The sequence below is a fragment of the Paenibacillus sp. FSL H3-0310 genome (genome assembly GCF_038002785.1).
In the GTDB taxonomy this organism is placed as follows: Bacteria; Bacillota; Bacilli; order Paenibacillales; family Paenibacillaceae; genus Paenibacillus_AQ; species Paenibacillus_AQ odorifer.
This window is the reverse complement of the sequence record NZ_JBBODC010000003.1, coordinates 288,357-519,042: the sequence shown is the minus strand read 5'-3', so window position 1 is coordinate 519,042 and position 230,686 is coordinate 288,357. Positions and strand designations below refer to the sequence as shown.

At 45.5% G+C, this 230,686-nt stretch carries 183 protein-coding genes, 1 riboswitch and 1 other annotated feature (2 of these 185 only partly in view); of the genes, 56 read left to right on the top strand and 127 right to left on the bottom strand.

Annotated features, from left to right (window positions below; genetic code table 11):
- From zapA to pheS, 3 genes are all read right to left on the bottom strand, one after another.
- Window positions 1-1,992, bottom strand: partial view of a cell division protein ZapA gene (gene zapA, locus MHH63_RS28195; RefSeq protein WP_341172327.1) — the 5' portion only. 99 nt of this gene lie to the left of the window's left edge; the window shows 1,992 of its 2,091 coding nt (coding positions 1-1,992); its start codon is at window positions 1,990-1,992; its stop codon lies off the left edge, out of view.
- 199 nt (window positions 1,993-2,191) lie between these two features.
- Window positions 2,192-4,636 (bottom strand): phenylalanine--tRNA ligase subunit beta, encoded by a 2,445-nt coding sequence (pheT, locus tag MHH63_RS28190; RefSeq protein WP_339281863.1) that lies wholly within the window; start codon window positions 4,634-4,636, stop codon window positions 2,192-2,194.
- Window positions 4,637-4,754: 118 nt separating this feature from the next.
- Complete coding sequence (pheS, locus tag MHH63_RS28185) at window positions 4,755-5,789, bottom strand: phenylalanine--tRNA ligase subunit alpha (protein ID WP_076126387.1); 1,035 nt, start codon at window positions 5,787-5,789, stop codon at window positions 4,755-4,757.
- A gap of 60 nt (window positions 5,790-5,849) precedes the next feature.
- Window positions 5,850-6,135, bottom strand: a binding site (T-box leader).
- Between the two features lie 265 nt (window positions 6,136-6,400).
- Here pheS and MHH63_RS28180 point away from each other — a divergent pair.
- The 5 genes from MHH63_RS28180 (at window position 6,401) to MHH63_RS28160 (ending at window position 14,303) form a co-directional block, all read left to right on the top strand.
- Window positions 6,401-8,962, top strand: coding sequence for a hypothetical protein (locus tag MHH63_RS28180; protein WP_340034189.1), 2,562 nt, complete (start codon window positions 6,401-6,403; stop codon window positions 8,960-8,962).
- A 24-nt stretch (window positions 8,963-8,986) separates the two neighbouring features.
- Entirely contained in the window at window positions 8,987-10,411 is a 1,425-nt protein-coding gene (locus tag MHH63_RS28175; protein ID WP_341172326.1) for an efflux RND transporter periplasmic adaptor subunit, read from the top strand.
- Entirely contained in the window at window positions 10,408-11,106 is a 699-nt protein-coding gene (locus MHH63_RS28170) for an ABC transporter ATP-binding protein (protein WP_076135911.1), read from the top strand. Before MHH63_RS28175 ends, MHH63_RS28170 begins: the two co-directional genes overlap by 4 nt.
- Entirely contained in the window at window positions 11,103-12,275 is a 1,173-nt protein-coding gene (locus MHH63_RS28165) for an ABC transporter permease (protein ID WP_248547681.1), read from the top strand. Before MHH63_RS28170 ends, MHH63_RS28165 begins: the two co-directional genes overlap by 4 nt.
- A 414-nt stretch (window positions 12,276-12,689) precedes the next feature.
- Window positions 12,690-14,303, top strand: coding sequence for a sensor domain-containing diguanylate cyclase (locus MHH63_RS28160; protein WP_341172325.1), 1,614 nt, complete (start codon window positions 12,690-12,692; stop codon window positions 14,301-14,303).
- Between the two features lie 61 nt (window positions 14,304-14,364).
- On the opposite strand, the gene pulA is transcribed toward MHH63_RS28160, so the two are convergent.
- The 7 genes from pulA to MHH63_RS28125 form a co-directional block, all read right to left on the bottom strand.
- Entirely contained in the window at window positions 14,365-16,752 is a 2,388-nt protein-coding gene (pulA, locus tag MHH63_RS28155; RefSeq protein WP_341172324.1) for a type I pullulanase, read from the bottom strand.
- Window positions 16,753-17,132: 380 nt separating this feature from the next.
- A complete protein-coding gene (gene ptsP / locus MHH63_RS28150; protein ID WP_076126376.1) occupies window positions 17,133-18,845 on the bottom strand; it encodes a phosphoenolpyruvate--protein phosphotransferase in 1,713 nt (570 codons plus the stop codon).
- Window positions 18,838-19,113 carry an HPr family phosphocarrier protein gene (locus MHH63_RS28145; protein WP_076126374.1) on the bottom strand — a complete coding sequence of 92 codons (276 nt, stop codon included), beginning with the start codon at window positions 19,111-19,113 and terminating at the stop codon, window positions 18,838-18,840. The genes ptsP and MHH63_RS28145 overlap by 8 nt, the downstream gene beginning before the upstream one ends.
- A gap of 98 nt (window positions 19,114-19,211) precedes the next feature.
- On the bottom strand, window positions 19,212-21,281 hold the full coding sequence (gene ptsG, locus MHH63_RS28140; protein ID WP_076135917.1) for a glucose-specific PTS transporter subunit IIBC: 2,070 nt from the start codon (window positions 21,279-21,281) through the stop codon (window positions 19,212-19,214).
- Window positions 21,282-21,546: 265 nt separating this feature from the next.
- Window positions 21,547-22,425, bottom strand: a complete 879-nt coding sequence (gene glcT / locus MHH63_RS28135) for a glucose PTS transporter transcription antiterminator GlcT (RefSeq protein ID WP_076126370.1) — start codon at window positions 22,423-22,425, stop codon at window positions 21,547-21,549.
- Between the two features lie 411 nt (window positions 22,426-22,836).
- Window positions 22,837-24,429 carry a flotillin family protein gene (locus MHH63_RS28130; protein WP_081392480.1) on the bottom strand — a complete coding sequence of 531 codons (1,593 nt, stop codon included), beginning with the start codon at window positions 24,427-24,429 and terminating at the stop codon, window positions 22,837-22,839.
- Complete coding sequence (locus tag MHH63_RS28125) at window positions 24,429-24,965, bottom strand: hypothetical protein (protein ID WP_042186148.1); 537 nt, start codon at window positions 24,963-24,965, stop codon at window positions 24,429-24,431. Before MHH63_RS28125 ends, MHH63_RS28130 begins: the two co-directional genes overlap by 1 nt.
- 453 nt (window positions 24,966-25,418) lie before the next feature.
- Here MHH63_RS28125 and MHH63_RS28120 point away from each other — a divergent pair, with 453 nt between their 5' ends.
- Window positions 25,419-25,736: a transposase gene (locus MHH63_RS28120; RefSeq protein WP_036683594.1), complete on the top strand. Its 318-nt coding sequence runs from the start codon at window positions 25,419-25,421 to the stop codon at window positions 25,734-25,736.
- Window positions 25,685-26,611, top strand: coding sequence for an IS3 family transposase (locus MHH63_RS28115; protein WP_341171986.1), 927 nt, complete (start codon window positions 25,685-25,687; stop codon window positions 26,609-26,611). Before MHH63_RS28120 ends, MHH63_RS28115 begins: the two co-directional genes overlap by 52 nt.
- Before the next feature lie 406 nt (window positions 26,612-27,017).
- Here MHH63_RS28115 and MHH63_RS28110 read toward each other — a convergent pair whose 3' ends face one another.
- The 5 genes from MHH63_RS28110 to MHH63_RS28090 all read right to left on the bottom strand — a co-directional run bounded on the left by MHH63_RS28110 (window position 27,018) and on the right by MHH63_RS28090 (window position 32,401).
- A complete protein-coding gene (locus MHH63_RS28110) occupies window positions 27,018-27,218 on the bottom strand; it encodes a hypothetical protein (protein WP_341172323.1) in 201 nt (66 codons plus the stop codon).
- Between the two features lie 54 nt (window positions 27,219-27,272).
- On the bottom strand, window positions 27,273-28,436 hold the full coding sequence (locus tag MHH63_RS28105; RefSeq protein WP_076192845.1) for an iron-containing alcohol dehydrogenase: 1,164 nt from the start codon (window positions 28,434-28,436) through the stop codon (window positions 27,273-27,275).
- A gap of 163 nt (window positions 28,437-28,599) precedes the next feature.
- The gene (locus tag MHH63_RS28100) at window positions 28,600-30,180 is read right to left on the bottom strand and encodes a UDP-glucose--hexose-1-phosphate uridylyltransferase (RefSeq protein ID WP_341172322.1); all 1,581 of its coding nucleotides are present in this window, start codon (window positions 30,178-30,180) and stop codon (window positions 28,600-28,602) included.
- Window positions 30,181-30,234: 54 nt separating this feature from the next.
- Window positions 30,235-31,221, bottom strand: coding sequence for a UDP-glucose 4-epimerase GalE (gene galE / locus MHH63_RS28095; RefSeq protein WP_036680993.1), 987 nt, complete (start codon window positions 31,219-31,221; stop codon window positions 30,235-30,237).
- 4 nt (window positions 31,222-31,225) lie between these two features.
- Window positions 31,226-32,401, bottom strand: coding sequence for a galactokinase (locus tag MHH63_RS28090; protein WP_076126360.1), 1,176 nt, complete (start codon window positions 32,399-32,401; stop codon window positions 31,226-31,228).
- A 218-nt stretch (window positions 32,402-32,619) separates the two neighbouring features.
- On the opposite strand from MHH63_RS28090, the gene MHH63_RS28085 reads away from it, so the two are divergent.
- Window positions 32,620-33,486, top strand: coding sequence for an AraC family transcriptional regulator (locus MHH63_RS28085; protein ID WP_076126358.1), 867 nt, complete (start codon window positions 32,620-32,622; stop codon window positions 33,484-33,486).
- Between the two features lie 107 nt (window positions 33,487-33,593).
- Here the strand turns inward: MHH63_RS28085 and mgrA are convergent, their stop codons facing one another.
- The 4 genes from mgrA to MHH63_RS28065 form a co-directional block, all read right to left on the bottom strand.
- Window positions 33,594-34,592, bottom strand: a complete 999-nt coding sequence (mgrA, locus tag MHH63_RS28080) for an L-glyceraldehyde 3-phosphate reductase (RefSeq protein WP_341172321.1) — start codon at window positions 34,590-34,592, stop codon at window positions 33,594-33,596.
- 107 nt (window positions 34,593-34,699) lie between these two features.
- Window positions 34,700-35,440: an NAD-dependent protein deacylase gene (locus tag MHH63_RS28075; protein WP_076192851.1), complete on the bottom strand. Its 741-nt coding sequence runs from the start codon at window positions 35,438-35,440 to the stop codon at window positions 34,700-34,702.
- 34 nt (window positions 35,441-35,474) lie between these two features.
- Window positions 35,475-36,239 (bottom strand): HAD family hydrolase, encoded by a 765-nt coding sequence (locus MHH63_RS28070; protein ID WP_076192853.1) that lies wholly within the window; start codon window positions 36,237-36,239, stop codon window positions 35,475-35,477.
- A gap of 34 nt (window positions 36,240-36,273) precedes the next feature.
- A complete protein-coding gene (locus MHH63_RS28065; RefSeq protein WP_076126350.1) occupies window positions 36,274-37,017 on the bottom strand; it encodes an alpha/beta hydrolase in 744 nt (247 codons plus the stop codon).
- Window positions 37,018-37,210: 193 nt separating this feature from the next.
- Between MHH63_RS28065 and MHH63_RS28060 the strand changes: the two genes are divergently transcribed.
- A complete protein-coding gene (locus MHH63_RS28060) occupies window positions 37,211-38,251 on the top strand; it encodes an acyltransferase family protein (RefSeq protein ID WP_341172320.1) in 1,041 nt (346 codons plus the stop codon).
- 89 nt (window positions 38,252-38,340) lie between these two features.
- On the opposite strand, the gene MHH63_RS28055 is transcribed toward MHH63_RS28060, so the two are convergent.
- From MHH63_RS28055 to MHH63_RS28020, 8 genes are all read right to left on the bottom strand, one after another.
- Complete coding sequence (locus tag MHH63_RS28055; RefSeq protein ID WP_076126345.1) at window positions 38,341-39,288, bottom strand: ArsR/SmtB family transcription factor; 948 nt, start codon at window positions 39,286-39,288, stop codon at window positions 38,341-38,343.
- 145 nt (window positions 39,289-39,433) lie between these two features.
- Complete coding sequence (locus tag MHH63_RS28050) at window positions 39,434-40,828, bottom strand: family 43 glycosylhydrolase (protein ID WP_339281856.1); 1,395 nt, start codon at window positions 40,826-40,828, stop codon at window positions 39,434-39,436.
- 42 nt (window positions 40,829-40,870) lie between these two features.
- Window positions 40,871-42,619 (bottom strand): glycoside hydrolase family 2 protein, encoded by a 1,749-nt coding sequence (locus MHH63_RS28045; RefSeq protein ID WP_076308700.1) that lies wholly within the window; start codon window positions 42,617-42,619, stop codon window positions 40,871-40,873.
- A gap of 27 nt (window positions 42,620-42,646) precedes the next feature.
- Window positions 42,647-44,428 (bottom strand): glycoside hydrolase family 2 protein, encoded by a 1,782-nt coding sequence (locus MHH63_RS28040; protein ID WP_341172319.1) that lies wholly within the window; start codon window positions 44,426-44,428, stop codon window positions 42,647-42,649.
- A gap of 58 nt (window positions 44,429-44,486) precedes the next feature.
- Window positions 44,487-45,422 carry a carbohydrate ABC transporter permease gene (locus tag MHH63_RS28035; protein WP_076126337.1) on the bottom strand — a complete coding sequence of 312 codons (936 nt, stop codon included), beginning with the start codon at window positions 45,420-45,422 and terminating at the stop codon, window positions 44,487-44,489.
- Window positions 45,423-45,437: 15 nt separating this feature from the next.
- A complete protein-coding gene (locus tag MHH63_RS28030) occupies window positions 45,438-46,409 on the bottom strand; it encodes an ABC transporter permease (protein ID WP_036680973.1) in 972 nt (323 codons plus the stop codon).
- Between the two features lie 11 nt (window positions 46,410-46,420).
- Entirely contained in the window at window positions 46,421-48,166 is a 1,746-nt protein-coding gene (locus MHH63_RS28025) for an extracellular solute-binding protein (protein WP_076126335.1), read from the bottom strand.
- 404 nt (window positions 48,167-48,570) lie between these two features.
- The gene (locus MHH63_RS28020) at window positions 48,571-49,524 is read right to left on the bottom strand and encodes a glycoside hydrolase family 43 protein (protein WP_076184706.1); all 954 of its coding nucleotides are present in this window, start codon (window positions 49,522-49,524) and stop codon (window positions 48,571-48,573) included.
- Between the two features lie 494 nt (window positions 49,525-50,018).
- On the opposite strand from MHH63_RS28020, the gene ilvD reads away from it, so the two are divergent.
- Window positions 50,019-51,704 (top strand): dihydroxy-acid dehydratase, encoded by a 1,686-nt coding sequence (gene ilvD / locus MHH63_RS28015; RefSeq protein ID WP_339172495.1) that lies wholly within the window; start codon window positions 50,019-50,021, stop codon window positions 51,702-51,704.
- A 177-nt stretch (window positions 51,705-51,881) separates the two neighbouring features.
- Here the strand turns inward: ilvD and MHH63_RS28010 are convergent, their stop codons facing one another.
- Complete coding sequence (locus MHH63_RS28010; RefSeq protein WP_076192865.1) at window positions 51,882-53,282, bottom strand: polysaccharide deacetylase family protein; 1,401 nt, start codon at window positions 53,280-53,282, stop codon at window positions 51,882-51,884.
- Between the two features lie 208 nt (window positions 53,283-53,490).
- On the opposite strand from MHH63_RS28010, the gene MHH63_RS28005 reads away from it, so the two are divergent.
- On the top strand, window positions 53,491-54,684 hold the full coding sequence (locus MHH63_RS28005) for an AI-2E family transporter (RefSeq protein ID WP_076184708.1): 1,194 nt from the start codon (window positions 53,491-53,493) through the stop codon (window positions 54,682-54,684).
- On the opposite strand, the gene MHH63_RS28000 is transcribed toward MHH63_RS28005, so the two are convergent.
- From MHH63_RS28000 to MHH63_RS27965, 8 genes are all read right to left on the bottom strand, one after another.
- Window positions 54,642-56,453, bottom strand: coding sequence for a peptidoglycan D,D-transpeptidase FtsI family protein (locus tag MHH63_RS28000; RefSeq protein WP_445321777.1), 1,812 nt, complete (start codon window positions 56,451-56,453; stop codon window positions 54,642-54,644). The genes MHH63_RS28005 and MHH63_RS28000 overlap by 43 nt on opposite strands.
- A 171-nt stretch (window positions 56,454-56,624) precedes the next feature.
- A complete protein-coding gene (locus MHH63_RS27995) occupies window positions 56,625-58,697 on the bottom strand; it encodes a methyl-accepting chemotaxis protein (protein ID WP_081386426.1) in 2,073 nt (690 codons plus the stop codon).
- Window positions 58,698-58,744: 47 nt separating this feature from the next.
- Window positions 58,745-59,707: an acetylxylan esterase gene (locus MHH63_RS27990; protein WP_341172318.1), complete on the bottom strand. Its 963-nt coding sequence runs from the start codon at window positions 59,705-59,707 to the stop codon at window positions 58,745-58,747.
- A gap of 1,325 nt (window positions 59,708-61,032) precedes the next feature.
- Entirely contained in the window at window positions 61,033-62,064 is a 1,032-nt protein-coding gene (locus MHH63_RS27985; protein ID WP_076126323.1) for a glycoside hydrolase family 130 protein, read from the bottom strand.
- Between the two features lie 76 nt (window positions 62,065-62,140).
- On the bottom strand, window positions 62,141-62,974 hold the full coding sequence (locus MHH63_RS27980) for a carbohydrate ABC transporter permease (RefSeq protein ID WP_076126321.1): 834 nt from the start codon (window positions 62,972-62,974) through the stop codon (window positions 62,141-62,143).
- 3 nt (window positions 62,975-62,977) lie between these two features.
- Window positions 62,978-63,859, bottom strand: a complete 882-nt coding sequence (locus MHH63_RS27975; RefSeq protein ID WP_036675555.1) for a carbohydrate ABC transporter permease — start codon at window positions 63,857-63,859, stop codon at window positions 62,978-62,980.
- A 128-nt stretch (window positions 63,860-63,987) separates the two neighbouring features.
- Window positions 63,988-65,355, bottom strand: coding sequence for an ABC transporter substrate-binding protein (locus MHH63_RS27970; RefSeq protein WP_076126319.1), 1,368 nt, complete (start codon window positions 65,353-65,355; stop codon window positions 63,988-63,990).
- Window positions 65,356-65,674: 319 nt separating this feature from the next.
- Window positions 65,675-66,454, bottom strand: coding sequence for a response regulator (locus MHH63_RS27965; protein ID WP_076308696.1), 780 nt, complete (start codon window positions 66,452-66,454; stop codon window positions 65,675-65,677).
- A 296-nt stretch (window positions 66,455-66,750) separates the two neighbouring features.
- Here MHH63_RS27965 and MHH63_RS27960 point away from each other — a divergent pair, with 296 nt between their 5' ends.
- The 4 genes from MHH63_RS27960 (at window position 66,751) to MHH63_RS27945 (ending at window position 71,517) form a co-directional block, all read left to right on the top strand.
- Entirely contained in the window at window positions 66,751-67,701 is a 951-nt protein-coding gene (locus MHH63_RS27960; RefSeq protein ID WP_076281104.1) for a glycoside hydrolase family 113, read from the top strand.
- A gap of 21 nt (window positions 67,702-67,722) precedes the next feature.
- Entirely contained in the window at window positions 67,723-68,937 is a 1,215-nt protein-coding gene (locus MHH63_RS27955; RefSeq protein ID WP_076218142.1) for an AGE family epimerase/isomerase, read from the top strand.
- Entirely contained in the window at window positions 68,937-70,109 is a 1,173-nt protein-coding gene (locus MHH63_RS27950) for a glycoside hydrolase family 130 protein (RefSeq protein WP_341172317.1), read from the top strand. Before MHH63_RS27955 ends, MHH63_RS27950 begins: the two co-directional genes overlap by 1 nt.
- A gap of 505 nt (window positions 70,110-70,614) precedes the next feature.
- The gene (locus MHH63_RS27945; RefSeq protein WP_076126309.1) at window positions 70,615-71,517 is read left to right on the top strand and encodes a manganese catalase family protein; all 903 of its coding nucleotides are present in this window, start codon (window positions 70,615-70,617) and stop codon (window positions 71,515-71,517) included.
- Between the two features lie 62 nt (window positions 71,518-71,579).
- Here MHH63_RS27945 and MHH63_RS27940 read toward each other — a convergent pair whose 3' ends face one another.
- The 13 genes from MHH63_RS27940 to alaS all read right to left on the bottom strand — a co-directional run bounded on the left by MHH63_RS27940 (window position 71,580) and on the right by alaS (window position 87,115).
- Window positions 71,580-72,140 (bottom strand): GNAT family N-acetyltransferase, encoded by a 561-nt coding sequence (locus MHH63_RS27940; RefSeq protein WP_076184714.1) that lies wholly within the window; start codon window positions 72,138-72,140, stop codon window positions 71,580-71,582.
- Window positions 72,141-72,211: 71 nt separating this feature from the next.
- Complete coding sequence (locus MHH63_RS27935; protein ID WP_339172468.1) at window positions 72,212-73,276, bottom strand: LacI family DNA-binding transcriptional regulator; 1,065 nt, start codon at window positions 73,274-73,276, stop codon at window positions 72,212-72,214.
- A gap of 45 nt (window positions 73,277-73,321) precedes the next feature.
- On the bottom strand, window positions 73,322-74,632 hold the full coding sequence (locus MHH63_RS27930; RefSeq protein WP_339172465.1) for an ABC transporter substrate-binding protein: 1,311 nt from the start codon (window positions 74,630-74,632) through the stop codon (window positions 73,322-73,324).
- Between the two features lie 22 nt (window positions 74,633-74,654).
- Window positions 74,655-76,535, bottom strand: coding sequence for a cache domain-containing sensor histidine kinase (locus MHH63_RS27925; RefSeq protein WP_076308693.1), 1,881 nt, complete (start codon window positions 76,533-76,535; stop codon window positions 74,655-74,657).
- 169 nt (window positions 76,536-76,704) lie between these two features.
- Window positions 76,705-78,891, bottom strand: coding sequence for a methyl-accepting chemotaxis protein (locus MHH63_RS27920; protein WP_248547696.1), 2,187 nt, complete (start codon window positions 78,889-78,891; stop codon window positions 76,705-76,707).
- A 319-nt stretch (window positions 78,892-79,210) separates the two neighbouring features.
- Window positions 79,211-80,542, bottom strand: a complete 1,332-nt coding sequence (locus tag MHH63_RS27915; RefSeq protein ID WP_036675585.1) for a peptidase U32 family protein — start codon at window positions 80,540-80,542, stop codon at window positions 79,211-79,213.
- Window positions 80,543-80,641: 99 nt separating this feature from the next.
- Window positions 80,642-81,574 carry a peptidase U32 family protein gene (locus MHH63_RS27910; RefSeq protein WP_076104919.1) on the bottom strand — a complete coding sequence of 311 codons (933 nt, stop codon included), beginning with the start codon at window positions 81,572-81,574 and terminating at the stop codon, window positions 80,642-80,644.
- 56 nt (window positions 81,575-81,630) lie between these two features.
- Window positions 81,631-82,680 carry an endolytic transglycosylase MltG gene (mltG, locus tag MHH63_RS27905; RefSeq protein ID WP_248547697.1) on the bottom strand — a complete coding sequence of 350 codons (1,050 nt, stop codon included), beginning with the start codon at window positions 82,678-82,680 and terminating at the stop codon, window positions 81,631-81,633.
- Between the two features lie 172 nt (window positions 82,681-82,852).
- On the bottom strand, window positions 82,853-83,161 hold the full coding sequence (locus tag MHH63_RS27900) for a DUF1292 domain-containing protein (protein ID WP_076104918.1): 309 nt from the start codon (window positions 83,159-83,161) through the stop codon (window positions 82,853-82,855).
- The gene (locus MHH63_RS27895; protein ID WP_038569507.1) at window positions 83,154-83,462 is read right to left on the bottom strand and encodes a DUF1292 domain-containing protein; all 309 of its coding nucleotides are present in this window, start codon (window positions 83,460-83,462) and stop codon (window positions 83,154-83,156) included. The genes MHH63_RS27900 and MHH63_RS27895 overlap by 8 nt, the downstream gene beginning before the upstream one ends.
- 13 nt (window positions 83,463-83,475) lie before the next feature.
- Window positions 83,476-83,895, bottom strand: coding sequence for a Holliday junction resolvase RuvX (gene ruvX, locus MHH63_RS27890; protein WP_036675598.1), 420 nt, complete (start codon window positions 83,893-83,895; stop codon window positions 83,476-83,478).
- Window positions 83,892-84,167, bottom strand: coding sequence for an IreB family regulatory phosphoprotein (locus tag MHH63_RS27885; RefSeq protein ID WP_036675601.1), 276 nt, complete (start codon window positions 84,165-84,167; stop codon window positions 83,892-83,894). The genes ruvX and MHH63_RS27885 overlap by 4 nt, the downstream gene beginning before the upstream one ends.
- Window positions 84,168-84,481: 314 nt before the next feature.
- On the bottom strand, window positions 84,482-87,115 hold the full coding sequence (alaS, locus tag MHH63_RS27880) for an alanine--tRNA ligase (protein ID WP_248547698.1): 2,634 nt from the start codon (window positions 87,113-87,115) through the stop codon (window positions 84,482-84,484).
- A 520-nt stretch (window positions 87,116-87,635) separates the two neighbouring features.
- On the opposite strand from alaS, the gene MHH63_RS27875 reads away from it, so the two are divergent.
- A complete protein-coding gene (locus tag MHH63_RS27875; protein WP_341172316.1) occupies window positions 87,636-88,496 on the top strand; it encodes a CPBP family intramembrane glutamic endopeptidase in 861 nt (286 codons plus the stop codon).
- Window positions 88,497-88,579: 83 nt separating this feature from the next.
- On the opposite strand, the gene MHH63_RS27870 is transcribed toward MHH63_RS27875, so the two are convergent.
- From MHH63_RS27870 to MHH63_RS27850, 5 genes are all read right to left on the bottom strand, one after another.
- Complete coding sequence (locus tag MHH63_RS27870; protein ID WP_076281112.1) at window positions 88,580-89,497, bottom strand: DUF5692 family protein; 918 nt, start codon at window positions 89,495-89,497, stop codon at window positions 88,580-88,582.
- 294 nt (window positions 89,498-89,791) lie between these two features.
- Window positions 89,792-91,054, bottom strand: a complete 1,263-nt coding sequence (locus tag MHH63_RS27865) for an FAD-dependent oxidoreductase (RefSeq protein ID WP_076184718.1) — start codon at window positions 91,052-91,054, stop codon at window positions 89,792-89,794.
- Window positions 91,055-91,057: 3 nt separating this feature from the next.
- Complete coding sequence (locus MHH63_RS27860) at window positions 91,058-92,095, bottom strand: helix-turn-helix domain-containing protein (protein ID WP_248547700.1); 1,038 nt, start codon at window positions 92,093-92,095, stop codon at window positions 91,058-91,060.
- Between the two features lie 80 nt (window positions 92,096-92,175).
- Window positions 92,176-92,922, bottom strand: coding sequence for a metallophosphoesterase family protein (locus MHH63_RS27855; protein WP_341144020.1), 747 nt, complete (start codon window positions 92,920-92,922; stop codon window positions 92,176-92,178).
- A 69-nt stretch (window positions 92,923-92,991) separates the two neighbouring features.
- Entirely contained in the window at window positions 92,992-93,513 is a 522-nt protein-coding gene (locus MHH63_RS27850) for a MarR family winged helix-turn-helix transcriptional regulator (protein ID WP_076134039.1), read from the bottom strand.
- A gap of 217 nt (window positions 93,514-93,730) precedes the next feature.
- Between MHH63_RS27850 and MHH63_RS27845 the strand changes: the two genes are divergently transcribed.
- A complete protein-coding gene (locus MHH63_RS27845; protein ID WP_076192880.1) occupies window positions 93,731-95,362 on the top strand; it encodes an MDR family MFS transporter in 1,632 nt (543 codons plus the stop codon).
- A 74-nt stretch (window positions 95,363-95,436) separates the two neighbouring features.
- Here MHH63_RS27845 and MHH63_RS27840 read toward each other — a convergent pair whose 3' ends face one another.
- Entirely contained in the window at window positions 95,437-95,904 is a 468-nt protein-coding gene (locus MHH63_RS27840) for a MarR family winged helix-turn-helix transcriptional regulator (protein WP_076126284.1), read from the bottom strand.
- Between the two features lie 148 nt (window positions 95,905-96,052).
- On the opposite strand from MHH63_RS27840, the gene MHH63_RS27835 reads away from it, so the two are divergent.
- On the top strand, window positions 96,053-97,549 hold the full coding sequence (locus MHH63_RS27835; protein WP_076281114.1) for an amidase: 1,497 nt from the start codon (window positions 96,053-96,055) through the stop codon (window positions 97,547-97,549).
- Window positions 97,550-97,586: 37 nt separating this feature from the next.
- On the opposite strand, the gene MHH63_RS27830 is transcribed toward MHH63_RS27835, so the two are convergent.
- On the bottom strand, window positions 97,587-98,135 hold the full coding sequence (locus tag MHH63_RS27830; RefSeq protein ID WP_254848817.1) for a TetR/AcrR family transcriptional regulator: 549 nt from the start codon (window positions 98,133-98,135) through the stop codon (window positions 97,587-97,589).
- A gap of 210 nt (window positions 98,136-98,345) precedes the next feature.
- On the opposite strand from MHH63_RS27830, the gene MHH63_RS27825 reads away from it, so the two are divergent.
- Window positions 98,346-99,230, top strand: a complete 885-nt coding sequence (locus MHH63_RS27825) for an ABC transporter ATP-binding protein (RefSeq protein WP_076192885.1) — start codon at window positions 98,346-98,348, stop codon at window positions 99,228-99,230.
- Entirely contained in the window at window positions 99,230-100,042 is an 813-nt protein-coding gene (locus MHH63_RS27820) for an ABC transporter permease subunit (protein ID WP_076281115.1), read from the top strand. Before MHH63_RS27825 ends, MHH63_RS27820 begins: the two co-directional genes overlap by 1 nt.
- 334 nt (window positions 100,043-100,376) lie before the next feature.
- Here the strand turns inward: MHH63_RS27820 and MHH63_RS27815 are convergent, their stop codons facing one another.
- The 4 genes from MHH63_RS27815 to MHH63_RS27800 all read right to left on the bottom strand — a co-directional run bounded on the left by MHH63_RS27815 (window position 100,377) and on the right by MHH63_RS27800 (window position 104,593).
- Window positions 100,377-101,336 (bottom strand): glycoside hydrolase family 43 protein, encoded by a 960-nt coding sequence (locus MHH63_RS27815; protein WP_076184723.1) that lies wholly within the window; start codon window positions 101,334-101,336, stop codon window positions 100,377-100,379.
- Window positions 101,337-101,440: 104 nt separating this feature from the next.
- Window positions 101,441-102,337 (bottom strand): carbohydrate ABC transporter permease, encoded by an 897-nt coding sequence (locus MHH63_RS27810; protein WP_036675639.1) that lies wholly within the window; start codon window positions 102,335-102,337, stop codon window positions 101,441-101,443.
- 53 nt (window positions 102,338-102,390) lie between these two features.
- Window positions 102,391-103,269: a carbohydrate ABC transporter permease gene (locus tag MHH63_RS27805; RefSeq protein WP_076138280.1), complete on the bottom strand. Its 879-nt coding sequence runs from the start codon at window positions 103,267-103,269 to the stop codon at window positions 102,391-102,393.
- A gap of 79 nt (window positions 103,270-103,348) precedes the next feature.
- Window positions 103,349-104,593, bottom strand: a complete 1,245-nt coding sequence (locus MHH63_RS27800) for an extracellular solute-binding protein (protein WP_036675642.1) — start codon at window positions 104,591-104,593, stop codon at window positions 103,349-103,351.
- A gap of 276 nt (window positions 104,594-104,869) precedes the next feature.
- On the opposite strand from MHH63_RS27800, the gene MHH63_RS27795 reads away from it, so the two are divergent.
- The 3 genes from MHH63_RS27795 (at window position 104,870) to MHH63_RS27785 (ending at window position 112,161) form a co-directional block, all read left to right on the top strand.
- Complete coding sequence (locus MHH63_RS27795; protein WP_076126270.1) at window positions 104,870-105,775, top strand: ArsR/SmtB family transcription factor; 906 nt, start codon at window positions 104,870-104,872, stop codon at window positions 105,773-105,775.
- 480 nt (window positions 105,776-106,255) lie between these two features.
- Window positions 106,256-111,055 (top strand): LamG-like jellyroll fold domain-containing protein, encoded by a 4,800-nt coding sequence (locus MHH63_RS27790; protein ID WP_341172315.1) that lies wholly within the window; start codon window positions 106,256-106,258, stop codon window positions 111,053-111,055.
- Window positions 111,056-111,246: 191 nt separating this feature from the next.
- On the top strand, window positions 111,247-112,161 hold the full coding sequence (locus MHH63_RS27785) for an ArsR/SmtB family transcription factor (RefSeq protein ID WP_076100540.1): 915 nt from the start codon (window positions 111,247-111,249) through the stop codon (window positions 112,159-112,161).
- 49 nt (window positions 112,162-112,210) lie between these two features.
- On the opposite strand, the gene MHH63_RS27780 is transcribed toward MHH63_RS27785, so the two are convergent.
- The 13 genes from MHH63_RS27780 to MHH63_RS27720 form a co-directional block, all read right to left on the bottom strand.
- Window positions 112,211-112,492: a DUF6171 family protein gene (locus MHH63_RS27780; protein WP_076100542.1), complete on the bottom strand. Its 282-nt coding sequence runs from the start codon at window positions 112,490-112,492 to the stop codon at window positions 112,211-112,213.
- A gap of 12 nt (window positions 112,493-112,504) precedes the next feature.
- Window positions 112,505-114,001 carry an alpha-N-arabinofuranosidase gene (locus tag MHH63_RS27775; RefSeq protein ID WP_076281117.1) on the bottom strand — a complete coding sequence of 499 codons (1,497 nt, stop codon included), beginning with the start codon at window positions 113,999-114,001 and terminating at the stop codon, window positions 112,505-112,507.
- Between the two features lie 108 nt (window positions 114,002-114,109).
- Window positions 114,110-114,817, bottom strand: coding sequence for a DUF421 domain-containing protein (locus MHH63_RS27770; protein ID WP_076184726.1), 708 nt, complete (start codon window positions 114,815-114,817; stop codon window positions 114,110-114,112).
- A gap of 162 nt (window positions 114,818-114,979) precedes the next feature.
- Window positions 114,980-122,947: a polysaccharide lyase family 8 super-sandwich domain-containing protein gene (locus MHH63_RS27765; protein ID WP_341172314.1), complete on the bottom strand. Its 7,968-nt coding sequence runs from the start codon at window positions 122,945-122,947 to the stop codon at window positions 114,980-114,982.
- A gap of 41 nt (window positions 122,948-122,988) precedes the next feature.
- Window positions 122,989-124,821: a glycoside hydrolase family 35 protein gene (locus MHH63_RS27760; RefSeq protein WP_341172313.1), complete on the bottom strand. Its 1,833-nt coding sequence runs from the start codon at window positions 124,819-124,821 to the stop codon at window positions 122,989-122,991.
- A gap of 25 nt (window positions 124,822-124,846) precedes the next feature.
- Window positions 124,847-126,121 (bottom strand): alpha-L-fucosidase, encoded by a 1,275-nt coding sequence (locus tag MHH63_RS27755; RefSeq protein WP_341172312.1) that lies wholly within the window; start codon window positions 126,119-126,121, stop codon window positions 124,847-124,849.
- Window positions 126,122-126,236: 115 nt separating this feature from the next.
- On the bottom strand, window positions 126,237-127,634 hold the full coding sequence (locus tag MHH63_RS27750; protein ID WP_076100552.1) for an ABC transporter substrate-binding protein: 1,398 nt from the start codon (window positions 127,632-127,634) through the stop codon (window positions 126,237-126,239).
- A gap of 141 nt (window positions 127,635-127,775) precedes the next feature.
- Window positions 127,776-128,612, bottom strand: coding sequence for a carbohydrate ABC transporter permease (locus MHH63_RS27745; RefSeq protein WP_036675652.1), 837 nt, complete (start codon window positions 128,610-128,612; stop codon window positions 127,776-127,778).
- A gap of 15 nt (window positions 128,613-128,627) precedes the next feature.
- Complete coding sequence (locus tag MHH63_RS27740) at window positions 128,628-129,557, bottom strand: carbohydrate ABC transporter permease (RefSeq protein ID WP_051490863.1); 930 nt, start codon at window positions 129,555-129,557, stop codon at window positions 128,628-128,630.
- Between the two features lie 169 nt (window positions 129,558-129,726).
- Window positions 129,727-131,310 carry a response regulator transcription factor gene (locus MHH63_RS27735; protein WP_341172311.1) on the bottom strand — a complete coding sequence of 528 codons (1,584 nt, stop codon included), beginning with the start codon at window positions 131,308-131,310 and terminating at the stop codon, window positions 129,727-129,729.
- Window positions 131,310-133,031 (bottom strand): sensor histidine kinase, encoded by a 1,722-nt coding sequence (locus tag MHH63_RS27730; RefSeq protein WP_341172310.1) that lies wholly within the window; start codon window positions 133,029-133,031, stop codon window positions 131,310-131,312. The genes MHH63_RS27735 and MHH63_RS27730 overlap by 1 nt, the downstream gene beginning before the upstream one ends.
- A 67-nt stretch (window positions 133,032-133,098) precedes the next feature.
- Complete coding sequence (locus MHH63_RS27725; protein ID WP_341172309.1) at window positions 133,099-135,261, bottom strand: alginate lyase family protein; 2,163 nt, start codon at window positions 135,259-135,261, stop codon at window positions 133,099-133,101.
- Window positions 135,251-136,372 (bottom strand): glycoside hydrolase family 88 protein, encoded by a 1,122-nt coding sequence (locus MHH63_RS27720; protein WP_076303808.1) that lies wholly within the window; start codon window positions 136,370-136,372, stop codon window positions 135,251-135,253. Before MHH63_RS27720 ends, MHH63_RS27725 begins: the two co-directional genes overlap by 11 nt.
- A 259-nt stretch (window positions 136,373-136,631) precedes the next feature.
- On the opposite strand from MHH63_RS27720, the gene MHH63_RS27715 reads away from it, so the two are divergent.
- Window positions 136,632-137,894, top strand: coding sequence for a TraB/GumN family protein (locus MHH63_RS27715; protein ID WP_036675660.1), 1,263 nt, complete (start codon window positions 136,632-136,634; stop codon window positions 137,892-137,894).
- Between the two features lie 196 nt (window positions 137,895-138,090).
- Here MHH63_RS27715 and MHH63_RS27710 read toward each other — a convergent pair whose 3' ends face one another.
- Entirely contained in the window at window positions 138,091-139,377 is a 1,287-nt protein-coding gene (locus tag MHH63_RS27710) for a Gfo/Idh/MocA family oxidoreductase (RefSeq protein ID WP_076310197.1), read from the bottom strand.
- Window positions 139,378-139,524: 147 nt separating this feature from the next.
- On the opposite strand from MHH63_RS27710, the gene MHH63_RS27705 reads away from it, so the two are divergent.
- Entirely contained in the window at window positions 139,525-140,352 is an 828-nt protein-coding gene (locus MHH63_RS27705; RefSeq protein WP_076301920.1) for a helix-turn-helix domain-containing protein, read from the top strand.
- An 80-nt stretch (window positions 140,353-140,432) separates the two neighbouring features.
- On the top strand, window positions 140,433-140,804 hold the full coding sequence (locus MHH63_RS27700) for a hypothetical protein (protein ID WP_081386950.1): 372 nt from the start codon (window positions 140,433-140,435) through the stop codon (window positions 140,802-140,804).
- A 183-nt stretch (window positions 140,805-140,987) separates the two neighbouring features.
- On the opposite strand, the gene MHH63_RS27695 is transcribed toward MHH63_RS27700, so the two are convergent.
- From MHH63_RS27695 to MHH63_RS27655, 9 genes are read right to left on the bottom strand one after another with little or no spacing between them, the layout of a single operon-like run.
- Window positions 140,988-143,207, bottom strand: coding sequence for a glycoside hydrolase family 88/105 protein (locus MHH63_RS27695; RefSeq protein ID WP_179087785.1), 2,220 nt, complete (start codon window positions 143,205-143,207; stop codon window positions 140,988-140,990).
- 15 nt (window positions 143,208-143,222) lie between these two features.
- The gene (locus tag MHH63_RS27690; RefSeq protein ID WP_340012124.1) at window positions 143,223-144,494 is read right to left on the bottom strand and encodes a hypothetical protein; all 1,272 of its coding nucleotides are present in this window, start codon (window positions 144,492-144,494) and stop codon (window positions 143,223-143,225) included.
- A gap of 27 nt (window positions 144,495-144,521) precedes the next feature.
- Entirely contained in the window at window positions 144,522-145,331 is an 810-nt protein-coding gene (locus MHH63_RS27685) for a polysaccharide deacetylase family protein (protein ID WP_341172308.1), read from the bottom strand.
- A 21-nt stretch (window positions 145,332-145,352) separates the two neighbouring features.
- Window positions 145,353-146,060, bottom strand: coding sequence for a DUF1961 family protein (locus MHH63_RS27680; RefSeq protein WP_341172307.1), 708 nt, complete (start codon window positions 146,058-146,060; stop codon window positions 145,353-145,355).
- A 27-nt stretch (window positions 146,061-146,087) separates the two neighbouring features.
- Window positions 146,088-148,727: an exo-rhamnogalacturonan lyase family protein gene (locus MHH63_RS27675; RefSeq protein ID WP_445321776.1), complete on the bottom strand. Its 2,640-nt coding sequence runs from the start codon at window positions 148,725-148,727 to the stop codon at window positions 146,088-146,090.
- A gap of 29 nt (window positions 148,728-148,756) precedes the next feature.
- Window positions 148,757-151,171, bottom strand: a complete 2,415-nt coding sequence (locus tag MHH63_RS27670) for a helix-turn-helix domain-containing protein (protein WP_081394032.1) — start codon at window positions 151,169-151,171, stop codon at window positions 148,757-148,759.
- 51 nt (window positions 151,172-151,222) lie between these two features.
- The gene (locus tag MHH63_RS27665; protein ID WP_076220261.1) at window positions 151,223-152,809 is read right to left on the bottom strand and encodes an extracellular solute-binding protein; all 1,587 of its coding nucleotides are present in this window, start codon (window positions 152,807-152,809) and stop codon (window positions 151,223-151,225) included.
- A gap of 34 nt (window positions 152,810-152,843) precedes the next feature.
- Window positions 152,844-153,728, bottom strand: a complete 885-nt coding sequence (locus MHH63_RS27660) for a carbohydrate ABC transporter permease (protein ID WP_076130713.1) — start codon at window positions 153,726-153,728, stop codon at window positions 152,844-152,846.
- 17 nt (window positions 153,729-153,745) lie between these two features.
- On the bottom strand, window positions 153,746-154,717 hold the full coding sequence (locus MHH63_RS27655) for an ABC transporter permease (RefSeq protein ID WP_036675672.1): 972 nt from the start codon (window positions 154,715-154,717) through the stop codon (window positions 153,746-153,748).
- A gap of 264 nt (window positions 154,718-154,981) precedes the next feature.
- Here MHH63_RS27655 and MHH63_RS27650 point away from each other — a divergent pair, with 264 nt between their 5' ends.
- Entirely contained in the window at window positions 154,982-156,973 is a 1,992-nt protein-coding gene (locus MHH63_RS27650) for a beta-galactosidase (protein WP_341172306.1), read from the top strand.
- 75 nt (window positions 156,974-157,048) lie between these two features.
- Here the strand turns inward: MHH63_RS27650 and fucU are convergent, their stop codons facing one another.
- Genes fucU through MHH63_RS27630 form a run of 4 tightly spaced genes read right to left on the bottom strand, consistent with a single transcriptional unit; the run spans window position 157,049 to window position 161,401 of the window.
- The gene (gene fucU / locus MHH63_RS27645; RefSeq protein ID WP_076138304.1) at window positions 157,049-157,477 is read right to left on the bottom strand and encodes an L-fucose mutarotase; all 429 of its coding nucleotides are present in this window, start codon (window positions 157,475-157,477) and stop codon (window positions 157,049-157,051) included.
- Window positions 157,478-157,488: 11 nt separating this feature from the next.
- A complete protein-coding gene (locus MHH63_RS27640) occupies window positions 157,489-158,139 on the bottom strand; it encodes a class II aldolase/adducin family protein (protein ID WP_038569477.1) in 651 nt (216 codons plus the stop codon).
- A 20-nt stretch (window positions 158,140-158,159) separates the two neighbouring features.
- Window positions 158,160-159,605, bottom strand: coding sequence for a rhamnulokinase (locus MHH63_RS27635; RefSeq protein ID WP_341172305.1), 1,446 nt, complete (start codon window positions 159,603-159,605; stop codon window positions 158,160-158,162).
- A gap of 29 nt (window positions 159,606-159,634) precedes the next feature.
- Window positions 159,635-161,401 (bottom strand): L-fucose isomerase, encoded by a 1,767-nt coding sequence (locus MHH63_RS27630; protein ID WP_076277111.1) that lies wholly within the window; start codon window positions 161,399-161,401, stop codon window positions 159,635-159,637.
- A gap of 241 nt (window positions 161,402-161,642) precedes the next feature.
- Between MHH63_RS27630 and MHH63_RS27625 the strand changes: the two genes are divergently transcribed.
- Window positions 161,643-162,413 (top strand): DeoR/GlpR family DNA-binding transcription regulator, encoded by a 771-nt coding sequence (locus tag MHH63_RS27625; protein ID WP_076130709.1) that lies wholly within the window; start codon window positions 161,643-161,645, stop codon window positions 162,411-162,413.
- A 41-nt stretch (window positions 162,414-162,454) separates the two neighbouring features.
- Here MHH63_RS27625 and MHH63_RS27620 read toward each other — a convergent pair whose 3' ends face one another.
- Window positions 162,455-163,162, bottom strand: coding sequence for an SGNH/GDSL hydrolase family protein (locus MHH63_RS27620; RefSeq protein WP_341172304.1), 708 nt, complete (start codon window positions 163,160-163,162; stop codon window positions 162,455-162,457).
- Between the two features lie 66 nt (window positions 163,163-163,228).
- Between MHH63_RS27620 and MHH63_RS27615 the strand changes: the two genes are divergently transcribed.
- On the top strand, window positions 163,229-164,203 hold the full coding sequence (locus tag MHH63_RS27615) for an aldo/keto reductase family protein (RefSeq protein ID WP_076280513.1): 975 nt from the start codon (window positions 163,229-163,231) through the stop codon (window positions 164,201-164,203).
- Window positions 164,204-164,285: 82 nt separating this feature from the next.
- Here the strand turns inward: MHH63_RS27615 and MHH63_RS27610 are convergent, their stop codons facing one another.
- Window positions 164,286-166,961 carry a YhgE/Pip domain-containing protein gene (locus MHH63_RS27610; protein ID WP_341172303.1) on the bottom strand — a complete coding sequence of 892 codons (2,676 nt, stop codon included), beginning with the start codon at window positions 166,959-166,961 and terminating at the stop codon, window positions 164,286-164,288.
- A gap of 236 nt (window positions 166,962-167,197) precedes the next feature.
- Between MHH63_RS27610 and MHH63_RS27605 the strand changes: the two genes are divergently transcribed.
- Entirely contained in the window at window positions 167,198-167,725 is a 528-nt protein-coding gene (locus tag MHH63_RS27605) for a hypothetical protein (protein WP_076310665.1), read from the top strand.
- Window positions 167,726-167,806: 81 nt separating this feature from the next.
- Here the strand turns inward: MHH63_RS27605 and MHH63_RS27600 are convergent, their stop codons facing one another.
- Genes MHH63_RS27600 through MHH63_RS27580 form a run of 5 tightly spaced genes read right to left on the bottom strand, consistent with a single transcriptional unit; the run spans window position 167,807 to window position 173,213 of the window.
- Entirely contained in the window at window positions 167,807-168,772 is a 966-nt protein-coding gene (locus tag MHH63_RS27600; protein WP_341172302.1) for a glycoside hydrolase family 43 protein, read from the bottom strand.
- A gap of 12 nt (window positions 168,773-168,784) precedes the next feature.
- Window positions 168,785-170,062, bottom strand: a complete 1,278-nt coding sequence (locus tag MHH63_RS27595; RefSeq protein WP_143759877.1) for a glycoside hydrolase family 27 protein — start codon at window positions 170,060-170,062, stop codon at window positions 168,785-168,787.
- A 31-nt stretch (window positions 170,063-170,093) separates the two neighbouring features.
- Window positions 170,094-170,366, bottom strand: a complete 273-nt coding sequence (locus tag MHH63_RS27590) for a DUF6171 family protein (protein WP_076106144.1) — start codon at window positions 170,364-170,366, stop codon at window positions 170,094-170,096.
- Window positions 170,367-170,370: 4 nt separating this feature from the next.
- Window positions 170,371-171,846 (bottom strand): alpha-N-arabinofuranosidase, encoded by a 1,476-nt coding sequence (locus MHH63_RS27585; RefSeq protein WP_076125169.1) that lies wholly within the window; start codon window positions 171,844-171,846, stop codon window positions 170,371-170,373.
- Window positions 171,843-173,213: an arabinan endo-1,5-alpha-L-arabinosidase gene (locus MHH63_RS27580; RefSeq protein WP_341172301.1), complete on the bottom strand. Its 1,371-nt coding sequence runs from the start codon at window positions 173,211-173,213 to the stop codon at window positions 171,843-171,845. The genes MHH63_RS27585 and MHH63_RS27580 overlap by 4 nt, the downstream gene beginning before the upstream one ends.
- 376 nt (window positions 173,214-173,589) lie before the next feature.
- On the opposite strand from MHH63_RS27580, the gene MHH63_RS27575 reads away from it, so the two are divergent.
- The 4 genes from MHH63_RS27575 (at window position 173,590) to MHH63_RS27560 (ending at window position 175,713) form a co-directional block, all read left to right on the top strand.
- A complete protein-coding gene (locus MHH63_RS27575) occupies window positions 173,590-174,546 on the top strand; it encodes an ArsR/SmtB family transcription factor (protein WP_076309664.1) in 957 nt (318 codons plus the stop codon).
- Window positions 174,547-174,677: 131 nt separating this feature from the next.
- Window positions 174,678-174,836 carry a hypothetical protein gene (locus MHH63_RS27570; RefSeq protein WP_036675694.1) on the top strand — a complete coding sequence of 53 codons (159 nt, stop codon included), beginning with the start codon at window positions 174,678-174,680 and terminating at the stop codon, window positions 174,834-174,836.
- On the top strand, window positions 174,823-175,149 hold the full coding sequence (locus MHH63_RS27565; protein WP_341172300.1) for a hypothetical protein: 327 nt from the start codon (window positions 174,823-174,825) through the stop codon (window positions 175,147-175,149). The genes MHH63_RS27570 and MHH63_RS27565 overlap by 14 nt, the downstream gene beginning before the upstream one ends.
- A gap of 417 nt (window positions 175,150-175,566) precedes the next feature.
- Window positions 175,567-175,713, top strand: a complete 147-nt coding sequence (locus tag MHH63_RS27560) for a hypothetical protein (RefSeq protein WP_179089392.1) — start codon at window positions 175,567-175,569, stop codon at window positions 175,711-175,713.
- 73 nt (window positions 175,714-175,786) lie between these two features.
- Here MHH63_RS27560 and MHH63_RS27555 read toward each other — a convergent pair whose 3' ends face one another.
- The 15 genes from MHH63_RS27555 to spoVAC form a co-directional block, all read right to left on the bottom strand.
- The gene (locus MHH63_RS27555; RefSeq protein WP_038569469.1) at window positions 175,787-176,557 is read right to left on the bottom strand and encodes a class I SAM-dependent DNA methyltransferase; all 771 of its coding nucleotides are present in this window, start codon (window positions 176,555-176,557) and stop codon (window positions 175,787-175,789) included.
- Between the two features lie 56 nt (window positions 176,558-176,613).
- Window positions 176,614-177,537: a CvfB family protein gene (locus tag MHH63_RS27550; protein WP_036675697.1), complete on the bottom strand. Its 924-nt coding sequence runs from the start codon at window positions 177,535-177,537 to the stop codon at window positions 176,614-176,616.
- Window positions 177,534-177,881, bottom strand: a complete 348-nt coding sequence (gene rsfS / locus MHH63_RS27545; RefSeq protein ID WP_036675699.1) for a ribosome silencing factor — start codon at window positions 177,879-177,881, stop codon at window positions 177,534-177,536. The genes MHH63_RS27550 and rsfS overlap by 4 nt, the downstream gene beginning before the upstream one ends.
- Window positions 177,878-178,456: a bis(5'-nucleosyl)-tetraphosphatase (symmetrical) YqeK gene (gene yqeK / locus MHH63_RS27540; RefSeq protein WP_076125176.1), complete on the bottom strand. Its 579-nt coding sequence runs from the start codon at window positions 178,454-178,456 to the stop codon at window positions 177,878-177,880. Before yqeK ends, rsfS begins: the two co-directional genes overlap by 4 nt.
- A complete protein-coding gene (locus MHH63_RS27535) occupies window positions 178,428-179,030 on the bottom strand; it encodes a nicotinate-nucleotide adenylyltransferase (protein ID WP_076125178.1) in 603 nt (200 codons plus the stop codon). Before MHH63_RS27535 ends, yqeK begins: the two co-directional genes overlap by 29 nt.
- A gap of 36 nt (window positions 179,031-179,066) precedes the next feature.
- Window positions 179,067-179,360 carry a ribosome assembly RNA-binding protein YhbY gene (gene yhbY / locus MHH63_RS27530; protein ID WP_036675703.1) on the bottom strand — a complete coding sequence of 98 codons (294 nt, stop codon included), beginning with the start codon at window positions 179,358-179,360 and terminating at the stop codon, window positions 179,067-179,069.
- Window positions 179,361-179,427: 67 nt separating this feature from the next.
- Entirely contained in the window at window positions 179,428-180,246 is an 819-nt protein-coding gene (aroE, locus tag MHH63_RS27525; protein ID WP_081386436.1) for a shikimate dehydrogenase, read from the bottom strand.
- 71 nt (window positions 180,247-180,317) lie between these two features.
- Window positions 180,318-181,445, bottom strand: coding sequence for a ribosome biogenesis GTPase YqeH (yqeH, locus tag MHH63_RS27520; RefSeq protein WP_076125182.1), 1,128 nt, complete (start codon window positions 181,443-181,445; stop codon window positions 180,318-180,320).
- Between the two features lie 2 nt (window positions 181,446-181,447).
- Entirely contained in the window at window positions 181,448-181,969 is a 522-nt protein-coding gene (locus MHH63_RS27515) for a YqeG family HAD IIIA-type phosphatase (protein ID WP_036675921.1), read from the bottom strand.
- An 87-nt stretch (window positions 181,970-182,056) separates the two neighbouring features.
- Window positions 182,057-184,297 (bottom strand): transglutaminase domain-containing protein, encoded by a 2,241-nt coding sequence (locus tag MHH63_RS27510; protein ID WP_341172299.1) that lies wholly within the window; start codon window positions 184,295-184,297, stop codon window positions 182,057-182,059.
- 1 nt (window position 184,298) lies between these two features.
- Complete coding sequence (locus MHH63_RS27505) at window positions 184,299-185,543, bottom strand: DUF58 domain-containing protein (RefSeq protein ID WP_341172298.1); 1,245 nt, start codon at window positions 185,541-185,543, stop codon at window positions 184,299-184,301.
- 1 nt (window position 185,544) lies between these two features.
- A complete protein-coding gene (locus MHH63_RS27500; protein ID WP_076125188.1) occupies window positions 185,545-186,501 on the bottom strand; it encodes an AAA family ATPase in 957 nt (318 codons plus the stop codon).
- A gap of 155 nt (window positions 186,502-186,656) precedes the next feature.
- Complete coding sequence (gene spoVAE, locus MHH63_RS27495; protein ID WP_036675923.1) at window positions 186,657-187,007, bottom strand: stage V sporulation protein AE; 351 nt, start codon at window positions 187,005-187,007, stop codon at window positions 186,657-186,659.
- Between the two features lie 2 nt (window positions 187,008-187,009).
- The gene (gene spoVAD / locus MHH63_RS27490; protein ID WP_076185304.1) at window positions 187,010-188,041 is read right to left on the bottom strand and encodes a stage V sporulation protein AD; all 1,032 of its coding nucleotides are present in this window, start codon (window positions 188,039-188,041) and stop codon (window positions 187,010-187,012) included.
- Window positions 188,038-188,541, bottom strand: a complete 504-nt coding sequence (gene spoVAC, locus MHH63_RS27485) for a stage V sporulation protein AC (RefSeq protein WP_076125192.1) — start codon at window positions 188,539-188,541, stop codon at window positions 188,038-188,040. Before spoVAC ends, spoVAD begins: the two co-directional genes overlap by 4 nt.
- A gap of 563 nt (window positions 188,542-189,104) precedes the next feature.
- Here spoVAC and MHH63_RS27480 point away from each other — a divergent pair.
- Window positions 189,105-190,178, top strand: a complete 1,074-nt coding sequence (locus MHH63_RS27480) for a M42 family metallopeptidase (protein ID WP_076125194.1) — start codon at window positions 189,105-189,107, stop codon at window positions 190,176-190,178.
- A 587-nt stretch (window positions 190,179-190,765) separates the two neighbouring features.
- Here the strand turns inward: MHH63_RS27480 and MHH63_RS27475 are convergent.
- From MHH63_RS27475 to MHH63_RS27465, 3 genes are all read right to left on the bottom strand, one after another.
- On the bottom strand, window positions 190,766-191,605 hold the full coding sequence (locus MHH63_RS27475) for an aldo/keto reductase (RefSeq protein WP_217696507.1): 840 nt from the start codon (window positions 191,603-191,605) through the stop codon (window positions 190,766-190,768).
- A 195-nt stretch (window positions 191,606-191,800) separates the two neighbouring features.
- The gene (locus MHH63_RS27470; protein ID WP_076125196.1) at window positions 191,801-192,115 is read right to left on the bottom strand and encodes a DMT family transporter; all 315 of its coding nucleotides are present in this window, start codon (window positions 192,113-192,115) and stop codon (window positions 191,801-191,803) included.
- A complete protein-coding gene (locus MHH63_RS27465; RefSeq protein ID WP_036675723.1) occupies window positions 192,116-192,478 on the bottom strand; it encodes a DMT family transporter in 363 nt (120 codons plus the stop codon).
- Window positions 192,479-192,562: 84 nt separating this feature from the next.
- A riboswitch (guanidine-I (ykkC/yxkD leader) is annotated at window positions 192,563-192,670 on the bottom strand.
- 148 nt (window positions 192,671-192,818) lie between these two features.
- On the opposite strand from MHH63_RS27465, the gene MHH63_RS27460 reads away from it, so the two are divergent.
- Both MHH63_RS27460 and MHH63_RS27455 read left to right on the top strand, forming a co-directional pair.
- Entirely contained in the window at window positions 192,819-193,775 is a 957-nt protein-coding gene (locus MHH63_RS27460) for an MBL fold metallo-hydrolase (protein WP_341172297.1), read from the top strand.
- 28 nt (window positions 193,776-193,803) lie between these two features.
- Window positions 193,804-194,142 carry a hypothetical protein gene (locus MHH63_RS27455; protein ID WP_076185308.1) on the top strand — a complete coding sequence of 113 codons (339 nt, stop codon included), beginning with the start codon at window positions 193,804-193,806 and terminating at the stop codon, window positions 194,140-194,142.
- Between the two features lie 140 nt (window positions 194,143-194,282).
- Here the strand turns inward: MHH63_RS27455 and MHH63_RS27450 are convergent, their stop codons facing one another.
- On the bottom strand, window positions 194,283-197,114 hold the full coding sequence (locus MHH63_RS27450; protein ID WP_341172296.1) for a glycoside hydrolase family 3 protein: 2,832 nt from the start codon (window positions 197,112-197,114) through the stop codon (window positions 194,283-194,285).
- Window positions 197,115-197,303: 189 nt separating this feature from the next.
- Here MHH63_RS27450 and MHH63_RS27445 point away from each other — a divergent pair, with 189 nt between their 5' ends.
- Entirely contained in the window at window positions 197,304-197,648 is a 345-nt protein-coding gene (locus tag MHH63_RS27445) for a hypothetical protein (RefSeq protein WP_341172295.1), read from the top strand.
- Between the two features lie 171 nt (window positions 197,649-197,819).
- On the opposite strand, the gene MHH63_RS27440 is transcribed toward MHH63_RS27445, so the two are convergent.
- The 4 genes from MHH63_RS27440 to MHH63_RS27425 form a co-directional block, all read right to left on the bottom strand.
- Complete coding sequence (locus tag MHH63_RS27440; RefSeq protein ID WP_341172294.1) at window positions 197,820-198,497, bottom strand: winged helix-turn-helix domain-containing protein; 678 nt, start codon at window positions 198,495-198,497, stop codon at window positions 197,820-197,822.
- A 1,058-nt stretch (window positions 198,498-199,555) separates the two neighbouring features.
- Window positions 199,556-199,693 carry a hypothetical protein gene (locus MHH63_RS27435; protein ID WP_175619979.1) on the bottom strand — a complete coding sequence of 46 codons (138 nt, stop codon included), beginning with the start codon at window positions 199,691-199,693 and terminating at the stop codon, window positions 199,556-199,558.
- Window positions 199,694-199,699: 6 nt separating this feature from the next.
- Window positions 199,700-200,119 (bottom strand): rhodanese-like domain-containing protein, encoded by a 420-nt coding sequence (locus tag MHH63_RS27430; RefSeq protein WP_076185312.1) that lies wholly within the window; start codon window positions 200,117-200,119, stop codon window positions 199,700-199,702.
- 4 nt (window positions 200,120-200,123) lie between these two features.
- A complete protein-coding gene (locus MHH63_RS27425) occupies window positions 200,124-200,444 on the bottom strand; it encodes a rhodanese-like domain-containing protein (protein WP_076185313.1) in 321 nt (106 codons plus the stop codon).
- A gap of 101 nt (window positions 200,445-200,545) precedes the next feature.
- On the opposite strand from MHH63_RS27425, the gene MHH63_RS27420 reads away from it, so the two are divergent.
- The 7 genes from MHH63_RS27420 (at window position 200,546) to MHH63_RS27390 (ending at window position 207,426) form a co-directional block, all read left to right on the top strand.
- A complete protein-coding gene (locus tag MHH63_RS27420; RefSeq protein ID WP_341172293.1) occupies window positions 200,546-200,830 on the top strand; it encodes an ArsR/SmtB family transcription factor in 285 nt (94 codons plus the stop codon).
- Window positions 200,831-200,836: 6 nt separating this feature from the next.
- Entirely contained in the window at window positions 200,837-203,395 is a 2,559-nt protein-coding gene (locus MHH63_RS27415) for an FAD-dependent oxidoreductase (protein ID WP_341172292.1), read from the top strand.
- Window positions 203,396-203,604: 209 nt separating this feature from the next.
- Window positions 203,605-204,297 carry a response regulator transcription factor gene (locus tag MHH63_RS27410; protein ID WP_076125214.1) on the top strand — a complete coding sequence of 231 codons (693 nt, stop codon included), beginning with the start codon at window positions 203,605-203,607 and terminating at the stop codon, window positions 204,295-204,297.
- A gap of 82 nt (window positions 204,298-204,379) precedes the next feature.
- Window positions 204,380-205,303, top strand: a complete 924-nt coding sequence (locus MHH63_RS27405; protein WP_036675740.1) for an ABC transporter ATP-binding protein — start codon at window positions 204,380-204,382, stop codon at window positions 205,301-205,303.
- A complete protein-coding gene (locus MHH63_RS27400; RefSeq protein ID WP_076141190.1) occupies window positions 205,296-206,057 on the top strand; it encodes an ABC transporter permease in 762 nt (253 codons plus the stop codon). Before MHH63_RS27405 ends, MHH63_RS27400 begins: the two co-directional genes overlap by 8 nt.
- Before the next feature lie 83 nt (window positions 206,058-206,140).
- On the top strand, window positions 206,141-207,004 hold the full coding sequence (locus tag MHH63_RS27395) for a sensor histidine kinase (RefSeq protein ID WP_341172291.1): 864 nt from the start codon (window positions 206,141-206,143) through the stop codon (window positions 207,002-207,004).
- 227 nt (window positions 207,005-207,231) lie between these two features.
- The gene (locus tag MHH63_RS27390) at window positions 207,232-207,426 is read left to right on the top strand and encodes a helix-turn-helix domain-containing protein (RefSeq protein ID WP_076193432.1); all 195 of its coding nucleotides are present in this window, start codon (window positions 207,232-207,234) and stop codon (window positions 207,424-207,426) included.
- Between the two features lie 124 nt (window positions 207,427-207,550).
- Here MHH63_RS27390 and MHH63_RS27385 read toward each other — a convergent pair whose 3' ends face one another.
- The gene (locus tag MHH63_RS27385; RefSeq protein ID WP_076185318.1) at window positions 207,551-208,009 is read right to left on the bottom strand and encodes an Lrp/AsnC family transcriptional regulator; all 459 of its coding nucleotides are present in this window, start codon (window positions 208,007-208,009) and stop codon (window positions 207,551-207,553) included.
- A gap of 172 nt (window positions 208,010-208,181) precedes the next feature.
- Between MHH63_RS27385 and MHH63_RS27380 the strand changes: the two genes are divergently transcribed.
- Both MHH63_RS27380 and MHH63_RS27375 read left to right on the top strand, forming a co-directional pair.
- Window positions 208,182-209,357 (top strand): serine hydrolase domain-containing protein, encoded by a 1,176-nt coding sequence (locus tag MHH63_RS27380; RefSeq protein ID WP_254857088.1) that lies wholly within the window; start codon window positions 208,182-208,184, stop codon window positions 209,355-209,357.
- Between the two features lie 119 nt (window positions 209,358-209,476).
- A complete protein-coding gene (locus MHH63_RS27375; protein ID WP_341172290.1) occupies window positions 209,477-210,685 on the top strand; it encodes an MFS transporter in 1,209 nt (402 codons plus the stop codon).
- Between the two features lie 106 nt (window positions 210,686-210,791).
- Here MHH63_RS27375 and MHH63_RS27370 read toward each other — a convergent pair whose 3' ends face one another.
- Window positions 210,792-213,056 carry a glycoside hydrolase family 3 C-terminal domain-containing protein gene (locus MHH63_RS27370; protein WP_076301941.1) on the bottom strand — a complete coding sequence of 755 codons (2,265 nt, stop codon included), beginning with the start codon at window positions 213,054-213,056 and terminating at the stop codon, window positions 210,792-210,794.
- Window positions 213,057-213,166: 110 nt separating this feature from the next.
- On the opposite strand from MHH63_RS27370, the gene MHH63_RS27365 reads away from it, so the two are divergent.
- A complete protein-coding gene (locus MHH63_RS27365) occupies window positions 213,167-214,444 on the top strand; it encodes a helix-turn-helix domain-containing protein (RefSeq protein WP_341172289.1) in 1,278 nt (425 codons plus the stop codon).
- Between the two features lie 52 nt (window positions 214,445-214,496).
- On the opposite strand, the gene MHH63_RS27360 is transcribed toward MHH63_RS27365, so the two are convergent.
- Both MHH63_RS27360 and MHH63_RS27355 read right to left on the bottom strand, forming a co-directional pair.
- The gene (locus MHH63_RS27360) at window positions 214,497-215,564 is read right to left on the bottom strand and encodes a serine hydrolase domain-containing protein (protein ID WP_076193439.1); all 1,068 of its coding nucleotides are present in this window, start codon (window positions 215,562-215,564) and stop codon (window positions 214,497-214,499) included.
- 180 nt (window positions 215,565-215,744) lie between these two features.
- Window positions 215,745-216,578: a metallophosphoesterase family protein gene (locus MHH63_RS27355; RefSeq protein WP_076220365.1), complete on the bottom strand. Its 834-nt coding sequence runs from the start codon at window positions 216,576-216,578 to the stop codon at window positions 215,745-215,747.
- Between the two features lie 223 nt (window positions 216,579-216,801).
- Here MHH63_RS27355 and MHH63_RS27350 point away from each other — a divergent pair, with 223 nt between their 5' ends.
- The 4 genes from MHH63_RS27350 (at window position 216,802) to MHH63_RS27335 (ending at window position 221,589) form a co-directional block, all read left to right on the top strand.
- Window positions 216,802-218,454, top strand: a complete 1,653-nt coding sequence (locus MHH63_RS27350; protein WP_076279579.1) for a helix-turn-helix domain-containing protein — start codon at window positions 216,802-216,804, stop codon at window positions 218,452-218,454.
- Window positions 218,455-218,624: 170 nt separating this feature from the next.
- The gene (locus MHH63_RS27345) at window positions 218,625-219,572 is read left to right on the top strand and encodes an iron-hydroxamate ABC transporter substrate-binding protein (protein WP_341172288.1); all 948 of its coding nucleotides are present in this window, start codon (window positions 218,625-218,627) and stop codon (window positions 219,570-219,572) included.
- Between the two features lie 5 nt (window positions 219,573-219,577).
- Entirely contained in the window at window positions 219,578-220,585 is a 1,008-nt protein-coding gene (locus tag MHH63_RS27340) for a FecCD family ABC transporter permease (RefSeq protein WP_341172287.1), read from the top strand.
- Complete coding sequence (locus tag MHH63_RS27335; RefSeq protein WP_341172286.1) at window positions 220,582-221,589, top strand: FecCD family ABC transporter permease; 1,008 nt, start codon at window positions 220,582-220,584, stop codon at window positions 221,587-221,589. The genes MHH63_RS27340 and MHH63_RS27335 overlap by 4 nt, the downstream gene beginning before the upstream one ends.
- An 85-nt stretch (window positions 221,590-221,674) precedes the next feature.
- Here the strand turns inward: MHH63_RS27335 and MHH63_RS27330 are convergent, their stop codons facing one another.
- From MHH63_RS27330 to MHH63_RS27320, 3 genes are read right to left on the bottom strand one after another with little or no spacing between them, the layout of a single operon-like run.
- On the bottom strand, window positions 221,675-222,373 hold the full coding sequence (locus MHH63_RS27330) for an SDR family oxidoreductase (RefSeq protein ID WP_341172285.1): 699 nt from the start codon (window positions 222,371-222,373) through the stop codon (window positions 221,675-221,677).
- Window positions 222,373-222,843 carry a VOC family protein gene (locus MHH63_RS27325; protein ID WP_248547727.1) on the bottom strand — a complete coding sequence of 157 codons (471 nt, stop codon included), beginning with the start codon at window positions 222,841-222,843 and terminating at the stop codon, window positions 222,373-222,375. Before MHH63_RS27325 ends, MHH63_RS27330 begins: the two co-directional genes overlap by 1 nt.
- A 57-nt stretch (window positions 222,844-222,900) precedes the next feature.
- The gene (locus MHH63_RS27320) at window positions 222,901-223,236 is read right to left on the bottom strand and encodes a hypothetical protein (protein WP_248547728.1); all 336 of its coding nucleotides are present in this window, start codon (window positions 223,234-223,236) and stop codon (window positions 222,901-222,903) included.
- A gap of 125 nt (window positions 223,237-223,361) precedes the next feature.
- Between MHH63_RS27320 and MHH63_RS27315 the strand changes: the two genes are divergently transcribed.
- From MHH63_RS27315 to MHH63_RS27305, 3 genes are read left to right on the top strand one after another with little or no spacing between them, the layout of a single operon-like run.
- Window positions 223,362-224,243, top strand: coding sequence for a carbohydrate ABC transporter permease (locus tag MHH63_RS27315; protein ID WP_076301947.1), 882 nt, complete (start codon window positions 223,362-223,364; stop codon window positions 224,241-224,243).
- Window positions 224,243-225,082 (top strand): carbohydrate ABC transporter permease, encoded by an 840-nt coding sequence (locus tag MHH63_RS27310; protein WP_036675762.1) that lies wholly within the window; start codon window positions 224,243-224,245, stop codon window positions 225,080-225,082. Before MHH63_RS27315 ends, MHH63_RS27310 begins: the two co-directional genes overlap by 1 nt.
- A gap of 32 nt (window positions 225,083-225,114) precedes the next feature.
- Entirely contained in the window at window positions 225,115-226,386 is a 1,272-nt protein-coding gene (locus MHH63_RS27305) for an ABC transporter substrate-binding protein (protein ID WP_143763921.1), read from the top strand.
- A 99-nt stretch (window positions 226,387-226,485) separates the two neighbouring features.
- Here MHH63_RS27305 and MHH63_RS27300 read toward each other — a convergent pair whose 3' ends face one another.
- The gene (locus MHH63_RS27300; protein WP_076301949.1) at window positions 226,486-227,067 is read right to left on the bottom strand and encodes a TetR/AcrR family transcriptional regulator; all 582 of its coding nucleotides are present in this window, start codon (window positions 227,065-227,067) and stop codon (window positions 226,486-226,488) included.
- 294 nt (window positions 227,068-227,361) lie between these two features.
- On the opposite strand from MHH63_RS27300, the gene MHH63_RS27295 reads away from it, so the two are divergent.
- Window positions 227,362-228,804, top strand: coding sequence for a DHA2 family efflux MFS transporter permease subunit (locus MHH63_RS27295; protein WP_254857093.1), 1,443 nt, complete (start codon window positions 227,362-227,364; stop codon window positions 228,802-228,804).
- A gap of 91 nt (window positions 228,805-228,895) precedes the next feature.
- On the opposite strand, the gene MHH63_RS27290 is transcribed toward MHH63_RS27295, so the two are convergent.
- Together MHH63_RS27290 and MHH63_RS27285 are read right to left on the bottom strand one after the other, a co-directional pair.
- Complete coding sequence (locus MHH63_RS27290) at window positions 228,896-229,903, bottom strand: stalk domain-containing protein (protein ID WP_341172284.1); 1,008 nt, start codon at window positions 229,901-229,903, stop codon at window positions 228,896-228,898.
- Between the two features lie 287 nt (window positions 229,904-230,190).
- A protein-coding gene (locus MHH63_RS27285) for a hypothetical protein (RefSeq protein ID WP_076301951.1) crosses the window boundary here: on the bottom strand, window positions 230,191-230,686 show its 3' portion. 377 nt of this gene lie beyond the right edge of the window; only the last 496 of its 873 coding nucleotides appear in the window; its start codon lies beyond the right edge, outside the window; its stop codon occupies window positions 230,191-230,193.

Genomic DNA, 230,686 nt, shown 5'->3' with positions numbered 1-230,686 from the left:
AAACTCTTCCTGACGCATTTCAAACTGGAGCTGCAACAAACGAAGTTGTCCTTGAACCATTTCATAGCTTTCACCAACTTCACCTAGCTGCTGAAGCACTTCGCTACGTTCACGATCAATAGCTTCCTGCTTCATTTCAGCCTCACCGGCTTCCTGCTGCCAAATGTCGATCTCCTCACGCAGCTTCGCTTCGAGATCCGTCCACTGCAGCTGCTGATCGGATAGCTCCTCGTACTTATGCTTCCAGGAAGCTCCGTACGCCTCTGCTTCCTTCAGCACTTCCTGTTGCTCAGCAACAGTAGCAGCAGCTTCACGACTAGCTTCAGATAACTCTTCTAAGCGTCGTGTTGCCTCTTCGCCTTCTTCCTGCAACAGTTGATATCTTTCCTGCAGGCGTTCTCCTTCTTGCAGTACATCGTCGTATTGAGCAATCAATTCCTCATAACGAACACGAAGCGCAGACAATTCCTTCTGAGCCTGCACACCTTGCTCCCGAAGTACCGCTGTTTCGCGTTCTGCATCTGTACGAAGCTGAACCTCCTGATCCAGCTGCTGTACTAATCCATCGGCTTGCCCACGTAGCGTGTCGATCTCTTTCTGGAGCAACACGGATTTCTCCTCAGACTCCAGCAGATTCATTTCCAGTTCACCAATATCTTCCATGCGTTTATCCGAAAGCTCCTGCCAGTTAGCCGCCTCTGCTGCTGATCCCGCAAGCTCTTCCTGAACACGGTGCAGATTTTCACTCGTCTCCTGTAGTGACGCTCTTAGCTCTGTAGCTTCATTCTGTGACTGTTGATAACGCTGGCGTAACTCTTCCAGCTCCTCATTCAACAGTGTGCCCAGCTCAGTAGCCGTGTGAAGCTCTTCACTGAGCTGTTCTTCACGTTTAACAATCGCTTCATATTGTCCAAGAAGCGTCTGTCTTGCATCTCGCTCACTCTTAAGACTGGCTTCAGCCGCACGTAATCTGGACTGAAGTTGCCCTGTCCCACCACGAAGCTCAGCCAGCTGTTTCTCCAGCTCTTGAATATTTTGCTTATGTCTATGCTCTTGAGTGCCTTGTGACTGCCGCAGTTCCTTATTCTTGGTTTGTTCCCGCTGCAGTGCTTCACGTTCTTCCGCCAGCTCTTTGCCCAACTTCGCTTTGGTACTCTCAAGCTCTTTACCTAAGGTCAACTTGGTATCCTCAAGCTCCTTACCCAGCGTCAATCTGGTATCTTCGAGTTCTTTACCTAATGTAGACTTGGTAACCTCAAGCTCTTCCTCCAGTGTTGACTTGGTCTCGGTCAGCTCAAGCTGCAGAGCAGACAGCGTGTCTGTCTTCTCCTTGGTCAGCGTCACCCGGATGTTCTCCAGCTCTTGCAGATGAGCAGCCTTCTGCTCCTCCAGCTGCTGCAAGCGGATGGCTTCCGCCTTCGCCAGTTCCTGCCGCTGGTGTTCACGACTAGCTGCCTGCTCTTCTTCGTAGCTTGTCCGCAGTGCTTGCAGCTCTATCTCGCGCTCAAGCAATTCTTCTTCCAGCTTCTTGCGTGCAGCTTCCACAGCTTGCACTGCCTCCTGAAGCTGTTCCGCATGTACCTTGCGTTCATTCTCCTGAATCTCCAAATGCCGCTTACGTTCTTCCTCCGCAGCAGCAATCAGTCGCCCAGCCTCTTCTTTGGCCGCAGCTTCAAGTCGCTCGAATTCTTCTTGCCGCTCCCGCTGTACCTCCAGCAGGCGAGATACTTCCAATCGCAGTTCACTGCGTTCACCTGTCATCATGTTTAGTTCATTTTTGAAGTCCTGAACCTGAATAGCCTGCTCCGCCATATGTACAGCTGCAAGCACCGCTATACGCGGTGTGTCCAGTCTGGTGTGAGATTTAGAAATCGTGCGCATATGTTCATCAACATAACGGGCCACTTGTTTCATATATTCAGTACTGCTTCCGACGAGTTTATAGGAAGTTCCGTATATCTCCACGGCGACACGTGTCCGGTCCATAGCCACAGTTGTGCCCTCCTTTGTATGTGTGCGGATTCTAAGCTAGTTTCACTTCTTCTATTGTAGCTTTTTTGGTAAGCATTTGGCAAAATCCCTAATATTCAATAGATTATGGCTGATATTCTCCGCTTTGCACTCTACCTAGAAAAAGCCGCAGCGAATCTCAGTTTCTAAATGGATTCGCTGCGGCTTTACACAATTCCTGCTACTTTCTTAATTCTGCACCAAAAGTTTGTTGAAGAGATGCTAATACCTTCTCATGCACCTCTCCTACTTCCTCATCAGTCAGTGTATGTTCACTATGACGATACAGCAGTGAGATCGCGATGCTCTTCTTTCCATTCTCCAGCTTACCACCAGTATAAACGTCAAATACCTGGACGGACTGGAGCAAAGTACCTCCGTTATCGCGGATGGAAGCTAGCAGATCGCCCGCTGGTACAGCGGAATCCACGACCACAGCAATATCCCGCTCCATTCCTGGGAAACGCGGAAGCTCATTATATTGCAAACGGCTTTGCGCACTTTCATATAACGGCTGCAATAAAATTTCTGCCGCATAAGTATCCACCAGATCCAGCTGTCTTTGCAGATCCGGATGAATCTGTCCCATCGTTCCGATCTTCACAAGACCCTCGTTTCCGAGTAAATATACCGACGCGGAACGCCCAGGATGATATCCTTCTGGACTATCTCCTACATAGACGATTTTATCGGTCAGCCCTAAATGAGCAAATACCGTTTCCAGCGCACCCTTCAAATCAAAGAAGTCCACAGGCTGTGCCGAAACATTCCATTGCTTCACTGTTAAGCTTCCGCTAAGCAGCAGCCCCAGCACCGGCAGTTCGCGTGGCTGACGAGTCAACTGTTCTTCATCCGTGAAGAAGACGTTGCCGATTTCAAACAATGCCAAGTCGCTTTGACGACGATTGGTATTGTAGCTGGCAATATCCAAGAGTTGTGGTAGAAGGCTGGTACGCAGTACGCTGCGTTCTTCACTCATCGGCATAGCCAGCTTCACCGCTACTGCTCCTTCTGATAACTCAGGGAACATTGTGCTTTGTTGCGGCTGGATGAAGGAGTAACCCATCACCTCTTGGTAACCGCCATGTGACAATAGGCGACGCAGTTCACGACGGAGCGCTTGCTTGTGAGTTAGTGCTCCTGGCGTTGTAATTCCTTCAATTAGAGTCGTTGGAATATTGTCATACCCGTACAGGCGGGCAATTTCTTCAATAAGATCAACATCATAGCTGATATCGCCACGTCTGGTTGGGACTTGAACTTCAATCAGCCCTTGTGCGGTATCTCCACATTTGAAATGTAGACGGCCAAACAATGTCTTCACTTCCAACAAGGACAAATCCGTTCCCAGATAACGATTCAGTTTCTCTAAGGACAAGGTGAGAACCTTCTCTTGAACAGCGTCAGTTCCTGCTTGCACGATGCCTTCATGGACCGATCCGCCAGCATAACGTGCAATCAGTACGGCTGCACGGTTCAATGCAGGAATAACTGCACTTGGATCCACTTCCTTCTCGAAACGAAGGGAGGCTTCCGAGCGAAGTCCCAATTGACGCGAGGTTTTACGAATCGTTCCTCCATCAAACTTAGCAGATTCCAGAACAAGGTTTACCGTCTCAGCAGTAACCTCTGTATCCCGTCCACCCATTACTCCGGCCAGACCTACAGCTTTTACTCCATCAGCGATAACGAGCATTTGCGGCTCTAGCTTACGCTCTTGACCGTCAAGTGTAACCAAAACTTCACCTTCATGGGCAAGACGAACGCCGAGTTCTCCACCTTGTACTTTATCTGCATCAAAAGCATGCAGCGGCTGTCCATATTCCAGCATCACATAATTGGTAATGTCCACAATATTATTAATTGGACGAACCCCAGCAGCCATCAGACGATTCTGAATCCACAGCGGTGATGGTGCAGGTTTAACACCTGCAATATAACGAACTGCATAATGGCTGCAGTATTCTTCATCTTCAATCTTGACGGAAATGGAATCCGCAGCAGGACCACTGATCTCAATCATTTCGCTTTTTGGATCAGGTAATTTAACTTCACGCCCAAGAATTGCACTTACTTCATAAGCAGCACCAATCATGCTGAGGCAATCTGAACGGTTCGGAGTCAGATCGAATTCCAGAATCTCGTCATCTAAGCCGAGGACCTTGGAAATATCCTGACCAATCTCTGTCCCTTCAGGCAGCACAAGAATACCTTCTTGTTGCTCTTTTGGAAGCAATTTATCATTCAGTCCCAATTCTTTGGCCGAGCAGATCATTCCTTGCGACAGGACACCGCGCAGCTTGGCTTTTTTGATATCCAGTCCTGGCAGCTTAGCGCCAACCATTGCTACAGGTACAGTTTGACCTGCAGCTACATTTTTTGCGCCGCAAACGATTTGTAGCTCCTCATCTTGGCCCACATCCACGATACATACGTTCAGCTTGTCTGCATCAGGATGTTTTTCCTTTGATTTCACATAGCCGGTTACGATGCCGGAAATGCCTTTATTGCGGCGCTCTACGCCGTCAATCTCAATGCCGGCAGCGGTAATCTTCTCCGCTAGCTGTTCGGCGGTTACTCCTTCAATCGATGTATAATCAGCCAACCATCCGGTTGATACTTTCATATCCGCTCACTTCCTTTATGTTTCAGATGTATTTATTTCACTGTCGTTCGCGCTGCTTCCTGTGGGAGAACACTCCAAAGCCATTCTCCGCCACTATCAGCCAGCGCGCCCACAAAAACTAAACGCCCTTGAATTGCTTCACAAAACTCATGTCATTACTATAGAAATGTCGGATGTCATCGATGCCGTATTTAAGCATTGCAATCCGCTCTACACCCATTCCGAAAGCGAAGCCGCTGTACTCAGCAGGATCATAGCCACCCATTTTCAGTACATTTGGATGCACCATACCTGCGCCAAGGATTTCTAACCATCCGCTTTGCTTGCATAGTCTGCAGCCATCGCCGCCACATTTGAAGCAGCTTACATCTACTTCAACACTTGGCTCAGTGAATGGGAAAAAGCTCGGACGAAGACGAATGCCTGTATTCGGTCCAAACATCTCCTGCACAAATTGTTGCAGGGTGCCCTTCAGATCACTCATTCGAATGTTACTTCCAATGACCAAACCTTCGATTTGGTGGAACTGGAAGGAATGCGTTGCATCATCATCATCACGGCGGAATACTTTACCCGGGCAGATGATTTTTACCGGAGCTTCACCGTTCATAGCCTGCATAGTACGAATCTGTACCGGCGAGGTTTGTGTGCGCATTAACAGGTCATCCGTTAAATAGAAAGAATCCTGCATATCACGTGCCGGGTGATTCTTAGGCAGATTTAGAGCTTCAAAGTTATAATAATCGGTCTCTACTTCCGGACCTTCAGCTACACGGTAGCCCATGCCGATAAAAATATCCTCAATCTCCTGTACGACTCTGCTAAGCGGGTGAATGCCCCCTTGCTGCATACGGCGACCCGGTAAGGTTACGTCTACTTTTTCAGCCTGCAGACGTTGCTGGGTTTCCTGCTCTTGAAAAGCCTCCTGCTTCGCGCCGATAATCTCCTCAATAGCACTGCGAACCTGATTCGCTACTTGCCCGATTACCGGACGTTCCTCAGCACTAAGTCCTCCCATACCGCGCAGAACCTCTGTAAGCTCACCTTTTTTACCGAGATACTTCACTCTTAGATCATTTAGTACCTGCGGATCCATAACCTCCTGCAGCTTAGCCAGCGCTTCAACCTTCAATGCTTCCAACTTCTCTTTCATGGCCGTGTACAGCCCCCTTCAATCATTGTCTAGTTCAACAAAAAAAGGCCTTTTCTCCCGGTAAGGGACGAAAAGACCGTGGTACCACCCTTGTTAGACAAGCTGATCTGTTCCCCTTAAGAGCTTCATTCCCTCTTTTGGCTGGACAGATACCTATCTCACTTTATACAGAAATAACGGTCTGTGACCGGTATCCCCTACCCTTCCCTATTAGACAGCTTAAGGAATTCAGGGAACTGCTCCGGAGTGAACTTCGACAGCTCTGCTTCTTAGAAACGCTCTCAATCCGCGGCGTCTCCTCCCTGTAAGTCAGGCACTGTGTACTCTTCTCCATCACTGCATTTCACAATTCATGCTAATTGTCAGGTATCTCTTTACTACAAGAGATATGTCTCTTTATTATATGCAAAATCTGTCGTTTTGACAAGCTGGACAAAATCAGGCTAATTTTTATCTTCTTTTAAGCTGGCTTTAAGCTTCAGAGCCATTTTTCCAACTTTTTTTCAGCTAACATTCAGCGGAGCTTGATAATTTCCATTACTAGGAAGGCTTGCTTATCCACTCGGGTGCACCTTCGCAGACTATTAACTATCCTATTGGGAGGAAATCAAATGCATGTACGGAGAATAAAAGTAGCCGCGGTGCTGCTAAGCACAGCTGTACTTAGCCAATCTGCAGCGTATGGTGCTCATACCGCTTGGGCCGGGACTACATCCACCAAAATAGCAACAACAGCTTCCGTATCCGCTCTGGATAAACTAGGCTCCATAGCCTTGAAGACTAACATCAGCGCAAAGCTGACGGATGTCAGCTTATTAACTCAGGATGGCGGAAATATTCTCACATACACACTCAGCTACTCTAATGGAAGCAACGCTAGCCTCAATCTGGTGGACTTTTTCTCCAAAGTAACTACTAGCGGTGGTACAGTTATTCAAGGAAGCCCTATTACCAGCAGTGCAACCATCAAATCTATTGCCGCGAAAAGCAGTCAATCTATCACCTACTATGTAAACATCGGCAAATCCACCTCTTTAAACGGGGTCAAAATTTCATTGTACGGATGGGACTTCAACACCACCGATTATCAAAAAAAGCTAGGGAACTTCACCGTACCAACAGGATATTCACAAGCTGTCGCCAGAGGGCAGAGTAAAAAGATCACCCTAAACAATCTCCCTGTAACCACCAAGGCAGAGAGCCTGCAAATTTATAAATATAACGGTAAGGTCTATGCCAAGGTTGGCGTTAGCTTCACTAATCAAGGAACCAAGGTACTCAGTGATACTGGACTTAAAGGATACCTCGCTTCCGCTGGAGGATCTGTATTTGAACTCGCACTTGATGACACCAGCACCAGCTATAAAGTACAGCCTCAGGAAAAGAAGACGATCTACTATTTGACGGAAATCCCTTCTTATATGAAGACAGACAACATGGCGCTGCAATTTGCCGGAGAAGATGCCTCATTAAAAATAGCGTTGCCGGTTGTCGCCTACAATCTCCCCGCTGCAACAACACCGGATCTTGTCGTAGCCAGCAATGTCACGAAGAAGCTTACAATCAGCAATAATACAGTCGAAACACAGCTGAAAACGGCTAACGTCTATGCTGACAATGGCAACGCAAAGTGGACACTACAGTTCCGCATCAAAAATAGCGGCAACAAAGCGGTGAATGTGCCTGCCTATGAACTTGCTATTAAAGCCGCTGAAGGGTATAGCTTTCCGGTAGATACGAAGGATTTTACCAGCCTAACATTGAAACCGCTTGAAGAAAAGATTATTGAACTCAGCGCAGATGTACCACTCACACTCAATCAAGGAACATTGCAGCTGCAAATGACTGAGCCGGCTGCTGAAGGCAAGATCATTTTTCCTACCGCCTATTATCAGATCCCTTACACGCTGCAAACTAACAATTGGCAGGACACGGAATACCCCATTGAGAACAGTCACGGTACATTTGTTGTCAAAATTGCAAACATTCAAAGACTCCCTTGGTCCGACAAAGACCAGATCGTAGCTAAAATCAACATCCGCAACACTAAATCAACCTCTGTTCAGCTTCCTGCGCTTACAAGTGTCGTCAAAGCTGGAGAAAGTGACATCAGCAGCACTTCCCAGGTTGTCTCAGAAAGTACGCAAACCATCCTCGGTCCAAATGAATCGGCTGCTGTGTATGTCGTAGCCAATGTTCCTTATAGCTATACTTTCAATCAATTAAAAATCACCCTGCAAGAAACTTCAGGTGAAAGTAAGCTTAACTTCCTTTCTCTAAGTACTACCCAACTGGACAGCCGGGTACAGAGTGTTGCAGCTGAAAATTCTTTCCATCTTGAGCTTGAAGGTAAAAAAGCGGAATTACTTGTACGCCGGACCCTCGTGTACCCAGGTACAGATTCAAATCTCTTGTACACAGAACTAGAAATGAACAGTGAGGAATCGCGTAAATCCGAACAGGCTCAGCTCGTAGCCTATTACAAAACACAAGACAATCAATATTATGAAGCCGAAGTCACCCAGTCCAAAACCTCCACCAGTCCTAACGGAAAAAGTCTGGTCACCCTCTGGAGTAAGCTCCCTCTCGGTATAGATCCAGCGAACCTTGTCCTTTACATCGGGGAGGGTGTTTCTGAAGGCAAGCTTACCGCTCCTGGCGGTCAATCGTCGGGTTACATCAATACGGTATCGCTTGGACTGAACCAGTTGGGGGTGGAGCCCAAAGGCAATCTTTTGAACGTGGAAATGTTTCCTTATACTCTATCCGTTACAAATGCAGTCGCCACCGTCACCGCTGGTAAAGATACGCTCAGCACTGCACTAACCTACAACATGTCAGCCAGCACGCTTTATGAATCAGGCACCTATGAGCACAAACTGGTGTTGGAGCTGATTGACCCCTTAGGACAAAGCATGGAAAAAACATTAACGCTTGGCACAGATCTACAATTAGGTAACTTCAAGTCGTACACCACAACCTTCACAAGCAGCCTGTACAAAACACTGGGTGGCGGCGCAATCCGGTTGAATCTATACGACGAATTCCAAGGCCATCGAAATCTGCTGGGAACACAAACCTATGTTGTCACTTATCAGGCGGCATCAACGACTTCGAACAGCAACTCTACTTCTGGTACAGATCCAGACACCAGCAATACATCCGGCAATTAATATGATGAGATATGGAGGATAGAAATGAAGAAGAAAAAAATAGTGTTCTGGACTCTTGGAGTAGTAGTTGTAGCCACAGCAGGAATGCTGGTTTATACATTGTTACCTGATAAGAACAGTCAAGCCGCTGAAGCGCCTGTTAATACAGCTACCGTTACAAAGGGCGATATCGTAGTTAGTGTATCCGGAGCCGGCTCCGTGATTGCTACAGAAACTGGTAAAGTAAAAACGAAGGACAGCGGGACCGTAGCTGAGGTTCTTGTCAAAGAGGGCGATCTCGTGAAAAAAGGCCAGACTTTGATTACCTTTGAAGGCAATGATCTGAGTGACAATCTCAAGCAGGAGCAAACTTCACTTGCCTCGCTTGAGACCGATCTTGAGGACAAGCAGGAGCAATATAAGAAGCTGGCCGTATCAGGTGCAGCAGAAGATGAGCTGGCAAATGCCAAACGTTCGATTGAAAAGGCCAAAACCGACATTTCGGCGCAACAGGAAAAAATAGCTTCTGTCCAAGAAGATATGCTTCCTCCTGATCCGTTAACGGCTCCTATTGACGGAACTGTAACGACAGTTAATATTGCAAGCGGTGAAAAAGCCATGGACGGCTCTGAACTCATCGACATTACCGATTATGCTAATTTAAGTGTAGTTGTGCAGGTGGATGAGCTTGATATTCCTACTGTAAAGCTAGGGATGCCTGCCACTATTTCATTGGATGCTCTGCCTGATACGGAATTCAAGGGCACGGTTACGAAAATAGCTAATGAGGGCACCGCCTCAAACGGTGTTTCCCTCTTCGATGTTACCATAGGTCTAACAAGCTCCGAAGGTGCTCTTGTCGGAATGTCTGCGGAAGTTTCAGTAACCACTGCTGAGAAAAAGGATGTATTAACAGTACCTATTGAGGCTGTACAAGAAAGAAACGGAAAATACACAGTTTCTATTCCTCTAGCAGCGGGTTCAGCCGCAACTTCCAAAACTACTGGCGAGGGCCAAGCACCAATGCCTAGCGGGGCTCCTGACGCTCGCGGCGGCGCTATGCCCAGCGGGGCTCCTGACGCTCGCGGCGGCGCTATGCCCAGCGGGGCTCCTGACGCTCGCGGCGGCGCTATGCCCAGCGGGGCTCCTGACGCTCGCAGCGGCGCTGCCGGTGGAAGAAATCGCGGCAATAGCTCAGGACAGATGGTCACTGTCGAAGTGGGTCTCCATGATGAGAGCAGCATTGAAATTGTCAGCGGACTCCATGAAGGGGACCAGGTGATCATCCCTACCGTAATCTCTACGAAAACCGGAACAACCAGCACGGAAACGGAAACTAGAGGTGGTATGGGCGGTATGGGTGGTGCTGGCTTCGGCGGCAGTGGCTTTAGTGGGGGGGGCGGCTTCACCGGAGGTGGCGCTGGTGGTATGGGGAGCGCACCAGGTGGTGGCGGAGGTGGCGGCAGATGAGTGCTTCAGCACCTCTGATCGAAGTTCACGACATGTCCCACGGCTACACAATGGCCGGAGAAACCATGACGGTCTTAAATAGCCTTTCCTTTACAATTGATCTGGGGGAGTTCGTAGCTATTATTGGTCCCTCCGGTTCTGGTAAATCAACACTCATGAATATGCTTGGTTGCCTCGATATCTCCGATGAAGGAAGTTATCTTCTAGATGGACAAGAGGTTCGCAAGTTATCCGACAATAAGCTCGCAACGATCCGCAATGAGAAGATCGGCTTTATCTTTCAGAATTTCAACCTGCTCCCCAAGCTGTCAGCCATTGAAAATGTGGAGCTGCCATTAATTTATCGTGGCCTCCCCCATCGGGAAAGAAGACAACTAGCACAGGAAGCACTCATTAAAGTAGGGCTGGAGGATCGGATGCATCACCGCCCTTCTGAGCTTTCGGGAGGACAGCAACAGCGGGTAGCGATTGCCCGGGCTATGGCGGGATCTCCCCCTATTCTACTCGCCGATGAACCAACCGGGGCACTGGATACGCGAACGGGGCAGGAAGTCATGCAAATGATACGTGAGTTGAATAAGCAAGGACATACCATTATCCTTATCACACATGATCTGGAAATAGCTAAACAAGCGGAGCGGATTATTCGTATTCAGGATGGCAACCTCGTGGAAGATCGGAGGAATGCGGGGTGAAATTGTACCAAAGCATGCGAATGGCCCTGAAGAGCATCAACAGCAGTAAGGTTAGAGCTTTTTTAACGATGCTTGGGATTATTATTGGAGTCTCTTCGGTCATCATTCTTGTTTCTGTTGGGCAAGGAACTACTTCACAGATCACAGAGCAGCTAAACGGACTAGGCACAAACCAACTCACTGTAAACATTACTGGCCGTGGGGCGACTACCTCTCTCACCTATGAGGAAGCCCTTGCTCTAGGGAATATAGAGGGTATAGCAAATGTAGCTCCTGTGATCAGCGGCAATGCTACAGCCAAGAACAAAACGGACAACGTTAGTGTAACTGTAGAAGGAATCACCCCCTCTTATGAGGAGGTAAAGGATTTTCATGTACAGGCAGGCCGCTTCTTGCTTGATATTGATAACGAATACCGGCAAAAGGTAGCGTTGATCGGTTCAGGTACGGCCGAAGATTTATTCGGTACAGACAATCCTGTAGGGCAGAAGGTCCAGTTAAACGGGATTAGCTATAAAATCGTTGGGCTTTTAGAAACAAAAGGCTCCAGTCTAAGTGGTTCCAACGACGATATCATACTCATTCCTATAAGCGCGGCAGAACGCCAATTAAAAAGTAAAGGCGTCCGTTCCATCACCATTAAGACAACTTCAGCAGATACTGTAGCAGCTGCAAAAGAAAAACTGGAAAGTACGCTTGATGCTAAATTCAATTATGCGGATAATGCTTTTAGTGTGTTTGATTCTCAGGAAATGCTGGAAACTGTCAATTCCACAACAGATACACTTTCCATGGCGCTTGCAGGCATAGCAGGCATCTCACTTTTTGTCGGCGGCATCGGAATCATGAACATCATGATCGTATCTGTCAATGAAAGAACACGTGAGATTGGTATCCGTAAAGCAATTGGTGCCAAAAAATTCGATATCCTCGCTCAATTCATGATTGAATCCATCGTGCTCAGCGGTTTGGGTGGGGTGCTCGGGGTTGGCATTGGTGTCGCGGGCAGTTGGCTGCTAGGTAAATACTCAGCACTTACAGTTTCGATTGCTTGGGATATGGTACTGATCTCTTTTATTTTCTCCTTACTCATCGGTGTGATTTTTGGAATGATGCCTGCGAACAAAGCTGCACGACTTCGCCCCATTCACGCACTGCGTAACGAATAATGAATGATTAGCTGTCCTATAGTCATTAAGATGACTAAGGGCAGTTTTTTTTCAGCAGCTGTAAAAGGTATCATTTATGATCGAGTTGGGTAATAGGAACCATCGGTTTGAATATAGATAATTCAATAGGCCCATACACTAAACTTTAAATTTTGTCATTTTGATTATTATCTGAGTAAAGATTGCTCTATAAGCAGCACGTCCTATATACTTGATATACTAGAAACTACCATTTACTCACACGTACACTTTCCTATGTTTCTCCACAATGTATACAACACCTCTTTTATCCCAAAAGCACCTTAAAACATCAGTGAATGAATTAAATTACGCCTGACCATAGATTGCGTTCTGCAGGTTCTACTTAAGCAGCAATAGATTTTCTTAATCATCTTATACAGGGAGAAGATGACTGTGGCAGGATTCTTTGAGTTCAAGGTAACACGCAAACTATTCTATGTCTTCGCTGCAATCTCCGTCCTTCTGGTTGGGATCAGCGTCGCCTCGCTACTCTATTTAAATTACACGATTAATAGATTGTCAGATTCTCTTTATGATGATATATATCAGAACTCTAAGCTTATACTGAGCGCCGATCGTGATCTGCATCAAGCCGCTGTAGCCTTGCAAATCGCAATGGGTCCAAACCTAACAGCCGCAGAAGGTGAACAGTTCACTAAGGAGTTTATAGATAATAATCTTCAAGCGCAGGAACGAGTAAGTCTAGCAAGATCAAATATCTACTCTATAAAAAACCCTTACAGTGATATGAAACAAAGTGGGATTATCCTTTCCGAATTAAAAAACGAACTCAGCTCCTTCGAAACTACCATTATCAAATGGAAAAATTCAGGGTATACGCTAATAACAGAACGGACGAAGGGCAGCTGGAACCCAGATTCATATTCTGCGCTCACCCTAAACTCGCAATTCAATGAAGCTAGGGCACATCTCGATCAAGCAGAGGACTTGATTGGCAACTACGCCTTGCAAGTAACGGATGGTTTTGAGGATAAAAAAAGCGCTTTGTTCTCTCTTTATTCACTCCTCTTATTTGTGTTTCTCTTAGTTATTATTTACCTTGGACGCAAAATCATCTGGCTCCAGAATGAAATGCTGGAAGAACAAACACTTTATCAGCTTATCGGTGAAACCATGTCTGATTTCATTATTTTGACGGATCCCAACGGGTTGATTCTATACGCTTCTCCCTCACACTCCAGTATTCTAGGCTATGTGCCTAAAAAAGGAGATCCGTTATCCAACTACATACGTGAACCGGAAATTGCCTGGGCTAAATTAAAAAGTGTTGTTCAGGGAACTCCGCGTATTTCTGAACTGCGCATGCGCGGAGCAGAAGGCCAATGGGTATGGCTTGAAACTAAGGTGTCACCTGTTCTCGGCAGCCGTAAATTCCCAGCACAATTTATGCTGTTATCTCGGGAAATTACCCAGCGAAAACAATACGAAGAACGACTACATAAGCTAGCCTTCTATGACCATTTAACAGCGATTCCCAACAGGGCTCATTTCAAAATGTATATGGAGAACCTTATCACCCAACCCGAAGGACGGAGGCAAAATATTGCGCTTGCCCTGCTGGACTGTGATAGATTCAAGCAGCTAAATGATACCTTAGGCCATCTGGCTGGAGACGAATTTCTTCAGCTGCTCTCCCGTGAACTTCAGCATACGGTTAAAGGAATAGGTCAGGCCTTCCGGATCGGCGGAGATGAGTTCGCAGTTGTACTGCATCGATTCACTTCTCCAGAGATGCTTAATGAAACACTGCAGCGGTTACTTAAACTGTTCAACAAGTCTTGGTCTGTTGATAACGGGTCCAGCTTCCATACCTCCGCGAGTATCGGAGTCGCTTTATTTCCTGAACACGGAAGCAGTATTAATGAACTGCTCCGTGCCGCCGATTTGGCGATGTATCGCTCCAAAGACCATGGTGGCAATAAAGCCAATCTCTACTACGAGCTTGTGGACGAAGGGTTAGCTAACCAGACCATTGTAAAACCATAAGAGCAAATAAAAAGCTGTCTCAGGAAAAACCAACCCTGAAACAGCTTTTTTTGTATGGCCTCTAACTGCTTAACCGAAGATGATCTTCTGAAATTTCGTCAATCTCCTGATCACGATCCCGAACTAAGACCTTGGTTAACTCTCCATTCGTAGAACAATCAATGAAACGGTCTCCGTCCCCATCTTTTTCTTCCCAATCATTAAGCCGCAAAATATATCCGATGGATTGGGTATCTGGCAGCACTTCGATGCGGGCTACTGCACGCCCGTTCTCCATATAACGGAAATCGCATTGTCCATCCTGGATTCCTGTATCCCAAACCCAAAGATTCCAGCCTTGGTAATTCTGATCTGGGCGTTCATAGTGTATTTCGATAATTTTAGAGCGTGGGGCTGGCTCACCACATTCATCATAAAGGACCATCATCGACAACCCTTCCACCTCTACCTCATTGCCTTCGATTCTGCGGATGGCTTCTATCCCGGCACGGGTATGGTCTACCACTACGTTCCAACTATCAGCAACCTCAGGAAGTGATACCGACATCCGGTCATTATTAGCATTGAAGACAACGGTAATATTATTCCAGAGATCACCTCCTGCATGGCTTCTAAGCAGATACGATACTATTCCGCCATCACAACGCAGAAATTCTAAGGAGCGTTCAATTTCCTGGCGGCCATGCAGACGAAATGCCGGATGTGTACGCCGCAGCTCGATCAGGCCTTTATAATATTGAAATACGGGCTTAAATGCGCTTTTCATATTCCAGCGGATCGAGTTGACCGCATCACCGCTGCGGTAGCTGTTATGATCTCCAAATTTACTGCGCAGGAGCTCATCTCCAGCATGCAGGAAAGGAATCCCCTGCGAGGTCAGAATCATTCCGTTAGCAAGCAAGGATCGACGTACAGTTTCATTACCGAGAATATTCTCCTGATCTACATTCACGTATGGATTGGCATGGGCCACTGCCTCTTCCAGATCTTCGTTATCCATGTTAGCGATTACCGGAAAATCAGCTTCCTGACTCCCTCCTTGAACGATAAGCATCTTATCCCATAAATTCAAATTATCATGGGCAGTTACATAGTTCACCGATTCCACAGGCGAGTCCGTAAACTCATGAATTGCTCCTTTAATTCCGGCTGCAATAGCACCTTCTTTGCCGTATTCGCCTGTCACGAACCCTCTTCCGAAGCCATCACTATCCCCTTTGATCGCTGAACGGAAGTTATCGTTGAAGACAGCATAGCCCTTGCCCCGTTGTACACCTTTTAGCGTTTTAGTGGCCAGCGGAGAATCTCCACCCGTCCAAGGTTCACCGTAAAGCAACAGATTCGGATTCACTTCTAGCCGAAGCTCTTCGGTAATCTCCCGCATGGTAACACTGTCCATCAGTCCCATTAGATCAAACCGGAAACCATCCATATGATATTCCGAAGCCCAATAAGATAAGGAGTCCTTAATAAATTTACGGACCATCGGACGTTCTGTAGCCAGCTCATTGCCAACCCCGGAGCCATTCGACAAACGTCCCGTAAAATCGCGGCGATAGAAATAATCTGGGACAAGCGGCTCAAAGGGGCCATTCTCCACAGCATACGTATGGTTGTAAACGACATCCATAATTACCGCGATCCCGCGGCTGTGTAAGGCCTGCACCATCTCTTTAAATTCACGAATCCGCAAGCCAGGATTGGCAGGATCGGTGCTGTAAGATCCTTCAGGTACATTATAATGCTGGGGATCATACCCCCAATTGTAGTCCATATTAGCTATGGAGGAACCCCGATTGACCACCTTCAGCTCATCCACGGTCTGAAAATCAAATACCGGCATCAGATGTACATGGGTAATCCCTAATTCAGCCAGATGATCAATCCCCACTGTATTTCCTGCCGAATCCTTTAATCCAAATTCGGTAAATGCTTTGAATTTACCCTTATAATGCATACCTGAGCTCTCATGTGAGGAGAAGTCACGAACATGCAGTTCATAAATCACTGCGTCGGCAGGATGCTGTAACGGAGGCGCTACATCCTGATCCCAATGTTCTGGATTCGTATCCTGCAAATTAACGATTGCTGATCTTAAACCATTTGCAGATACGGCTCTTGCATAAGGATCTACTGCTTCCGTCACATTGCCATCTGCAAAAACAGCACGGTACATATAATATTTCCCTTTTAGATCACCTGATAACTTGGTCTGCCAGACTCCACCATTACTACGCTGCATATATACAATACGACCATTGTCCATAGCACTCTTAGGTGACTCAGTATTCAGTTGATGCCCACCTGTTTCGTACAGTACAAGGGACACAGCAAGTGCCGTAGGTGCCCAGACTTTAAATACACTGTACTCCGTTGAATACGTCAAGCCTAAATCCTTGCCCTCGTAGACTTCCATCATCAATTCTGCATTTATATAATTTTTACTCATGAATTAACACCATCCTATGGCTCCCCACCTAACCTGTGGGGTTGCTTATAAGTCCATATATTACCAATTCATTTCATATTAATACTTGCACAGCGCTGCAAGTCGGCAAATGGAGTATAAACTTTCTATGGATCCTTACTATTATATGTACGACATATTTATAGGTTTGGGTTCCTTATCGACTTTATGCTCATTACTAATACTATCGGTATAGACATCTGCGCAATAAAGAAAATAAACAGTGAACAGTAAATGAGGTCGAATTACAGAAAATTATAGGTTAAAAAACATAAAAAAGCCGACCTCCAGCCATCGGAAGTCGGCAATAGTAGTTGGAAAAACAGTAGAACGCTAAAACGGATTAATGCATGCGTAAAAAGTTACTTAGCGATACTTTGAACAAGCGCAGCGACTTCTTCAGCCGTGCCAAGCTGCAACGCTTTTGCAGCCAAATCCTTCATGTCGGCAGCCGACAATTTAGAAATTTGACTACGCGCTGGCAAAATGGAAGTTGCACTCATGCTGAATTCGTCGAGACCAAGACCCAGTAGCAGCGGAATAGCTGTTGCGTCACCAGCCATTTCACCACACATCCCCGTCCATTTACCTTCTGCATGGGCTGCATCAATTACATTTTTGACCAAACGCAGGATGGCTGGATTGTAAGGCTGATACAGGTAAGATACCTGTTCATTCATACGGTCCGCAGCCATTGTATATTGAATAAGATCATTCGTACCGATACTGAAGAAATCAACTTCCTTAGCAAACTGGTCAGCCAGTACAGCAGTTGATGGAATCTCAACCATTATGCCAAGCTGAATGTTGTCTGATACTTCCTTACCTTCTTCCCGAAGCTTAGCTTTCTCTTCGAGCAAAAGATCACGTGCAGCACGGAATTCACCAAGCGTAGCTATCATAGGGAACATAATGCGAAGATCCCCGTGAACACTCGCTCTTAGTAACGCGCGTAATTGAGTACGGAAAATATCCTGACGATCCAGGCAAAGACGGATCGCACGGAAACCAAGGAAAGGATTCATTTCCTTCGGAAGGTCAAGATAAGGCAGCTCTTTATCGCCACCGATATCCAGGGTACGTACGACTACCGGCTTACCCTTCATGTTCTCAAGTACAGTACGGTAGGCGTTATATTGAATTTCCTCAGAAGGCAGCTTATCGCGACCCATGTAAAGGAACTCAGTGCGGTACAGACCTACACCTTCGCCACCATTCTCAATGACACCATTCACATCATTTGGTGTACCAATATTGGCAGCTAGCTCAACATGTTTACCGTCTGCTGATACTGTAGGTTCGTCGCGAAGTTTCTTCCATTCTGCGATTTGCAAGTCGTAAGCTTCCTGCTTGCGAGTGTACTCTGCCACTTCAGCTTCGCTAGGATTGATCAGAACGTCTCCGTTCAGACCATCGACAATCACCAAATCGCCAGAATTCACTTCTGACAGAACCGTTTTAGTTCCCACAACCGCTGGAATTTCCAAAGAACGTGCCATAATTGCAGAGTGAGAAGTCCGTCCACCGATGTTCGTTGTGAAGCCTTTAACGAACTTACGATTAAGCTGTGCTGTATCCGATGGTGTTAGATCTTGAGCAATCACGATTACTTCTTCACTGATTTCTGCAGGACTTACATAATGAATGCCCAGCAGGTGGTTCAGCAAGCGCTTGGTAACATCACGCATATCAGCTGCACGTTCCTGCAGATAGGCACTCTTCATATTTTCGAACATCTCAATGAATTGCGTAGCCACTTCGTTTAGCGCATAGTCCGCGTTAACCGATTCCTCACGGATTTTATCAATTACAGGATTGATCAGCTCTGGGTCATCAAGAATAAGCAGATGTGATTCGAAAATCTCAGCCTTTTTCTCCCCCAGCTCTGCCAAAGTACGCTCTTTAATCGTTTGCAGCTCCACTCTTGATTTGGCGAGTGCATCATTCAACTTAGCGACTTCTGCTTCAGTATCACTGATACTTGTCTTCGTAATCGTATAATCCGGATGTTTCAGGATAAAAGCACGGGCTACTGCAATCCCTGCTGAAGCCGCGATTCCTGAAATCTTATTCATGGATTTCCCCTAGCCCTTCTTTAATCATTACTTCTTGAAGAGCGTTCAAAGCTTCTGCTTCTTCGCTTCCTTCAGTAATCAAAGACAAAGTATCTCCAGCTTCAAGACCCAATGACAATACGCCAAGAATGGATTTCAAAGTTACTTTTTTACCTTTAGCTTCTGCATATGCTTCTGTACCTTTGAATTTTGTTGCTGTATTTACCAAGGCAGTTGCTGGACGTGCGTGAATTCCATCTTCATCGACAATTCTGAATGTTTTTTGCATAATATTATCCAACTCGCTTTCTGTTATTAAAGTATTTTAAATTTATAGTGAAAGCTTCGCTTCCTTGTATGAACAAGGAAGCATCGGCCCTTGCACTTTTACTGAATCGTAATGATGTCTTGGTCTCCTATAGAAACCTTACCCGGCTTCTTCAATGTTACAGAAGAGCCTTCTGGTAAATTAGAGAAAATAACAGGTGAGATTACAGAAGGTGCATGTGCTTTTACATACTCTAAATCCACTTCCATAATCGGTTGTCCAGCCGCTACAAGATCGCCCTCTTCAACTAATACCGTGAAGCCTTGACCTTTAAGCTTAACCGTATTAACCCCAATATGAACGAGCACTTCCTTGCCTCCGTCAGACATAATACCGATGGCATGTTTGCTCGGGAACACGTTAAATACCTTACCGTAAACCGGTGAAGCAATCTTCCCATCTTCGGATAGGAACGCGAAGCCGTCGCCCGTCATTTTTTGGGAGAATACTGGATCTGGCACCTCTGTGATATCCAACAATTCACCGTTTACTGGAGATACGATATCTTCCTTGATAATCGCTTCACCAGCTTCACCTGCCTGTTGTTCTTCTTCTGGCTCTGGAGTAACCACTACTGGAGCTGCTGAAGCTGCAGGTGTCTTTCCGTTAATCACATCTTGAATCTGCGATTTAATCGTATCTGAACGTGTGCCAAAAATCGCTTGAACGTTATTACCCACTTCCAGCACACCTGATGCACCAAGTTTCTTAAGACGGTTCTTGTCTACGCCTGCCTTATCTTTAACTTCAACACGAAGGCGGGTAATACAAGCGTCTAGATGAGTGATGTTTTCTTTACCACCTAGAGCGGACAAAATGTTCCGCGGTAGATCATCACCGGCTCTGGAGACAGACTCCGTATTCACTTCTTCTTCTTCATTCGTATCTTCTTCACGACCCGGTGTCATAAGATTGAATTTCCGAATTACAAACCGGAAGCCGAAGTAATAAATTAAGGCAAGGACCAGACCTACCGGAATGACCAGCCACCAAGCTGTACGGTTCGGGATAATACCGAAGAGCACAAAATCGATAAAGCCACCCGAGAATGTCATGCCGATTTTAACATCCAGAATATGCATAGTCATAAAGGACAGACCTGCAAACACAGCATGTACAGCGAACAGCAACGGAGCCACGAATAGGAACGAGAATTCGAGCGGCTCAGTAATCCCTGTCAAGAACGATGTCAATGCCGCGGAAATCATCAAACTTCCGACGATCTTTTTATTCTGAGGTTTAGCTTCATGATAGATAGCCAAAGCCGCTGCTGGAAGACCAAACATCATGAATGGATATTTACCTGTAGTAAATGTCCCTGCTGTGAAGTCTACTCCATCGCGAAGCTGCTGCATGAAGATCCGTTGGTCACCACGTACCAATTCTCCAGCTTTATCAACGTAGGTACCAAATTCATACCAGAATGGAGAGTAGAAAATGTGATGCAGTCCAAAAGGAATGAGCGAACGCTCGATCGTTCCGAAGATAAACGCTGCAAGCGTTTTGTTCGTATCAATCATACTTTGTGACACATAGTTCAGACCATGTTGAATAGGTGGCCATACTATTGTCAGTAACAAGCCCAAGATTAGAGCTGTTACCGCCGTCATGATCGGTACGAAACGTTTACCTGCGAAGAAACCCAGGTAAGAAGGAAGCTCAATTTTGAAGAATCGCTTGTACATGGCCGAAGCCAATATACCGACGAGTATACCTCCAAACACCCCTGTTTGCAGTGTTGGAATCCCTAATACGCTGGCATACGAGAAGTCGCCTTGGCTCAGGACGTAATCATTAACGCCAATAACTGTACCCATCGTAATGTTCATTACGAGGAAACCGATAATGGCAGCTAGACCCGCAACACCTTCACCGCCGGCTAAACCTATCGCAACCCCCACCGCGAAGAGTAAGGCTAGATTATCAAATACAATTTGTCCTGAGTTCATCAATACGTTGGCAACAGCCTGAACAACATGGTTCTCCAGTGCTGGAACATATTGCAGGAAGTCTGGGTTTACCAGCATGTTTCCTATTCCAAGAAGCAAACCTGCCGCAGGCAGAATAGCTACTGGAAGCATCAGAGCTTTACCAACTCTTTGTAAAACACCAAACAACTTTTTAAACATTTAGGTTACTCCTTTCATTAATTTCACTAAAACAGATGCCAAAAAAGGCATGAGCAACACAGTATAGGAGTTGTAATCTAACGCTATCGTTAGATTGCCCCAAGAAGGGGGTTAACAACCAAAATACTGTAATTCACTCATGCCTGATCGAATCAGTTACACGCTCGATATTCTGTTTTGTTGATGACAGTGAACATTGTAGCATCGTTTTTTTTAAGTGGCAAGCGTTTTTTTTGAAACCATGATTTGTTACAACTTTTGCACTTTAAGGAGCTTCACCATTCTTGTCCATATCTTGTTCGTCCACTTTTTTCTGGGCAATACGCTGCAGATGAATCGTCAAATAACTTACCTCAGCTTGATACACGGGAATTCGCACACGCTGTTCGATAATTTTTGTTAATTTCCAAGCCAACGAATACATCTCAGGATACTCCCGTTTCATGAGTCCATCCAGGGTTGAGGTCTCTTGTACCGCCTCTCCGCGGCGTAATCTTTCTAGAACGAATCGCAGATGGGTTACCAGTCTTGAGTAATCAAGTGAATCACGTGGGATTCGATAGTCCAGATAATTCTCGACTAACCCAACCAGCTCTCCAATCAAGAGAGAATGTTGTCTAACCTCGGAAATTTGCCTATTACTAAGTGCGCTGACAATATGAAGAGCCACAAAACCTATCTCATCCACCGGCAATTCCACGCCCATAGCCTCATTGATCCGTCCAATCGCATATTCTGCCATCTTATATTCCTCAGGATAAATCTCCTTAGTTTCATACAAAAATGGATTATGAATTGGGATATCTTGTTCAAAACGACGGATAGCAAAGGAAATATGGTCGGTAAGTGCAATGTGAATATGCTCATTAAGCGGCTGACGGCTACAATGCATAATATGTAATACTATTTCTTGAACGACCTCAATCAACTTCTCATCCACTTGGGGAAGAAGCTGTTTATATTGTTCCTGCTCCTCCTGGCTGCGAAGAATAAACATCTTCTCCACGGAGGATAGATTAATCTGATCCCGCAGCTTGCGGTTAAACCCTATCCCTTTACCGATAACTACAACCTCGGAATATTGAGGATGCTGGGCAATGATAACGTTGTTATTCAACACCTTCGCCACTGTTATGCTACTCATTTTTGACACCTCTTTTATTTCTAAACACCTAACTTCCAGCAGCATACGCAATAAGAAATCGTACGATGAATACAAGCTTTGCTACCATCATAACACCAAGAATTGCATATTAGAAGAACACTCTGTGTCCTTACTAAGCTAGTAGATCAGAGTGAACAGCCTTAAAGGCTTTTATTTTACCTGAAAAAATCTTTAAACACCAGTGAAAGCGTCGATGTCTATATATACAATAATTCCCACGGGATGCCGATAAGCTATAAAGCTTCATCAAAAATCACCTGTAAACGCATGAGCTTTTTATCATGTTGTCTAATTTAGATCAAAACAGATCAAAACATAAAGATTAAGGTATGACCAGCAGCTTTGCCAGTCATACCTTAAGTAAATTAAAACCATATAAATTGCATTAAACTATTTTTCCTTTTGTTCAGGCACAGAAGTTAAAGTCTCGCTGGCTGTACTAGATGTTGCTGATGGCTGAATATAAGTTGCAGGTGTAGCTGGTGCAACAGGTGCGACTGGTGTAACTGATGCTCCTTTGCTTCCGGAAGCTTTAGAGGTCAACCCCTTGATCAGTGCCTCTACATCAATCCCTGAGACGCTCTTCAACATCTCTGGAGCGGTGGACATTAGCTGAGTCACATAATTGCTGACCCGGGCTGCACCTTCCCCGTTACCGGTATCTACAACGGTAAGTTTATCAATAGATGCCAGCGGCTTCGCAATTTGGCCAGCCAAATCAGGCAGCATTTTGACGATGATATCGAGCACCGCCGCTTCGCCGAATTTCTGGAAAGCTTCCGCCAGTTTCTCTTTGGCTTCTGCTTCCGCTAGACCGCGCAACCGGATAACCTCAGCATCCGCTGTACCTTTAGCCAGCTCTGCATCCGCCATCGCTTGACCTTCAAGACGCTTCTGCTCAGATGTCGCTTTAGCTTGCGTTTCAATACTATATTGCAAGGCATCTGCCTCACGCATTCTCTTCGCCTTATCGGCTTCCGCCGCTTGCTCAACTGCATAACGATCCGCTTCTGCTTTTTTCTTCACTTCAGCATCATACTGCTTCTCGCGAACTTGAATTTCTTTGGCTTGCAAATCGATTTCACGTTCCTTACGTACCAGCTCAACCTTCATCTGTTCTTCAACAACGGTCTGCTTTGCACGTGCCTCTTGAATATGATAAGCCTGGTCGGCTTCCGCTTTCGCTGTATCCTGATCCCGTTTAAACGCAGCCACCTTAAGCTGGTTTTCCTTGGAGGCTTCGGCAATATTCGTATCCCGCAGCAGCTCAGCTTTTTGCCCTTGCTCTTCTGCGTTTGCCTTTTGAATTCTCGCATCCCGCACTGCTTCTGCTTCAGCGATCTCTGCATCCCGCTTCACAGCAGCTATCCGCGGTTTACCTAGTGCCTCTAGATATCCATGTTTGTCTCGCACATCCTTGATGGTAAAGGAAACAATTTGCAGACCCATTTTCTTAAGATCACGCGCCGCCACGCCTTGAACCTCTTGCGCAAAGCGGTCACGGTTACGATATACTTCCTCAACGGTCATCGAACCGAGAATGGCCCGCAGATGACCTTCAAGAACCTCTTGTGCTTCGCTCTTCAGTGCTTCAATCGGTTTGCCCATAAATTGCTCAGCAGCTGTCGCCACATCTTCAGTTGAGCTACCCACTTTAATGATCGCCACACCGTCGGCAATAACCGGAACCCCTTGTTCGGTGTATACCTCCGGGGTCGTCACATCGAGTTTATGAGAAAGAAGCGACATAAATTCAGCCTTCTGAAAGACTGGGAGTATAAAGGCCCCGCCCCCGCGTACAATCTTTATTTTACGACCAGAACCATCGTCTGAAATATGATTTTTCCCCAAGAACGACCCCGTTACGATCATCCCTTCATCGGGTCCAACCGTTTTGTAACGTGCCCAGAATGCGATACCTAGCACAAACAAGACAGCAACGACAACAGCAGGGACTAACAAATACTCAGGAATACCGAACATTAAAGATCCACTCCTCTTCTCTTTTCGAATTCTGACACCAATGCAACGCCTTCTCTAACCTCCACTACAACAACTTTAATCCCTGCCGGAAGCAGCTCATGATCAAAGCTTGCTGCCGTATGCAGGCTATTGCCGGCGCCAAACTTTACCATAATCTCACCATAACCAGTGGCGGGAACAGGAATTGTGATTTCCCCGATCTTGCCAGGCAGATCACTCATTGAGAAACCATTGGACATTTCGCTTTTTTCCATGGGCTTAACCACCCCTAGATACATAAGTACTCCCAAAAAAGCGGCGGCTAACAAAGACAAAGCAATGATCGCCCCAGCTTCCAGAGCGCTGTACCGGGTTAGAAGAATGCCCGCTCCGCCGAACACGGTTATTCCTCCTGCCAGTACGGTGGGATTCAGAAAATCTACGGATACGAAATCAAAGACCCCATGCAAGGCATCTCCGATCACATCGCCCACCAGGACGCTGACTATGGCAAATATGACGCCTAGCGCCAAGCAGCCTAAATACAGCGTTTGCATTTTTATTTCCTCCTGTCTTCAATCAGGACTGTCATATTACATTAAACGTACAAAGTAGGTCCTTGGTTTCACAATCTTTGGATATTCACCCAAATAAGTTCCATTCAGAGGATAAGCATGCTCACATTGGCACTATTTTATTACATGTGCTGGGGCTGTCCTAAAGGCCGTTCAATAGTTGGTGGAGCACGGATTTTTGTTGGTAACACTCTCGCGCGTATGAAGAGGCTATGTTGCTTTCGCGCCTCGGCACCTCGGCCTATCGGACTCAGCAGACCCTATTCGCCGATTTATCCGACATTTGGTATGCTATCGGACCGCATAGTCCCTATTGGCATGAAAAACAACAAATATGAGGCTATTTCGAAGCAATAGTGTCTCTGGTGAAGCTAGAATAAAAAGTGGACAGTAGTTAACAGACTGGCGATAATGAGTCCACGGAGGTGTGTTCACATGGGAGAACATCGACAACGGTATAACGAAGAATTTAAAAAACAGACAGTGCAGTTCATTCAAGAGCAAACAAAGACAGTGGGCGACTTGGCGGAAGAGCTCAACATCCCAAAAAGTACCCTGCATCAATGGATGAGCCAGTATCGAGAATTAAAGAATGAACCGGCAGCTAGCGTGGATCGAGTACGAGAACTCGAGGCACAGTTGAAAGAAATGAGCCGTCAACTTCAAGAAAAAGATAACAAGATTGCCGATGTGGAAGAGGAATTAGCGATCGTAAAAAAAGCAGTGCACATCTTCAGCAAACCAAGGAACTGAGATTCCAGTTTATTGAAAAACATCGCTCCGAGTTTCTCTTGGAGAAGATGTGCATGACCCTACATGTGTCACGGAGCGGGTACTACAAGTGGCGGACAGAAAAAAACAGTACGCATATGCTTCGTAAGGCTGCGATAATGAAGCGAATTCAGTATCATTTTACAGACCATCAAAAGCGGTATGGGAGTCCGAAGATCACCCGCCTGTTACATCAAGAAGGTTATACCGTTACCGAACGCACGGTGAGTGTGTACATGCGACATATGAAGCTTCGCTCCATTGTCTCCAAAACGTATCGGGTACAGACCACTGACTCCAATCATGACCATCCGATTGCCCCGAATACGCTGAACCAGCAATTTAAAATACTCAAACCCAATTCAGTATGGGTTACCGACATTACGTACATTCCTTGCCGGGGAGGGCGCTTGTACCTGGCTAGTGTGATGGACCTTTGCACGCGCGAAATCGTGGGGTGGCGTTTGGAGAACCATATGGAAACTAGCTTGATTTCGGGCGCTTTACAAGATGCCTACGAAGCTAAACAACCGGAAAAGGGTCTATTACATCACTCCGATAGAGGTTCTCAATATACTTCTCATGAATACACGAAGCAGTTGAAAGCGTATGGCATGGAGTCCAGCATGAGCCGCAGAGGTAACTGTTATGATAACGCCTGTATCGAGTCGTGGCACAGCATTTTGAAAAAGGAGCTCATTTATTGTAATCCACGATTCAAAACTAAGGAGCAAGCCTACCAGACACTTTTTCAATATATTGAGTTTTACTATAACCGCAAGCGAATGCATGGCGCGCTGGGGTATCTTTCTCCAGTTCGTTTTGCTGAGCAATTGACTAGAATGTCTGTTGCGTGACTGTCCACTTTCTTGACAGAGGTCCATGGTGTCCGAAAACTTGCTCAAAAGGCTGAAAATTCGCATATAACGTCAGCTGGGTCCGTAGGGTAGGCGTGTATTGGTAGAGGAATCAGTCGTGTGGGGATCTTACAAACCCTAGTTGGTTGGGTAACACTCTCGCGCATATGAAGAGGCTATGCTGCTTTCGCACCTCGGCCCATCGGACTCAGCAGACCCTATTCGCCGATTTTTCCGACATTTGGTATGCTATCGGACCGCATAGCCCCTATTGGCATGAAAAACAGCAAATATAAGACCATTTCGAAGCAATAGTGTCTCTGGTGTCCGAAAACTTGCTCAAAAGGCTGAAAATTCACAGATAACGTCAGCTGGGTCCGTAAGACTCTGGAGGACGGTCGACGGATTAGATTACGGGTGCGAACAGTGATAGATGAGGTACGGACAGCAGCAGCGGAGGTTCGGCCAGCGGCAGCGGAGGTTCGCCAGCGGCAGCGAGATCTTGGGATGAGAGCGACCGAAAAGTATAGCAAGAGGAGCAAGTCACACTAGAACATAAATACAAAGAAGCGATTCTTCCATAACGGAGGAATCGCTTCTTTGACATTCTATTGCGACTTCTAGAATAAAGACAAATGGTCTCTTTTCATAGAAGAGTTACTTACAAAGCCATTTTATAAATCTCAACTACATCTTCACGCTCAAGCTTGCGGAAATTACCAAATGCTCCGAAACGAACAGCCTTGTCAGCCATACTGCCGATCTCGCTGTCATCAATATCATAATCTCCGAGCGTCTTCGGCGCACCGATGGAATCCCAGAAATTACGCAGAGCCTCAATACCTTCCAGCCCGATTTCTTCATCAGTCTTGCCAGCAGGATCAACTCCGAACACATTTACTGCAAGCTGACGGAAACGCGCAGGGTTTGTGCTGAGGTTATATTTCATCCATTGCGGGAACAAAATCGCCAAACCTCCACCATGTGGAATATCGTAAACAGCCGACACTGCATGCTCGATATTATGAGTCGCCCAATCTCCGGCAAAACCCATGCTGACCATTCCGTTAAGCGCCATCGTACCGCAGTACATAATGGTCTCACGCAGCTCGTAGTTGTTCAGATCTTCGATAAGCTTCGGCGCGGTTTCAATTACAGTGCGCAGCAAAGTTTCACAGAACCCGTCTTGTACCGGTGTATTGCCGTCTGTATGGAAATAGTGCTCCAGTACATGTGACATGATGTCCACCATGCCATAAACGGTCTGATCACGTGGCAGAGAAAAAGTGTTCTCTGGATCAAGAATCGAGAATGCCGGGTAGGCATGCACGCTGCCCCAGCCCATTTTTTCCTTAGTAACCTCGTTTGTGATTACGGAGCCATTATTCATTTCGGAACCCGTAGCAGCCATTGTCAGCACTGTACCCAGTGGAAGCGCGTCTTGAGCCGCTGCTTTACGCTCTACAAAGTCCCACATATCACCATCATATTTCGCTCCAACAGCAACAGCTTTTGCGCAGTCCAATACGCTTCCGCCCCCTACTGCAAGAACCAGGTCAATATTATGCTCCCGGCACAGCTCTACGCCTTTATGTACTGTGGAAAGACGTGGATTGGGTTCTACTCCAGAGAGTTCAGTCACTGTAGCGCCTATTGAACTCAGCTCAGCAACTACTTTATCGTACAGACCACTGCGCTTGATACTGCCGCCACCGTACATCAAAAGCACATTTTTACCGTACTTAGGCACCTCCGTCTTCAAGGCTTCAAGGGTACCCTGTCCAAAAATCAGCTTGGTAGGATTATAAAATTCAAATTTACGCATATGTGTAAACCTCCAGTAGTTAATTCATAATGTCTTACTCCTTCGTATTATAAACCTCTGGTTACCCGCATTCAAATTAGGTGGCTGGGTTTCGTCATTCCGAATAAAAAAAGATGCCCCAAGCCCATAGGCTTGAGGTCATCCTTAAATCCAAATTCACTTACTACAAAGCGCCGAAGCTTGTTACGAAACGGCGGAAAGCCGCTTGACCTTCTGGAGTCCGTTTGTAAACGCCAGCGTGTTCAAGAATATGCGTAAACTTGATGCCAACTTCGTTCTGCACAATCTTGAGCGCTTCCTCGTGTTGCAGTGCAGTTCCGAATCGCTCCACCAGCTCCTGAATCCAAGCCGCATGCTGCGCAAGAGAATGACTAGGGTCATTCTTCACCGCTTCTAACAGCGCTTGATCTCCTGCAAGAATACCTGCGATGGAATCGAGTTCTTCCTTCAAACGGCCCGGCAGAATCGCCAGTCCCATAACTTCAATCAAGCCGATGTTTTCTTTCTTGATATGATGCATTTCCCGGTGTGGATGAAAAATCCCTTCAGGATATTGCTCATTAGTCCGGTTATTCCGCAGCACAAGATCCATCTCGAAGCTGCCGTCCTCGGCCCGGCGTACGATAGGAGTAACGGTATTATGAGGTTGTACTTCACCGTCAACCTCACTAAAGGCTAGCACTTCCGCCTCTGGATCGCTGTAGGCTTTCCAAGCTTCATAAAGCGCATTTCCGCATTCCAATAGAACCGCAGGATCTTCTCCATTTAAGCGCAATACGGACATCGGCCATTTTACGATATTAACGCTGACACCCGGATAAGAAGCATGTGTAAATGTATCTTCCTTAGGCGCTTTTTGAATCGGGAATGTGTGGCGTCCGCCCTGAAAATGGTCATGCGTCAGAATAGAGCCGCCAACAATCGGTAAGTCTGCATTGGAGCCAATAAAATAATGCGGGAATGATTCCACGAAGCTAAGCAGCCGCTTCAAGGTATCCTTGGTAAGCTTCATTGGCACATGATCATGATGGAATACAATACAGTGCTCATTGTAGTAAACATATGGCGAATATTGGAAGAACCATTTTTCATTATTCAGGTTAAGTGGAATGATACGCAGGTTCTGGCGTGGCGGATGATTGATCCGTCCGGCATAACCTACATTCTCACGGCACAGCAGACATTTCGGATAGACTGGCGGCGGGAGCAGCCGAGCCATTGCGATTTCCTTCGGATTTTTCTCAGGCTTGGACAAATTGATCGTCATTTCAATGTCTCCGTACGGCGAATCCTGCAGCCAGTAGACATTCTTCGAGATCCGATCCATCCGAATATAGTTCGAATCAATGCTCAATTTATAAAAACGATCTGTAGCCGCGGAGATGCCTTTTTCAGCGGTCAGACTATAGAACTCAGCATTTACATCCGAAGGACGGGCCATGAGAAGTCCCATAATCTTGGCATCCAGCAAGTCACGGTAAGTGTCACTATTCTCTGGGATCAATCCGATTTCAAAACCATAATCAATCAGTGCATCGAGTGGAGCCTGCGGCCCTTCCAATGGACTTTGATCGATGTCACCTACATGCGGCTCACTGAAACCGAACTGTTCGAGCAGCACATTACGGCTATAATCTTCATCGGATGGAGCTATAAGCTGCTGGCGCAGTGCGAACAGAACAAGCTGCTCAATCGCATGTAATGCTTTCTGGCCAGCAGGTGTAATCTTATTCTCGTTGTGCATTTTAATTCTCCTTAAGTAGGGTCTCAAGTTCAAGATAAGCTAACCTAAAGTCCCTTATTCTCCGTATCCTTGCGGATTGGCAGAGTGCCAGTTCCATGCACTTTGAATGATATCTTCCAAATCTGCATGCTGCGGGTTCCATCCAAGGACGCTACGCGCTTTGTCGGAGGAAGCTACCAGCACAGCCGGATCGCCGGCACGGCGTTCTTGAATGACTACAGGAATTTCAAGTCCAGTAACCTTCTTCGCCGTTTCAATCACCTGTTTTACCGAGAATCCAAGTCCATTGCCCAGGTTGAAAATATTGCTGCTGCTTCCGCTGCGCAGGTAAGTTACCGCACGAACATGGGCGTCAGCCAGATCGCTGACATGGATGTAGTCGCGCACACAAGTACCGTCTTCTGTAGGATAGTCATCTCCGAAAACTGCGATACTGTCACGTTGCTTCAAGGCCGTTTGCAATACCAGCGGCACCAAATGACTTTCTGGACGATGGTCTTCACCGATTTTGCCACTGGCATGTGCGCCAGCTGCATTGAAGTAACGCAATGCTACGTATTTGATGCCCAGTACTTTGTCAAACCAAGCCATCATCCGTTCCATGGTCAGCTTAGTTTCTCCATACACATTGGCTGGTTCAGTGCGGTCTGTTTCTTCAATCGGCACCTTTTCCGGTTCGCCGTAGGTTGCGGCAGTGGACGAGAATACGATCTTGTTCACGCCAGCTTTTTGCATAGCTTCTAGAAGACACTGTGTACCATATACGTTGTTGTCGTAATATTTTACAGGGTCCTTCATGCTTTCTCCGACCAAAGAGCTTGCAGCAAAATGGATAACCGCTTCAATCTCATTTTCAGCGAACAGCTTACCCAGCAGTTCTTTATCACGCAGATCACCTTCGTACAGCTTGCCACCCAGCAGTGCCTCACGATGCCCTGTTAGCAGATTGTCGATGACCACCACTTCTTCGCCACGATCCAGCAGCTCCGCTACAGTATGAGACCCAATATACCCTGCTCCACCTGTTACTAAAATCGCCATCTGATTACACTCCCTTCAATTCTTGGACACCATTACCGATGCCGCAAACGTAGAACTCGCCAACCAAACCAGATCTTGTGGTATAGGCTTCACCAACTTCACGAATAAAACGTTCTATATCATCTTCATGTACCAAAGATACTGTACAGCCTCCGAAACCCGCGCCAGTCATACGGGAACCGAGTGTACCTGGGATGCGCCCAGCTTCTTCAACCATAATATCAAGCTCTGCACAGCTAACTTCATACAAATCGCGCAAGGACGCATGCGAATCATTCATGAACTGTCCAAACTGCTTCAGATCATTGTTTTTTAATACCTCAACGGAATCTAGCACGCGTTGATTCTCTTCCACAACATGGCGAGCGCGGCGTCTTACAATTTCGTCTGTGATTTTATCTTGATGTGCTTCGAACTGTTCACGATTAAGCTGTGCCAGATAAGCTAGTGAAGGCACTTCTTTTTGCAAAATAGCCAATGCCTCATCACACTGCTGACGGCGTTCATTGTACTTGGAATCTACAAGCCCTCTGCGTTTGTTCGTGTTGCCGATAACCAATTTGTATGAACCTGTGATGAACGGTACCAAATTGTACTCAAGTGTGTCGCACATCAGCAGGATCGCATGATCGCGTTTGCCGTTAGCAACTGCGAACTGATCCATAATTCCGGAGTTTACACCTACGTACTGGTTCTCAGCACGCTGGGACAAAAGTGCAATCTCAACAGTGTCTGTATCGCCACCTTCGAGAGTCAGGAACGCATAAGCAGTAACGACTTCAAGAGAGGCCGAGGAGGACAAGCCTGCTCCATTCGGAATATCGCCATGAAACAGCAGATCGTACCCTTTGGATACTGGTGTGCTTTTCTTATCCAGCTCAACCATTACCCCAATCGGATAGTCAATCCATTCACCCGTTTTGGCCTTGCCAATTTCGCTATAATCAATAGAAGCTTCGTAAGGAAAATTAGTTGATGCAAAATTCACTTTGCTGTCACTACGTGGACGCACAATCAGCGTTGTACCGAATTCCAAAGCTGCGGGAAGTACATACCCGCCGTTATAATCCAAGTGCTCTCCGATGAGATTGACACGACCTGGTGCATAAAACACCTTAGCCTCTTCCCCGCTCACCCCATATTTTTCAATAAATTTGTTATTAAGTTCCTGTATGCTCATTAATGCCACTCCATCCTTTCGCTGCTTCAGCCAGTGGGAATTAGTAAAGCGTTCTTTATGTACTCATTATAATAGATTCATTCATCCTCTGATAATGCAATCATGTGTGTAATGTATGGATAAATGTGACTTCCCATAATATAATAATTACATATATTACTGTTACTCTCTAAACTATAAGCCATTAAATGACATTAACACAAGAAAGGCTGTCCCAAATGGAGCATACTTATTCCGTAGGATCCAATCCAGTGTATTACGATAAACAGAACCTTCATGTACTGTTTGCCGGCCAGAGTCAGACCCTGCCCATGCATCAAGCTGGACCCAAGATCTATGATTATTATTTGCTGCATTTCATAGAATCTGGCTCGGGCGTTTTCCGTACAGAACATCATAAATATGAGTTGGGTAAAGGGGACTGCTTCTTGATCCATCCGGGACAATTAGTCAGTTACGTCTCGGATAAAGACCAGCCCTGGTGCTATCGCTGGGCAGCTTTTACTGGCAGTGAAGCTGACGATCTGGTGCTGCAGACAGGGTTCACACCACAACAGCCTGTGGTGACTACAACAGGTGAAAGCCTCATTCCAGGTGCCCTATCCAGCATCATGCAAGCCTTCAACGCCAACAAAGAGAGTGCCCATCTGACTTCGCTTGGCTATCTCTATCTCATTGTCGGCGAAGCAGCTGATTTGCTCTCTTCCTTCTCTCGTCTTCCCGGCGCAGAATCACAGGTTAAGCGTACTGTGAAGCAAATGATCCACTACATGGCTTCTCAATATGCGCACCCGGTCTCTATTGAACAAATGTGTGATACGCTGGGTTATAATCGAGCCTACCTGTCCCGTGTATTTAAGCAAGAGACCGGATTATCTCCGGTGACCTACTTGCTGAAGCTGCGGATTGAAAAGTCCAGACAACTGCTGCGTGAACGACCGGAGCTGTCCGTGGAACAGGTAGCAGCATCTGTGGGGCTCACCGATGCTTTATACTTCTCTCGCCAATTCAAACGGTTTTGTGCCCAGTCACCGACGGCTTACCGGATGACTACAACGAGACAAGCAGAGAAACCTGAACGTTAGTTTGCCCTTAATCCATAAATCCATAAATCCATAAATCCATAAATCCACTATACAACAACAGCCCACCTTCCTTAACGTAAGGAACCGGGCTGTTACTGTTCAATATGCTATAGTTCTGTCTTTAAAATCGTTTCAATCCGCTCTAACTCCTCCGGACTGAAATCAGGATCAGCTAAAGCAGCTATATTCTCTTCAATCTGATCCACTCTGCTTGCTCCAATCAGGGCAGAAGTAACCTTGCCACCCCGGAGTGTCCAAGCCAGTGCAAACTGAGCCAGATTCTGTCCTCGCGAAACCGCAAGCTGATTAAGTGCGCGAATCCTCCGCTGCACCTCCGGTGTAATCCGGCTCTCATTCAAGGCGGCAGACGGCTTGGCAGCTCTTGACCCTTCTGGAATACCATTCAAATATTTGTTGGTTAACAAGCCTTCAGCCAAGGGTGTAAAAGCGATGCTTCCTACACCACTATGTTCCAGTACATCCTGTAAGCCGCCCTCAATCCAACGATCGAGCATAGAATAACTAGGCTGATGGATTAAGAGCGGTGTGCCCAGGCTTTTTAGAATACTGAGGGCTTCAGCCGTCTGCTCCGCATTATAGTTGGATAGTCCTATATATAAAGCTTTGCCAGAACGTACCGCATAATCCAGCGCCTGCATGGTTTCTTCAAGCGGTGTTTCCGGGTCTGGACGATGAGAGTAATAAATATCAACATAATCTAGGCCTAGCCGCTTCAGGCTCTGATCCAGACTAGCCAGCATATATTTACGTGAACCCCATTCCCCATAAGGGCCGGGCCACATGTTATACCCTGCTTTTGTAGAGATCACTATTTCATCACGATAAGGATACATATCATTGGCAAGAACTTTACCGAACAGCTCTTCTGCTGAACCAGCTGGTGGACCATAGTTGTTGGCCAGATCAAAATGGGTAATTCCAAGATCAAAAGCACGAGTGATCATTTCTCTGCCGTTCTCGTAATTATCGATCCCACCAAAATTCTGCCATAATCCTAATGAGATTGCTGGGAGCTTGAGACCTGAGTTCCCGCAACGATTATAACGCATGTTGTCATACCGTTTATCGTCTGCTACATATACCATTGCTTATCCCTGCCTCTCATTACACGCTGTTGTGAGCCTACCTTATCTTTAAACTTCTGAGCGTAATAATAATCTGGCAAGAGAAACCAAAGGACAGCTTTTTCCTTCTAGCTTAATAGATCCTTGACACTGCCCATTACTTTTCCAATTCGATCTGTAATCAGCAAATCCGCCTGATCATCATAAGGTGTGGGATCTCCGTTCAGCAGCACCGTACGTTTGCCCCGGAAATAAGTCACCAGACTGGCCGCAGGTTGAACCGTTAGCGAGGTTCCACCAATAATAAGCATATCTGCAGAGGCAATCGCTGCTACAGAGCCCATAAGCACGGAGTGATCCAATTCTTCTTCATATAAAACCACATCCGGCTTGATAATTCCGCCACATTCCGGGCAGTGAGGAACGATCTCAGTCATTTCCAGCAGTTGATCCAGCCCGTAATACCGTGAGCAGTCCATACAATAGTTGCGATGGATCGAACCATGCAGCTCAAGGACACTACGGCTACCCGCCTGCTGGTGCAGGCCGTCAATATTTTGCGTAATCACCGCTTTCAGCTTCCCCTGCTGTTCCAACTCCGCTAGTAGCTGATGCGCACCATTCGGACGGGCCTCTGGATGAATCATTTTACTGCGGTAAAAATCAAAAAAAATGTCCGGTGAGGACATAAAAAAAGTGCGGCTCAGCATCACTTCAGGTGGATAAGGTGAATTGTGCTGAGTTTGATATAATCCAGCTGCGGAGCGGAAATCAGGAATTCCACTCTCTGTAGACGTACCCGCCCCTCCGAAAAAAACGATATTGTCACTTTCTTTGATCCAAGAAGCAAGTGTCTGCAATTGATCCATGCTAAGTAGCACATCCTTTCCTTTTATTAGCTGATCAGTAAGTGATCCGAAGCTCATTGAAACCGGAAATGATTACATCTGCATCTATAAGGTGCTCCCCATCACCACTGGCGGAAATCCCAATTGCGAGGCGAAGCCCTGCACCTTTACCTAATTGCATATCGGCATTACTGTCCCCAATAATAATCGTCTCTTCAGGCGAAAGCCCTAACTCCCGGCAGGCCAATTCAGCCATTTCAGGAGCTGGTTTTCCGTTTTTTACTCTGTCCCTAGTAACTACCGAATCAAAATAGCCTGCCACATTAAGCCATTCCAAATGCTCTCCGGTGGTCTTTGCCCCGTCGGAGGTAACCACGCCAAGCTTAAGCGATGCCGCAGAGCATTGCTCCAAAAAAGAATGAAGTCCCGCTAAAGGCTGTGCCATACGGCGTCGGCGTAATTCATACATCGCGTTTTTAGTTATGCTTTTCACACGGGTCAGCGCTTCATTCCAAGGAACTCCTGCTGCATATAGCTGCCATGCGAGTACACCGTAACTTTCTTCTTCTGTAGCCATGGTAAGCGGCCCCGCCGGGTCGTACCCTATTAACTTCCCTTGCGGATCATGTTGCGTACCCAGCACCTTGCTGCGCTCTACAATAAATCCCGCTCCCATGATCGCAAGTTGATCTTCCAGTCCACGCAGCACAAGCTCCGCCCAATTCCCCCAGGTGGCTAATAGATCGAGTATTGTCCCGTCTTTATCAAACAATATTCCGGAGCAGGGAACGCATTCATCGTTAATGTGTAATATGGGCATGAATTGTTTCCTCCCTCTGTTGAATGACCCGTAACTACCTCAGATTTCCCAGCCAATCCAACAGGGCACTTACTGTGCGACTCTGCTGTTCTTCCTCGGATATTGTGGCTTCGCCGTCCCCCTTCTGAGGCCCGTAGCTGCCAAATTGCGCATGATTCCCACCTATAATTGAACTATAAACTGTATTATCTGGCAGATAGGAGCGCCCTTTGTTGTAGCTATCTCTGTCAATCACTTGATCCTCAGTACCCACAACCGACAACACTGACAAAGTAGTCTCTCGTAGACTGCCCTTTTCATCTGGATAAGAGGCTAAGAAAAATACACCTTCCAGCTGGTCCGTATGCTCAATTGCGTAACGTGAGGCCATGACACCCCCAAGTGAATGTCCACCCAGCACAAAAGATTGCTTCGGATGCACACGAATAATCTCTTCTGCAGCATCCCCCTTCGTTACGGCTAAATTAAACGGCATTTTGGCGATGTAGAAGGGATGCCCTGCAGCAGCGACGCTCTTCGCAAGAGGGGAGTAAGCTTCCGGTTTAACCAAAGCCCCAGGATAAAATATAATCGAGGCGCCCTTAGTAATGGAAGGTTCGAACGAGATCCAATTATCATTCTGTTCGACGGTAACTCCACCACTTGAAATCAGTGCGGTTTCGGCTTCTTGAGCCGGTGCATATGGCGTTAAATACTTCCATATCAGCAACCCGGCTACCACTAAAATAATCAATACAAAAATAGCGACGCGACGCTTAGTTATTCTTCTCTTCAACATGTTCCACTCCCAGATGTTAATGCATATAAAAATTATAGTGGAATCCCTCTATTCTAACAACCTTCAACACATCGCCACATTTCGCACACATGATAACGTTTTCTATTGTGACTTAATTCACAATTAAATCAAAGAAAATCTAGTATTTTAAAATTAAATTAATTTGCATACAGCATAATTTGGAGGCTAAATCATGGTAGGGGAAAACTCGCTGGAAACGCGCGGAGAAACCTTTTTTCTCAACCTGCGTTTTATGCTTATTATCACTGTTTTTGCCGGTAATGCAATTGAACCTCTGATTAACAAAATGAGCGGAATACACGGATTATATATGTGGATTTTCAGCTTTCACATGCCGCTGTTCGTACTGGTGACCGGCTATTTCGCCAGAAAAAGCCTTGCCGGAACTACCGGCCGCAAAATGCTGCTGCAAATTGGATTGCAATACCTCATTTTTCAAAGCTTATATTCCGCACTCGACGTTTCCCTCTTTCATGTAAGCAACATCCAGCATTCCATTTTCGCACCCTATCTGCTCCTATGGTTTCTGGCCAGTCATGCCTGCTGGCGCCTCCTGATGCTCGGTATGAGCAGATGGTCCATAACCGCTAAGCTCCTCTTCGCTGTAACAGCGGGGGTGGCTGTCGGATATCTCCAGCTGGACGGTGTATGGTTTAGCATCAGCCGTACCTTTGTATATTTGCCTTTTTTCATTATCGGCTATCATTTCTCCTTCGAAACCTTCGTCAAGCTCTATCAGAAATATATCAAAATCTTTGCAGCAGCCGCCTCCATTCTACTCCTTGCCGTCATGGCCGCATGGGGGGCAGGATTTCCCTTTGGCTGGTTATATGGCAGCATGACCTATATGCAGCTTGATGCCAATGTATGGTATGCAGGCGTATACCGTCTGGGACTGTACGGACTACAAATTGTCGCTTCACTCGCTTTCCTCGGCCTCGTACCTTACGGAGCGAGCCGCATGACCGACTGGGGGCGCCGCACGTTGTATGTTTTCCTGCTTCATGGTTTTATCGTTCGTCTGGCTGCCGTTTCCGGGATTTACACCTATATTGGCAATGCTGCTGGGGCAGTAGTCCTGCTGCTCACCGCCGTATTATTCACCGTATTGCTGGCTCAGCCGTCCGTTAAACGGCTCTTTCACCCGCTGGTTGAGCCGTCCGTTGACTGGATGATCACCCTTCAGCGTGCCGCCCTACGGCGCACACTCTAGCTTTACATCCAGAACAAACAAAGCAAGGCGGTTCCTTGGATACGAAGATTCGTTTCCGAGGAACCGCCTTGCTTTGTTCATCTCCTAAGCTAAAGTTCTACTTCATCCTGATCCATGGTATATTTTACCTTCATCATAATATGTTGTTCATAATCGCCAAACTGGCGCCCGAACAGGTTAAGTCCGCCTTGATGAACTGCATCAGGGTTGATTCCAATGCGCAGCCGCAATTTGGGGCTCCGGTTAATCAGAAGATCATTTAAGGAAACATTCGACACCTTCTCCATATCAAGTGTCGTCTTTTCATGGTCAACACGCCAGGTCTTGAGAAACCCGTATTGTGTAGATCCATCCCACCACCAGTTCGGATTCAGCTTGCCCCGCCGGTCACCGAAATCACCGGGACTGGTCCACATGCCGATCTCCGATCCATTCACCCATACAGAGATGTTCGAAGGCCAGTTCTGGTCATAATTCGGAGCTTCCGAACAGATCTCCATGGATAATTCCAGCGATTCAATTTGTGCTCCGGAGGGGATATCCATAGGCAGCAAATATTCCAGAAATCCTTTGCGGAGCCAGATCAGCTGAGCGTTGACATGTTTAGGGTGATAAAAGCTCGACGGTTCATCTTCTTTGATAATAAGACCCTCGCTATTAGCCATTCCGCAAGTAGGAGATACCTCACAGTCGCTATAATGGCCGATCGGCATCTCTACTTCATAGACATGAGTTAATCCCTTTGACATCGGTTCTTTCAAATTCAAGGCAATATGAAGATCATCATAATTCCGGCTGCAAACTTTCATTGCCCCGCGTGAAGCCGGAAGCAATTCTGTATGAATTAACTCTGCTGCTTCTAATACTTTAATATTGCTTGCTACCGTCGACACTGGAAGCTTCAGCCTCTCAGCGATTTCAATAATATTTAAGTTTTTGGAGTTTAAGAGCCGAAGAATATCAACCCTAGAACGAGTTGATAAAGCATGCGTTACTGTGACTAATTTTTCCGGGTCGTTTAAGCTAAGTTCCAGCACAAATCAGCTCTCCTTGTATCCTAATAATTATCCTAATCTTACTTCTTAATGAGATGAAAAACAATTACACCTACAAGCCCTTTCACCTAGAAATGACCTCCGGAAAACCGGAAGCCATTTCATATGTCTCTTAGGTTTGTTCGATTCACAATGGCTTAATATCAATGAAATCAATTTCTCCGTAACCTTCGCCTTTGGTAAAACGAAGCTTGTTCATGCCTGCCTTCAGTTGAACCCGGGCTGTGGACAGCCCCCAATTCTCCCACCCTTTATTGGTGATATAGAATGGGCTGGCAGGTCCTGCATTGACACTAAGCTGAAAATTCGACCAATTCCCGCCAGACGTTCCATTCGCCGTTCGAGCCAAAAGAATATACTCGCCTGCGGCTGCCGCATCAACCGAAAATTCCACGTAACTGTCCGGCGTATCAATATGACCCGCCTTAAGTCCAGCCGAGCCCTTGGGACTCGAAGAGGCATAGGCATCGCCGCCAAATGTCCCTTTTTCCGCTTCGTAGCGGGTATGCATGGTTTCACCTGAAGGCAAAGTTATCGGAAGATTAGGGTCAACGGGAATACCCAGATTAGGTGTATGATCAGCATTCCAGCTGAATTTCTGCATCCGCACCTCGCGGTTCCAGCCAGCGTTATTGTATTTGGCGACATGGTACATGATCCAATCCTCTTGGCCGTCAGGAGACTTTGTAAACGAATGGTGTCCAGGTCCGTAAAGTCCATTGCCTGAGGAAAAGATAGGCTGATTGCGTTTATTCCATGATGCCGGATTCAACAGATCACTGGAGATGTCTGCGGTGATCAGTCCCAGACAATAATCATTAGTCCAGCTTCCGCTTGCCGAGTAGACCAAACTAATGACTTCTCCATTTATAATCACCTGCGGTCCTTCATTCACATTTGGGGAATGATTCGTTTCCCAGCTATACGTTGGTCTTGAAATCTCTACGCGTTCGGAATCAATGGTCCAGGGATTACTCATATGCGCGATATAGAGATTCTGCCGCACATTAACATTCCCCTCCCAGCCGGACCAGATAAAATACAGCTCGCCGTTCACTTGCAGCACAGTACCGTCTATAGCCCACTTATTGCTTGAATCTGTGATCTGGCCTTTGTACTGCCAAGTTCCCTGCATCGGGTCTGCCGCTGTGTTCTCCATTACATGCATGCGGTGGTTTACGTTATCTCCGTCGTCCATCGCATAGTAGATATACCAAGCTCCGTTTATATAATGTAGCTCAGGCGCCCAGATGCCGCTACCGCCCGTGTTGACAACTTTAGTAGGCGCTGCATCAATAGTGGTCAACTGGGCTGACTTCCAGAGGGTAACATTGCCACCTGTTGTTTTGGTGAAATAATAGAAGCCATCTGTATGTTTATACACCCATGGGTCCGCCCCGTCCTGCATAACCACGTTGTAAAAGTCATTATGATCAGAGACAGCTAGGGTCACCTTCCCCATTGGAAGAATAAGAAGAACACTTAAGGCGACCAGACATTTTTGCCGGAAATTCACTTTCATAATCTATCACATTCCTTTCGAATGAATAGTTACGTAGCGCCTCTAATCTTCAATTGCAGCCTTACGCGCATTGATGCCGCGGATTCGCTCGGGGTCGAACTTCGGCTGTCTGTCATAAGTGTACAGTCCATTGACTTCCTGCTCCACATCGTACAGCTGGGTATAGCAGAATCCAAACATCAGCGGATGATCCAATAGAACATTCGTCAACCCCTCGTAGCGTTCGATAAACATTTGCTCTGAGGTCGGTCTGTCCCCATACCCCCATGATTTTTCATCTTTCTGCTGCGGGTTCCACCAAATTCCGCCATACTCGCTGATGAAGTAAGGTTGACCTTCATATGTTTGGCGATCCGGGAAGGTATTGAATACTTCTCCGCCGCTTTTCATCGGTTCATATCTGTCCCGGAACGTCTGCGGATTCTGGTCATAGTCATGAAGATCGAAGATATCTGTAGCCACATGGAAGTTGCCGCTTGTATCAATTACTGGACGTGTTGGATCCATACGTTTTGTTACGTCGTAAACAATCTGGAGCACGGGGTTATGCTGTTTCGCACCGTCCCGGTCCCAGGTCTCATTAAAAGGGCACCAGCCGATCAGCGCGGGATGATTGAAATCACGCTGCATACCTTCGAGCCATTCCGGCAGGAAGTGAGTCAGGCTATCCGCTCCAGTAATATTCAGCCCCCAATTGGCATGCTCTCCCCAGACAAGATAACCTAATTGGTCAGCCCAATAAAGATAACGCGGTTCAAAGATCTTCTCGTGAAGCCTCGCGCCATTGAAGCCAAGCCCTATTGAGATTTCGATGTCTCTGCGCAGATCTTCATCAGTAGGAGCGGTATAGATTCCCTCCGGATAAAAACCTTGATCCAGAACTAACCGCTGAAATACGGATTTCCCATTGATCCGGAATGCCATCCCATCCAGTCGTACCGTGCGGAGTCCAAAATAAGAATGGACCACGTCACTCTCCCGTCCCTGACTATGCAAGGACAACTTCAGGTCATACAATCTGGCGTTTCCAACTTCCCACAAGTGAATCTCTGATAGTGGAATCGTAAGTTTTATAGAGGGTCCGGAAACGATCACACTGCTGTCCCCAACGGGTTTGCCGCCATAAAGAGCAGTGGCCCTAAGCGTGTCCCCCGCTGCGTTCCCTTGTACCTTCATTTCGAGGTGCACACAGCCATTGTCGGGATCAGCGACAACTTTCAGATTAGACAGATAGGTTTCAGGGACTTGCTCAAGCCATACCGTCTGCCAGATTCCTGTAGTGCGTGTATAATCACAGCCGTGCGAATGGAACTGTTCACTCTGCTTGCCCCGTGGCTGTCGTCCCGATCGAACGTCGTCTTCAGCATAGACAGTAATCACATTACTGCCCGCTAAAAGATTAGAAGTAATATCAAAGCTAAACGGAGTATATCCTCCGCGATGCGTACCTACGGATACGCCGTTCACCCAGACCTCCGCCATATAATCAACGGCGCCAAAATGAAGGATAACTCTGCCATTTGTCCAGCTCTCCGGCACGGTAAACTCCCTTTTATACCATACAGCAGCCATAAAATCTTTATATTCTACACCGGACAGCTTGCTTTCCGGACAGAAGGGCACAGTAATTGTCCCTGAGAGATTATGTTCGTTAACAGGGTATCCGCGTTCCTTCCCACTTTTGCCATGATCAATTTCGAATTGCCACTGGCCGTTCAGATTGATCCACTCTGGTCGAATAAAGTCAGGGCGGGGATATTCAGGACGCGGAAGCGTTGCTTGTTGTGTCATGGTGTAACTCCTTTTAGTAAATGTTATTTATTGGATATGCATCATAATGTTGCGGATCGCTTCAAGCGGAGCTTTGGGCTGTCTATCATAGGTGAGCAGTCCGTTGATTTCCTGCTCGACATCCGTCAGCTGGGTATAGCAATACCCTTGGATCACCGGGGAAGTGAACATCGGGTCAACCACAGCCTTGAGCTTCATCAGGAAATCCTCTTCATTCTCTGCCCCAGAATAACCCCAGCCCTCCCACTCACTTTTCTTGAAGGCAATTCCACCAAACTCGGATACGAGAATCGGCTGGCCTTGATACGAAGCTCCACCGACAAATATTTTGCGGTTGGCCGGCATCGCATTTACAGAAGATTCTACCGTGGCATATCTCTCCTCCAGCACTGCCTGATGGCTCTCATAGTCATGAATAGTCACCAAATCTGTAGTCATATGCTCCCACCCATCGTTATACACAACAGGTCTCATCTCATCCAAGGATTTCGTTAAATGATACATAGCCAATCCGTGCTGCTGCTGGCGTGTATCAATCTGGACATTGGGAACACCCCAGCTCTCATTAAGCGGAACCCAGGTCACGATACAAGGATGGTTATAGTCGCGCTCGATGATCTCCTGCCATTCCTTCGTGAAACGGCGGACATACTCCTCGGAATATTCGTAAGCATTGGCTGCCTCACTCCATACCAGCAGGCCGAGCTTATCACACCAATACAGGAACCGGGGATCTTCTGTCTTCTGATGTTTTCTCACCCCGTTAAAGCCCATTTCTTTCGTCAGCTGGGCATCACGTTTCAGCTCTTCGTCTGTAGGTGCGGTTAGTATCCCGTCAGGGAAGTATCCCTGATCCAGCACCAGTCTCTGGAAATATGGGCGGTTATTCAAGCATAGCTTGCCATTTTCAATCGACACCTTGCGCATGCCGAAATAACTCTCCACTTCGTCAATTATTTCCTCATTCCGAAGCAATTGAAATTGAATATCATACAAATTCGGATGCTCAGGGCTCCATAAACGTCCAAGACCATGATCCGCAAAATCACCCAAGCCGATAGTGCGCAGCTGCTCACCATTCATGACCATATATTGATCTTCCGCAATTACTTCACTGTCATACGATACCGTTATGCGCAGCTTGAGCGGATCAGCAGACTTAAATCCTTGCAGAAAGGTCCGAAGCCGGATTTCATTGCGGTCAATATCTGGTGTCATCATGGTTTTACTCAGATGCACTGCAGACAGCGGTTCAAGCCAGACACTCTGCCAGATTCCGGTTGTGCGGGTATAAAAGATGGCAGCAGACTGCTCCAGCCAATATTGCTTGCCACGCGGCAAGGTGACATCACGGCTGAAATCCTCTGCGCGCAGTATGATGGTATTCCTTCCTTTGAGCAGCGAAGGAGTGATATCGACCTGAAATGGTGTATGTCCGCCTTCATGCACGGCCACCAGCTGACCATTCACCCAGACTTTTGCCAAATAATCAACGGCGCCGAAATGGAGGACAATCCGCTTCCCATTCCAACCCTCAGGAACTTCAAAAGTTCTTCTATACCACACAACATCATGAAATGAAGGATCTTCAATCCCGCTCAGCTTGCTCTGAAACGCAAAGGGCACTTGAATAACCCGTGAAAATAAACCCTTTGTGTCCGTCCGATACCATTGTTCTTCCTCACCGACATCTTCATCATCAAACGTAAAATCCCATTCTCCATTTAGGCTAAGCCAATCCTTACGGGCAAATTGGGGTCTTGGATATTCTGGACGTGGAACGGATGTGCTGCTTGCTTCTGTCAACATGGTGTACTTCACTCCTATTAAATAATTTCTATATAAGATGAACTTGTTTTTTTGCCCGCTATCCTTTAATCGAACCTACGTAAACACCTTTAACAAAATATTTTTGCAAGAAAGGATATACCATTAATATAGGAAGCGTAGAAACGACGATCGCACAATACTTAACCAGCTCGCGGAAAGCCGTCTGGCTCTGGGCACTATCGATGACTACCCCGCCTGCACTGCCGATCGAGGTTGCGGTTGCATCATTAGCTACTAATATTTCCTTCATTAATAGCTGCAGTGGGAACAGCTGTCTGTCCTTCAACAACACCATCGCATTAAACCATGAGTTCCAGTTCCCCACTAAATAGTATAAAAAGATTACGGCCAGCGTAGCTTTGGACAGCGGAAGAATCACATTCGTTAAAATATGGGCCTGACTTGCCCCGTCTATGGTAGCCGCTTCTTCCAATTCCTGCGGAATGGCTTGAAAGCTAGTTCGTAGGATAATAATGTTCCATGTGCTTAAAGCACTTGGCAAAATCATGGCCCACAAATTATTGTACAGACCAATATCCTTCATTAATAAGAACCAAGGAATCAACCCGCCGCCAAAAAACATGGTGATTGTAATCAGGATCATGATGAAGTTTTTGAAATACAATCCTCGTCTGGATAATACATAAGCTCCCAGAATGGTCATGATCATGTTGACTAATGTGCCTAATCCTACATATATAATCGTGTTTTTATAGCCGTTGATCAGACTGTTATCTTTAAATACCAGCTTATAGCCATCCAAAGTGAATCCCAGCGGTTTCAGCAAAATGCCTTTATGAGCAATCAACATGCCGGGGTCGCTGACGGAGGCAAACAGGATGTGCAGGATCGGATAAAAACACACCAAGGTTAATGCGGTCAGCAGAGTATAAAGTGTGCCGTCAAATACTCTGTCACCGATGGATTTATGTTTTCGTCTTTTTTTCGCTTTACGCTGCAAATTATCTTTCATAGCTGTCCCTCTTTCTTACCATAAGCTGACCTCGGACCTGCGTTTGGCTATTGTATTGGTCATCCAGAGCAGCCCAAAGTTAACGATTGAGCTGACCAAGCCCACAGCCGTGGAATAACTAAGACTGGCTTCTCTTAAACCGCGACGATACACGTAAGAGGCAATAACATCCGCCGTATCATAAATCAGAGGATTGTACAGCAGGATAATCTTCTCGTACCCGGACGACATCAACCCGCCGATGGCAAAAATAAACAGAATGATGATAACTGGGCTAATCTGCGGCAGCGTAATATGCCACATTTTTTTAATCCGTCCCACTCCGTCAATTTCAGCAGCTTCATATAATGAAGTATCGATGGAACTCATCGCCGCAAGGTAGATGATGCTATCCCAGCCGATGCTCTGCCAAATGCCGGAGAAGGTATAAATCGGCCGGAAGAACGAAGAGTAGCCGAGCAGTGAAGAGTACTCTTTTCCGGTAATAAATTGCAGGATTTGCGTGATAATCCCTTCATCTGCGGCAAAGATATGAATGATCCCGCATACCACCACCAGGGAAATAAAGTGCGGCATATAGGTGATCGTTTGGACCACTTTTTTAAACTTAACCCCACGGATTTCATTCAGCATCAAGGACAGAATAATCGGGGCTGTAAATCCAAAGGCAATCCCCCAAACATTGAGGAGAAGGGTGTTTTTAACGACCCGCCAGAAATAAGGCCCTTGGAAAAAATCAATAAAGTGCTTAAACCCTACCCACTCGCTCTGGCCAAACCCCAGCAGGGGTTTAAAATCCTTGAAGGCGATCATAACCCCCCACATCGGCCCGTAGCAGAAAATCAGGAACCACGCTACAACAGGGACAGCCAACAGATAGACAAACCAGTTCTTTTTCAAATCCTTCTTAATCACTAACTTGGTATTTTTAGGTTTGGCGTCCTGAGGAATGGGCTTTATCGCTCTGTTTTTTCGTAATATTTCCATAAAACAACCACCTATCGTTTGTTATATCGATCTAAGGCTGCCTGATGGATACTCAAAAACTCTTCCAGTCCCATACTCTGAGCTTCTTTCAAAAATTTATCATAGGCATCTACCGGCAGGTCTCCCATTATGATTTTTGCAAAATACTCTCCGCGCAGTGTCGACAGCTGGTTTCCAAGCTCGGCTTCCCGCGAAGCTTCATCTTTGGTAAAGGAAATAGGTGGCATAGCCATACTGGTGTCCATATTTTCTGTCCAATTCTTGCGAATGTCTCCCGAGTAACTTCCTTTGGCAGCGATCAGCGGGTTGGAATGATGCTCATCCCGGATATCCGGCCAGTTGTGCATCCGGTATTTCCATAAGGTTGTCGATACGGGCTGACCTTCAGGGTCTTTAAAGATATAACTGTTCTCTGGATAATAAGGCATTCCCGTCTCATCAATCAGGTGGACCGTGCCATATTCACCAAAGTTAATCAATTCCCAGCCCTTTTTACTGTAATTAAAATCAAGCCAAGCCATTGCCGCTTCTACATTTTTGCTTTGCGTGGTGATCGCAGCTTCGATACCCGCTCTTTTGAAATTTTTGTACGTGGTTGCGGACTTATCTCCTTTGTTCAGAACCGGGTTCAGTGCGCCCACAAAGTCGATACCGCTTTGCTCTTTCCAATAACTCCACATCGTATCCGGAGAGTCCATCATCATCGCGGTATCTCCCGAAATGGCGCTCGCCATTCTCTGGTTAAAGTCTGCCGTTGCCCAGTCCGGGTTCAATAATCCTTCTTTGTTCCATTGCTGCATGGTGGTCAAATATTCCTTAGCTTTCGGCTGTGCTGGCCCCCAGGCCACTTTGCCATTCTCATCAAGGAACGTCCAATCCCATACTCCATATGCGCCATTTATGATGCCGGTAAAAATCTGGCCGTAAGTAGAGCCGTAATTAAGTGGTGCTTTGTATCCGACTTCCTTTGCTTTTGTCAGGAAGGTATGCCATTCATCAATCGTATTTGGAACTTCAAGCCCTGTTTTGTCCAGCGCTTCCTGCTTAATCAATGTTCCAAACCAAGTCCACTCTGAATATGGGGCGATGCCATAGAAGCCGAGCAGCTTGCCGTCATCCGTGACCGTGGTTTTTCTTCTTGATTCATCCGAATTGCGCCACTTCGTATAGTTCGGAGCATTTTTCTCCATCAGATCTGTCAGATCGATATAAGCACCGTCATTTACGCCCGCTTCAAAACCTCCCGGATAACGTCCCGGCTCAATGATAATGTCAGGCAGTTCACCGGAGGAGATCATCAGCGTGAAGGCATCCGCTTCCTGGCCGATTGGCGGCGTGATGAAGTTTACTTTGATTCCCGTTAATTGCTCCACCTGCTTCTGGACAGCATGATTGTTCATATCCGGAATATTGGAATTCGCAGGCATCCATACATCCAGAACCACATCACCTTTAACAGGATAAGCTGAGTAATCATTTGGAATGACTTCATCGAAGACGTCGCCGAGGTATGTATCATTCAAGGAATGATTAACTTCGTCGATTTGCTCTTGCGTTGGGGCTGTATTGCCGCGTATGTCTGCGCTGATATCTGTAAACTCAACCGGGTCTTTGGCTGTGCTCTCGTTCTCTTTGTTGTTGGAGACACCCTTATCAGCCCCATTGTTTGCACTGTTGCCACTACATGCTGTTACAGTCGAAATGATCAGTATTAACACAAATAAAAGACTAAAATAACGCTTTGCATTGTTCTTCATACTTAACCTCCCACTATAAAATATTTGCCACAACGCCTTAAGCAAATCCAAAGCTTGGAACCACGCTCCTTTTTGACCTGTAGATAACTCCCCTTGATTAATACAGTTTTTCTGTATCTCAGATCGAATTATAAGCATCCAAAATTCATATGTCAACGCTTTCATACAATAATTTTGTAATCGTATGAACTTTTCTCAAACAAATATATGGCTATGCCAACTACAAACCTATTAAAAAAGCGTACTAACCATCCTGTATTTTGGCGAAAACCCCTTATAAAACAGGCGTTTTTCGTCAATCATTATCGACAGCGAATAAAAATATCTGCATTACATGAAAAGGCCATTCATTACAGTTTTTCTGTAATGAATGGCCTTTTCAGTCTTGATTTCCTGTTTTATTCTTATTCTCCCGACGGTACGGTCTGAGCAAGCGTATCCCTACAAGGAACCCCAAAATCTGGTGTCCCATCCACCTTCCACCCAAATTTCTGGATACGGGTCGCGCGCAAAGACACATCCGCTCCAGCGGAAGGAAGCGCATGATAGACTATCCAATCTTCCTTGCCATCAGGAGAATGTGTGAAGCTATTGTGCCCCGTGGCAAAAATCCCGTTCTCTACACTTTTGCAAAATACAGGCGACATTGATTTTTCCCATGACAGCGGTTGCAAAGGATCTGCCGCTTCGCTCATGGTGAGCATCCCTAGTGCATAATCCTCAGACCAAGTCGTACTTGCCGAATAAACCATGAAAATACGATTGTTTCGCTGCAAAATTACCGGACCTTCGTTAATCGCCATGCCACCTTGCTTCTCCCATGACAGAGTTGGAGCGGTAAGCAGGTGATGCTCCCCTTCTAAGGTCCAAGGATTACTCATTCGCATAATGTAAATAGCCGACCCATAATCAGGAAAATGACCATATCCCGCATACAGAAAATACAGCTGATCCCGCAAAGACATTACTGTTCCATCTAACCCTGGGACAGGTGTCTGCAAAGCACCTCTCCATACCCACTGTCCTTCCAGCGGGTTCGCTGCTTCATTCTCCAGCACACAAATCCGCCGTGAATCGTCGCCTCCTCCGTCATTCGCAGTGTAGTAAATGTACCATCTGTTGTCCAAATGATGAATTTCCGGCGCCCACAGATTGTAACTGTAGCTGCCCCCCGGTTCGGGAGACCAGATCACTTTCTTGTCGCCCTCCGCAAGGCCGGTCAAGGTTCTAGATCTCGTCAGCTCCAGACATTTAGCTTTTGTGGCCATAAAGTAATAATAGCCATCGGTATGTTTGAATACCCATGGGTCTCCTGAGCTTGCTACAATTGGATTTAAAAAAGTTGTACGCTGTGACATTCCCTTTCCCTCCTTAGCTTTTCATCCCCGTAAAAACGATCCACCGCGGCGATAATAATAGACAAATCCCGATTTTCCAGCACCTCCCATAAAATAATAACTCCCATCATACTCAGCTCTCCTAAAGTTGTCTAGAGTGGTAAATAGATACATCCGAACCCTGTTCCATTTTCCAAATAAAGCACTTTCCTTTCGAAAATGAGCTTTTCCTCCACTTCCCACGCTTTGCGTCAATCGACAAACTTCACATTGTCCGGTAGAAAAAACGTGCTCTTTGTGATAGACTCACTAATAACAATGACTTCTCCGTTCATTTTAGGCGGTAACTGTTTATACCAAAACAGCGGCTTTTTTTATAGAAACGGCATCGCTTTTCTTATTGAGGAAGCAGGTCCCCGTTCTTTCTATAAACCGTATATACGCAGGTCTTTGGAGTTCATTGCGTTAATGCGACACTATATTTGATTGAAATTCATTTAGGGGGGAATGTCATTATGGCAGCCAAGAAAATGCGTTCAGACATGATTAAAAAAGGCTTTGACCGTGCTCCACACCGTAGTCTCCTGAGAGCAGCCGGAGTAAAAGAAGAAGATTTCGGAAAGCCGTTTATTGCGGTCTGCAATTCCTATATTGATATTGTTCCAGGGCATGTGCATTTGCAAGAGTTCGGTAAAATCGTTAAGGAAGCGATTCGAGAAGCTGGTGGCGTTCCTTTTGAATTCAATACGATCGGCGTAGATGACGGGATTGCTATGGGACATATCGGCATGCGTTATTCACTGCCAAGCCGCGAGATCATCGCTGACGCCTTGGAAACTGTAGTTTCCGCGCATTGGTTCGATGGCATGGTCTGCATCCCTAACTGTGATAAAATTACACCGGGCATGATGATGGGCGCACTGCGTGTTAACATCCCAACCATGTTCGTAAGCGGCGGCCCAATGAAAGCCGGCGTAGATAGTAAAGGTAATAAGCTCTCTCTGACCTCGGTATTTGAAGGCGTTGGTGCTCACCAAGTCGGCAAAATCAACGATGCAGAGCTGCTTGAATTAGAACAATTCGGTTGTCCAACCTGTGGATCTTGTTCCGGAATGTTCACTGCCAACTCCATGAACTGCCTTGCAGAAGCACTTGGACTGGCATTGCCAGGTAACGGTACAATTTTGGCTGTTGCTGATGAGCGTAGAGAATTTGTTCGCAAATCCGCAACACAACTGATGGAATTGATTAAGCTGGATCTTAAACCAAGAGATATCGTAACTAAAGAATCCCTTGATAACGCATTTGCACTGGATATGGCAATGGGTGGTTCTACTAACACAGTGCTGCACACCCTTGCATTAGCTCAAGAAGCAGGTATCGATTATCCGCTTGAACGCATTAACGAAGTTGCAAACCGTGTTCCCTATCTGGCTAAGCTGGCTCCAGCTTCTGATATCTTTATCGAAGATGTGGACCGTGCGGGCGGCGTTAGTGCTGTATTGAATGAACTGCTGAAGAAACCAGGTGCTCTGTTCGGGGAATGTATGACCGTTACCGGCAAAACATTAGCTGAGAACGTAATCGGACACGAGATCCAAGATACTTCCGTAATTCATACTATCGACAACCCTTACTCCGAAAGAGGCGGTCTTGCCGTACTTTACGGAAACTTGGCTCCAGAGGGTTCTATCATCAAGGTTGGTGCAGTTGATGCTTCAGTAGGTGGATATCATAAAGGTCCTGCGATCTGCTTTGATTCCCAAGAAGCTGCACTGGAAGGTATCGCGAACGGTAAAGTTAAAGAAGGCCATGTAGTCGTTATCCGCTATGAAGGTCCTAAGGGCGGACCAGGAATGCCGGAAATGCTGGCGCCTACTTCACAAATCGTGGGTATGGGGCTAGGTGCTAAGGTCGGTCTGATTACAGACGGTCGTTTCTCGGGGGCTTCCCGCGGAATCAGTATCGGCCATATCTCTCCAGAAGCAGCTGAAGGCGGTCCGATCGCTTTTGTTGAGGATGGAGACATCATTGAGCTGGATCTCAACAACCGGAAGATTGAATTGCTGGTTGAAGAAGAAGTATTAGCAGTTCGTCGTACGGGTTGGAAAGAATTCGAACCTAAAGTTAAAACTGGTTACCTGGCTCGTTACTCCAAAATGGTAACCAATGCAAGTAACGGCGCAGTGCTGAAGATTTAATCCCTTTAGCAAAAAAGAATATTAAAACAAGCAAGAGCAGTCCCACCTTAGTATTTCTAATGGCGGGCTGCTCTTTTTTTAATTATCCCAATAAAAAAATGTTCCACAACCCATCGCTGGATTGTAGAACATCTCTTTACATGTCCACTGTAAAATATTTATCAATAAGATCATGAATCAATTGGTTACTGTCGCACCTGGCATTTCTACATCCGCAACCGAATCATTAAGTGACAACGATTCTTCCTGTTGCGATTTGCGTTTTTTTGCAGTTTTCGGATGATGAGGCAGCTGTTGATTCATCTTTTTGAGCAGCTCTGAAACAGGCATCAGGATAAGCTTCGGCACAAGGACCTCGCTCCGTTCTTTAAGCCTTGCCCCACCTGCTGGATGAATCACACTTAACAGGATTCTTAAGTAAAATTTGGAGGAACGTGCGAATAAGCCATCCGGCAAATCACGTACGGTAAAGCCGAATTTCTCCGGTCCCCGGTTAATCATGCTGACTCCATAAAGCGCTTTGGCTTCCGCAAGATCCACATCTTTGGCAATGATCTCAGCAAGAATGGGCAGATCCTTTTCCATTCTGCGGATCATTCGAATCGCAAGTTGAGCGGAAGAACGTGAATGAATCCCTAATTCGAACAACTGTTTATTATCGATGTGCAGCTCAATGACTTTGTCACCTTTACGCAGCAGTTCTCCGCCCTCGAGTTCAACCGGTTCACCCTGATATTTCCGCATCCGATAATGCAGGAAAGGATCTGACGGAGTAATCGTTTGGAGATGAAAAAGAGCTTGAAATACCTGTTCCCAAGCTAACCAAAGTCCTACAAGCACCCGTTTACCAAAAGATAAGCGCCGGATAGGTGACGTCTCAGCCATCTTAATCATCTCATCAATTCGAATGCTGCGTAGTCCCCGTTTACGGGCTTCCTCCAGAGTCTGCTCAAGAGCCACAAGCATATTCCCTGGAGCATCCGCATCTGCACCCAGCGTTGTGCCGCTATCATGCAACAACATCACTTCCCCGGGATTTAGACGGGCCAGCATCTTCTCAGTGAGTTTTTCGGCGCCGAGCTTCTCACGCCAATCGCCAAACATTGCCGACCAAAGCACAATTTCAACTTGGCGTCGTTTGGAAATATCAAATAAATTGACAATACCCCAAGGTGGACGGTAATACGTACTGCGTTCGCCAATAATATTATAAATAATATCATTCGTACGTTGAATCTGCCGGCGGACGGTTGCTGGCCGCATGAGCCAGTTCGTCTTGTGAACATAATTATGAATTCCGATGAGATGTCCCTCATCATGGATACGCTGAATAAGATCAGGATAACGTTCAGCATTAGAGCCGACTACAAAAAATGTTGCTTTTGCATCATACCTCTTCAGTAATTCCAGCAGTAATGGTGTAAATCGAGGATCAGGTCCATCATCGAAGGTCAGTGCGAATTCATTTCGCCCAGTTCCTTTACGAAAGACACGGTAACCAAAAATCCGGCTGATCATACCAGGGATAAAAGCATAAAATGATGAGATGTAAAATAACCAGAGCAGCAAAGTCTGCATATTAATTCCCCGCTTTTCCAGAGTTGACTTTGGCTCGCCTAATGTCTGCAAGCAGAACCCGTGAAACGGCCAAGTGAAGTAGAATAAAAAAACGTTACCCCCTATTTTAACACATGTATCAAAGAAATAGACGCTTTTAAAGTAAAATCATGTACAATGTAATCAACCTGGCGTATCCACTTATAAAAAAAGGGAGTTGTTTATATCTATGCTGCCGTTATACAAAAAATATTGGCGCACATTTTTTGACATCGGATTAATTGTCCTCACGGTTTATCTAATTATGTTCTCCTTTAGTAAGCTGTATCAGTTAGCTGCACCTGTATTCCTGTCTTTTTTTGTATTTTTGCTTATCGAACCCTTGGCCCGCTTCTTGAACCGCCGTGGTCTTGGTAAACCTTTTGCCTCCGCCATTTCAGTGTTGCTCTTTCTGATTGTGCTGTTAGGTACATTATTTGGTGCCGGTCTACTGATTACGATCCAGGCCCTTCACTTCCAAGAGAACCTCCCTAAATATACATATGTGGTGCAGCAGCATTTTGTGGAGACCACGACCTACCTGCAGCAAAAAATAGATAACTTGCCACCCGATATTACGAACAAGGTCAACGGGTACTTTAAAGATGCCACGGATGTTCTAACAGGATGGCTGATTACTTTTCTAAAATACATGGCCGGTATTCTAGGCTCCTTCTCCACCTTCATGGCCAATTTCGGGATAGCCATTATTTTGGCATTTTTTCTTAGCATGGAAATCAAAGATTGGCGTAAAATCGCGCATGACAAAATGCCAAAAACCTTTAAGAACGCCTTCGCCTTTTTGCAAGGCAATGTATTCAAAGCCATCGGTTCCTATTTAAAAGCACAACTTATTCTGATCAGCATTACATTTGCCATAGTTCTAGTCGGCTTATTTATTCTGCGAACCGGCAACGAAATCACAATGGCATTAGTCTGCGCGGTATTTGATGTTTTGCCGCTTCTTGGCGTGACGACAATTTTAGTCCCTTGGATCATCTATTTGTTCATCGTGGGCAATACTTCACTGGCTATCGGATTAATTATCCTCCTTGCCATTGTACTAATTGTTAGGCAATTGCTTGAGCCGAAGATTACCGGGAATTCGATTGGCGTATCCTCAGCCTTCCTTATGCTGTCGTTCGTCATTCTGTCCACATCTGCTTTCGGTATGGCTGGTCTGATTCTGTCGCCGATTCTGCTTATTCTGATAAAAGAACTGATTCAACAAGGGTATCTTCAGAGCTGGATCTATCTCCCGCAAGAGGAATTTATCGTTTCACCCTTTGCAGCTAACGGTCCAGCTTCCAATCAGACCAGCTCTGCGCCACCACCTGAACCTCAAGCTCCAGAGGGAACCGATGATAATAAATCCAATATCTGACCGAACAGCTTAACGGCTAGATGTGAGCTGTCCGGAACGACGTTCTCCACCGCTACCGACACAGCATATCTGGGATGATCCACCGGCCCATAGCCGATAAACCATTGATTATTACGCGGCATACCCTTAACAAGGGTTTGTGCCGTACCTGATTTCCCGGCAACCGGCCATTTCGTGCTCTGCAGACTTGTGCCGGTTCCATCCGTAACTACTTTACGCATCCAGGACAGCAGCTGGCGGGCTGTAGATTCTGAGATCCTCCCGGCAGTTGAAGGGGAAAGATGACCCGGCAGATCCTCTAGCTTTTGCCCATTTGCAAAGGTTACACGCTGGAGAATTCTTGGCGCTCTCACTTCCCCGCCATGCAGTAACGTCACCACCAGGTTCGCTGCCTGAAGTGGGGTCACTTGCACATCTCGCTGCCCAATGGCCGTCTGCACTCTGGCGCCTGGATCATCCGGCAGCAAAGAAGTAAAGATCGTCCCCTTCTGCTCACCGGACAGTGGCTTAAGAACTGGAAAACCAAGCGTATTCTCCGCTTGCCAGCTAATATCTCTTCCGAGCCCCAGCGCGAGTGCTGTCGCTTGAAGCTGCGCCCCACTCAAACGTTCTGCCAGCGCAGCAAATACAGTATTACAGGACACAGCGAACCCTTGCGCCAGCGTGAGGGGACCGTGTCCTTTTCCTTTTAGACAAGACAATCCATATTTCTCATATTGCCCTGAACAATAGAAGAGCTCATCCGCTGAGGTGACCCCGGCTTCTAGTGCTGCTGCTGCTGTGACGATTTTGAAAATTGATCCAGGTACGGCAGCCTGCAACGCCCGGTTATTCCACTCTCCCCCTTCAGGGGATATCTTCTCTGGGTCGTAAAAAGGTAAAGATACCATGGCTTCAATATCTCCCGTTCCGGTGTCTAACACCACCACGGCTCCTTCCTTCATTCCAGCTTTGACAGCTAACTCCTCTATTTGTTCCTGAAGCTTTTTATCAATCGTTGTATATAAAGACAGCGGATAATACGGATTGCCCGGGGCTCTTACTTGAATGGGACTGCCCGGGACACGTTGCCCGCGCGCATCAACCTGAGCGTATGCCTCAGTATGCCCTACACCTCGAAGCAACGGCTCCAGGGTCTTTTCTAACCCGTCCGTTCCTGTCATCGGAATTCTCAGCCCCGATGGCGAAGCCTTCCCACCAGGGTTTGGGACCTCTTCCGATAAATATCCAAGCCACTGCCGACCAGTTGCGTTCCCATCATATCTGCGAGCAAAAGGAAGCACGCCTACGCCGTCGATCCCCAATGCACTCACTTCTTCCGCTTGTGCGGATGTAAGTGCGAGCGGTCCTTTTCCCACTGAGGATGGCCAAAGCAATGGTTCTTTAAGAGAAGAGCGCTTGTTTAGCAATTGCTCATAACTCACTCCAAGGATAGCTGCCAACCGGTGCATGGACTCAGCTTCTTCGTATACGACCTGCGTCACGGTATTCCTAGTCTTCGCCTCTTGAGGAAAAAACGCAGCCGTCCAAATGGTTTCCCCGGCAAGGGGTTCACTCTTTCGGTCATACAGACGCCCCCGCCCAGTGTCCAATACCGTCTCCCGTTCGCTTTGAATTTCTGCCATCTTTGCAAGTGTATATTTCGTTCCAGGGACCGTCTGTTCCTTCATAAACAGTTGAATCCACGCCAGCCTAAGGACCAACACGGCTACAACTGAACATAAAATAATCAGTCCGCCGAGTATACGTCTGTGGACATTATTGTGCAATCCCATTCCTCCTGACTGACGTTCATAGCCTTTATTATGTCCCACCCGCTGGATTATTTACACTCATGCTTAGTTAGCTAATTTATAGCCTTTTGAATAGCACAAAGACCAGTCCCAAATAATTGGAGACTGGTCTTTGTAGTTAAAAATATTTACTTAGGTTATGCAAAGTTACAAATTAAATTTGGACAGTTTTTCTTGCAACTGCCGGGACGCATGCTCAAGCTGCTCAGACAGCTCCACTAAATGATCACTCACACTTTGTTGCTCCCCGCTAAGCGAAGCCACTTCTTGAGAAGCTGCTGATGATTCTTCTGCAATGGAGCTGATATTGCCCATCGAATTTGACAGCACCTTCTGGGATTGGCTCAAGCTATCCATCGATAAAGCAACAGATTCCAAGCGTGTAATAAAATGACGCATCTGATCCTGTACAGATACGAAGATATCGCTAGTGCTCTCAACTGAAGTAACCTGCTGATTAAAAAGAGGGGCTACTTCCGAGAGAACACCTACGGTCTCGTTCATATCCTTCATAATGGTGTCTGTTATATTAGCCACCACAGCAATGGATTCTTTGGACTGATCTGCAAGCTGGCGTATTTCATCGGCCACTACCATAAATCCCCGGCCGGACTCCCCTGCCCTTGCCGCTTCTATCGTTGCATTTAGAGACAAAATATTCGTCTGCTGTGTAATATTCTGCATAACATCAAGCACCTTCATCACTGATGATGTGGTGTCTTGCAGCTCATTCACTTTCAGCACAAGCTTATTCGTCATATCGCCCGTCTTATTGGTCTTGCCAAGCAGCTCTTTTAACTCATTAAAACCTTCTTCACTAAGCACGCCGATACTATGTGCGGTATGATCCATCTCATGCGTAGCTGAGTTCACTTTGTTCATTTGCACCGAAATTTGCCCCGTAAGCTCGTTACCCTGGTCCGCCTCCAAAGCTAGGCTGCCTGAACCTCCGGCAATTTCTTCTGTTGCTGCGGCAATCTCTTTGGCTGCCATCGCTGTCTTACGCGATACTCTACTAAGTTCATCGGCAGTTTCCATTACCTTCCTCGCGGTTTCATTAGTATGGATTACCAGTTCTGTGATCCGTTCCATCATCCTATTAAAGGAACCCGATAACTGACCAATTTCATCTCGTGAGGTAATATCCGTACGTACTCCAAGATTTCCATCTGCCCCTTGAGACATTAGATCCTTAAGTCGGGTCAAGGGCTTAGATACCATTCTGTACATCCAGTAACCAATTAGAATGGCGACAATAGCAGCCACCGCAACAATAATATATGTAGTTTTTAGAATACGAAGTGCGTCTTTCGTAAGATTCTCAGCCGGAACAACACCAAGCAATCTCCAGCTGGAGCTTTCCATCGTCCCGTACACAGCCAGAATGGATTTTCCTTTCTCATCCTTCGTTGGCAATGACCCAGCCTCATGCTCCAAACCATGAAGAAGAGTCCCTCCCAGACTGAGATAAGTATCTGTTCCCACTTGCTGGGACGATGCGATCAATTCATCCTTATCCGTCAGCAATTGCATGTAAGAGCTGGGTCCGAGATCAACTTTACGAAGCTGATTTTCTAATTCACTAATTCTAATATCACAGATAATTATGTATCCCGGGCTTTGTGTATCCCCAGCTATCGATTGTGCCAAATGAAACATACCCGAAGTATTTCCGGCTTGCCCCTGTTCTGTTCGGGGAATCCACAATGTTTGTGGTTGCTCCTCAAGCTGCTTGAACCATGAGGACTCTCTGAATTCTTTGATAAAAGCGCTGTCTTTTGATCCCGCTGACGAAGTAGGGACTTCCTGATTCATCGGGATGAGGTATACAGCTTCTACCCCCTTTGATGCGGTCAGCCAGGCATTTAGCTCGGCGCTAATCTGGTTGGACTGCAAATTACGTTCCTCATTACTTGTAGTGGGATTATTCCCTTGTTTGAGTGCATCCTGAATCTCATTGTTGTAAAGAATTCTTCCTAGGCCATCCTCATAACGCAATAATTCAACATCAAACTTCTCTGCAGCTTGGACGACTGTCTGTTGATTGGCTGACAGCGCGTTATTCTCGATCGTTTGCTCAGCTACGGAATAGGAAATGTAGCCAAGTGAGAGAACGAGTACCATTGTTGAGATGAAGAAGATGAGAAAAAGCCGCACCCCAATCGATTTGGCAGGGTGCAGCTGGAAATGCGCCTTTTCTTTTTTTACTTGCGACTTCATCAATTGTTCACCACCGTTGTCTTCAGTTATGCCTGCTGGCTTATCTCTTACAAGGTCATGAACAATTCCAACGCCCGATCGGCAAGATATGGTAAATACTCATGACCGTACTCATAATAAACCATAAGCTCTTTGGACGCTAGTATTTTATTGTATGCGGCAAATTGAGTTGAAGGTGGACAAATCGTATCGGATAACCCGGTAACCCACAGTACTTTAGCCTGTATTCTTTTGGCAAGATTCTGAATATCGATATAACCGAGCCTATTAAAAATCTCATCCTCACGCAAATGATGGGGATCAAAAAAACGGAAATAATAGTTGATCTCCTCATAAGCTGAGGTGGTAATATCCAGCTCCCAAGCACGTTTATAATCTGAAAGGAAGGGATATACAGGCAGGGCTATTTTTATGCGAGGCTCTAATGCTGCACAAGCCACAGTCAGCGCTCCACCTTGAGATAGTCCAAAGGCACCTACACGTTCAGGATCAACTTCATCCATAGACATCAGAACTCGGGCAGTCTGTGCCGTATCCAAAAACACATTGCGATAATAAAGGTTATCAGGATTAGGATCATCCATCCCTCGAATGATATGTCCGCGTATCGTAGTCCCTTTTACGGTAAGGTTATCTTCGGAGAGGCCACCCTGGCCGCGGCAATCCATCGCCAGGACGCTAATCCCGTGAGCAGCATATGCCACCTTCTCCATCCAATCCCCGCTGTCACAAGAGTATCCATGGAACATCACTACACCGGGACCTTTTTTATGTACGCTGTTCTTCGGTCTTACATATTTGCAATGGATTCTTGCACCGCCAACTCCGGTAAAATACAAATGAAAACATTCCGCAAGTTCACTGACAAACTCCGCTGGTTCCAGTTCATAATCCAGCGGCTGTGCATCCAGATCACGCAATGCCCTCTCCCAAAATTGCTCGAAATCATCCGGTTTTGGACTACTTCCGTTATATTCCTTTAACTGTGACAAATTCATGTCGCTTCCCAAAATATTATTCCTCCTTAAGTTATGTAACGAAATTGTTCGCTTGCTGTTCGTAACCGCGAAGCAACGTTAGAGTTACTATGCTAGATAGAAACGGAGGCTGGATAGTTGCACTTTGTGCAGCTATTACAGTTGAATATGTGTGTTTTCCCTCCTAGTTGCACTTTGTACAACTAAAAAACGGTAAAAGGAGCTTTTGGTGGTTACTTCGCTGATATAGTTGCACGAAGTGCAATTATATCGCTTAGCACCTTAGGTATAGTTAGTTTAAGTGCACATAGTGCAACTATTTACGTCAGAGCCATAGAGTGACCAAGCCATAGAGTAACTAAGCAACAGAGTAGCAGAAAAGCCAACAGAGCCACATTCACCATTCACTCGCTGCTTGCCTATTACCTCCACAACTAATCATATTCCACGTACCACTACCTTCTTATTACCTCCACAACCACTCACATTCCACTTGCACCTATCTTCCTGTTGCCTTCACAGCTAATCACATTCCACGTACCTACTACCTTCTTATTACCTCTACAACCACTCACATTCCACTTGCACCTATCTTCCCATTACCTTCACAACACCCACATTTTCCATCTTGCCTATTAACTTCTTTATAATCGGCACAGTAACAGTTTGCGACTGGATAGTTGCACTTTGTGCAGCTATTATAGCTGAATATGTGTTTTTTCCCTTTTAGTTGCACTTTGTACAACTAAAAAACGTTAAAAGGAGCTTTTGGTGGTTACTTCGCTAATATAGTTGCACGAAGTGCAATTATATCGCTTAGCACCTTAGGTATAGTTAGTTTAAGTGCACATAGTGCAACTATTTACGTCAGAGCCATAGAGTTGTACTTTGTGCAGCTATTATAGCTGAATATGTGTTTTTTCCCTTTTAGTTGCACTTTGTACAACTAAAAAACGGTAAAAGGAGCTTTTGGTGGTTACTTCGCTGATATAGTTGCACGAAGTGCAACTATATCGCCTAGTAACCAAAGAAATGTTAGTTTAAGTGCACAGAGTGCAACTATTTACGTCAGAGCCATAGAGTGACCAAGCCACAGAGTGACTAAACAACAGAGTGATCAGAATCGCCAACAGAGCCGAATTTCCCCCTCGCCTGCTACTTATCTATTACAGGCGATAATGTGTCGTTCTGTTGTACATTCTGCAACAGAACACGGAGGTCGCACAAGGCAACCTCCGCACTGAGCACACCCAACAACATTCAACACACCAAACCCAACACACTTTTTTCGAACTCTACGCTACGCAATTCTCCGGAACTCTAGCAAGCTCACTGCAAATATAGGTCATTAAGTCCAATTAGATTTTGCCTAAACCTGCATCATCGCCAACCTCTTCATGGGTTTCGATGACATAGTTGACGATTTCATCAACCGTTGTATAAGCAACGCCTACATAAGTATCAGCCGCGCCATAATAGATGGCGATACGGCCGGTTTCTGCATCATGCAGAGTAGCACATGGGAATAGGACGTTATTCACAAAACCTCTTTCCTCGTACCATTCTTCTGGCGTTAATACAAAGTTCTTCGAGCGATATTTTACTTTCGAGGGCTCATTGATGTCCAAAATAACCGCTCCCATACTATACACAAGACCATTGCACGTTCCAGTTACGCCATGGTAGAACATCAACCAGCCTTCAGTAGTTTCAATCGGCGCTGGTCCGCCACCAATTTTGACACTTTGCCACCAGCCTTGACCACCCTTGGTCATTACATGGCGGTGTTTTCCCCAATATACGAAGTCAGGGCTCTCACTAAGGAATACATCACCAAATGGCGTATGGCCACTGTCACTTGGACGGGACAACATCACGAAGTTGTTGTTGATTTTTCTAGGGAACAGTACACCGTTCCGGTTGAATGGCAGGAATGGGTTTTCCAAGCTGATAAATGTTTTGAAATCTTGTGTTTTTGCTACCCCAATAGCTGCTCCGTAGAAATCTGTACACCAGATAATATAAAATGTATCTTCAACCTTCACCAGACGCGGATCGTAAGCATAACGCGGCTGATAAGGATTACCTTCTTCATCTATAAATCGGATCGGCTCATCATCGATTTTCCAATCCAAACCATCCACACTATGTCCCATACGCAGATGCGGACGAGTAGTGTTATCTTCTACACGAAATACACCAATAAAACTGCCTTCATACGCAGCAACCGCACTATTGAAAATACGGGCTACACCTTTTGCAGGATTTCTTTTGATAACCGGGTTATCATTATGTCTCCAAATCGGATTCTCGTAGCCAGCAGGCTTTTCTTGCCAAGGCATGTTCGGGATGTTAATTGCACTTGCTCCAACCAATTTTACTTCACTCATTAGTTTTCCCTCCAAATGTATGCAACTTTTCAGTATGCTATTTTATCTAGTACTGTTATTAAATTTACTGTCGAGCTCACTTTACAGAACCTTGTGAAAAACCATTGTAGATATATTTTTGCAAGGCGGTAAACACAACCAATGTCGGTATAATTGCGATCATAATCGCCGCACATATTACTTCCCACTGCGATCCATATGGACCTTTAAACTTAAAGAGTGCTGTGGAGATCGTTTGCAGATCTGTTTTCGGCATATAAAGGAAAGGGGTGTAAAAATCGTTATAAATATTAACACCCTTCACGATCACTACAGTTACAATCGCCGGCTTCAACAGTGGCAAAATAATTCTCCAATAAATCGTCCAATACGAAGCTCCGTCCAGCATCGCGGATTCATCCAGTGACTCGGAGATCGAATCCAAAAACTGCATGAAGATATAAACAGCGATAATATCCGTGCCCAAGTACATAACGATTGGTGCCCATCTGGTATTAAATAATCCCAAGTGATTGATGATTTGGAAAGTAGCTACTTGTGTAGTTACACCTGGAATCAGGGTGGCAATCAGGAACATACTAATTAGGATCTTACTGCCTTTAAATTTGAAGCGCGATAAAATATAAGCCATCATCGAACCCGTCAACGTAGCACCCGCAATAGAAATCACAACGATAATGACAGTATTTTTAAAACCGAGCAGCATTTTTCCGTCTACAAAAGCCTTAGTGTAGTTGGAGAAATTCAACCAATTCTCTGGCAGCGTTAACGGTCCGGTAGAAGCATATTCGGCTCCGGTTTTTAATGAAGCGAAAAACACGACCACGATAGGTATCAAAGCTACAAGTGCTCCCAAAATCAAGGTGAGATATTTGAATATACTAGCAGTGGTATATTTTACAGAATGCATAGTTTATTTCTCCTCCTTGATCAGAACGCGCTGCAAAATAGTAACTATGATAACAATACCCAGCAATACCACGGCCATCGCCGATGCCAAACCAACCTTGCTGTATTTGAAAGCTACATCGACCGTCTGAATTACGAATGTACTACTTCCGTTAGATCCGCCTGTCATGACGTATGGAATTTCGAATACCCCAATGGCGCCACTAACCGCAAGAATCAAGTTCAATTGCAGAATACGTTTAATGCTTGGCAAAATAATATGCATAAACTGATGCCATCTGTTTGCACCGTCAATTTCAGCGGCCTCATAGATATCCTTACCAATAGAAGAAATAGCTCCGAGGAAAATCAGGAAGTTCATTCCCATGTATCTCCACAGTGACGCACCTGCGAGCGAGAAGTTGATCAAGTTAGGATTCAGAAGCCATTTCTGCTGCAGACTGCCAAGCCCAATCAGATTAAGAATCGTATCTAACGTTCCATCTGGTTTGAAAAAGAACAGGAAGATAAAACCGATTGCTACACCGTTTAGCAAGGTTGGGAAGAACAAAATCCCTTTAAACAAGTTTTTCATGCGAACACTAAAGCTCAAGATGGTTGCAAAATACAAGGCAAGTGCCATCTGAATAAAGGTGGTAAAGAAATAATACAAGCTGACCTTAAACACAGAAAAATACTCAGGTTTCGTAAAAATGGTCTTGTAGTTTTCTAAACCGACATATTCCATATTTTTGCTCAATCCATTCCAACTGGTGAAGCTGTACCGAAACATACTGATGACTGGATAATAAGCGAATGTGAGCAGCAACAATATCGGCACTAATGAGAATAAGATGATGATAGCGATTCTTTGATTTTTATAGCTCAAATTTGAAAACTTAAACACCCGATACACCTCCAGAAAAAGCATCCTCATTTATTTAAGACTCGTTTAAATGTGAAGGGGGAAATGCTTGTTAGCATATCCCCTCCCACATTCACTACCGCCTATAGCATCTAAGAAGCTTATAGTTGTTACTGTGCTGTGACTTTAGCGCGAGCGGCTTTCCACTTGTCGTTCAGGTCTTTCATGATGTCATCATAGGATTCTTTTCTGTTGCCAATCGCTGCTTCAATAATCCGTTTCTTAAAGTCTGGCTGCCAAGCACCGATCTCAGCTTGTTTGTCGATTTCATCAGACCAGCCTTCTTCACCAGCTTTAGCAGGAGCAAGAGTATCAAAGGTTACATCTGTACCTTCATATTGTTTCAGGATTTCTGGAAGCTCTGCACCGATAGCCGGGCTCATACCGCCGCCTTCAGTTGTAGGATAGTTAGATTCGTTGATGAACCAATCCACCCAAGCTCTAGCAGCTTCTTTGTTTTTACTGTGCACGCTGACACCCAGATTGTAGTCCCCAGCAAGCGGCACAAGGATTTTATCCGCATTGGTTGGGAAAGGCATAAATCCAACATCGTCTGGATTTGTAGCCAGGCCTTTGATTTGCCCAATTGCCCAAGATCCAAGCACCATAGTCCCAATTTTTCCGTTGGCCAGATCAGCTTTGGAAGATTCCCAGTCTGTTGTAGTTGGATCTTCTTCAATCAAACCTTTTTGTGCTGCATCGTACAGAATTTTGTACAATTCATAGTGTGGTTGACCCGCTACATAGTTGTCGTCGCTAGCCACTTGAGCAATGTTCACATAATCACGGTCACCAGCTACTGTAGCCAGATCCGCTTCCCATTGCGTCAATGTCCAGCCTGCTGCGTAATTTGTGTAAAGAGGAACAGCTTGTGTTTTGTCTTTAATAGTCTGCAGGGCAGTCAAGAATTGTTCAGGGGTTTTGGGAACGTCTGTAATTCCGGCATCTTTGAAGACTTGTTTGTTATAGATAATCCCGTTAAAGTTGATAGTCATCGGAATACCATAGGCAACACCGTCTACTGCACGTTCTTCCAAGCCTGTGTATTGTTTGCTCATTTCTTCAAGCTTGCCAAGGGGTTCGAAGAAATCAGGAATATCTTTTACAGCTATGCTAGTAGGTAACAAAAGAACGTCGCCATAATCACTAGTGCTCATACGAATTTTAATTTGATCTTCGTAAGTAGCGAGCGCTTCAAAGTTCACCTTTACATCAGGATATTTCTCATTAAATTTAGCTGCATACTCTTTGAATACGGTATCAACAATATCTGTTCTTTGCGTTATGACTGTGATATCCCCTTTGATATCCTTGGCTGCTGTACCATCAGCTGGAGCAGTTGCCTCTGCTGAAGAACCATTGTTTCCTGTGTTTTTAGCAGCTTCATTGTTAGTGTTGTTGTTTGAGGAACAACCGCTAAACAATCCCGCCACAAGTGTTAGTGCCATCAAGCCCATCATTGTTTTGCCTTTTTTCATGCTGTTACGACCCCTCTCTTCAATTCAACTCTAGTTTTAGATAAATAACAAAAATAATAACTTTTATCATCACTCATAACTTGAAAGAGTAGCCATTAATACCGGATTATCTGAATTACTCTTGAAAACAAGTGATGATATCGCTTACAAACCCATTATAAATCTATTTTCGACGCAAAACGATGGTTTCAATTGCTTTTTCTGGTCTTCTATTTGTTATTTTTGTTTTACTTATAATAATTTTGTTATCTAATTTATAAAAATATCCAAAAAAAAAGAGAGCTTTTCGCCCTCCTAATAAATAACTTCCTATATATGCCTAAAACTCACGTTCAATTTTCGGGAATTTACAGCCGCTTTTATAATCCTTAGGTGTCATACCACACATTTTCTTGAACAATTTATTAAAATATACCGGATCGCTATAACCCACCTTCTCGGCAATTTCATAATTTTTCAGGTCAGGATGCTCCATTAACAGTTCCTTTGCTTTAGAAATTCTAATCCGAATCAGATAGTCTGTGATCGTCTGCCCCGTCTTTAATTTGAACAAACGGCTGAGATAACTCGCATTCATGCCCACCATCTCCGCTAGACGTTCAAGCTCGAAGTTCTGATCATACTCTCTCTCCAGAATACTTTTTGTCTGCTCAACTACATAATGTTCTCCACCATCCGCAGCTTGTGAGAAAATCTCCTCATGCTCCGTCACGGTCTTTTTCTTTACATCCTCTACTCTCTTAAGCAGTTCATATAGCTGAGTCTTATCAATCGGTTTAAGCAAATAATCCATCACCCCATGACGGATCGCTCGACGGGCATATTCAAATTCACTAAAACCGCTAAGGACAGCAATAGGTATATCCTCCATATGGTCTCTAACCTGTTCAATCAGCTTAAAACCATCCATTCTAGGCATTTTGATATCTGTAATAAGCAGATCTATATCCTCCCGGGATAACTTTTCTAAATGTTCCCAGGCTTCCAACCCGTTGCCGTAAGATCCAATTACATGTACGTCTATTTCCATTCTGGATGTGATTTTTTCGAGCCCCCTGCGAATGACTTCCTCGTCGTCCGCAATCATAACATTTATCATTTGAGTAATTCCCTCCAGTTGTATCCGCCAGTTATTATGATTGCGCTATCATCACGAATAGTATCTCCCCATGTATTACGTCAATGTACGATTGCGCCCTTTTATAGTCTTATATTTACTATAACTAAAGTTATTCAAATTTCCCAGCTTCAACTACAAATTGTCCTTGAAATCATCTGCGAAAAAGTATATAACTAAATTAAGTTGTTATTATAAACTAACAAAACAATAATAACTATCTAACAAAATGAAGATTGCTAATTTTTCTATTTTTGTGTGTAAAGTGAGGATTCTCGATGATGTTAAACAACGAATACATTGCAGGCGTAACCTGGGGTTTCTCGGGTAGACGTGGTTCATGGACAACAGAAGAAGCTGAGTGTTCGCTGGAATTAATGTCCTCTGTCACCGGAGCGAACTGGACGGCCATTGCGCTCAGCGCGCTTCAAGCTACCGCTCATTCTACGGAAATTCCCTACTGGGAGGCTCCAACCGTTAGCGACGAAGAAGTGAAATGGGCTATCAGCAAAGCGAAGTCACTGCAGCTAAAAGTATGCCTGAAGCCGATTGTTAATTGTGCTGACGGAACTTGGCGTGCCCATATTAACTTTTTTGATAAGGATGTCCCTTGCGAGCCTAAATGGTCTGAGTGGTTCAGCTCTTATACTAAATTTATTCTGCACTATGCCGCTATCGCTGAGGAAACAGGCTGTGAAATGTTCTGTATTGGCTGTGAGCTTGTACAGACGGATAGACGCGAAGCCGAATGGCGTTCGCTTATTGCTGAGGTGCGGAAGGTCTACTCAGGTATTCTTACTTATAATTGCGATAAGTATCAGGAGGATAACGTAACCTGGTGGGATGCGCTCGATGTGATTTCTTCAAGTGGGTATTATCCAGCTAGTGATTGGGAGGCTCAGCTCGACCGGATTGAGCAAGTGGTGCACTCACAGAATAAGCCGTTCTTTTTCATGGAAGCGGGTTGCCCAAGCCGGAGCGGAAGCGCCGCGATTCCCAATGATTGGACCTTAAAGGGCGAACCAAGTCAAGAAGAACAAAGTAAATTCTATCAGGCAATGTTTCAAGGCTGTGAGCACAGAGATTGGGTTCAGGGCTTTATGCTCTGGGATTGGCCTACTCATCTTTATCCAATTGAAGAAGCAGTACAGAATGATGATTACTGTATGTACGGTAAGCAAGCCGCTGGGATCATCAATGAATATTTCACCTCAAAAATCACCAAATAATGTGAGGAGTGACTGATTACAATGATTAATTCACCAGAATTATGGTTGACCCAACTTGAGGATGAGCTGCAGGATAATATTCTTAGTTTTTGGATGAAACAGACGAAGGACGAAGTGAACGGCGGTTTTATAGGTGAAATCGACAATCAGCTGAACATTACTCCTAACGCAGAGAAAAGCCTTGTGCTTAATGCCCGGATCCTTTGGTCCTTTGCGAGCGCTTACCGGATCTACGGTAAACCGGAATATCTGGCGATGGCAGAACGTGCTTATACCTACCTGATGGAACACTTCATTGATAAAGAGTATGGCGGATTATACTGGATGGTGGATGCTGAGGGCAGACCTTCTCAAGAGAAAAAGCAGATCTATGGCCAATCCTTTGCTATCTACGCACTGGCTGAATTCTACCATGCGACCGGACGTCCAGAAGTCTTAGAGGATGCGATTCAATTATTCCAGCTAGTTGAAAAATACGGCTATGATTCTATTTATAAAGGTTATGTCGAAGCTTTATCACGGGAATGGCAAATCACTGATAACCTCAGTCTCAGCAGCAAAGATATGAATGAAAAAAAATCTATGAATACCCATCTGCATGTTCTGGAAGCGTATACCGGTCTCTATCGAGTATGGAAGTCGGAGGAACTAAAGAGCACGCTAACTGAGCTAATCGAAACGATGCTGGATCATATCATTGATCAGGAAGGCCAGCATTTTCATCTTTTCTTAGATGAAGCATGGAATGTGAAATCAGATATTATCTCCTACGGACATGACATCGAAGGAAGCTGGCTGCTGGTGGAAGCTGCTGAAACCCTTGGAGAAGAGCAGCTGCTGCAGCGTGTGCGAACAGTCGCTGTCTCCATGGCAGAAGCCGTTCTTGCGGAAGGTATAGATAGCGATGGAGGGATATGGAATGAAGCTGACCCAAGCGGGCTGCTGAGCAAAGATAAAGATTGGTGGCCGCAAGCTGAGGCGGTTGTTGGATTCTATAATGCTTATCAGCTGACTGGTAACAGCAAATTTAATGAGGCTGCCCAAGCCTCCTGGACTTTTATCGATAAATACATGGTGGATCACAAGCTGGGTGAATGGTACTGGGGCGTGGACGAGAACCTTCAGCCCCTGCCTCACGGATCAAAGGTTAGCGCCTGGAAATGTCCTTATCATAACAGCAGAGCCTGCTTCGAAATGATCGCACGACTGAAATCAACTATAAAGGAGACTGTCTAATGTCATCATTATTCCAAGAACGCAAACAACAATTAACAGAACGTTATGAAGCCCTGATCGCTCGCAAGAACGAAAAGCTTCCTTATGGAAACGGCATTTATGACCGATATGCTCATCCACTGCTAACTGCTGAGCATGCGCCCTTAATCTGGCGTTATGATTTTAACCCAGATACCAACCCTTATTTTGCCGAAAGAATTGGCGTCAACGGCGTCTTCAACCCGGGTGCTATTGCACTGAATGGCAAATTCTATCTTGTTGCTCGCGTGGAAGGCAATGACCGCAAATCTTTTTTCGCTGTAGCAGAAAGCGACAATGGCGTGGACGGTTTCCGCTTCTGGGATCATCCAGTTGTGCTGCCGGAGACAGAAGTTCCTGATATCAACGTCTACGACATGCGCCTCGTTAGCCATGAAGATGGCTGGATCTACGGCCTCTTCTGTACAGAACGCAAAGATCCAGATGCTCCACATGGTGACCTTTCTAGCGCAGTAGCACAGTGTGGTATTGTTCGCACCAAAGATCTGAAGACCTGGGAACGTCTGGCGGATCTCAAAACAGGCTCTGCTCAGCAGCGTAATGTCGTGCTACACCCTGAATTTGTAGATGGAAAATACGCTTTCTACACTCGCCCACAAGATGGCTTTATCGATGCAGGTTCCGGTGGCGGTATTGGCTGGGGACTCTCGGATACAATTGAAGATGCCGTAATTACCAGCGAGACTATCATGGACGAACGCTACTACCATACCATCAAGGAAGTTAAAAATGGCCAAGGTCCAGCTCCAATCAAAACTGCAAAAGGCTGGCTGCATATTGCTCATGGTGTACGCAACACAGCTGCTGGACTCCGATACGTGCTATATGCTTTCTTGTCTGACCTGGATGAGCCAAACAAAGTTACTCATTCACCTGGTGGTCATTTCATCGCACCAGACGGTGAAGAACGTGTCGGCGATGTCTCCAATGTCGTGTTCTGTAATGGCGTGATTGCACTTGATAACGGTGAAATCTATATTTACTACGCCTCCTCCGACACTCGTATCCATGTAGCTACAACTACCGTTGACCAAATGTTAGATTATGTGCTGAACACTCCAGAGGATCCCCTTCGCTCTTATGCTTGTGTACAGCAACGTATTGCTCTTATTGATCGTAATTTAGCATTGTAAAAAAAGTTCATAAACCCTAAAAATCAACAGAGCAGCGATTCTCCTATATTAGGAGGATCGCTGCTCTGCGTTTTGATCATTCACTGTTTGCTTCAAGCGAATATCAATCATCCAGAGTAACTTAAGGACTCAGATGACGCTATTCGCATGTATTTAGCCTTCAAAGTAAGTTTTCGGACTCCAGGGGCATTATTCCCTGAAAAGAGTCCCATTTGGGGCGTTTTCTAGGCCGATAGCTGCGCTGGAGTCCGTTAGCATTATAAATATCGGATAATACTGCATATAGGGTCTGCTGTGTCCGTTAGCGGGTTACTATGCGTATTTGATTGCGTATTTGATTGTGGTTTTAATTGCATATTTGATAGTATTTGCCGTTTGCCTTTTCGACACAAAAAGCCTTTTACATGACGCACATCCATACTTTTCAGCCCATTCATGAGTAATTCCTATAGATTAAGCTCAAAATAGGTCAGTAACCCCTAACTCCAAGGAGGCTGAGATATTAATGTTCAAACGTATGGATGAAATCATGATTGAGATTCCTGAAGTTGAGAAGCCCGATCCCAATGCTGCTGCCGCTGTTCAGGAATTGCTTGGCGGAAAGTTCGGAGAAATGTCCACCCTTAACAATTACCTCTTTCAATCCTTTAATTTCCGTTCAAAAGACAAACTGAAGCCTTTTTATGATTTGGTGATGAGCATAACAGCGGAAGAGCTTGGCCATGTCGAGCTGGTTTCGCATGCCATCAACAAATGTCTTCGAGGGTCAACAAGTTATAAAGAGCCCGATTCCACCCCTCTAGGGTCCGCAAAAGATGCGCGTCTATCCTATCACTTTCTGGCTGGTGCACAAGGGGCTATGCCTTTTGATTCAACGGGGAACCCGTGGACCGGAGCAAACGTCTTTAATAGCGGCAACCTAGTGGAAGATCTGCTACATAACTTCTTCCTCGAATGCGGAGCCAGAACACATAAAATGAAGGTCTACGAAATGACAGACCATCCAGCTGCACGCGCTGTAGTCGGATTCCTTTTAGTCCGTGGTGGTGTCCACGTGGTCGCTTATGCCAAAGCCATCGAAGTGGCAACAGGTGTTAATGTAACTAAGCTCGTGCCGATTCCTTCGTTAAATAATAAATCATTCAGCGAAGCAAAAAAATATGAAGAAAAAGGCGTGCATACCAAGCTATACACCTGGAGTGAAAGTGACTTCGGCGCCATCGATCAGATTTGGAAGGGAACCCACCCAGAGGATAATCTTCCGCTTGAAGTTATTCAAGGATCCCCTAAAGGCTTTCCGATCCCCGTTGCTCCGGCAGTCGAAGAGGAATTCGCTCCCGGAATCTCCCCCGAAGACTTTAAAGAAATTGCCAAACGCCTCAAAATGGCTGGAAACATTACAGACTAATATTCATAGTGAATCTGGTGAGGAAGTTACTTACAATCTTCCTTACCCTAGATTCACTTTTTTTAATTGTACAAACTGCGGAACTCATCCTCAAGCATGGACATCAGAATCATGTTATGAAACTCTCCGTCTACATAAAGAGCATCCCGCTCCACACCGTCGCGTTGAAAACCAAGCTTCTCATAGACATGAACGGCTCTGGGGTTAAAAGTATATACACCGAGATGGATGCGATGCAGCTTCATAGTTTCAAAGCCATATCGTAGCATTTGAGTCATAGCTTCAGTCCCGTAACCCTTACCCCGATGTTCATGCCCACAAATGCCGATCCGGATATTTGCACTACGATTGTCCGGATCTATTTCATTTAGTACCACTTCTCCAATGAGCTCACCCGTGTCCTTTACTATAATCATAAGATCTACACGATCCTCGGCTGGAACACTAATCTTACGAATCCAAGCTGCCGTTTGCTCACGAGAGAAATCTCCTTGCGATCCTGTTAATTGCCCCATCTCAACATCAAGCAAAAAATTATAATAAGCCTCCAGATCGGATGCTTGCACACCACGTAGTTGAATCTGTTCGCCATCAATCTTTGGGATGGCAACTGGTTCTGTCATAACTAAATTCCCCCTTACTCAAGCAAAACTAGATTCCATGGCTTTTATATACTTTTTAAATCAACAAGGTTCTAGTCTCGCGGCTTATCCACGGAATCACGATGAACAATGTCCGCTGCGATAAGGATTTTCTCAAGCGGTGCAGAAGGATTATGAATACGGCTCAGAAGTTTCTCCACTGCGGCTCGGCCCATCGCTTCTTTAGGAACATGAACAGTTGTAAGCGGTGGAACGCCTCTTAAGGCATCCTCAATATTATCAAAGCCAGTAACCGAGATATCCTCCGGAATATTAAACCCTTCTTCCTTGAGGATGTCACTGACCGAAAGGGCTGTGGAGTCGTTAGCGCAAACCAAGGCTGTCGGGAGTGTTCTGGCTTTTTTACGCTTATTCACCCAGTTTTTAAAATCCTCCTGAAATAAGTCTTCCTCCACCCCTTCCAGAAAAAGATTCGCATCATCTTCCAAAGGCAGTCTTATTCCGCTCTCCTCCAGCGCACTCCGGAAGCCAATCCACCGGTCGCGGAAACTGCGTGAGAATCCAATATTGCCGATAAAATGCATTTGGGTATGGCCTGTGCCCATCAAATGATTCGTAAGTCGAGCCATAGAATCCACATTATTCGCAAACACGGTATCACTTGGAATTAGCGGATCTTCATGGTCAATCAACACCATCGGCAAACCAATACGGTGTACCTCAAGCAGCAAGGAAGTAGAGATTTGGCCCACACCTATCAAACCAAGGATTCCATTGGGATTCAAAATATTAACGAAATTATCCGCACGGTTCTCGGAGATAATGACCATCCCAAGCCCTTCCTGATCCAGCGCAATCGCAATACCATCCACAATTTTTCCCCAATACAAGGAATCCTGCGTCTGAGAACGAATATTCGGCATTAACACCAGCACGGATTGCTTATTCCGATCCCCGCCACCTACCGGAGGCGTGCGTTTTATACCTTGGACAAAAGCATTTTTTTGCGTAAAATAACCCAGCTGCGATGCCGCTTGAATCACTCGTTCTCTTGTCGTCTCATTAACGCCGCCTTTACCCGAAAGTGACTTGGAGACAACGAATTTGGATACGCCGAGATGATCAGCGATTTTTTGCATGGTGACCTTTTTAGCCATATATAACCCTCCAGAGAATGTCATCAAATTTATGTAGTACTAACTTTAAGGCTGAGAAGTTTGTGGCGCTCCTGCCCGCGCTTCCTTCCATTTTGCATTTAATTCGTCAAAAGCCTTTTGTAAATCAGGCGCAGCCAGTAACTCCTGAATATAATCTCCGGACCAAAAGGACATTTTGGCTCTATTCGCCAGCTCGATGAACGCATCACTTTGTACAGTAGCATCGAGTAGCTTAGGCTTATAAGATAAAAACTCACGATACTGCGACATAGAGGGATTCAAGCTTCCATCTGCCGGAAGGAATCCCCAATCATCTCGATAGGAAGTCTCCTTCACAAAAAAATTCAACCACGCCATAGCAAGCTCTTTGTTCTTGGTATATTTACTAACCCCCATGAACCAATCTGGATTGATCGGCGCATAATGAGCGCTGCCATTATCATACGGAAACGGGAAGAATCCAATATCATCCGGGGCAGCCCCCACATCAAGGACTTGTCCAATCGTCCAATTTCCCAGTAAATACATCCCTGCTTGACCTTTAGCTAGCTTAGTCTTCGATATCTCCCAATTGTTCGAGAATAGTTCATCTTCAACATAGCCTTTACCAATTAAGGTTCGAGCAATGGAGATTGATTTCCCCCACTCATTATCAAGCTGCCACGGGCTATCCTCATTTACCATATTATTTAGATACTCTGGATTACCTGTCATATAGTTAACCAGACTGTTTCCCCATTCACGTAAAGGCCAGACGGCTCCATAATTCATATATAGGGGGATAATACCCGCTTGTTTTAATTTCGCACAAGCTTCGTAGAATTCATCCAGCGTCTTAGGAACAGTAGCTATTCCTGCTTTTTCGAATGCCTTTTTATTATAGACAATCCCAACCGTAGTAGTCCCCGTGGACAGCCCATATCGTTTCCCGTTATACGTAGCAAAAGAGGTGAACCTCTCACTAGCGGCGGTTTCTTCATCCAGCGGCTCGAAAAAATAATCCAGCTCCTTTGACGGAAGATTCACCGGAAGCAACAGTACATCACCGGCATCTTTCGTGGATAGCCGTACCAGAATATCCGTTGCATAATTGGACAAGCCTTCAAATTCCACATTGGCTTCGGGGTATCTCTGTTTAAATTGGTCCGCGTATGCTTGAAAAGTTCCGTTCTCAATCAGATCTATTCGATTGGTCATCATGACTATGGTGCCGGACAAGTCAGACTTCACCTCGTCTCCAACTGGAGGCGGAGTGGATTCCGTCTGCTTATTGTTATTGGCACAGCTACTACTCAATAACACTAAGAGAAGTAACAGTATGGTCCGCATAGTCCATTCTAATTTCAACCCCTTCAACGGACAGCCCCCTCTTATTTCGTTACTCAGGTAAGCTAATTAATTCCTGCTCCAGTAATGGCAGCGACAAAATAACATCGGTCCCTCGTCCAAGCTCACTATATACCTGGATCCCAAATGCCGCTCCATAATGAAGACGCACTCGCTGTTGTACATTTTTCATGCCTATCCCCCCGTTAATGCTTTTCTTAGGAGGACTTTCGTTCTGCAGCCCATCATTCAATTTCTCCAAAGTCTTCTCATCCATTCCGATCCCGTCGTCTTTAATATGAAACAACAGCATTTGCTCTGTAATCTCGCAGCGGATGCTTAAATGCATTTGCGGCTTATTATCATCTAAGCCATGGTAAGCTGCATTCTCAATGATAGGCTGGAAGACCAGCTTGATAATAGAGTAATTATCTAACGACTTCGGCACATCGATATCCAGTAAAAAACGGTTAGGATAACGATAGTTCAGCAGCTCGACGTAATTACGCACATATCCAAGCTCTTGCTTCAATGTCGTATTGCCACTCAGATCGCTTGTACTGTACCGTAGCAGTTTGCCCAGAATAGAGATCATATCCGCAGCTTCGACATCATCATTCAGCTCGGCGGTCATTCGGATGGACTCCAGTGTGTTATAGATAAAATGAGGATTGATTTGACTCTGCAGCGCATGAAGCTCTGCTTCCTTTTTCTGTTCTTCTATGCGGTAAATATCCTGAATTAGCTGCCTGATTCGGGCTAACATACGATTAAATTGATGCCCCAGCAGACCAATTTCGTCACGCCGTTTAACTCTGAACATCACATCCAGATCGCCGCCCTGAACTTTTTTCATCAATTGAATCATTTGAGTCAGCGATTTAGTAAGGGCAACGGAAAGAATAATCGAAATAATTAACGCTAGTACTATGATACTTAATGTAGCAGCAAGTGTTGTATTACGGGTCAGCTTCACATCACGCATCAGTACATCAACAGGAATAGAGATAATTACCTTCCAATTGGTTTTGGTAGAGCCAGAGTAAATATTCAACCGCTCTTTTCCGTTGACTGTATCATAAAAGCTTCCAGAAATGCCTCCAACTCTTTTGAACAAGTCTGAATCAGAAATATCTGTGGCCAGCAGCTTCTTGTCGCTGTCGTAGATGACCATTCCCTTCTCATCCACAATCAACGACTTCCCATGGGTGACTTTATCCAGCTCCTTAACTTGATTCTCCAAATTGCTAATATTTGCTTCAACCGCAATCAGCCCGATTGGATTTAACAAGCCATCCACGATTTTGCGAACAACGGTAAAAGCATATCGGGTGCTCTGCAGATTACTTGTATACGCTTGAGTACCGAACAATAATGCTTCTCCGCTGGAATCCTTAGTCTGCTGGCTCCAGTATTTATAGCTTTGTTCGAGATCAAGTCGTACGCCACCATCCTTCGCAGAATAATAACCATTTCCGTAAGCGTCAAAAATATAAACTGAGTTCGCACCTCGCTTAATATTGTTAATAAACGAAATGTTACCCTCTATCCCCCGTTGAATGGACAACAGAAGATCAAAATCACCGGGCGACAAAGCAGCACTCCCAGTTGCGCCTCCCATAATCTTTTTCTGCTCATGGTAGTTGTTCGAACGTATTAAATTCTGTTTGATATCATTCACATAGGCGGGCATAGATGAAATACGCTTCATATCTTCGATATAATCGTCTACTCCATCCATCATTTGATCGATTAATTTCTCAGAATAAGCAATGGTGTTCCCCTGAATAGATTCTGAGTAGCTCTTGAAGGTAAATACACTGATGAAGGATAGCGGGAGGGTAATGATAATTAAAAAGACGAGGAGCAGCTTGCGTTCCATGCTCATGTCCCCGATAACGGACCACCAGCCAGAGATGCGTCTACCTTTCATTTGGTCCTTCTCCTTAATACTTTTTACCTAACTTGTTATTAAATTATAACAAATACCTAACAAAGTTATTATACGGTGTAGTTCTTCATTACACAACAACAAACCGCCTCTTCATGTTGAAGAAGCGGTTTTGTTAGGTAAACAATTTAGAAATTAGTGATGAATCCACTCATTTTATAGTGAATAATGACAGCTTGTCCTTCAATTGACCTGAAGCACTTTCCAGCTTGCCAGATAATGAAACGAGTTGATCACTTACATTTTGCTGTTCATTACTGAGTGAAGCTACTTCTTGGGAAGTTGCTGAAGATTGCTCAGCTACGGCGCTAACGTTCCCCATAGCCTCTGACAACACACCTTGCGAATGATTCAGACTGCTGATCGCTGTCGTCACCGATTCCAGGCTTGTTATGAATTCATCCATCTGTCCTTTTACGGACAGGAAGATATCACTTGTACTCTTCACGGAGCTTACTTGTTCTTTAAACAGTGGTGCTACTTCGGATAATACAGCTTCCGTTTCGTTCATTTCCGCCATGATCTTATCCGTAATTCCAGCAACAAGGGCAATAGATTGTTTCGATTGGTCAGCAAGCTGCCGCACTTCACCCGCAACTACCATGAAGCCCTTACCAGCTTCTCCTGCACGAGCGGCTTCTATTGTTGCATTTAACGATAAGATATTCGTCTGTTGCGTGATACTCTTCATCACATCCAACACCTTAATTACGGAGAATACTGTCTCCTTCAGGTGGTTGACACGTTCGACAAGTGCACTTGTTTTTTCTCCAGTGCGGCTAGTCTGATCCAGCAGGTCAGTTAATTGCTTAGCGCCTTGAGCACTAGCTTCACCAACCCCACGTGCTGCTTCATCCATCTCAGTGTTGGCATATATTACAGTCTGCATTTGCGTAGCAATCACATCTGTTAGCTCATTACCTCGTTCAGCTTCAAGCGCCAGACTGCCTGCCCCACCGGCAATTTCCTCCGTAGCGGCTGCGATTTCCTTCGCAGAAATAGCTGTCTTCCGTGAGGCTTCACCAAGCTCACCAGCGGTCTCCAGCACATCCCGAGCGGTTTCTGTCGTTTGCGATACAAGCTCAGTAATACGCTCCATCATCACGTTAAAGGAAGCTGATAGCTGGCCAATTTCATCTTTAGAAACATATTCTGTACGTACACTTAGATCACCACCTGCACCTTGTACCATAAGATCCTTCAAGCGTGCTAGAGGGCGAGCAATCATACGCACCATCCAGATCCCGATTACTATGGCTAGCAGAGCCGCACCAGCAGCCGCAATAAAAGTAGTCAACAGAATCGGACGTGCTTCTTTTACTAGCTCATCTGTTGGGACTACCCCTGCCAACTTCCAATCCGCCCGGATCATTGGATTAAAGACAGCAAGGATTTCTTTCCCGTTTGTATCCTTCTCATCCAAGCTTTTGTTATCCTTTTTACTTGCCTGAATAAAAGCGAACTCTGAAGGTTTACCATCGTCTTTTGAATCCGAAGAAGCTACTACGGTTCCATCAGGAGTGACAAGTTGAATTCGAGAGCCATCTCCCAGCTGTACACTTGCGAATGATTCCTCCAGCAATGTATTCTTCAACACAAGGATGACTATGTATCCTGTACCTGAGCCCAGGGTTTTGAGAGATCTTGCCATAGCAATATTTTTGTCTCCATCACCTTGAACAGCTGTCGAGAACCATATGTTCTTGGCTGCATCACCATCACCTTTAGAATAGTAGGATTCATAAGATGCAGTGTTGTCGACAATCTTCTTATACCATTCTTGTTCTCTTATGTTATCTAACTTAATGCCGCCACTGCCACTTGTAACAATATCTTGATCAGGCGACTCCGGGATCAAAGAAACACTAAGAATATTAGAATCCGTTGTAATCTGACTGGATAACTTTTTACTTACTGCGCTTGTAGCTTCAAATTTCTCATAGGAAGATTGTGCAGTCACTAAAGACTTCAAATCTTCTTGCATCTGCGCATCAAAATAAAGCTGTAAAGCCAAGTTCTCGTACTGTTTCAAAGTAATATCTAACTTTTCTGAGGTCTGAATAATAGTCTGACGGTAGGCTTCCGATACGTTGTTCTTAATTGTCTTCTTGGCTTTTGAATAAGATAGCAGTCCAAGTGCCATTACCACAATTACAATTGCACACAAAAATATCAGGAATATCTTCACGCCAACAGATTCCATAGGATTAACTCTTTTGATCTGTCCACGCAAATCTATCCCATTCTTCAAATTAAACTTAGGTGTCTTAACTGCCCCTTCAATCTTGCTTGTTTCCTTGTTTCCTGTGATCGCCGATTTCTTATTCTTTTTATTCATGCTAAACCTTCTCTCATTATGCTTTTCACTAATACTATCTTGATCAGGATCCCCCATCTTGATCACCTACCCGCTAATATTAGAATACGCATGAAAGCGTTAACCAATATATATATCGGCGTATTAGGTCTTTTTCCTTAGCTTTACGAGACTTTTTTTACAACTTTTAACCTATGTATGTTTAAACATAATAAATAGCTTGCTGCACCTCCTCTCTTGGAGATATTTGTTAATCCCTAATATATATAACTTATTGTTTGCTTTGTCAAAAAGAAAAACAGGGAGGCTCTTGGATGACCAAAGGCTTCCCTGTTTTTTATTAAAACTTCTTCTTACGCATCATATCAAAGTATGCAACCGGTTGATCTACCTTCATGCGAATAGGTTGCAGTGGATGACGGGCGGCATCAAGCGAATTGCCTTTCTCATCCCATATTTCACCAACCGTTTGCTTGAAGAACGTATCGTTAGGTCCAAAGAATTCTACTTCCTGACCTGGCTTAAAGTGATTGCGCTGTTGAACTAGTGCCGTACCACTTTCAGCATCGTATTCAATTACAAGTCCGGCAAAATCATACGGAGCTGCTTTTTCTTCAGGCTCATAGATATGATCTTCATGATCCGGAGTATCATAGAAGAATCCTGTGTTTAGCGGACGGTTAGCGGCTTTATTAAGCTCATCCAGCCATTCCTGCTTCAATTCATACCCTTCCGGATCTGCCATATAAGCATCAATGGCTTTACGATATGCATTAACGACAGTAGCCACATAGTGGATTGACTTCATTCGTCCTTCGATCTTGAAGCTGTCGATGCCCACTTCAATCAGTTCAGGTATACTTTCCAGCATACACAAATCCTTAGAGCCCATGGAGAAGGGATTATCTCCTTGCTGATGCAGTGGAATCTGAGTTACCCCGGGAAGCAAAGGAGCTGGAGATTTCGCTTCAGCCTGCTCTTCCTCAGACACCCAAGTCCCTTCCGGACGTGCATCCTCAAACAAATCATATTTCCAGCGGCAAGACTGGCAACAGCCCCCGCGATTGGAATCACGGTCGGTGAAATGGTTAGACAAAACACAACGACCCGAATACGAGGAACACATTGCACCATGGATGAAGCTTTCGATTTCAATGTCGACATGTTTTTTAATCTCAGCGATCTCTTCCAGGCTTGTCTCACGGCCCAAAACAACACGCGGAAGCCCCTCTTCCTTCCAGAAGGACACCGCTTGCCAGTTCAATGTAGACTGCTGTGTACTCAAATGCACTTCAAGTCCAGGCACTAACCGGCGTGCTGTATCTACAATGATTGGATCAGCTACGATAATAGCAGCAATCCCAGCTTCATATAAGTTACGCAGGTATTCTTCAATTCCCGCGACATCTTCATTGTGAGCATAAATGTTTGTTGCAACAAATACCTTAGCGCCATATTTCTTGGCGAATTCAACACCTTCGCGCATTTCCTCGAAGCTGAAATTATCTGCGCCGGAACGCAAGCCGTATTGTTGTCCTCCGATATAAACAGCATCCGCACCATAGTGTACTGCGAACTTCAATTTTTCCAAATTACCAGCCGGAGCGAGGAGCTCCGGTTTGTCCAGACGGTAACGTTTGCCCTTATATTGCGGCTTTGTCATGGTTCCCATTCCTGTTCTCCCCTCCATCGCCCACAAAGCTAAGTCACATGCTATAAATGCTGTACCTAATCTTCGTGGGGACCTATAACCTCTTTATTTTTATCAAACTTAATATACTTGCTCTTTATAGAAAAATCCGAAGCTTAACTCCCGTTCAGGGTCCTGCACCGTTCTGATTACATCCATCCATTCCTCATCGAAGGCATAACCTTCCGGATCAGCCGCATAAAGATCTATAGCTTTACGATAAGTCTTCACAACCGTTACATTATACGCTATCGATTTCAAAAGTCCCTCAATCTTAAGGCTGTGTATACCTGCAGCCATCAGAATATGCAGATCCTCCAAAATACAAATATCATCCGAGCTCATAATATGAGTGCCGTTCTCGTCTTCATAAATCGGGAATTTCTGGTCATCTCGTTCTTCCTCAATCAGAAATAGTCCGCGTTCCTTCCCGAGACTTCCTCCATCACTAGGACGGCCTTGATGTGACATATAGCTTTCAACAAGCTTCCGCTTGGAATGGTATATATTGGTCATTCCATGAACCTGCACCTGTGCCTCAATCTCCAAAAGCGGAACCATTTCCGTCATTTCATCCATATTCAGCTCACGGGCCAGCACAACGCGAGAAGCCCCCTTGCGTCCCCAATAATTCGCTGTCGCATAGTTGGTGGAAGTCATTTCCGCATTCCAGTGCAGCTTCATTGCTGGCGCTTCTTTCTTCACAGTGGTTAACACTGCTGGATCCCCGAATTCAACACCATCAATGCCAAGCTCACCTAAAGCCTTCACATAGGCAGGAAGCTCATCCAGCAGACGGTTGGACATCAGCCCACCCAAGCTTGCATACACTTTGCAGCCTCGCGAATGTGCCATTTCTACGACAGTCGCTGTATCCTCCAGAGAGAAATGTCCAGCAAGCCGCATCCCGAAACGGTCATCCCCAATGAGCAACGCATCTGCTCCGGCATCCAGCAGAGCAGCAGCTTCCTCCAAGGACGCTGCCGTCACCAGCAATTCCGGTTTGTTAGTCATGTTGTACCTCCTACTTGTACAGTTATTTCAACCGCACCACTCTTCATTTTAATAGTTTATTTCGATTCTTGCTTACTTTTTTCGATATTGGCTAAATGTTCCTTGTAGGTCTTAGCAAATAAATGGCCCTGTGTACCATCTTTTTTGGTCACATAGAAGTAATATTCAGAAGCTTCTGGTTCGAGTGCCGCTTGAATGGACTCCAGCCCCGGATTACTAATAGGTCCCGGAGGAAGTCCAATATTCTTATACGTATTATATGGACTATCAACTTCCAAATCTTTATACAAAAGTCTTTCCTTCTGCTTATTGAGTAAATATTGAACGGTAGCGTCGATCTCCAGCTTCTGCTCTTTCTTTAGGCGGTTATAAATAACACCAGCCACAAGCGGACGTTCACTATCCACCACAACTTCCCGCTCTACCAGCGAAGCTACGGTCAACAGTTCATGCAGAGACAATCCACGCGTTTCTAGCTTTTGCTGCCAGTTAGGAATCGTATCGAGCTTCTTCTGGAACTGATCCAAAAGCGCTTCTACAACTTCCTGGGGCGTGCTATCTTTGGCCAGCTCATAGGTTTCGGGGAATAAATATCCTTCAAGACGGTGGCGTAGATTCTTATCCTGCGGGATACCAAGAATATCAATCCCCTTCAAACCTGCACCAGTATCCATAATTTCAAGAAAAGTAGCCGCATCCTGATTCCAGGCTTCAGCGAGCTTCTTAGCGATCTGCTCAGCAGTATATCCTTCGGGGATAGTAAAGACCACAGTTTCTTCCTTAACTACATCACCTGCATTTAATCTTGCAATGAGTTCATCATAGCTATCACCGGGCTTAGCGATATAAGTACCTGCTTTGAAGCTAGAGCCTTCTTTAGTCCATTTCAAATATCCCTTAAAAAAAAGACTCTTACGGATAATGCCATTCTGCTCAAGCAGATCAGCAATCTCCGCACTTCCCATGCCCTTCTCTATCGTAAATGTTACAGCAGGACCTGCAGGCTCTACCGGCTGCATCCCGTTCCAAATGTACCATGCGCCCCCACCTCCTGCTGCTACCAGCAAAAGAATAATGATTAACACAGTACGGATTGCGGATTTCAAGTCTGGTTCCTCACTTTCCGACTATAAAGTATAAAAGTGTATTGCCTAAAATTCAATATATATTTCCTTAGATTGATGTATATAGGATATTGCTCGCATTTCAAGCAAAAAGAGCGCGGAATTCTCCGCCCTCTTCCGTGCCCATCATAAATGTAACGTACATGTTTAAGTTTTATTCAGCGCCATCTGCTGGAAAAGTCATCTCATCGTATAGCTCAGAGATGTCTTCCCACTCTTCATCGTCCATAATGCTCTCCAATTCCGGAAGTCCGTCAGAAGAGACAACGATACGCAGGATTTCATACTCCACGTCTTTGCCAGAGCCTTTCAGCACTGCATATCCGCGATCACCGACTTCAAATTCGGCGATAATATCGTAAATGGAAGATTTGCCTTGCTCATCTTCCAGTTCTACAGTTTCTCCGTAGGCTTCTTTAAGCCGTGAAGTCCATACCGCTTGATCAGCGGATATCTCAGTCATTCTCCGATCCTCCGTCCAACTCGTCGACCAGTGTGTTGAAAGTCTCTTCGACAATCGCCCACTCCTCGTCATTATCGATCATGAACAATTGAAGATCGTCGCCTTCTTCCACATAACGGAACGCGTATACCTCATCGGTTTCCTCGTCCTCGGAGTCTAGCGGAACCACCATCATATACTTAGCGTCCGAGCCATCAACCTCAAACTTCATAATGACCTCGAATTCCTCTTCATTACCTTCCTCATCGGGAATATAGATAATTTCCGGTTCTTCCTCTTGGCCAATCTGTTCGTTTGTCATATCCTCGCACCCCTCACCTTTTACTGTTAGCATCCAAAAAATTTTGCAAAATCAGGGCTGCAGCCATTTTATCCACAATCCCCTTGCGTTTCTTCCGGCTGACGTCCCCTTCAATCAGCACCCGCTCTGCGGATACCGTCGTCAGACGCTCATCCCAAAGGTGTACGGGCATTTCTAACTCTTCCCGTAGCTTATCAGCGAACTCTATACAGATTTCGCCCCGGGGTCCTACTGAGCCGTTCATATTCTTCGGTAGACCAACTACAATCTCTCCAATTTCGTGCTCTGCAACAAGTTCACGAATGCGTTCGAACTCATTACCCGTACCTCGGCGCTCAATCGTTTCAAGAGCTTGTGCCGTCCAGCCAAAAACATCACTTGTGGCTACACCGATTCTACGGTCGCCGTAATCTAAACCTAACTTCTTCTTCATTTCGGATTGTCCACCCTGTGATTGACGAGATAGAATCTAACCAGCTCTTCAATCAGCTCATCACGTTCTTTTCTCCGGACCAAACTTCTCGCATTGTTATGGCGCGGAATGTAAGCCGGATCTCCGGAAAGAAGATACCCTACGATCTGATTGATCGGATGATACTCTTTCTCCACCAGTGCATCGTATACTGCTAGCAATATTTCCTGGGGAGAAGCTTCCTTTTCGTCGCCCTTCACATTGAATTTGACCGTTTTGTCCATGGAGTCCATTTGTGACACCTTCCTTCTGCAAAATCGCCTTTTGGGACGGCTTCGCAAAGTTGCTACTGTGCAGCTCGCTTGCTTCCTTTATCATAACATATTCATGCCCCAACGAGGAAATCCTGCCCGTTATTAACGCTTTTTTTGGCATTTTCTCTACAAAAATTATGATATTTTTGGCTTTTAAGCTATTGTCAAGCACAATTATTCATGAATATCTAACATCCTGCTAATAAAGAGTAGCGGTACTGATATCAAACTCTCAGTACCGCTATGTTTTCTCGTAATACGTTTAGTTAGAGAAATGGTTTCGTAATTTTAACTTAGGCTAAGGAAGCTACCAATTCTTCAGCCTTTGCCAATGCTTCGTTTAGCTTAGAAGCATCTTTACCGCCGGCTTGCGCCATATCTGGACGCCCACCGCCACCACCGCCGCAAACTGCTGCAATTTCTTTAACGAGTTTACCAGCGTGGAAACCTTTCTTCACCAGGTCTTGCGGTACAGATACTACAAAGTTTACCTTATCATCCATCGCTGCACCTAATACAAGCACTGCATCCGGAAGCTTGGATTTCAATTCATCCGCTGTGGAACGCAAAGCATCCATATTGCCTGCTTGAACAGCAACAGCCAGGAGCTGCGTACCTGCGCCAACTGTCTTCACACTGCTTGTAAGTTCAGCAGCAAAAGTAGCACTCAGCTTGGATTGCAAGGACTCATTCTCACGCGAAAGCTCACGCACCTGGTTATGCAGCGCTTCGATCCGTTTCGGAACGTCATTCAGAGAAGACTTAAGAAGGCCTGCTGATTGTTTGAGCAAATCTAGCTGACTTTCAGTGAACTGGTAAGCGTAACGTCCGGTAACCGCCTCGATGCGGCGCACTCCGGAACCAATGCCACTTTCGCTAAGCAGCTTGAAAATTCCGATTTGCGACGTGTTGGATACATGACAACCACCGCAAAGCTCAAGGCTGTAATCGCCCACTTGAACGACACGGACGATATTACCGTATTTTTCACCAAAGAGTGCCATTGCTCCCATTGCTTTAGCTTCATCAATCGGCTTGTTCTCAATCACTACATCTAGACCGCGCCAGATTTGTGCATTTACGCGATGTTCGATATCGCTCAATTCTTCTGGAGTAATCGCTCCAAAATGGGAGAAGTCAAACCGCAAACGAGCACCTTCCACTAAAGATCCCGCTTGATTAACATGCCCGCCAAGAACTTCTTTAAGCGCTTTGTGCAATAAATGGGTAGCTGTGTGGTTCTTCACGATATCTTCACGCTCCGCACGATCCACTTCCGCGCGAACGGATTCGCCCACTTTCAATTCTCCCGCTTCCACAGTTACCAAATGTACGTGTTGGCCGTGTGGAGCTTTAAAGAGTCCTTTTACCTTAGCTGTAACTGAACCCCCAGTAAGCACACCCGTGTCACTTACTTGTCCGCCGCTCTCAGCATAGAACGGTGTTGTATCAAGAATAACTTGGCATTCTGCGCCTTCACCGGCGACATCTACCAATTCATCACCCACAACAATAGCCAGGATTTTCGACTCTGTTACCGAGTCATTATATCCAACAAATTCACTTTTAATCGTCAGGTCTGCTAGTGCGCCTCCCTGGATCTTCATGCTGCCGCCATCATGACGTGCAGCCCTCGCACGGTCACGTTGCTCCTGCATAGCCGCATCAAAACCTTCACGGTCTACAGTTAATCCTTGCTCTGCTGCGAAATCTTCGGTCAGGTCAAATGGGAACCCATAAGTATCATATAACTTAAATGCATCGGCTCCAGCAATATTGCTGAGACCCTCTGCTTTTGCTTTAGCACTGATCTCACCCAAAATAGCCAATCCGTCAGACAATGTTTCGTGGAAACGTTCTTCTTCAGTACGAATAATCTTTGCGATATATTCGCGGTTGTCCACAACGGATGGATAGTAGACACCCATAATTTCGCCAACGGTTTCAGTCAGCTCATACAGGAATGGACGATCCAGACCCAAGGTCTTTCCGTACCGAACAGCACGGCGAAGCAAACGGCGGATAATATAACCGCGTCCTTCATTAGAAGGAAGTACTCCATCCCCTACTGCAAAAGTAACGGTACGCACATGGTCAGCGATTACTTTAAGCGCGATATCCTGCTCAACGTTATCTTTATAAGTTACACCCGCGAGCTGTGCTGTCTTTTGAATAATAGGTTGGAACAAATCAGTGTCGAAGTTGGAATCTACATCCTGTAGAATGGATGCAAAACGCTCCAAGCCAGCCCCTGTATCAATGTTTTTATTCGGAAGCGGCGTATAGCTGCCATCCTTGTTATGGTTGAATTGTGAGAACACCAGGTTCCATACTTCTAACCAGCGTTCATTTTCTCCACCTGGATACATTTCCGGATCGCTCATATCACTGCCGTAAGCTTCACCACGGTCATAAAAGATTTCCGAGCAAGGACCGCATGGGCCTTCGCCAATATCCCAGAAATTATCGTCGCCCAGCTTAATGATGCGTTCAGCAGGCAGGCCAACCTTTTCATTCCACAGCTTAAATGCCTCTTCATCCTCTGCGTACACCGTTACGGAAATACGTTCCGGGTCAAAGCCGATCCACTCTTTGCCGGTTAGGAACTCCCAAGCCCATGTGATAGCTTCTTCTTTGAAATAATCGCCGATGGAGAAGTTACCCAGCATCTCGAAAAATGTATGGTGACGGCGTGTCTTACCCACATTCTCGATATCATTGGTACGAATACATTTTTGTGAGTTAGTCAGGCGCGGATTTTCTGGAACCTCCCGGCCATCGAAGTACACTTTCAAAGGTGCCATACCCGCATTGATCCACAGAAGCGAAGGATCGTTGTGAGGAACGAGGGACGCACTTGGTTCAATCTTGTGACCTTTACTTTCAAAAAACTTAAGCCATTTGGAACGAATTTCACTTGCTTTCATCATTTACAGCTCCCGTCTCATCTTTTTACTTCGGCATTTACACCGGAAATTACAAAATACCTAAAAAATAAAAACAAAAAAACGCCCCTGAATAATTCAGGGACGATTAATATCGCGGTACCACCCTGGTTATCGCCTTGACCCCACTAATGGGACAATTGCAGACGATCGCCTTGTCGCGGCTGATAACGGGCGCCCCCGGTGAGCATTGATCTCACACTCCGAAATTAGCTTTCCACCGGCCTGTCTTCAAGGTTCTCACAGCCATTACGAAACGTTTCGTAAAGGAACCTTTTCTCTGATCAAGCCATCCTCCGGTGTACTTCATTTTCATCAACGATTTGTCCGATTTGCATTTTAACATTTCAAGTATAGCCAGTGCCCTTGCTTCTGTCAATCTGGGGATGGGCGAATGTGAAGAATAACACATGATTTTTGTAACAGTAAACTTGGACTCAAAAAGGATATAGTGAAATCTAAGGTTAATTTGGAATATTTTGTATCAGGAGGACTGCCGTCGATGCTTCACTCCAAGGAGTTCAATCTATCATCGATTTTTGAAGCAAAGCCTACACACTACCTTTTTATAGCGAGCCTCATTTTTATTCATATTATCTTTACTCTTGCGGTTAATCTCATCCTTTTTGAGCATGGATATTTAAGTTTTATTGCCAAAAACACAAACCACTGGATCAATGAAACGTTAGCCGTCAATCTAGTTGGGCTTCTCTTAGAAGTAATTATTTTTTTGATTCTGATAGCTAAAGTTTCGCCCCGGGATTTTGGGTTAAAAATAGAAAAATTAAGAGCCGGACTGCTGGGTACCTTTCTGTTTTGGCTCGCTATAAATATAGTAGATTTGTGTATGGTACACCTGAATCACTCAGAGCTAACACTTAACAATGCTATCTTCAGCCATTCAAATTTAGTTTTCGGTGAAATTCTAGGTCAAGTCTTGGGAAATGCTTTATTGGAAGAAATCTTATTTCGCGGCTTCCTGCTCGTTCAAATCTATCTATACTTAAAAAAAATCAACAACAAAACTACACGGATGATCTCTGCAATGCTGATTTCACAATCGATCTTTGCCGCCATACATATCCCAAACCGGATTTACTCAGGATTAGTTGGAATGGAGTTTGTTTATGATTTTATCATGCTTCTAATTCTAGGAATTATATTCGCTCTACTCTATATCTTAACCCGAAATTTATTTTTCGTGATCGGCGTTCACTCATTAATGAATATTCAGATAGTGTTTTGGAACAGTAATTTCACGTATACGGCAACTTTATTATGTGTCTTATTACTGACTTGTCTTTTGCTTTGTATAAAAAGGAAAACATTTCGTGCGCAGCAACGGGCGGATATGGGGCTCTGATAATTAGAACTTTAATTATTCACAAAAAGAAGTTCCCCCTTTAAGCAGGAGGAACTTCTATCACTATTACTATAATGTCTCTATTAATTCGTACCCTCTGCAATAGCTTTATAAGCAGCTAAATCCGTATAAACTTCCTCTTTAAGCGGATTGCGTTTATGCTTGATGATTTTATAGAAATGATAACCAAACACTGCAATATTAGCAGCTAAAGATAATGCACTTACTATCCACAGAGCGGTTTCACTATGAGAGGATTGTACAGAGAACTTTGACTCGCCAACAAACGCCGGGAACGACATCGTAAACATCATCCAAATCGCCAAAGTCTGTGCACGATGCTGCAGCCATGCCCCTTTTTTAAAGAAGAACGCCGGGATGGTACAAGAGATCAACAATGCTGCACCTGCATAGAAGGAATGGTCAGAAACTGCATTATATACATAGGCAAAGTTCCAAATGTCATAAGCAATGATCCAGAACCAAAGCTGGTCAGGCCACAACATATCTTTACTCTTATCTTTACTGATCACAATACCCATCCAACCAGAAATCGTAATAATGTTCAGAATACCTGCGATCCCGTTCATAATGTTCCAAGGACCACCTACCATCATTACGCCATCCACCATACCTTGCAAGCTGTACACTTGGAAATCACGAATAACTGCTTCAAGAATGTTAACTGCAAGGATAATAGCCGGGAACATTAATATATATTTATTTTTGTCCCATCCTTTAACATAACGGATAGCCATAAACCCTATACATCCTGCCAAAGCAGAATATACTTTTACCCAGTGAAACCATGTTCCAGTACTGGAACCTTCTCCTGCCGTATTTGGCCAAACCGCTATGGTAAGAACAATAGGGACAACTATAAACAGAATGATTGAGAACCACTTGCTCTTCCGTGCGATTTCATTTACAAACATTAATCCTGCTAGTACTACTAACCACATTAGCGCAGAGTACCAGGGAATCGATTCGAATAAAAACATGTTTTACTCCTCCTTGTAGGTTGGTGTATGTAATCTGTGTCTCAGGTCCAATATAGCCCATCCCTCTTTAAACGATCAAATCGCTTAAAACGTTGATTTATCAGTGTTTTTTTAGTTTCATTTCAAGTTGAGTTTACACAACCCCAGCACTAGAATTCGCCAAACTTTCTACCTTTCTTCTGAGAAATCTATTAGAATACATGTCTTTAGAACTATATACTGCAAACCTAACTTGAATGTAAAAAAACCTTGTCGACAAATTTCTTTGTGGACAAGGTTCCTCTTTAATGTTATTCAAAAGAATCGTTCAACCAAGTGTTTCGCGTATATAATACAATTCTCAAGTGTAGGGAAGTTCATGATTTCTCCAGCTAAATAGATATTGTTTTTCCCCTGCATCTGATCAACCCGTTCATAAAATCCCTCATGTAGCGCATTAGAATCCACATGTGGGAAATGCCTCCAACGCTTCATCATATATAGTCGAATGCTCTCTCCGCCCAGCTCGCGAAGTTTATTTTCTACCGTCTCTCGCATTTCCAGATCAGTCATAGCTTCATTCTCTGCTACATAAACCGTAACTAGATCCGTAGTTCCCATATCTGCCCACCGATAGTACCATGCCATCATATGCCCTTTACGTTCAGGGTACATATTCCGGGGGATATAGCCAGAAAGCTCCGGCAACCCCTTCACTCTATACGCATATACCCTAAACCATTCATAGGTTATATTCGCTAATAAAGTTTTGTCCTCACTTGACAGGCTAACTGTATCGCCCATTTGCTCTAAAGCTGCTGTATAAATGACCTTGTCAAAATAAAAGATGTCCTGACTCGTCTCTACTCGAACCTGCCCATCTTGTTCTTGCTCCATAAAAAGCACTTCACAAGTCAGGCGTAGATCGTTTACTTGGTCGGCCATTCGTCTAATCAGCTCAGTAACACCCTTAGGCCAGGTTATCATATGAGTAATTTCAATAAACGACAACAGATTATCATAGCTTAGAAATTTCAGCACATATGCAGCGGGAACATTATGGATACCACCGAATCCAAAAGTATTAAAATAATGCATGTAGACCTGCTCAAGGACAGACAGCTTATTCTCTACACACCACTGCGAAAATGGCTGACATAAATCTGGCGGTAAGTGGAGAAAACCCGGTTCTTGGAGAGACTCATAGCGTTTTAGAATATCCGGCAATCGTTTGAATTCTTGTGTAAACGCCTCTATCTGCTCCATGGGAATTTGTGAAGTTTTTCTCCCATTATTATCAAAAAATCCACGTTCTAACAATGGTCCCCTATCCATAAGATCAAAATCTCTCATAAAATCCATCGTATGTTTATAGGTAGGCAGGCCGATTAGCGTCCCCATTTCATAACTTTTTCCTTTGTACTCAATAGAATGACACTTTCCTCCTACTCTATCCGACTTCTCCATGAGGGTAATGTTGGTATATCCTTTTTTCGCTAATTCATAAGCAGCCGTAACCCCAGAAATCCCTGCACCGATGATTCCAATTCGGTCTTTATTCTTCGTGTTTGTCATCATCCGTTATCTCCTTGTAAATAACCATAATGGCAAAGTTTCTCGTTGTCCCGTATAGGCAAGTGCGACATCCGATGGTATTTTACCTTGATTAGGTCCGTCTGTAATTTGCCTGTTGAAGTTGTAGGTTCTCAAGTATTCATGTAAGCGCTTTTCTAAAATTTCAAAAGAATCTATCGTATCATCTACCCAAGCCTGCTGGTAGAATTCTTTGGTCAACACCGCCGCAAATTGCTGCAAGGGCTGAAATATCTCTGTTTGGTCTACCGTTATAGCTACTTGATTAATATTGTTCTTATGTAAAAATTCACTATATTTATGTTTTCCTCTGTCCCAGTTCGTAATGAATTCACGGCTTTTGTTCGTAACCAGATTATCGATATGAAAATCTAATGTCTTCATCAATGGGAGAACTTTCAGATGCATAAAATCTATAAAATGAATGGTAGATTTCCGATTGTATAGCTTAACTAGACCTAGTCTGGAGTAGGCATCATAAATTACATATTGATATACCTTTCCGACCCTCGGGAAAACTCCCAAATAGCTAATACTCTGCTGACACATATACCCGGGATGAGCATTTATCGGATTCTTCATCTTATAATCTAGTATTTTCCGTTTCTCTTTAAATCCTTTAGTGTGAGTGGGTTGTGCGCCATTCCTCTTCTTTGCTTTGATTTGATTGGCGTAAGCTTCACGTTCTATTCGTTTATTTAGTCCGTTTCGACGTAGTACATTATAAATACCGGATTCCCCTATTTGCATACCTTCATCTTGCAGTTCATAAAAGATGCGTTTAGGCCCATCCTCAGGAAATCTGGCGACGTACTCCAAGATCAATCTTTCCGTTCTCTTATCTACTTTATTAGGCATTACTGGCTTTCTTTTCTTCTCCCCAAGTCCATCCATTCCATGTTGTTGATAAGCTTTAGACCACTTATAATAGATCGTCCGGGAAATGCCAAACTCCTTACAGGTTTCGCTCACATTCTTGCTGATGGCCCCTTGCATGAGGATATGATATTTGTTGTTCGCATTCACCTATTTGCACCCCTCCTATCTTTATTTTATACATAGTTAACGTTTAATTCATTACTATTCTAAAAAAAATGGGAGAACGCTCAAAGCGTCTCACCATTCCGAACAAAATGCGTTATGTATTTCCCTGCGGAAATCTCCAAGCAATTTAGTCGTTGGCCATATGCACAGCCGCCATCTATCCCAATTTTATCTCCCAGTGGACTAAACCAGATTTCTTCTGAATCATGCAGATCCATCGTCGAAGTATGACCGAAAACAACCGTTTTGTTAGTGCTAACTACCGGATTCTTATAAAAGGGGTCTCTAATCCAGATAAAATCATAAGGGTCCTGCTGTTTCCAATCCTCTATTAATGGATTAATGCCTGCATGAACAAAAATATGTTCTTCCGTCTCATGATAAAGCGGCAATGTGCTCAGAAAGTCTATATGATGTCTATAGTCCCGCCTAATTTTTTCTTTTAGCTGCATATAATCCTTCCAGCCAAAATCCTTCTGCAAACCTTCGTAGCCCGCCTCGCAATAACTCATCAGTGTATGAAATCCGCCGTTAGTTAGCCAATGGGTATCCAATTTATCATCTTCGCTGGTGAGCGCATCGCAAGCCATTTTATCGTGATTTCCTTTGAGAACTATCGCTCCACATTCTTGCTGCAGAGTCATCACTTGCTCCACAATTCCTTTACTGTCCAGACCTCTATCCACATAATCTCCCATTAAAATAAGCTTATCCTCCGCCGGGCGATAATTCACTTTTGATAATAGGGCATTGAATTCTACATAACTTCCGTGAATGTCACTAATTGCTAATATTCTGATGATAATCACTCCTTGCTCTAAGATGCAAAAAAAGATGTTCCCGCAGGTCTGCAGGAATATCTTTTGATGTTGGGCTTTCTATACTGAATCTATAACTAATGGCTCCTCATCCGACTGTGGAAAAAAATGACGGCTTCTGACCTCATGCACCGCTTCTTGAAAACGATCGCACAAAAAGATCAGCTGGTCGATCTCTTCCTTACCGACCTTTTGCGTGATTTCACTCAAAATGCCGGAATAGGATGCCATCTGCCTGCTATAAATCTGCTCTCCAAGCTCACTCAGACAGATATATACGACCCGACGATCTGTATCGGATGTTGTACGCACTACGTAACCTTTTTCCTCCAAAGTATTTGCCATTTGCGTAGCAGTAGGTCTACTTATCTGGAGCAGGTCACTTAATTTAGAAATCATAACTCCCCGGTGCTGTTTGTCACCTTCAGCCGCTTTCTTTTGCTTCATAACAGTGTGAATGACGTACATCATAACAAACTCTCTATACGATACTACATCAATCGAGTAGGGGCGAGCAGTCAGACGCTTTATATTTTCAAGGGCTATGATCAGCTTCTGCTCTTGATTGTCATGGGTATCCATAGGGCACCTCCAATATACCTCAATCTAATTAGATTACTTACCTATTCCCAAAAAATCAAGTCAAATTCAAATTCTCTTTAAATTAAAATTTAATAATTAACCTGTTGTGCTAATTGATGAATTTGTGTATTATACATAAATGATAGTTTGGCTACCTAATTATTACGACATGAATTCCCAAACTACAATATATAGAAGTTAAAGGAGAGGAACTGCTCTGGAGCATCTCACTCAGAAAAAGAAAGTTACAATTATGATTGCTTTAATGGCGGCTATGTTTTTCGCAGCAATCAACCAGACGATTGTGGGCACAGCAATGCCCCGAATTATTGCGATGCTTGGAGGTATTGAACATTATACCTGGGTAATTACCATCTATATGCTCACCTCAACCATTGCTACCGTACTTGTCGGTAAGTTATCCGATATTTACGGAAGAAAGCCCTTCCTGTTATCAGGGATTGTCATTTTTATTATAGGTGCTTTCCTATCCGGATTGTCGACCAACATTTTTCAAATGATCACTTATCGCGGGATACAAGGTCTAGGCGGCGGGATTCTAATGTCGGCTACCGTAACCGCTGTAGGTGATTTGTTCGCTCCAAGAGAGAGAGCCAAGTGGACTGGAATTATGATGGCGATATTTGGTTTCTCCAGCGTAATTGGTCCTACCCTTGGCGGATTCATGGTAGATCACATGGCTTGGAAATGGATCTTCTGGATCTTCTTACCTTTCGGGATCGTGGCCTTCTTTATGATTTTGAAAATGTTCCCTAAAACAACGCGTTCTACATCTGAGTCCATCGACTACTTAGGCTCCATTTTCCTTTCCCTGACCATCGTTGCGCTCCTGCTGGGCTTTTCATGGGCGGGAACAAAATATGACTGGGGTTCTCCGGAGATTCTAGGCTTGTTTGGGGCTTCCATTCTGGGTCTGATTATCCTGATTCTGATTGAACGTAAAGCTAAAAGCCCAGTATTGCCATTATCCTTATTTAAAAATTCCATCGTATCCATCTCAATGATTGTCGGCTTCCTGATGAATGCCGGTATGATGGGCGCAATGATCTACCTGCCTTTCTTCGTGCAAGGGGTAGAGGGCGTCTCCCCAACTAAATCTGGTTTTATCAATATGCCAATGTCACTTACTATGATTGTACTAAGTACTTTAGTGGGAAGATGGATCTCCAAAACAGGAAAATATAAACGTTATGCTCTAATGGGGATGCCATTCATGGTTGTAGCCATGATATTAATGGCCTTTATGAGTAACATTGCTACGGCTGTAGTCAGCATGATTATCTTCGGGGTTGGGTTAGGACTATCGATGCCTGTATTTACACTAACCGTACAAAATGCTGTAGCGCCTTCAATGCTAGGTGTTGCTACTGCTACAAATACTTTATTCCGTAATTTAGGTGGAACCATAGGTATTGCCATCATGGGTACCATTATGAACTCCTCATTAACGAAAAAATTAGAGGCAGCGGTGTCCTCTGGCAAAGGTCCGGATTTATCCAAACTTGATCCTGAATCCGCTAAACAGCTTTCTGCCTTTATGAATCCTCAAATGCTGCTAGATCAGCCTAAGCTTAAAGAATTGCATGCAACACTGCCAGAGCAAATTCAGCCGCTCTTCAATCAATTGATTGAGATGCTGCGGAACGCACTAAGCGATTCCCTGACAGTTGTGTTCTTAAGTGGTACGGCGCTGTTAGTTATCGCAGCACTGCTCGTTCTGTTCCTTAAAGAGATTCCATTACGTAGTGGAGAGAAAAAAATGGAGACACACGCAGAGGATAAAAACGGGAGTAAAAAACTCGAAAAATCTGTGCCTGCTGCACATTAATCACAAATAACCTTACATTAGAGATGTCCGTAAACAGCTTAGGCTGTGCGGCATCTCTTTTTTTATAGGAAGGGCTAGGATTCGTTTGGTTGATCGTTCAATTCTTCGAAGTAAACATAGACTCCGTTTAACAGCTCCATTAACGTATCCGTCTGTTCTTTGCCCATGTAATCGATCATACCTTTAAAGGTATTCCGGGATTTCGTTACAGCCATCTCAGCCAGATGCTCCCCTTTTTCCGTAAGCGTGATCTCACTAACTCGGCGATCCTGTGCATCAGAAGTACGCACCACATATCCTTGTGCAATCAGACTATTGAGCATTTGGGTAACCGTAGGAGAGGTGACTTTCAGAAACTTGCTAATCTCCGAAACCGTCTGTCCCTTCTTCCCTTCCCGTTCTTTACCAAGCTTTAAAGAAACCAACATCCGGACCTCACTTGGCTTCAAGCCCCAAATCGTGGTTTTACGCCAGTTCATTCTAGCGAATTGTTGGAAAGCCTCCATTAAACCATCCACATTCTGATATTTCTCTTCGTTCATCAGTACACCCCATAAAATCATTTAACACTAAGTATAGCCTAATATGACGTAAAAAAGAATTGATAGATGTCAGATTACCCATTTTCAAAAAATAACTAATGGGATGTATAATATAATAATCATCCTAAATTGAAAGTGGGTATCTAATTTGTCCTTTTCTTACTCTACCTATGACGCTCTAGGACTTGCTTCACTTGTCAAAGCACGTGAAATTTCACCTTGTGAGCTGGTCGAAGCCGCCTTTGCTCGGTTAGATGAGGTCAATCCAGTCATAAATGCGGTGGTGCGCACCCGTCGTGAAGCTGCTCTTAGAGAAGCCGACGAGATGCCTGTTCAGGATAACACTCGGCCGTTTGCTGGCGTTCCGTTTCTATTAAAAGATATTTCCCAATCTATCGCTGGCGAGCCCATCACTTGTGGGGCTATGCTGATGAAGAACAATGTCGCACGGTGGGATTCAAATTATGTTGCACGGATTAGGAAAGCCGGCTTTATTCCACTTGGACATACGAATACACCCGAGTTCGGCTTAAAAAACATTACAGAGAATGTCCTCCATGGCCCTGCTCGTAATCCTTGGAATCTCGAATATTCTCCTGGAGGTTCAAGTGGCGGAGCCGCGGCGGCTGTAGCTTCTGGTATTGTTCCAGTAGCGGGAGCCAGTGATGGTGGTGGGTCCATCCGTATTCCCGCCTCATTCACAGGCCTATTCGGACTTAAACCCACGCGCGGGCGCACACCAGTAGGACCCGGAGTCGGCCGTCAATGGCAAGGGGCTTCTATTGATTTTGCCTTAACCCGGTCCGTTCGCGATAGCGCTGCTATGTTAGATCTGCTGCAGGTTGTGCAGCCGGAAGCCGCCTTCCAGACCCCGTTATACCCGGGCGTATATCTGGATGATCTGTTTAAGCCTACGCAACGTAAACTACGAATTGGATTTACGACGGCTTCCCCAGTAGGTACGCCTGTCTCTGAAGAGGCCGTAAATGCTGTTCTCAAAACCGTGAAATGGCTCGAAGCTGAAGGACATGCGGTTGAAGAAATAGAAAGTCCTGTGAATGGCACAAGACTGATGGAGAACTACTATACGATGAATGCCGGAGAGGTAGCAGCGATGTTCGTCTCCCTGGAGAGAAATATGGGACGTTCCATAACTGCTGACGATGTCGATATCATTACGTGGGTCCTTGGTGAGACCGGAAAAAATGTTTCAGCGGCCGAATTCGTACATAGTCTGGATGAATGGGACGTTGCAGCCGCCCAAATGGCGGAACTGTTTAATCATTACGACTTATATATAACACCTACGAATGCAAACTCTGCTCCCAAAATTGGTGAATTAACGCATAAACCTGCAGAGATAGCAAAGCTGCTGCACGTAAACGAATTGCCAAAAGAAGAACAGAGCCGCTTAATTTACGAGATGTTTGAGTCAAGCCTAACCTATACACCGTTCACACAGCTCGCAAATCTGACAGGCCAGCCTGCAATGAGTGTGCCCGTCCATAAGTCAGCAAATGGCCTTCCGCTAGGCGTTCAAGTCATGGCGAACAAAGGCCGTGAAGATTTATTGCTTCAGCTTGCTGCCCAGCTTGAACAATCCGCTCTTTGGGTCGGCATGACTGGAAATCCGCTGTTCACCTGATCAATTAAGGGTGATGCTCTCGCAGCTCAAGCTCCCCTTACTCTTTCCCGCAAATGCCATAGAAGAAAATATGGATGGCTTCCTCGATGAAGGCATCCATATCTTCCTGTTTGCTAGCTTCGTCTAGAAGTTCACCCGCATTACGCATATACATCCCCATTAGTGAAAGTATCCCTTTGGTGGATACTTTATTTGAGATTTCTCCCCGCGCTTTCCCATCCTCGACCATCTTCACCAGCACCGGCAAAATGTCATTCGCATATCGTTCCTCAATATAATGGAACATTTCTTGATCCTCAACCATAAGCTCCTTCACAGTTGCGGGAGATAAACCGCTGTAAGTTTCCCTCTCCATGGTTAGAATGTAACCAATAATCTCCTTTAGAGAATGCTCTTGATAAATGTAATCTTCAAATTCCTGAATTTCCTTCTGAACAAAGTCCTTAAAAGACTCACTAAGCAGCGCTTCCTTACTGCCAAAATAATTATAAATCGTCACCTGAGAGACCCCTGCTTCTTTCGCAATATCAGCGATCCGTAGACGTTTCGGTTCCCAGTTCTTGAGCATCTCCATGGTAGTTTTCATAATTTTGAGTTTAATCTGTGCTGCTCTCTTCTCAAATCCATTCATAGCTTCCACCCTAACTTCGTTATTAAGTATGCATATTCAAATTTAATGAAATATTCCATTTCAATTATTTCATAATTATATTGACTTCATTAACCACTAGGAATAATATAACATATGAAATATCTGATTCATAATAGTTCATTATTTTGCGGCGGGGGTGGCAGCATGCTGGTAGTAGAAGGCTTAACTAAACGATTTTCGAATGGCAAAGGAATCGAAGATGTAACATTTACCGTAAATAAAGGCGAGGTTTTTGGATTTCTAGGTCCTAACGGTGCGGGTAAATCGACGACCATACGGCATATCATGGGTTTTATGAAACCAGATCAAGGGCATGCGAGTATCCATGGGCTTGATGTATGGAAGGCACAAGGGACAGTCCAGAAGCATATCGGCTACTTACCCGGTGAAATCAACTTTTTTGATGGGATGACGGGTCTTTCTTTCCTTAAATTTATCTCAGCCATGCAGGGAATCAAAAATACTACCAAACGCGAGCAGCTGATTGAACGTTTGCAATTTGATGCCACCACTCCGATCCGAAAAATGTCAAAGGGAATGAAGCAAAAGGTCGGAATCGTCGCTGCTTTTATGCACAGTCCTGACGTTATTATTCTGGATGAACCTACCTCGGGTCTCGACCCGCTCATGCAAAAGGTATTTATTGATCTGGTACTGGAGGAAAAATCAGCCGGAACTACCTTTCTCATGTCCTCACACAGCTTTCAAGAAATTGAACGCACCTGTGACCGCGCCGCAATTATCAAAGACGGACGGATTATCACCGTAAAAAATATTCATGAACTGCAATCGATGCAACGGAAGCTGTTTGAGGTCATTTTTGCGAATAGTGAAGATGCAGTGAATTTTGCCGCCTCCGGCCTACAAGTGGAAGCTCACGAGGGAAATAGGGTCCGCATAGCTGTGCAGGGCAATTATGACCGATTCATCCGGGAAACTGGAAAATACAATGTCCGCAGCATCGACGTATTCACGCAAAATCTGGAGGACATCTTCATGGACTATTATGACCGCGAGGGGGTAGTGTAATGAATCTTCCGCTCTATAAGGAAATGATGCGAGTGAACCTGAAAGGAATATTGAATTACGCCTTTGGTTCTGCCTTCTATATTCTGTTTATGATCTGGCTTTATCCTGGGATTGCGGGGAGTACACAAGCAATTGATGACCTTATTAAGGCGATGCCAGAGGGTGTGGGTAAAGCCTTTGGGCTAAATAGCGGTTTTACTAGTGCAGAAGCTTTTATCTCCGGAGAATATTATGGACTTATACTAGTTCTGATTCTATCCATAGTTTGTGTGCAAATGTCAACGCAGCTTATGGCTCGACTCGTGGATCACGGCTCCATGGCCTATCTGCTCATAGCCCCAACTACACGGAGAAAAGTCGCTACCACGCAGGCACTTGTTCTCACTACAGCATTACTCTTAATTATGGGTGTAACCACCCTCGCCGGATTATTAGGTAAAGCATGGTTCCTTGGCAGTGAATATGACTTTAACAGTGGTCGCTTCGCTCAGCTGAATACCGTGGCGTTTTTATTGTTTTTTGCGGTAGGCGGCCTTACCTTTCTCGTGTCCTCTGTATGTAATGACGAGAAAAAAGCACTCGGAATTTCCGGCGCCATCGCCTTCGGATTTTTCACTCTGGATCTACTCGGTAAAATAAGCGACAAACTGGAAGGACTGCGTTTCCTAACCTTATTCTCCTTCTATCAACCCGGGGAAATCGTTCAGGGCAACGTGGAGATTATTCAGGTCTCCAGTTGGCTGCTGTTGATCGGAGTGTTCACCTTTTCCTTGGGAGTAGAGCTGTTCAGAAGACGGGATCTTCCATTATAAGAGTACCTCATTTGATCAACTCGCTTTTACGCATTCCCAAAGCAACTATCGGACACCGTTGACCTTAAATGCAACTTTATCACAAATTTGCGTACCTAACGGACCCTAAAGTCGTTATTGGCTTGAAGAACAGCAAAAATGAACCTTTTCTAAAGGAATAGCTGCACTGGGGTCCGCAACCTTGCTCAAATGTCCAAAAATTTGCAAATAGCGTCAGCTGAGTCCTTAAGCCTCAGGAGGGTTATAACTATGACTCTTATAAAAAACAACAGAGCAGTGTTTCTCCACCTCTGGGAGAATCATTGCTCTGTTGTTTTATGCGACAAATCCCTTTTTATTTCGTATCCGGTCTAGGTACACCAAAGTTTGGCGTTCCGTCTTCATTCCACTGGATTACTTGCACACGTGCGTGACGATTCGGATCGTAAAGCGGATCACCGACAATTTCCTTATAGCTTCTAGCATGGAAAACAAGGATATCCTGTGTGCCATCCTCAGAGACAGTAAAACTATTATGTCCCGGACCATATTGGCCGTTTTCCTCAGAAGTCGTAAACACAGGTTCAGGTGTCTTGACCCATGATTTTGGATCCATCAAATCACTATTCTCATCAGCAGTCAACAATCCCATACAATAGTTGTGATCTGTTGCACTAGCTGAGAAAGTCATGAAAATGCGTCCATTACGCTTAAGGATTGCTGCGCCTTCATTCACCAAAAATCCGATTTTTTCCCAATCGTATTCAGGAGTGGTGATGCACACCTGCTCGCCTTTTAGTGTCCAAGGGTTCTCCATTTCGGAAATATAAATATTTGAATTGCCAGGGATAGCAGGATCTTTTTGTGCCCAAACGTAATATCTAACTCCTTTATGCTCAAAAGTTGTTGCATCCAAGGCAAAAGATTCCCATTTTGTTTTTATTTGACCCTTTTCGACCCATTCACCCTCTAAAGGATTTGCGGATGAGTTTTCTAGTGCAAACATGCGATGATCAAATAAACCATCTTTCGTATCAGAGGTATGTGCAGCTGCATAATACACGTACCATTTCCCATCAATATAATGAATCTCTGGCGCCCAGATATTAGCACTCATCAAGCCCGTTTCATGCTTAACCCAAATGGTCTTCCCTTCAGCCTCAGCTAATCCTTGAATGGATTCAGAACGGCGAAGCTCAATTCTATCGAACTCTGGAACTGAAGCTATGAAATAGTAGTACCCGTCAGTATGTTTATAGATCCAAGGATCTGCTCGTTGCTCAACTAGTGGATTTTTCACATTAAATTCTCTCACAATGACAACTCCTATATTTATCTCTTTTTTTATATTTGCAGGTCACCAAAACACACCCTTCCTTATAAGAAGTCAAGGTGTATTTAAGTTTAAATTCATTCGATCTAACCTTTGATACCCGAATTCAGGTTGATGGATTGAACAAAGTATTTTTGTGCAAAAACGAATAGCAGCAATGTTGGAATAATCGCCATGATTGCCGAGCCCATTAATTGTCCGATCATACGATAGTTTCCGTAGATATCTTGCAATAAGAGCAAACCAGCGGTAATTGGCATTTTGTCTACATCTGTGTACACAATAACCGGCCAGAGGAAGTCATTCCAAGATCCAGTAAAGGAGAACAATCCGCAAACAATCAATATTGGTTTAACTAACGGCAATATAATTTGCGCGAAAATTCTAAAGTCACTAGCACCATCAACTTTAGCCGATTCATCTAATTCTTTTGGGATACCGTTCATAAACTGTCTGACCAAGAAGATATTACCCATACCCGCAAGACCAGGGATAATCATAGCCCAGGAAGTATTCACCCAACCAAAGGAGTCAATGATTTTATAAGAAGGAATCAAGTTAACAACACCCGGGAAGAAGGAGATCCCCAGCAAAGTAAAGAACAATGTGTCTCTTCCTTTAAACTTAATACGGGTGTATCCAAAACCTGTAATCGAAATAACAATAACAACCAGAATGGTGTGAGATGTAGCAATAAACAATGAGTTACCTAACCAACGTAGAATTGGAGCTGTAGAGGTATTGTTTAGGATTGTAACGTAGTTCTCAAAGACCCACTCTTTAGGAAATAGTCTAAAGCCCGAGGATACTACTTCCGTTTGTGATCTAAATGAGGTGGAAATCCCGAATATAACAGGAATGATCCAAATCACACATAGGATACCTAGAAATATATAGGAAATATATTTTGAAATACTTACACTGGAGGAGCCTTTTATTTTGCCTGTTGTATTTACAACTGGATTTACTGCCTGGTTTGACATTTTAGTACACCTACCTTTTCCATTTCCTTGTTAGTCAATTAGTTTCTGCGAACCTATGAAGCATTTCGGTTCATTACAAAATATTGCAGCGCTGAGATCACCAAAATAACTAATCCCAGTAAAACTGCCATAGCTGATGCCATCCCGGCGATGGACTCACCGTTACCGAAAGCTAATTGACGAATATACATCATTAGAACGTGTGTACTTTGTCGAGGTCCGCCATCGGTCATCATTAACGGTTGGCCGAATACATTAAAGGCACCCGCAGTTGTCATAACAAAGGTATAAATTAATGGAAAACGAATAGATGGCAAGGTAATACTAGTGAATTTTTTAATAGAACCCGCACCATCGAGCTCAGCCGATTCATATAACTCTTGAGAAACGCCACTTAAGGAAGCACGATAGATAATCATGTTGCCCCCAATACCACCCCATAAAGTAATTACAATGATAATAATCCACGCATAGGGTTGATTTGCAGGCCAAGCAATTTGTGATCCAAATAGATTACCAGTGATCCCAAGTTGCTTATTAAAGATCAACAGCCAAATCAGTGCTGCCGCAGAAATTGAAATCAAGCCAGGAATATAAAGAATAGATTGAATTAAGCTCTTCATTTTAACTTTTTTATGTTCCAACGCCACCGCGACCATTAATGGAATAATAATCAGCAACGGAACAGACATAGCAACGAAAATCAATGTATTTTTTAGGCCTCTGAAAAATTGAGTATGAAAGGTTGAACTGTTGTCAAAAAGAATAGCCTTATAGTTATCAAAGCCTACCCATACCGGATCACTCATCAAATTCCATTTTGTAAATGAAGCATAAATCCCATAAATCGTTGGCAATAAAATGAAGACAGCAAACAAAATGACATGCGGACCTACAAAGAAAGCAGGTGCCCAATTGATTTTCTTTTTCATAGGAATTCATTTCTCCTTTTGCACAAAGTAATGCACCATAACATGGCACATTACTTCGTACAATCTATTCTATTTTGCTTTATTTTGCTGCACTGCTGCTTTCCGCAATTTTATCTTCAACAAATTTTTGCATCGTTGCCAAAGTCTCATCAATATCAACGTTGCCACGCACGATATCCGCACAGTAAGTATCTACAGCTTCCGCAATGTATGGGTAGTATTCATAGGTGTAAATGTATAGGGATTCGATTTCTTTTTCATCAGATGTAAAGAAGGATTGCATATAGTCTTTGTACTCAGGGCTTTGGTTAACTACGTTACTTGCTACGTTTTGTCCAGCTTTTGCCCATTCCATCGAATTCGTACGAACATATTCCAAGAAGTTAGCAATACCCACTTCTTTTTCGTCTGTTCTCTTATCATTTTTCAACATAGCGAACAAGTGAGAAGAAGATCTGTTGGTGAATTTATCAGGAGTAGGAGAATAAACATTGGTCACGCCAAAGTTCAAGCCTTCAACCCCAGCATGTGCTGTAGAACTCCAAGTTCCGTCTGTCGAGAAAAGTACATTTTGAGATTGGAACATCAAGTAACCGTCTTCACCAAACGGAGTCATCAGGCCAGCATCAGCGATCTTCTTAACATTTTCAAACGCTTGTTTAAATACAGGGGTATTAACAGCCGGTTTTCCATCGACTTGGATATCCCCGCCCAAATCTTGAATTTGAGCCAAGATAACCCAGCCCAGCAAGGCATCATTAACTACGTAATCGCCTTCATCCAATTTACCTTGTAAGGAAAGCATTTCATCAATAGTAACAACGTTATCATCCAAGAAGGATTCAGCGTTATATTTTTTCAGCAAATCTTTATTGTAATACATTACGTTACTATGAATATCAAGAGGAACTGTGTATTGAGTTCCATCGATATTACCAGTGTTCCAAGCTTGTGGTAAGTAATTTTCAGCTTTCAGTTCAGGTTGTGCTGGCAATACGGTATCTTGCATGGATTCTAGTACACCTTGTTTAACAAACCCAGGAACACGGTCAGCGTGGATAATTGCTAAATCAGGAACACCTTTGCTAGATGCCAAAACTGTAGAAATTTTTGTGTACATATCAGCCGTAATAACATGTTTTACTTTGATTTCGGGATTCGTTGCATTGTAGTTTTTAACAATTTGATCCATATAAGCACCGTCATCACCGGTCAGCGGTGTCCAGAACGTAATCGTCTTACTATCATCTTTACCACCGCATCCTGCCAAAACTGTCGATAATGTTAGAACCGTTGCTAATAAAACTCCAAATTTCTTTTTCATTACTCTCTCCCCCTGCAGCTGTAATGTTAAGATAACCATTCATGTTCACTTTCTTTGAAAACGATTAACTTGAGATTAGTATACATTCATTGTGAAAGCGTAGTCAATAACATTTAAATAAACTTAACAGAATTTTTTTTCGTTTAATTAACCTTTTGATTCATCTCTCGGAGATGAAAGCGATATTATATTTACTTCGGTTACCTTTCATGTTACTTTATATATAGATTAATAAACTTTACAGTATATGAAATAACTTTGAAAGAAGTGGGTAAAATGCAGTTGGAAATCGACAAATCCTCTCTTGTTGTTTACGAAGCTTTAGCGAGTGAAGTACGCATCAAAATTATTCAGTTGCTCTCCAAAAATAAGATGAACATCAAAGATTTGGCAGAAGAACTTAAAATAAGCAGTCCTATCGTTACCAAACACATTAAAAAACTAGAAGATGCAGGGCTCATAAAAACTGAAAAGGTGCCTGGTAAGTCAGGAATGCAAAAAATCTCAATCCTTAGGGTGGATCATATTGAGATTAACTTCCCGAAAAAAATCTTTCACTCCTTTGCCTCCTACGAGACATCAGTGCCGATTGGTCATTATACCGATTATGATCTGAAACCTACTTGCGGACTTGCTACGGATAAGGAGTTTATCGGCAGAGTAGACGAACCTAAGTATTTCATGGATTCTAAAAGAGTGGACGCAGAGATTCTCTGGTTCACGCAAGGTTATGTGCAATATAATATCGCTAATTTCCTAAAAAAAGAGGAAACCCTACAGCAATTTGAGATTAGCTTAGAGCTTTCTTCCGAATTCCCCTTTGCTAATGACGTATGGCCTTCAGACATCACCTTTTCTTTGAATGGCTTGGAATTAGGGACTTGGACGAGCCCCGGAGATTTCGCTGATGCTAGAGGTAAATTCACACCGGAATGGTGGCCACACAATATCAATCAATACGGATTGCTAAAAACGATTAGAATTACAAACCACAATGGAACTTATATTGACGGTGACCCGCTGTCTCAGGTTTCGATTGAGGATTTAGATACTAATTGTGATCGTTGGACCTTTCGGATCGAAGTGAAGGAAGATGCAAAACACGTAGGAGGAGCAACGATTTTCGGAAAAAAATTTGGAAACCATGATCAAGATATCATTTTCAAGTTGTACTATCTGTAAATTTTTCATTTATGATCTAAGCAAAACTGGTTTTTTTGCGGGGGTGAACAACTAATTAGCTATTCTTCTTTAGCTCCCCCCCACCTGTTATGCCCTATCCCCCCTCTTTATCTTGCTGATATATCCCGCCTAGTCATCCATTCACTGTATTTCACTCTTATCCACTTCAGCAGTAATCACCAGTAGTTAAATCATTTGCCTCTATTTTGAATTTATAATTTATAAAAATATAAAAAGATTCATAAATCATTAAATTTCTATTTGACTATTTGCTGATATCATGCTTAAAATGAGAGCATTATAAAACGTTTTCCGTGTTATGGTTTAGTAATACATAAATTAAAACCATTTTCATATTCGAAAGCGTTTTTTTAGTAGCTATTTATGTAAGCGTTTTACATTTTTTTCAGTAAAGAAGGGAGGAATTGGAAAAATACGCGTGTACAAGCTCTACATCACTAGAATCGGAGGAACATACATTTGAGAAAAACTACTGGTAAACTAACCGCTTCCCTGCTTGCCCTCACTCTATTAGTGCCTGCTCCATTAATTTCTGCTGCTTCTGCAAGCGATTCCAAAGCAGTCGCATTATCCACTCAGCAACAAACTGCCGATTATTCCGGCCACTGGGCACAAAAAGATTTTCAAACCTGGGTAGATAAGGGCTTGATTCTGGGTTACGGAAACGGAATATATAAGCCAAATCAAGAAATCAACCGTGCAGAGTGGGTTACTCTGGTTAATCGGGTCTTTAATTTGCAGGAAAAAGCCGATATAGGCTTCACGGATGTTTCCACGACAGGTGCTTATTACGGAGATATCCAAAAAGCAACCGCTGCAGGATATGTAACAGGATACAGCGATGGCACCTTCCGACCCGCACAGCAAGTAAGTCGGCAAGAAGCTGCAGTAATGTTATTTAGACTGTTCCAACTCAACTCATCTGTTGGCACTTCTGCACCAAAGGATGCTGCTGATTTGCCAGAATGGAGCCAAGAAGCAGTATTGTCTTTACTTGGTGAAGGTTATCTGCAAGGCTACACTGACGGCAGCTTTAAAGGAACTCAGGCTGTAACAAGAGCGGAAGCACTGCGCATGATTGAGAAGCTTGGCGGAGAAATCACGCCTAAGAGCGGAAGCTATTCGGGGATTAACACTCGGAATATGGTTATCAGCAGCCCAGGCGTAGAGTTGAAAAACTCCACAATCTCAGGGAATCTCTACCTTACCGAAGGTATTGCTGAGGGCGATGTCACACTGAATAATGTCACTGTTAAGGGAAAAGTATTCGTTTCTGGTGGCGGTGAGAACAGTGTCGTACTAAGCGACTCCAATGCTGCTGAAATGGTAGTAGATAAGCATAACGGCAAGCTGCGAGTCGTTACTAGAGGCACAAGTGCTGTACCAAACGTACGTGTACATTCCGGCGCAATACTAGAGGAAGATGCACTAACGGGGGCAGGTTTCAGCCGGGTTATTGTTGAGAATAAGCTGCCTAAGGATTCCATCCTCAAGCTGAAAGGAAGCTTTGATTCCGTTGAGCTTCAAGCGTTGGGAGAGCCTACACTCCATCTGACAGCAGGCAGTATTGCTGAAGTTACACTGAAGCAAAAAGCCAAGCTGCGTGTAGAAGCAGGTACAGAAATCAAGAATCTAATCCTTGGTTTCAACGATATCCTAACCATCCAAGGCACGGGTAAGGTTATCTTTGATAGCAAGTACAGTCAGTTAATCCATTTTGAAACACCAACTCCAACGGCTACGGCAACCACTGGTACCGGTGGATCTAACGGCGGTTCTGTTGCTACATCGGCTCCGGAAGTTACAGCTACTCCGGCCCCAACGGCTACACCAAATCCGACAGCTACACCAAATCCAACAGCTACACCAAATCCGACAGCTACTCCGGCCCCAACGGCTACACCTAGTCCGGGAGCAACTGCACCAGCACTCACCAATGTCTCGGTACATGATCCATCGGTGGTAGTGGATAATGGAACTTATTATGTATTTGGCTCCCATATCGATGCGGCCAAATCAGATGATCTGATGAACTGGACACAGTTCACTAATGGTTATGCAACACCGGGCAACGTGATTTTTGGTGATCTGTCCAAGAATCTGGCAGAATCCTTTAAATGGGCTGGCGAGAACGATTCGGACAGTAAAGGCGGATTCTCCATCTGGGCACCGGACGTATTCTGGAATAACGATTATAAGAACGCTGATGGAACAACTGGCGCTTATATGATGTATTACAGCGCTTCTTCTACTTATATCCGTTCGGCGATTGGCTACGCCACTTCGCAAAATATCGAAGGGCCTTATACTTATGGAAATACCGTAATTTATTCCGGTTTCACCAAGGAAGAGGCTTATGACAGTGACAGTAAAGTAAATAAGAAATGGGACAATACAAATATCAAGGACCTTATCGACAATGGAACGTTGGAAGGTGTCAATCCAGATTGGTTTAATGCAGGTGGTTTGTATCAAAACAAAACCTATACAAATGCAATTGACCCAACTATTTTCTACGACAAAGACAACAAGCTTTGGATGACTTATGGTTCATGGTCAGGTGGTATATTCATTCTGGAGATTGATCCAGCTACCGGAGAACCTAAATATCCAGGCAAAGATGGAAAGACCGCTGATGGACGTATTATCGACCGCTATTTCGGAACCCATATTTCTGGCGGAATGACCAAATCGGGTGAAGGTCCGTATATCGTTTACGACAAGGAGACTGGTTACTACTTCTTGTATGTAACTTACGGTGGACTTGACTCCAAAGGCGGTTACAGCATGCGGCAGTTCCGTTCAACAAATCCGGACGGCCCTTATACGGATGCAGCAGGACAGAATGCTGTTCTAACTACCGATGGTGACAACACACCATATGGTAATAAGCTATTAGGAAACTTCATGTTTACAAATCAAAATGCAGACCCGAATTTCCAAACGTATGGTTATGTGTCCTCAGGACATAACTCGGTACAATATGATGATGAAACGGGTAAAATATTTAACTTCTTCCACACTCGTTTCCCACTCCGTGGTGAAACCCATGAACTTCGTGTGCATCAAATGTTCACTAACGAAGATGGCTGGCCAGTAACTGCCGTACATCGTTACACGGGTGAAACTATTGGGGCTGTAGCACGGGATAATGTTGTCGGCTCTTATCAGTTCGTTAACCACGGCAAGGATGTTTCAGGCATTATCAAACCTACAGTAGATATCGAGCTAAAAAGTGACGGAACGATCGTTGGATCGTTAACCGGAACTTGGGAATTGAAGGATGAGTACTTCGCTCATTTGCTCATTAACGAAACGGAAAATGGAAGCACCGTACAACATCTCTACAAAGGTGTATTTGTGAAGCAATGGGATTCCTCACGCCAACAGCATGTTATGACGTTCACCGCAATGTCAGATCAAGGGATCACTATCTGGGGCAGCCAGATGGAATCGATGAGCGTTGAGCAGATTTTGAACAATATTGCTGCAGGCTTGAGTATTGGTGACACAAGAAAAATATACGATGACATCACCCTTCCTACGGAAGGCTTGCGCGGAGCAGAAATTTCATGGTCCTCTTCCAATGAGGCCGTAATTGGCAACAATGGTAAGGTTACTCGTCCTGAACTTGGACTTGGAAACGCTACAGTTGAACTGACTGCTACAATTAAGCTAGGCGAAGTCGCAGTAACTAAGACCTTCACCGCCGTTGTTATGGAAAAAAAGAGCACGCAACTGGAAGACGGCTTAGTAGCTGCCTTTGACTTTGATGGCGACCTTGCAGAAAATGGGGATCGCACAGCTGACGGCATAGTCACCGGAAATCTGATCAACAACACTGAGGATGGAGACATCACTTTTGAGGCTGGTAAAGACGGTCAGGCAGCCAAGTTTGATGGTAAATCCGGTGTTCGTCTACCTGACGGATTAATTCAAAGTAGCGCATATTCGGTAGGGATGTGGCTGAACCCATCCGAATTAAAAGCTTTTACTCCTGTATTCTTCGGTGCTAAAACCGAAACGAACTGGTTCAGTCTCCTGCCATATGGAAACGGTGGAGCAACCACCAGACTCTGGTTCGGTAGCGATACTTGGCTAGATGCTGATACAGGCTTACAAATTCCAGTTAACCAGTGGACGCATATTGCCTTCACTTACAATGCTGGAACAGTCAATATGTACGTAAATGGTATATTGAAATCCTCCGGAAAAGGATTCACAGATATTTTTGATACAGAAAACGGTGTATTTGCTCTTGGTGTGAACTACTGGGATGCACCATACAAAGGTTTGGTTGATAAGTTCCGCGTGTATGATAGAGCATTGTCTGCGGAAGCTGTTGGCTGGCTTGTAAACGGTGAGCCTGATACGAACATTAAAGTAAGTAATATTTCATTCAGTGAAGCTGTTAAATCAGTAGCTGTAGGAAATACTTTCACCCCTCAAGTAAGTGTGCTTCCAACCAATGCCGGAAACAAGGCGCTAACTTGGAGCTCTAGCGATTCCAGCGTAGTGGCTGTTGACGCAGCGAGCGGAATAGTAACAGCACTAACTGTCGGTGGCCAAGCTGTAATTACTGCAACAGCGACTGATGGAAGCGAAGTTTCAGCCAGCTACACAGTAAATGTAACTGATGGAAAAGTAGCTCATTATGCTTTTGATGGCGACCTGGACGACTCCTTCCAATTGAACGGAAAAGGCGAAGTTACAGGAGCAAAAGTAGATAGCCCAACTGTAGGCAATATCACATACGGTAACGGTGTCCTCGGTCAAGCTGCAATATTCAACGGTACCTCCGGTATCCGTTTGCCTGATGGATTAATTGACAGCAATACCTACACCGTATCTATGTGGCTAAATCCTGAACAACTTACAGATGCAACAACTACTTTCTTCGGCGCTGCCACTAAAAATAGCTGGATTAGCTTCGTTCCTCAGAACGGTGGCGGTAAAACGTTGTTATGGTCCGGAGAAGCTTGGTATGATGCTATTTCTGCCATGAAGATTCCAGTAAATACATGGACACATGTTGCGTTTACGGTCAGCAATGGTACCGTAAAAGTTTACCTCAACGGAGTAGAGCAGTTCTCTGGTGAGGGCTTCCCGAATGTCTTTAAGAACAAAAACGGCGTTTTCGCTCTAGGCGTCAACTATTGGGATGCACCATTTAAGGGTATGATTGATGAACTGAAGATTTACAGCAGAGCGCTCAAGTCAGATGAAGTACAGGCAGAGTATAGCTCGAACGTAGATTAAGCAAGATTTGATTTGAAAAGAGAGCGGAGCCACAGGCTCCGTTCTTTTTTAAAGTCCCATATTGTAAAAAAAGTATTTAACTAATATAATCATTAACTATACATCCGAAATAAACGTCGATTTTTATATTGTTATTAATAAATTTCTTAATCATCGGCGATTAGCCCATAAATTTTAATTGGAGGCCATTTATGAAACTTGACCTGTCGGAAGAATCCCTTCCCGTCTATGAAGCTTTAGCCAGCTCAGTACGCCTGCATATGTTGCGTTTGCTTGCCGAAAATCCTATGAATGTTAAGGAATTGGCCGCAGCAGTAAATTTGAGCAGCGCCATTATGACTATGCATGTGCGTAAGCTGGAAGCTGCCGGACTGATCCAGACGCATATGGCACCTGGTCGAAGTGGTCTGCAAAAGATCTGTACTCTAGCTGCTGAAGGAGCAGAAATCACCTTCCCAGGCAGACAGATCAATGAGCGCAAAAGTTATCGCAAGGAAATTCCGGTTGGACATTACTCCGACTTCCTGATCGAGCCAACCTGTGGTCTTGCAACTACTGAGAAAGTGATCGGCAGTTTTGATGATCCCCGCTATTTCTGGGATCTTGAGCGTATGAATGCGGGGATTCTTTGGTTCGGCAAAGGATTTATCGAATATAAAATCCCTAATTTCCTCCTCTCCAGCCAGCATCCTGAGGAACTGATTATAACCATGGAAATTGCTTCCGAAGCACCTTCCATTAATAATAATTGGCCTTCGGATATCACATTCACTCTGAACGGAGTGAAGCTTGGATTCTGGACAAGTCCCGGTGACTACGGGGATAGCCGTGGTAAATATACACCGGCCTGGTGGCCAGCACTCACGAACCAATACGGCTTGCTCAAGCAGCTGCGCATTACAGCAAAAGGTACATTTATGGATGGTTTGAAGCTCTCAGAAGTTACCCTTGATCAAGTGAATATCCGTGACAAACAGTGGTCTTTCAAGCTTTCCGTAGATGAAGATGCCGAGCATATTGGCGGGATTACTCTTTTTGGCAAAGGTTTTGGAAATTATAATGAAGATCTAATCGTTGAGTTGTTCTATACGGATAACCAAGAATAAAGCCGCATTCACCTCCCATTGGAGAGTCGAATGCGGCTCTTATTTTAGCTTAATTCTTTTCGATAAAGGGACCCCACAAGCCACCCCCCGGCAATGGACAACTACGTTCCTTAAGCTTGGCTACTACGGGGATGATGCAGCCGCAAGCGACGCAAGTTACCCCTTCGTGCAGCTTAGGGCAAGTCCCACAAAGGGCAACCCGTTCAGCGTAAACTTCATCTGGAACACAAAACTCTGGCTTAAACATGGAAGAAGACAAGATACGATTAATCTGCGTTGGCGTAACTTTATAATCCTCTCTGCATCCCTTGCATGTTGATGTTGTTGACATGGTAACACCACCTTAAGCCTTCGGCGTAATCTCCAGCACAGTTACTGACATTGGAGGCAGTTCAACATTAAGAAGATCGCCCTCCAGAGTGAAGGCAGTGAAGGCTTGCGGCACTACCGCCTCCGGTTGGCTGAAGGTATTGTGAGCATCAATTTTATCACCGGCAAGTGTTGTGCCTGTCACTTCAACCTTCTTCCCGGAAAGACCACGAAGCTCAAGTGGAACAGCAGCAGAAGCAGCATGGTTCAAGTTGCAAAGACTGACATGGATGATTCCAGAAGCAGTTACGGAAGCCGAAGCAGATACTTCAGGAATCTCACGGCCTTCAAAGCTGTAAGTGCCACTTTCCAGTGCTAAATCCAGCAACTCCGCATCCTGATGGACTTTAAACATATTGAATACATGATACGTTGGGGTCAGCACCATCTTTTCCCCTTCGGTCAATATAACTGCCTGAAGTACGTTAATCGTCTGCGCAATATTTGCCATCCGTACCCGGTCACTATGTTTATGGAAAATATTCAAGGTCACGCCTGCTACAAGAGCATCCCGAATTGAATTTTGTTGATACAGGAATCCTGGATTCGTCCCCGGCTCTACATCATACCAAGTTCCCCACTCATCTACGATAAGACCTACTCTTTTATCCGGATCATATTTATCCATAATAACGCCATGTCTGGTGATCAGCTCATCCATGCGAAGGGCTTTCTCTAATGTACTAAACCATTCACTCGTTTCAAAGCCTGTAGCTGCACCTTTATTCTCCCATGCTGGACCAGGAATTGTATAATAATGCAGGGTAATCGAGTCCATAAAGCGTGTTGCCTCACGCATCAGAACCTCCATCCAGTGATAATCATCCACGTTAGGACCACAAGCAATCCGGTGAATACGATTGTCCCCGTAATTTCGTACATACGTCTGATATTGGCGATAAAGATCTGCATAATATTCTGGACGCATATTCCCGCCGCAGCCCCAGTTCTCATTCCCCACGCCAAAATAAGTCACAGCCCAAGGCTCTTGATGACCATTCTGCTGGCGAAGCTCGGACATTGGAGATACGCCTCCAAAGGTTAAATACTCCACCCATTCGGACATCTCTTGAACGGTACCACTGCCCACATTACCGTTAATGTAAGGCTCACATTCCAGCATCTCACATAATTCCATGAATTCATGCGTACCAAAATGGTTGTTCTCAACCGTTCCGCCCCAGTGAGTGTTAATCATACGTACACGACCTTCACGGGCTCCGATACCATCTTTCCAGTGATATTCATCCGCGAAACAGCCGCCTGGCCAGCGTAGTACAGGAATTTTAATTTCCTTAAGCGCTTTCACGACATCATTACGAATACCGTTGGTGTTAGGAATAGTTGAATCTTCTCCAACCCAAATCCCTTCATAAATGCAACGGCCAAGATGCTCAGAAAAATGTCCGTAAATATTTCTGTTAATCGTCCCTTTGCGAATGTCAGTATTAAGGATCGCACGTTCTGCCATGGTTAAATACCGCCTCTCAACGTTTATATTTTTATTAACTAATTAATAATTATATAAACATTATAAGACGCTGTTTAGGTATCCGTCAATCTCCAATATGAACAAAAGCTATTCTTTATCAATAGGTTTCTTTATCCCGTCTTCATAATAGTCAAAAATGAGCTGCTGCTGCGTTCCTCTTACCCCGTAAAACACATCAGAAATTTGTTTTCCCTTACGTCTTAACTCGTTCTCCAGCCACTCTTGGGTCAGGCCATTATCCTTAAGATTATCTGCAAGCACTATTCCATCCATAATCAATTCAACGGGAAAGCTCTGAGGAACGGACAACAGCTTTAGATCTTTTCGGGTAACATATTGGTACTCTTGTTTCTTTAATACAGACACCATTCCGTTATCTTCCAGCACAGCGTATTCTACTACCTCTAGATTAAAAATTTCCTTTTCTCTCAAGGCCTGATCCAAAGAATCCAACGAATACCTTACCTTTTTCATATTTTGCTCAAGAATTTTCCCATCCTCAATAAGTACAGTGGGTGAACCTGAAATCCAGCTTCTCATTTTACGACTTTTTAAAGCGATGATAGATAGTAAAAAAGATGTAACGGTAACGACTATAAGCGCCAGGATCATGTAGGAAGAATGCAGCTGTTTATTAAACGCCAAGTTCGCGGCTATTGAGCCCAATATAATACCCGTCACGAAATCGTGGAAGGTCAAGTTAGATAACGTTTGTTTTCCCAATATTTTGGCGATCAGCAAAAGCATGATCATAGCAACAAAGGCCCTAAGCACAATGTCCATATACACCTGCATCTCTAATGCTCCCTTCCTATTCAATCCTCCATTATTCACAAACCGAGTAGAAATGAAACCTCAACGAAAGCTCTGCCCATCCAAACCTGCCGATTTCTCTAAACGCCAAAAGGGCTCTGGAATGGTTCTACTGAACCTACCCAAAGCCCTGGCTTCAAATTCTTACTTTTCAGTCTTAATTGCTAAAAGATTGTATAGAACCATTGCGCTCTCAGCTCGAGTTGCTGAGCCTCCCGGAGCGAATTGCTGGTCACTTCGACCCTGGATAAGTCCAAGGGCTTGGGCAGCAATGATCGATTCACGGGCCCATGAGGCAGCCGCACGCAAGTCACCGAATTGGATTACAGGCTTCGGTTCCACCTTTTTCCCGCTGACATATTCGTAGGCTCGCATCACCATGACCGCCATCTCTTGGCGGGAAATAGGGGCTTCTGGAGCGAAGCGAGTCTCACTCACCCCATGGACTATCCCCGCCTCTACTGCCTGCGCCACTTCCTCCGCATACCACTCATCCGCAGATACATCCGCAAATGCTGTAGATGATTTCCCTTCAAGTCCTAGCAAGCGGATCAGCATAGCTGTAAATTCTGCACGGGTCACAGAGCGGTTCGGCTCGAAATTCCGAAGTCCGACTCCTTGAATCAGATGTTTGGCCGTTAGCTCTTGTACAACCGCCGCCGCCCAATGTCCAGAAGGAACATCGTCATACGATTTGTTGTATTCCAGCACGGCATATGTGCCTAAGTGTTCGGTGCGCAGAGCCACCTTGCCCTTCAGCCAGGAACCGCCCGCATACTCTATATTTCCGGAATCTGGAAAATAATAGCCGCCGAGCAAATTCCTTTTGGCCTCAGGGTAGGCGTTAAGCTCTAATGTAACGGGCTCAACAAATTTGGAAAGTATGCTTCTTGTACCGTCACCAGCAACAATATACAGGGTAAAGAGAAGGAACTCTCCTGCCTGGTTTAGCACTGCACCAGATTTCTTCTCTGCGCTAGCTAGTATTCTCTGCGCCGCTTCCCCATTCACCTCAGAAGCCTCCAGAAAGATCTGGCTGCCGGCCAATTGCTCCGCAGGAATCAAACCCCGCAATTGTTGAAGCACCGCTGCCGGAAGGGTCAGATTAAAGTTAGAAGCCTCTACCCGAAGCGGCTTCTGTTTGAGCATGTCTGTTGCCATCCCCGGCAATACTAGCATTCTCAATTTACCCTCGTAGACAATGGCTTCCGAAAGATCGTTCAACGAAGCTGCGTTTAGTTGCAGCCGCCCCGCCGTTACCTCCGGTACGGAAGGCACTTGTGGTTGCGGACTCGGAACAGTTGAAGTAGTCTCTTCCGCTTGTAGAATCTGAAGCCTCAGACTGCTCTGCCGTCCTCCGTAACTTGCAGTAATCACAGTCATGCCCGGATCAAGTGCTTGCAGCTGCCCCGTTGCCGTTACTGTGGCTACCTTCCTGTTACTGCTCTCGTAGATCACACCCTCGGTTACCGTAAGGAGGCTATCATCACTATATACCGCCGTTGTGACCACCTTACCGCTCTGCCCTATTTCCAAGGATGTCGGACCGCTTAACGAAATAGAGACGAGCTCCGGCAGTTGTCCATACACCTTTAATAAATAGGAAGCGGTCATGTTGTCATATACGGATGAAATAACCGAAACGCCCGGTCCTTTAGCTTCAATATGGCCATCTTTGCCTATACTTGCGACGTTAGGATCGCTGCTCTCATAGACTATACCTTCGGTTACTATATAACGGCTGCCATCGCTGTACACTACCGAAGTAACCGCCGTTCCGGTCTCCCCGACAGCCAGGCTTTCCGGGCCGCTAATTGCCGTTGAGACTCTTTCTGTAGGCTCCATGACTGTCACCTGAAGCTGTCGGAAAGGCTCTACATTTCCAGCCTTATCCACCGAACGATAATCGATCCCGAAGGTTCCGGGGTTCTCGATATATACGCTCTGAGTAACCGTACTCCATGAACCACCATTGAGCCGGTATTCTGTCCGCTTGACTCCCCAGCCGACAGCTCCCCCATTGGATTGGTCGGTGACATCAAAAGTGATATTGACTTTGCCCTTATATGCGCCCCCTTCTCCTGTTTCTCCAAGTATGATAGCCTTCGTGACTGGAGGTGTTGTATCTTTCGGCAAAATTTCCAGATACGCGGCATATTTGCCATTCTCATTCTTACGGCTTCTTATGTCTGTGGCGAGATTATAGCCTACCTGCCTAAGAGCCAGACTTATCACCGGATCGGAAGGGAACTCCGTGCCAACCCATGAGGTAATATCGAACTGCCGCCACTGCTCCGGTCCGGAAAAAGTCTGCAGCGCAGCTTGAGTACCGATTTTTGGAGCATTATTGTAATTTAGCGTTGCCTCCGTCCAATCATCATCTTGGACTCCAAATACACCGATATCGGACAAAGTGCCTGCCCCGTCATTTGTCTTTCCGAACACATTCAGCTTCACAGAACCAACTTCACCGAGAAATGGACTCAGATCGAATTTTAGATAAACCCTTCTGTCTGTGTCCCCGCTGCCATTTCTGATCTGCAAGTAATTGACCGAACTATAATTGACTGCAGCTTTCGATCCTCCATTGACATACGCATCTTCAGAAACATACAGCTTCGTTATTGCCGCTTCGTCTGGTTCCGAATCGGAAGGCTCAGAAGGCTCGGCATTCGGATCAATTCTGAACTTGACAACATGGCTTTTTCCTTTGGACCCGCTGGTATGAATTGCGAGTTCAATCCTCGGTGAGGTCTGCAGTACCGTTACGGTTGGATCTTTCATCAGCTCTTCCAGCGCGGTTCTGCCGACATCCACATTCACCACAGATTGAGACTGTGTCGGATCCGAAATGGCTATCGTCAGTTCATCTCCAGACTCCTTGATAATAATGGAGGCTGGATGATTGGCGCGCACGGATTCGATCATTCCCGGTACCCAGAAGTTCATAGCCGTAAGTCCCAGCTTCTGTTCCTTGACGGCTTGCACACTATCCGTGTTGGCTATAATTTCGATGTCAGGACTACTGCTGTAGCGCGCTGTCGCCGTTTCATCCTGATTCGGCAGAAGCACATACGAATACGATTGATTCACCGGATTCGTTCCTTGAGCAATCGACAGGCTGGCATAATTTCTCGTAATCGGCTCCGTTGATCCCCCTTGATTAATATCCTTCCATGCGCCAGTCCGAGACTCACGCAGACCGTCTATCGTTGGGGCATCAGGGAAATAATAACCGATTCCCGAGCCGGGAACATTGCCTTCCAGATGTGCCCAATGCACCTGATTCATTGACTCAGACCAACCCAGCGCGGATGGCTTGGCCTCTCCGTTGACCGTAAGTACATTGTCTCCGCTCGCCTTGAGCTTACGGTTATCTACGATGGTCTCCACCTTGCGGTTATCCGTGCTTGTAATGCCTGCCCCAAGTGCTACGATTTCATCATCGAACATGAACCAGGACTTTTTACCGGACAATGTGCTGTTATCCGGATCCAGATCCATGCCGGCCGCTCCATAAAGGCCGTCTATGGATGATCCTCCCACCCATGTTTTAGATGTAGTCTTGGCTGCACCGCGACTTGCCCCATCCGATGTAACCCCAGGCAGACGATAAGCGTTCACGGTCGGCCAGAATGCATCTGCATATTGATCCAGATCCTGATTATACAGATAGGTCATGCCTTCGCCTGTATACCAGCCCTTCAGATTCTCTGTGCCCGCTTCATAGTTGGCAATTCGGGCCGAAGACATGCTGATCCCAAAGGCATATCCAGGCCGATGGTGGACAATCCGGTCCATAGCCGAAAACTGCTTATGCACAGTAAGGTCTCCTGATGGCTGCACCTCTGGATCGTCCATAAGCGTCTGGAGCAGAACAATATCGGCTACTCTTAGACCGTCGTAATAACTTTCTACTACCGTATCGGCTTCGAACCAATACTTCACCATCGATTTAAATCGGGCCGCTTGCTCCGGTGGCGCGGAAGAAGCCAGCCGCAAAATATGCGACCAAGGCACGAGCTGCCGGTTTCCCCGGGCTATCGATCTACCGAACACCATATCCATCATTAATTTTCTGTAGACGAGAGGTTCATAAGAATCCGTTACCCAGTTGTATACATTCTTCATATTGGTATCAGTCAGCGGCCAAGAGGACCCTGTCAGCAAAGTCATCATTTTCATCATATCGCCAAGCAATACAGCCCCATAACTGCCGGTATAAGCAATATTATTATGCTGGATAAAGGAGCCGTCCTCATAAAATCCGTCTCCGCGGGTCACATAGGGTAATACTTGGCTAACCGCATCCCTCCCTTGTTTGATCTTCGCACTGTCACGATTATGAATGCCCCTCAAGACCACTGCCAGTGCTTTATCCAGCCGATTCGCGCCGGTCTCCATCAACGAGGGTTGATTGGTCCGTTTGATTGGGTCCGGGCAGAATTTATCAATGGCTTTGGTATATTTGGTAATCTGATCGGCTGACAAATACTCGAACATTAAGGCCATCGTATCTCCCAAAGCAAGCGGAATGCCGATCTCCCATTCGAACCAATTGCCTTTCTCCAGTTTAGTTTCGTTATACCAATTCGCGTATAAGAAATCTAAACCATCCAGAATATCTGATTTCAACTGCATATTCTCGTACAATGGTGAGCCGGATGTCGAAAAGGCAATAGCCATATCCTTCAACCGGTTATAAGAGGCTGCCGTATCAAAAGCATCCGCTGTGCTGCCCGGCTTATCGCTCCATAAATAAGTACGGTTCATTTGCTTGTTCATCGTATCCCAGAATCCAGTTCGCTCCTGATTACTGATCTTATCGGATAAAGTCTTTATAGACTTGGCAATGTCCGGGTTATTCGGGTCGAAGGATTGCCCTCCGGTCAAATACTCCACCCATCTTCCACGAAGCTCGTCATATTCGTCTTTTGGAGTCTCTCCTTCAGTAATATTAAATTTCAATACATGCGTTGCCCCTATAGAATTCTTCACATCCACCGTTATAACTGTATTTCCCGAAGCTTGCACTACATCCGTCTTGCTATCTTTGCTGAGCAGTGTCAACCCCGGTATAACCAGTTCCAGGGACAATAGGTTTTGCGACTGAGTAGGATCAGACACCGAAACGACAAGCTCCTGATCGATCTGCCGAATCATCACGGAAGCTGGATTGAGTGCCTTGATGGAATCTACTGTTCCTGGATTCCAGAAATTAGCGGCGGTTATGCCCAGCTTCTTCTCTCTGACCGCATGCACATCCTCTGTATTGCGCAGCACTTCGATATCCGGGTTGCCACTGTAATCCTCAGTACCTGAAATGTCACGATTAGGCAACAGAACATAGGAGTATGAGCCATTCGTAGGCGTATCTCCATGCTCAACTGCCAGGCTTAAATAGTTGCGTGTAATGGGAACATCGGATTGAGTGGCATTAATCTCTTTCCAACTGCCGGTTCTGGCTTCACGTTGCGCCAGTATACTTGGAGCTTCAGGGAAATAGTAGCCCACGTCGGCACCTGGCACATTACCCTCCAGATGGGCCCATTGAACGTTCTTTAACGTCGCTGACCATCCGGACTGTGACGGTTCTACAGCTCCGTTGATTAGAAGTTTGTTGTTTCCCACTTCGTTAAGCATCCGGTTATCGATAATCGTCTCAACAGACTGCGGGCCGGCAGTTGATTTAGAAATTCCCGAACCAAGCGCCACAATCTCATCATCGAACATAAACCAGGATTTCTTGCCTTGCAAATCGCTACCGGTCACTTGGGAGAGTGAGAAATCCATACCTGCTGCACCGTATAGGCCTTCCAGCGACGATCCACCCACCCAGGTTTTCGGATTCATGTAACTTTTCCATTCCACAGGCACCATCCCCTGCCCCGATCCATCCGTTGTCGTGCCAGACAAGCGGTAGGAATTGACGGTAGGCCAGAAGTCATTCCGGTATTGGGTCAGATCCTGATTGTATAAATAGGTCATCCCAATCCCCGTATACCATCCTTTCAGGTTCTCGTTGTTCCCTTTCTCAAACGCCGAGATGCGATTCGAGAACAGACTCAAGCTGAAGCCGTAACCTTCGCGTAGATGAACCACCCGGTCCATGCCGGCGAATACCTGATTCTTAATGAGAGCTCCTCTTGGATTGATCTTCCCGTCATTCATCAGCTTTTTCACAATCGTTATATCGGCAAGCGACAACCCTTCATAATAATTGCCGGATGTCATATTCGCTGAGATCCATTCTTTCGCCGCTTGCTTAATGGATACTGCAATATTCTCCGGAGCAGTTTCAGCCATCCGCAGCAAGGTGACAATTAACCCTCTTGCGCTGCCGCTTCCTTTTCTAGATATACCTCTGCCATTTACCGAATCCATAAATTGACCGTTGTAGATCACCGGCTCGTAAGTCTGAGCCACCCATTCGTAAATGTTCAGAACATTCGGGTCCGTTATTGGCCATGGAGAATCGGTCAGCAGATAAGACATATCCGCCGTCCCTTTGAACCAGACCGAACCATATCCTCCCGTATAGGCAATATTATTATGCTGAACGAGGGAACCATCCTTATACACACCGTCACCATGGGTCGTGTACACATACTCGGAGCCAATGGAATCACGGCCCTGAATGATCTTTGCACTGTTGTTGCCAATCACGCCTCTTACCGTGACCACAAGCGCTTTATCTAGTAGATTTGCTCCCGTCATCTTCGTGCCCTTAACGCCAAGCACCGACCCTACTTTAGGGTCTGGACAGAAGGCATCAATAGCCGCAAGATACTGATTGATTTGCTGCGGTGTTAGATGGTCATACATGAGCACCATAAGATCATTCACAATCTGCGGCGTGCCAATCTCCCAGTCCCACCAGTTCCCATAAGCGCTTTTGCTCGGATTATAGCGGTTTGTATACATCCAATTGATTGCGCTTACAATATCATTCGCCAAAACGCTGTTGCCGTAAAGCTCCGATCCCTCCACAGAATAGGCCAATGCCATAGTCTTCAAGCGATTGTAAGCGCTTGTAATAAACTGCGAATCTGTAGTGCTCGCGGTATCACTCCACAAGGAGGTGCGGCCGGAGGATTTATCCATACTCTCCCAAAGTGCAGCAACCGATGCAGCCTGAGCGCTAATACTAGCAGCTATATCAGGATCACTCCCATCGTATTGACCACCACTTAATCGGTCGTACCATTTCAGCCTCAGTTTATTGTAGGCCTGTATCGTGTCGGGAGCTTCGACAGTAACCAGACATTCGGCTGCAAGGCTACCATCCGGTGTGGCGATCTTGATGGTCGAAGAACCGATCCCCGTACCCATTACATTACCAAGTGCGTCCACAGTCGCAGCTTCTGGATTGCTCGAAGTCCACACTACCGTTTTATCCACCGCCGTTATAGGGGATAAAGTCGGCAGAAGTGCAACCGTGTCCCCTTTGACCATAGAAAAGGCCGTACGGTCTAGCACAATTCCTGTAAGACCCGCATATTCCTCCAATGCGATATCATCTATCCATAGCTTTCCTTTTCCAGTCTCCAAAAAAGGCTCGATGACTAGCTTCGTCGCGTTAGCCGGCATAGTTAGAAGTACTTGCTGCATACTCCAGTCCTGTGTGCCTGTTATTTTGGGAGAGGAAGGTCCATCTCCCACTTTGGCAGTATTGTAATACTGTGTTCTAAAGTAGGCTCCCTGTCCAGTGACGTTGTCCGTCTTTAGCCAGACTTTAAGCCTGTAGGATTTACCGGGGATAACCGAAGTTACCCCCTGATTGATGGAAATCCTGCTTGTGGCAAAGGCATCGAACAGCATGGACCGGGTTCCTTCATGCGCAGTGCCAGCGTCTATCTTGATATTCGCTGTTTTATTCGTGCCTTTCCCGCTACCTGTAGGGACCCATAAGCTCCAGCCCACCGGAGCAGCGTCTGTAACCCCTGTCCAGGTTGAGTCAAGGGCTGTCGTTGTATTCTCAAAGCTTCCGTTAAGCATAAGATTTGATGCAGCCGCAGATGCCCTGCTATGCGAGGGATAAAGAACTCCCCCACAGGAAGAAAAAAGATCAACAATGAGAACTAATACTAAAAATAGACTTGGTTTACGCATTTGTTCACCCCAATCTTAGAATTGGTTAAAGCTAAAGGCATCTACAAGTTATCATCCTGCACAAAATTCAACACGGCGTCATCGACGGCCGAAGTTCTTCCCAGATCAGGAAGGTTCACAAGCTCAATCTCGCAAGTCTCCGCACGGCCATGCAGCTCCAAAAGAACCAGCTCATTGCACCCCTTGCGCAAGAGTGGACCAGGGATATATAGCGCCCGCTGCGGTCCAACGTTCCAGTAACGGCCCAGATTAAATCCGTTAATCCAGGCGACCCCTTTATTCCATCCATCGAATCGTAGAAAGGTATCGCCAATCTCCTCCGCCTCGAAGCTCCCCCGGTAGAATCCGGGCAGACCCGATAGGGGCGCAGCTTGCTGCTTCTCCACCGGATGCTTCTTGTACGCTAGTGAAGCCAGCTGTTCCTGTTCCAACGGCAAAGTACGAATCGTCCAGTTATATTGCAGCTGGTTATCAATCCGAACCCCGTCCAGAATCCCTTTCGGATCGCGAATGAGCGGCCCGTAATTGATTCGTCCCATGTTCTCGACAAGGATATCCAGCTGCGCTCCCCCAGCGGGGATGGAAAGTTCCAGTGGCAGCGGATTCCAGCGCTCAATCACCCCAAGCACCTGTCCATCCAGGAAGACCTGCGCCCGATCGCGCACGCCCTCGATGTAAAGCTTCTGTCTGGACCGCGGTCCCTGCACAAAAGTGCTGTACAATATAAAACCATAGGATTGTCCGAGCTTCTCCATCGGCTGTACACACACGCTGTTCACCGTCTCTGATAACTTCTCCAGATTGGAAGCCGTGAATAGTTCCGCTCTTTCCGTCAAAGCGACTTTCCCGTAAGAAATCTTCGGAATCGGCTCAGGGAGTGGACAAGTCGGGGCAAATCCATGGTTGCTGAGTACCGACCGGACAGCTTCAAATTTCGCCGTCGTATCTCCCCATTCCGTGAGCGGGGCATCATAGTCATAGCTTGTAGTCGTTGGCTCGTAGGTGACGATATGATTCGCACCATTATAGAAACCAAAATTGGTTCCACCATGGAACATGTACATATTAAATGAGGAGCCCTGGGTCAGAATCTCATCCAGAACACCTGCTACATCCCCGGCATCGCGTACATGATGATCCTCCATCCAGTGATCAAACCAGCCGTTCCAGTATTCCATCACCATAAGCGGCTCTTCAGAGCGGTATTCCCGATATTTGCGGAAGGATTCCTCTGTACTGGAGCCGAAATTGACTGTCGCATGCACATCCTCCAGTGTTCCGCCGAGCAACATCTCATCGGTTGGCCCGTCGGAAGTAAAGAGCAGCACATCGATCCCTCTGCTGACCAGTCCATCACGCATATAGCCCAGGTAGCCACTGTCATTACCATAGCTGCCATATTCATTTTCTACCTGAACGGCCAGAATTGGTCCGCCATGTGTGGAGAGCAGCGGAACCAGCCGAGGAATTAGCTCATCGTAATAACGGTCTACCTTGCTTAAATAAAGAGGGTCACAGCAGCGAAGCTGGAGTTCCCCGTAAGCTAGCAACCAGCCCGGCAGGCCTCCGAACTCCCACTCCGCACAGATGAATGGACTCGGTCTGACAATAACATGAAGCCCAAGCTCCCCAGCCAGCTCGATAAAAGATACCACATCGGCCATGCCATCAAATACGAACTCCCCTTCTTTAGGTTCATGTATATTCCAGGCGATGTAGGTCTCCACGGTATTGAATCCGCAGGCTTTCAATTTCAGCAGCCGGTCTTTCCAATATTCAGGCACAACCCGAAAATAATGAATGGCTCCCGATACGATACGATAAGGCTGTCCGTCCAGCAAATAGTGTCCGTCGTTCCAGGTGAGCAGGCTCATTATCGACAACCTCCTTTAATAATATTTATTCTAACGATTCCCCGCAGTGGTAGACGGCAAGCCGTCTGATCTTGGGGCTTGCGGCAGCTTCTGACACCCGTAAGCGGATTTTCTCTGCGACAACCGGAGGGAAGGCATCGATTTTCTTATGGCCAATCGAACTGCCACGCTTCAACTCCAGCCACGCTCCGTTGCTGTACGCTTCCAGCATATATCCTTCTACTCTTTCGCCGTAAGCGATATCCTCCATAATCTCGGCATGATCAATCACAGTAGCTGCTGGCAATTCCAGTTCAACAATATCTCCAGTACCTGCGGTTACCGCCAGAGCCTTGTCAAATCTGCGTCTTATCTCCTTGCCGAATTCCAGCAGCCGCTGCACATCAGCCTCCGGAAACAGCCCGCGTTTGTCAGGGGCTACATTGAGCAGCAAAGTTGCCCCATGTCCAACCGAACGATAATAAATATCCATTAGCTGCTCCAGAGACAGCAGCAGATGCTCCTCCTCAGGATGCCAGAACCAGCGGTCTTTACGGATGGGCACATCGCATTCCGCAGGCACCCAGCTCGGCGTTCCGGGAAGCCAGTTCAATGAAGCTTCACTGAACATGCTACCCCGCGCAGAATTCGCAGTGTTCCAGCATGGATAAGGAGCAACACCATCCTCATTGCCAACCCAGCGGATCGTTGGTGCCCCCATATTAAACACCATGGCGCCTGGCTGATGGCACTTGATCAGATCCATAATCCGCTGCCAATCGTAATTGCGGCCCTCCGACCCTGCGCCGTCGAACCAAATTTCCGTAAGCGGACCATAGCCCGTAAGCAATTCCTGCAATTGCAGGGCATAGAAATCATCGTACGCTTGCGGATCTGCATAACAGGGCTCATGTCTGTCCCACGGAGACAAATAAATGCCGAAGCCAACTCCAAGTTCACGGCAAGCCTCCGCGCATTCCTTGACGACATCGCCGCGCCCTTCTTTCCATGGGCTAGAAGCCACAGAATAAGTACTTGTCGCAGTCGGCCACAAGCAGAAGCCATCATGATGTTTAGCTGTCAGTATAAAATAACGGAATCCAGCTTCTTTGGCTGTACTAACCCATTGGTGGGCATCCAAATGAAGCGGATTGAAGACCGCAGGTGAATCATTGCCTTCTCCCCACTCCTGATCGCAAAACGTATTGATGCCAAAATGGCAAAACATCCCCAGCTCCAGGTCCTGCCACTCCAGCTGTTCCCTAGAAGGCAGCGCCAATTTCTCTTCCGGCTTGTTCTGTGAAAATCTGCTTTCCATCATTGCTACACTCTCCCATATGTTTGTGTAGGCCCAATATATAAATAAGGCTTTGGAAAGCCAGTTGATGACCTTCCAAAGCCTCGTCCACAACTTGTGATACTTGCTTATTCCCTGTTTATTTGATGACACCTTTTTCGTTGATAATTTTTGTTGCTTCATCAACCATCCATTGCTGCACCTTATCAATCGATTCATTTCCAAGCATAAATCTGCTGAAGCCGTCATCGATTATTTTGGTCAATTCGGACGTTGCCGTCGTCATCACCTGTGCACCATCAAGGAACTGGATTGCACTGTCAAAGAGTGTATATTTGAGTGAATCCATATCATACATATCCTCTTTGCCAGCTACCAGTTTGGTCAGCAAGGCTTCATTATCCGCTTTTTTATAACCGGAGAATTCCAGTCTGTTATCACTAACAGCCGTTGACATAAATCTCATCAGTTGGAAAGACGCCTCTTTGTTCTTCGAAGTAGCGCCCATCGCCAGCATATTGCCGCTGGTGAAGTATTTGCCCTCGTATTCTTTCGGTTCCGATCCTGCCGGAGGCACCGGTACCGGAGCAAAAGCTGTCTTAAAATCATGCGGATACTGCTCAGTATTGCCCGGATCAGCAATCGTCCAGTTACCAGCCAGAATCATAGCGGCTTCTTCATTAAAGAATTCCGTGCGGTAATTGAGCTTAGCCGCTAAAGCGTCTGCATAAGTTTTCGCAGATTTATCAGCAGACTCCATATCTTTGCGCAGCTGGAAGAAGTATTTATAGGTTGGATCCGCGAAAATGGTCGTCCCGTCATCATACACGAATGGATCTTTCATCATCGTTTGGGCCGGAGCGTTCATATACAACTCCCAGGTGTGGAAGTATGTGCCGTAACGTTTGTCTACGCCTTCACCTTTGGTCAGTTTTTTGGCATAGTCGCGGTAGTCATCCCATGTCCAGCCAAAAGTAGGTACAGGCAGCCCAGCTTCATCCAGTGCATCTTTATTCAGCATTACATAGTTGCTGCTCTTGGTATATTGCATCCCATAGTAGTTGTTGTCTACCTTAGCATTCACATAATATTCATCCTCAGGAACGAGGTTATCCTTCTCATAGAATTCATTCAGCGGGGCAAGTGCTCCCCGGGTCGCCCGTTCAAGTACGCCTCCAAGGCTTGGTACCTGAACAACGTCAATCGCTTCGCCGGATGAAATCAGGAAGTCGAGTTTCTTCAGCATCTCCACAGAATCACCGGGAACGAGTGTCACATGCTCTACCTTGATATTTGGGTTCTGATCCATAAATTCCTGCAGCATGGCATCCGTGCCTGCTGATTGGGCTTCATTGTCCCAGTTGTAATATTTGATGGCGACTTGCTTGTCCACCTTGGTGTTCCCGGCATTCGTACTGGCTTCAGCACCGCCATTCTTCTCTGAATTTCCGGAATTTCCACAGGCGCTTAACGTTAAGGAAACCGCCAGCATGGAGCCTAGTACAACGGATAATCTTTTTTTGCCCTTTGTTTTCATTTTACTTCCCCCCGCACTGAAATTTAAGTATAGTGCCTTGTTCATTTCTTATTATAGGCACCCGCTGTACAGGCCAAGTGCACAATTTTGCTGTAGTAGGATCACATTTTTGACTTTTACCCTCTTTTGCATACCCGCAAGTCAGCCCTTTACGCCTCCCAAGGAGATTCCGTTAATGACTTGCTTTTGCAGGGCAATGAACACGATGACCAATGGGATGATCGCCGAAACGGCTGCCGTCATCATAATCGCATAGTTGTTCGAATAATCGTCTCGGAACAGTGTCATACCGAGTGGGATAGTGTACAGATTCTTGTTTAACAAGAAGATCAGCGGATTCTGGTAGTCATTCCAGGTCCAGATAAATTTAATGATCGCCACGGTAGCGAGCACCGGCTTGCAGAGCGGAACAATGATAGACCAGAATATCCGCAAATGGCCTGCACCATCAATTCGCGCCGCTTCAATATATTCGTCGCTGATACCAATCATAAATTGCCGCAGCAAGAACGTGAAGTAAATGGAGAACATACTCATTAATACGATAGCAGCATGAGTATCATAGAGGCCGAACCAACGAATCAGCAGAAAACGCGGAATCAGCGTGGCCTGGTCAGGAATAATCATGAATGACAGCAGCGCCAGAAAGACCATATTCCGTCCTTTAAACTTGATTTTGGTCAAGGCATACGCCGACATAGATGAAATGATCAGTGTGATGCAGGTTGTAATAATCGCAACTTTAAAGGAGTTTAAATAGAAATGGGAGAAAGGTACCCGTCCCATCCAAACCATCTTGAAATTATACGCTACATTGATCTTCTCGGGAATCCATTGGATCGGGAAGCGCATTACATCTTTTTCATATTTGAAGGCTGCGGAAATCATCCAGATCAGCGGAATAAGAAATACAATGGACAAAGCGCCCATGATGCAGGTAGTGATCACTCTGGACATATTTTTTCTAATCAGTTGCATGTTAATCTCCCCCCTTTATTCTTCATTTCTCATTTTCCAAGTGGCTGCGGTAATCAAGCCGATGACAGCGAATAGCAGCCAGGAAATTGCAGAAGCGTAGCCCATGTTGTAGTATTTGAACCCTTCCTCATAGATCCTGAACACAAGCACGGTAGAAGAATTATTCGGGCCACCTTCGGTCAAAAAGGCGATGATGTCGAACACCTTAAACGAGCCAATCAGCATGGTAATAAGCAGGAAAAATGTGGTCGGACGCAGCATCGGAACTGTGATGGCAAAGAATTTTTTCAACGCGCTGGCGCCATCTATTTCGGCGGCTTCGTAGATTTCATCGGAAATATTCGTCAAGCCAGCCATATAGATAATTATGGTGTAGCCAAGACTCGCCCAAGAACTGATAATAGCAATGGATAACAGTGAGGTCTTTGGATCAACTAGCCATTTCGGAGGGCTGGAAATTCCAAACTCCATCAGCAACTGATTGATCGGTCCAAGAGACGGATGGAACAATGCACTCCATACGGCAGCTATCGCAATAATCGAAGAAATATAAGGAATAAAGAAAGCCACTTTAAAATAATTTTTGAGGAACACACTGTTTTGAATCAATGCCGCGAGCACCAGCGCAATCGCAATCGGTATCGGCACGGTCATAATCATATAAAAAGCATTGTTCTTCAAAGCTTGAATGATACTCGGATCATGGAACATTTTGATATAGTTATCCAATCCGATGAACTCGATTCCTTTGACTCCCGACAATAGATCCCATTTCGAGAAGCTCAAATAAAGTGAGAATCCAAGCGCAAATACATTAAGAAATAGCATCCCGACAATTTCGGGTGCCAAAAACAGCCACCCGGTTAAAGCCTCTTTCCGTTGCGGAGTCCAGAATTTCCGCTTCTCTTGCAGAATTTTTGGCACAGGTTGTTTTGCAGCCTCCACGTTGTATCACCTCGACAATTTGATTTGTCATTATAGTAATACATCCGCCTTCCGCAAGAAGGAGTGATTATGACCCGGAATGTGCAAGATTTTGACCTTTGTCCGCCGACAACAAAAAACCGCCCTAGAGGGGCGGCGCGTCTGTTCATATCATTAACAATTGTGCTTCTCAGCGTACCGAATGTTTGGATTTATATTCGCTTGGCGTTGTTCCTACATATTTTTTGAACACTTTTGAAAAATAGGTTCTGTCCGAATATCCCAGGCCGACGGCCAGCGACTCCAGGTTCTGGCTGGAGATTTTCAGCATTTTGGTAGCGACCTTCATCTTGTGCTGATGCACATAGTCCGTAAAGGTCAGGCCAGTCATGCGCTTGAAATAACGCGAAAAATAGCTTGGATCCAGAAACAGATAACGTGCCATATCAATTGAAGTGATATTATCGCCTAGATGCTGGTCGATATACTGCTGGATAAGCTGCAGCTTGGGCTCCTGCGGAGAAGCTCCTGTCACCTGCTGCTTGCTGCCTGTAATCTGTACAAGCTTTCTCTCCACCAGTTCCATCGTATCTTCAAGTGTGCGGGTCTGCACGAGATAGACGAACAGATCCTCATCGAACATCAGGCTCGTAAACATTAACTCGATGCCGCGGAGCATAAAGGATAAATCCCGGGCGAAATCGCCAGGATGAATAGACATTGCTTTTGCAGTCCTAGCGATTTCCTGTAGAGTGCCACGGATGGCTTCAAGGTCTTTTTTAATCACGGCCCGTTCCATCTGCGGGATATAGCTGTCCAGAAATCCTTGGGGAGCAGGCTGGAAACGTGGAGAAGCGATTTGCAAAGTATCCAGAACCGTGTAATCCGCACTTGCATAGAACTCGCATTTGTCCTGAACAATCTGCCGATGGATCTGGCCAATCGCCTGTAGCTCCATTTTCTCTGTGACGGCAATAATGCCCGGTTGAATCTTAAGAAGATGGGAGCATTCAGAACACAGCCGCTGTAAATAATCGTGAAAATGAAGACTGGCATTCTGCGCCAGATTCACACGGTAATTATATAAAATCACAATATTCTTTTGCTCCAAGAAAGGCGTAACCCCTTCACACGTTTCGGACAATTCCAAGGCTATATTGTAAATAGCATATAGAATAAGTGGATACTCACTCTGCTTGTATCGCTTGTCGAAACTGGAAAAATGAATACTGACCGTGCCCAGCATAAACCACGGATACGTCCAGGATATGCCGATTTGCGCCGCATAGGCCAGTGTGGTTTCAGGCGGAGCACCGCCAATCACCCTTTGCAGCAGGTTCTGCCGGAAGAGCTGGCTGTTGTAGCCTGTCTCCCCATGGCTGATCAACCCGATCTTCGACTTAAGCAAGTGTACGGACTTGGCAAGGCTTTTCTCCAGTTGCTCTTCTGTAAGCTGGTCCTTGATTAAATAATCATCCACTTTCAGCTTTACCGCTTGCTGAGCATAATGGAAATCCTCATGACAGGTCAGGAAAATAATTCTGACCTCCGGCTTCATGCGGGTGAAGCAATCGGCTAGCTCAATCCCGTTCTTTTGCGGCAAACCAATATCCGTGATCACAATGTCAGGCTGCACTTCCTCAAACATTAATAACGCCTTGGCACTGGAATAGGTGCTGCCGACAATCTGCAAGCTATGTGTCTCCCAGTCAATCATCTGCTGAAGCACTTTGAGCATAGGAACATCATCGTCTATGAGCATCACTTTATACATCAATATCCCTCTCTCTCTGACAGATTAACCTGATGATTGCCTTGCGGCAAATACAGAGAAACGGAAACCCCACCCTGCGGCAGATTATGCAGCGACAAGCGGGTATCCTGACCATAGGTCAGCCTCAGCCTTTGAACCACGTTCATTAAACCGACCCTTTGATAAGCTTCATCCTGTTCATCGTCCTTATACAGTAACCTGCGGTTCAGGCCCGCCAGAACTTCAGCCCCTGCACCGCAGCCATTATCTTCAACTTCAATCATGATCCCATCAGGGACCGTTCGCGAGCGAACGACAATACGCGGTGCCGGGTGGTCAACCAATCCGTGGACGATTGCATTTTCTACAAGGGGCTGCAAAATTAGCTTAGGGACGATGAGCTTCTCTGTATCCTTTTCCAGATCGACCTCCAGTTCAAGAGGGATTTCGTTACGGATCTTCATAATATCGATATAATGGCCAAGCAGTTTGCATTCTTCCCGCAAGGTAGCCGGTTCATTGACCTTCAAATAAGCCCGGAGCAGACTCATTAATGAATCGATGATCCCGCTATGCAGCTTATCTTTGGCCAAAATAAGGCTACATTTAATCGAATTCAACGTATTGATCAAAAAATGGGGGCGAATCTGCATAAACAGCGCCTCCAGCTCCATCACCCGCTTCTGTTCCTGCTCCAGCTCGATGTCATGAATCAGTCCTTGCAGCTGGTCTAGCATAGTATTCAACGTCTGCCCCAGCTCAGCGATTTCATCCTTGCCCTTGACCTCCAGCCTGACATCAAGATTCCCCATCCCGAACTGGCGCACAACGCGCTGCAGCTTCATGATCGGACTATGCAATCTTTTGGCAATCAGCATGGAGGTAGCCGAAAAGACAATAAATAAGAGGAGTACCAAGCCAATGCCACTATAAAACGTCCGCGAGATCTGGCCCGACCATTCTTTCTCCGAAGCTTCATAGATCAGCTGCCAATTGGATTTGTCGATAGCTCTGGCCGTACGAACGCTTCCTCTCGCTTCCTTGTCTTCTGGAGCCAGCTCTGAGTTCCCAGCGATCAAGCCTCCTCCAGAATCAAATAACGCAACCTTGCCAAATTCGACGGGTCCGAGCAATTTATTGAAATAGGATTCAGGAATTGAGATAAGCAGCACGGACACCTGTCGTTTCTCCCGGCTGTCATAGATTACTCTGGCAATATAATAGCTGCTGCTTTTGCCGGAGCCGCTGTCGGCCATCCCAAGCCATTGCAAGGTCTCCGGTTCGTGAATATTGACACGGCTCATCAGCTTGTCCAGGTTGGCATTGATCACGGATAAATTTTCAGTCCCAGAAGAGATCACAAAGTGTTTCCGGTTGACCAAATACATGCGGATATTATTATTCAACGGCTTAGAGTTGATGAGCGAAAACACATCTTGAATTTGCGTAAAATGTACATAATCCTGATAGCTATTTAGCCGCTCAGTATCCGCAAATGACTTCAGATTAGCGCGGAAATTGGTATCGTTTACAATAAAATGGGAAGCGAACGTCACATCATCAATAGTTTTATTTAGTTCGTCAATCATAACGTTCAGGAAGTTATCGTTGCTGAGCTGCAGCTTCTCTACCATCGTATCCCGGATGAGCACGAAGGAGATGATCGATACTGCAATCAGCGGGATAAAAATCAGCAAAAGAAATGAAACCTGGATACGTCTATAGTAAGTGAATTTGAACATGTTTTCTCCGCGCCTCTCTCATGCTCTTTTCTTTTATTCTATCAGCCCGTTGTCCAGTATTCATACATTATCTGATTACCGTGACTTTCTTTTGACCGTCTGCAGAAACAATAAGCACTACTTCTCCAAAAATTTGTACGCCTTCCACTACATAGGAATCTAAATGACTGGATGGAATCTCGTGGCTGATCACGATAATATGCTCCTCATTCCTTTCGGGGAGGATGATGCGGCAGGCCTCCGCCTGTGCAGCAGCCACCGGTTCACCCGTATGGCGGTAAATTGGCACCTGTTCGACGAGCGGACAGAACAACTCACCCGCAGACTGCGGGTACAGCACCTGCATGATCGAGACCGTTCCTTTCCCCTTTCGGGAGTACACAGCATACTGATTGGGTTCCAGCAGATTATATTCGCGGGAGATTACCCCAGCATCAACCCTGCCCTGAAGACCATCAACATGAACAGGAAGGATACAAATATTGGCTTCCCGCTCATTTTTTGTACGGCATATTAGCGTTCCATCTTCCATCTGAACCGTTCCGGGTGCAAAATGAAAATGCTGAGAAAATGTATGCTCCTGCCGGGAACTGAAGCTGTCCACCAGAAGCCAGTAAAAAGGCTTAATAAATAGGATCCTCCTTAACGGGTAAACCGGATCATCCCAATGACGGTAGCCGTCATGGCTGCCCTCTACATAATCAAAGTCCGGATGGCTGATCCATTGGCAGCCCGTTGGCTTCGCAGTCTGAGAGAAGGACCATGTATCCGTGATTTCGGTAAATCCAATTCCGTCGACAGTGGTCGTATTATGGGCAGCGCTTTCTTTTAGCGCTTTTCTAAGTGGTGTATGATCACTATAGTTGTATCTGCCAAGATCGGTAAGCAGATCCCGCCCATAGGCATACAGATCGAAATGTAGCAGATCCGCGTGCCCATGTCCACCCCCAAGCGGTCCGCAGTGAAAATATAGGTACAAATCCTGCTCGTCCCAGCCCGTTCGCATCACATAATGGCCGGAATGTGCATAGGCGTGTGACAAGTTTGGCGGTAGCTCCGCAGTCAGCCGCTCGTAGCTCTCAACTCCATTTATCCCAAACAACCAGGCATTGTCATAATCCATTTGATCGTATCCGCCAAAGCGGAGTACAGCATCCTGAAATAACCAGCCCGCATAAGTCAAAAGCGAACGGATATCGCTGTCATCACTATCGCCAAGCATCGGCTGCCGGTGATTCGGCTTGGCCCAATACAATGAAGCGACAGCCATTTGCTGAACCTTTTGCTGAAATTCTTCCTGAAGCTCCAGTCCGTTCAATCGGGCTAAGCGGATGAAGTCGAGAAAACATACCAAAACCTCATGGTGATAGGTGGGCGATTGCTCCCAGTGGATGCCGTCCGCCATAATCTGAATTCGCGCCGTCTCTCCCAATCTCTCCTCACTGAGCTGTCGCCAGTTATTGGCACTAGTGAACTCAGGGAAGTAGAGCGCAGTTTGGAACAAACCACAAGTCTCCAGCACCCCCCAGTTGCTGATCTTCTTCCAGCCCGTAAACGATAAAGCTAAATATTGGCCGTGTTCATGGAGAGATATCATCACTTTGGCCAGCAGCGTCGGTGTGAGCAGCGGACTATCCTGTATATAAGACAGTGCTTTAATCCAGTTAGCACAACGAAGGCCCGCTTCAATTGTACGCCATGTCAGCGTATCATTCGTAGGCTTGTCTGGAACGGGGTTACGGTCTATCCAATCTTCAAGCTGGCAGCAAAATGCTCTCGCATAAACCTCTTTACCTGTTATCGCATACGCTTGTCCTAATGCCACCCAGTAGCGGTGGCGATTCAGCATATAAGCCCATTCTACATCCTTGTCCGGAACATGACGCCAGTCAATTTCTTCCTCAAAGGTAACCGGAATGCGGCTGCGCTCCATATCCCAGGGAAAACGAAAGAGAAACGTCTGCTCCACAACTTCATCCGCTGTCTTCATTACTGCTTCCAGTTCGTCTGCACAATAAAGCCGTACATAGTCAATAAGCTGCTGCTTCCGGTTATCCTCTATCCGCCAGCCCGGCGTGCTCCGGCGGGTCAAATACCGATGCAATTCAATCAGCGCATCGTCCTGACGCGCTTGGCTGAGTGCATTCTTCACTAGAGCTAAAGCAGGCAACTCAAGGTCGAGCAGCGCAAAGACGGCATAGGGGGAAATTTGTCTGACATCAGCGTTCATACCAGTACCCCTTGTTGCCTTTTTGCAGCCGCATCAATGCTTCGAGATAGAAATAATCTCCCCAGATCATGAAGTCATCTGGAGACAGATCGCCGCGCACATGGTAAGAACCATGCTTCAGCAGCCCCTCCGCCTCTTCACCGAGCGTGGAATAGTTCTGCACAAGCGAAGTCATCGACTGCACTAATCCCTGCTGAAAATAAGCCCGCTCAGAATCCTCCCCATCCATTAGCTCCAGCAGTTCCTGTAGTCCGGCTGCTACTATTGCTGAGGCCGAGCTATCCCGGTAAGTATCCGGAGATACCGGAGCATTAAAATCCCAGTAAGCGACATGATCCTGCGGCAAATGCTCCAGAAAATAGCGGGCCATCCGCTTGGACGTTTCCAAATACAACGGATTTTTGGTATAGCGGTAGGATAATGCAAAACCGTAAACACCCCAAGCCTGCCCGCGCGTCCAGGTCGATCCGTTAGTAAAACCCTGGTGTGTGGCGCCGCCAATCGGCTCTCCGGTCTTCGGGTCGAAGAAAAACGTATGGTATGAGCTGTCATCTCCCCGTACCAGATACCGTCTCGTTTTCTCCGCCTGCATGACCGCCACTTCCCTGTATACGGAATCACCGGTCTGTTCTTCTGCCCAATACAAAAGGGGAAGATTTAACAGACAATCAATAATGATCCGCCCGCCTTCCTGAGTATCCCCCTCCGGTCCCCAAGCCTGAATATAACCGCCAGCTGTACGCCAGCGCTTCAGCAGCAGGTCTGCCGCCTGCAATGTCAGTTGACGCGCTGATTCGTCTTTATCTATAATCCACTGGGCTTTAGAGGATAACGAATACAGGAAGCCAATGTCGTGATGATCAAGCACGGTCTTTGCCGCGAAACGGCGGCGGAAATCTTCTACGGTATGGGATGCCGCAATACGGAAGCTGTCATCCCGCGTATATTCATAACACAACCACAACATGCCGCTCCAAAATCCGTTAGTCCAGTCGTCGTTGTTATTGAGCTGATAAGTTCCATTCCTGCTGACATGAGGGAAACTGCCCCCGAACCGGTCTATGTTCTTACGTACCTTCTCTATCGCATCTTCAATCGCACTGCTCCACATAAGTTCCTTGCTCCCTTCAGGCTCTTCGTTTCTTACGTTTCATGATAAGGAGAGTGAACAGGATCTAATAGGGGCGATTTTTGCTTTGATGTGCATTATTTTGACTTTTGAATGACGTGAAGTACTGTAAGTTTACTTTCCAATCATAGGCATCAAATCAATATAGTAACAAAAGGTATAACTGTTTATGGGAAAATACGTTAAAATCAGAGAGTGACTTACATCTTTCATTCTTTTTTAGAAACGGAGTGTCCTATTAATGAAAAAGCTAGGTGCATTATTTTTATCCATTTTCATGGTTATGTCTGTCTTTACCACTGCGCATGCTGCTGAAAAGCCTGTCGGTGTATGGATTGATGGAACCGAAATAAAGTTAGGCAATTCTAACCCTGTTGTAGAAAAAGGAACGACCCTAGTTCCTATGCGTCCCCTGCTAGAGAAGCTTAATGTAAATATTAATTGGAATAAAAAAACCCAAACCGTAACAGGGACCAAAAATGGACTGGCCCTCTCACTGACCATCGGTAGCACAACCGCAACGGTAAACGGGGAGAAGAAAAAACTAGAGGTGGCTCCTAAAACCATCAACAATGTCACCTATGTTCCTGTCCGATTTATAGGAGAAACGATCGGCTATAAGGTGGAGTGGAGTCCAGCGCTGCGCACCATCACTTTTGTGGCCGATACTCAAGCTGCCGGAAGCACCGGATTCTTATGGAAAGTGGAGAACAACGGCAACACCGTCTATCTGCTTGGTTCTATCCATGTGGCTAACGACAAAATGTACCCGCTGCGTCCGGAGATTGAAGCTGCTTTTGAAGCCTCGCAATATTTAGGTGTCGAAGTAGATATCTCTAAGATTGATCAAGCTGAGATCCAAAAGTTTATTTTGGAAAAAGGCTCTTATACAGATGGAACCAAGCTCAAGGATCATGTATCCGCAGATACATATAACAAAGTAACTCAGCTGCTAAAAGCAAATGGTCTGGCGGAAAATGCATTCGATTCCTTCAAACCGTGGGTCGTTACCCAAGGTGTCTCAAGTCTACAGATGCAAGTTACAAGTTATACGGCGGATACCGGCATTGATTTATATTTTTTACAAAAAGCAGGCAAGCTGAACAAACCTATTATTGAACTGGAAAACACACAATTGCAGCTGAATATGTTCGACCAGTTCTCAGATGGATTGCAAGAAAAGCTTCTTGTCGACACACTCGGCAGCCTCAATCAAACGGACAATACTTCCGCAGCAGCTTCGCTGGATGCACTATCCCAAATGTGGATGCAAGGTGATGAGCAGTCGCTCGTAGCGATGACAAAAGCGGTCGCGCAAGAGCCAGAGTATTATAAAGGCCTGGTTTCGGATCGTAACGTCAACATGGTGAAGCATGTAAAAGAATATTTGAATAGTGATAAAAAAGCGACTTACCTTGTCGTCGTTGGCGCGCTGCATATGCTCGGTGACGATGGTATCGTGACCCAATTGCAAAAAGATGGCTTTAACGTCGTCAAACAATAATTGAGTTTTAGCTAAAATAAACAAGGCTGTCTCTTAGTCATCTACGATGATTTTGGAGACAGCCTTTTATTTTCACTTTTTTTAGCTCAATCTAAAAGTAGAAGTTGGCTTAACGTGTGGACAGAGCGGAGGGCCCTCCGGGATTCTGGAGAAACGCTCCCTACGAACCCAAAGCCGCTTGTTCATAAACGGGCTACTACAATTTTATTAACTGATCTACCTTAACTGGAAGTCCAGTAGCTATTGAACGATTTGCCGCAATCCCGGTCATAATAGACAACGCTCCGTCCACATGGGATGCCGCACGATTAAAGCGATCCTCCAGCGGACGTTCAAAAATATCACGCAGCATCACAGGATCTCCGCCCCCGTGCCCCCCAACTCCTTCTTCAATCTCCACTTCATAAGGTGCTGCGAACTGAGGGAAGACCGTGATCCGCTTGTCTTTTAACGCCCCTTCATCTTCCTTGTTTCCTCCGGCATTTACATAAGACTGTTCGACGACCTTTACTTCCATCCGCCCCTTCGTTCCATTAAATACTACAATGAAACCCTCCCAAGGCAGATAAGCATTAAGTGAATAATTCATAATCGTCTTATTTTTGTATTTGACCATAACCGCCATCGTATCCTCAATGCTGATATTATCACCGAACACACTTTGGTCACGCAGGTAGCCATCCTCATGCTCCGTATCCAGATACATCTGCTTTAACTGCTCATTATCTTTAAGATGCAGGGCAAACGGATCGTTTTCCGCCGCACTGCTACCATGAGCACGCTGATAAAACTCAGTCACCCCGCGCTTCTCCGCGTTTTCTCTGCCATAAAATCTTAGATCACCCATCGCATAAATCGTATCTGGGCGCGAACCCAGCCAGAAATTCATCAAATCGAAATGATGTGTGGATTTATGAACCAACAGACCTCCGCTGTTCCGTTTATCACGATGCCATCTGCGGAAGTAATCCGCCCCATGCTGCGTATTTAGCAGCCACTCGAAGTTGACGGAAAGCACTTCTCCAATCGCGCCGTCCATAATGAGTTCACGGATTTTGGTGTTGTGTGGGGCATAGCGGTAATTGAAGGTCACACGCAGCTTTTTCCCAGTCCGCTCAATCGCTTCAAGAATTTCCTGACATTTCTCTTCATCCACTGTCATCGGTTTCTCCGAAATAACATCGCAGCCAAGCTCCATCGCCCGGATAATGTAACGATGATGCGTGCGGTCAATACTCGTGACAATAACCGTGTCAGGTTTGGTTTCCTCAATCATACGGTCAAACTCATGAGCTTTATAGGTAGGAACCGCTTGATATTTATATTTTTCCTCCAGCAAACGGTTCGCATAATCCATTCTTGCTCCATTCACATCACAAAAGCCTACAATCTCAGAGGTTTCACGATAATTCGTGGTGATCTCACCATAAAAAAACTCCGCTCGGCCGCCGGTTCCTACGAAAGCATATTTTTTGTTGGACATCAGGATCACTCCATCACTTATTGATTTAAAAGCGTTTTCTTCTTATAGTGTATAGTATAAAATATATCTTAATCTAAGCGATTCTTAGCAGAAATAACAAAAACTTTGCAAATATTATCCTCATTATCAGAAAGGAGCAGATTTAGTATGGAACAGGAGCCTCAGCCTCCTTTTATAATTGAGCAAATAAAAAGAGCCGGTCCATTCAGCATGGATTCCGACCATTATCACGATACTTATGAAATTTATTATTTACTCGCCGGGGAACGCAGTTATTACATTAACAATCTGATCTACACCTTGCGTAAAGGTGATCTGATTTTTATTAACAAGAACGAGCTCCATCGTACCACCTCTAAAGGCTCTGCAAGCCATGAACGGATCTTAATTAACTTTGAGGAAAGCTTTCTGCAAAAGACATTGGCACATTTCGAGCTGCATTTTCCATTTATGGCTACACAAAGCTTGCTTTTGCGGCCCGGAGTACATGAGCAGGGGGTCATTGAATATCTTCTTTTCAGCATGCTAAAAGAACAAACAGAACCACGGACACAGCAATCCCCCTATCTGCAGACGCTGCTCATCCAACTATTTATTGAAATGAACAGAATACAGGAAATAAGCCGCGAGCCCATTGCCCCTGAGAACAGTGAGAAGCAGCTAAAAGTCTACGAAATTATTGATTTTTTACAAACACATTATGCTGAAAAGCTTACATTGGAGCGGCTATCTGAGACTTTTTTCATCAGCAGCACCTATCTCTGCCGTGTGTTCAAGCAGACAACTGGCTTCACCATCGTAGAATATCTAAACTACATTCGGATCAAGGAAGCCCAACGTCTCTTGCAGAGCACCAACGCTAAAGTTACGAACATCGCCGAGGATACCGGCTTTGACAGCATCGCCCACTTCGGGCGTGTGTTTAAACAAATCGTTAAACGTTCGCCCTTGCAATATCGCAAGCAAAACCGCTGATCCACAGCTAAAAATCACAACCGATTCTCTATGTAGCCGCTCCGTCGCCCGGAAGGATACATGTGAAATGTTGTCGGCATATGGGGGCATCGGGGGCATCAGGAGCATCAGGAGCATCAGGAGCATCAGGAGCATCGGGGGCATCAGGACCATCGGGGGCATCAGGAGCATCGGGAGCATCGGGAGCATCGGGAGCACCGGGAGCATCTGAGCAACAACAATATCTCGTCACTAGATTACCTTTTCGTGCGAACAAAGTTCATGAGGCTATCGGACCCAGTGGACCTTATTCGCAGCATAATCGCTATTTTGGAATTTTATCGGACCCCATAGTCGCTATTGGCAAAAAAGTTACCTATATTGACCGTTTCCGAGGGAATAACGTCACTGGAGTCCGAAAATGGCCCCAAAAGGCGATAAATCTGCAAATAACGTCATCTGAGTCCGCATAACTTTGTCTAGCAGGAGTAATCGGCGGTTTCGGGGGGCCGGGGGGGTTCGGGGGGGTTCGGGGTTTCGGGGGTTTAAGCAGCACTGTAACGCATAACAAAGAGCAGCGATCCCCACTAATGGAGTATCGCTGCTCAGCTGGCATTTTGTGATTAATACGGTCATCTCATTCCTCATCATGCCATTCATTTTGCTTCGTCATGTGATTTCATTTCCAAATCTCGTACGAGCCTGTGAACCTCAATTCCGGCCAGCAGCACGATGCCAATCCCATGTGTATCGTTTAATTGCCAGGTCAATTCATCTTTATAATACAGTTTGTTAAACGAATAACCCGAACCGCGGCAGACACCGTAAACATTGCCTTGTTTGTCAATACAATAACGGGTTAAGCCACTCCAGCCGTTGATTGCAGAGGTTACGTATGAGTCTGGTTCCAGCAGCCAACCGCAGCGTACGCCTCTAGCAAAAGCGTAAATAAACATAGAGGTACAAGAAGCCTCCGCGTAGGACTTAGGATCCGTCAACACTTGATACCATAGGCCCCGCTCATCTTGCAGCTTAAGATAGCCTTTACTAAGCTCGCGGAAATAATCAAGCAAATCAGCTCGCAACGGATGTTGCTCAGGCATAACTTCAAGCAGCTCAGTCAGCGAGAAAATCACCCAACCATTACCTCTGCCCCAAGGCACGCCATTGGGTTTATTAAACTTATAATCATACACATGATGCATAATGCCAAGCTCCGGCTGGAACAGCCGCTCCTTGTAAAGTAAAAACTGCGCCGCCGCATCATCAAGATAAGCCGCATTTCCGGTCAATTCATAATATTTACTTAGAAATGGCGTGCTCATATACAGATCATCACACCACATCGTCTGCTGCATAAAATCAACTGTGCCACTGGTCCGATACAGAGCTCCGTCAGGCAGCCTGCTCTGCACTTTAGTAATGTAATTGGCAATTTCAGCAGCAGCTTCCGGTGCGCCCTGTAGTGGACGAAGCTTATGTGCTTCCAGCATCGTTGCCCCGAAGGATCCGCAGTCGTCCAGCGAATCCATCAGCGCCAGCTGATGATTGATGCCCGGAGCGCCATAACGTCCAAGGTCCCATAAGGCATATTTATGCAGCCCTGTACATTGCTCAATATGGTGTTGTGCATATTCGGCATAATGGGGGGCCTTAAGCTCTACTCCTGTTCTCAGCAATCCGTACAGGGTTACGCCTAGAGGGTAATTCCAGCGCCCAAACATAACACTCTCCAAATAAGGCCTAACCCAGCTATTCGGCTGGTCTACACGCCAAAAGGTTACTTCATCCGCTTCCCCAAATAAAGTATCCATAGAGGTCAGTTCTAAGACTTTCGGCGCTGCCTCCTTGGTGAACAATCCAAGGTACAACCATGGATCAGTTAATCCTTCAACGGGATATGGTTGCACGAGACTACTCTGAACACCACCAGACCGTACGTCCAGTTCAAATCCCCAATTCCCCTCTCCACAGATGGACTCCACGACCAGATCATGTAGTCCATAACCAAGCTCCAGTTGGATATCAAGCATACCTTTCACGTTCTGATGCTCAGCTACAAGTTTCCCATTCACATAGATAGAGATTTCAGCCATTCCACGATAGCTACCTTGCAGACGAATGTCGTCTTCCTGTAGGCTGTTAACTTCCAGCTTACACCAAGCATACGCCTTGGCTCCCAGCATTTCCCCAAATATGCGTGAACAGTTGCCAGTTGCCTGTTCCTGTGGCGACCATTGCTGTGTCGGAAACCAAACGCAGCGAGCTGTCATTTGCTCTTCAGTGAATTCAGCTTCCAGCCAAGCTGCCCAAGATGTCTGCTGGGGTCCACTATAAATCCAACCTTCACAACCGCTTAACTGCGCCGTCGGAGTAAGAAAGTGTACTGGTGCACCTTTGACACTGCCCGTTCCAAAAACCCCTCCGCAACCTGTACCTGTTGCAACATACTCCAGTACCAGATGGTTCCAGCCTTTATCCATGCCCGCCCGAAAAAACGTCCTTCTGTCCGGAAACACATCATCATTTAGATTGGAGCTAAACACCAGCCGTCCATTTATGTAAACCTTAACTGGACTGTAGCAACTAACTGAGAAAGGGGCATCTACCTCATTGTCACTCCACAGCTTTCCCCACACATATACGAATTGTCCTGCCGCTAGCTCCGGCAGTCGTTCTTCCAGATTCATATCGTAACGGCAGTCGCGGAGCCGGTTGAAACCACTCTGCGAATGTACCCGGTACACCGGAGGCTGCGGGGGATAGGCACCGATAAAACGGCTGGCCACTGCGGCCAGTACATTTTCGATTTTGCCCCCATTATATTTGGCAATACAATCAGGATCAGGAAAGTATTCTGGAATATAAGTACTCACTAAGCGTATCCTCCTTCACACCGTTATTTCTCCACCGGGATACAGCGTCGAGTTGTACAATCTTTTAGGGTGAGGTAACGATTTCTCAGAGGCACAGGTACTAATATCTATCCACTCGCTTGAATATACCGTTGCGGACTCATCATTATAAATTACAACCTGTTCCCTGCCACATCCCAGAAGATCGCCGTGAACGGCATAACCTTCCTCCTTGAATTCAGCTACAACCCGCATATGTCCATCGTACAAAGCAGGATATACTCCGCCTCCCCGGCGGTACGCGAGAATATAATCCGGAGAACCAAATTGCCAGTTACTCACGGCTTCAACTATAGTCAGCCAACCGTCGCTTGTACGTTCTTCTTTCCACAGTTCCTTGCCATTACAGTCTAGAAGAAACAACGCATCCTTGCCCTTCAGCCCTTTGCCGTCATCTTCGCGGATCATTCGGTCCAGCCCGGCAACCTGAAGACCAGGCAGTTCAGGCCGGAATCGGCCTAACGCCAGATGCTGCGACTCGATGGAGCCGTCATAACGCCAAAGCTCTTGTCCGTCCCGGTCATACATCACCGTTACGCTTCCGCCGACAACCAGTTCAGGATAGCCATCTCCATTCACATCGCCAACCCAAATACAGTCCGCATGGTCGTCAAGATCATGGCAGCTCCATAATAAATCACCTTTAGAATCAAGCAGATCATAACCTGCCATCACTTGATCCTGTCCATTTCCATGAAGATCGTGAACCCACGGATAATGTCCTACATTGCCTTTATGCGTCCATAATAAATTGAAATCCTGATCCATGGCCCACAGTTGATGATAACGGTCCTTCAGAATAATGTCGGAAGCGTGTTCTTGCCCTGTTAGATTGGCAATGATAATGCAATCATGTGCATGTTCAGCCGGTAAGTCGTATATGGATTTAACCATTCCTGTTGAACCTTCAAGAATATGAAACCGTCCATCCATTACACATAATACTTCCAGCGCCCCATCACCATCTAAATCATAAATTTGCGCTGGATAGTCCGAGCCTTGGCTGCCAGCGTCAGGATCGGGTGTGCCCACCTGCCACAGCAGCTTGCCATCCATATCAAAAGCAGTCAGGCATTGCACCTGATGGGGAATATAACGTACATCCTGGCGATTATCCGGCTGAACCAGCAGCATTTCCGCACGTCCATCCCCATTCAGATCGCCAATAAGCATTTTGCAGCGTGGACCGGCAGCGGAAATATCTACTTTTGCCAGCTGATAGACTAATTGTGTGTCCTTCGTTTTCATTAGAATCCTCCTGTCTTCTCTCTTCGATTAGATCTCCGGGAAACGGACGGTTTGTCCGCCTGCTACTTCTATAATCAAACCGTCGATTTCCAGCCAGACAGATAGCGCTCCCGGATTATATACAAAATCCCGAGCAGCGGAGAAAATAAGGGCTTCACAAGCCTTCATATAATGAACGAGTTCAATATTTGTCGCGTACCAGATTTCCTCTAGTCCTCCCACTGCTTCACAGAAGCTTTCCATCAGCTCCCAGTTATTATCGTTATCAAATTCATAACTATGGCCCCACACATACATCAGATATAAATACTGCCGTTTATGCAGCTTCACGAACTGCTCCGCATGCTCCAGCAAATGATCATTATGATGGCAAGTCCCCCGCCATTCCAGCCAATCCTCCGGCAGCCCAAAGCCGCCGCCAGTGGTCTGTACCACACGGGCATATTCCATGCCTAAATGAGGCAAAAGCTTCTTTATCTCCTTCTTAAAGGAACCGTTAGGATAAGACATTCCCCGTATCGGCACCTGGAGCAGCGTCTCAAAACACTTTCGATCCTCCATAATCTCATGGATGATTTGCTCCTGCGGACAACGGGCCATCGTCGGATGGTGTTGCGTATGAACAGATACCTCATGTCCCTGGTACAGCTCAGTTATTTCATCTGCCGTAATACGATCACCTTCACCCAGCAGGCCAGAATTGAGATGAAATGTTCCTCTAATCCCATGGCGGTTAAATAGTCCTACCAATCTTTCGTCAGCCCGTCTGCCGTCATCATAGCTCATTGTAAGCGCCTTATGTCTGCCCTCAGGGTAACAATAATAAATAATAGACATCAATCTGAAGCCTCCTTCGCATTACTGTCCAAAAACCGTCAGATTTGAGTATTCAGCCATCAGGGGTGCCATCTGTCGGAACCCAATTTTCCCGCCTGTCAGTAGCGGCCCATAGGTTTCACCATCATCTATCCATGTAAAAATCGGCAGTTCATTGATTGCAAAAGACAGCATAGGACCACGCTTCACCACTAACATCCGGTAGGGCTCAGTCATGTCGCTTACGTCCGGAAGCGGATCGGCTGCCTGCATAACCAGATGAAAACCATAGCTTTTACGCAAATTACAGGTATGAAATTCACGTTCTTCCACCCAACGCCTGCGAAAATACGAGATATGATACGTGTCTATCTGCCCGTGATGGTATTGATCATATTCACCCGTACGGCGAGCAAGCGTGGAATCAAATAAATCCTTCCCACCCTCTCCTTTGGCCGCGATAAACAAAATCGCCAACCCCGGCTCACGCAATGGGCGGAAATTCCAAGATACGGCGAGGTCTGCCGGGAACTCTTCTGGACACCAGAGAACGACATTTGCTTGTTGTCCGGCCTCGGCATGGATAGTACTCTCCAGTCTCATTCGCTGCAAAGGGAAGGAAACTGCTCCCGCTCCCTCCATCTGGAATCCAGCGATATCACTAGTCGAAGCGAGGGGATTATGGTAGATTGGTTTCCATGCTTCAGGGATCAAACCACCTATACCCGTGTCCTGCATCGGCCTAGCCATAAATCATTCCTCCCCACAATGAAGCCTTTAATTCGCGCGTTCCGGTAAAGCACTACCGATTAATTCCAAGGCAATAATCGTATTTAAAGACCACTGCGAGGCTTCATTTGTATTCATCCAATCGATCTCATTTAACTCAGTCATATAAGTGACCTGATCAGCTTCCTCCTGTAGATTCACACAACCAAACGGATTCTCCAGCAAAATCGACCAGCACCGCTCTGCCGTCGCTGGATCCTTGCGGTAATATGCTCCATATGCAGCAATGGCTACGCTGAGTACAGGATGCTCAAAACGGAGTTTTCCTGAAATCAACCCTCCTGTAAATGCGTCCTTCTCTTCTTTTGGCAAATTATAAAATACGCCGAACTCAGCCAGCATATCTTCCCAGTCCGGGTCCTCCAGCATTGCCGCCAGCTCGAACCACACCTGCGGACCTCCCATGCTAATGGCTAAATGACGCCCCCAGTTATCGTCGCCCATTCCCGACAATAGGCCAGTTGCCGGATCATAACCATATGTGGGACCAGATAATAGCCGTAAATTTGCCCTTTTGATGCAATCCATACCTGTTATAATCTTGTCACGATAAGCGGTATCCTCGAACCGCTCCCAGCGGGTCATCCAATTAGAGCTAAAGGCCGCCCAGTCCGGACCCACCCTAACATGAGTCGGGAATTCATCCTTCGGAAAATACGCCCGCATCGGATCCAGAGTAACTGTTGAATAATCAGCATCCTTTACACTGTCCATAATATCGCCGACCCGCTCGTCTCCGGTCAGATAATAATAGTAGCGATGCAGACCCGCCATGGCGATACGAGCCTCTTTGCAGCCGCAGCCCCAGTGGATGACATTATGCCGCGAGCCTAGTCCGGCGTATTCGCCAAAATGATATACATCTACCTCACTCGTATGCCTGGTCATAGCTTCGGCCATTCGGAACACATCCGCTCTCCCGGACCGGAGAAACGTTACCCACAACCACATATTTGGCACCAGCTCGGAATTCTGCCAGGCGCAGCCACCGAGATCATAGTTCCATACATGTCTGACCGGATCATAGCTGTGCATGAAATCTCCGTAGTCCCAAAAACCGTACCATTTGCGCTGCTCGATCTCTTCCTTGTAAAAGGAGATGATCCCGTCCAGCCGCTCTTCCAGATACGCTTTGGCTGGTGTGCTCCGATCAGGCAAACTCCAGAAACCAAAAGCACCCGCTTCATGATAATAAGTTGGTTCACAAACCAGCAATGAAGGTTCTTCAGCTTCTGCCTGCATCCGCTGCAACAACTCAGGCCCGGGAGTCTGCGCCGTACACCAGAATGTTAGCTCGCTAGTATTAGCGATACCAAATGGAGTGGCCCGTAATTCTTCTGCACCTTCATACGAGGATTCCACATGTGTTTTCGTATCATAATGCCGCAAGTCCATAGCTGCCGCATCAGGTGACCAGAACCAGACAGTAAGTGCTGCCGCGTCAGTGGCAGTGGAACCAATCTCCATTCCTGCCGGATGCTTACGCCAGAAATTCTTCATCCCGACGGCTAGCCCTCCGCCCTCTGCCCCAACATAACCAAGCCCACCTGCCCGGCGGCCTTCTGCTGCCTTGATCCAAGCGCAGCCATCCTCTGTCCGCTTCCAGATCCCATAATGCTCGGAAGAATCTTGAACCAGCCGAAAGCTGCCCCAAGTGGCGGAGTCATCCAATAAATTAAGGAAATAGGCATCCTCTTCTGGATTAAATTTCACAGCACATCCTGCTACCTGATCGAGGAATAAATCACGGTACTTACCTTTGGTTCGCCGTGTATGCAACGTCTTAGGAGACTCGCTAAACAAGCCGCTATCTCCGGCAAAACGAACATGGCGGTTGTAAAGAGGTCCACGCATCGGCACTGTGAATTCTATTCCCAATCCTTTAATAAAATCCTGCTGTGGATTACTGTCATAATGAAACGTATGAACTAATCGAATAGACTCCAGCCCAGCATAAAAATATAAACGTAACGTATAGGGAAGCCACTCACGAGCACTGTGCGAAGCTTGGTGAAGTCCATCTAGCTTCACCACTGCGCGAACAGGTCCGTCCTGTTCAAGGATGGCACTTAACGTTCGTCCTGTGAACCGCTCCTCACGTATGCTCAGGGTGCCAGCACCCTCATCTCTCTGTTCACGTATACATACAAGCTCGCCATTACTGCAAACTTCCGTTCCTTCCGTGTCCGCCGGATTTCTGCGTACAATACTGCGGATAAGACCCTTCCCCTGCTTGTTAACCGTGCAAATAATAACACCTGTATCTATAATGAAAGCTTCCTCTGTTTCCTGCACAGTTAGTCGCTCAGTCACTTCCGTAGCTGGAGTCACTTGATTTATTGTCATTGTCGCTAAGGAACCCTGCTGAATATCCGAATTTTTTTTGTTTACTACCGAGTGCGTGGACCATTTGATGCTCCCGTCTGGCCAAAAAGCTGCTGGCCAGCTTTGCAGCGGCACATGCTTTTCGTTCTTCGGCATACTTAAGCAGAGATTCTTTAACGATTCCCTGCCGAGCGCTCCTTTTTTCCAAGGAACCCCCCAGGTAACACCCACATCAATAGCGGGCTTTTTTAGCCAATGCAGGCCAATCGGCAGAGCCGTAGGCACAACAACCATCTCCTTCATACGTTCTTCGCCGCACGTCCTCTTTACTTTTAAAGAGCTTCATTATTATGGCTTAGTTCTCTATAGCGGCTTGGAGTTATTCCCTCTTGTTTCTTAAAAATCCGGTTAAAGTAGCTATGCTGATAACCCACCTGTTCAGCTACATCGTTAATTCGCAGCGAAGTATCACGCAGCAGCTCCTTGGCTTTATCAAGCCGTAATTCGGTCAGATAATCGATGAAATTTTTCCCGGTGACCCGTTTGAATGATTTACTCAGTAAAAATGGGCTGATTCCTGTATAATCCGCACATCCATCCAGCGAAATATTATCCATATAATGCTCATTGATATACATCATGGCATGCTCAATCGTCCGTTTGATTCCGGCATCAGAACGTTCACTCAGCTCCGTCAGATACGGTGCGACTACCTTTTCCTGAAACCAGGCAAGGATAAGCTTCGGCTCATGAATTTGCGACAGTGCCGCGTACAGATTAGCCCCTTTGAACAGTTGGTTTGGATGAATGCCTGAGACCATAATGGCGTGCTGAATACTGCCTAACAAATGAAGCATACCCTGCTGTACATCAATCACTTTTGCCCCATTGGCACACAGTGCCTCCAGAAATTCCTCCAACAGCCGGTAAGCCTCTTCCGCTTCTCCTGTGCGCAGGGCCTGAATCATTCCGCGCTCCAAAGTGAACGAATATTGCGGTTCTGGCGTACTTTGCCCCTCACGATCCAGTAGCTCCATATTAATAATCTGGTTCTCACCACCAAACTGGCGATAACTAGCGGCTTGCTTCGCAGCCTCGAACGCTAGCGGAATACCGGATATCCTTCCAACCGGTGCACTAAACGCCACTGTTACCCTCATTTTTAACATGCGATTAATCGTTCCTGTCAGTTCTTCGCTAAAGGCTTGCACCGCTTCCAGCGATGGATTCGCAACGGGTTCGATAAGAAGTAATCCCGCCGTGAGATCATGGAAATTGATAATATCAGCCTGCTTAAAGTGCTCGGCAGACAATTCTCCGATAATATTGACGGCGGCGAATGATACAAGACTTTCATCACCGTTGCGGAATTTCCCCTCCTGGCTGGAGATGCCTGTAAGCTGAATATAAAGAATAATATAATGACAATCCTCTACTTCCCACTTAAAGCGCCGCATCCGGCTTTGCAGATCCTGCTCAGAATAAGAATATAAATACCCCTGAAACAGCTGATGCAGGAAGCTTTCCTTCACATGTGGAAGCTGCTCGGAAAGAGTGTACTTCAGGGCATGGCTCTCCCCGTGCAAGTTCTGCCAATGCCGTTCAATCAGAATGAACTCATCCTCCCTACTCGCAGCCGCCGCTTGGTCAGGCAACAAAGTCTGCAGCAAACGTCCTATCGGTGAATAGATTTTACGGGAAGCAAACCAAGACAGAATCGCCGCCAGCAGCAAAGCACTAAAGCTAACTAAAAATATCAGTCTTGAAATGAAGACGACAGGTGAAGTTATGCTGGTTATCGGTGAAGCGGACACATAGAGCCAGTCTGCGGAGAGTCGGGAAAACTCACCATAAGTCACTGCATATGTAGCCTTACCCCAGTCGAAGAGAAAAGAGGACTCAAGATTTGACTCATGGTTCGCGCCCCGTTCCACAATCTCATTATGCAATGCGGTAAGTAAGGGAGAATCCTCGGCACTGTCTCCAGCAGATACGTACAAATCCCCCGTCGTCTGCAGCAAAAATGTCTCGCCGCTATTATAAGGTGTCATAGTTCGTAGCATCGCAGCTACTTTCTCCGTATCCATGCGGAGCAATAGAGCCCCGAAGGGCTTCAAGCTTCCGCCCGGAATATGATGGATAAGCGTTAATTCTTTGACATTTGGTTTATTGGGATCGAATGCCCACTGCGTCCAATAGGTGCTTTGTTCAGTATCAATCAATTTGTCATATTGACCAGAAACCATGCTGGAGTCAATCGTGCCATATTCGGGATTAAATAGTAATGGATGATCTCCTGATAGATAGAGTTCAACGTTACTCGTCATCGTGTTCGAGCCCTGCATCACTACGAGTGTCTTCGTAATATCCCAAGCCCGCTCATGATCCTGAATAAAATCAAGGCCATTCAAGCTGTAATCAAACTTGGGATCAAAAGCCCAATGTGCCAGCATCAGCTCCAGATTGGACAGCTGATCATCAATATTAGCCGCCCGCTGTTCAATCTGCCTGTTATGCATCTGCAGCAGCTCGCTCTCCAGGCGTCCCCCTGCCATCCAGTAGACAAGCGCACCAATAATAAACCCCGGAATGGATGACACCACCAGCATAATGATCAGGTTTTTACGATAATACCGGCCTTTACAGCCTGACCAGCCTTTTGTATAACGCTTCCATTTCGCCACATTTCTCATCACTATGCTCTCACCAGCCGAATCAGATAAATTTGAAGTGCAATCGAACCACATTCGTTTTGCTCCTCAGATCCTTTCCAGCCGGATAAAAGCACTAGGAAGGATCTATTGGTCAGCCTTAGCGTATAATTCGTTCATTTCCTTTACTAAATCATCTCCACCTGTTTTTCTCCATACGTCAAATGCTGATTTCAATTCAGCTTCATCAATTTGTCCTACAATATATTTTATGCGTGCATCATTAATTACATTGTCGAGTTGAGCACCCTTTTGCGAATATACTGTGGAAATAAAGGCCTCTGCCGGATTAACCACGATCGAAGCTTCATTTGCCTTTTGAACTTCAGTTTGTTTAAGACGCAGCGGCGTTTGTGCTACAGTCTTGGACTTATCCTCAGGAATATAAGCCAATATTTGGTTTAGGCCTTCCACTTCTGACTCCACAAGTACAGTGTCTTTGGAGCGTTCAATAAAACCATCCACCATAGTGTAATGAGTACCTTCCAAACCAAAACCTAACATCGTTTGTAATTCCGGATTATTGATTTGATCTAGAAAAGCCAGTACCCGTTTCAGTTCTTCTTCGCTCTTCACAGATGATTTTGGAATAGCCAGCATGCCCGAGAAACCAGAGGTCGGCAATGTGTGTAGCTTGCCATCCGTACCTGTTACGCCCCCGCTTACATCTACATAATGTTTATCCGGTTCGTCTTTGCCTTCTTTTTCTAGCGCAGCGTGAATTTTATCATCCACCCGGGCGCCTGTATCGACCACATCGACGATTACTCCTGCCTTATTGTTCACGATCGGATCTGTCCATTTGGCACTGTCCATTACAGCGAAGTCGGAGTTGATCAATTTCTCATCATACAGCTTCTTCATGAACTTAAGCGCTTCCAAATATTCTGGATATTCATGCTCAGGCACCAGCTTGCCATCTTGCACGCCCCATTTATTCGGTGTTCCAAACCATAACTTAATGGTATCAAAACCGCTGGCCCACTGGCCGCTCCATTTGACAAGCACCATGCCATACGTATCCTCTTTACCATTGCCGTCTGGATCTTTTTCCTTGAACGCTTTCAGCATATTGTAGAAATCATCCACCGTCTGCGGTGTTTGCAACCCCACCTTCTCCAGCCAATCCTTGCGGAAAACCATACCGTTACGGCCGAGTACACGCCCCCGATAGATCCCGTAATTCTTCCCATCAATGGCCGAGTTTTTCAGAATAACCGGGTTCGCTTGGCTTAAATTCGGATAATCCTTAAGGTAAGGCCCTACTTCCCAGAATGCACCCGATTTGGCAGCGTTCACAAAACTAGAAGCCTTAACATCCCCCACGTAGATAATGGTCGGCAGCTTCCCAGAAGCTAGCGTAATATTAAATTTATCTGCATAAGATGCATTCGGGACCCACTCAAAGTGGATTTTTGTATTGGTCTGTTTCTCCAGTTCAGCAGCAACCGGACTGCCATCCTTCGGATAATTTGTTTTGAATATCGGCAGCATGAGGGTCAGATCCAGCGGGGACTCGCTTTTCTCTTCTCCAGTATTACTACTCCCCTCACTTTTGCTGTTAGAACCTGCAGATTCATTACCTGAGCAACCTGCAACAACAGTGGTAACCATCATAGCCACAAGTAAAAGTAACAACCAGCGCTTCTTTTTTACCGAACGATTAGCTTCCATTATTATACCTCCAAATTGGAATAAGTTAAGTTTGCTATCCTTTAACAGAACCCAGCATCACCCCTTTAGCGAAATGTTTTTGCAGAAATGGGTACACACATAAAATTGGTAGAGTACCTACTACAATAACCGCCATTTTAATCGACTGCTCCGGTGGCTGCACAAAGCTCGGATCCATAGAACTCATATCGCCAGCCGCAGATTGGGACAACATTACGATCTGTCGCAGCATCACCTGCAAAGGCCATTTTGTCGGATCCGTAATGTAGAGCAGTGCCGAGAAGAAATTGTTCCAATGTCCCACAGCATAGAACAATGTAAATGTAGCGAGAACCGGTTTGGATAAAGGAAGGACTATCTTCCACAACAAGCCCAGCTCAGAACAACCATCAATACGCGCCGCTTCTTCCATTTCTATAGGCAGCTCCTGAAAAAAGTTTTTGACAATAATCAGGTTAAAGGCGCTAATTGCTCCCGGTAAAATAAGAGAATTGAGCGTATCCAGCAAATGCAGCTCCCGAATGACGAGATAGGTTGGAATCATTCCTCCACCGAACAGCATCGTAAAAATAACAAGGTTGAGTACCAAATTACGGCCCATCAGATATCGTTTTGCCATCGGATAAGCCATAGTTACCGTGAAGAATAAATTAACGACAGTTCCGATTACCGTAACATAAATAGAAACCCCTATACTGCGCATAATCGTATCTGTTGAAAAGATAAATCGGTAGGCGTCAAATGAAATCGTGGTCGGGATCAGGAATACGGCACGTTTAGTAATTTCCGCATCTGTAGCGAAGGAGCCCGAAACCACAAAGAGGAAAGGGAGAATCGCTACGATCCCGATAATCCCTAAAAATATATAATTGAATATATCAAATGCAGTTCCACCCGTACTCTTGTATTGTTTGGCCACAGCAAGCTTCTCCCTTCTCAATAAAGTCCAGATTCACCAAATTTTTTGGCGATCCAATTCGTCCCGAGCACAAGCGTCACACCGATTATTGATTTAAATAATCCAACAGCCGTGCTGTAACTAAAAGCTCCCTGGGTAATCCCCAGTGCGTATACATAGGTATCGAACACCTCACCTACTTCACGATTAAGAGCATTCATCATTAAATAAATTTGTTCAAAACCGTTATCCAAAATCGTTCCCATCCGAAGAATAAGTAAAATAACGATTGTACTGCGAATAGCAGGCAACGTAATATGCCAAATCTGCCGCCACCGGTTCGCACCGTCCACTACCGCAGCCTCGTATTGCTCCACATCTACACCGGCCAGTGCTGCCAGGAATATAATCGTCCCCCAACCGCACTCCTTCCAGATCGTCTGGAGAATAATCAATGGACGGAACCAGTCGGGATTAGCTAGAAAGTCAATTTTCCTGCCTGTAAACGTATACAAAAACTCATTTACAGTCCCGCCTTCCGTAGTTAGAAATACATAGCTCATACTGGCCACAATGACCATGGATATAAAGTGCGGAACATAAATCATCGTTTGTATCGTCTTTTTATAGAAGGAAAGCCGTATTTCGTTTAGAAGCAGTGCCAGAATAATCGGCGCCGGAAAAAAGAAAATCAAATTATAAAACGATAACAATAACGTATTGCGCAGCAGCATAAAGAAATCGGGATTCTGGAAAAAAACACGAAAATGCTCAAAACCTACCCATTCACTTTTCTGAAAACCAAGAAACGGCTGGTAATTCTTAAAAGCCAGCAGCACGCCCCACATCGGAACATATTTGAAAACAAGAAAATAAAGGACTCCAGGGAGCAGCAGAATATATAACCATTTATCACGTTTAAAACGTTTCCATCTTCTTACCCGGATATTTCGATAGGTCTGCGGCTTTGGCTGTTGTTCTGCAGTTCCCGGAACTGTTACGTGCTTCATCCTGTTCACCTCCATTTGTCATGTACAGCTCGCGATTACTGTAGCCATGGATTACTGCAATCACCCTTACTGCGACTCCTATTATGATGCTAGTGATTTTTTCCAGCAATCGGACTTTTTTGAACGCTCTATATAAGCTAAAAATCCCATTTTATCTAAAAAGTCCAAACCGCGCAAAAGTTTACTATTGTCCGTAAGACATTAAGCACCTATCATTCCAAGTGATGATTTCCAGCAAATGTTTGCCTTAAAGGAGGAACTGAATTGAAGAAAAAGCTATACTACGGTGCTGCTTGGTATCCCGAACTATGGAGTGAAGAGGTGCTTGAGCAGGACATCCTTCTAATGAAAGAAACAGGGATTAATATCGTACGAATCGGAGAATTCATTTGGTCTGCTTTGGAGCCAGAAGAAGATAAGATTGATATCGGGCCCGTCGTGAAATATATCGAAAGGTTACATAGAAACGGAATTGACACAGTAATGTGTACGCCGACACCTACACCCCCCATCTGGCTTACTCATGGACATCCTGAGCGCTGTTATGTGGATGAAAGCGGAACGGTAATGGGACATGGAGCACGGCAGCATATCTGTACGAACAATCCTTATTTTCGTGAGCGTGCAGCCATTATTACGGAGCATATTGCCAAGGAGACCGGAGCACTGCCGGGGTTAACCGCCTGGCAGCTCGATAACGAATTCAAAGCGCATGTGGCGGAGTGTATGTGTGAGACCTGTAAAGACTTATGGCATATCTGGTTACAGCAGCGCTACAGCTCCATTGAAAGGTTGAATGAGGCATGGGGAACAGCCGTCTGGAGCCAAACTTATCAACGTTTTGATCAGGTGCCACAGCCAGGACCCGCACCTTTCCTCCACAATTCATCCCTGCGGACGATGTACCGCTTATTTTCAATGGAAAAGATCGCTGAATTCGCCGATGAACAGGCTGATATTATCCGCCGCCACTCCACTGCGCCAATTACCCACAACAGCAGTGTCGCTTTTCATCTAGATAATGAGCGGCTATTTCAAAATCTCGACTTTGCTGCCTACGACACCTATGCCTCACAGGAAAATATGCATGCTTATCTGCTTAACTGTGATCTGTGGCGAAATTTCAAGCCGGGAAAAGATTTCTGGATAATGGAGACCGGACCCTCGTTTGCCGCATCTCTAGTGAGTTTTGGTGTGCCACATCCGAACGGATATCTGAAGGCAGAAGCGGTTGCCGCCTATGCGCTGGGTGCAGGTGCATTTTGCTATTGGCTCTGGCGCCAGCATACTTCCGGAAGTGAACAAACACATAGCTCGATCCTTAGTGCCTGGGGAGAACCAGCTCTAGGGTACGTTAATGTGCTGGAGGCCAATCAAGCACGGCGGGAAATTGAACAAATTATGCTCTCCACCCGGCCCCTTCGGGCAGATGTTGCGATCACCTATTCGGACAGAACCAAAGCTTATCTCGCAACTGAACCTCATCGGAAGCTAAATTATCGTAGTCTGCTGGGCGATTTCTACAAAAGAATTCTTCATATGGGCATTCACAGGGATCTGCTGCCCGAAGGCGGAGACTTAACCGGATACAAGCTGTTATTCACTCCGTTCGTACATTATTTGTCCCCCGAGTATGTGCAAAGTGCCCTGGCCTTCACAGCAGCTGGCGGGATTTGGATTGTCGGTCCTCTTACCGGAGGACGAACGAAGGAGCATACCCTTCACACGAATGCCGGACTTGGGGAATTGGAGCGGTTAGCAGGCGTCAAAACTAAGTTTACCTATCCGCTGGAATCAACAGGCACGATTGGACACGCTTTTGGGGTATCTGCTCCCTTGTCCTTGTGGAGTTCTGTTTTTGAACCCGTTTCAGAGTCCGTTTCCAGTATCGGAATGATTACGGAGGGGGTGACGCCGGGGTTGTCCTTCCTGACGGAGCAGCCTTACGGACAAGGCACTATTGTTATGCTGGGTTCAATGCCTGCCGGTGAAGAAGGCAACCTAATGTTATGTAAACTCATTGATCATTATGCAGAACGTGCTGGTGTTACCCTACGCAGTGATGTCACTAAGGGAACCCTTGTCTGCCCTAGAAGCGATGACCAGGCTGCCGAAGTCTGGACCCTTGTAAATATGGATGGACACGGGGGAAGTCTCACACTCCCGCGGGACGGACATGATGTTCTCTCAGGCAAATCCGTGGCCTGCGGCCCCCTCTCCCTTGGTGCATATGAGTACCGAGTAATCCGGTTATAAATACTTATCCTTGCAGCATAAAAAGCCGCTAACTCCTTGGTCACCCAAGCGGTTAGCGGCTTCGTTTCCGTTATTTTAACTTTTAATAACGCCTTTTTTAAGAATAACGTTCCCATACAACGCTTCTTCACCAGTAACTATAACTGCATAACTTTGCTTAGAACGGTTATAGAAATCAAAACGTTCCTCATGTTTAATCGTGGCTTCAGCATCATGTTTGGCGATGATTGTCTCGTATGTGGACCAGATAACCGGCACAGTTGGATCTCCTGCAACTACTGCCATAAAAGCCACCTGTTGCTCTGCGTAATGATCCAGAGGTAACAACTCTAAGATGGCATCTAGCAGTTCGGGAATACCGATGCCATCATATCTCAGTACCCTCGGATTCAACGAATGTCCGGGATAATTCGCATCAGCCAATACAAGCTCATCCCCATGACCCATCTCCATCAGAATGCGTACCAGCTCCGGAGACAGCAGCTTAGGAATTCCTTTTAACATAAGGCACCTCTTTACTTCCCATAAAATGATCGCAACGCTACCAGCTCATCAATCCGATGCTGCGGCAATTCTCTCTCCCCGCCAATCATCCGGGTAATGAAGGTGAGCTTGGCGGTATACTCAAGCCGCTCCATATTCAGATATGCTTCCATAACATCTTCTCCCCAAGTAAGGGCTCCGTGATTCTCGAGCAGGACCGCAGTTTTTTTGCCCAGGAAAGGCATCAGTGAATCTGGAATTTCTTCCGTCGATGGTGTTCCATATTCCGCCAACGGAATATCTCCGATCATAATCACCGACTCTGGCATCATCATCTTGTCGAGCGCCTCACCTTTTATGGCAAATGCAGTAGCATACGGGGGATGTGCATGGACCACACCCTTCATCTCTGGCAGCTCATTATAAATTCTTAGATGCATTTTTGCTTCCGTTGAGGGTCTGTAGCCTTCAGCTGCTTCAAGGACTTCACCTTGCAGATTCACTTTTACAAGCATATGAGGCTCTAAATATCCCTTACTCACCGCTCTGGGGGTAGTCAGAATTACATTCTCTGATAAGCGAGCAGAAATATTCCCATCATTAGCCGCAATAAAATCTTTATTAAACAGGTTTCTCCCGATATCACAAATCTGCAAACGTAATTTTTGTTCTAAGGTATCCATAGGGTTTCTCTCCTCGTATCCTATTTTTCACAAACCTTCACCAAAGAAGGCAGATATGTCTTAAAGGCAAAAGATCTTTCCACTACCTGCTTGCCCCCGGAGATTTCCAGTTCCCCTAGGGCAGCCAGTTGAATAATTATATTGCCAATTGCACTGGCTTCCACAGGCCCCGCTACAACTTTTCTCCCCGTAATATTAGCGGTAAGCTGACAGAGCAGTTCATTCTGAATCCCACCACCGACCATATGAATGATATTGATTTTTTTGCCGGTGATCTCTTCCATTTCGTCAATCGTATGGCGATAGGACTCTGCTAAGCTCTCAAGTATGACGCGTATAATCTCAGCTTTCGTATAAGGGGCTTGCTGGCCTGTTCGTTCGCAATATTCTCTAATCCGTTGGGTCATCACACCGGGTGTACTAAACAGCTCATCATTCGGATCAATAATTGCTGGAGCATGATTTATGGTTTCGGCTAGCTCAACCATTTGGCCTTGGCTGACGTATTTTCCCGCTTCGGCCCAATTCCTTTGCAGCTCCTGCAAAATCCATAGTCCCGTTATATTTTTGAGCAAACGATTAGATTGGCCGTAACACTGCTCATTTGTGAATCCGTATTCATAGCTTTTCTCTGTAATGACAGCTCTAGGCGTCTCCATGCCCACTAACGACCATGTACCACAGCTAATAAATGCTGCATCATCCTTTAGAGAATAAGGAATAGAAGCTACTGCTGAAGCCGTATCATGAGAAGCGCCCGCAATTACCTCCATTGAACCTACGCTAAGCTCCTCTTGAATTACCGGAAGGATAGAACCAATAACCGTTCCCGCTTGAACCCGTTGTGGCACTAGACCAACCGGGATATTAAGCCTGCTGAATACTTCAGTGGAGACTTCACCAGATACAGCGTCCATTAAGCCACTTGTACTCCAAATCGTGCTTTCTGCTGCCGCGATACCAGAGAATAAATAGTGGAACAGGTCTGGCATCATTAAAATAGTATCTGCGATCTCTAGCAGAGAATCATTATCCTGAAAATCAGCAAACAGCTGATAAACCGTATTAATCAAGCTCGGTTGAATACCTGTAATGCTAAATTGCTCCCTTGGTGGAAGCAGCGCCTCCAACCCTAGACTATGACTTCCCATTCTCCTATCCCTATAATGATGGGGGGAATAGAGCAACATCCCTCTTTTATCAATAAAACCGTAATCGACTCCCCACGTATCCACGCTTAGAGACCTCAATTTTCCATGCGCCCTATAAGCTCTCTGGATTCCTTTTTTCATTTCGTGGAAGAGCTTCAAAACATCCCAATACAAATGCCCGCCAACATACACCGGCGTATTAGCAAACCGATGAATTTCTTCTATGCGAAGGGTGTTACCGTCATACAATCCCAACATCACTCTTCCGGAACTGGCGCCAAGATCCATAGCCAGAAGCTTAATCGTATCACCCATTTCAAGCACACCTGCTCCACAAGAAGATTTTAATATAGCGGTCCGAAATTCTGACAGGCTCTGTAATCTGCTCCTTCCAGATTCTCCGTCCCAAATAACGACCACACCCGTGGTCTGAAAATACGTGATTCCTCAACGTTATGCATACTTACTGGAATGCGTAAAATCGACGCCAGCGTAATCAGATCCGCCCCGATATGGCCATAACTGATCGCCCCATGATTCGCGCCCCAATTATTCATGACATCATATACCGATTGGAATGAACCACTGTTAGTTAGCTTAGGAGCGAACCAGGTCGTCGGCCATGTCGGATCTGTTCTTTGATCCAAAGTATGATGAACCTCTTCAGGCAGCTCTACAGTGTAACCTTCAACAAGCTGAAGAACAGGTCCAAGCCCCTTCACCAGGTTCAAACGAGCCATAGTAACCGGCATTCCGCCTTGGGTTAAATAATCGGTAGAGAAGCCGCCTCCCCGGAAATATTCTTGAGAAGCTGGCCGGAATTGTGTATTGCTTAGACAAGCCTCAGCCTCTTCGTCTGTAATCTCCCAAAAAGGTTTGATTGCAGGCTTACCCTCTATCCTTTGCTCACCTGTACCATCAAGCGCTGCCGAACCAGAGTTGATCAGATGTAGTATTCCGTGAGCTGCTTCTCCCTCCAATTGATGACCCGTCACTCGCTTCACAGCATCGGGACTCCAGAAGGTTCGGACATCCGCAAAGATTTGTGCTGTATTCGTAAGCAAATAATTGAACAGCATCGTTACCCCATTCAAGCTGTCATTCTCTGTCGCTACGAGATAAGGTGCACGTTTGCCGTTCCAGTCAAAAGAAGAATTCAACATCGTCTCCATGAAATCGCCGTTAGGGAAATGGTCCGTCCATTGTCTCTGGCCTTGGAAACCGCCAACAATTGCATTGTGGCCGTTAGCTTCCTCCTCAAAACCAAGCTCAGCGAGAACCGGATTGCCGATCATCAGGTCGCGGGCGATCAATGTCATTTTCACACAGGTCTCCCACTGCTTCTCTTTCTCTTCTGCACTGATTTGCAGATGCGGCGGATTATTATCGGCGCCAACTTGGCAGTTTTCTTTAGTCCACGCTAGCGCACGCTTAAATTCCTCTTTATCATAAATCTCTTCTTCAAAGCGCCGGACATATTCAGACATATCTATATATTCATTGCGCATGCCCAGATACTCTTGGAAAAACTGTTCATTCACAATGGAACCCGCAATCCCCATCGAAACAGAACCCATAGATAAATATGATTTCCCCTTCATTTGAGCAACTGCTAAGCCTGCTCTAGCAAACTGCAGCAATTTAGACTGCACATCCGCTGGAATCTCTTCACTGCTAGACTCTTGAACATCTTCACCATAGATACCAAACGCAGGAATTCCCTTTTGAGCATACGCCGAGAGAACAGCAGCTAGATACACAGCACCCGGCCGTTCCGTTCCGTTAAATCCCCACACGGCATGCGGAATGGATGTATCCATATCCATTGTCTCTGAGCCATAACACCAGCAAGGCGTCACGGTGATCGACACCCCTACGTTAGCCCCGGAGAATTTCTGAGCCGCAGCAGCAGCTTCTTTAACTCCACCGATCGTAGAATCGGCGATGATGCACTCTACAGGACTCCCATTCGGATACCTTAAATTCGCTTCAATAAACTTAGCCACCCGCTGAGCCATGCCCATCGTTTGCTCTTCCAGTGATTCACGAACGCCTCTTCTTCTGCCATCAATGGTTGGGCGGATACCAATTTTCGGATAGTTTTCTATCAATGCCGTTCCTCCTCAAGATCATCTTAGAGTCATCGTTAATAGATCTATTTCTCCTTCATCATAAAATCTGCAAGCGCTTTAGTCAACACAAAACAACATATTACCTAAACAAAAGTGTGGTTTTATGTGATATAATTATTATATATTGTGGTTTTATGTGAATATGTAATTATTTTTAGATTTAAACAACAATGTAGTACACTAGAAAGCAGACGATTTATATATAAAGGTGAGTGAATGAATGAAAGCATTTGAACGACGGGATCTAATTATTAAAGAGCTTTACAGACAGAAGAAGGTCCATGTCGCAGAGCTAGCGCAAAAATTCAACGTCTCGGAAGAGACCATTCGGCGGGATCTAGATAAACTGGACAAAGAAGGTCTTGCCAAAAAAAATTATGGTGGGGCCATTCTCAACGCCCATACCAATGAAGATCCTTCCTACATCAGCAGACATCAGGTCAATATTGAAGCGAAGCGAATCATAGCCGATAATGTACTGCAATTAATCAATGATGGAGACAGCTTGGTGACAGATACGAGCTCAACGGTGTTTGAAGCCTTGCGTAGAATTATTGAGGAGAAAAACAATCTGACAATTATTACGAACTCTCTGGTGGTATTATCCGAATTTCAACACTCCGGTCAAAAGCTGATTTCCACAGGTGGCATTTTAGGTCCCGAGACCAGCTCCTTTGTTGGAAATACCGCTTCACAGACGATTCGAAAATATAATGTGGATGTAGCTATATTCAGCTGTAAAGCATTGTCCATGACAGGCGGGCTAAGTGATTCAAATGAAGAAGAAAGTGAACTGAAGGTGCTTATGCAGCAGCAGGCAAATAAAGTGGTTCTGCTCGTAGATCACTCCAAATTTGACCGGACTGCGTTCATTAAGTTGTTCAGCTTTGATAGAGTGGATTATATCGTTACAGATCAGAAGCCTTCTGAGGAATGGACCGATTTCTTAAATAATTACCATGTATCTCTTATCTATGCGCCCGCTGAGTGATCAGCAGGTGCATAGATAAAGAGAGATAATAACTTTATAACTTAGTTGTTTAAAAGACCACTTTCCAAGACGACCTCCAGCCATTCCCCAGCAATCAGATCATGCCCGGCAGTCGTCGGATGAACGCCATCCCACAGCCAGTAGGCTGCTTCTGCTCTCTCCGCAGCTGCATTGAAAGCATCCTGTAAAGGTACATAGACCGTATCAAATTGCTCAGACAGCTGCTTAACCACTCCCTGATAATGTGTAATCTTCGCTTCCCATTCTGCCCACTGTTCAGCTGGAGCTCCGGTATTTAAAATAAAAGGCTCACATAAAACCAGCTTCGTATGTGGCAGAACTTCACGTGTTTCTTCAAGTACGTGACGGTAAGCGCGTTCAAAACGGTCCGTAACTCCACTTGGTTCCCCTTTCATCATTCTCCAAATATCGTTAACCCCAATCAATATACTAATGATGTCAGGCTGCAAGCTAATTGCATCTTCATTCCAGCGTGCATATAAATCGGAGATTCGATCTCCACTCACTCCGCGGTTATAGAATACCAGATTCTCTTCTGCCCGCTCATTCCCTAGCTTGCCCCCAATGATATACGCATAGCTATGTCCAAGAATATGATTCGGGTCTTCATCACGACCCCGATTCCCATCCGTAATGGAGTCACCCTGAAATAAGATCACTTTTGATTTTTTAGTAGCTGGATTAGTCATTGAATCTTTCATCTCCTTGATTACTAGTATATTAATCATTCAACTTGAATGTCTCCTATAATACAAGTAAAGTTATCATATAGAATACAAGGAGGAAAGAGAAAAATGAAATATAGAAGACTAGGCAATTCAGGGCTCAAAATCAGTGAGATCGGACTAGGCAGTTGGCTTACATATGGAACAGCAGCAGAGCAAAAGGCAGCCGATGCTTGTATCAGCAAAGCTTTTGAATGCGGTATCAATTTCTTTGATACGGCTAATGCATATAACCGTGGTGAAGGCGAAAAAGCGATGGGTGCTGCTCTACGCTCCTATGAAAGATCATCTTATGTGCTAAGTACAAAGGTCTTTTTCCCCATGGGAGACGATGTTAATAACCGTGGTTTGTCCCGGAAGCATATTATGGAGCAATGTGAAGCCAGCCTCCGCCGCTTAGGCACCGATTATATTGATGTATATTTTTGTCATCGCTTTGATACAGAGACCCCTGTAGAGGAGACTCTACGCGCGCTGGATGATCTGACGGCTCAAGGTAAGATTCTCTACTCCGCTGTTAGCGAATGGAGCGCAGCCCAAATCTCCAATGCAGCTGGTATCAGCCGCAGACTGAACCTGCGTCCACTGATCTCGAATCAACCCATCTATAATATGTTCGAACGTTATATTGAAGACGAGGTCCTTGAAGTATCCCAGCGTGAAGGGCTGGGCCAAGTGGTCTTCTCTCCTCTAGCGCAAGGAATTCTGACTGGCAAATATAAACCGGGGCAACAACCTCCAGCAGGAACCCGTGCAGCGGATAATTCAGTTAATGGTGTGATCTCCAGCTACCTCCGTGATGATGTGTTGTCTGTGGTTGGACAGCTGGATGAACTCGCTCACAGTTTAGACCTGAAGCTTTCGCAATTGGCATTGGCATGGATTCTACGCCAGCCTGGTGTAAGTTCAGCATTAATTGGTGCCAGTAAACCAGAGCAAGTTGCAGAAAATGCCAAAGCTGTAGATACGGTACTCTCCGCAGATACTTTACAGCAAATCGAGGAGATTCTTAAGCCGGTAGCTGATTTTGCTCCTGCAAGATAACCTATTGCACACTTGCCATATAGTACACAAAAGAGGTTGTGCCAAAAGCCATCACCATGGCTTAGGCACATCCTCTTTTTCTTTAAGAAATCAATTTAGACTCTTCGGCTTGTTCAGAAGCCTTATGGATAAAAGGCTCCAGTGGTTTCTTGAGGAGTAATGCCAGCAAGAGTGCCAGCACACCGAAGATAATCAAATAAATCACATCACGAATCGCCACTTCCGGCAGAATTCCCCCAACCGCCTCCCGCATCAGACTAATTGCATAGGTAAACGGCATATACGGATTTAATATTTGAAAAAAACGCCCAGTCGTACTAATCGGAAATGTACCGCCGGAGCTAGAGAATTGAAGCACCATGAACACGATTGCTATTCCTTTTCCCAGGTTGCCAAATACAGCGACAAGCGTAAATACAATGGTTACGAACACGATGCTGATTAACACTCCAAAAAGTACAAACCACACCTTATTCACCACATAACAGTGCAAAATAAAAATGTTGCCCAGGACAGCCACCAGCCCCTGAAGAATCCCCACCGTAAGGAAGGTCAGCAGGCGGCCAAAATACAATTGATATCTTTTGTACGTTAGCCCCCCCGTATCCACACCTGTGCGGAGAAGAGAGACAAGCAGTGTGCCTCCGACCCATAAGGAAAGTACGACATAAAAAGGAGTCATTGCTGAGCCGTAATTCGGAATGGGATATAACTTATTCTCTTTTAACACTACCGGATTGGCCAAAAAATCACTTTTGCTCTTAATATCTCCTCCGAGCAGTTGCGCAATTTCCCCCAGATCAATCTCTTCTTTAATTTGGCGGATCGTGGAGGCGGCTTTTCGAATCGAGTCTTCCAGTACTGGAAGATCATTTCTCACCAAATCTGCGGCAAGCGCCACTCCTTTGTCTGCACGGGGGAGTCCTGTACGAATCAGCTCCGAGACCTGATGAACCCGCTCTTCTACAGTAGGCAGATCCTGACGCACGAAATTCGCAGCTTGCTGTATCTTTTCCCCTGCAGTAGGTAAGCTGCTCTCCAATAGCGGAAGTGTATCTCGGATGAAAGCACCAAAGCCCTGGGTCTGATCGGCAACCCCACTGGCTGCTGTGTGGACCGCTTCGCGTATAGCTGGCAAATCCTGCTGCAGACTAGCTAAGCTTGTCTGCCCGAACTCAATCGCCGACATTGTCTCTTCCAGCAGGGTACCCAGCGCAGGTAAACGATCTGGCACCTGCTGCAATGCGGTAGCTGTGACATCTGCCGCCGAAGTTATTTGCTCCAGTTTATTTTTTATGGCAGGGATAGTCGACGAATCATATCCTGAGATAAGCTTCGCAATCGCCAGCTTCCCAAGACCAGACTTTAGGAACAATTGGTTAATTGCACTGGAATCAGCGTTATCCTTATTCTGAAGGTCAGCCGCCATAGCATTTACCAAGGACTTCTGACTGTTCAAAACACTGTCTACACCTTTCAATGCCGCAAGATCAGCAATAGACACTGTTTCAGGTGAAAATGTGTTCAATGCATTTAACATAGAAAGTGTGTGTTCAATCACGCTGCTTCCTGCAGCCAACTGTGCTGAGAGTACCTCCAACTGCTCACGTACAGCTTGTGGCTCGTTATCCTCTCCCTTTAACTGTTCAGCAAGCTTGACCACTGAGCTCTCCGTTTGCTGTAGGAGATTAAGATTCTGTTTGACAGCTGCTGGAACAGCTTCAAATGCAGCACTGCTCTTCTCCAAAAATTGTTGAAGCTCCAGAACAAAATCATTTCCGGCAGTGGCAATCTTTTCTGCCTCAGGCAGTGCTGTTAAGGCAGTATTAACGATTTTATGCGCTTCCGTAAGACCTTGAGAGGCCTGAGCCATGATCTGTTCAACTTCACCATAATGGTTATCAAGTTGAACGATTAGCTGTGCCGCTTCTTCAATCTTGGGCAGCTTGTCCTGTAGCCCCCCTAAATGATCTAAGGTACTCGCGATTTGCGGCCAATGCTCAGCAATTTTCTCTAAAGCCTCACCCGCTTTTTCCACCTCTGGCAGCTTATTCTCCAATGTGGAAATACGCTCTGCTGAGGCATGAATCTGCGGCCAATTTTCCTGAATTTTTAATACACGTTTACCTGCGGTTTCAATTTCTGGCAGGCTCGCCTCTAATTTAAACAATCCTTTTTCTACCTTGCGTATAATGGGCAATTCAGATTGAAATTCCTTATCAATTTGACTTAAAACAGTAAATACCGTCTCACTAATCGTTTCCGTGAAATTCTCACTGATCTGTGTGGTGATTGAAGTGGCGCCCTTATCCGTGATTTTAGGAGCAATCGCATTTATTTTCTCATTGACGGTATATTCGATCTCTGGTTTCACAATCGTTCCTTCAAGAATTCCAGTCATTCGTTTGGAGAAATTAGCAGGGATAACAATACTGGCATAGTAGTCTCCGCGTTTGACACCATTATGTGCAGTCTCTGCATCTACAAAGGTCCAGCCCAAGTTTTTATTGCTCCGAAGACTTTCCATGACCTCATTGCCGATATTAAAATCCTTCTCCTGCACCTTAGTACCTTCATCTAAGCTGGTAACAGCAATTTTAATGCCAGAAGTATTGCTATAAGGATCCCATACTGACGCAACGTTCACCCAATCATACACGGAGGGCAATACCACCAAAGCGGCAACCAGCAATACGGCCACAGGAACTCTGAATAAGTTACGCCAATCGTTCCTATAAATCCGTAGTATTCCGCCCATTCGCTGCTCCCCCTAATCTGCATGTTTTGATATTTTAATATGCCCGAGGAGACAAGCTTTTACTATTCATTTTAGGGAACTCATGACTTCTCATTGCTTTTTAAAAAAACTTTTAAAAAAATGCAACAAAAACTGCTCTTCTCACGTAAAGAGTAATATAAAACCCGTTTAAGAAAAAACAGAGCGGGTAATAAGTTCTATACAACGTCTTACATATCTCAAGGGGGAGATTAATAATGTTTAAGAAAAAGTCAGCGTATGTGTTACCGGTTGTTGTTCTGTTGTTTCTTTCCCTCATTACTTCTGCAAGTACCGTTGGAACACGGGTAGATGCGCAAGATAGTGACAAGACCCAGCATCAAACAGTTTACTTTCATACTATGGAATCCGACCATGGCAAGCTCTCCGGTACGACCGATGAAATAAACTGGTATCAGGGTGCTGATGCCGATCGAATCTTTGCTGAAAGAGATCCAGAAGCTGCAGCAGAAATAGGCGGAGCTCCAGACAGTTATTATATTGTAAATGATGTTGATACTCTGACAACTTATCCGATTGCGGATAACGCCACAGTGACGATGCAAATTTTTGATCACACTGGCAATATGGATGACTTGGATATCAACTGGAATGAGTCCATAACCTTACAGCAATTTATGGATCAATTTAATAAAACGGATGTCATCGACTTGAGCCAGTTCCCGTATCACATCACCATTCAGGACGGCGTAATTACTTCTATCGTTCAACAATATATACCTTAAGGTGCAACATAAGAAAGAGGGTTACTCAGCAGCCATGTAAATGGCTTATAAGTAACCCTCTTTTTTTATTTCCTTAACGAATTATTGTTTAGCTGCATCCTTAACGGGAACCCCAAAATTCGGCGTACCATCTTCATTCCAATGGAAGACTTGAGCACGAGTATGACGGTTCGGATCGTACAGCGGATCGCCGGTAATTTCTTTATAATTGCGGCAGTGGTAGATGAGTACATCTTCCCCATTTTCATTTACAGTAAAGCTGTTATGACCCGGGCCATATTGTCCATTCTCTTCATTGGTCTGGAATACCGGTTCCGGCAGTTTGGTCCATGAAGTGGCATCCAGCAGGTCGCTGTCCTCATCTGCAACCAAAAGTCCCATGCAGTAATTGAAGTCCGTAGCGCTAGCCGAGAAGCTGATAAAGATACGGCCGTTACGTTTAAGCACTGCAGCTCCTTCGTTTACCTTGTACCCAATAATCTCCCAGTCATATTCAGGAGTAGCAATCATGGTCTGAGGACCGGTTAGCGTCCATGGATTACTCATTTCCGAAATATACAGATTAGAATTCCCCTCAATATTCAGGTCCTTCTGTGCCCATACATAAAACAATTTTCCTTTGTGTTGAAAGGTGGTTGCATCCAATGCAAAGGATTCCCAAGCGGTTTTTACCTGGCCTTTTTCTACCCATGTTCCTTCTAAAGGATTGGCAGATTCATTCTCAAGAGCAAACATACGGTGATCGAATAATCCATCCTTCGTCTCCGTAGTACGCGCCGCTGCGAAATAAATGTACCATTTCCCGTCAATATAATGGAGCTCTGGTGCCCAAATGTTTGCACTAAGCGGACCCGTCTCATATTTACGCCAAGCTACAACCGGTTCTGCAGCAGCCAATCCCTCGATTGTTGTTGCTCTCCGTACTTCGATCCGGTCGTATTCTGGAACAGAAGCAATAAAGTAGTAATAACCATCTGTATGTTTATATACCCATGGATCAGCACGTTGCTCCACCAATGGATTTTTATATTCTACACTCGTATTCATAATCTCTCTCCTCTATTTAAACTTTAACAATACAGAACCATGCTGTGGAAGAGTTTGAGAAATACCTTCGTTAACCACTTCCAAATCGCGGCTCTGCCATAGATCACGTATAGTATTAGGAATTGAAACCTTAAGTTGCTCGAACGACACCTGAAGCGTTAAAGCTTCATCGCTAAGATTAAACAAAGCTACATAGTGGTTACCTTGTTCATCTTCAGATGTCCAGATCGCATGCGCCTCATTTAGCGCTACCTGACTGCCGCCTTTACCATAACGATGCAGATGAAGCACTTCCTTATTGGTCAATAAAGATAATGTCCAATCATCATTGTCCCGAAGTTCTCCTCCAAACATTAACGGGGAGCGGAAAATACTCCATAGTGTCATCATGGTGACCTGCTCGTCATGAGTAAACCGCGTGAACCGGTCTCCCCCGCCATCTACAGAACGAATGCCCAGATGACCTAACGGCAGCATGTCACAATCCGGCCAATGGCCCGGCTGCACATAAGGAGCCCATTTCTCACAGCGCTCAAACATCCCGCGCAGCAAATGCCAATGATCCCAGTAATCATCGGTCATTCTCCAAAGGTTAGCGTGTCCGGCTAAGTGTTCAGCCTCTTCCACTGGAGCAGGTCCAGGCGAAAGACTGAGTACCATCTCGCGACCGCTGCGGTCAATAGCCTTACGGATCATAGCAACTTCTTCTTTGTGATATCCATAAATGCGAGAAGCGGCAATATCATCCACTTTCACATAATCCACACCCCAACTGGCATACAACTGGAACAGCGAGTCATAATACGCCTGACTGCCTTCTTTTGAAGCATCTACTCCATACATGTCCGTATTCCATGGACAAATAGAATTTGGATGAGCCACATCGCGTGCGGTTTGCTCAGATCCTAGAATGGCACTGGCTGCATGAGCAGCCTGACGCGGGATTCCGCGCATAATGTGTATGCCGAATTTCAAACCCAATCCATGTACATATTCAGCGAGTGGCGCAAACCCTTTGCCTCCCGCTGCGGAAGGAAACCGGTTCTCAGCAGGTTGAAGTCTGGAGTACTCATCCATAACCAGCGGTACAAAGTTGCGGTACTGCGAAGAATTTGCTCCAGGCTCATACCACTGAATATCCACAACTACATATTCCCAACCAAAGTCCTTCAAATGGGTAGCCATATATTCTGCGTTGCCTCTTACTTCTTCTTCATTTACACTGGCTCCGTAACAATCCCAACTATTCCAGCCCATCGGGGGCGTAGCAGCTAACAAATTTTGTGTGATGATTTTCACGTCCTTTTCAAAAACTTAGTATTCACTCCCAGCGAGGTGCCGAGGGATAGGGGCAAGTAGAGTCCTGCAATCTTGTTCTTACCTCTACGAGACAGCCGCAATAACGGCAAGTGCTACCAAATTGCAGGCCAGAGCAATCTCGGCAATGTTCAATACGCTGCAAATATTGCTCCTCCGGCGCTAAAGGTCTTTCTCTAGTGGCTATTTCTATTAAACGCTCCAGTTTTTCTGGGCTTATTCTCATGTTCTCATCACAGCTTTTGCAGCGACGGTTTTTTTCTTGGTTCTCTGACATGATGTTATTCCAGAGTCAAGACTACCACGGAAGCAGGTGGAAGCTCGCAGCTCAGCTTTTCACCTAATAAAGACGCACCCTCAAAAGCTACTGGAGTAACTGTATCCGGTGCCTCAAACGTATTGTGCGCTCCCAGCACGGAATGCGTTAAAATCTGACCTGTCACTTTGCTAAAGCTAACCTCTTCAATACCAATACTTAGCGATGCGCTGTCCTTATGGCTCAGGTTACAGAGTGAAACATATACTTTGCCATTCGTATCACGAGATGCAGAAACGCTAATCTGTGGAATTGTAAGCTCCCCAAACGTATAATCAGGGCTCTCAATAGTAACTTCAAGCAGTTCATTATCCTGATGCTCTTTGTACATTTCAAATACATGATAGGTAGGCGTTAGAATCATCTTGTCGCCCTCCGTCAGGATAAGAGCCTGCAGTACATTGACCACTTGAGCCAAATTCGCCATTTGCACACGACTGCTATGCTTTTGGAAAATATTCAGCGTTACCCCTGCTACCAATGCATCTCTGAGTGTATTCTGCTGATACAGGAACCCTGGATTCGTACCAGGTTCACTTAAGAACCAAGTTCCCCACTCATCTATAATCATTCCAACCCGCTTATCCGGGTCATATTTATCCATAACCGCTGAATGTTTAGTAATCAATTCATCCATATGCAAGGTTTTTTGCATAGTCTCAAACCATTCGGCTTCGTCAAAACCTAAAGCGTAACGTTTCTCTTCCCAGCTTCCAGGAATCGTATACGAATGAAGACTGAGACCATCCATAAACCGTCCAGCTTCGCGCATTAGCACTTCCGTCCAATTATAATCATCAACGTTGGCGCCACCAGCGATTCTATAGATCTGATTTTCACCATAATTGCGCACATATGTCTGGTAACGTCTGTACAAATCTGCATAATATTCTGGACGCATATTGCCGCCGCAGCCCCAGTTCTCATTACCTACACCAAAATACTTCAACTTCCACGGCTCTTCACGCCCATTTTCACGACGCCAGTCCGCCATCGGTGATTCGCCTTCAAAGGTCATATATTCAACCCACTCCGACATCTCCTGAACAGTGCCACTGCCAACATTCCCGCAGATATACGGTTCACAATCCAGCAACTCACATAATTCAAAAAATTCATGCGTCCCAAAATGATTATTCTCGACGACACCGCCCCAGTGCGTATTCACCATCCGCTTACGGGTTTCTTTTGGACCGACGCCATCCTTCCAATGATACTCATCGGCAAAACAGCCCCCCGGCCAACGAAGGACAGGAATATTAACTTTTTTGAGTGCTGCTAGGATGTCATTGCGGAAGCCCTTGGTGTTCGGAATCGGTGAATCTTCCCCCACATAGATCCCGTCATAGATACATCTGCCCAAATGCTCGGCAAAATGACCATATAGATATTTGCTGATCTTATTAATTCCTTTACCTGCATGTAGCTTGATCGTAGTCATCTATTCTCTTCTCCATTCTTTTGCTTACCCCAGATGGAAATTCCATTTTCATTTAATCCAGTAAATACAAGGGTCTGAGTTTCTTTCTCCCAATCCCATGACGGAAGCAATTGCACCTTCTCTATCCGGCCTCTACCCTCGACAACATCATTCCAGACCAAGGTCAGGACTCTGCATCCATCAAAAGACCAGCTTCCCTTTCCATTCGCACCTTCCAGCTTAAAGTCAGAGGATAGACTTATGACGGCAGACTGAATCTGGCCATCCGCTGAGGGGTCCATTACAATCCATTCCCACTGTCCTGCGATTAGCTGTTCTGGAATATCCTGTTCCACTTCACCCGCATACCGTTCTGGAGATACAACAGGCCAACCATCCTCTGTCCACAGAATTCGACGAATCTGTAAATAGGACCAATGTTTATCGATTTCACCACGTGCATGATGAACTATATAATAGCTGCCATCCTCATGAAGAACTGAGTTATGGCCGGGAGCAATCCAACCTGGATCTTGTCCAAAGCGATAGCCACCCAATATTTTATTGCCGACCTCATATCGGGGTTGATGCGCACTATCAGTCATATCTCGTCCGTTATAATCCACATATGGGCCGGTAATAGTATCTGCACGAGCGACACGAACGTTATAATCCTCAAACAGGGAGTCATAGGAGACGAACAAATAGTATTTTTTGAATTGCTCGTTATACACTATGTACGGTCCTTCAACTGCTCCATCTTTAATGGTGTTATCCCGTTTAGCGATCAGCGTACCAAAACCTTCTTGCTTCGGTTTGCCCGTTTCCGCATTCAGCTCAATGATATGAATTCCACCAAAAAAAGAACCATACACCATCCACATTCGCCCATCTGCATCCGTAAGCACATTGGCATCAATCGCATTCAGTGAATCTTCAGCACGCGTCTGAATCACTACACCTTCATCGGTCCAAGGTCCCTCAATAGAAGATGAAGTTTGAAGTCCGATTAGCGATTGTCTACTTCCGAAAGATGAGGCCGAGTAATACATTCGATACTGTTCACCGTATTTCACCACATCGGGTGCCCATAAATTAGTAGCCCCTGCCCATTCCTTCGCAACTTGGGGAATTCCCGGCAGCGCATAATGAACCCATTCCCAATGGATAAGATCCTGTGATTTCCGAACCATTACGCCTGGACGTAATTCTCCTCCGACTCTTATGTCCGTAGAAAAAACATAGTAACCCTCATCTGTTTTAATAATGCCTGGATCATGTGTGTTGTGAATCGTCCATAAAGACTCGATATCAATCACTGATAGATCATACATTGGCATGTTCCCCGGGGAACTTGGAAAGACAAGATCTGTTGTTTTTTTTACCATTAGATTATCACCTCAGCAATAGCAACAGATTGAGTAACAATAAATATTAAATTTAAAATGAAAAAATATGTATTCGCTTACAATATAAAATAACATATATAAAAAGCCTTGTAAATATATTTCTATAAACCTTTTTATATTTATATAAAATTAAACTCGAAATAAATGAATTATGGCGAAATAACAGCCTTTTTCTTTAGATTAATTCTTTATATGTTTAAATTTTACTAAATCAAATAAAAATCATGCCAAAAATCCCTCTTATATTCGTACATTCTACAAAATAAGGAAGTATACTTTATTTATATGCCTTATTAGTTTATAATTTTATAAAATAGTATAATTTATGACGTAATCGGAAGAAGGTATTGATAAAATGATCTATATTAAAGATTTAATGAGTGGATTAGAAATTTTTAAGGCACTAAGCTCAGAAATCAGAATCCTCATTTTAGAGCTCCTTGCCACCAATCAAGCCTTGAACCTTAATGAAATTGCCAAGAAACTGAACCTCAGCAACGGCGCCATCACCATGCATATTAAAAAGTTAGAAGAAAGCGGTCTCATTGAGATAAACACATCAGTGGGTAAACACGGTATTCAAAAGGTCTGCTATTTAAATAAGGACAAGCTTATTGTTGACCTTCGCAGCAAGGATGTTGATAATCTTTACGAAGTAGAAATTCAAGTAGGTCATTACAGCAACTATCAGGCTGTTCCAACTTGTGGACTGGCTACCAAAGACAGCATCATCGGGGATTTCGACGAGCCGCGTTATTTTGCAGATCCGCAGCGAATTGAATCCGAAATTATTTGGATGGCCGAAGGGTTCCTCGAATATAGAATTCCGAACTACCTTAAAGCCAACCAAACGTTCCGCGAAATTCAGTTCTCGATGGAGATCGGCTCTGAAGCTCCTGGGTCTAACGATAACTATCCGTCCGACCTTTATTTCTATTTAAATGGAATTGAAATCGGATTCTGGACTAGCCCTGGCGATTTCGGAGATACCCGGGGAACATTTAACCCCGATTGGTGGCCTCCGCACCTAAACCAATACGGTATGCTGAAGCTGATCCGTATCAATAATGAAGGCAGCTTTATTGATGGCTGTCGGATTTCTGACGTGACCCTTGATGATATCCAATTGGATTACAAAAGTGAACTCACATTCCGTATCGCAGTAACCGACAAGCCTACAAACAAACGCGGACTCACGATTTACGGAAAACATTTCGGCAATTATAGCCAGGACCTACTGGCACGTGTGTTGTATGATGTACATGAAGTTGGAGAGGGCCTCCCTCGTAACGCTGTTATAATAGCAGATTAACAACCCTGCTTAAATAAAAAGACCCTAGATTCAGCTAACGCTGATTTAGGGTCTTTTTGTGCTTCGTATATTTTTTCGATATTGAACCATAATAACTTTGTCTCCCAAACCACCGAGAAGGAGTGTTTCGAATGCGTGAAGGTCTAATTCCCGCTGTTCTTGGAACCGTCGTAACCGCTTCTAGCGCCGCTTTTCTTGGAAGCAAGTATAAGATGGCAGCAACAGGCGTACTTGGATTTGGTCTGGCTCATGTCGTATTGGGTGCCATTGATCTGTTTGAGCATCGGTAAGGATTGGAAGATGCCGGGTGGTATGAACACTGCCCGGTTTATTTTGTATTTCTTATGTTGGCGCAATTACAAGCTGCTCCAACAGATGATGTCATATAAAAACAGCGCTTCTCCTGATATCGGAGAAGCGCTGTTTTTGTTTGGGGCGCTGGCTGGTTGCTCCAACCTTGTCTCCATCATCTCACGTGGCTTACGTGGCTTACGTGGCTTACGCGGCTTACGTGACTTACGTGACTTACGCGGCTTACGTGGCTTACGTGGTTACGTGGCTTACTGGCTTACGCGGCTTACGCGGCTTACGTGGCTTACGTGACTTACGCGGCTTACTGGCTTACGCGGCTTACGCGGCTTACGTGACTTACGCGGCTTACTGGCTTACGCGGCTTACTGGCTTACGCGGCTTACGTGGCTTACGGACCCAGATGACGTTATTTGCATATTTTTAGCTCTTGGAGCATGTTTTCGGACTCCAGTGACGCTATCCATTGGAAAATGACCAATATTGGACGTTTTTCAAGCCAATAGCTGCAATGGAGTCCGATAGCACCCAAAATATTGGAAAATGCTGCGTATAAGGTCCGCTGGGTCCAATAGCTACTACTAATACGTATATCTGATGGTACTTGTGCATGCATGCGTGATGGGTAGTGAAAACCCACACGCTTCCGTAAAGGGTAATGCATGAGCATTCGATAGCGGGAATCCACACGCTTCCGCAAAGCGGTAATGCATGAGCATTCGATTGCGGGAACCCACACGCTTCCGCAAAGCGGCAATGCATGAGCATTCAATTGCGGGAACCTACTTGTTTCCGGCAGCGTCAACTTATGTGCTTCCAACAGCAGCATTCCACTCGCTTCCCCCAGCAATAAGCTAAAGTCAAAAAAAGGGGCTGTCCCAGCAGCTATTTTCATAGCTTATGGGACAGCCCCTCTTAGCATTTTGAATAATTATTTTATAGCTACATAAAATAATCGTTCAGCATCATCTTCTGCCTCTACCCACTCGAAATCGGCGTAGATCTTCACATCACTAAACCCAGCCTTAAGCAGCTCTTCCTTCATCCAGTTAGGATCGTAGGCGCGCTGAATATGGGTCTCTTCGAATCGGCGATAGCGATCGCTATGTCCGTCTTCACGGGCAAAAATGGACAAATGATGTTCAATTTCGCGGCGTGGAACATCCATCTCACAAGTCCAAATATAAGAAACAGATGGCTCGTCCAGAATAAAGGGCTGTTCTTCTTCATAACGAATTAGTGTGTTTGGATGATGCACATCGAACAGGAAGGTTCCGCCTTGCTTTAACCCTGCATAGGTACTGGCAAAAACAGCGCTGATGTCATCCTCTTCCAACACATAATTCAGACAATCACAAAAGGAAATCACAGAATCCACCAGCTCCGGAAGCTCCCATTCCTTCATGTTTTGTCTAATCCAACGAACACTGCCTTCGCGCAAAAAGCGCCGTCCCTGGGGATGCTCCTCCATTTTGCGCTGTGCCACTGAGAGCATGTCAGAAGATAAATCGATTCCAGTCATATGATATCCTGAACCCGCCAAAGGAATTGTAATACTTCCTGTTCCGCAGCCAAGCTCGGCTACAGTTAACGGTTTGCCGTATTTACTCCATGCGGCTTCAGCAAAGGATATCCAATCTGGATACGGCATATCTGCCATAAGCTCATCGTATACATAAGCAAATTTCCCATAGGAAGACACAATTACACCGCTTTCTATAACAACATTTTATAAATTCCGTCTATTGAATCGTAAGCTTAATCCGTCGTTTCTTCTTGCCCTTCGGTTGTTCCTTCTTCATTATCCTTAGCAACAAGATACGTCCAGTTCTCTTTTTGAGTAATATGGCCTTCCTTCATCAGCTTCCCAAGTGCACGCTTGAAGGCGGATTTACTGATTCCGAACCGTTGTTTGATAATATCTGGCGGCGTAGCATCCGAATAAGGCATCGCTCCACCTGGACGAGCATTTAAGAACTCCAAAAGTGCGGCGGAATCTACATCCATCCCCACTTCTTTACGAAGACCCATAGAAAGGTTAACACGTCCATCTTCACGGATATGAGAGACACGTGCTTCAAACTGCTCACCAAGACGCAGCAGACGGCTCCGCTCCGAGGAATGGACCATACCGATAATCCCAAAGCCTAGCACACCCGCATCCACAAGTACAAAAGTACCCATTTGCAGCGGCTTATACACTCGGGCTGTTACAGTCTGTCCCATCCAAGATTCAGGTGCAGGCAGAGCTAGAGGAGCAAGCTCCTGTTCTCCGGCCAGCTTGGCACGCAGACGCCCCTGTTTATCATGCTCCATGATCGCAAACACATAGTCCCCAACCTGCGGACGCAGCTCTGGAAGCTCTGGAAGCTCACGGATAGGCAGCAGCAGCTGACGTCCAAGACCCATCTCCAAAAAGCAGCCCAGACGCGGATGAATATCAGCCACTTCCAATAACGCCATCTCGCCCAGCGTCAGAAATGGTTTTTTCATCGTTGCCGCAAGACGGTCCTCGGTATCAAAGAAAATGAAAACTTCAACTTTATCGCCGGCTTTTACCTTCTCTGTCAGCTCCGTATAATGCAGCATAACATCCTGGTCTCCAGCATTCAGAAAAAATCCGTATGGGGAAACTTCCCGCTCTACATGAAGTGTAACCGTAGTTCCTGCAATCAGGCTCATACAGTCTCCACAACCTTGGCATCGGACCACAGACGCTCGATATTGTAATATTCACGCTCATCGCGGTGGAATATATGAACGATAACATCGCCAAGATCCATCAGCACCCAGCGTGCTGAATCCATGCCTTCAATCCCTTTGATCACTCCGCCTGCTTCATGAACCACTTTACGGACTTCGGTAGCGATCGCCTGTACCTGAATATCCGAGTTACCGTGACATACGATAAAGTAATCACTGATTGGTGAAACATTACGTAGATCTAGTGCCACGACGTTCATTGCTTTTTTATCTTCAACAGCCTTAAGGGCCAGTTCTAACAGCTTGCTTGGTTGTACACTCATATTTTATCCTCCAATATTCTAACTAAATCATTACGCGCCAGTACCGTTAAGGGGAAAATCACCCGGCGTTTCTCCAGTAACAAACTAATCGTAGAATCGAACCCAGCGACTAATCCTTCTTCCAAACTTACTTGTGCCTTCTCGCGTATCTTATCAACCCCGGGAAAATCACGCCCAGGCTCGATGTAGTCAGCTAGGCAGACGATCTTTTCAAGTAAACTCATGTCTTCACGGCCTGAGGTATGGAAACGAATCGCATTGATAATATCAGGATCCGTAATCCCATAGTCTTTCTCAGCTACAAAGGCGCCTACTTCCGAATGCCACATCTGCTTGTCATACACCAGAAGATCCAAATTTAATTGATTTTGTTCAATGATCTCCTTCATACGCTCAACCGGCCAATACTTAGCCACATCATGCAGAATTGCTGCTGTCTCTGCACGCTCAGGGTCAGCACCATATTGCTTCGCCAGTTGAATAGATGTCTCCATCACGCCGAGTGTATGCTTCCAGCGCTTATCAGGCATCTGTGCGGAGACCGCTTCAATCAGTGCTTCGCGGCTGTATGCCATACAATCCACTCCTTTGAACATAATCGAACACTGCCTCTGGAACCATATAACGAATAGATTTACCTGCTGCCGCCCGTTCTCTTAACATCGTTGACGAAATATCAACCAGTGGCATATCTGCAAGCAATACCTTTTTTGCTATAAAGTCTGGCAATGCATCTAGATCAAGAGGTGTCCCCGGACGACCCACACCAATAAATGTAAGCCGCTGCACCAGTTCTTCAATCTCGTTCCATTTCGGCAAATACTGAACCATATCCGCTCCAATGATGAAATAAAGATCGAAATGCGGATACTCCTCTTGCAGACGTCTTATGGTCTCATAGGTATAGGAGACGCCACCTCTGACAACTTCCCAATCTAATGTGCAAAAAGCTTCGTGATTCTTCACCGCTTCCTGCACCATGGCTAGTCGGTCTTCTCCAGATACACCCGCCTCATGTTTATGAGGCGGGATATGTGAAGGCATAAACCATACCTCTTGCAGCCCATAAGTATCTCTTGCGGCTTCCGCTGCCATCATATGACCGATATGAAGAGGATCAAAGGTACCTCCCATAATTCCAACTTTCAAGAGGACGACCTCCTCGGTAAGGTATACTTACAGCTATTAACGCGGCAGCTCAATGGTTTTGTTATCACGTGATTCTTTGTATAGAACGACAGTCTTACCGATCACTTGCACAAGCTCAGAACCCGATTGTTCAGCCAGAGCAGCGCCAATTTCCTTGGGATTCTCAATATTATTGCTCAGTATACTAATCTTCATAAGCTCGCGCTTCTCAATAGCTTCTTCAATATGGCGTACGAGGTGATCATTTACTCCACCTTTGCCCACTTGAAAAATAGGATCGAGATGGTGCGCCAATGAACGAAGATACCGTGTTTGTTTACCAGTTAACATAAATGAATAACTCCTTAATTAACATATATTATTACCTATTATTACCCTAACTTGATGAATCCATTTCTTACTCATTTCCACCCAAGCAATCGAGAATGGTCTGCCGCATGATTTCCGTAGGCGCAGGCTGCCCTGTCCAATACTCCAGTGCATAAGCTCCCTGATAGACAAACATACCAAGGCCTCCATGAATCGTACAGCCCCGTTCGAGTCCTTCCAACAATAGCCGCGTACGCAGCGGATTATAAATCAGATCGCTTACGACCATTCCTTTACGAAGCAGTCCAGGATCTATCGGTGTCTCATCCATATGAGGATACATACCTACGGAGGTAGTATTGATCAGCACGTCTACACCACTTAGCATTTCTGCTACTTCGTTCATGCTAATCCCGATGACATTCCCTTTGCTCCGGCACTGTGACGCCAAGTCCTCTGCCTTATCAACACTGCGATTAGCAATAATGATTGAAGAAGGCTTCTCCTGAAGTAGTGCGGCAACAATTCCTCTTGCTGCTCCACCGGCCCCGATAACCATAATCTTCACACCAGACAAATCAGAAATAGCTTCCGCTTTGAGCGAACGCACATAACCGATCCCATCCGTATTATATCCGGTGAGCACTCCGTTATCATTAACAATCGTATTGACTGCACCAACGGCTACTGCACTCTCATCTAATACATCCAAATATTGCATCACCGCAACCTTATGCGGAATCGTCACATTCACTCCACGGAAACCAAGCGTACGGATCGCTTGCACCGCATCGCCCAGCTTCTCCGGGCGGATGTGAAGCGGTACATAAGCACCCGGAATTCCCAGCGCTTGCAGCGCTGCTTCATGCATAATTGGAGATTTGGATTGTATAATAGGATCTCCCATTACACCGAGTAGAATATTACCGCTATTGTAGCCTTCGACTGCAGTTGTAGACAATAGATTATCCTCCCTCGTTAAATCATCGAAGGGCGGGTAAGCACCTTCACACCACGCGGAACATGAATGGCCACAACTGCACCTTCAGTTCCATTAACCTTAATCCAGCCCAGACCCGAAATATACAGATCGGCTCTGCTGCCCCGGTTAATCCGGAACTCATGCCGCTGCCAAGGTGGCAGCTTGTCCATCCGGTCACTTCCCGGTGGAGACAGCATTTCACCGCGATGATCCTGATAGAGGGAATCTGCGCGTTCCAGCTTCGTGCGATGGATTTTTAAAGTACCACTAATAAAGCAAGTGAAGGATTGATGCGGGCCTTGTACGAAATCAAAACGTCCCAATCCACCGAAGAAAAGAGTCTGTCCTTCGTTCAACTGATAGACTGTCGGCTTCAAAGGATTGGCAGGCATAACTGCATCCAGATCCTGACGCTCAACTAATTCACTATAACGCCAAGGATACACAATCCCTGGAGTATCTATAATGTAGTGGCCGTCATCCAGTGGAATTTTGACCGTATCGAGTGTTGTGCCAGGGTAACGTGAAGTCGTTAACTCCTGCTCTAAATCGCTATAGTCCGAAATCAGACGATTAATAAGTGTGGATTTGCCCACATTGGTAGCACCTACTACATATACGTCGCGTTGACCGCGCAACTCCGTTACGGCTTCCAGCAAACGGTCAAAACCTTGATTGCGTTTCGCACTGCAAAGTACGATTTCAGCCGTCCGCAAGCCTTCCTCTTTACAGCGCTGCTGCATCCAGTTACGCAACTTGTTCCAGTTTGTAACCTTCGGCAGCAAGTCACATTTATTCACTGCAAGAATAACAGGGTTATTGCCAACAAACCGCTGCAGGCCGGAAATCAGACTGCCTTCGAAATCGAAGATATCGACAATATGAATAACAAGCGCATTCTTCTCTCCTACTCCACTCAGCAGGCGAAGAAATTCATCCTGATTCACCGAAACAGATGAAGCCTCATTATAATTTTTAATCCGGAAACAGCGTTGGCAAATCACCGGGTCCCGTTCAAGTGCAACCTCCGGAAGGTATCCTGGTTGATCCTTATGCTCCGTCTGAAGCTTGATGCCGCAACCGCTGCACTTCTCAGGACGCTGTGTTTCGCTTTGTTCGTTCATTACTATTTATCCTCCTCGTGCCACAATCCTTTTTTGCGAAGCCGTGTCAGAGCAACCCGCTCTACCCGGCGATTAAACCTTGTGCCGAACCCCTCGTCCTTGACGGAGATTGGCAGTACCAAAACAGTATACAGGCCAAGGCGATTGCCGCCGTATACATCAGTAAGCATTTGGTCTCCCACCACAATCGTTTGTTCAGGGGGCAGCTCCATCTGCTTCATCGCTTTGAGAAAAGGAGCATTACTCGGTTTACGAGCCTGGTGCACAAATTCAATATTAAGCGGTGTTGCAAAGCGGGACACCCGTTCCATGTTATTGTTAGATACGATGATGAGCTTAAAGCCCAGTTCCTTCACCTTTTCGAACCATAACAACAGCTCCGGAGTAGCCACAGGCGCTTTGGCACCGACCAGTGTGTTATCCAGATCCGTGATGATTCCGCGATATCCCTGTCTATACAGCTCGTCCAGAGCAATATCGAATACCGTATTCACCCGGAGTTTGGGAACTAACATTTCAAACAATACGTTCACCTCGATTTCATACAAAAAACTATAACATACTCCTTGCGCATCGCAAATAAATCTGTAGCTATACTTTCACGCAAAGTGTTATTTCTTGGATCTCATTTTTCTCCGCACCCACAAAGCTTCAGTATACACGCTCTGCCAGTCTTTGTCTTCAATAACCTCAGGGCTATATTTCGCCTTTTCGAACATTGTTAGTAGTGAGTATAGATGATCAGCCACTGCCGGCCGTTCTCCACTCCAGCGATCTACGGCTTCACGTAAAGTTTCGTGTTCTTCTTTTAGCATTCCCTTGCGATGCAAATACCTTACCCAACGTTCAGTTTCCGCCACTACTTTCTGATCTGGCGTTAAAGGCCGGCCATTGCGCAGCTGCTGCATGAAGAAGCGAAGCTTAAAGCGTCTATGCCAAACTATAAAAATCGCCCAGGACAGCAAAACCACTACAGCTGCCACAACAACCCATAGACCTACATGAAACCCTTGATCTTCTTGTGCATTATTCACAGGCGCTGGTGTAGGTTCTGCCTGCTCTTCTTGATCTTCTGGCTCGACTTCAGGGGTTTGCTCACTCTGAGTTAGAAGCGGAATATTAAATCCAGGTGTAGCTTCAACTGGAATCCAACCATAATCACCAAAATAAACCTCAGCCCAAGAGTGGGAATCCGCATTGGTAATTGTATAGTTATTATTCACTGTGCCTGATTGCTGTTGTGCCGGATTCATTGGGATTTCCGGCTGTTCCCCAGGTGCGTACCCCTTAACCCATCGTGCAGGGATGTTCAGAGAGCGCGCCATAGTAACCAGTGCCGTAGAATAATAATCACAGTAACCTTCCTTTAACTCAAACAAAAACCCTTCTACAAAATCGTTGCTTGTGACACGTGATATATCTGGATTATTGGTATATGGAAAGGTTTGTTGTAAGTATTGTTGCAAAAGCGCTGTTTTTTCATACGGCGTTTTTCCTTCAGCCGTGATTTCCTCAGCCAGCTCCCTGACTCTTTTAGGAAAATCGTTAGGCAGTTGAAGAAACATTTTCTCCAAATCGTTCCCTTTATATAGCTCCTCATACGTCTTTGTTGTCAATTCTTGAACAGGAATTACAGGAACCTCAGACGTCACCTCAAAAGTAGACGGATAAGCGAGTTTCTTCCCATCCACATCCCAGATCAGCTCGCTGTCTCGGCTTCTCCAGGAGAGTCCATCTCCAGCTTTTTCCCCATTTAAAGAATCCACCGAAGATACTGAATAAGTGCCAAATAGTACGGGAAATTCATTATTATTAAGCACGGTTACTGTTTGTTTCAGTGTTCGTGTATTTACTTTAGAACCCACACTGCTCTCTAAAGCTTCACCTACATCTACCGCTTCTAGAGGTCCCCGATTTAACCGATCTCTATCGACCCAACCTCTTCCGGAATATAATCTGCGCGTTTCTCCCCGCATATAAATACGCAAATCAGAAACCACTGTCATCACCGGTGTATAATCGAAGGTAAAGCCGCCACCTAGTTGATCATCATTCAGACTGTAGCCTGACGATGTATTGTTAGTAGGGGAGACAGAACCCATCTCAGATTTCGTGGTCCCAACTGTGCCCTTCCCAGAAGACTTCCCAATCCCATTCCATTCTTGCCAAGCGGTATAAGGATCGGTTAGGGTAGGCCTTACCCCAGGCATATTCACTCCAATTAGGATGACCAAAGAGAAGACGATGGCAATATTAATGACTATTTTCGTGGGATATTTCAGCAGATGCACCCAACCACGCGGATATTGAAGCTGGAAGCTTCTCAGATGCTGGCTGACCAGCCAGCCCATCCCCGCAAATACCGTCCAGGCTACTTCCTGCCACAAAACAATAGATGTAAAGGAATCCAAGGCAGCCAAGGCCACTATGTTCATTCCTATAAACCATAAAATACGTCTTTTTGAGGATGCCCACCAAGACGACAACAGCAGCAGGGCTGAGGCTCCGAGAGCAAACCAGATATAGGGCACCATATGAACTGCAATATCCTGCAGTCTGTCCGGGAGGGTTGTTGCCCAAGGATCAGCAACGTATATACCATAATTGATAAGTATCCGATAAACGATATAAATAATAGCTGCCGCTTCAATAAAGAGCCTTATCTGAACTTTTACAGGAATTATGATTTCAATCACAGTGATCGTTATTAATGCAACCCACACAACAGCAGTTGTCTGTCTTAACCAGATAGGTTCCGTATAAGAGACCCACTGGTGGGCTATAATCAAAAGCCACAATAGACCTAAAGAACGGTGCCAGGAGAATTTCATCTGATTCCACCAGTTTCTCATATCAGACTTCCCCTCCTAATACTATGGGAAGCTCTTGCAGTGAGCTAATGCTGTAGCCTGTAATCCCCCGTGATCTTAGAACGTCTGTCCAATCTGTGCTGCTATTCGTTTCTGATAAATTCCCTATATGAATGTGCGACGGAGTCATCCCTCTGCTGTCAGCCCAACGTAGTGCTTCCAGTACAGGCTGACCACGTTGAGGACTAATTAGCACGAAGTATGAGCCTTTAGGGAACATACGGTAACCTTTTTCCAAACGGGAAATGAGTGGACCGTGCCCTTCAGCGTTAAGATCGATCAAATATTGAATCATTTTCTGACGCTCAGCAGCGCCTTCAACAGGTGCAAATACCTTCGTGGTCTTATCCAAGCAGCAAAGACCGATCCCAATTCGCTCTCGAATGCCGAATCCAAGTAGTGAGGCTGCGACGGAGACTGCGAGTTCAAATTGATTCGAATTCATATAAGCAGAAGCAGAGCCGTCCAGAACTAGAATGGTCTTGGGAATCGACTCATGCTCGAACTCTTTGGACTTCCACGAGCCTGTCTTTGCCGTTGCATTCCAATGAATGCGTGTTAGGCGGTCGCCATATACGTAGTCGCGTACACCGTTAATTTGGGTAGTCTCACGTCGTGATTGAACAACAGAGGTCTGTGGCCCAGAAAGACGGGATTTTCTTTCATATAACTGCCAGCGCGGAACATAGATTGCACGAGGCAACACCTGAAACTGGCCTTCAGCCAGAAAAGTACCTTTATGCTCAACAAGGCCAAAAATATCTTGGCTGATGATATCCGTATCTGAAAATGTATAAGTGCCCCGTTCGAGAACTGGTGTCTGAAACCGCAGTTCCCCAAGTCCTCTGAGGCTGGGAATCAGGCTTTCCTCAAATACCCAGGATTCGCCATTATGCCGTTTCAGAACTTCCCTAACAACTACATAAGGTAAAGGCAAAATCCCCGGGATTGTGACCTTCAGACCTACACGAAGATACCCACCGGCAGAGAGCAAATCTCCCTTATCCTGTTCGGCATAAAAACTGCGAACACCCTTAGCCCGCCGAACGCCTCCCAAACCTCCAGCAATCAGATATGCAATAAGTACAGAGACCATAATAAACAACATAAATGCAGTTTTACCGCCCTGAAATAGTACATATAAGAGCGTAATACTCCAAATTACAAGGATGCTGGCGAACTTAGTAGGCTGAATGCGAGCTGCCACCGTAGACAAATAACGTCTCATATTATTGCCTCATCGTAACAGGCACTTGAATGCTCTGCAGAAGCTTTTGAAGCAGTGAATCTACGCTAACATTATCTAGGCGCGACTCTGGACGCAGCAATATACGATGACCCAAGGCAAATGGAGTAAGCACCTTTACGTCATCTGGAAGCACATAATCTCTTCCCTGTAAGAAAGCATAAGCTTTACAAGCCAGCATAAACGATAACGAAGCTCGTGGACTTGCACCGAGCAATACAAGCGGATGCTCTCTTGTCTGGCGCACAATATCTAACAAGTAATTCAGTACAGGATCACTCATATAAATCTCACGAATTTCCTCCTGAATACTAGCGATCTGCTCCATACTAGTGACAGCCGTAAGCCTGTCCACTGGTTGACCTTCTTGATGGCTCAGCAATAGATTTTTTTCAGTTGCTGCATCAGGATAACCAAGACTAATTCTTAGCATAAACCGATCCAACTGAGCTTCCGGCAGCGTGTAGGTTCCCTCAAAATCTATCGGATTCTGGGTGGCGCACAACATAAATGGATGCGGCAGCGGATAGGTCTCCCCATCTACGGTTACATTTCGTTCCTCCATCACTTCCAGAAGGGCGGATTGTGTCTTTGTGGTGGCTCGGTTAATTTCATCGGCCAGCAGGATATTCGTCATCACTGGACCTGGGCGGAAATGAAACATCTCGTCTCTCGGATGATACACAGATACACCGGTAATATCACTCGGAAGAATATCCGGATTACATTGTATCCGGCGATACTCTCCGGACATTGATCTGGAAAGTGCGCGAATAAGCTGGGTCTTTCCTGTTCCCGGTACATCCTCGATCAGAACATGACCACCGGCAAGCAGCGCTGTTAGCAGCAATTGTATTTCAAATGATTTTCCAAGTATGCAGGATTCTAGATTATTACGGACAGCATTCATGATGTGCATTGATTCTTGACGAACGGGCATATATGATCCTCCTAGGTCAGAATAAGCAGTAATATTTATATTTTACATGATTAGGGGACCCAAAGTACATTGTTGAAGCTTACGAAGTGTAAACAAACCAAAAACCCGCAGGACAAAATGTCCCGCAGGTTCTAATCTAAATCGCTAAAATCCCATTATCCTTTAGGCCGAACAACCAATGCAGCCAGGAAAGAGAACACAATCGCTGACGAAATCCCTGCGCTCGTGATATCAAAAATCCCTGTAACTACACCGATCCAGCCATCCCTTTCCAGCTCTGTCAATGCTCCATGGACCAAAGAGTTACCGAAGCTTGTGATTGGAATGGTTGCGCCCGCACCCGCAAATTTCACAAGTGGATCATAGATGCCAAAAGCATCAGCAATCGCTCCGGCTACAACTAATGTACTCATCGTATGTGCAGGTGTCAGCTTCAATACATCAAACATCAGCTGGCCTATAACGCAAATGGCTCCTCCGATCAGAAAAGCCCATAAGTAAATCATCATTAAACTCCACCTCCACTTTCTATAGCAACAGCATGAGCCACACACGGAATGCTCTCTCCCTGCTGGTATGACAATGGGGATAATAAGGCTCCAGTTGCCACAATCAGCACCCGTTTTAGTTCACCTTTTTTAATACGCTTGAGTATATGACCATAAGTCACTACTGCGGAACACCCGCAACCACTTCCTCCGGCGATCACATACTTCTGTTTCTCCAAATTGTAGATAAGCAAACCGCAATCATCAAAGGTTGTTTGCTCCATTGGAATCCCTTCTTTAGCTAATAAGGTTTTCGCAATGGGCAAGCCTACAGATGCAAGATCACCTGTAACAATTAAGTCATAATGCCCGGGGGATAGTCCGGTATCCCGAAAATGCGCAGTGATCGTATCCGCCGCCGCCGGTGCCATCGCTGTTCCCATATTAAAAGGATCTGTCAAACCGAGATCCATTATTCGTCCAAGGGTAGCCGAGACCACTACCGGATTGTTGCCAGTCCCATCATTCTGACCTACTACAGCACAGCCCGAGCCTGTGACCGTATATTGCGCCGTTGGCGGCTTTTGTGAACCGTATTCGGTAGGATAACGAAATTGCTTCTCCACCGTACAGTTATGGCTGGATGTTCCCGCGAGCACGTATTTGCTGCCTCCGGAATCTACGATCATAGAGGCAATTGCAAGGCTCTCCATGGAAGTGGAGCAAGCACCGAAAACTCCAAGATAAGGCACACCTAATTTTCTTGCCGCGAAGGAGCTGCTGATAATCTGGTTCATCAAATCTCCGCCAACAAAAAACTCCAGCTTCTCCTTATCCAGGTTTGCATTAATCAGTGCCAGTAGGGAGGCTTTTTCGAAAAGAGCCCGCTCAGCCTTTTCCCATGTTTTTTCACCCATTTCCAAGGAATCAAATATAAAATCAAAATCTGACGTTAATGGACCCTCTCCCTCTTCAGGACCCACTACAGCGGAAGAGCCTAAAATAACGGGACGGCTCGTGAACTCCCAAGTCTGACTGCCAAGCTGTTTCATGTATGTGCACCTCCGCCAACGCCTAAAAAGAGATAGACGATACCAATTATGAAAGCAGCAACGGCACCAAATACGATGACTGAACCCGCCAGCTTGAACATATTGCCGCCCACACCGAGCACAAGTCCTTCCGCACGATGTTCAAGAGCTGCTGAGCACATACTGTTTGCAAAACCAGTAACCGGAACCGCAGTTCCTGCACCGGCCCATTGCGCCAGTTTGTCATACACGCCAAAGCTGGTCAGGATTACAGAAAGTAGAATCATCGTCGCTACAGTTGGACTTGCGGCTTCTTTGGAGGTCATATCGAATATTGCCATATAAGCCTCCTGAATCCCTTGTCCAATTACACAGATTAGGCCGCCAGCAAGAAATGCTCGCACACAGTTTTTGAATACGGGCCTAGCGGGTACAAAGGGCTTGGACAATTTCTCGTAATCTTGCGGGGTCAGGGTATCAAGCTTCAGCTTGACACCCGATTTTTTCGTTTTCGCCGGCATTGAGGGCACCTCCTGAAAGTTAGGCGAAGGGGGCTGACAAGCATCATAGTAGTACTCACTTTGAGCCCCTCAAGTTGTTTCTTCGCTTAGAAGTTTTCCTTATTGTTTGCCATACCCCGCTTCGTTATGTCCCTCCAATTCAGGAAAAATACAGTAACACAACTATCAGCAGCAAGAACAGCACAAGAATAAGCACTGCTTCCTTTTCCAGAGAGTTGTGGCGCCAGTAACGTCTGCGCGCTCCGCTAACCTTTAGGTTTCTTTTGGAGTATCCTCCCTGCACCCTTCTTTTGGGTACACTACCTGCTACCCTCATTTCCTTCGCATCCTTTCTAAAGCTCCTGCCACCAGAGCCCCTATTGCATTGTATTCGCGGAGCGTTCACCGGGTGTTCATTTGTCTCTTTAGCATGGACAAGTGAGCTCACAATGTTCATACTAAGTGGCAGGAAGAAATAACGTTGTCGTCCATTTTGGATGGCAACCGTTTCTCGTAGAACTATAAGGATGATGTATAACGCAAAGCTTATACGTCCTTATATTTTAATAAAGGAGTGATTTCAAATGAATCAAGAAACATTGGATCTATTCAAAACACTTACCGAATTCCCTGCAGCCCCGGGCTTTGAGCGCGAACTCCGCGCTTACGTCAAGGATGCTATGACACCTTATACCGAAGAGTTCGTGCAGGATCGTCTCGGAAGTCTGTTCGGCGTATTGCGCGGTGAGGAAAACGGGCCAAAAATTATGGTCGCTGGACATTTTGACGAAGTGGGCTTTATGGTCACCGGAATTACTAACACCGGGATGATTCGTTTTCAACCGCTAGGCGGATGGCTTGCTTCTGCTGTTGCTTCCCAGCGTCTCCAAATCATTACACCAAAAGGCACATTGACCGGTGTTGTTGGCAGCACGCCTATCCACCTACTAAGCGCAGAAGAACGCGGCAAGACGGGCGAAATTAGCAAAATGTATATTGATATCGGTGCAGACAGCCGTGAAGAGGCGGAAAGCTTTGGCGTCAGACCAGGTCAACAAGTACTGCCGATCTGTCCGTTCACCCCGCTTGCCAACCCTAAAAAAATCATGGCTAAAGCGTGGGATAACCGTTACGGTGTAGGTCTCGCCATTGAGCTGGTTAAGTCATTACACGGCAAAAAGCTGCCTAATACTGTTTATGCTGGTGCTACCGTACAAGAGGAAGTCGGACTTCGTGGAGCACGTACAGCCGCTAATCTTCTGTCCCCAGACATTTTCTTCGGCTTGGATGCGAGCGCTGCTGCCGATATGACCGGAGATAGCCAAGCCTTTGGCCATTTGGGTAAAGGCGCTCTCCTGCGCATTTATGATCCTACGATGGTTACACATCGCGGCTTAATCGAATATGTACAAGACACCGCGGATACTCACAAGATCAAATACCAGTATTTTGTCTCCCAAGGTGGAACAGATGCAGGTCAGGTTCATGTAAGTGGAATCGGCGTTCCTTCCGCAGTCATCGGAATATGCTCTCGCTACATTCATACCGCTTCATCAGTTATTCATAGCGATGACTACGAAGCTGCTAAAGAGCTGTTAGTTAAACTGGTAGAAGGCCTCGACCGCACTACACTGCAAACGATTATTGAGAACAGCTAAGTTCTTATTTTTAAAAGAGCAGCGATCCTTTTTGAAGGATTGCTGCTCTTTTTTGGGTCGGGGCTTACGGACCTGTGTCACTTGCGCCCCAGTGGTGTTTACAAACCCCGATATTACTTCTAAATAACAATTGTGCTTATGAACCCCGTTGCCCGCTGATCCCGCCATTGGTACTACGACGGACCCATGATGCTTACGAACCCACGTTGTTTATTGTTTACGCTCCCAAGGTTACTTGCTTACGGCGACACGTTGTTTATTATTTACGCTCTCAAGTTGCTTGCTTACGGCGACACATTGTTTATTGCTTACGCTCCCAACGTTGCTTCCGGACTCAGATGACGCTATTTGCTAATTTAGAGCCTTTTGAGTAAAGTTGCGGACCTCAGTGACACTATTCCAGAGAAATGGGCTCATAATCGGTGTCATTTATGCTAATAGCGACTATGGTGTCCGATATTCCTCCAAAAGTGGCATAATTCTGCGTTTAAGATCATCTGTGTCCTATAGAGACTCCCCCTATCTCTTTTCATATAAAAAAAGCCCGCCTCAACGGCGAGCTCTTTGACAATTCTCAGACAGCTATATCAACTCATATCCAGCGGCACTTTCCACGAAGGTATCGGGAAAGCCTCATCCAGCTTCCATCTTTCTTCTTCACTCAGCGTAATTAAACCTGCAGCAGCATTCTCAATTACATGCTCACGTGAAGAAGCTTTCGGAATCGTAATGATCTCCTCCTCGCGGATCGTCCAAGCTAACATAATTTGTAGTGGTGTTGCGTTATGAATACGGGCAATTTCCTGAACTGCCTCACTCTCGATAACCCCTTTGCGGAGCGCGCCTGCTTGTGCAAGCGGAGAGTACGCCATTACGGGCATGCGGTGACTTTTCTGCCATGGCAGCAATTCAGCTTCGATGCCTCTCGACCCTAAATGATACAGCACCTGATTCATAGCACAGTGAGTTCCCCCAGCTATACTAAGCAACTCTTTCATATCGTCAACATCGAGGTTCGATACACCCCATCTTGCTATTTTACCTTGAGAGACCAGTTTCTCCATGCCTTCCACAGTCACTTCAAGCGGAATATCTCCCCGCCAGTGCAGTAAATAGAGATCCAGATGATCCGTATTCAGTCGTTGCAAGCTTTCTTCACAGCTGCGAATAAGATTCTCGTTGCCGGCATTATGTGGGTATACTTTGGATACCAGGAAAACGTCATCCCGAATACCTTTAATAGCATCACCTACTAAAAGCTCTGAGTTTCCTTCCCCATACATCTCCGCCGTATCTATCAAATCCATGCCTAATTCCACGCCTAATCTAAGAGCAGCAATTTCTTCCTCTCTACGGGAAGCATCATCACCCATATTCCAAGTTCCCTGTCCTATTCTAGGCACAGAGGTACCGTCTGGAAGCAGCATGCGGTTAGCTCGGTTCACTTTCACAATTTCAGCCAAATGCTCGATTGAATCCTTAGTCATTGTAAAAATCTCCTTACCGATAAATTGTATACTTACTTTATACGACCTTTATGACCCTTTCGAAACATCTGAATCGTGTCTAATTTATAACTTATCTTTCCTTTAGGAGAGAAAAAGCAACAAATTGATTGCTAACTACGCTATCAACTTCAGCCCCACTGCGGCTCCCAGTATCATAAAAATACAGATAACCCGCCGCCAGTCTTTGGCCTCCCCATATAAAAGCATCCCCAAAATTGCTCCACCGGATGCACCGATCCCCGTCCATACCGCATAAGCTGTGCCCATAGGCAAACTTTTCATTGCAAATGATAGAAAAAGAAAACTTCCTCCAAAACCAAGGAAGAGCAGCAAAAACGACTGCAGATTCCGGTATTTATTCAACCTGTTGATCATAGCCACTCCGAACATTTCAAACAATCCTGCAACAACCAAAAATGCCCATGCCATTTAAGACTCCCCCTTTATTTCAGTTTCTTTGATATCTTTGGTTTCGTTAGTTACCATTTTCAGACCTATAACTCCTGCCAGCAAAATAACCACCAGTACCAGCTTCATTAGCTTGAAGGGTTCACCGAATAAAACCATGTCCGCAATGACTGTTCCTGCCGTCCCCAGCCCAACAAATACAGAATATACGGTACCCACCGGTAATTTACTGCTTGCTGAAATAATGACATAGAAACTTATGATTATGGCTACAACTGTGATCAGCCACTCCCACACGCTTGAAGCATGCTTTAAACCTATGACCCACATGACTTCGAAAATCGCAGCGCCAACTACCTTCAGCCACTCTGAATTCTTTTTCATTTCAAGCCCTCCTTCAATTCTCCATAACTTATGATTGCCCACGGACAAACAAATAAGCCCGGAAGGTCATCGCCAAATGGCGATACCTCCCGGGCTTTTATCCCTCCGTGTAAACACAAACTTAATGTTCGTGCGTTTTCCCTCGGACCAGACCAGCTGTGCACCCGCTGCGGAACCCTAGAAAACAAATAAATGATTAAGTTACATCGTATGGTAGCAAATCGGGCGTATAAAAGCAACCTTTTCTATTCCGAGCGTAATTAAATCATAGTATAAAATTCCATAAAATTATAAAATAGATATAAATTTCATTCGATTATCTAGGAAAAGAGGTTAATTCATGTTTCTTTCCAGACATTTTAACTGCGTCCCTCTAGTGGAAGGCATTTATTGCCTTGAAGCGAAGGAGCAAGGCGGAGCCATGAGTAATGCCGGTTTGATAGATATGGGTGATTACACATTAATCTTTGATACATTCAACACTCCACAAGCTGGCAAAGATCTTAGGGATGCCGCTCTGTATTATTTTAATAAACCTATCAGATACATCGTCAACAGCCATTGGCATGGAGACCACGTTAGAGGGAACCAATTCTTCTCGGATGAAGTAATCATATCCTCCAGTAGAACTAGAGAGCTCATGATAAAAACTCAACCAGACTGGCTTGCCCGAATGAAGAAACTGCTTCCTAATCTTGAAGAAGATCTTACGAAGCTTAATACATCTCTCGAGCTCGAACTCGAACTCGAACTCGAACTGAACGATTCCAAACAACGAGAGCTCCTTTCGCAAATAGGTTATTTACAAGAAATCAAAGAGTCTATACTAACGCTTGAAGTAACCCTTCCCCAACTAACTTATGACCGCAAAATGACTATACATGGCTCGGCAAGGACCGTTGAACTCCTATCGGTGGGTACTGCCCATACGGAATGCGATTCTATTCTATTTTCTCCATCCGATTCTTTAGCTTTTGTTGGAGATATTGTCGCAGTTGATAATCATCCATTATTAGTAGACGGTAATCCCTTATCCTGGTTGGAGGCACTTACTTATGTCGAGCGCTTAGATGTGAACATAATTGTTCCCGGTCATGGGCCCGTTACTCAAAAACATTATCTACAGCAAATAAAACGGTATATAAATGATATAATCCATATTAGCGAATCATTGATACGCGAAGACATGAATGTGAATGTGAACCATATAGAAATTCCCGAGCCTTATCTGGGCTGGAATTATGGGAGTATTTTTTACAGAAATCTTGAGTTTTTGACGAAAGCAGCTAGTAACTAATTTTTGGAGTTGAAAGGAGCGGTTCGTTATGGTTTTTGGGATACTATTTGTAGGTGTTGCTGTATTTATTATTATACAAGCCGTAATACGTAATGGCTCGAGCTCAAACAAAAGTACCTTTGATAGAAATAGGCAAAATGATGCCGCCAACATGTCTTTTATGGCTGCCAGTCATCCGGATCTGCTGGATCCAAACCACTCTAACCACTCTAATCATTCTAACCACCACCATAATCACTACGGAGATCACTCGCATCACCATTCTGGACCTGACAGCGGGGGGCATAGCTGGGGTGGAGACGGCGGACATAGTGGCGGTGGAGACTTCGGTGGGGGTGGAGATGCTGGCGGGGGCGGTTGTGATTAATTGAAAAGAAACGAAAAGGACATTCCTGATCCTTCAGGAATGCCCTTTTTTTTAATGCTCATTTATGATACTGAGAATTTTAGCTTGAGTTTGGCTTAATAACTTTTCGGCACCGTGCGGATGGAGCGTTCTAGCTTATCTTATTGATTAAATTGAAAACGGCTAAGCAGTACCTCACCATTAAAGATGAGATAAACATCGGTAGTTTCAGATTCCACGGACACTTCACCAGTAAGTGTGTTCCACTGCTGCAACACGCCACCCGACGGTACAGTCACAGATCCAACCAGCTTCCCTGCTGGGCTGCCCGTTCTGATCTCAAGGGTGCCACCTTTTGCAGAGGATACCAAGGCTTCAAAAGCTCCTGCCCCTTGCTCGAACAATACATCTTTAAAAGCGATCCAAGCGCCATCTTTTACTGGATGTATGGAAGCACCGCCTGCTTTGCACTCGTCCAGATATACGCCTTCGTAGTCATCGTAATTCTCTGCTTTGGTATTGATATACAGATTACGCGACGGAATAACGTCCCCCTGGACCGATAGTTGAGCGGATAATTGGATGTCAGCAGATGAACGGCCGATCAGAACCATATACTCTCCATTTTCCACGCAATATTGCTCACGGGTAACATCCCAGAATGCCAGCTCGGCAACCGGTAACGTAAACTCTAGGGTTTGCGATTGACCTGCGGTTAGGTTTACTTTTTCAAAACCCTTCAACTGTTTAATCGGACGTTTGACCCGGGAATTCAGAGCTTGCACATAAAGCTGCACCACTTCGTCCCCATCAACAACGCCTGTATTCTCTACTTGAACAGAAATTTTCAGCGTCTCATTCGCTTGCAGCTCCTTAGCGCTTAGGCTTAGGTTGCTGTAGGAAATTTGGGCATAACTTAAGCCGTGTCCAAACGCATACAGTGGCTCTCCGTCAAAGTACATATATGTTCTTTTGCCTTTGATAATATCATAATCCATCAGCTCAGGCAGCTGTTCTACAGAACGAAACCAAGTCATGTTCAGCTTGCCGGAAGGACTGTAATCGCCGAAAAGAACTTCTGCCACCGCATTGCCCAGCTCTTGTCCACTATGGGAGGTATACAATACAGCCGGAATGTTCTCGTCAATCCAAGTGGAAGTTATCGGGTAACTGCCGACAATGACCACTACCGTATTCGGGTTCGCTTCATAGACAGCTTTAACCAATCGCTCTTGCTCCTCTGGAAGCACAATATCCGGTCTGTCGATTTCTTCTTTTCCGTTAAGGAGTGGATGGTTGCCCACAAAAACCACAGCGATTTCAGCAGCCTTGGCAGCTTCTACTGCAGCCTCTATGCCGTTAGTTACGATGTTCTTTTTAAAAAGACCTGCTTGCGCATTGGCATCCTGATCTGCCACTTGCAGCGTTCCATTTTCCGGATTCACCGAGATCATTTTATCATTCCAGGTCCGCAAAGATACCGTATCTTCGCCTTCCGGAACGATGTTAATCGATTCTTTTACAAACCAGCCGTAAATTTCATCAGCAGATGCTGTGAGAGTCTCTGCTTCGCTTAAAGTTACATACTGACCGCGACTTGTCGCCTTCAGAGTATTGCTAGTCCAGCCCCAAGCTGTATGATGGAACAATTCTCCGTGCTCTGCTATGTCATGTTGTACAGCCAGTCTTCCGTCCTCCCCTGTGATTCCAATGGCTTGGCCGTTTGCGGCTGAAGTAAGAATGATCTGATCTGCGCCACTCTCAAAAGTAACGTGTTTACCAGGCAGCTTTTTGCTAACCCCCTGCAGCGGAGTCACTCCATAAGGTAATGTGCCAGAATACCAGTCTCTAAAAGCTTCATCACCAAGTGGACCAATAATCGCCAATTTGCTCAGACTGCTTTTGTTCAATGGCAATGTGCCTTGGTCATTCTTCAACAATACTATAGATTGTTTCGCAGCTTCCAAGGAGAGTGCGGTATGTTTTTTGCTAAGTATAACGGAATCGTCGATTGCTGCGTATGGGTTCCCTTCAGCCGGATCGAACTCTCCCAGACGGAAACGAACTCTGAAAGTGTTGGCAAGCGCACGATCCAAATCTTCCTCTGCTAAGAGGCCTTGGTCTAGTGCTTCGTGAAGAACCTTGATTGTCTCTGCGGTTTCTTCTGTTACGCTGTCAATTCCATTTTTGATAGATTCAGCCATCGATTGTGCAAAAGATTCATAATACTTGTGATCCTTCACAATCCCAAAAAGATCGCCGGCATCGCTTACGATAAAGCCATCCATTTCCCATTCGCCTTTGACCACATCCATTACTGCCGGATGAAGAATAACAGGTACGCCATTCACCGAGTTATAAGCGGTCATCATGGACTGTGCGCCACCTTCTCGAAAAGCAGGCTTAAACGCTTCCAGATAATACTCCCGCATATTTCTCGGATCAATACTCGCGGAGCAGTTCCCGCGTTCAATCTCATTATTGTTGCCGAGGAAATGCTTCAGCGTTGCTACCGCTTTCAAATAGACCGGGTGATCACCCTGGATTCCCTTCACAAGTGAGGTGCTGAGGCGTCCGGTCAACTCTGGATCTTCGCCGTAAGCTTCCTCGGTTCTTCCCCAACGCGGGTCACGTTCCATATCCACCGTTGGCGCCCATAACGTCAGACCGTTAACCGTTGGATTCTTTTTGTAAAAGGCTCTGGCTTCATCTCCGATGGCCGAACCAATCTCCTTCAGCAGCTCTGGATTCCAAGTACAAGCCAGTCCGCTCGGCTGAGGAAAAGAAGTCGCTTTTCCAAGCCAAGAAATCCCGTGCGCCGCTTCCGTACCATGCTTGTAGGCCCCAACACCCAAACGCTCTATGGCAGCTTGATACTGAGGCATCAGGCTTACTTTTTCATCAAGTGTTAGTCTGGAGATCAGATCCTGCACTCGCTCATTTAAAGGTAAATCAATCTGTTGAAATGGATATTTAGCTATATCTGTTCCCATCAAAATCGCTCCTTCGTCTCTTGTTGATAGCGGTTTCATTCATTCCCGAGGACATTCCTTCGAAAAAACACCCATACGTCCTATCCATCTAATCATAGAAGATTCCCCTCCTCCGCAACACCTTAACAATCTAAATAGAAATCAGGTCATAATTAGAGATTTAGGGGGGGATGATGTGAGTGTGAGTGCATGGGTTTGCTCATTATTCGCTCCATCTCAACAATCTACGGGATTTATACCGTTCATTTGCCCAATTCCCGCTCCACGCACACAATCTACGGGATTTATACCGCACATTTGCTCGATTCCCGCTCCCCACCCACAATCTGCGGGATTTATACCGTACATTTGCCCTATTCCCGCTCCACAGCTACAATCTGCGGGATTTATACCGCACATTTGCTCGATTCCCGCTCCCCACCCACAATCTGCGGGATTTCTACCGTTTATTTGCCCAATTCTCGCTCCACACCTCCAATCTACGGGATTTATACCGTTCATTTGCCCAATTCCCGCTCCATCTCCGCAATCTAAGGGATTTATACCGTTCATTTGCTCACTTCTCGCTCCACGCCTCCAATCTACGGGATTTATACCGTTCATTTGCTCGATTCCCGCTGCACGCCTCCAATCTACGGGATTTATACCGTTTATTTGCCCTATTCTCGCTCCACGCCCGCAATCTACGGGATTTATACCGTTTATTCACCACAGCTGAATATCGTTAAGTGAATGTACATATTCATAGCGACAAACCCTCCCACTCACCTGGGAAACTACCGGCTTAAACTTACCTTTCTCACAAAGTGACCTCATACATTTCCTAACTGTACGCAGATCAATTCCAAGCTCTCTCACCAAATCAACAGGCCGAATGTCCCCGTTCGAACGCACCGCAATTTGCAAAATATCACGCTCCAGTCGACTAAACGCCTCCTTCTCTTCTGTCCTTAAAGAGAGGTACGGCATCAGTAATGATCTCAACAAAAAAATAGTATTCTCAGGACTCGCTTCCAGATCATCATATGGTATCGCCACTACCCGATAACCCGCGATTTGTAGATAAGTCTCTCGATTCAATTCCTGCCGATAACGCGTCCGATCTGTGTTTTGCACATGTGGGCCGTAACCTTTTACCTCAAAAGCAAACTTAACCTGCCCAGGCTTCCACGCAAAATCAACAAAATAAGGCCATCCCCGCCAATCCAACACTTCATATTCAGGATGAAGATCATTAAAATGACCCATCATTGGCCACCAAACCTTCTCCGCAAACATTCGCTCACCATGCCCATGTCCCCGCTCCAATCTCCCCCTTCTTTCTCCCGTTCTTCGACTAATATGATCTTCCACCCACTTACGGTGTTCTTCCGTAAATCCCATAACGTCCCCCTCCTCCTTGGCATAAAAAAATCCCGCACCCAATTATGGATGCGGGACGTGCTTCGTCCTATTACTCAGAAGTATAGTATTCGCCTTCTTATGCTGTCAATGACACTCTACATTCAACGATAGTACTCGAGCTAAATATGCTTACCTATTAAAAAATCACATTGGTTAAAGTGAGTCGCATTAAAGTAAGTTCAGTTACAGTTAGCTTATTACAGTAAGTTCATTTAGAGTCAGATCACTAAAGTTAGTTCAGCTAGAGTAGATCATTACAGTAAGTCCAGCTAGAGTTAGATCACTACAGTTCAGTTAGAATTAACTCAGCAAGAGCAATCTAGGTTAAGTAAACTATATTTGAGTTAGACGACTAGATTTAGCTCAATATAGTAGGTTTTGTATAGTAGGTTCAGTTAAAGTAATCTCGGTTTGACTAAGTTCCGCTAGAATAATATTATTCGACCTACCTTTTTGAAATTGTCAGAAATCGTCTCCCATTCTCCACTATTCACTGGCTATCGACCTGTGCTTTTTCTATTTAATTGTATTTCATGCAACTATTTAACCCTTATCCCCCTAAAAGTCCATTTAGTTGTACTTTCTACAACTAAAAAAGGAAACATTAGGTAGTTAAGCGTAAATGATCAAATTTAGATGTACAAAGTGCAGTTAACTGTTACTTTTCCTAAAACTAGTGAAGTTTAACTGCACAAAATGCAATTAAAACTGAGTTCGAGATGAGGCTGACTGGATTGCGACTTAGTTGCATTGACTTAGCGGCCTAGCTACAACATCGGGACTTAGCTACATTGATTTAACGATCTAGCTACAACATCGCGGCTAAGCAACATTAATATGCGACCTAGCTACAACATTGCGACTTAGCAACATTAATATACCGGCCTAGCTACAACATCGGGACTTAGCTACATTGACTTAGCGGGCCTAGCCACAACATCGCGACTTAGCAACATTAATTTAGCGACCTAGCCACAACATCACAACTTAGCAACATTAATATAGCGGCTCAACTAGAGTGACATATTGCTCCCTCTTCACTGCCTTCCCTCACCTAGCAAACGTGCAGCCCGAGCGCCTTGCCCATAGGCATCAAAAGAGATCATTCCATCGACACCCTGACTTCGACACCCCAGCTTCAATCCGAGACGGGAAATCAATGACCTTAAATCCATTATCCATTATCCTTCACAACAACCTTTCACAGAAATGTCGGAGAGCGTTCTTTTGTTCCCTAACAAATCACCATTTACCGCATATAGCTTACGAAATCCCTGCTTATAAAGAATTCTCGCGGCTTTATTTCTTTTGTAGTAACTTCCTGCAAGAATTAGAACTGAGTCGCCCGGAGATAGACAGTGCTGCCAGACATAGGGTAATCGCCCCAGCGAAATATTTATCGAACCACGGATACTGTCCTTCTGGTAATCAACGGCATCCCTGACATCGAGCATTTTCATAGCCAATGATTGATCCGCTAATTCGCGAACCTCACGGACTTCTATATAAGTAAGTGAACGAACAGGCCAAGCATAACGCAAAAACCTCACAATACTAAAGACAATTAAAATACTCAGTAGGATCCGAACCATCATGCTCATATCATTACTCCCGTACCAAAAAATCATCCGTCCAAGCGCCTAATCCACCCGTCATGTTCACAACGTTATACCCCTTTTCACTCAGCAGCTCACAAGCCAGTCCACTACGGCCACCACTTAAGCACATCACAATTATCTCGCCATGAGAATCCAGTTCATCTGTGCGCATCAATAGCTGTCCAAGCGGAATATGTTTAGCACCCATTACATGTCCCTCCACCCATTCGGCGGGTTCGCGTATATCCAACATGGTAAGAGTTTCGCCATTCTTCAAGCGTTCCGCCACTTGCTGTGGGGTAATTTCCTTTGAAATTTTAAAAGACATCGAGCATCTCTCCTTCACCTTTATAAAAATAACTTGATTTTCATATCACTATATCATAATATTACGATATAAGGATATTGTAAAGTGAGGTGTTCGTTACCATGGACAAAAATTTCAAAGCCTATAACCAAACCGCCGAAACCTTAAAGGCTATAGCTCATCCCGTGCGCTTGTGCATCATTAAAGGACTTCTGGAAAAGGGCAGCTGCAACGTGAGCTTCATGCAGGACTGCCTCGATCTTCCACAATCTACGGTGTCCCAGCATTTACAGAAGCTTAGATCACTAGGCATCGTTGAAACCGAACGTAATGGGCTGGAGATTAACTATTCTGTTAAAGACGAAAAAATCAAACAACTGATTCAGTTATTTTTAGGGGAGGAATAAGTCATCATGAGTAAAAAAGTATTAATTGTTGGCGGTGTTGCAGGAGGCGCGTCAGCAGCCGCCCGGCTTCGGAGATTAAATGAAGATGCGCATATTGTAATGTTTGAGCGTGATCCGTACATTTCTTTTGCCAATTGCGGACTTCCTTATTATATCGGTGGGTCCATTCAGGACCGCTCCAAGCTGCTGGTGCAGACACCGGAGGCGATGCACAAACGTTTTAACATCGATGTTCGGATTCAAAGTGAAGTCGTGTCTATTGACCCTGTGAACAAAAAAGTGCGAGTAGAAAGCATAGAAAAAGGCTCCTATGAAGAGAGCTATGATGCGCTTATTTTATCGCCAGGTGCTAAACCGATTCGTCCGAATCTGCCCGGTATCGAGAGTTCCCAAATACACATGTTGCGTAACATTCCCGACACTGACAAAGTCAAAGCTAAAGTCGCTGCGGAAGGCACACGTTCGGCCGTGGTGATCGGTGGTGGATTTATCGGTGTGGAAATGGCTGAGAACCTTAGAGAAGCTGGTCTGGAAGTTTCCTTAATTGAAGCAGGACCACAAATATTAGCTCCGTTCGATACTGAAATGTCTTCTATTTTGGCAAAAGAACTCGACGAGCATGGCGTTAATCTTATTTTTTCCGATATGGTCAAAGGGTTTGCTGAGGTGGGAGAACAAATACAGGTGCAATTAGCAAGTGGCACTGTACTGCAAAGTGATATGGTTCTGCTGGCTATCGGCGTTTCTCCGGATACCTCTTTTCTGAAGGACAGTGGCTTAGAATTCGGTCCCCGTGGCCATATTTTAGTCAATGAGCGGATGGAGACCAATCTGGATCAAGTGTTCGCTGTAGGTGACGCGGTTGAGGTGGTTGATTTCGTAAACGGAACAAAAACCGCCATTCCACTAGCTGGTCCTGCCAATAAGCAAGGGCGGATTGCTGCGGACAACGTCAGTGGTCTCGGCACAACTTACAAAGGATCACAAGGGACTTCTATTATAAAGGTTTTTGGAGTCACAGGTGCTTCTACAGGTAATAATGAAAAAACATTACAACGTTTGGGTCTGCCGTATCACGTGATTTATATACATCCAAGCTCACACGCAACCTATTATCCGGGGGCAACCCCGATATCTATGAAGCTGATTTTTGATCCAAAAGGTACGGTGCTAGGAGCACAAGCTGTAGGTTACAGTGGTGTAGACAAACGTATCGACGATATTGCTACAGTTATTCGTTTTAGAGGTACGGTCACTGATTTGACGGAGTTGGAGCTATCTTATGCCCCTCCTTATTCTTCCGCTAAAGATCCGGTGAATATGGCTGGCTTTGCCGCTGAAAATATTTTGCATGGTTTGACTACGGTATTCGTCCCTAAGGATTTAGAAGGTCGTGACAAAAACAATACCATTTTAGTTGACGTACGTTCGGAAATCGAACATGCTAATGGTCATATTGAAGGGTCCATTAACATCCCTGTGGATGATCTGCGTGGTCGGCTAAGCGAGCTTGACTCTAGTAAAGAAATTTGGGTGTATTGCCAAGTTGGACTCAGAGGCTACACCGCTTCCCGGATTTTACAGCAAAAAGGTTACCGTGTGAAGAATCTGACCGGCGGTTATAAAACCTATCAGATGAGCCAATTTACGCCTAAAAAAAAAGATAACTTGACGCCAAACGTTGGTACACCAGCAGCCAGTAAAGAAATCGCAGCAACGGGAGCAATGACGGAGACTGAGACGGAGACTGAAACTGAAACTGGAACTGGAACTGGCACAGTTACACCAACCGTTAACGCTACAGCTTTCACAACACCTGATTCCGTGCTTGATGCCTGCGGACTGTGCTGCCCAGGGCCGCTGATCCAAGTTAAAATGAGCATGGACCCGCTCTTGGACGGGCAAGTCCTGAAGGTCACTGCTTCCGATCCCGGATTTTATGAGGATATCAAGGCTTGGGCTCGTATGTCCAACAATACGCTTTTGCAGCTAACAAAGCTGCCTACTGGCATGATCGAAGCTTATCTGCGCAAAGGAGTTATCGAGACTTCAGCATCAGCACCAACCGGAGCAGGCGCACAAGTAATTCAAACTAGCAATGCAAGCACAATGGTTGTTTTTAGCGGGGATTTGGATAAAGCGATCGCTTCCTTCATCATTGCCAACGGAGCAGCATCCAGCGGCAAAAAAGTCACAATGTTCTTTACCTTCTGGGGCCTCAATATTATCCGCAAGGATGAGAAGGTGCCTGTGAACAAAAACTTTATCGGAAAAATGTTCGGTGCCATGATGCCACGCGGCAGCCGGAAGCTGACGCTTTCAAATAGGAACATGATGGGCATGGGCTCGAAGATGATCCGCTCTCTAATGAAGAGCAAAAATATCTCTTCCTTGGAGGAATTGATTCAGATGGCTATCGACCAGGGTGTGGAAATCGTCGCCTGCCAAATGTCCATGGATCTTATGGGCATCACTCGTGAAGAACTGATTGACGGTGTCGGAATCGGCGGCGTTGGTTACTATCTCGGCCAAGCCGATCAGTCGGGTCATAATCTATTTATCTAAATACCTTAACGCCGCAAAGAGACTCCTCTATTTAAATAGAAGAGTCTCTTTTTTATATAAAAATGAACTCACGAGAATCGGTGATATAGATTTGAATAACCAAAATGCAGAAATTGGCTGGATCTGGATACAGAATCTAAAACCTGCTATCCTATTTAATAGGCATTCATCCGAACAACGACCTATTTCAGGTAAAAAAAGGAGATTAAATGAATAACCCGATACATATTCTTGTTGCTGAGGACGACAGCGACATCAACCGATTGCTGTGCAACATTATTAAGAAAAGCGGCTATATTCCCCAACCTGCTTACTCGGGAACGGAGGCACTTCTCTATCTGGAGCAACGTCAATGGAGCATGCTGCTACTGGATCTGATGCTGCCAGGCATGTCAGGTGAGGAACTACTTGAGAAGATTGCCGGGCGGGATGATATGTCGGTAATTATCATTTCTGCCAAGGGTGAGCCCCAGACCAAGGTGTCTGCCCTGCGGGCGGGGGCGGATGATTTCATTACGAAACCCTTCGACGTTGAGGAAGTCTCTGCACGGATCGATTCTCATCTGCGTTTGTATTCGCGGATTACGCAATCGGCTTTGCCTAACGTGCTCCAGCATCAGGGTCTTGTACTTCATCGAGAGGCGATGTCGATTACGGCAAATGGTGTGGAACTGACGCTCACAGCTCTAGAGTTTGAAATTCTCTCGTTACTTTTGTCAGCCCCCAAAAAGGTGTTTACGAAAGCGAATTTGTATGAAAGAGTCTGGCACGAGCCATATTACGGGGACGATAATACGGTCAATGTCCATATGAGCAATTTGCGCAGCAAGCTAACCAAGGCCGCACCAGGAAGCGAATTTATCGAGACGGTATGGGGCATAGGTTATCGGCTCAAGCCTTAAGACATTCTTAAGATTTGGCTTTAGCTCTTCTTATGTTTTCAATTCTATACTTGGTCTATCACGAAAAGGAGGCCAAGACGAGATGTACGAGTATGTATTAAAAACAAATCAGCTATCCAAAAAGTTCAAGGGCCATACAGCGCTGGACAAAGTCAATTTGTCAATCCGTAAAGGCTCTATTTATGGTTTTATTGGACAAAATGGAGCCGGAAAATCAACATTAATCCGGATTGTGACCGGACTTGCTTTTCCGACTCAGGGGACGATCGAGCTGTTCGGAGCCAGTGAAGAGCAAGCCCTGATCCAGGCTCGTAAGCGAATCGGCTCGATTATCGAGAGTCCCGCTTTATTCCCCCATATGACTGCGAGTGAAAATTTAGAAGCAAACCGGATTCTACGTGGTATTCCCGGCAAAGATTGTGTTCCTAGAATGCTAGAGCAAGTTGGACTGCAGGGCGCCGGAAAGAAGAAAGCCAAAAATTTCTCACTTGGAATGAAGCAGCGGTTAGGTCTTGCCATCGCCTTACTGGGAGATCCCGAATTTCTGATTCTGGACGAGCCAACTAATGGGTTGGATCCGATGGGTGTCGTCGAAATGCGCGAACTGCTCAAGCGACTAAACCGTGAGCTAGGCATTACGATAATGATCTCAAGTCATATTCTAAGTGAGCTGCATTTAATGGCAAGTCATTATGGCATTATTCATCGCGGTCAGTTGCTTGAACAACTCACTGCGGAGGAATTAAACGAGAAATGTCAGCAGTATTTATTTATCAAAGTGGATGATCCGGGCAAGGCAACAGCCGTCATTCAGAACGAGCTGGGTACGGCCGATTTCGAAGTGATGCAGGATGGAACCATCAAGTTGTATAGCCGTATTGAGCAGCCAGGCAAAGTATCAACTGCTTTATTCTCTGCGGGCCTCGAGATCGAGAAGTTTATGCCTATGGGTGAAGACTTGGAAAGTTATTTTACAAAGCGGATTGGGGGGAACCCAAATGTATAATCTGATCAGAGTGGAGTTTTTCAAGCTCCGAAAGAATAGATCATTTTGGACTTTTCTATTGGCACTTTCCGTCCTCTCGCTTGCGTACCCTTTGCTATATTATTTTGATCATCGCTCCAATGGGGAACCTCAGATCACCGGCGCTGAATTTCTGACTACCTTTATTTCAAGCAATGCCTACATTATTAAATTCGGCGTAGCCATTCTGGCTGGATTCTTTATCTCTAACGAATATTCCACAGGGGTCATGAAGACGATCGCATCTTCGGGCAACACCAGAGGCCGGCTGTTCGCAGCAAAACTAATCGTATTCGCAGTTGGAGCCATGGCGATTTCGCTCGTCTTTCCTATTGTCAGCACAGTCGAAGTCACGCTGCTTTCGGGCTTCGGTCATCTGCCGGAAGGAAGCACTACACTTTTCATACCGCGAGCTCTCGGGCTAACGTTATTGTACACGGCTGGTTACGCAGCCATTGGGGCGCTGTTCACCGTAATCCTAACCGACAGCGGCAAAACTATCGGCTTCTCAATGATTTTCTTCCTTATGATCGATACGGTTTTGGCTAGTATAGGTTCGAAGATCTCTTTCTTTAGTAATTTGTACGATTATTCCATCTTCAAACGGGTGAGCGATATCGGTAAGCCCAGTATCGACAGTGGAGATTGGCCAGCACTTCTACTCGTGCCGTTGTTGACAATAGCCGTTTCCGGGGTACTCGGTATTCTCGTATTCCACCGAAAAGAAATCAAATAGCAAATGGGGGGTGCAGGAGAGTGTTGCTTATTCTGACAATCATATTGTTTGCAGCAGGAGCTCTCCTGCTTTTCCGTTTTTTAATGTTAAGGCGAGAACTAGGGCGGATAACAGAGCAATTGCATACCTACAACGAGCGAGCATCCGGTAAAAAAATTGATGTGGCTCTATTCGACCAGAAGCTTGAGGCGCTTGCGGGACAAATCAATCGTCAATCTGATTTAATCGTCGAAGCGGAAGCCCAGCGAAAACGTGTCGAACAAGAATTCCGTCAGGCTGTGGCGAATATTTCACATGATATCCGTACACCCCTCACCTCCATCTTCGGTTATATTCAACTGTTGGAGGATGAGTCAATTACCCCTGATGAAAAGCTTGAATATGTTGCCATCGTTAAAAATCGGACGAAACGGCTGCAGGCGCTGCTGAATGATTTTTTTGAGCTTTCCTTGATCGAATCGCTAGATTATCCTCTACATACGGAAAAGCTTGGGATGACGGCCCTGCTCTCGGAAATTCTGGTCGGATTTTACGATTCTTTCAACGAACGCAATATTACACCGGATATACGGCTACCTGAGGAAAATGTATCCGTATACGCCGATGAATCCGCTGTGCGGAGAGTTGTCGAAAATTTACTTGTCAATACGGTCAAACATGCGACCGGGTATGTGGAAATCCGTTTCGAACGACAGCAGGAAACAGCTGACTTAACAATTGTAAACGATGCGAAGGAACTAGTCGGAAGCGATATTAACCTCTTATTTGACCGATTCTATACCGCAGACCGTACCCGATCTTCTCAAGCTTCAGGGCTGGGACTCTCCATCGCCAAAAGTCTAATGAATAAAATGGGTGGCACGCTGACAGCCGAACTGGAGGGTGAGAAGCTGATAATGACCTGCCGTTGGAAACTAGGCGATGCTGGCATTAGCTTAGCTACTTAATTCATTTTATAGTTGGTCTAGACTAACCATTGTTCTAACCCGTTTATCGAAGGTAGCCCATTCCCGATAGCCAATGGCCTGCAGGTTTTTCCGGACTTCTTCGAACTGATCTCCCACCCGTTCAGGTTCATGGTTCTGAACAAAACTTTATCGAGAAACTATTCAATAAAAGGGTCTCTGAATTTACGAAGCAACCTCCCGGCTATGAATTCTATTTAAAAACACTTATGTTTGAGCTGCTTATTTATATTTATCGCCACCAGGAAGCTCGTGCCTTGTTAATCAATACTGCCTTTAAAGTAGCCAAGATAGCTGAAAATGTTGGATTTGATAATATGACTCACTTTGGTCGGGTATTTAAGGAAATCACCGGGCTTTCTCCACTAAAATACCGCCAGACTTATAAGATAGAAAGTCCATGATGTATCTACGAAAAAGGAGCAGCTGCAATCATTTTCATTACAATATCTAAACCAAAAAGACTCCTCTATTTATATAGAAGAGTCTTTTTTTTGTTACGACAGGCTAACGGATTATGTTTAAAATCTAACTCAGCAAGTTTAGGCTTGCTTCTTCAAGCGAGGGTATAAGAAATTTATGATCGATTGGCGATGACATCACGATCAGAATCGTGTAAGTACCGTATTTGTCACATTGATTTCCGAACTCCTCGAGGGCTCGTGTAGAGTCGGTTACTACCTTCAATAAGTAGTTGTGTTCCCCACTTATACGGTAACATTCGACGACATCAGGACTTGAGCGGCAGAAATCAAGGAATGCATTACAATCCCTAGAATGAAATAACATGTAGGCAGCAGCCTGTTTCCCAATCTTTTCAGGAGAAATTATGGTGCGATATTCGCTGATGATGCCTTTTTCCTCCATACGCCTAACTCTCTCCGTAACCGCAGGTTGCGATAAACCGACACATTTCCCCAGCTCTGTCATAGAAATTCTTGCTTGATTTTGAAGATGGAAAAGAATTTGCTTATCAACATGGTCCATCAAAATCGCCTCCTTTAAATTTAAGGTTTTCTATATTAACTAGATTGTAATTAACCGTTATAAAGCTAATTTAGCTTAGTTGCCTTATGTAATCAAGATAACTTGTTATATATAATAACCCTACAATAGTAAAGTGTTCTTGGCTTTAACTATTCCGAAGGGATGAAGACCGTTGAGTATATTGGATTCAAATAAAATAATTACAGAATGTTTATCAGGTCGCATCGATAGAGTAATCGATCGAACCCTCGCTGACAAGCGCTTGGTCGGTGCTGTCATTAAAGTGGCGATAGATGGGGAACTGGTTTATAGCCGTGCTGCCGGTTTTGCCGACCGCGAGCTAGGCCGACTTATGCGAGAAGATGCCTTATTCCGGCTCGCTTCAGTTACTAAACCTATCGTTTCAACGGCAGCCCTAGTATTAGTTGCGCAAGGTCGTCTACAACTGGACGACCGCGTTGATCGTTGGCTTCCAGAGTTTCAGCCGCGTTTGCAGAATGGCGAGTTCGCTTCCTTGACGATTCGTCATTTGATGACGCACACCGCGGGCCTGTCTTACCGATTTTTCCAAGAAGAGAAGGGTTCCTATCAGTCAGCAGGGGTATCAGATGGTATGGATCAGTCCGGCATCACATTGGAAGAGAACCTGCGCCGTCTTGCCTCTGTCCCCCTCCTTTATACGCCAGGTACCGAGTGGAAATATTCCATCGCGACAGATGTGCTGGGAGCAGTAATTGCAAAGGTCACAGAAACACCGCTCAGTGAGGCTGTACATTCACTCGTGACCAAGCCGCTTGGCATGAGCGACACGGGTTTTATTGCAGTCGATCGAGAACGGCTGGCCACTTCCTATGCCAATGATACTCCAGAGCCACGGCCCTTACTTGATCCTGACAGTATTGCCTTTGTGGAGGGAACGGCTGGGTTCCTGCTTGCCCCTAGCCGAGCACTTGACACTACTGCCTATCCTTCTGGAGGAGCTGGCATGGTCGGCAGCGCCGGAGATTTTTTGCAACTGCTGGAAACATTACGTAAGGGCGGAGCGCCGCTGCTACCGGAGTCACTGGTTCACGATATGACGACCAACCAGATCGGTGATCTGCCAATGGCCTTCTGGCCAGGACGAGGCTTTGGCCTAGGCATCACGGTACTAAAGGATCCTGTCGCCGCAGACACTCCAGAATCTCCGGGTACTTGGCGCATGGGGGGTACTTATGGTCATTCGTGGTTCGTAGATCCCAAGCAACGCCTCAGTGTCGTCGCTTTCACTAATACCGCATTGGAAGGCATGTCCGGTCAGTTTACTGTAGACCTTTGTGATGCCATTTATGATAGACGTAATAAATAGAGCATGAACACAAGAAGCCTGGGTCCGGAATGAACCAGCCTAGGCTCTCTGTCCAGTAGACCCTATTCGTCGTCTATATCATTGAGTTTGCTAAAATTATATAAGAGAGGGGCTTCTCTATGAGCCAAAACACATCTTCTGCCACACAAAGTGCCCCCAGCACTCCCTCTTCTGAACGTCTGCCATGGGCTGGATTACTCGCCTTAGCTATGACGGGGTTTATCTGTATTCTTACCGAAACGATTCCGGCAGGCTTGTTGCTCCAAATAGGTGAGGGGCTTGGTGTCTCCGAGGCCCTTGCCGGTCAACTTGTCACTTTGTATGCTCTTGGTTCCCTGTTGGCCGCGATTCCCTTAACTACCGTGACGCGTGGATGGCGGCGGCGACCGCTGCTACTAATGTGCATCCTAGGTTTTCTCATATTCAACACCGTCACCACTTTTTCTTCCAATTATATACTTACGCTAACAGCTCGGTTCTTCGCCGGCGTATCCGCTGGAGTCTTATGGGGCATGATAGCAGGTTACGCCCGGCGCATGGTGCCGGAGTCACTCAAGGGACGAGCAATGGCGGTAGCGATGGTTGGCACACCTCTCGCTCTGGCACTCGGTGTCCCTGCTGGAACCCTTCTTGGCACCCTTGTAGGCTGGCGCTCTATCTTCGGGTTCATGTCGCTATTAGCTCTCATGCTGATCGCTTGGGTATTTTGGAAGCTACCGGACTATCCAGGAGAAGCCCCTGATAAACGGCTCCCTCTCTACAAGGTTTTTGTTATTCCGGGGGTACGGCCGGTATTGTTTGTCGTTCTGGTATGGGTACTAGCACACAACATCTTGTATACCTATATTGCCCCCTATCTTACTCAGGCCGGGCTAACCCAGCGGGTTGACTTGGTATTGCTTGTTTTCGGCATTACAGCGCTTGTTGGCATCTGGGTCATCGGTATTTTGGTCGACCGCAAACTGCGTCCATTGGTTCTGATCAGCCTAGCTGCTTTTGCCTTGTCATCCATTGTACTAGGCATTAGTAGCAGCCAGCCCATAGTGATCTATTTAGTGGTTGGTGTATGGGGGTTGACGTTCGGAGGAGCAGCTACTTTGCTACAGACAGCCGTTGCCGAAACCGCTGGCGAAAGTGCAGATGTGGCCCAATCGATGCTGGTGACGGCATGGAACCTAGCTATTGGCGGTGGCGGAGTGATAGGCGGAATTCTTATTGAAACACTTGGTGTCCGCTCCTTCCCGTGGGTAATGTTTATACTATTGATTCTTGCGCTGCTAGTAGCGTGGCGCGCTAAAGATTACGGATTTCCTTCAAGGAAACGTTGAGACACACCTATCGAGTTTATGGGTAACGGTATCCAGACAAGAAATTTACACAAATAAGACCAGTGGCACATATTAGATAGGACTAATATGTGCCACTGGCTTACTTCTACTTAGTAGCCAATGTATTAAATTCTTGCAGATCCTTGGCTAAATCTTCTTCCGTGTATTTCCCTTGGCCGAAACCGATCATTGCCCGCAGCGGCATATATTTCATCATCGCCATGTACATTTCCGGGTTATCATCCATCGCACCCTCTAAGCCAAAAACACTGCTGAATTTCTTCACTTTTTCCGCTGTCCGTGGATTATCCAGCAAATCACCAATAGTACTATTCCGATGATAACGCATCGTAAGCGGATTGGTCGATTCTACTCCGATACAAGTTGTCAGACGAATATCCCGCGATGATGAGCCAATAGCAATTTCAAAATCTCCACTTTCCACATGCCAATCACCAATGTTAACGTTGTAATAAGCAAAGGAGCGTTTATCTAACTCAAAGGTTACCTCCTGCTCTTCTTCAGGCTGAAGCTCTAGCTTCTGGAAGCCTTTTAGTTCCTTCAGTGGACGGATCACGCTGCTCTCCACATCACTAACATAGAGCTGAACGATTTCTTTTCCTGCGCGAGTGCCCGTATTTTTAACGGTAGCCTTAACCTGAACAGTCTCGGTGTCCTTTATGCTGCTCTTGGAAATTGTTAAATGACTGTATTGAAACTCTGTGTAGCTTAGACCAAAGCCGAAAGGAAACAGCGGTTTTATCTCTTTTTTATCATAATAACGATAACCTACGAACAAACCTTCCTTATACTCTACCTTGTCCCCTTCCCCCGGGAAATTAAGAAAGGATGGATTGTCGCTCAGCTTCATGGGGAACGTCTCTGCCAGTTTACCGCTTGGGCTGACCTCTCCAAACAATAAATCTGCTACGGCACCCCCAAACGCCTGCCCACCTAGATAACCCTCAAGGACTCCTTTTGTTTTATCAATCCAAGGCATCTCTACAGGTGAGCCATTACTGAGTACAACAACGATATTACTCTGCACCTCAGCTACCACATCGATCAGCGCTTTATGGCTCTCTGGAAGAGACAAGTGGCTGCGATCATAACCCTCTGACTCATAATTATCCGGCAGTCCAAGGAACAACACCGCTACATCACCTTTTGCCGCTGTTTCTCTTGCCTCTTGCAGCAAAACCTCATTAATCTCATCATGCTCCAGTTCATATCCTTGGGCATATAGCAGCTCAGCAGACCCCGCAAGACCTCTCATCTCTTCAAAAGCATCATCCAATTGAGTTGGATTCACATGCGAGCTTCCCCCACCTTGATAACGCGGATTTTTAGCAAATTCCCCAATGATCGCAATAGTACCTTGTTTAGATAAGGGTAGAACTTCCTCCTCATTTCTAAGAAGCACCATGCTTTCCCTCGCCACTTTCCGTGCCAGTTGGTGATGCTCTTCAGCATTAAATGAAGTATTATCTTTACGATTGTCTACCGCTTTAAAAATAAAAGTGAGCAGCCGCTCCACCGCAAGGTTTAACGTTTCTTCAGCTAGTTCCCCACTTTGCACGGCTGCGACAATCTTGGCATCGCCAAGTCCTCCCGTTGACGGCATTTCCAGCTCCAGCCCTGCTTGCAGCGCCTTCACTCGCTCATTGACCGCACCCCAATCCGAGACTACAAATCCTTCGAAACCCCATTCATCTCTAAGAATCCGCGTTAGAAGCGTTTCACTCTCAGAAGCGTATTCACCGTTAACCCGGTTGTAAGAACACATTACGCTCCAAGGTTGACTGTTCTTAACTGCACCTTCAAAGCTAGCCAAATAAATCTCCCGCAGCGTCCGTTCATCAATAACGGCATCTACCGACATTCTCCGGTGTTCCTGATTATTGGCGGCAAAATGCTTAAGCGAGGTGCCGACTCCTTCGCTTTGCACACCTTTGATATGGTTCCCCCCCATCTCGGCAGAAAGATACGGGTCTTCCGAGAAATATTCAAAGTTACGACCGTTCAGTGGAGAGCGTTTAATATTCGTCCCCGGTCCCAACAGAACAGCAACGTTTTCTGCCTGGCACTCCTTACCAAGCGCCTTCCCCACTCGCTCAATTAGTGCCCGATCCCACGAAGAAGCCAACCCTGCTGCTGAAGGAAAACAAGTTGCGGGAACACTGTTATGAAGCCCGAGGTGATCGGCACTCTCTTTTTGCTTGCGTAAACCATGGGGTCCGTCCGTTACCATCAAAGAAGGGATTCCGAGTCGTTCAATCCCCTTGGTATGCCAGAAATCAAGCCCTGAACAGAGTCCCGCTTTCTCCTCAAGGGTCAATTGTGATATGAGTTCATGAATTTTGGTTTTCATAAAAATGCCTCCTCTGAATGTATACTATCCCCATTTTAATATACTTCATGCTTGATTTATGGCATTATTATTGTGTTTTTGGTATTCTTGTTAGGTGAGGAGGTCATAACATGTTAGATCATTTGGAGGATAAGGAAAGAGTCCAATATATCTGTAAAGTGATGTATGAGTCACAGCAAATTCCCGTGTTCCTGCTCGACGCCACTCGGGAAATTGAATTTGCTATGCCTTCCTCAATCGAGTGCGCCCCTTGGGTTCATAACCTTAATGAGCCACTTTCTGAAATTACTAAATCTTTTAACCGTGAAAACAACTCTAATGGCAATGGACGGACTTCTACCATACCCATCGTTCGTACCACAAATTTTCTAGAGAATTACATCATTCTCCATTTACCCTCAGACAACAGTAACGAGGGAAGCATTGTGATTGGCCCTTCATTGTATGCTCAACCTACGGAGGATAGTGTGGTAAGTCTGATGCGTGATCATGAAGTTCCCCTTAAGTTTCAGGAGCAATGGCTTAACTATTACCGCAGCCTGACCGTGTTAAATAAAATGAGACTATACCATACCGCTATGCTGCTATACTCGCTCGTTACTGGAAAAACCTTGACCCTTAGCGAACTGCTGCTGGACTCCCGCATTCTTGCCTATAAACAACTGCCCTCAGGCAGTTTGGATTTGGATATTTCTTATCGCCGTGAGAATACGTGGCTGCACCATGAGCCTATGCTAGAAAAAAATCTCTTTCACTATGTCAAAAAAGGCAATAAAACTGAGCTGCTACGCGTTCAAGCTTCGTTCTCCGAAGAGAGTTACGGGCTTCTCTCTAAAAGGAGCCAATTACGTAACAAAAAGAATCTGGCAATCTCTTGTATTACACTCGCTACACGTGCAGCTATAGATGGAGGGCTGTACTGGGAAATTTCTTATACCCTAAGCGACTTTCATATCCAGCATATCGAAGAACTAAAAGATATTCCCGCTGTAGATCATGCCGTTCTTAATGCCCTTTGCGATTTCGCAGACCATGTCAAAGAGAGCCGGATGGCGAAACTGTCGCGCACCGTGGCTCTCTGTCAGAACTATATTTTCAATCACCTATATGAGGAACTTTCCTTAGATAGACTGGCTGAGGTTGCAGGATTAAATAGAAGTTATCTCTCCCTATTATTTAAGAAGGAAACCGGCTTCACCATCAGCGATTTTATTCAATTGGAGCGGATTGAAGAGGCAAAACGACTAATAGAAGTACCAGAGATAAGCTTATCGGACATCGCCTCACGCCTACATTTTAATGATCAGAGCTACTTTACCAAAGTGTTTAAGAAATATACCGGAATCACCCCTAAACAATTTAGAACAAATAGGGAAAACACACTTTAAGAAAAGTAGACACAACAAAAATTCAAAATGGATATGAAAATAGCAGCTGACATCACAGCTCTGTGATTGCTGCAAGAACAGTATTGTTGAAGTAATCAACATACATATTTTTAAATGGCTTCTGGTGATCCAGCTCTACGGATAAATGAACCGTCACTGTCTGATAAATCGGATCCACGCAGAGGAAAGGACCTGCCGCTCCCCAGTGTGAATAGGCATCTGCAGAGAGCAGATCTCCGCCGTCACGCTTCGTGCCATTAATCGCCCATCCGTACCCCCAGTACGCTTCAGGGAAAACTTCGTCTCTATATTGTGAGGATACGCCTGGAATTTGATTGCGGGTCATTTCTTTTACTGTTACCGGACTAAGCAATCGTACTCCGTTATAAATTCCGCCGTTAAGGAACATCTGGCCAAAAACAGCCAAATCCATAGCCGTTGAGTAAGCGCCGCCCCCCGCAGATACAGAATTCAAATTGTATTCACTGTCTACCCATTCCGCGCATGCTGCCTCAGGGGCACGTCTAACTACTCTGTTCCGCACTTCCATTGGCACACGATAATATGTATTTTCCATTCCAAGCGGTTTAAAAATAGTTTCCTTTACGAATACATCATAAGCTTGTCCACTAACTCGCCGTATAATTTCACCCAACAGCTCATAACCATATCCACAGTAAGACATCACAGTACCTGGCTCGTGGCTTAGTGGTGCATCATAACCACCATTAACCTCAATTCCAGAGGTATGTGTCAACAAATGATGTACGCATACTTTTGTTTTGTTCTCCCCTGTAAATTCGGGGATGTAATCAGAAACCGGCCTGTTTAGGCCCACTTTCCCTTGTTCCACTAACATCATAATAGCGGTTGCAGTAAATAGTTTTGTGATGGAACAGAGTGGAAATATAGCATCCGCTGTTAAATCTGCTGCGTCTGCTTCAGGTCCGAATTTCCCATTCGCTTGATGGACCAGCAGCGTCCCCTTTCTCGCAGCAACAATAACTTGCGCAGGTGTGATATTGTCTTCAACCATTTGTGCGGCGGCTGTACGAATGCGCTCCACACCAAAAGCCGAGACACCCGCCTGTTCTAAAGAATTAAATACTAACCCTCTCATCGGTAGCCCTCCAATATGATTCATTTAATACATATATAAACTATTATACAAATATATTAAATAATCCTGCTAGTTTACTATTATCCTGTGACTGAATTGTTGAGTTTCTATTAGCTATTTGCTAAAAAAACTAAAGCTGACCCCGGTTTCTCCCGAAAATCAGCTTCAGCTTAGTTTTTGCTAAGTTACCGCTACCTTAAAAGCATCCACATTAAATGTTGTCCCGTTGATGGATAATGTGGCATTGTAATAACCCCGATCGCCATTTGTTTTGCATTTATATTCCCCCGAACATCCGCATACGAAAAATTTAGTTTTGTTGTAACCGGGATATATATTACTAAGCTTTCGGTAAAACAGATGTCCATGATGCGTAAAAATAGCTAACACCTTATCTCTCACTTTTGTAGGAATGGATGAAAAAAACTTATTCGTCTCCGATGCGCTTAATACATGGGTTGGGTCCACCGTAATCCCACTTACTTTGAGAGGCCAATGAAAATCTATAATATAATAAAAACTATCATCTAAATTTCTCAACAAATTTATACTACCCGGAGTAAACCGTCCAAGCGCACAATTAAGCCATACATACTTGACCTTCCCCTGCGTACCCGGAAAATTCATTTGACCTTCAACAGCACCTAAATATTGTGTGAATAAGGACTGTGTGCTTGCCTCCCAATTTCCTATAGATGCTTTATAAGGAATACTCCCAAGCGTGCTTGTTACCGTATCCTTGAAGTCCTTGTAGTAAGCATTCGCATTATTGCCATGATTAGCTCCCGCTTGCGTATTATCTCCTCCAAAAATAACAAATCTCTTATTCCCGTTATTCACAGCTTTAGGCAAAAGATTACTAAAAATGCTTGAGCTGTTTCCATACCCCACATGACTATCACCAATAACCGCAAAGTTAATGATTTGCGCTTTTGCTTTAAGAATTAAACTACGTTTAGGCTGCAGTCTGGAGGCAGGTCTTCTTTTCCTACTAGGTTTCACCTGTCTTTTCATCTTAGATTCACCTCTTTTAAAATGGATGAAGGATCATAGTAGTATTTATATTCGCTTGACCTTAGGGACTCTTGGACCAATGGATTCATCTAGGAGATTAGTTTCTCTTCTACTTTGTGGTCATTTATGCGGCTTGTCCCAAACGTGAGATGTTATAATTAGTCCCATAGAAGTGAAGAATATAATACCATTCATAGAATTATAGGTAACGGAGGCTTAAGATTTGAATAACGTAGTCCCAGAATGGGCGGAGTCCCATTTCCCTTTATATACCGCTGATAGTATTCAGTCGATGTATGGAACCTCAAATCTGCCAAGACTTCAGATTCATGAGCATTCAACCGTCCTACTAGCTATTGCTGCTGGCAAGGGTATGCTTGAGGTCAATCATCAGACTTATGAGCTAATGGAAGGCATTGTCGTCCTTCTCCCCGAGAATACTTACGCCTCTCTAATTACAAATCGCCAGCAGCCGCTTCATGCTTATAAGCTTTCAATCCGGATTCAAGAACAGACACGAGCACTGCCCTCCAGTGCTATGACGCGGACAAGCCAACTGACATCCAATTCAAATATGCTGTTGTTTCCTCATGAACCAGCCATTGTATCTAATATGAAGGAATTGTATCTTCACCGGTTGCCAGATCGTGAAATACGTCATGTGCAGAACCAGATCCTGTTCCATCAGATCCTTCTTCAATTGCTGGAGCAGCAGGAAACAAGATTTGAAGTGAGTGAGCAGCCCTCAATGGAACGCAGTATCACATACTTAGAGAATCACTTCAGTGAAAAAATATCACGTGAGCAATTAGCTGCAATTGCGGGTGTGAGCGGTTCACATTATTCAACGCTATTTAAACAATTTACGGGCTTTACCCCTAATGAATATCTGTCCAGGTTGAGAGTTCACAGAGCGAAGGAACTACTGCTTAATAGTTCAAGCACACTAAGAGAAATTGCTTTAAAGGTGGGCTACAAGGATGAGTTCTATCTTAGTCGGCGCTTTAAGCAGCAGACCGGCGCATCTCCTTCAGGCTATAATCTTATCCCTTTCCAACGTGTAGCGGTGATGCTCACTCCCTATGCCAGTCATTTGCTGCTGCTTGGCCTGGAACCTGCAGTTACCATTTCAGAGAGCAGCGAGTATTTAAATCTTTCTGACCAGGAACCACCACAGTCTATGAAATTCATCCATACGAACAGCTCGGCTGAGCAGATAAAAGCGTTATTACTGGAAGCAAACATTGAATTGCTTATTGCAGCCACACAACATCTGGAAGAATTCGGCTTGAACGCTGAGCAGCTGCGGGCGGTCGCTCCTATTGTTGAAATCTCTTGGCAGGAACTAGGATGGAAAGACCACTTGCGCTTGATCGGCCGTGCCATTCACCGTAGCGAACGTGCTGAGCAGTGGCTGGACGATTTTGAACAAGAGGAGCTGGAAGCTCGGGCCGTGGTGCAGCAAAGCGCGGTGGCTAACGAGATTGTAACCCTTCTGGTCATTAAACCAGATGGACTATTAGTATACGGGGCAAGAAATGTTGGGTATGTGATCTATCAATCGCTAGGTCTCAAGGCTCCTGCCTTGATTGAGGATCAAATAAATAAACTCGGCGACCAGTTTCATTCCCTTGTGATTGACGTCTCTGAGCTGGAGGCTTATGCCGGTGACCGATTGTTAGTCACTGTATTTCCAGACGCAAAAGGCTCCACTGCACACAGTGAAGAAATCTTCCACTCCTCTTATTGGAACCAGCTTTCTGCTGTACAGAACAAGAAGATCCATCTGCTTAATCTGGATGAATGGGTGCCTTATAATCCAGTTTCCATTCGTTTGCAGCTTGGACGTGCGGTTGCATTATTCGAAGGCCAATAATAGTCCAAGTCTTTTTTCCAACAAAAAGGCATGGTTAGGCACATAAGTGATCCCTATAATGATTACAAATGCGAATGATTCTCATAATCAATCTATGGCGCAGCCTGGGATTCATTAAATAATGGAATTATTCACGGAAACATAGTCATTAAAAGGGGAGAATTATTTAAATGAGAAAGATATTTATTCCGTTTGTACTTATTTTAGGGCTTACCCTTAGTGCTTGTGGGGGAAATCAGGCGAAGAATGAGGTTAGTCCTACAAACAGCCCATCCTCGGCTCCTGCTGCGGAGTCAGAAAGTGCGACTTTTACTTATGAATCGGAAAATGGACCTGTTGAAGTTCCGACACATCCTCAGCGTGTCGTTGTCCTCACTCGATTTTTAACAGGTAATGTTATGGCTCTAGGTGTACCTGTTGTAGGCGTAGATGAAATGTCCAAAACCAATCCGCGCTTTGAAGAGCAATTGAAAGATGTAGAAGCTGTAAGTGATGAAAGTCTGGAGAAGATTATTGAGCTGCAGCCGGATCTGATTATCGGTCTCTCCGATATTAAGAACATCGATAAATTCAAGCAAATCGCACCAACGGTTACTTATACTTATAATAAAGTTGATTACTTAACCCAACAGCTGGAAGTCGGCAAATTGGTGAACAAAGAAAAAGAAGCCCAAGCTTGGGTAGATGAATTTAGTGCCCGCACCAAAAAAGCGGGTGAGGAAATCAGAGCGAAGATCGGCGAGGATGCAACTGTCTCTGTCATTGAAACCTTCAATAAGCAATTGTATGTATACGGGTATAACTTTGGCCGCGGAACTGAACTCCTCTATGGGGACTTCAAGCTCGGTATGCCGGAGACAGTAAAGGAAGGCACCAAAACAGATGGTTACGTGGCCCTCTCAACAGAAGTGCTGAAGGATTATCTAGGCGATTACGTTATTTTCAGTAAAAATGCGGATGAAGATAATTCCTTCCAGGATACAGAAATCTACAAGAGCATCCCTGCTGTCAAAAATAATCATGTTTACGAAGCTGATGCCAAAGCATTCTATTTTAACGATCCGCTTAGCTTAGAATATCAACTGGAATTCTTTGAAAAAAGCTTTCTAGGAAAATAATAAAGATGACTACGAAGCAAACTTCCATTCCATTCTTTTATAAGCTGCTTGGTAGCGTGCTGGTAATGGTTATTTGCCTCGTGATCGCGATGTTATTCGGGGCTAAAGAAACCACCTTCCATGATCTGTGGCTTGCCATCACTTCAAGTTCAACGGCAGACAATGTCCTCATTCTTCGTGAGATCAGGCTGCCGCGTGAACTGGCCGCCATGCTGATCGGCGCCGCCTTTGCCGTATCCGGTGCTATTATGCAAGGAGTTACGCGCAATCCGTTAGCCGATCCCGGCCTGCTGGGGTTAACTTCAGGAGCTAATATGGCACTGGCGCTTACCTTCGTATTTATGCCGGGGCTGAACTATTTTGGCACCACGATTGCTTGCTTCTTCGGCGCTGCTCTGGGAGCCGTTCTGGTTCTTATTCTCGGCTCCGTGCGCCAAGGTGGCTTGTCTCCGATCCGTATCGTACTCGCTGGTGCTGCGGTATCTGCATTCCTATATGCTATCGCAAGTGGTGTCAGCATTGCCTTCAAGATATCCAAAGATGTATCCATGTGGACTGCCGGTGGGCTTATCGGCACAACTTGGGGCCAGCTTCAGGCCATTGCACCTGTGATCCTCATCGGAATCGTGGTGGCATTAATATTTTCTAACCAGCTGACTATTCTTAGTTTGAGTGACGAGGTAGCGATCGGATTAGGACAAAACCTTATTTTGGTTAAAGGGATTCTGTTCACGCTCATTATTCTGCTGACTGGCGCATCGGTCGCTCTAATTGGGGACATGGCTTTTGTAGGACTAATGATTCCGCATATTGTCCGTAAAATAGTCGGCACCGACTACCGCTATATTCTGCCGATTTCAGTATTCACTGGGGCATCCTTCATGCTACTTGCGGATACCATTGGACGTACAATCCATGCCCCTTATGAAACGCCGATAGTTGCTGTCGTGGCTATGCTAGGACTGCCTTTCTTTTTGTTCGTTGTTCGTAAAGGAGGTCAAACACTCTCATGATTTCCTCTGCTCCAGTACGAAAACAACGTCTTATCCTGTGGGTATGCACCGGACTGATCCTGCTTACGGCTATTGCCAGTATGGGAATCGGCTACTCTTCCCTGTCTTTTGACAGGCTGCTTCCCGTTCTCTTCGGTCATGGAACCTTTAAAGAGGACTTTGTATTATTTTCTGTAAGACTGCCACGTATCCTAATTACGCTACTGGCAGGAATGGCCTTGGCCTTATCTGGGTCGATTCTGCAAAGTGTTACCCGAAACGATCTAGCAGACCCCGGTATTATTGGGATTAACTCCGGGGCAGGTGTGGCTGTCGCTGTATTTTTTCTCTATTTCCCGGTTAGCGTTGGATCCTTCATTTATGCGTTGCCGCTGGTTGCTTTTATAGGGGCTATAATTACGGCAGCATTAATTTATCTTTTTTCATATAGTCGGACTAGAGGGCTTGATCCTATTCGGCTAGTTTTGGTCGGGGTCGGATTTTCCCTAGCGCTGTCGGGAGTTATGATCGTAATCATTTCATCCGCAGATCGTGCCAAAGTTGATTTTATCGCAAAATGGATTGCCGGGAATATTTGGGGTACAGATTGGCCCTTCATCTGGGCTTTACTGCCTTGGTTATTGCTGCTAGTTCCCTTTACCCTGTACAAATCGCTGCGACTCAATCTGCTCAGTCTGAGTGAGGTATCAGCCATTGGTGTCGGTCTGAATCTGGAGCGCGAACGTATTGTCCTGATTCTTGTCGCCGTCGCAGCTGCCGCCTCCGCGGTATCCGTAACAGGTGGAATCGCTTTTATCGGATTGATGGCACCACATATTGCGAAATCGTTGGTCGGTCCGCGCAATCAGATGTTTATTCCCGTCGCAGTATTGCTGGGTGGCTGGTTGCTTCTGATCGCGGACACCGTTGGCCGCAATCTAGTCTCCCCTGATGGCATCCCGGCTGGGATCATGGTAGCGTTGATCGGCGTACCTTATTTCGCTTATTTATTGATTAAGAAATAAATAAGCATATAGAAAAATCAAAAAGAGGTAACTCAGAAGCCATGAATGGCTATTGAGTTACTTCTTTTAGTTAGAACACTCATTATTAAATCTTCATATCCTTACCCGTATAGTCTACAAACATGAATTGACCTTCCGGTATAGTCCGCTTCTCGATCAAGTCCATGATGCCCTCAGCACTTTGGGTTGGATTCGTTGGCGCCTCTGCCCCGCCCATATCCGTATGCATCCAGCCGGGATGTACGCCGAGTACTTGTACCCCGCGTTCTTTTAAATATACATGCAGCTGCTGTGAGAACATATTAAGTGCCGTTTTGGAGATGGAATAAGGATAGTCTCCGGAATAAGCATTAGTAATGCTGCCTGCTTCCGACGATATGTTGATGATCGAAAGCTCGGGTTCAGTGAGTAGCGGCAAGAAATGCTTAACCACTCGCATCGGTCCATAAAGATTAATATCCATCGTGGTAAGCATATCTTGGAAATCCAGCTCTTCAATCTGTGTGTCCCTTGCAGTCAGTATTGCCGCATTATTGATAATGGTACCAAGTGTCCGGCCTTGTCCTTGCAGATTTGCAGCTAACGCCGCGATTCCTTCTTCGTCCGTCACGTCTAGCTGGGCCACCGTCAGCTTCTCCCCGTAGGTCGCAGCAAGCTGGGATAGTGCTGTTTGTTCCTGATCGGGACGGCGAACCCCGGCAATGACCCCATGCCCCCGCTTCAATGCCTCGGCCGCCAGCTCATAACCTAGTCCACGTCCGGCACCAGTAATTAGAATATTCACTATACATCCTCTCCTTTATCCTTATCGTTCTCCAGCAGCTCCACAATCACCTTTAACTCCTTGAACGTGTCCATATAAGCATAACGCCCCCCGGTATACTCACCCTTTTGCTGGAGTGGGAACCCTTTGCCTTCGAGCAGCATAATCTTCTCCTTCATTCCTTCAACCACAAAAGCAATATGATGAGGTCCCTCACCATGCTCATTCAAATAATCACGCCACGTACTGGGCTGCTGATCTGGCTCAATCAGTTCAAGCTGCAGGGAGCCCATATCAAAAAAAGCCAACTTCCCCCGCGCCACCGTCGCCTCGCCATTATACCGAGTCTGCGCTTTATCTTCTGTATCTGTAACGATAATTTCCGGCTTTTCCAGTCCAAAAAACTCCGCATAAGCCGCGCTTACCTTCTCAACATCATTCACCAAAATTCCAATCTGCGTAACAAAATGATTCCCCAGCCATCCTGACATGTACCCTACCTCCCATTTGTCTGACAAGTCCACCATACCGATTCTTTGAAAAGGCTGTCAAGCCTGAAAAGAAATCGTTCCGAGCCAGTGAAAATTATCCAGAGAAAGTCCAGCCGACTTCGGCGCTATCAAAGGCATTTTTGCCTCTCTTTCCTCCAAATCGCACACTTTCGGCGCTATCAAAGGCATTTTTGCCTCTCTTTTCTCCAACTCACACACTTTCGGCGCTATCAAAGGCATTTTTACCTCTCTTTTCTCCAAACCGCACACTTTCGGCGCTATCAAAGGCATTTTTACCTCTCTTTTCTCCAAATCGCACACTTTCGGCGCTATCAAAGGCATTTTTACCTCTCTTTTCTCCAAATCGCACACTTTCGGCGCTATCAAAGGCATTTTTGCCTCTCCCGATGCCGCAACTCGTTAAGAATACTTGGTGCGTTATATTACTGTTTGTTTCGGTTAATCACCAATTCGGTTATAGAATGAAAAGTTTAAATTAACAAAAGGGGTGAGGAACGATGGACCATAGAAAAAGATCACGCCTGATGCAGCAGTTTATTTTTGTCGGGCCAACTTCCTTGTTTTTCTTTATTATTGTGCTGATTCCTTTCTTTTTGGGACTCTATTATTCATTTACCAACTGGAACGGAATCTCGCGGCATGTCGAGTGGACCGGACTACGGAACTATCTACATATTTTCACCAAGGATCCTTCCTTTCTTAATTCATTCTGGTTCACGGCGAAGTTCACTTTCTTCGGTCTAGTGCTGACCAATCTGCTTGGCTTCGCACTCGCTTATGTGTTGACGCGCAAACTGTTCACACGCAATGTCCTGAGAACTGTATTTTTTGTACCGCATGTGATTGGCGGACTTTTGCTCGGGTTTATTTGGCAGTTTATTTTTGTCAGAGGATTCTCCTCTATCGGGCAGGCCACCGGCTGGTCCTTCTTTAATCTTCCCTGGCTAGGCACCGGAGGAACAGCATTCTGGGCGATTGTTATCGTATTTGTCTGGCAAAATGCGGGATATCTGATGGTGATCTACATCTCTGCTATCAACAATGTTCCCCAAAGCCTAATTGAAGCGTCCAAAGTGGATGGAGCCGGACGTTTTCAGGCCTTGCGCCATGTCACTCTTCCACTGGTCATGCCCGCTGTAACTGTTTGTCTATTTCTATCTATCTCCTGGTCCTTTAAGCTGTTTGACCTCAACCTGTCGCTGACCAAAGGTGGACCCTTTAAAGCTACCGAATCTGTAGCCTTGAATATTTACAATGAAGCCTATACCATCAGCCGGTTCGGAATGGGCTCGGCTAAAGCGATGGTTTTCTTCGTCATCGTGGCCGTGATCTCCCTACTACAGGTTAGAGCAACCAAGAAAAGAGAGGTGGAGCTGTAATGGAGACTACCGCCAAGAAATTTAATGTCCCCCTGCTTCTCATCGAAGTGATTGTAATCCTGCTGGGACTTCTATTTTTAGTGCCCTTTTACTTTTTACTGGCTAACTCAGTGAAAAGCTATAGTGAAATACTTTCTGACTCTGCTGCGCTGCCTTCAGCACTCCAGTGGAGCAACTACGCGGAAGCTTGGAAAGCTACCAATTTCCCTCGCGCCTTCCTGAACTCTTTTATCATCACGGTGATTAGTAATATTCTGCTAGCGTTCCTCTGCTCTATGTGCGCTTACAAAATGGTCCGCAACAACAGCTTGTATAACCGTGTGCTCTATATTGCATTAGTAGCCGCCATGGTTATTCCATTTCAATCTATTATGATTCCGCTGGTGCAGGTCGTCAGCGGTTTGGGCGTCATGGATTCAACCGCCGGTTTGATTTTAGCATATCTTGGGTTTGGCGCCCCGATGACTGTTTTTCTATTCCACGGCTTCGTTAAATCGGTACCTCTCGATATCGAGGAGGCCTCAAGAGTAGATGGCAGCAGTCCTTATGGTACCTTTTTCCGGATTGTACTTCCGCTTATGCAGCCGATTATCGTCACCGTCATCATACTGAATACCCTGTGGATCTGGAATGATTACTTGATGCCATCGCTTATTCTGCAGGATCCGGTGCTTCGCACCATTCCCATCGCCACTTATAGCTTTTTCGGACAATATACGAAGCAGTGGGATTTGGCGCTTCCAGGACTTGTACTCGGGATTACGCCGGTGGTCATCTTTTTCCTAGTGATGCAAAAATATATTATTGAAGGCATTGCCCAGGGCTCCGTGAAGGGCTAATGATACATGTTGCTTTCAGCCAGAGAGGATGAATGAATATGAGAACAAAACGTGGAATTCTCCTCGCATGCTCCCTGCTGCTGGCTGCCCTGACAGCCGGTTGCGGACGCAGCAGCGACAATGCAGATGGAGTCAAAACCGTACACATCTACCAGTTCAAGGTTGAAATATCTGAAGCGCTGGCTTCGCTCAAGACCGAATTCGAGAAAGAACATCCCGATATTAAGCTTGAGGTGCAAAGCGTGGGTGGCGGGACCGATTATGGCGCCTCGCTGCGTGCCAAATTCTCTTCCGGAGATGAACCGGATATCTTTACCATCGGCGGCAACAATGAACGTGATATGTGGCTGGAATATCTGGAGGATCTGAGCGGCGAAGCTTGGGCCAAGGATGTAAAGCCACTCGCAGCAGAACAAATGACTATAGATGGCAAGCTGTATGGGATGCCGATGAATCTGGAAGGATACGGCTTTATCTATAATAAGGATCTATTTAAAAAAGCCGGAATCACTGAGAAGCCATTGACGCTAACCGCTCTACGCGAAGCCTCCGAGAAGTTAAAAGCGGCAGGCATCACACCTTTTGCGAATGGTTACCAAGAATGGTTCGTGCTTGGCAATCATAATGTAAACGTGCCTTTCGCCCAGCAGCCTGATCCAGAGGCATTCATCGCCGGACTTACAGACGGTTCCAAAACCTTCGCCGGAGACCCTATTTTCTCCAAGTGGATCGATCTACTTGACCTTACTGTTGAGTACGGCAATAAGAACCCGCTCTCAACCGACTATAATACACAAGTCACTATGCTAGCGAGCGGCGAAGCTGCGATGATGCAGCAGGGTAACTGGACACAAGGGCAGATCGACGGCATCGATCCCAATCTAAACCTTGGCATCCTGCCCATGCCCATTGACGACACTCCCGAAGACAACGACAAGCTTTATGTAGGCGTACCCAGCAATTGGGTTATCAATAAAAACTCTCCCGTTAAGGAGGAGGCCAAGGTCTTCCTGAATTGGCTCGTCACCTCCGAGACCGGAAAAAAATATATCACTAAGGAATTCCAATTCATCCCTGCGCTCGACAACATTAAGGGAACCGAAGAAGATCTTGGAGCACTAGGTGCTGAGGTGCTGGCTTATACCGATAAAGATCAAGCGCTGACTTGGAACTGGACCCGCCTGCCGAACGGGATGCCACAGGAATTATCCAGCAGCATTCAAGGGTATCTCGGCGGTAAGCTGACCAAAGAAGGAATGTTGAAGGAATTCCAAATCAACTGGGATAATCTCAGTGTGCAGTGATTTACCTGCTCTAAACACGGGCAAACAGCCGCGTAACGATGCGTGGCTGTTTGCCCGTGTTCATTTAATTCCATTCCGTTCATTAGTCGGAACCCGTTGCTAGTTCGCACGCAGCATGCTAATTTGTCTGGCAAGATACACAGGCGTATAGGGCATGTCATCTCGGAGCCAAGAAATAACCGTGCCAATTAGAGCTGCTGAACCGTACCAAACGGCAATGTCCTTTTGTATCGGCATCTTTGAATGATCAACGGCCCCCTCCTTTTTCTTCTGGTGTGCAGAAATGATTTCCGCCATCAAATTAAACAGGCGATCTGTAAAAATCGGGCTTCGTTTCGATGTGAGTATGACTTTGTAGAATTTTGCATTTTCCGCAATATGCTTAAGCAGACTCTCTAATATTCTCAGATTCTCTTCATCAACCGATTCATCATGGTTGCCATCGTTGTTCACCACTTGTAAAATATCCTCCACCATCTCATCCGCCATCTTTTCTAACATATCCGGGAGATCCCGGTAGTGCAGATAAAAAGTAACACGATTGATTTTAGCCCGCTCTGCAATACGGTTTACGGATATTTTCTCAATATCCATTTCCTCAAGCAATTCAATTACAGCATCTCTAAGCAATTGGCGCGTCCGAAGTACCCGGGGATCTGTACGTTGCGTTGTGTTATTCATCTTCTACTCTCCAATCTTTTACTTTCATATTGTAAGCTACATATTTTAGATAATTGTTGTTTTTTAAAAAGAAAAAACTACATTTTCACAAAGAATGTAAACTACTTTACATTTTTTCGCAAATTGTTGCTTGATTACATGAAAATTTCATTTATAATCTAATTCATGCATTGTAAACTATACAACACACTGTAAATTTAGTCCATGATCGACGAGTTGAAAGGATGGAGTGGAGTGAGTACAAAGAGAGAAGTAACAAGCAGTTCCGTGAAAAAGGGCCCCATCTTATTCATTATGATTTTGGGCGCCTTTCTTGCGACACTGAATCAAACGGTAATGAGCGTTGCCGTTCCGGAGTTAATGCATGATTTTAATATCTCGGCGGCTACAGCTCAGTGGCTGACAACGGGGTATATGCTGGTTAATGGTGTTCTAATTCCAATTACAGCTTATCTAATGCAACGGTTTACGACGCGGGAGCTTTTTCAAGCTTCTATGTTTATATTTTTGGCTGGAACGATCGTATCGGCCGTCGCGACAAACTTCCCTGTTCTGTTGACCGGGCGTATGATTCAGGCAGCTGGTGCCGGGATTATTATGCCACTGCTCACGAATGTCATCTTGACCCTGTTCCCTCCTGAAAAGAGAGGGGCTGCCATGGGGATGGTAGGGTTAGCCATCATTTTCGCACCTGCGATTGGACCTACTCTGGCTGGATATATTTTGGAACATTATTCTTGGGAGACAATGTTTTATGGCATGATTCCTTTGACCGTCATTGTAATCATATGCGGATTTATTTATTTAAAAAATGTATCGGAACGCATCTTTCCCAAGTTGGACATTGTTAGCGTAACTCTTTCTACCATCGGTTTTGGAACCTTGCTGTATGGCTTCAGCCGCGCTGCCAGTGCGGGTTGGTCGAGCGCAGAAGTGTTATTGTCTTTAGCAGCAGGTGTGCTTTCCCTTGGCTTGTTTACTTGGAGACAGTTGGCTTCCCAAAATCCACTACTTGATCTCCGGGCCTTTAAATACAATATGTTCTCCTTAACAACTGTCATCAGTATCGCAGTTACAATCGTGATGTATGCGGATATGATGCTGCTACCTTTGTACCTGCAGAATGCCCGCGGTTTTACAGCGATGGAGTCCGGCTTGTTGCTACTTCCTGGTGCACTCGTAATGGGATTGTTGATGCCGGTAACCGGCAAGCTGTTCGACCGGTTCGGAGCAAAATGGCTCGCTATTATCGGTCTTCTGATTACAATTGCAACGACTCTAAGCTTTGTAAATTTAACAGACTCAACCAGTTACATGTATCTGGTATACATGTCAACAGGCCGCCGGATCGGGATGGCTTTGCTCCTCATGCCTATACAAACTCTGGGTCTAAATCAACTCCCCGCCAAGCTTAGTGCGCATGGTACAGCGATTTCGAATACCATTCGACAAGTAGCTGGCGCCGTTGGGACTTCCCTGCTCGTCACCGTAATGACAAGCCGTACTACAACGCATATGAAGGATATGCTAGCCTCTGGCAGTACACAGAACGGAACACAGGAACATATGATTATGGAAGCATCCATTCAAGGGATCAATGATTCCTATCTAGTGATTGTGGGAATTGGTATCCTCGGTCTGCTGCTATCTTTCTTTATTAAACGTGTTGGGCAAGCGCCTGACCCTGAGCAAGAACCCAAGGTGAAGCTCAAAAAAATCATTGCCAAAGAAGCTTGATATAAAAGTTATCAGCACTGTGTAAGCCTCATAAAAAAAGAGATCAACGATGAATAACATCGTTGATCTCTTTTTCTGCTAACTTGCATAACTATTTCAGTTTAAAATAGATGGATCTTTTGTCGGACTCAAGCTTACTATCGTTTCTATAAAGAATAAGGGTGTTCTCCTTGCCTTTGATTATTGGCAGAACAACTTTACCCGAAGCTTCAAAAGAACCCGGTTTACTTGGGGTGACTTCAGGAAAATCAGCCAACAGCTTTTCGATATTTTCTCCGAGGGATCCCTCAAAATAATCACTAGAGCCACCAATATAGTATTGTCCACTGGATGTTTCTACCCCCCAAATGGTAGGTGTAAAACTTGAAAGGAACTTCCGCCCTTGGTCCTCACTACCTTTTACAAGAGTGGCGTTTTTCACCTTAAGCGTTACATCAAGCAGGACATAATCTACAGCTACATCGGGATCAGTGACATGTTCCTCAAACCCAAGAGCATGTAATTGTCCGAGAGTAGTCGACGTAACCTTATTGATAGTGAAAGTATATTGAGCAGATGTTGAATCACCCTTAGGGCTATAATTGTTATCAAGGTCCGTATAAGTAAAAGAAGTACCCAACTTCACTGCATCTGCAAACGAAGCGCCGCTGTTACTGGAAGTCGTAGCGGAAGATGATGCAGCAGGCTTTGGTGTTGCTTGCGGAGTGGACTCGGTTGCAGGCGGAGTAGATACGGTTGCAGGCGGAGTAGATACGGTTGCAGGCTTCGCAGTAGCTTGTGCAACAGTATTGTCCTTATCCGGGACAACGGATGTAGATGTTCCGCCGTTCGCCGATGTGATCACAACAGCTTGACGACTGTTATCCCATTTCACGGTTGCCCCCAGTGCTTCAGATACAGCCTTGGCGGATACATAGCTATGTCCCTCATAGATAATTGGGTACATTGTTCCTTCACTACTTGACAGGTTCACTTTCTGATTATCCACTTCAATGCTGATGGCCGCATTCTGATATGCAGAAATCTTCTTCAATGTCGTGTCTGCATAAGCGACTGCACCCACAGCCAACAGCATTGAGCTAACTGTAATAATTGACATGACTTTTTTGCTTGTTACCTTTAGCATCTTACACTCTTCTTTCATGTTTATGTATATGAATCTCGAAAATTATATCACTTTATATCGAATTTTGTAAATATTGGAATGATAGGATATTCGTTCTTTATTTGTGAATACTTAAAAAAGACACATTTCCATTGCCCAACGCCACATTTCACTTCTAATCTCCTAAATAGCATGAATACTATAAATCTTTATACTCAAATCAAAAAGCAGCCCTGGGGGCTGCCTTGATCAAATGTATTAGTAAGTCTCTTAGAATCATTCTACGCCGAAGCTTCAATGATCTGTCCTGCCAAAGCAATCAAATCCTCCTTGGTCAGATGTCCACCGGTTTCCCGAATAATATAATTGACACGGGTCTTTGGATTCATCCATGCAACTGACTTGTACTCCATCTTATCAATAGGTGTGTATACCACCTCTTGGCCACTCACTTTTAGCTTCTGCGACTGTGCATTTGCTGGTTCGGATTCAACAGTCGTATCCTTTGGTCCTGCAGGTTCGGCAGCGATGGCAAGAACTCCTCTTTTACCATTTTTCTCTGTGGTCATATTATAGATGATGTTGATAGCCGTACGCTTCTCCTGCAATTTCTTTACATAGATTTTCTTATCGGACGCCTTACCCTCGGCGATCACTTGATAGTATATCTTATCCTGTTCTTTTTTCGTCATATATGGAGAAACAATTGCCCTGAAAAAATTGTAGCCTTCCGGAGGCTCTTGCAATTGCAGTGGCATGGAGGTATTGCCGGCAGCA

What these genes read in the sequence shown, in the direction of transcription:
- pheT (WP_339281863.1), bottom strand. Translation starts at nt 4,636, where the DNA reads ATGAAAGTATCAACCGGATGGTTGGCTGATTATACATCGATTGAAGGA.
- pheS (WP_076126387.1), bottom strand. Translation starts at nt 5,789, where the DNA reads ATGAAAGAGAAGTTGGAAGCATTGAAGGTTGAAGCGCTGGCTAAGCTG.
- MHH63_RS28180 (WP_340034189.1), top strand. Translation starts at nt 6,401, where the DNA reads ATGCATGTACGGAGAATAAAAGTAGCCGCGGTGCTGCTAAGCACAGCT.
- MHH63_RS28175 (WP_341172326.1), top strand. Translation starts at nt 8,987, where the DNA reads ATGAAGAAGAAAAAAATAGTGTTCTGGACTCTTGGAGTAGTAGTTGTA.
- MHH63_RS28170 (WP_076135911.1), top strand. Translation starts at nt 10,408, where the DNA reads ATGAGTGCTTCAGCACCTCTGATCGAAGTTCACGACATGTCCCACGGC.
- pulA (WP_341172324.1), bottom strand. Translation starts at nt 16,752, where the DNA reads ATGAGTAAAAATTATATAAATGCAGAATTGATGATGGAAGTCTACGAG.
- ptsP (WP_076126376.1), bottom strand. Translation starts at nt 18,845, where the DNA reads ATGAATAAGATTTCAGGAATCGCGGCTTCAGCAGGGATTGCAGTAGCC.
- MHH63_RS28145 (WP_076126374.1), bottom strand. Translation starts at nt 19,113, where the DNA reads ATGCAAAAAACATTCAGAATTGTCGATGAAGATGGAATTCACGCACGT.
- ptsG (WP_076135917.1), bottom strand. Translation starts at nt 21,281, where the DNA reads ATGTTTAAAAAGTTGTTTGGTGTTTTACAAAGAGTTGGTAAAGCTCTG.
- glcT (WP_076126370.1), bottom strand. Translation starts at nt 22,425, where the DNA reads ATGAGTAGCATAACAGTGGCGAAGGTGTTGAATAACAACGTTATCATT.
- MHH63_RS28130 (WP_081392480.1), bottom strand. Translation starts at nt 24,429, where the DNA reads ATGTTCGGTATTCCTGAGTATTTGTTAGTCCCTGCTGTTGTCGTTGCT.
- MHH63_RS28125 (WP_042186148.1), bottom strand. Translation starts at nt 24,965, where the DNA reads ATGCAAACGCTGTATTTAGGCTGCTTGGCGCTAGGCGTCATATTTGCC.
- MHH63_RS28120 (WP_036683594.1), top strand. Translation starts at nt 25,419, where the DNA reads ATGGGAGAACATCGACAACGGTATAACGAAGAATTTAAAAAACAGACA.
- MHH63_RS28110 (WP_341172323.1), bottom strand. Translation starts at nt 27,218, where the DNA reads ATGTCAAAGAAGCGATTCCTCCGTTATGGAAGAATCGCTTCTTTGTAT.
- MHH63_RS28105 (WP_076192845.1), bottom strand. Translation starts at nt 28,436, where the DNA reads ATGCGTAAATTTGAATTTTATAATCCTACCAAGCTGATTTTTGGACAG.
- MHH63_RS28100 (WP_341172322.1), bottom strand. Translation starts at nt 30,180, where the DNA reads ATGCACAACGAGAATAAGATTACACCTGCTGGCCAGAAAGCATTACAT.
- galE (WP_036680993.1), bottom strand. Translation starts at nt 31,221, where the DNA reads ATGGCGATTTTAGTAACAGGTGGAGCAGGGTATATTGGGTCTCATACT.
- MHH63_RS28090 (WP_076126360.1), bottom strand. Translation starts at nt 32,401, where the DNA reads ATGAGCATACAGGAACTTAATAACAAATTTATTGAAAAATATGGGGTG.
- MHH63_RS28085 (WP_076126358.1), top strand. Translation starts at nt 32,620, where the DNA reads ATGGAGCATACTTATTCCGTAGGATCCAATCCAGTGTATTACGATAAA.
- mgrA (WP_341172321.1), bottom strand. Translation starts at nt 34,592, where the DNA reads ATGGTATATGTAGCAGACGATAAACGGTATGACAACATGCGTTATAAT.
- MHH63_RS28075 (WP_076192851.1), bottom strand. Translation starts at nt 35,440, where the DNA reads ATGGATCAATTGCAGACACTTGCTTCTTGGATCAAAGAAAGTGACAAT.
- MHH63_RS28070 (WP_076192853.1), bottom strand. Translation starts at nt 36,239, where the DNA reads ATGCCCATATTACACATTAACGATGAATGCGTTCCCTGCTCCGGAATA.
- MHH63_RS28065 (WP_076126350.1), bottom strand. Translation starts at nt 37,017, where the DNA reads ATGTTGAAGAGAAGAATAACTAAGCGTCGCGTCGCTATTTTTGTATTG.
- MHH63_RS28060 (WP_341172320.1), top strand. Translation starts at nt 37,211, where the DNA reads ATGGTAGGGGAAAACTCGCTGGAAACGCGCGGAGAAACCTTTTTTCTC.
- MHH63_RS28050 (WP_339281856.1), bottom strand. Translation starts at nt 40,828, where the DNA reads ATGAAAGTGAATTTCCGGCAAAAATGTCTGGTCGCCTTAAGTGTTCTT.
- MHH63_RS28045 (WP_076308700.1), bottom strand. Translation starts at nt 42,619, where the DNA reads ATGACACAACAAGCAACGCTTCCGCGTCCTGAATATCCCCGCCCTGAC.
- MHH63_RS28040 (WP_341172319.1), bottom strand. Translation starts at nt 44,428, where the DNA reads ATGTTGACAGAAGCAAGCAGCACATCCGTTCCACGTCCAGAATATCCA.
- MHH63_RS28035 (WP_076126337.1), bottom strand. Translation starts at nt 45,422, where the DNA reads ATGAAAGATAATTTGCAGCGTAAAGCGAAAAAAAGACGAAAACATAAA.
- MHH63_RS28030 (WP_036680973.1), bottom strand. Translation starts at nt 46,409, where the DNA reads ATGGAAATATTACGAAAAAACAGAGCGATAAAGCCCATTCCTCAGGAC.
- MHH63_RS28025 (WP_076126335.1), bottom strand. Translation starts at nt 48,166, where the DNA reads ATGAAGAACAATGCAAAGCGTTATTTTAGTCTTTTATTTGTGTTAATA.
- MHH63_RS28020 (WP_076184706.1), bottom strand. Translation starts at nt 49,524, where the DNA reads ATGTCACAGCGTACAACTTTTTTAAATCCAATTGTAGCAAGCTCAGGA.
- ilvD (WP_339172495.1), top strand. Translation starts at nt 50,019, where the DNA reads ATGGCAGCCAAGAAAATGCGTTCAGACATGATTAAAAAAGGCTTTGAC.
- MHH63_RS28010 (WP_076192865.1), bottom strand. Translation starts at nt 53,282, where the DNA reads ATGCAGACTTTGCTGCTCTGGTTATTTTACATCTCATCATTTTATGCT.
- MHH63_RS28005 (WP_076184708.1), top strand. Translation starts at nt 53,491, where the DNA reads ATGCTGCCGTTATACAAAAAATATTGGCGCACATTTTTTGACATCGGA.
- MHH63_RS27995 (WP_081386426.1), bottom strand. Translation starts at nt 58,697, where the DNA reads ATGAAGTCGCAAGTAAAAAAAGAAAAGGCGCATTTCCAGCTGCACCCT.
- MHH63_RS27985 (WP_076126323.1), bottom strand. Translation starts at nt 62,064, where the DNA reads ATGAGTGAAGTAAAATTGGTTGGAGCAAGTGCAATTAACATCCCGAAC.
- MHH63_RS27980 (WP_076126321.1), bottom strand. Translation starts at nt 62,974, where the DNA reads ATGCATTCTGTAAAATATACCACTGCTAGTATATTCAAATATCTCACC.
- MHH63_RS27970 (WP_076126319.1), bottom strand. Translation starts at nt 65,355, where the DNA reads ATGAAAAAAGGCAAAACAATGATGGGCTTGATGGCACTAACACTTGTG.
- MHH63_RS27965 (WP_076308696.1), bottom strand. Translation starts at nt 66,454, where the DNA reads ATGATAAATGTTATGATTGCGGACGACGAGGAAGTCATTCGCAGGGGG.
- MHH63_RS27960 (WP_076281104.1), top strand. Translation starts at nt 66,751, where the DNA reads ATGATGTTAAACAACGAATACATTGCAGGCGTAACCTGGGGTTTCTCG.
- MHH63_RS27955 (WP_076218142.1), top strand. Translation starts at nt 67,723, where the DNA reads ATGATTAATTCACCAGAATTATGGTTGACCCAACTTGAGGATGAGCTG.
- MHH63_RS27950 (WP_341172317.1), top strand. Translation starts at nt 68,937, where the DNA reads ATGTCATCATTATTCCAAGAACGCAAACAACAATTAACAGAACGTTAT.
- MHH63_RS27945 (WP_076126309.1), top strand. Translation starts at nt 70,615, where the DNA reads ATGTTCAAACGTATGGATGAAATCATGATTGAGATTCCTGAAGTTGAG.
- MHH63_RS27940 (WP_076184714.1), bottom strand. Translation starts at nt 72,140, where the DNA reads ATGACAGAACCAGTTGCCATCCCAAAGATTGATGGCGAACAGATTCAA.
- MHH63_RS27935 (WP_339172468.1), bottom strand. Translation starts at nt 73,276, where the DNA reads ATGGCTAAAAAGGTCACCATGCAAAAAATCGCTGATCATCTCGGCGTA.
- MHH63_RS27925 (WP_076308693.1), bottom strand. Translation starts at nt 76,535, where the DNA reads ATGAAAGGTAGACGCATCTCTGGCTGGTGGTCCGTTATCGGGGACATG.
- MHH63_RS27920 (WP_248547696.1), bottom strand. Translation starts at nt 78,891, where the DNA reads ATGAATAAAAAGAATAAGAAATCGGCGATCACAGGAAACAAGGAAACA.
- MHH63_RS27915 (WP_036675585.1), bottom strand. Translation starts at nt 80,542, where the DNA reads ATGGGAACCATGACAAAGCCGCAATATAAGGGCAAACGTTACCGTCTG.
- MHH63_RS27910 (WP_076104919.1), bottom strand. Translation starts at nt 81,574, where the DNA reads ATGACTAACAAACCGGAATTGCTGGTGACGGCAGCGTCCTTGGAGGAA.
- MHH63_RS27900 (WP_076104918.1), bottom strand. Translation starts at nt 83,161, where the DNA reads ATGACTGAGATATCCGCTGATCAAGCGGTATGGACTTCACGGCTTAAA.
- MHH63_RS27895 (WP_038569507.1), bottom strand. Translation starts at nt 83,462, where the DNA reads ATGACAAACGAACAGATTGGCCAAGAGGAAGAACCGGAAATTATCTAT.
- ruvX (WP_036675598.1), bottom strand. Translation starts at nt 83,895, where the DNA reads ATGAAGAAGAAGTTAGGTTTAGATTACGGCGACCGTAGAATCGGTGTA.
- MHH63_RS27885 (WP_036675601.1), bottom strand. Translation starts at nt 84,167, where the DNA reads ATGGACTCCATGGACAAAACGGTCAAATTCAATGTGAAGGGCGACGAA.
- alaS (WP_248547698.1), bottom strand. Translation starts at nt 87,115, where the DNA reads ATGAAAGCAAGTGAAATTCGTTCCAAATGGCTTAAGTTTTTTGAAAGT.
- MHH63_RS27875 (WP_341172316.1), top strand. Translation starts at nt 87,636, where the DNA reads ATGCTTCACTCCAAGGAGTTCAATCTATCATCGATTTTTGAAGCAAAG.
- MHH63_RS27870 (WP_076281112.1), bottom strand. Translation starts at nt 89,497, where the DNA reads ATGTTTTTATTCGAATCGATTCCCTGGTACTCTGCGCTAATGTGGTTA.
- MHH63_RS27865 (WP_076184718.1), bottom strand. Translation starts at nt 91,054, where the DNA reads ATGATGACAAACACGAAGAATAAAGACCGAATTGGAATCATCGGTGCA.
- MHH63_RS27850 (WP_076134039.1), bottom strand. Translation starts at nt 93,513, where the DNA reads ATGGATACCCATGACAATCAAGAGCAGAAGCTGATCATAGCCCTTGAA.
- MHH63_RS27840 (WP_076126284.1), bottom strand. Translation starts at nt 95,904, where the DNA reads ATGAACGAAGAGAAATATCAGAATGTGGATGGTTTAATGGAGGCTTTC.
- MHH63_RS27830 (WP_254848817.1), bottom strand. Translation starts at nt 98,135, where the DNA reads ATGAAAACTACCATGGAGATGCTCAAGAACTGGGAACCGAAACGTCTA.
- MHH63_RS27825 (WP_076192885.1), top strand. Translation starts at nt 98,346, where the DNA reads ATGCTGGTAGTAGAAGGCTTAACTAAACGATTTTCGAATGGCAAAGGA.
- MHH63_RS27820 (WP_076281115.1), top strand. Translation starts at nt 99,230, where the DNA reads ATGAATCTTCCGCTCTATAAGGAAATGATGCGAGTGAACCTGAAAGGA.
- MHH63_RS27810 (WP_036675639.1), bottom strand. Translation starts at nt 102,337, where the DNA reads ATGTCAAACCAGGCAGTAAATCCAGTTGTAAATACAACAGGCAAAATA.
- MHH63_RS27805 (WP_076138280.1), bottom strand. Translation starts at nt 103,269, where the DNA reads ATGAAAAAGAAAATCAATTGGGCACCTGCTTTCTTTGTAGGTCCGCAT.
- MHH63_RS27800 (WP_036675642.1), bottom strand. Translation starts at nt 104,593, where the DNA reads ATGAAAAAGAAATTTGGAGTTTTATTAGCAACGGTTCTAACATTATCG.
- MHH63_RS27795 (WP_076126270.1), top strand. Translation starts at nt 104,870, where the DNA reads ATGCAGTTGGAAATCGACAAATCCTCTCTTGTTGTTTACGAAGCTTTA.
- MHH63_RS27785 (WP_076100540.1), top strand. Translation starts at nt 111,247, where the DNA reads ATGAAACTTGACCTGTCGGAAGAATCCCTTCCCGTCTATGAAGCTTTA.
- MHH63_RS27780 (WP_076100542.1), bottom strand. Translation starts at nt 112,492, where the DNA reads ATGTCAACAACATCAACATGCAAGGGATGCAGAGAGGATTATAAAGTT.
- MHH63_RS27775 (WP_076281117.1), bottom strand. Translation starts at nt 114,001, where the DNA reads ATGGCAGAACGTGCGATCCTTAATACTGACATTCGCAAAGGGACGATT.
- MHH63_RS27770 (WP_076184726.1), bottom strand. Translation starts at nt 114,817, where the DNA reads ATGCAGGTGTATATGGACATTGTGCTTAGGGCCTTTGTTGCTATGATC.
- MHH63_RS27765 (WP_341172314.1), bottom strand. Translation starts at nt 122,947, where the DNA reads ATGCGTAAACCAAGTCTATTTTTAGTATTAGTTCTCATTGTTGATCTT.
- MHH63_RS27760 (WP_341172313.1), bottom strand. Translation starts at nt 124,821, where the DNA reads ATGAGCCTGCTCACCTGGAACGACGGACACTATTTGCTGGACGGACAG.
- MHH63_RS27755 (WP_341172312.1), bottom strand. Translation starts at nt 126,121, where the DNA reads ATGATGGAAAGCAGATTTTCACAGAACAAGCCGGAAGAGAAATTGGCG.
- MHH63_RS27750 (WP_076100552.1), bottom strand. Translation starts at nt 127,634, where the DNA reads ATGAAAACAAAGGGCAAAAAAAGATTATCCGTTGTACTAGGCTCCATG.
- MHH63_RS27745 (WP_036675652.1), bottom strand. Translation starts at nt 128,612, where the DNA reads ATGCAACTGATTAGAAAAAATATGTCCAGAGTGATCACTACCTGCATC.
- MHH63_RS27735 (WP_341172311.1), bottom strand. Translation starts at nt 131,310, where the DNA reads ATGTATAAAGTGATGCTCATAGACGATGATGTTCCTATGCTCAAAGTG.
- MHH63_RS27730 (WP_341172310.1), bottom strand. Translation starts at nt 133,031, where the DNA reads ATGTTCAAATTCACTTACTATAGACGTATCCAGGTTTCATTTCTTTTG.
- MHH63_RS27725 (WP_341172309.1), bottom strand. Translation starts at nt 135,261, where the DNA reads ATGAACGCTGATGTCAGACAAATTTCCCCCTATGCCGTCTTTGCGCTG.
- MHH63_RS27720 (WP_076303808.1), bottom strand. Translation starts at nt 136,372, where the DNA reads ATGTGGAGCAGTGCGATTGAAGATGCGATAGAGAAGGTACGTAAGAAC.
- MHH63_RS27715 (WP_036675660.1), top strand. Translation starts at nt 136,632, where the DNA reads ATGAAAAAGCTAGGTGCATTATTTTTATCCATTTTCATGGTTATGTCT.
- MHH63_RS27710 (WP_076310197.1), bottom strand. Translation starts at nt 139,377, where the DNA reads ATGTCCAACAAAAAATATGCTTTCGTAGGAACCGGCGGCCGAGCGGAG.
- MHH63_RS27705 (WP_076301920.1), top strand. Translation starts at nt 139,525, where the DNA reads ATGGAACAGGAGCCTCAGCCTCCTTTTATAATTGAGCAAATAAAAAGA.
- MHH63_RS27700 (WP_081386950.1), top strand. Translation starts at nt 140,433, where the DNA reads ATGGGGGCATCGGGGGCATCAGGAGCATCAGGAGCATCAGGAGCATCA.
- MHH63_RS27690 (WP_340012124.1), bottom strand. Translation starts at nt 144,494, where the DNA reads ATGAAAACGAAGGACACACAATTAGTCTATCAGCTGGCAAAAGTAGAT.
- MHH63_RS27685 (WP_341172308.1), bottom strand. Translation starts at nt 145,331, where the DNA reads ATGTCTATTATTTATTATTGTTACCCTGAGGGCAGACATAAGGCGCTT.
- MHH63_RS27680 (WP_341172307.1), bottom strand. Translation starts at nt 146,060, where the DNA reads ATGGCTAGGCCGATGCAGGACACGGGTATAGGTGGTTTGATCCCTGAA.
- MHH63_RS27675 (WP_445321776.1), bottom strand. Translation starts at nt 148,727, where the DNA reads ATGAAGGAGATGGTTGTTGTGCCTACGGCTCTGCCGATTGGCCTGCAT.
- MHH63_RS27670 (WP_081394032.1), bottom strand. Translation starts at nt 151,171, where the DNA reads ATGTGGTTCGATTGCACTTCAAATTTATCTGATTCGGCTGGTGAGAGC.
- MHH63_RS27665 (WP_076220261.1), bottom strand. Translation starts at nt 152,809, where the DNA reads ATGGAAGCTAATCGTTCGGTAAAAAAGAAGCGCTGGTTGTTACTTTTA.
- MHH63_RS27655 (WP_036675672.1), bottom strand. Translation starts at nt 154,717, where the DNA reads ATGAAGCACGTAACAGTTCCGGGAACTGCAGAACAACAGCCAAAGCCG.
- fucU (WP_076138304.1), bottom strand. Translation starts at nt 157,477, where the DNA reads ATGTTAAAAGGAATTCCTAAGCTGCTGTCTCCGGAGCTGGTACGCATT.
- MHH63_RS27640 (WP_038569477.1), bottom strand. Translation starts at nt 158,139, where the DNA reads ATGGATACCTTAGAACAAAAATTACGTTTGCAGATTTGTGATATCGGG.
- MHH63_RS27635 (WP_341172305.1), bottom strand. Translation starts at nt 159,605, where the DNA reads ATGGGTGATACGATTAAGCTTCTGGCTATGGATCTTGGCGCCAGTTCC.
- MHH63_RS27625 (WP_076130709.1), top strand. Translation starts at nt 161,643, where the DNA reads ATGAAAGCATTTGAACGACGGGATCTAATTATTAAAGAGCTTTACAGA.
- MHH63_RS27620 (WP_341172304.1), bottom strand. Translation starts at nt 163,162, where the DNA reads ATGATTAATATACTAGTAATCAAGGAGATGAAAGATTCAATGACTAAT.
- MHH63_RS27615 (WP_076280513.1), top strand. Translation starts at nt 163,229, where the DNA reads ATGAAATATAGAAGACTAGGCAATTCAGGGCTCAAAATCAGTGAGATC.
- MHH63_RS27610 (WP_341172303.1), bottom strand. Translation starts at nt 166,961, where the DNA reads ATGGGCGGAATACTACGGATTTATAGGAACGATTGGCGTAACTTATTC.
- MHH63_RS27605 (WP_076310665.1), top strand. Translation starts at nt 167,198, where the DNA reads ATGTTTAAGAAAAAGTCAGCGTATGTGTTACCGGTTGTTGTTCTGTTG.
- MHH63_RS27600 (WP_341172302.1), bottom strand. Translation starts at nt 168,772, where the DNA reads ATGAATACGAGTGTAGAATATAAAAATCCATTGGTGGAGCAACGTGCT.
- MHH63_RS27590 (WP_076106144.1), bottom strand. Translation starts at nt 170,366, where the DNA reads ATGTCAGAGAACCAAGAAAAAAACCGTCGCTGCAAAAGCTGTGATGAG.
- MHH63_RS27585 (WP_076125169.1), bottom strand. Translation starts at nt 171,846, where the DNA reads ATGACTACGATCAAGCTACATGCAGGTAAAGGAATTAATAAGATCAGC.
- MHH63_RS27580 (WP_341172301.1), bottom strand. Translation starts at nt 173,213, where the DNA reads ATGGTAAAAAAAACAACAGATCTTGTCTTTCCAAGTTCCCCGGGGAAC.
- MHH63_RS27575 (WP_076309664.1), top strand. Translation starts at nt 173,590, where the DNA reads ATGATCTATATTAAAGATTTAATGAGTGGATTAGAAATTTTTAAGGCA.
- MHH63_RS27570 (WP_036675694.1), top strand. Translation starts at nt 174,678, where the DNA reads ATGCGTGAAGGTCTAATTCCCGCTGTTCTTGGAACCGTCGTAACCGCT.
- MHH63_RS27560 (WP_179089392.1), top strand. Translation starts at nt 175,567, where the DNA reads ATGAGCATTCGATTGCGGGAACCCACACGCTTCCGCAAAGCGGCAATG.
- MHH63_RS27550 (WP_036675697.1), bottom strand. Translation starts at nt 177,537, where the DNA reads ATGAGCCTGATTGCAGGAACTACGGTTACACTTCATGTAGAGCGGGAA.
- rsfS (WP_036675699.1), bottom strand. Translation starts at nt 177,881, where the DNA reads ATGAGTGTACAACCAAGCAAGCTGTTAGAACTGGCCCTTAAGGCTGTT.
- yqeK (WP_076125176.1), bottom strand. Translation starts at nt 178,456, where the DNA reads ATGGCATACAGCCGCGAAGCACTGATTGAAGCGGTCTCCGCACAGATG.
- yhbY (WP_036675703.1), bottom strand. Translation starts at nt 179,360, where the DNA reads ATGTTAACTGGTAAACAAACACGGTATCTTCGTTCATTGGCGCACCAT.
- aroE (WP_081386436.1), bottom strand. Translation starts at nt 180,246, where the DNA reads ATGGGAGATCCTATTATACAATCCAAATCTCCAATTATGCATGAAGCA.
- yqeH (WP_076125182.1), bottom strand. Translation starts at nt 181,445, where the DNA reads ATGAACGAACAAAGCGAAACACAGCGTCCTGAGAAGTGCAGCGGTTGC.
- MHH63_RS27510 (WP_341172299.1), bottom strand. Translation starts at nt 184,297, where the DNA reads ATGAGAAACTGGTGGAATCAGATGAAATTCTCCTGGCACCGTTCTTTA.
- MHH63_RS27505 (WP_341172298.1), bottom strand. Translation starts at nt 185,543, where the DNA reads ATGAGACGTTATTTGTCTACGGTGGCAGCTCGCATTCAGCCTACTAAG.
- MHH63_RS27500 (WP_076125188.1), bottom strand. Translation starts at nt 186,501, where the DNA reads ATGCCCGTTCGTCAAGAATCAATGCACATCATGAATGCTGTCCGTAAT.
- spoVAE (WP_036675923.1), bottom strand. Translation starts at nt 187,007, where the DNA reads ATGATTTACTTATGGGCTTTTCTGATCGGAGGAGCCATTTGCGTTATA.
- spoVAD (WP_076185304.1), bottom strand. Translation starts at nt 188,041, where the DNA reads ATGAAACAGCTTGGCAGTCAGACTTGGGAGTTCACGAGCCGTCCCGTT.
- spoVAC (WP_076125192.1), bottom strand. Translation starts at nt 188,541, where the DNA reads ATGCCGGCGAAAACGAAAAAATCGGGTGTCAAGCTGAAGCTTGATACC.
- MHH63_RS27480 (WP_076125194.1), top strand. Translation starts at nt 189,105, where the DNA reads ATGAATCAAGAAACATTGGATCTATTCAAAACACTTACCGAATTCCCT.
- MHH63_RS27475 (WP_217696507.1), bottom strand. Translation starts at nt 191,605, where the DNA reads ATGCTGCTTCCAGACGGTACCTCTGTGCCTAGAATAGGACAGGGAACT.
- MHH63_RS27470 (WP_076125196.1), bottom strand. Translation starts at nt 192,115, where the DNA reads ATGGCATGGGCATTTTTGGTTGTTGCAGGATTGTTTGAAATGTTCGGA.
- MHH63_RS27465 (WP_036675723.1), bottom strand. Translation starts at nt 192,478, where the DNA reads ATGAAAAAGAATTCAGAGTGGCTGAAGGTAGTTGGCGCTGCGATTTTC.
- MHH63_RS27460 (WP_341172297.1), top strand. Translation starts at nt 192,819, where the DNA reads ATGTTTCTTTCCAGACATTTTAACTGCGTCCCTCTAGTGGAAGGCATT.
- MHH63_RS27455 (WP_076185308.1), top strand. Translation starts at nt 193,804, where the DNA reads ATGGTTTTTGGGATACTATTTGTAGGTGTTGCTGTATTTATTATTATA.
- MHH63_RS27450 (WP_341172296.1), bottom strand. Translation starts at nt 197,114, where the DNA reads ATGGGAACAGATATAGCTAAATATCCATTTCAACAGATTGATTTACCT.
- MHH63_RS27445 (WP_341172295.1), top strand. Translation starts at nt 197,304, where the DNA reads ATGGGTTTGCTCATTATTCGCTCCATCTCAACAATCTACGGGATTTAT.
- MHH63_RS27440 (WP_341172294.1), bottom strand. Translation starts at nt 198,497, where the DNA reads ATGGGATTTACGGAAGAACACCGTAAGTGGGTGGAAGATCATATTAGT.
- MHH63_RS27435 (WP_175619979.1), bottom strand. Translation starts at nt 199,693, where the DNA reads ATGGATTTAAGGTCATTGATTTCCCGTCTCGGATTGAAGCTGGGGTGT.
- MHH63_RS27430 (WP_076185312.1), bottom strand. Translation starts at nt 200,119, where the DNA reads ATGAGCATGATGGTTCGGATCCTACTGAGTATTTTAATTGTCTTTAGT.
- MHH63_RS27425 (WP_076185313.1), bottom strand. Translation starts at nt 200,444, where the DNA reads ATGTCTTTTAAAATTTCAAAGGAAATTACCCCACAGCAAGTGGCGGAA.
- MHH63_RS27420 (WP_341172293.1), top strand. Translation starts at nt 200,546, where the DNA reads ATGGACAAAAATTTCAAAGCCTATAACCAAACCGCCGAAACCTTAAAG.
- MHH63_RS27415 (WP_341172292.1), top strand. Translation starts at nt 200,837, where the DNA reads ATGAGTAAAAAAGTATTAATTGTTGGCGGTGTTGCAGGAGGCGCGTCA.
- MHH63_RS27410 (WP_076125214.1), top strand. Translation starts at nt 203,605, where the DNA reads ATGAATAACCCGATACATATTCTTGTTGCTGAGGACGACAGCGACATC.
- MHH63_RS27405 (WP_036675740.1), top strand. Translation starts at nt 204,380, where the DNA reads ATGTACGAGTATGTATTAAAAACAAATCAGCTATCCAAAAAGTTCAAG.
- MHH63_RS27400 (WP_076141190.1), top strand. Translation starts at nt 205,296, where the DNA reads ATGTATAATCTGATCAGAGTGGAGTTTTTCAAGCTCCGAAAGAATAGA.
- MHH63_RS27395 (WP_341172291.1), top strand. Translation starts at nt 206,141, where the DNA reads ATGTTAAGGCGAGAACTAGGGCGGATAACAGAGCAATTGCATACCTAC.
- MHH63_RS27390 (WP_076193432.1), top strand. Translation starts at nt 207,232, where the DNA reads ATGTTTGAGCTGCTTATTTATATTTATCGCCACCAGGAAGCTCGTGCC.
- MHH63_RS27385 (WP_076185318.1), bottom strand. Translation starts at nt 208,009, where the DNA reads ATGGACCATGTTGATAAGCAAATTCTTTTCCATCTTCAAAATCAAGCA.
- MHH63_RS27375 (WP_341172290.1), top strand. Translation starts at nt 209,477, where the DNA reads ATGAGCCAAAACACATCTTCTGCCACACAAAGTGCCCCCAGCACTCCC.
- MHH63_RS27370 (WP_076301941.1), bottom strand. Translation starts at nt 213,056, where the DNA reads ATGAAAACCAAAATTCATGAACTCATATCACAATTGACCCTTGAGGAG.
- MHH63_RS27365 (WP_341172289.1), top strand. Translation starts at nt 213,167, where the DNA reads ATGTTAGATCATTTGGAGGATAAGGAAAGAGTCCAATATATCTGTAAA.
- MHH63_RS27360 (WP_076193439.1), bottom strand. Translation starts at nt 215,564, where the DNA reads ATGAGAGGGTTAGTATTTAATTCTTTAGAACAGGCGGGTGTCTCGGCT.
- MHH63_RS27355 (WP_076220365.1), bottom strand. Translation starts at nt 216,578, where the DNA reads ATGAAAAGACAGGTGAAACCTAGTAGGAAAAGAAGACCTGCCTCCAGA.
- MHH63_RS27345 (WP_341172288.1), top strand. Translation starts at nt 218,625, where the DNA reads ATGAGAAAGATATTTATTCCGTTTGTACTTATTTTAGGGCTTACCCTT.
- MHH63_RS27340 (WP_341172287.1), top strand. Translation starts at nt 219,578, where the DNA reads ATGACTACGAAGCAAACTTCCATTCCATTCTTTTATAAGCTGCTTGGT.
- MHH63_RS27335 (WP_341172286.1), top strand. Translation starts at nt 220,582, where the DNA reads ATGATTTCCTCTGCTCCAGTACGAAAACAACGTCTTATCCTGTGGGTA.
- MHH63_RS27325 (WP_248547727.1), bottom strand. Translation starts at nt 222,843, where the DNA reads ATGTCAGGATGGCTGGGGAATCATTTTGTTACGCAGATTGGAATTTTG.
- MHH63_RS27320 (WP_248547728.1), bottom strand. Translation starts at nt 223,236, where the DNA reads ATGCCTTTGATAGCGCCGAAAGTGTGCGATTTGGAGAAAAGAGAGGTA.
- MHH63_RS27315 (WP_076301947.1), top strand. Translation starts at nt 223,362, where the DNA reads ATGGACCATAGAAAAAGATCACGCCTGATGCAGCAGTTTATTTTTGTC.
- MHH63_RS27310 (WP_036675762.1), top strand. Translation starts at nt 224,243, where the DNA reads ATGGAGACTACCGCCAAGAAATTTAATGTCCCCCTGCTTCTCATCGAA.
- MHH63_RS27305 (WP_143763921.1), top strand. Translation starts at nt 225,115, where the DNA reads ATGAATATGAGAACAAAACGTGGAATTCTCCTCGCATGCTCCCTGCTG.
- MHH63_RS27300 (WP_076301949.1), bottom strand. Translation starts at nt 227,067, where the DNA reads ATGAATAACACAACGCAACGTACAGATCCCCGGGTACTTCGGACGCGC.
- MHH63_RS27295 (WP_254857093.1), top strand. Translation starts at nt 227,362, where the DNA reads ATGATTTTGGGCGCCTTTCTTGCGACACTGAATCAAACGGTAATGAGC.
- MHH63_RS27290 (WP_341172284.1), bottom strand. Translation starts at nt 229,903, where the DNA reads ATGTCAATTATTACAGTTAGCTCAATGCTGTTGGCTGTGGGTGCAGTC.